The organism is Georgenia halophila (assembly GCF_039541595.1).
Genome location: NZ_BAABGN010000004.1, coordinates 171,755 through 344,382 on the forward strand (window position 1 = coordinate 171,755; position 172,628 = coordinate 344,382).

Below are 172,628 nucleotides of genomic sequence, written 5' to 3' on the forward strand. Positions count from 1 at the left end.
GTTCGTCGACCCGGAGGTGGTCGCGGACATGCCGATCACCCTCGCCGGCCCGAGCGTCGAGGAGGTGGTCCAGGCGCAGTGCGCGGCCCCCGACGCACAGGCGGCCTCTCGCATCGCGATCGGTGGCGGCTCGGTCACCGCCACCGGCTCCGACGTCGAGTTGTGCTTCCCCGCCTCCGAGGGCGCGGGCGGCGCGTACGCCGTCTGGGAAGACGAAGGCTCCACCGTCCGCTACCTCGCGGACGTGGGACCCGTGACCAACGCGGCCCTCGAGGACCACGGCCACGCCGCTCTCGCCCTGCGCATGCTGGGCCATCACGGGAACGTCGTCTGGTACCTGCCACAAGCTGGGTCGACCGGCGGTGCCGAGGACCGCGGCGCGCCGCTGATGCCGCCCGCGGGCACCTGGGTGCTGTGGGCGCTGCTCGCCGCGGCGGTGGTTCTGGCCGTCGGCAAGGCCCGCGGCCTGGGACCTGTCGTCATCGAGGTCATGCCGGTGGTCGTCCGGGCGGCGGAGACCACCCGGGGGCGCGGCCGTCTGTATCGTCGCGGCGGTGCCCGCGACCACGCCGCCGCCGCCCTGCGGGCCGGCGCGGCGGTGCGCATGTCGCGGGCCCTCGGCTTACCCAGGTCAGCGGACCGGCCGAGCCTCGTCGACGCCGTCGCCCGCGCGACCGGGTGGCCGCACACGGACGTCGACAACCTGCTCTACGGCACCGCACCGACCGACGACGGCGGCCTGCTGGCCCTGTCCACCATGCTCGACGCCCTGGAGAAAGAGGTCCACCGATCGTGAGTCAGCCCCCTATCGGCCCGTCCCCCGCGAGTCCGAACCAGCCCGCCCACGCCGGTCCCCCGCAGCCCACGGGCGACGAGCGTTTCGCGCCGCAGGCGTCGGCACCGTCGGCACCGCGGGCCGGCGGCGACGTCCCGACCGGGCCGACCCCGGGGCCGGCCCCGGCCGTGGCCGAGTCCGTGGCGCGGAGCCGGCTCGGCTCGTTGCGCACCGAGGTCGGCAAGGCGGTCGTGGGCCAGGACGCGGCCGTGACGGGTCTCGTCATCGGGCTGCTGTGCGGCGGCCACGTGCTCCTCGAGGGTGTGCCTGGCGTCGCCAAGACGCTGCTCGTGCGGACGATGGCCGCCGCGCTCGACCTGGGCACCAAGCGGGTGCAGTTCACCCCCGACCTGATGCCCGGCGACGTGACCGGTTCACTGGTCTACGACGCCCGCACCGCCGAGTTCTCGTTCAAGGAGGGCCCGGTCTTCACGAACCTCATGCTCGCCGACGAGATCAACCGGACGCCGCCGAAGACGCAGGCCGCGCTGCTGGAGGCGATGGAGGAGCGGCAGGTCTCCGTGGACGGCATGCCCCGTCTGCTGCCCGAGCCCTTCATGGTCATCGCCACACAGAACCCCGTCGAGTACGAGGGCACGTATCCCCTGCCCGAGGCACAGCTGGACCGGTTCCTGCTCAAGCTGCTGCTGCCCCTGCCCGAGCGTCGCGACGAGATCGAGGTCCTCGTCCGGCACTCCCTCGGCTTCAACCCCCGGGACCTCGCGGCGGCCGGCGTGAGCCCCGTCGGGCGACCCGAGGACCTGGAGGCGGCCCAGGCGGAGGTGCGCGAGGTCCAGGTCGCACCGGAGGTGATCGGCTACGTCGTCGACATCGTCCGGGCCACCCGCACGTCCCCGTCGTTGTCGCTGGGCGTCTCACCACGCGGCGCCACGGCCCTGCTCGCGACCGCGCGTGCCTGGGCCTGGCTGTCCGGCCGCGGCTACGTCACCCCGGACGACGTCAAGGCGCTCGCCCACCCGACCCTGCGCCACCGCGTCCAGCTGCGCGCCGAGGCGGAGCTCGAGGGCGTCACCGCGGAGACGGTGCTCGACGGCGTGCTCGGCACCGTGCCCGTCCCCCGCTGATGATCCCCACCACCCGGGCGGCGATCGTCACCGCCGTCGGCGCCCTGCCGGCGGCCCTGTGGCCGCGGGCGTCGACGCTGCTGCTCTGGGTCGGCCTGGTGGTGCTCGCGTGCGTCGCCGACGCGGTGCTGGCCGCTTCCCCGAAACAGGTCGCGGCCGAGCGTTCGGTGTCCGGGTCGGTACGACTCGGCGAGCCCACCTCCTCGGCGGTCACTCTGACGAACACCGGACGACGTCGGCTCCGGGCCCTGGTCCGCGACGCCTGGCCGCCGTCGGCCGGGGCGGAGCAGAACCGCCACCGGGTCACGGTGCCGGCGGGCGAGCGTCGCCGCCTCCGCACCGAGCTGGTGCCGAGCCGGCGCGGCGACCGGCAGGCCGACCTGGTCACCGTCCGTTCGTTCGGCCCGCTGGGGATGGCCGCCCGCCAACGCTCGCTCCGCGCCCCGGCCACCCTGCGGGTGCTCCCGCCGTTCCACTCCCGGCGCCACCTGTCCTCGCGCCTGGCCCGGCTGCGCGAGATCGACGGCCGGGCCGCCGTCCTGATCCGCGGGCAGGGCACCGAGTTCGACTCCCTGCGCGAGTACGTCATCGGCGACGACGTGCGCGCGATCGACTGGCGGGCCACGGCACGCCGCGCCGACGTCGTGGTGCGTACCTGGCGCCCGGAGCGCGACCGCCGGGTCCTGGTGATCCTCGACATCGCCCGTCTCTCCGCCGCCCGCCTGGGAGACGCCCCGCGGCTGGACGCCCAGATGGAGGCGGCCCTGCTGCTCGGCGCCCTGGCCACGCGTGCCGGCGACCGGGTGGACCTCGTGGCGGTCGACAGCGAGGTCCGGGCGCGAGTGGCCGGGGAGACCGGCCCCCGGCTCATCGGCGCGCTGGCGCAGGCCATGGCGCCGCTGGAGCCGTCCCTGGTCGAGCTGAGCACCACGAAGGTGACGCAGGTGGTGCGGGACACGCTGTCCCAGCGTTCCCTGGTGGTGCTGCTCACCGCGCTGGAGCCCTCGGCGATCACCTCCGGCCTGCTGCCGGCGCTCGGGACGATCGCCGCCGACCACACGGTGGTGCTCGCCTCGGCGTCGGACCCGGAGGCGGTCGAGCTGCGCGCGGACCGGTCCAGCGCCGACGCGGTGTACGACGCCGCCGCGGCCGAGCGGGGCGCGCTCGAGCGCGATGCCGTTGCGGTCCGCCTCAAGCGCCGCGGTGTCGAGGTGGTCGAGGCCGCACCGGACGACCTCGCCCCCGCACTGGCGGACACGTACCTGGCGCTCAAGGCAGCGGGGCGGTTGTAGGTCCCCGCCCGCGGGGCCGGTGCGGCGGGGAGGCCCACAGGGCCGGTGCGGCGGGAAGCCTGTCGCGGGACGTCCGGTCGCTCCTCGGCCATGGTCCCGACAGTCAACCCGGGCCGGCGACCAACCCGGGCCGGCGCCGCGGCCGACGGCCAACCCCGACCGGCGCCGCGACCGGTCAGCTCGACCTCGGCCGATGAGCCTGTCGGTCGTGTGACTCGCTGCGGCTGGAATCCCGCAGGTTATGCCTGCTGAAGCTCGACCGCTCCGCCAGCTGCCAACACGTCGCTGGCTCCGCCGTCGCCCCGGCTGGAGAAGGGAAGGGTATGCCTTCGGAACGGGCGCCGTTGTGCCGGCGCCGCCCAGACCCGCCGAGACGTGGATCCCCGCCGGCAAGCCCCTCGGCCCACGTGACGGGCAAGGGCTGAAATGCCGAAGGCCATGCCTGCTGAAGTCGGACCGGGACACCGGTCGCCCGCCGTCGGCCTAGGCTCGGGGCATGGCGACCGCAAACCCCACCTCGACACGGGTGGACCGGTGGATGTGGGCGGTGCGGCTGTTCAAGAGCCGGTCGCTCGCCACGACGGCGTGCCGGGCCGGCCACGTGCGCGTCAACGGCGAACGGGCCAAGCCCTCGACGACGGTCGCCGTCGGCGACGAGGTGGTCGTCCGGGGCGTGGAACGCGACCGCCCGGAGCGGGTGCTCGAGGTGCGCCAGGTCCTTCTCAAGCGGGTGGGTGCGCCGGTCGCGGCGCAGGCGGTCATCGACCGGAGCCCGGCGCCCGTACCGCGAGACCTCTTTGCGGTGCCGCGGCGCGAGAAGGGCTCGGGCCGGCCGACCAAGCGCGAACGTCGCGAGATCCAACGCCTTCGCGGCTACTGACGCTCCACGACGCGCTTCACCAAAGACCCATCGGGTCGATCGTGGACCCGTTCTTCCACACCTCGAAGTGGACATGGCAGCCGGTGACGGCGCCGGTGGCACCGGTGTAGCCGATGGTCTGCCCCTGGGAGACCCGCTGCCCCTGCGAGACGGCGAACCGCGACAGGTGGTTGTACACCGTGACGTAGGAGGAGCCGTTGATGATGCCGTGGTTGATCATCACCTGGTTGCCGTGCGTGCCGTTGCCGTAGGCCCCCCGGACCGCGGACACGGTTCCGGACGCCGCCGACGCCTGGGCCTCACCGCAGGCTGATCCGAGGTCCACGCCGTTGTGCATGAACCAGCCGCCGGTCATCGGGTACACGCGGTAGCCGTAGGACGAGGTGACGCGCAGCGGCGTGACCGGCGGCATGATGGCGCTGCTGCTGCCACCTCCACCGCCGCCACTGCTGCTTCCGCCGCCACCGCCGCCGCCGCTGCCGCTTCCGCCGCCACCGCCGCCGCCGGACGGCGCGGACTGCTGCTGCTGTTGCTGCGCCCGCTGCTCGGCCTGCTGCTGCGCGCGCCGCTCTGCCGCCGCGCGCCGGCGAGCCTCCTCGGCTGCCCGCCTGCGGTTCTCCTCGTCGATCTTGGCGATCTCCGAGGCGATCTGCTGCTGGTCCTCCTCCAGATCCGCGAGCTGGCTCTGGTACTCGTCCTGCTGCGCCTCGAGCTTCTTCGACAGCTGCGACATCTCGGCCTCGATCTGCTCGATCTCGGCCTTGCGGGCGGCGGCCTCGTCCCGGGCTTCGTTGGCCGCCACGACGGCGGCGTCGGCCTCCACCTTCAGCTCACCGATGCGCACCTTCACGGCCTCGTGGCGCTCCTGCCGGTTGCGGGTGATCGCGGTGGCGGTCTCGAGGTCCCGCAGCACCCGCGTCTGCGACCGGACCGCCGAGGTGGTCACGGAGTAGCTCTCGAGGAAGTCGTCGGTCGAGGAGGCGTCGAGCACGACGTCGAGCGTGGACGTGGCGTTGTCACCGCGGTAGGTGCTCCGTGCGAGGGCGCCCATCGCCGACTCGGTCTGATCGATCTTCTCGGTGCCGGCAGCGATCTCCTCCTCGAGGCTCGCTGCCTCGGCCTCGGCGAGCTCCAGGCGGGCCGCCACCTGCTCCTGCTTCCGCTCGGCGGCAGCGAGTGCCTCCTCGGCCTCGGCGAGCGCCGCCTCAGCCTCCGGCAGGCGGGCACGGGCCCTCTCCAGCTTGAGGTAGGTCTCCGTGAGGTCGGCGTCCACGCCCTCGAGGGATGACTCGAGCTCGGCCTGGCGGTCCTCGTTCCGCTCGCGCTGCTCGACGAGGTCGTCACGGTCCTCGGCGTAGGCGCCGGGAGCGAGCAGGGCGACCGCAAGGACAGCGGCGACGGCGGCCCGGAGGGCGGTCGGTCGGGCGGTGCGTCGGGGGGAAGGACGGCGCACAGTAGTACCTCAGACTTTCGTGTAGCGGCCGAGGGTCACGATCGAGCTGATCCCGGCGAGCAGGATCGCGGCAAGAACGAGGAAGGGCGCGACGGTGAGCACGTCGCCGGTGTCCACGAACTGCACCCACGGTGTCGACGTCGCGAGCCACTCCTCCACCAGGTATCTGACACCGAGGAAGAGCCCGCCCACGGCCAGCACGGCCCCGAAGAGGGCCGCGACGGCGCCCTCGAGCATGAACGGGAGCTGGATGAAGAAGTTCGAGGCGCCGACGAGCCGCATGATCCCGGTCTCGCGCTGACGCGACATGGCGGAGAGCCGGATCGTGGTCGTGATGAGCAGGACGGCGGTGACGATCATGACGCCGGCGAGGCCGATCGAGAGCAGCGTCGTGCGGTTCAGGATGAGGAACAGCGGCTCGAGCTGCTCGCGCTGGTCGACGACGACCTCGACGCCGGGCCGCCCCTCGAGCTCGTCGGCGACGATCTGGTACTGCTCCGGATCGACCAACTTGACTCGGTAGGAGACCTGCATCTGGTCGACGGTCACGGTCTGCGCCCAGACCGTGTCCTCCATCTGCTCCTGGAACGCCTCGTAGGCGTCCTCCTTGGTCTCGACGTAGACCTCCTCGACGTACGGGGCGAGGGCGTCCGAGGCGAGCAGGTCACCGATGGCGTCGATCTGTTCCTGGGTGGCCTCGCCAGTGGCGCAGTTCGGCGTCGAGGAGTTCGCCGGGCACATGAAGGCCGAGACCTCGACCTTGTCGTACCAGTCGCTCTTCAGGTTGTCGACCTGGATCTGCAGCAGTGCCGCCGCCCCGACGAAGGTCAGCGAGACGAAGGTGACCAGGGCCACCGAGATGGTCATCGCGAGGTTGCGGGACAGCCCTTGGAACGTCTGGGAGAGAACAAATCGGAGTCGCATCGCAGTCGTTCCCCTTACCGCGCCGCGCCGTAGACGCCGCGGGACTGGTCACGGACCATGACACCGTCGGAGAGCTCGACGACGCGCTTGCGCATCTGGTCGACGATCTCGTCGTCGTGGGTCGCCATGACGATGGTGGTGCCGGTGCGGTTGATGCGGTCGAGCAGTCGCATGATGCCGATCGATGTCGTGGGATCCAGGTTGCCGGTGGGCTCGTCCGCCAGCAGGACGGCGGGGCGGTTGACCATGGCGCGAGCGATGGCGACGCGCTGCTGCTCTCCACCGGAGAGCTCGTGCGGCAGGCGCTTCTCCTTGCCCTCGAGGCCCACCATCTCGATCACTTCGGGAACGGTGGTCAGGATGTGGTGGCGCGGCCTGCCGATGACCTGCGGCGCGATGGCGACGTTCTCGAAGACCGTCTTGTTGTTGAGCAGCCGGAAGTCCTGGAACACCGTGCCGATCTGGCGGCGCAGATGCGGGACCTTCCAGCGCGAGATCTGGCCGAGATCCTTGCCGAGGGCGTGGATGCGGCCGGAGGTTGGACGTTCCTCTCGCAGCACGAGGCGGATGAAGGTGGACTTACCGGACCCCGAGGCCCCGACGAGGAACACGAACTCGCCGCGCTCGACCTCCAGGCTCACCTGGTCGAGAGCGGGGCGCGCTCCTCGGGCATAGACCTTGGAGACGTTCTCGAATCTGATCACGGCGACTTCTCGGCCAGTCTCGACAATGGGGGAAGGACAACCACTGGCCTCCGCGCAGACTAGGCAGTCCGGGCAGCGCCACCGTCTCCGACACGCCGCTGCGACGGGGCGGAACTGTGCGCCTCTCCCCGGCCCGGTGCCGCGGTCCGGTGGCGCCCCGGAGCCTGGTCAGACCGTCGGCGACGCCACGACCTGGGACGTCGCTCTAAAGACTGGCCACACCAGCCACCCTGAAGGGCGGGACGAGTGCTCGATGCCACAGCGTCGTCGTCGGGCGGTACGCCGGCCGCTTCAGGACCTCAGGCCGCTTCGCTCTCCTGGTTCTTGCGCCAGCGGATGCCGGCGTCGATGAAATCGTCGATCTCGCCGTCGAAGATCGCCGCCGTGTTGCCCGACTCGTACTCCGTCCGCAGATCCTTGACCATCTGGTAGGGCTGGAGCACGTAGGAGCGCATCTGGTCGCCCCAGGACGCCTTGACATCACCGGCGAGCGCCCGCTTCTCGGCGGTCTCCTCCTTCTGGCGCAGCACGAGCAACCGCGACTGCAGGACGCGCAGGGCGGCCGCTCGGTTCTGGATCTGGGACTTCTCGTTCTGCATCGACACGACGGTGCCCGTCGGGATGTGCGTCATGCGGACCGCGGAGTCGGTGGTGTTGACGGACTGTCCGCCGGGCCCGGACGAACGGAAGACGTCGACCTTGATCTCGTTCTCGGGGATCTCGATGTGGTCCGTCTGCTCGATGAGCGGGACGACCTCGACCGCGGCGAAGGAGGTCTGGCGGCGGCCCTGGTTGTCGAACGGTGAGATCCGCACGAGGCGGTGCGTGCCGCCTTCGACGGACAGGGTGCCGTACGCGTACGGCGCCTTGACCTCGAAGGTCGCCGACTTGAGACCGGCCTCCTCCGCATAGGAGGTGTCGAGCACCTGGGTGGGGTAGCCGTGCCGCTCGGCCCAGCGCAGGTACATGCGCATGAGCATCTCGGCGAAGTCGGCGGCGTCGACCCCGCCGGCGCCGGCGCGGATCGTGACGACGGCCTCGCGCTGGTCGTAGGGGCCGGCGAGCAGGGTACGGACCTCGAGCTCGCTCAGGGCCTTGCGGATCGAGGTCAGCTCGGCCTCGGCATCCTCGAGGAAGGCCACCGCGTCGTCGCCCACCTCCTCCTGCCCGAGCTGAACGAGGGCCGCGAGGTCGTCGATCCGCTCACCCATCTTCTCGACCCGGCCGAGGTCGGTCTGGGCGTGGGAGAGCTTGGACGTGATGGCCTGGCCCGCATCAGGGTCGTCCCACAGGTAGGGGTCCGCAGCCTTGTCCGAGAGGTCGGCGATGGTGGCCCGGAGGCCTTCGACATCGGTCACGGCACGGATGGAGTCGAAGGTCGCGCGGAGCTGGTTGATCTCGGCGGAGAAGTCTGTGGCCACGGGCCGCAAGGTTACGCGATACGAGCTGACGACGGCGCAGCGCAGGGTGGGGGCGAGGAACGAGCTCCCGCCCGCAGCGGAGCCCGAGGAAGCGAGACGTCAGGTCCGCCTGTACGCGGGGGTTGCGACCGCCACGATGACCAGTGCGGTGAGCACGGTGCCGAGCATGACGGTGGCCATGGCCGCGCCGTTACCGCCCAGTGCGCCGACCAGCGGAGAGACCGTGCCGGCGATGCCGGCCTGCAACGAGCCCACCAGGGCGGCTGCCGCCCCCGCCCGCTCCCCGTGCTTGGACAGCGCCAGCGCCGAGGCGTTGGGCATCAGGAGCGAGTTCACGGAGATCAGGAGGAACAGGGGAACCAGGAGGGCGATCAGGCCCCCGGTGCCGTCGCCCGCGCTCATGGCGACGCTGAGCAACCAGATGCCGAGGACGGCGGAGGTGGGCGCGACCACACGGATGACGCCGAGCGGCGTGAACCTGCCCATCAGCGCCGCATTGATCTGCGCACCGCCCACCAGGCCGGCGCCGTTGAGCGCGAAGATCAGCGCGAACTGGGTCTCTGTGAGGCCGTACTGCTCCTGGAAGACGAACGGCGAGCCGGCGACGTAGCTGATGATGGCCCCCAGCGCCAGACCCGGCAGCACGGCGAGCGCCATGAACTGGCGGTCACCGAGCAGGGCACGGTAGCTGCGGGCGGCACCGCCCAGGCCTTCCCGGCGCCGTCGCTCCGGCGGCAGGGTCTCCGGCAGCGCGAGCGCCACGACGGCGATCATCACCGCGCCGAGGACGGCGAGAACGACGAAGGTGGCCCGCCACCCCCACCAACCGGCGATGAGGCCGCCGGCGGTCGGCGCGAACAGCGGTGCGACGCCGATCACGAGCATCAGTCGGGACATCAGCACCGACGCGCCGGAACCGGTGTACCGGTCGCGGATGACGGCCATGGCGGTGACCGTGGCGGTCGCGTTGCCGACGCCCTGCAGCACCCGCAGCACCACGAGGGGCCAGATGCCGGGTGTCAGCGCGCACAGCACGGAGACGACGACGTGCAGGCCGAAGCCGACCATGACCGGCAGGCGGCGACCGAAGCGGTCGGAGAGGGGCCCGGTGAGCAGCTGACCGATGGCTCCACCGACGAGCACCCCGGTGATCGTGGCCTGGACGAGCGTCTGTGAGCTGTCGAGGTCGTCGGCCACGGCGGGCAGGGACGGCAGGTACAGGTCGGTGGTGATGGCCGGGAGGGCCGCCATCGAACCGAGCAGGAGGACCAGGGATACGGGGGGCCGCACTTTGGCGGGAAAGCTCACGGCCGTCATCGTTCCACGTCGGCGCCCCTCCGACGACTTCGAACGGGAAGCCCTACCGCCTGGTCAGAACGCCGTACGCACCCTCACAGCGGCTCGAGGGCGGCCGCCACCCGCACCATCTGCTCGAGCACGGCGAGCGTCGCGGCCCGTGGCTCGGTACGCGTGACGCGGTGCCGGACGAACAGTCGCCGAAAACCGAGCCCGGGCAGGGCGACCCACTGCGCGTTCTCGGGCAGCTGCCTGCGGATGGCCAGCTCGGGCAGCAGGGCGATGCCGAGGCCGCCGGCCACCATCGAGAGGGCGACGTCGAAGTCCCGGTAGGTGTGCGCGGCCCTCCGGGTGAGGGACATCTCGGTGGCCAGCCGGCTGAGCGCTCGGGAGGTCGCGCCGCTCTGTCCCGGCATCAGCCAGGCCCGGTCGGAGAGATCGAGCAGGCCGGTCGGCGCGGCGTCGGTGGCGGGGATGGCCACCACCCACGGCTCGTCCAGGAACGGCACGTCGAACGTTCCGGAGGGCGCCGTGGTGGGGACTGCGACGTCCTGTTCCGTGACGAGCAGGTCGAGCTCACCCCGCCGCAGCGCCCGCTGGCCGTGCTCCTCGGCCACCTCGTGCACGATGAGGTCGATGCCGGGCAGTGCCTGCTCGAGCTCTTCGAGCAGCGGGACGAGGACCGCACGGATCACTGTCTGGAAGGCGCCGACCACGACGACGCCCGAGACGTCACCCCCCAGTTCTGCCAGTGCCCGGCGAGTTTCACCGAGCTCGGCCTCGATGCGTTCGGCGACCTCGGCGAGCAGGCGGCCCGCCGAGGTGAGGACCGCACCGGACGGCTGCCGGTCGAGAACTGTGACCCCGGTCTCCGCCTCCAGACGCGCGATTTGCTGCGAAACGGCGGACGGGCTCACGCGGAGCACATCGGCGGCCGCAAGCACTCCTCCCGACCTGCTGACGGCCAAGAGAACGCCAAGTCTGCGTGGGTCGATATCCATGAAGCATAACTGTACTCCGGATGCAGCGACGTTCGATTGAACTTTACTCGTCAGGGCCTCAGGATGGTGGTGTGCCTGAGTTCCTCGTTTCCGTTGTCGCTTCCCTCGGTTGGATCGGCGTCGCCGTCCACCTCTTCGCCTACGCCCGCATCTCCAGTGGTCGCATGCTGCCCGCATCGCTGACCTATCAGACCCTCAACGTCACCGGGGCGCTGGCGGTCGGCGCCAGCTCCGCGGCGAGCGGTGCGTGGCCGTCGGCCGTCGCCAACTTCATCTGGATCGGAATCGGGTTCGTCGCCATCGTGGCGCTGCGCCGCCACATCCTGGAGCGCAGGCTGCGCGCCGCCCGCCAGCGCGCCGCGGAGCTCGCCGAGAAGCGCTTCCGCCGGTCCGCGCGCCGGTCGGTGATCTCACCCGCGGGCGCGACCGTGGACGACTCCTCGGTCGACCTGGAAGCCTTCCCCGAGCGTGCGGCGCCGAGCGCGGCCACCCGCCCGGCGGGCCGCAGCAAGACCCGTCGCCGCCGCTCCAAGGTCGCCGCCTAACCTCGGCCCAGGCGCGGGACTCGCGACGCGAAGGACCGATTCGAGAGCCGGCTCGCTCAGCGGAGCACTTCTAGCAGGTAGAGCCTGTCGGAAGTGCTCCGCTATCGCGTGAGGGGCAGCGGCCCCCTGTTCTGTGGTGTGGATCCGGAAGGCCTTACCTGCCGAAGTCGCGCCACCGGTCGGTCAGTCCTTGTCCTCGAGGCGCGCCAGCGTCCTGCGGGCCTCCTCGACGGCGTCACGCGCCTCCTCGGCCGCGGAGACTGCCGAGTCGCGGTCGTCCTCGGCAGCCTCGAGCCCGTCCTCGGCACTCATGAGCGTCTGCTCGCGTTCGACGAGCTGACGCCGGAGCTCCTCGATCTCCGACCTGAGCTGAAGCGCACGGGCCTCGAGCTTGGAGACCTTCTCCTCGTGCTTGCGCTGCTCGCGCGAGGCCGATTTTGCCGTCCGCTCCGCCTCCGCGAGCGCCTCCTTGGCTCGTTCGAGCGCGGCGCGGCGCTCGGCGGCCTCTTCCTTCGCCCTGGCGGAGTCCTTCTTCGCCTTGCTGCCCTTCTTCTTGCGCCCGCCCTTCGCCGGCTTGGCGCCCCCGCCCCGCTCCCCCAGTGCGTCCGGGACCGCGAGCACGCCGCCGAGGTCGACGGAGTCGAATCCGCTGCTCTCCATGGGTTGGACCAGGAAGCCGGTGCGCAGCGCGGCCGCGGCGTCTTCGTCGGCCATCGCGGCCTGGAGGGTGTCCGCCGTCTGCTCGGCGACTCCGGCGCTCACCTTCTGGCCCTCCTCCTCGGCAAGGTCTCGCGCCTTCCCGACGACGGCGGAGAGCAGCTTGCGGCGCTGCTGGCCTAGGGCCCGGAGCTGCGCGGCGTCGAGCTCGTCCTGGGCCTGGCGCAGCGTCTCGCCGAGCTCGAGGATCTGATCGACCTCGTCCTCCATCTGCCGGACCATGAGATTGGCCAGCCAGGCGGCGACCGACGGCTTGGCCAGGCCCTGGATGGCCCAGGCGAGGTCGGTGTTCCCCTCCTTGCGGACCCCCTTGGCGCGAGCGTTGCGCGTGGAGATGAAGTCGCCGAGCGGCAGGCCGTAGAGCTCGTTCGCGACGGCGACGAGGTCTTGCTGCTGGCTCGGCATGACTCCATTGTGTCGGGCAACGCCGCGACGGCGGCTGTTCTCGGGACCGTACGGCGGCGCCGACGGACATCAGTCCGCACGGGCGCCGGCCGTCACGCGGAGCGTGATGCCGTCGCTCCACGGCACCAAGGCCCACGGGACGAGCGGCGGACGCGAGCGGGCGACGAGCGTGACCTCCGCCGTGGTCCCGTCAGGCGTGCCGGTGGGCTCCGCGACGGCCAGCTCCTCGAACTGGCCGACCACCGGGCCGGGCACGGAGGCGAGGTAGTCGTCCACGGTGCTCCCGGACCAGGGTACGGGCAGCCAGGATCTGGGCAGGCGTCGGTCGATGCGTGACCAGTTGGTCGGTTCGCCAGACACTCAAGCTCCGATCCAGGAGGACGAACGAGTCACGACAGCCACTCTTCGGGATCTACCCGTGCCACGGTAGGTGTAGCCACTCCTGCGTTTATCCGGTTCGCAGCTCACCGAGAAGCCAGCACCATGGGGCCATGACGACTCATGAATAAGCCATCGAGTCCGTGATCCCCGGTCTGGCGTTCCTGGTGCCTTCACCGCCGGCGCACCCATGCAGGCGTTCGGCACGCTCCGCACGGAACGCTTCGAGTGCGTGTGGAAGCGGCACACTGCGTGGCTCGCCGTCGGACAGCCAGCCAAGGAGCAGCCGTTCACCTCTGACGAGCTTTCCGCTCTGGCTCGAGGATCTCCTGCGTCCGCTCGATGCAGACGTTGTCGAGGCGATCCGCGAGAGGCATCGAGCCGACGAGAACCCACACAAAGCGTGGATCATCGTCACCCCCAGCAAGCACGCCGTGCTGACGACGACAGCCGAGGACACTGACAACCTTGTCGAGGTCTTCCTTGAGCTCTACGGCAACCTTGTGGACGCCACCGCTTGAGGAGGGGTGGACGCCAGGAGCGCAACCGTCACGGTGTGTAGCAGACCACCTTGAGGAGGTGAACAACCAATGTCCGTAGAGATCAAGGCACTATCGGAGGAAGAAGTCCGAGTGTGGTTCGTGATGCAGATGAGCGGGGTATCGAGCCCACGCCCTCATCGGCAACGACAGCGACTGGGATGAGTTCCGCGACATCAAGTCGCAGGCCGCAGCGAATAACCACCTCCGCGGTACGAAGCGCCCTGGTTCAACCACCAGGGCGCTTCGTCGTGTTTAGGCGCGCTTCGACCGAGCTGCGCGTCGATCGCGCAGCTGCACCCATGCTCGGCGCAAAGCCGCAACTTCTTCAGGACGGAACCCGAGGCTCTCGACGAGCACTCTCTCGTCAACCAGATCGAGTGCGTCTTCAAACCGTCGTTCCCGAACCAGTTCGTCCACCTTCTGGTGCAGCGTGTCAGAGACGACTGTCGGGTCCACAACGGGCAAGAGCCCACACTCACTGGGCTCGAGTTCGAGGATGCCTCCACCGTAACTACGGCCCAGCACTTCCGAGAGGGCGAATGTTGCCGAGTTGAACGCGCCGACAGCTAGGCGCTTCATGTCGACACCGTCCTTGACGCGAACCCGATGGACGGTGTCTGTGCTCGTCGCACCGGCGCTGTTTGCGATCAAGCGTGGGTGAGTTGATATCTGACGCAGCATGAACCCGTCAGGAGCCCACAACGAGGGCACCTCCCACCAGGCTCGGCGGATACGGCATTTGTATCCCTGGGGTACGCCAGCTCCCTCACCGGCTGCGAGGTAGCTAGCGAGTTGGGGATGCTTCTCGAGGTCGACGTCTTGAGACACCGTAAGAAGGCGCGTCCGAGCCGTCGTGCCATCCTGCTCATCCAAGTCCTCGTTCGTGAAATGCAGACCGCCCACCTGGGTGCTTCGAGCAACCAGAGGCATGGTGAAGTCTGCAAGTCCCCGGTGGTCAACTTCTGATTTGGTCATGCAGAAGAACGAGTTGCGTCCTGTGACCACACCGACGTTCACGTCGGCGTATGTGCCCAGTGGAGTCAGGCGGTGGTCTCTTCTCACGCTACGCAGCAGCTCGATGGCTTCAGTGTCGAGGAAGTACTTCGTCCACTTCTCCGAGTCATGCAGCGGAGCTCGAACAGCGGAGGTATCCGTCTCCCAGAAGGCATCTAGATTCGTAGCATCTGTCAGCTCGACTGTCCGGATCACAGCTGGTCCGTCACCGCGCTCGGCGAGCAACAGCACGACCTCCTGCAGGATGCCTGGAAAGACCAGTTGTTTGAAGGCGACCACCGTGATGCTTGAGCAGTTGTCGACCAAGTAGGAACGGAGGGCTGCCGCGTACCCCACCTGAAGGAGTTCCGCTGGGAGAACAAGGCCGACACGTCCACCGGACCTCACCGCAAGTAGAGAACCCACAACGAACGGGACCCATGCGTTGGTGAGCTTGGTCGGGCGCATGCCCTGGGTGCGCATCAGATCAAGGGCAAGCTCGCGCGAACTCGGATCCCAAGATCCGAAACGGATGTACGGCGGATTGCCGGCGACTCCGTCGAAGGTCGCCTGACGCTGGGGCGTCAACCAGGCGAAGAAGTCAGACACCTCCACGTCTGCACCGATGCTCGCCGCCTTCGCCGCCTCCTCGGGGATCAGCTCGACGGCGGTCACTTGGTCAATGCTGGCAGCTCTGACCAAGTGCTCCAGGATGGCTCCGTCGCCGCAGGCAGGCTCCAGAACCTTGGATCCGGCGGCACTCACCCAGTCAGTGATGAAGCGAGCGATTGGCTCCGGGGTGTAGTACCCACCCCGCAGCTTGTCGCCCTCAGGAGCCGCCTTCGCCGTGAACTGTGTCGCCATACGGCTCATCATCGCGCAGAGCACTGACGATCTCGGTACTGGCGTCTCCGGCGTGCCAACGAGGGCTGCCAGCCCCGACCCAATACGGTCAGTTCTGTGCCGTTCCTACGACCGTCGAAGATCGAGGCCAAGGAACAGATGGCTGCGCTGGTCGATGAGTACCAGCAGCAGGCCAGTGACTTGGAGGCCTCCAACTCTCGTTACACCGAGACCGAGGCACGCGGACAGTTCATCGACCGCTTCCTGACGATCCTCGGGTGGGACGTACACAATCTCGCAGGTCAGCCCCAGATCCTCCGTGATGTCGTGCTCGAACGCATCAGCGAGAGTGACGTTGGGGGCCGCCCCGACTACCGCCTTCGTCTAAACGGCAAGGACCGACTGCCGGTCGAGGCTAAGAAGCCATCGGTACCGCTCGCTTCGGCTGCTGCTGCCGCGCGGCAGACTCGCTCCTACGGATGGTCCTTGTCACTGCCCGCTGCAACTCTGACGAACATGGCCGAGACCGTTGTGTACGACACGACGTTCGCGCCCTCCCCCGAGGATGGCCCCGACGTCGCGGTCGTCCCTGACGGAAGGTTCACTGTCGATCAGTACGTCCCACGGTTTGACGACCTGTGGACGTTGCTCTCGTACGAGTCGGTGACGAGTGACGACTACTACGCGATGTACTCCTTCAGTGAGCCACGGCGGGGAACGTCACCGTTCGACAGAAGTTTCCTGGAGCAGTTCCGCTCGTGGCGACTCAAGCTGGCCCGCGACATCGCTTCCACGAACCCCGGTCTGTTGGCCGACGAGGTGGGCCGTAGAACCCAGCGGCTCCTCAACGCATTGCTGTTCCTCCGCGTGTGCGAGGACCGAAACATCGGGCAGTACGAGGCGCTCCTGAAGTCGGCTCAAGGGAACATGCTGCTGGACGCCTTCCGGGATGCCGATCGGGCGTTCAATGCGGGGCTCTTCGACGTCCTTCAGACCACGAACTACACCTCGACGGCCGTCGCCTCGATCATCCGGGAGATGTACTGGCCGCACAGCAAGTTCGCGTTCGGTGTCTTGCAGCCAGACGTTCTGGCAGCTGTCTACGAGCAGTACCTGGCGGAGCGAGTGCAGATCGACACCCACGGCCAGGTACGACTCGAAGAGAAGCCCGAGCTGACCCACGCAGGCGGCATCGTCGCTACGCCCGCTTGGGTTGTCGAGGATCTGGTCGACTATGCGCTGGAGGACAAGCTCACCCGTGGGCTGCCTGTGCCGGCCGGGCTGTCCCTGGTCGATCTTGCCTGCGGTTCCGGGCCGTTCCTGATCGAGGCGATGAACCGACTCATCGAAGCCGAGGAGGAAGCTGGACGCCACGTCGGTCTGGTAGAACGCGCAGCACTAGCGCAGAACCACCTGTACGGCGTCGACATCGACGGAGCGGCTGTCGAGGTAACTAGGCTGTCGATCCTTCTCACTGTGTTGGGTGAGGAAGTTGTGGACCCATCTCGCGACCGTGGCCTCCTGCCTGACCTCTCCCACAACCTGATCGTCGGCAACTCCCTGATCGAGCCGAAGTTCGATCGCGTTGTTCCAACGGCTGCCATGACCCCTGAACGCCGCTCGGCGGTGGCTCCCCTCGACCTTTCAGCGGCCTTCCAATCGGTGTGCGCGGCTGGTGGGTTCGATGTCGTGGTAGGAAACCCGCCGTACATCCGCATCCAGGTGCTGGCCGAGTTCATGCCTGACCAGCTCGACTACTTCCAGGACGCCCGGAGTGGGTACGGATCGGCCCAATCCCACAACTTCGACGTCTACCAGCTGTTTGTTGAACGCGCTTTTCAGTTCCTCAAGGAGGACGGCCGGTTCGCCTACATCGTGCCCAACAGGTTTACGAACTTGGTGCCCGCCGCAACCATGCGCAGCGTCCTCGGTCCTCGCCTCTCTAGGCTCGTGCACTTCGGCGACCAGCAAGTCTTCGACGGCCGGATGACGTACACCGCGTACGTAATGGCAGGGCCGAAGACAGACGAGCCTGCCGAGTTCTCCATCGTCAGCGATCTTGATGCATGGCAAGACTCGAGAGCCTGCTCTACCGTGCGAGTCGACCGGGCAGATCTGACAGCTGCGCCATGGCCTGTTGCTACCGAAGCACGCACCAAGGTTTTCGAGAAGATGGAGCAGACGGCAGTCGCTCGGCTCGGAGACGATGGATGGGTCAACATCTTCGTGGGCGTCCAGACGTCTGCCGACGGCATCTTCTTCATCCACCCTGACCAGAGCAGATCGACGGACGAAGTCGCCGTCTTCATCGACATCAACGGAGCCCGTCAAGAGGTCGAGTGGGGCATTCTTCGTCCAGCGGTGAAGGATCGGACCTTCGAGCCCTACGGACAAGACCCGATCCCCGACTCTTACGTCATCTTCCCGTACGACGTTCAGCCACCTGCACCAGGCCGAAAGCGTGGCACTGCAACGGTATACGACGAAGCGACCATGCGGGCACGCTTCCCGAAAGCGCTCGACTATCTGATGGCTCATCGCCGAACCCTGACAACCGGACGGAACGTCTCGCCTGACCCAGGACCATCCTTCTGGGCCTACGGCAGGTCCCAGTCACTGACCAAGCTTGACGAGCCGAAGCTCATCGTCCGTGTGCTGTCCCGTGCTCCGCAGTACATGTTCGATGAGGCGGGACTGGTGGTCCCTGGTGGTGGCGATGGCGGCCCCTACTACCTCCTCCGTCCCGACAGCGCTTGCCCATACTCGATCCGTGTCATACAGGCCCTGATGTCCCATCCTGCTGTTGACGCCTACGTGGCTTCACGCGGTCGGGCTTACTTAGGTGCGTACATAGTCCACCGCAAGGCGTTCATGGCGTCGGTGCCAATCCCAACGTTGGACGACGCGCAACAGCAAGCTATCGAGGAGGACGTGGAGGAGGTGCAATCGATAGTTGTCCGACTCCGCACCGAGACCGACGCAGCGCTGCGCACGACGCTCCTCGGCCGCATGGAGGTGCTGCAGGCACAGGTGAATCGGCTGATCTCCGACGCCTACATGCTTTCTGACGCAGACACCTCTGCAATCGTCGGTGACTAGGGCGTGTCTGTTTATCGGTGCGTGCGGTGGTAGGTGACGGTGGCAGCCAAGAGCACGCCGCCGAGGAAGGTCAGCGCGTACTTGTCGTAGCGGGTAGCGATCGCGCGCCACTGTTTGAGGCGGTTGAAGCCTCGTTCGACGGTGTTGCGTTCGCTGTAGAGGGCGGGTTCGAACTTCGGTGGTCTGCCGCCGGCCGCGCCCTTGACCTTGCGGCGCGCGATCTGGTCGCGGCGTTCGGGGATGGTGTGCGCGATCCGCATCCAGCGCAGCCTGGCTCGGGTCGAGTCGTGGGAGTAGGCCTTGTCCGCGAGCAGCTGGAACGCCCCGGCCAGGGACCGGCCGGTCTCGGCCCGGCGCTGGTCCAGCAGCGGCCACAGGTTCGGGTTGTCCCCGCCCTGACCTGGGCCGAGCAGGACGCTCACGGGGGCACCGCCCTGGCTGAGAGCCTGGGCTGGACCGTGGCTGAGGTCTACGAGGACAACGACGTCTCCGCGTCCACCGGGAAGGCGGCCGGCGTACCAGCGCATGATGCGCGACGTCGCCGAGGGGCACCTCGACGCGGTCGTCGTGTGGGACGTCGACCGACTCACTCGAACGCCCCGTGAGCTTGAGGACGTCATCGACCACGCCGACCGCGCTGGCCTCAGGCTCGCGTCCGTCGGAGGCGACATCGATCTCGCCACTGAGCAGGGCCGCATGCTCGCCAGGATGAAGGGCACCGTTGCGCGCTACGAGGTTGAGCAGTCGGCCCGGCGGCTGCGTCGCAAGCATGCCGAGCTCGCCGCTCAGGGAGCCCACAATGGGCGCCGCCCGTTCGGATGGGACCTCGCCCCCACCGGCCTCACCATCAACCAGGCCGAGGCCGCCGTGGTCCGTGAGTGCGTGTCGCGGGTGCTCGCCGGCGAGGGACTGTGGCGGATCCGGAACGACCTAACCAGCCGCGGCGTCACGACCACCACGGGTGGGCCGTGGCAGACGCAGACGCTGCGGCGCATGCTGCTGCGCTGGCGGAACTGCGGCGTCCGCACACACAACGGCACCCCGGTCGCGACCGGCCAGTGGAAGCCAATCATCGATCGAGAGACCCACGATCGCGTCGTCGCCACGCTGACCGATCCGGCACGCAGGAGCAACAACCGCGGCACCGCCATCAAATACCTGCTGACGTCGATCGCAGCCTGCGGCGAGTGCGCCCGACCCATGGTCGGCGTGGCCGAGCACACCTACAAGATCCGCGTCCGCCGCGCCTCCGGGCCGGGTATCCAGACCCGCACCTACCCCCGCTCCTACAAATGCCCCCACGCCGGCTGCATGCGCGTCTCCCGAGGCATGGACGACATCGACGACCTCGTCACCCGCGTGGCCATCGGCGTCCTCGAACGCGACGGTGTCCGCGTCCTCGGCGGAGACCCGGACATCGCCGCGGCGGCGCGGGAACGGATCGACGCACTGCAGGCGAAACTCGCCCTCGCGGCGGACCAGTACGCGGACGACATCATCACCGGCGAGCAGATGGCCAGGATCACCGACCGCGTCCGACCACAGATCACCGCCGAGCACGCACGGCTGCGGACGGCGCTGCCCGCAGAGGGTCTCGCGGCCTTCGCCGGACCCGGCGCTGCTGACGCGTGGGACTCCGCTGACGTGGAGACACGGCGCCGGATCCTGACCGCCCTGGGCATCGAGCTGCGAGTCGATCGCGTGGGCCCGGGGCGTGGCGGCGTGTTCGATCCGGAGTCCGTCCAGATCACCTGGGGGCGCTAGGCGCCACCCTCGGCCTCGAGGTAGGCGTCGACGAGCATCTGCCGCTCCCGGCTACGCCAAGGTCCTCCAGAACGACGAGCAACTCAAGGCCGCCCTGACGCTCAAGGGCCTCGACATCAAGGACAACCTGCCGGCCCGCGAGTACGACGTGCTCCTCGACCTGGCCGTGCGTCCCTCGTCCCAGGCCGCGTCCAAGGAAGTACTCGACGCCATTTCGGCCGAGGCCAAGAAGGGAGCCTGACTCATGAGTATCTGGACCGGCCAGTTCTGGAAGGCCACCGCCGAGCGAGCGATCGCCACCGCCGCACAGTCCGCCATCGTCGTCCTCGGCGCGGAACAGCTCAACGTCCTAGAGGTGGACTTCGTCGAGGTCGGAGGGTTCGTCGCCGGCGGTGCCGTCCTCGCGATCCTCAAGGCGCTCATCGCGAACGCCGCCACGAAGGAAGGGCCGTCCACCACACATGCAGAGGTGGTCAACCTGCCCGGCTGGCACGAGGCGTAGTGACGATGCACCCCCAGTGCGACCACTGCCCCAGGGAAGGTGTCGCCGCCCGCTATTGCGCCAACGAGTGTGACACGGCCGACCGCGAGTGGGCCGCCAAGGTCAGGTCCGCCGAGCGGCCGCGGCGAGGTGAATGAGTTAGACGCTCTTCCGTCTGGCCAGATGCTGAGCAGATCCTGTGGACGTTCCGAGGCGGCCTAGAGCCCGACCTGAGCGACCAGGGCTAGTTTTCATTCCAGAGGCGCTGGCGTTTCACCCCCCGCTACGTCAGCACCCCACACAGAGCCCCCGTCCACCCTCACCGGGTGGGCGGGGGCGTTGGTGTGTCTGCGGTCGGCGCGACCATGAGCACGTGCCCGAGATGCGAGTCCTGGCCTGGAACGAGGGACGTCAACGGATCCTGAACGCCCACCCCGTGCCAACCAGGTTCAGCCGCGCTCGAGAGCCATCCCGGTGACGGCCCGGATCGATTGGGAGCGTGACGGCGTCGAGCGCCGGGCCACGGTCGCCACCGCCTGGACGCACAGTCTCGTCCTCGTCGACGTCTCGGACCCACGCAACCTGCTCACCGCCGCGTGGATCCGGCTCGAGCACGTCGCCCGACGTTAACTACGCTCGCAGACGCCCGGAACGTCGACTGACACAACGCCCTACTCGCAGCCGACGCCGTCGCCGTCACGATCGAGATGGGACCCGTAGCCGGGGTCTCCGGCGTAGACGGGGTCCGCGCCGGCAGCTCGAGCAGCGTCACAGTTGTCGTAGTAGACGTTCGCCGGTGCTGGCTCTGGCGCTGGTGCTGGCTCGGGCTCCGGCTCTGGCTCGGGTGCCGCGGCGGCGGCTTCTTCTCGTTGTTGGATCTCCGCTTCGCGTTGATCAAGCGCTGCGGTTCTGGCTTCATCCTCGGCTTCCCGCGCGGCGAGGTCTTCCTCTCGCTTGGCCAGGGCTGCTTCCCCCTCAGCCAGCTCCGCCTCAGCGGTTTCCACCGCCGCCTGGGCGTCCTCCAGTTGCCGATTCGCAGTTTCCAACTTGCTACTCGTGGAGGTCAGTTCCTCTTGCGCCTGTTCGAGCTCATCCTCAAGAGCCATGTACTCCCCGGTGGCCGTCACGTCGACCGGAGTGCTGCCGGCGCCGAAGCCGAGGAAGAAGGCCAGGAGGAAGGCCACCGCGAGGAGAAGCCGTCGGCGCCATGGACGCTTCTTGCGAGTCGTCTCCTCGTGTGAGCTGTCATCAGCCGGCGTACCTGCTGGCTCTGCCGAGTATTCGTGCTGCTGTGCTTGCCATGTCATCGTGTCTGCCCACCAAAGATCACAGCGACCAGCGGGTAGGACCACTTCGTCCAGAAGACCCCGGATACTGGCCGCGCCCGCTCGTCCGTGTTCCGAAGCCTAGGGCGCGGTCCGGCGGAAAGTCCTGGGATCAGTCCGTGGGCGAGCATCCCCCGTATATCGCCAGCACAGCCGCGGTGATCCTCGCGGCGACGTCGCGTCGACGTGGGCGCCGCTCAACGATGTCCACCGGCGCAAGGACAGCGCTAACGAAACTTGCCCGGTTCGTTGATCCAGATCTCCTCGATCTCAGGATCATCCAGATAGCGCTGCAGGGGGCCGAGACCGGCGACGGCGTTGACCACCTCGGTGACCGCACCGTCGGGATCCGTCAGCGGCGGGACGAGCCCGGCCACCGAACGGTCGTCGTAATCGGCGATCGCCGCCGTAGCCAGCGCACGCACACCGTCCGTGTCGCGTGCCGGATCGACTCCGCGGCGGCGGACGAGCTCACGCACCTCTCCCTCGAGCAGCGCGACGCCCTCGTCCATGCCTGCTGCTCCCTGCGCCAGCTCGCCAAGTGGTGTAATCCGTAGACGGGCAACATACGCGAACTGTGAGATTGCGCATAGCCGCCGTCTCAGCCCTGTGGACGAGCACGATCCGCAGGCTCCTCAAGGCCGAGTCGAGGTGGTCCGCCAGAGCACGTCGTCCGCGACGGCGACGGCGGCCGTGCGCGAGGAGACGCCGAGCGTGGCGTGGATGTTCTCGACGTGCTTGCGCACGGTGCCCTCGGCGATCCCGAGCCGACGCGCGATCGCCGCGTTCGTCGCCCCTTGCCGCACCAGGCCCAGCACCTGGCGCTGCCGTGCCGTCAGGGCCGGTCCGCCGTTGGCGCGCCCGGGCGTCTGCTGGCAACCCCGCCGATAGATGCGGGCGACGTGCGGGCGCAGCAGCCCGAGCAGGAACCGGTCTCCCTCGGTGAAGTCCGGGCCGGCAGCGCGACTGAGGCACAGCCGGATCGTGCTGCCGGTCGCGCCGTCCGGCAGCACGAGCAGGGCATGGTGCTCGAGTCCCAGGGGTTTGAAGTACTCGACGTACATGGGGCTCGCGTGGAGCTGCCGGCTGCTGAGGAAGTCCGTGGCGATGGTGACGCTCGCCGTGTCGCCGGTGCGGTCCGGATAGCTGCAGGGCTCGAAGTCCCAGAAGTGCCTCCAGAAGGGTGGCGTGCCGGGGAGGACGTCGGGCCCCGGACCGACACCGCCGAACACGCGGACGCTGCCACCCTCGAGGTCCTGGCTCCACCGGCAGGTCTCACGCAGGCTGTCGACTGCGCGGAAGGTCGCGACGTCCGAGCGCAGCACGTTCGCGAGGGAGCACAGCAAGGACCGCGGCAGGCCCCGACCGGGTGCCGGTGCCCGCTCGGCCTCGTGGAACGCCTCGGCCAGCTCCGCCAGCTCGACACGTCCGGAACGCCGCGAGGTCGTGGACCTCACCGCCGTCGGCTCCTCATCGCCACCATGGGCTCCACCTCGACCGGGGCGTCACCGGGCGACACGCTGCGCACTGACTCGAGCGACCGTACGGGCAGACCGACGGCGGGCCCGACGTCCCGCGGGACCTCGCGCAGGTCCCACCACTCGTCCGGCCCCCAGACCCGCTCCGTCGCGGTACCGGTCATCGCTCCACCGTCCCGGTTCGTGCTGCCTCCATGGTGCCACGATCGTGAGCCGCAGACACCGTCCTTGGTGCGTACGCAGATCTGCGTATGGCGCCGCAGCCGGCACAGGACGACCGTGGAACCGCTCACCGGACGCGACGAGGCGAAGGAGCACCACCATGACTGCTGAGCCGACGACCGAGCCGGCCATCGCCGATCAGGCCCCGAAGCTGCTCGGCCACATAGCCGGCTACGTCGCGCACCGCTGCATCGGCCTCGGGCTGCGCGCAGGCCTGCTCGCCGAGCTGGCCGACGCACCGGGTCTGACTGCCGACGAGCTGGCCGAACGGTGCCGCCTCGATCCCTTCTACGTGTGGGTCTGGTGCCGCGGCACGCTCGCCGCCGGTGTGCTCGAGCGCGACGACAACGGCGGCACCGCCCTGTCCCGCGACGCCCGTTACCGGCTCGCACCGCACATGGCGACCCTGCTGCTCGACCGCGACTCGCCCGCCTACATGGGCGCGGTCTTCTCGGTGCTGCTGCAGCCCGAGATCTTCGAGCGCTTCGAGCAGACCCTGGCGAGCGGTGAACGCATGTGGTGGGAGGACACCAGCCCCGAATGGATCCGCGCGGTGTCCGGCTCCGGGCGTCCCTTCTACACGCGGCTCGTCCCCGCAGGTCTGGACCAGGTCCCCGGCCTGGCCGAGCGGCTCCGGGACGGCTGCCGCGTCGTCGACACCGCCTGCGGCACGGGTACCGGGTTGCTCCGTCTGGCCGAGCACTACCCACGCTGCGAGCTCGTCGGCGTGGACGGGGACGTGCACTCGCTCGACCAGGCGCGTGCCGCCGTCGCCGCGGCCGGGCTCGACCAGGTCGAGCTGGTCCGCAGCCCGCTGGAGGAGATGACGCTCGACCGCCCCGCCGCCGTGGTCATCAACAACATCTCGATGCACGAGTGCCGCGACATCGACGAGGTGACGCGCCGCGTGCACGACACGCTGGAACCCGGCGGGTGGTTCGTCATCTCCGACTTCCCCTTCGCGGACAACGAGGAGGCGCTGCAGACACCACCCGGGCGGGTGATGTCGGGCATTCAGTTCTTCGAGGCGCAGATCGACGATCAGCTCCTTCCCCGAAGCACCTACGACGAGCTGCTCGCCCGCCACGGCTTCACCGACGTCGGCCACGTCGCGCTCACACCCATGCACGCCGTCACCTGGGGCCGGCGCGTCTGAGCCCCCGCTCGACCTCAGCAACCACCACACAGAGAGGAAGGATCATGTCCATCACCGGCCAGCCGACCCGCAACGGGGTGAACGTCGAGCAGCTGACCCAGACGGTCGGCGCGATCCAGGACGACCCGTCGCTGGCGAACTTCACCTTCCGGGCGACCAACACCTGGCTCGACGGGGGCCGCTCGCGCACCTCCGTCCAGGGCTTCTGGGGCGCCGGGCGCGAAGACGACTCGCGCGGCAACCCATTCGTGCTCGAGGGCGACGAGCCTCCGGTGCTGCTGGGCACCAACCACGCCCCGAACGCCGTCGAGACCGTGCTGCACGCGCTGGGCTCCTGCCTGGCCGTCGGCGTCGCCTACAACGCCGCCGCGCAGGACATCGAGGTACGTCACCTCGAGATCGAGCTGGAGGGCGATCTCGACCTGCACGGCTTCCTGGGGCTCTCCGAGGACACCCGGGCCGGCTTCCACGGCATCCGGGTGACCTGCCGCATCGACACCGACGCCCCCGACGACAAGGTCGCGGAGCTCATCGCCCACGTGCGACGAACCTCGCCCGTGGTGGACATCGTGAGCAACCCGGTACCCGTCGAGATCCAGCGCACCTGAACAGCAGGATCGGCCGGGTGCGTCGCCCGGGCGGAACTCAGCACCCGGGGAGGTGTTCCGCCCGGGCCGTCGGGTCCCCGGGCCGGTGGCGTGGTGGCTCCGAGCACTCGTCTCGGGGTCACCGCGGCCGGGTGCACCCGTTCGTGCCCGCCGGCCGGGAGCAGATCCGCCGTCGGGCGGGAGCCTGCAGGCCGTACGTACCGCGAAGAGCTCACCCCTCCACGGCGCGTGCGCCTGGTCCCGCACCCCGGCGCGTTCTAGGTTGGCCGTGTGGTCCGTTCAGCACTCGCTCTCGCCGCCCTCGCCACCACGGCCGTTCCCGGCCTGGACGTGGTGGCGACGCGGCCACCCCAGGCCACGTCGAGCGAGTACCAGACCACCGGCCTGCTCGACGCCGGAGGCCGCAGCTGGGTGGTGCGCGCACCCCTGACGACGGCGGCCGGTGCCGCCCTGGAGGGCGAGGTCGCCCTGCTGTCCCAGCTCGTCAGGGAGGTCGACGAGGGCCGGCTGCCGTTCGACGTCGCCCGTCCGGTCGGTTTCGCCGAGCTGCCCGAGGGCGGCCGGGCCATGGTCCACCGCGCGCTCGTCGGCCGACCCCTGGAGCTCGAGGAGCTCACGGCCGGGCCCGGGCTCTCCGCCGCGCTCGGGCGCGCCATCGCCGCGTTCCACGAGCTCGACGCCGCCGTGATCGCCGATGCGGGCCTGCCGGTCTACGACCCCGACGCCTACCGCAAGCGCCGCCTCGCCGAGGTGGACGAGGCCGCCCGCACCGGCCGGGTGCCGGCCGCACTCCTGAACCGGTGGGAGCACGCCCTCGAGGACGTCAAGCTGTGGCGATTTCGCCCGACGCCCGTGCACGGAGACCTCGCCCCCGAGCACGTCCTCGTCACCGACGGCAGGGTCAGCGCGATGCTCGGCCTCACCGACGCCCACGTGGGTGACCCGGCCGAGGACCTGGCGTGGCTGCAGGCGTCGGCGCCCGAGGAGTCCCTCGACGCCATCGAGGAGGCGTACGCACTCGCGCGCACTGAGAGCGCCGACGAGACGCTCATGGAGCGCGCCCTGCTGGTCTCCGAGCTCGCCCTCGCGCGGTGGCTGCTCCACGGCGTGCGCACTGGCGAGGCCACGGTCGTCGAGGACGCGACCGAGATGCTCCACCAGCTGGCCGACGAGGTCACCGACGCCCCCGAGATCGGGGCTCGCGAACCGGCCCCTGGCTGGGCCTACGAACCGGACGAGACAGACGCTGCGGGCCAGATCGACGAGCCGGACGAGGCTGTGGGCGACGACCCCGAAGCCGACGACCCGGATGCCGAGCAGCCCGACACGGAACCGGACGGTGACGACGCGCCGGTCGAGCCGGACTCCGCGGGTGCGACCGAGGACCTGCACCTGGGCACGAAGCTGCCGGACTTCCTCGCGGAGCGTGAGGACGACAGCGAGACACGCTGACGCGGCCCGTTGACAACCACCTGGTTGACAAGCGCCGCTCTCGGTGCTGTGATCAACCTCATGGTTGACAACATTGGGGCCGAGGACACTGCCCCGGCGGACGAGTACCGACAGATCGCGGCAGGCTTCACCGCACGCGTGCACGGCGCCACGGCGGCCTCCTGGGACAACCGGTCCCCGGTGCCCGAGTGGACGGCTCGCGACGTCGTCCGGCACCTCGTGGAGTGGTTCCCGCCCTTCCTGACGGACGCCACCGGCATCGAGCTGCCGCCCGTGCCGTCGGTGGACGACGATCCTGTCGCGGCGTGGGACCAGCACAGCGCCGCCGTCCAGGCGCTGCTCGACGACCCGTCGCACACCGACACCCCGTTCCGGCACCCGCGACTGCCGGAGATGCCGCTCGGTACCGCGGTCTCGCAGTTCTACACGGCCGACGTCTTCATGCACACCTGGGACCTGGCCAGGGCCACCGGCCAGGACGAGCGGCTCGATCCGGAGCGCTGCCGCGTGATGTACGAGGGCATGCTCCCGCTGGACGAGATGCTCCGGGCGAGCGGGCAGTACGGGCCGCGCGTCCCGGTCCCGGACGACGCCGACTGGCAGACCAAGCTGCTGGGCTTCATCGGCCGCCGGCCGTAGCCGTCAGCCGCCGGCGGCGATCGCGCGCGTGATCCGCGCGATGACCTCTTCCTCGCCGAGGTCGCCGGCACGCACCGTCTCGTCGTGCCCGACGTAGTAGAAAGCACCACGGACCCGCTCCAGCGGGATGCGCCGCGAACGGGACCAGGCGAGGCGGTACAGGGCGAGCTGCATCTCCTTCTCGGCCAGGTCTTCGGCGTCACGTGGCGGCCGACCGGTCTTCCAGTCGACCACCTCGACATCTCCCCCGTCCTCGAAGACGGCGTCGATGCGGCACCGCACGATCGTCCCGGCGACCGGCGTCTCGAGGTCCACCTCGATGTCCGAGGGCCGTCGGCTCGCCCACTGCGAGGCCGCGAAGGTGCGCTGCAGGCGCGCCAGCTCGGCGTCGGTGATCGTGAGGGTGCCCTCGTCCTCCCCGCTGCCGGCGACGTCGTCGACGTCCAGCAGCGCGGCCCGCCCGTAGAAGTGCTCGACCCACTGGTGGAACCGGGTGCCGCGGCGGGAGACGACCGTGGGCTCGGTCGGCACGGGCCGGCGCCGGTCGCGCGCGAAGGACCGCGGGTCCTGGACCAGGCCGACCACGGAGGAGGCCGACAGGTGACCGGCAAGAGGGACGTCGCGCTGCCCGCCGCGATCACGTTCCTTCAGCAGCAGCTCGGCATCCTCACGCCAGCGGTCCACGACCGGCTCACCTGTCCGGGCGGTGAGGTCGACGGCGGAGCCGCGGGCTGCCCGGACCTCCTGCGCCGCTGCCTCGCGCGGAGCCCGGCGTGGCCCCAGCGGGTCGAAGGGCCACTGGACCGGCTCTGCGTCGGCACCGGGGTTCTCGGCGCCGTCGGGCGGCTCGGCGGCCCATTCGTCGAGGTCGTCGACCAGGCCGGCCCGGCGCGGCTCGGCCAGGAACCGCGACGGCGGCAGCGTCGACTTGCCCTCCCGGAACCACGACCCGGACAGCAGCAGGCTGTGGCGCGCGCGGGTGAGCGCCACGTATGCCAGGCGCCGTTCCTCGGCGACCCGGTGCTGACCGGCGGCCACCCGGAACGCGACCCTGGCCTCCTCGACCTCGCTGTGCGTGGCGGCGCCGGCGACGTCCAGCGCGGGCAGCGCGTCGGCATCCTGGCGCAGCGGGTACGGCAGCTCGCCGACGGCGGTCAGCCACGCCGAGCTGGTGACGCTCAGGTCCGGTTTGGGCCTGGTGTCGTAACCGGGGAACTGTGACTCGACGAGGCCGGGGACGGCGACGACGTCCCACTCCAGCCCCTTGGCCGCGTGCACGGTCAGCACCTGCACGACGGCGGAGTCGGGCTCGACGTCGCCGGTCTCGACGGCGTCCAAGCCTCGTTCACGCTCCTCGGCGGCGTCCAGCCAGTTGAGGAACGCGCCGAGGGCGGGCCGCTCGGAGTCGCCGGCGAAGGAGGCGGCGACGTCGGCGAACGCGTCCAGCGCGGCACGGCCCGCCCCGGAACCGCCGGAACGGACGGCCACCTCGATGTCGAGGCCGAGCAGCTGCTCGGTGGCGACGACCAGCTCGGGGAGCGTGAGGTGGCGCAGGGACCGGATCTGTCGCAGCACGCCGCCGAGGCGGCGCACGCGTGCCGCACCCGTTTCGCTCATGGTCTGCCCGCGTGAGCCGGTCCAGCCGGCGTGGGGCGGCTGCTCGACCGCCTCGACGAGGCTCGCCTCCTCGCGGGCGTCGAGGCGCCGGTCCGTCTCGTCGCTGAGCGGCTCGATCGCCTGCTTGGCGAGGTGCCGCGCCCAGTCCTGAAGGGCGTGCAGGTCGGCGACGCCGAGCCGCAGGTTCGTCAGCAGCCGGACCATCGCGTCACCGCGGGTGGCGTCGTCGGCCACGCGCAGGGCGGCGCGCACGTCGACGATCTCCGGCGTGGCGAGCAGCCCGCCCATGCCGATTACGCGGTGCGGCAGGCCACGGTCCTCCAGGGCACGCACCACGCCGGCGAACTGGCTGCGCTTGCGGCACAGCACGGCGGCGGTCCGCTCGCCCGCGGGCTCCCAGCGTTCGGCGAGGAAGCCGGCGACCCGCTCGGCCTCCTCGACCTGGCCGGTCACGTAGAGGCCGCTCACCTCGCCGGGGGCCGCGTCCGGCCGCGCGCGCAGCTGCGGCACCTCGACGTCGGGTCCGCGGCCACCGCCGGCTCGCAACGGTCCGGAGACGGCGTTGGCGGCGTCGAGGATGCCGTGGTCGTTGCGCCACGAGGTGCTCAGCGCGAGCGTCTCGGCGGGCCGGTCCCCGGCCTGTGGGAAGCGCTCCGGGAACTGCGCGAGCGAGGCGGCCGAGGCACCGCGCCAGCCATAGATCGCCTGGTGGGGGTCGCCGACGGCGGTCACCGGGTGGCCGTCCCCGAAGAGGTGGGCGAGCAGTTCGAGCTGGGCGACGGAGGTGTCCTGGAACTCGTCCAGGAGCACCACCCGGTACTGGGCCCGGAGCTGGGCGCCGACCTCGGGCACGGCACGCGCGACGCGGGCGGCGAGGGCGACCTGGTCGGCGAAGCTGATGAGGCCGCGGTCGCGCTTGCGCTGCTCGAAGGCCTCGATGACGTCGAGGAGGGCCGCGCGCTCGTCGAGGGAGGCCACGATCTTGAGCACGTCGGCCTTGGGCGCCTTGAGCCGGTCGGGCTGCTTGTCGACCAGGTCCGAGCGCAGGTCGGCGAGCATGGCGCGTGCCTCGGCGACCGTCAGGACGTTCTCGGTGAGCCCGGCCGCCAGGTCGAGGACGGCCTGGGTGACGGTGCTGACCGCCTTCTCGGTGTCCAGGTCCTCCTGCCAGTTCTGCACGATGTCGTCCGCGAGCTGCCAGGCGCCGGCCTCGGTGACCAGGCGTGCGTCGGGGTCGGCACCGACCCGCAGCGCGTGGTCCCGCGCGAGCGTGCCCGCGAAGGAGTTGTAGGTGGCGATCTGCGGCCGATCGACGTCCAGGCCCGACGTCTGCGCCGCACCGGCCGTCTGGTCCTCGTCGCGCTCCGGCGGCGTGATCCCGGCGGCGCGCAACCCGCGCAACCGTGCCCGGACGCGGTGGGCGAGCTCGGCGGCGGCCTTTCGGGTGAAGGTCAGGCCCAGGACCTCCTCACCGCGGACGTAGCCGTTGGCGACGAGGTAGACGACCCGGGCGGACATGGTCTCGGTCTTGCCCGATCCCGCACCGGCGACGACCAGCAGTGGTGCGAGCGGCGCCTCGATGACGCGGGTCTGCTCCTCGGTGGGCGTCGGCAGGTCGAGACGGGCGGCGATCTCGGCGGCCGAGTACGTCGCCGGACCGGCGGGCTTGGACGTCCCCAGCTCGGGGCCGAAGAGCTCGAGCTGCTCGCTGCGGATGGTCATCGGACCCGTCCCCCGTCCTCCTGCAGCGGGCAGGACGTGCGCACCGGACAGGTGCGGCACTTGTCGTTGACGGTGGCGACGAAGACCGCGCCGCCCATCGTCTCGGCCGCCTCGCCGAGCAGCTCGTGCGCCCACCGGGGGTCCTCGGCCCGGTCGATCGGGTCCTGCTCGCGGGAGGTGGGGCCGCGCTTGCCCGCGCCCAGGTAGACCAGCCGGGCACCGTCCGATCGAACGTCGTCGCCCCAGGCGCCCGACTCGACCGCGACCTGGTAGACGCCGAGCTGGGCGTGGCGCTGGCCGTCGTCCTTGGAGACCGGGGACTTCGAGGTCTTGAGATCGACGACGCGGACCTGGTCCTCGCCCACGTGCTCGACCCGGTCCATCCGTCCGATGAGCCGTGCCCGGCCGACGTCGACGGCGAAGGCGCGTTCCACGTCGACCTCGCCGGGGACGGAGGCGACGTACGCGGCCAGCCGCTCGATCATCTTGTCGGCCTGCTCGCGGCGTCGACGGCCCACCCAGCCGTCGCCCGTGCCGAGCTCGTCCCACCGTTCGTCGAGCGCGTGGCGGAGCTCCTCCAGCGTCCCGTGGGGGTGCTCGGCGGCGATCTCGTGGACCAGGTTGCCGACCGCCTGGTCCGCCGACCCGGCCGTTCGTCCCCCGGCCTGCTCGAGCGCCCAGCGCAGCCCGCAGGTGGTGGCCTGCTCGACCCCGGACGGGCTCACGGGTACCGGCGCGTCCGCAGGACGCAGCGGCTCGGTGGTGCTCTCCGGCTCGAGCCAGCCCCAGGTTGCCGGGTCGGCGCCGGGCACGCCCTGCTCGGCGAGGTGCGCGAGCAGCGCCGCGGCCTCGGTGCGTCGGGAGTCCGCCCCGCCCGCCTCATCCGTCTCGCCGACGGGGCGCTCGAGCACGGTGCGGAGCTCGGCGACCAGTCCGCGCAGGTCGAGCGCGGGCGGCACGTCGCGGACGTCGGTCGGGTCGTGGTCGGGGGCGAGCAGGTCGAAGAAGGCCGAGGGACGCGAGTCCTCGTCGAGGACGGCCGTGACGAGCAGTCGCCGGCTCGCCCGCGAGATCGCGACCGCCAGCATCCGGAGCTCGTCGTCGAGCACCGCCCGCCGGGCCGCGCCGAACGTGTGACCGCCGCCGTTCCCGCCCGTGCCGAACGGGCTGCCGCGGCCTGCCTCGAGGTCGGCCAACGCACCGGCCCCGAGCGTGGAGTCGCGCAGCCGCAGGTCGGGCCACAGCTCCTCCTGCAGGCCGGCGACCGCCACGACCTGCCACTCCTCGCCCGCGGCCCCCGCCGGGGTGAGGACCTGGACCGTCTCGCCCCGCACGCCGTGGGCGGCCAGGCTGTCGGCGGGCAGGTCCTGCGAGCGCAGGTGCTCGAGGAAACCGGCGGGGCCGGCCCCGACGGTGCGGTCGGTGTACTGCTCGGCGGCGCGGAACAGCACCATGACGGCGTCGAGGTCCGCGTCGGCCCGTTCGGCGCCGGGTCCGCCGGACAGCGCGCGCTCACGCCACGGCTCGGACAGGTCTGTGGCGTCCCACAGCGCCCACAGGACCGTCTCCGCCGTCGCGCCGTCGTTCGCCAGCGCCGCTCGGCCGGCGGCGAGGACGGCGGCGACCCGGCCGGCGACCGCGCCGGGGCCTGCCGGCAGCCCGGCGGCGAGCTCGGGGTCGGCGACGACGGCGGACAGCACCTCGTCGACCGGTCGTGAGCCGCCCGCGGCCCGCTCGATCCCGCGGAGGGTGCGCCGGAGTCCGCGCATCCCGACGGCGTCCGCACCACCGATCGGGGAGGTCACCAGCTCGGCGGCCTGCTCCGGCGTCGGGCGGCCCGCGAGGACGGCGGCCAGCGCGACGAGCAGCGGACGTACCGCCGGCTCCTCGCGCAGGACTCCGGGTGCCGCCTGCCCACCGACCGGGACCCGCCAGGCCCGCAGGGAGCGCTGCAGCTCGCGGACGTGCCCGGCGGACCGGGCGACGACGGCCATCTCGGACCAGGGCGTCCCGCGGCGCAGGTGCTCCTCGCGCAGGTGCCGAGCGATCCAGGCTCCTTCCTGGGGTCGCGAGCGCAGCACGGCCGGTTCCAGGCCGCCCGCCGCCCGGGCACCGGGGCCCGCGCCAGCGGTGTCGATGTCTCCGGCTGCGCTGTCGCCGATCTGACGACCCGCCGTGGCGCGGCGCTGGCCGGCGGTACCGGTGGTGGAGATCGCCGAGGTGACCGCCATGGTCACCGCTCGGAGTTCCTCGTCCTGCCGGTGGGCGGTGCTCAGCTCGATCCGGGCGGCCTCGAACCCGCCGAGCTCCTCACGTGTCTCGGCGAGCCCGACAAGAGCGGGGGTGCCGCCGCGGAAGCCTTGGACGCCGGCGTCGGGATCGCCGTGCAGGAGCAGCTGCGCCCCGTCGTCGGCCAGGACCCGGAGCAGCCGCGCGGTGGCGAGGGTGGAGTCCTGGTGGTCGTCGACGACGGCCGCCGACCACCGCGGGCGTGGGTGTGCCGGCACCTCGTCCTCCCAGGCACGCAGGGCCGCGGTGGCCTCGTCGACGATCCGGGCGGCGTCGAGCCGGCTCCCGCGGTCCGGCGTCAGCTCACCGAGCGAGGTGACCTGCTGGTACTCCTCGAGCAGGACGGCGGCGGCCGTCCACTCGGGACGGTCGTGACGCCGGCCACGGTCGGCGAGCTCCTCGGGGCCCAGACCGAGCTCGGCGGCGCGCATGAAGAGGTCGCGCAGCTCGTCCCGGAACGCCCCCATCGCGAGCGTCTCGGGACCGATGGTGTCGGGCCAGTGGACGGGGGCGCCGAGGCCCGCGCGGTGCCCGTCGAGGAGCTCGGCGAGGATCTGGTCCTGCTCGGGACCGGTGATGAGGGTCGGTGCGGGCTCGCCCAGCAGCGTGGCCCGCATGCGCAGGACGGAGTAGGCGAAGGAGGCGGGCGTACGGACCAGCACGCCCGTCGTCGTGCGGCCCAGGCGCCTGGCGACGGCGTCCCGGACCCGGGCGGCCCCGCGCCGTGTCGGCACGAGCAGCAGGACTCCCTGCTCGCCCGGGCGGGCGGACGGCTCCTGGGCGGCGCGGGCGAGGAACGACTCGACCGCCGTCGTCGTCTTGCCGGTGCCGGGCGCGCCGACGACCAGGAGGTGCCCCTCGTCGGCGGGCCAGTCCACGGCAGCGGACTGCTGAGCGTCGAGTCGCGGCGGGGCGGGCGGCTGCTCGGGCAGCGCGAGACGCAGCGTGGTGGTGTGCGCAGCGCCAGGGGATTCCGCCATGTTCACGATGTCATCACGGGCCACCCACATGGCTCCGCGCGCCGCGCGGGCGGACCCTCGACGTGTCGTGACCGTCGCAGGTCTCAGCGGGTGGTGGCGGGCCAGGCGTTCGGTTCGCAGCCGTCGAGGGTGATGGTCTGCTGGACCATGATCGGGGCGGGCTCGCCCGGCGCCGGGCAGTCGACGTGCGGGTTGCCCAGCAGATGCCCCACCTCGTGGCTGACCAGGTACTGGCGGTACTCGGTGATGTTGCCGCCGCCGTTCAGGAACGGCTCGGCTCCCTCGGACCAGCGCACGGCGTTGAGCACGGCGCGCCCGTTCCGGCCGCACGAGTACTTTCCTGCCGTCTCGAGCGGCACGCAGAGCTCGTCGGTGAGTTGCGGCGAGGCCAGTACCACGGAGAAGTCGGCGGTCTCGCCGTCGACGCCCACGAACCGGACGGAGCCGTCGTGGCCCCAGCCTCGGTCGTCGTTGAGAACCTTCATGACGAAGCGAGCGAACGCGGGCCCGTCCACCGTCAGGCCGCGCTCGACCTGGACCCGGACGGTCATGACGTCGACGCCGCCGTCCTCGATGATCGGCGGGTCGGGGCTGCGGGAGATGGTCTCGAGGTCGCCGGACGCCTGCTGCGGCATCGGTTCGGTGGTCGGCAGGCCGGCCCGCGCCCGCAGCGCGAGCGCGAGCTCCTCGAGGGTGCGGGTCAGCCAGGACAGTGCGCCGGCGTCCGCGCCGGGCCCGGCCTCGTCCTCGAGCACCTGCTCGCGGTCCTGCGGATCACGGGTCTCTCGGGCCGCGTCGTCGTCCGTGCCGGCGGAGGCCGTCACGCCGGGAGAGACGGCGTCCGTGATCGAGGGGTCGGCGCTCGCGGGCACCGCCAGAGGCAGCACCAGGCCGAGGCCGGCCAGGGCTCCGAGGGCAACACGAGACGCACGCACGTCCCACATTGTCGCACCACCGGGGACCGGCACGCTTGCCGACCTTCTCTCCGGAGCGTCGGCGCCCCCTACGGAGCGTGCGTCACGGGCAGCCACAGCAGCACAGACGGACACGACCTACGATGAGGTGCAGCAACGCTCCCGCCTGCTCGTGACGAGCGGCGGGCCCTCATCGAGACGAAAGCAGGAGGCCACCAGGTGGAGATCACCATCGGCGTGAAGCACGTCAACCGCGAGCTGACCCTGGATTCCGATCAGAGCACGGACGAGATCCAGGCGGCCGTGGACAAGGCGATCTCCGACGGCACGTCGCTCGTCCTCGGCGACGACAAGGGACGCCAGGTCGTCGTGCCCTCGTCGTCGCTGGCCTACGTCGAGCTGGACGCGAAGGAACAGCGCCGGGTCGGTATCGGCATCGTCTGAGTGCGCCGCCCTCCGGGGCGCACGGATGGCACGAGATGAGGATGTGGTCGCTGCGGCGGCCACATCCTCATCATCGTTCACGCCCGTGTCCCGGCCGGTCTCCCGGGCCTCTTGCGCGGAGTGCGCTGGCGACGCGCCGGGTGAGTCTGCTCACCGCTCCGTGAACTCCTGGCGCCACGCGGTATCCTAGGAGATGTACACGGTTGCCCGGTCGTCACGCAGCCTGATCCGCGTGAACGCACGCGGCGAAATTCACGATCGGCTGCCGAAGCAGGCGCGCCGCCGCCCCCTCCCGACTCATCGGGGTGCCGCGCACCGCGCCACGATCGAAGGTTCACATGACTGACCAGAACACCGGTGTGCTCGATGCCACCATCACCGACGAGATGCTCGCCACCCCGGACGCCCCCGGCGTCACGCCCGACATCACCGAGGAGCTGGCTCCCGCCGACCTCGAGGAGAAGACGTTCGCGGACTTCGGTGTCGAGGACGAGATCTCCGGCTCGCTCCGCGACGTCGGCATCACCCACCCCTTCCCCATCCAGGCGCTCACCCTCCCGGTGGCACTGAGGCGGCAGGACATCATCGGCCAGGCCAAGACGGGCACCGGCAAGACGCTCGGCTTCGGCATCCCGCTGCTGCAGAACGTCACCGGCCCCGGCGAGGGCGGCTGGGACGACGTCGAGGACCAGGGCAAGCCGCAGGCCCTCGTCATCGTCCCCACCCGTGAGCTGGCCAAGCAGGTCGCCGACGATCTCGCGACCGCCTCCCGCCGTCGTACCGTGCGCGTGGTGCAGGTCTACGGTGGCCGCGCCTACGAGCCGCAGATGGACGCCCTGGCCCAGGGCGCCGAGGTCGTGGTCGGCACGCCCGGTCGGATGATCGACCTGATGAAGCAGCGGATCCTCGACCTGCGCCGCGTGCGGACCGTGGTGCTCGACGAGGCCGACGAGATGCTCGACCTGGGCTTCCTGCCCGACGTCGAGACGCTCCTCGCCGCCACGCCCGCTTCGCGTCACACCATGCTGTTCTCGGCGACCATGCCGGGGCCGGTCGTGGCGATGGCACGTCGGTACATGACCCGTCCGACGCACATCCGTGCGCAGGACCCGGAGGACACCGGCGCGACGGTGAAGAACACGCGCCAGGTGGTCTATCGCGCCCACGCCCTCAACAAGGTCGAGGTGCTCGCCCGGATCCTGCAGGCCGAGGGCCGTGGCCTGACCATCGTCTTCACCCGCACCAAGCGCACCGCGGCGCGCGTCGCCGAGGACCTCGCCGAGCGTGGCTTCGCAGCCGCCGCGATCCACGGCGACCTCGGCCAGGGCGCCCGTGAGCAGGCCCTGCGCGCCTTCCGCGCCGGCAAGGTCGACGTGCTGGTCGCGACCGACGTCGCCGCCCGCGGGATCGACGTCGACGACGTCACGCACGTCGTCAACTACCAGTGCCCCGAGGACGAGAAGATGTACCTGCACCGCATCGGCCGCACCGGCCGCGCGGGCAACGCCGGCACCGCCGTCACGTTCGTCGACTGGGACGATATGCCGCGGTGGGCGATGGTCAACAAGTCCCTCGACCTCGGCGTGCCGGAGCCGGTGGAGACCTACCACACCTCCCCCCACCTGTACTCGGACCTCAGCATCCCCGAGGGCATCACCGGCCGCCTCCCACGCTCGGCTCGCACCCGCGCCGGCCTGGGCGCCGAGAAGGTCGAGGACCTGGGCGAGACGGGCCAGAAGAACGGCCGCGGCGGATCCGGCGGCGGAGGCCGCGGTGGAAGCCGTGACGGCGGGCGCGGCTCCGGCCGAGGCTCTCGCGACGGTGGCCGGAGCTCCCGCGACGGCGGACGCCAGGGCGGCCGCAGCGAGGGCGACGGCGAGCGTCCGGCCCGCAGGCGTCGTCGCCGCACGCGTGGCGGACGTCCCGCCGAGGGCAACCAGGGCTGAGGCCCCCGCCTGACGCACCGCTGCGCCGAGAGCAGCAGAATGCGCCGAAAGCAGTCGTTCGAACGACTGCTTTCGGCGCTTTCTGCTGCTTTCGGTGGTCCTTGCGGCTCCAGCGGGTCGAGTGGCTCCGGCTGACCGGCGCCGGCGCCGGCGCGGACTCAGAGCCGGGGGATCCCCTGCCGCAGTCCTTCGGCCAGCTCGCGCACCTGCTCGTCCGTCATGACGAACGCCGGCGAGATCTGCAGCGCTCCGGCTCCGACCGCGCGGGTCGCCACCCCGATCTCGCGCAGAGCGAGGACCAGGCGCGGGGCGAGTGCGGCGTCGTGCAGCTGGACGGCGGCGAGCGCCCCCGTGCCGCACCGGACCTCGGCCACCGCGTCGAGCTCGGCGAGCGGGCCCAGCTCGCGCGCGATCGTCACCTCCAGGCGGGCGGCCTCGTCCAGCAGGCCTTCCCGCTCGATGATCTCGAGGTTGGCCAGGGCGACGGCGGCCGCGGTGGCGTGGCCCGAGTAGGTGTAGCCGTGACGCAGCCACGTCCCGGGCTCCCGGAAGAACGGCTCGGCCACGTGCGGGCCCACGAGTACCGCGCCCATCGGCAGGTAGCCCGACGTGAGGCCCTTGGCGGTGGCGACCATGTCCGGCTCGAGGCCGAAGCGGGTCGAGGCGAACCACGAGCCGCCGATGCGCCCGTACCCGGTGACCACTTCGTCGGCGACGAAGAGGATCTCGTACTCGGTGCAGATCTTGCGCACCTCGGTCAGGTACCCCTCCGGCGGCGGGTAGACGCCACCGGCTCCGAGCACGGGCTCGCAGAAGAAGGCCGCGACGTTCCCCGGACCGATGCGCTCGATCGTCTCGCGCAAGGACTCCGCGGCGTCCCAGCCCACGATCTCCGTGCGCGGACCGAGGTCGCCGTAACCCTCGCGGTTGCCGGGGATGCCGCCCAGGGCCGTCCCCGCGACGTGCATGCCGTGGTAGGCCTTCTGCCGGCCGATCACCACCGTCTTCTCGGGCCGCCCGACCTCTACCCAGTACCGGCGGGCCAGCTTGGCGGCGGTCTCGACCGAGTCTGAGCCGCCGGAGGTGAGGAAGACGCGGCTGCCGGCGACCGGCGCGATCCCGGCGAGCTTCTCCGCCAGCTCGATGGTCGGGCGCGCGGCGTTGTCGCCGAACGTCGAGTAGGCCGCCAGCGTCGCCATCTGCTGCGCGGCCACCTCGCCGAGCTCGGCCCGGCCGTGCCCCACGTTGGCGAACCACAGGCCGGCCGTGGCGTCGAGGTACCGGGTGCCGGCCTCGTCCCACACGTACGCGCCCTCGCCTCGGGCAAGCACGAACTCGCCGGCGCGCTCCACCGCCGCCATGTCCGAGAAGGGATGCCACAGCGCGCCCATGGATGACCTTTCGTGCCGGGTTCGGGGTCGACCCGAAGACTATCGGCCCGCAGGGGCGGCCGTGCCGGAGACTGCTACTCCGGCGGGCGATCTTCGGCACCGTCGTCGGGCGAAGGACCCCGCGCCCCCGTGTCGTCGGATCGACGATCCCTCTCCCATCGACGCACCACGACCAGCTCCGCCTGGTCAGATCTGCGCCACAGCAGAGCGAATGTCACACCGGCTGTCACCGCGAGGATCGCCGCCGCCCACGTCGGCAACACCTCGCCCGGCCCGAGAGACCCGCCGACGAACTGCATGGCGAGGATCATCAACAAGAGAGCCACGAACCTGGGCCACCACGTCCCGGGCAGCGGCGCCTTCAGCGCGATGGCACTCTGGGTGGCCGTGAAGTACGTGTAGCCGGCGCGGCGGCGCAGGACCTCGAGCAGCACGAGGAGGACGAAGGCGAGCACCAGGAGAGCGAGGTGAACCCGGAACGCGACGACTGCCGAGGCGACGACCACGGCAGCACCGGTGTAGTACCACCAGGCCGGCAGACGTCGGTCCTCCACGACCGCTGCGTCGTCGTCGCCATCGGTGGCGCTCATCTGATCACCGTATCCGCCGGTTTCACGCCCCGGCAGACGGTTGCGACGTCTGCACTCCCTTCAACGAGACCGCGATCATGTTCCACCGTTCTCAAGGTAGTCCTCAGCCGGAGAGGCTGTTCTCAGCCGCCGCGCCGTGATTGTGCGCAGCCGTTGGCGCTCCCACCCCCAGACGGCGGCGACCGCGCCCACGACCACAGCGACAACCACCGCCGACCAGGTCGGCAACGCCTCGCGCGGGACCCACGACGTCACGCCCGAGACGAGCAGCACCCCAACGGGGACGGACATGAAGCCCGCGACGTCGAGGACAACGTTCGGCCGAGGTGTATGGCGTCGGATTTCACGATGCCGGTCTTTGATGCGGGTAGCCGCCTCGGCGTTCCAGCAGCGCGAGAACAGCGAACAGCAAGCAGGCCGGAACGAAAAGCGCGAGGTGGCGGAACGCCATGACCCCGAGGGCGGTGGCCGCACCCCCGCCGACGAAGTGCCACCACGGAGGCATGCTGAGGTCGTCCAGGACCCCCTCGTCGTCGCCATCGGTGGCGCTCATGCAAGGACCGTAGCGCGCCTGGGGGCTACAGCTCCTGCTCGATGAGCGCGAACACCGCGTCCGCCATGAGCTGGACGGCGATCGCGGCGAGCAGGAGGCCGGCGAGCCGGGTGACCAGGGTGGTGCCGCCGTCGCCGAGGACCCGGTGGATGACCACCGAGAACCTCATGCCGAGCCACAGGCACAGGTGCACACCGACGAGCGCGACGGCGATCGCGACCCAACCGGCGACGTCTCCGTCGGCGTCCTGGACGGCGAGCATGGCGGCGACGATCGCACCGGGTCCGGCGAGCAGGGGCGTCCCGAGCGGCACGAGCGCGACGTTGACGTTCGCGGAGTCGTCGGACGCCTCGGGCTGCCTCCCCCAGCCCATGAGCAGCTCCATCGCGACGAGCAGCAGGAGCAGACCGCCGGACAGCTGCAGCGCCGGCAAGGAGATCTGCAAGAAGCCCAGGATGTACTGGCCGAACAGGGAGAACACGAGGATCACGCCGAACGCGACGGCCGTGGCCTGCAGCGCCGCCTTGCGGCGCTGGGCGGCCGTCATCCGCGAGGTCAGCGCGAGGAAGACGGGCACGGTACCGACCGGGTCCATGATCACGAAGAGCGTGAAGAAGGTCGTCGCCAGCAGCGTCAGGTCGACGAACTCGCTCACGGCCGGATCAGCGGCAGGCGCCCGGCCTCCTCGATCTGCGCGAGCACTGCCGGGGACGTGAGACGCTCGCCCAGCCTGTTGGGCTTCCCCTCGCCGTGATAGTCGCTCGCCCCGGTCCTCGCCAGCCCGAGCCGGTCGGCCAACGCCGCGAGATGGGCGACGGCGGACGGCGTGTGGTCGCGGTGGTCCACCTCGAGCGCGAACAGCCCGGCCTCGGTCATCGCCTCGATCACCGCGTCGCCGACGATCCGCCCACGGGCGTCGGCTCGTGGGTGCGCCATCACGGGGACCCCGCCCGCGGCACGCACCCGGCCGACGAACTCGACCGCGTCGGGTGCGTCGTAGCGGACGTAGTAGGGGCCCTTGGAGGACACGATGGTCTCGAACGCCGTCGACCGGTCGTCGACCACGCCGGCCGCGACGAGCGCGTCGGCGATGTGCGGGCGCCCGATCGTGGCCTCCCCGGCCGCCTGCGCGCGCACGGACTCCCAGGTGATCGGGTAGTCCTCCGCCAGCCGGGCCACCATCTTCTCCGCGCGCCCCATCCGCGAGTCCCGCGACCGCTCCATCTCCGCGGCCAGGGCCTCGTTCCCAGGATCGTGCAGGTAGCTGAGCAGGTGCACGGAGACTCCGTCGGCGCGGCAGGAGATCTCCGCGCCGCGCACGAGCGCCACCCCGGTCTCGGGCACGACGGCGGCCGCCTCCTCCCAGCCGCGCACCGTGTCGTGGTCCGTCAGCCCGACGACGCGGAGTCCGACGCGCGCCGCGGCTCGAACCAGGTCGGCCGGGCTGTCGGTCCCGTCGGACGCGTCGGAGTGGGTGTGCAGATCGATCCGCGTCTCAGCTGGTGACACAGGAGTCAGGGTACGGCGTCGGCAGAAGTCCACCGACCGCGTCCGAACGTTCGGTCGAGGGGACGCGCTTCACGGTCGAAACTCACGCCGTCCGGGTCAGTAGTCCAAGCTCTCGCCGTCGCGGCGTCCCAGCCGCTCGAGGTGGGTGCGTCGCGCCAGGCGGATCACGGGCCGGAGCACGAAGTCGATGCTGCCGAGCAGGAACATCGTCGTCGCCCACGTCTGGAGCGAGCTGAAGTAGAACATGATGCTGCCGGCGACGAAGAACACGCCGATGAAGATGTCGTTGACGATCGACATGGTCTCGTACCGGTTGCTGATCATAATCTCTTCGTCCGGAGCGACGCGGATCTCGGCCGGCGGATCGGTGTCCTCGTTCGTCTTTCCCATACCGCCACGCTAGGTTCGCCGCGCCGTCGCTGCCCATCGAGCGAACGGCCCGCTTCGGCGACAACCACTACCGGTGCGATCATGGCGACATGACGGACTCCCAGCCGACCACCACGTCCCAGCCGCTCAGCGAGCGCGTCAACAACAGGTCCCAGCGCCCCTCGAGCCAGGCGTTCCGCGAGTTCATCGCCGACGGATGGGCCACGAGGAAAGAGGGCCTGCCGGAGCGCTCCCCGGCCGCCGACTACGCCGCAGCGCGACGCGCCGCCGTCGGCGGGCTCTTCCCCGGCGAGCGGCTGGTCGTCCCGGCCGGTCAGCTGGTCACCCGCAGCAACGACACGGACTACCGGTTCCGGCCGCACTCGGCCTTCGCGCACCTGACCGGCATGGGCACCGACGAAGAGCCCGACGCCGTCCTCGTGCTGCACCCGCTCGAGGGTGCGAGTGCGACCGGCGAGACCCACGAGGCCGTGCTGTACTTCCGCCCGCGGGCCGGCCGGGACACCGAGGAGTTCTACGCCGATGCCCGCTACGGCGAGCTGTGGGTCGGCGAGCGGCCCTCGCTCGAGGAGGTCGCCGCGGCCACCGGTCTGCGCACCGACCACATCGACTCCTTCGCCGACGCGCTCGCCAAGGATGTCGGCGCGGGACAGGTCAACGTGCGGGTGGTGCCGCAGTCCGACGCGGCGGTCGAGGCGCAGGTGACGAGCGTGCGCGAGCGTGCGCAGCTGTCCCAGGGCGCGGCCGCGGCCGACGCGGCCCTGGCCGAGGCGCTCTCGGAGCTGCGGCTGCGCAAGGACGCCTACGAGGTCGAACAGGTGCGGGCCGCCGTCGACGCGACGGCGGCGGGCTTCGAGGAGATCGTCCGCTCACTCCCCCGGGCCGTGAGCCATCACCGCGGTGAACGGGTCATCGAGGGCGCGTTCGGCGCCCGTGCGCGCGAGGACGGCAACGGCATCGGCTACGACACCATCGCCGCGGCCGGCAACCACGCGAACACGCTGCACTGGATCGGCAACGACGGCCAGGTGCGGCCGGGTGAGCTGGTGCTTGTCGACGCCGGCGTCGAGGTGGACTCGCTCTACACCGCGGACGTCACCCGGACCTTCCCGGTCGACGGGACCTTCACGCCCGCCCAGCGCCGGATCTACGGCGTCGTGCTCGAGGCCGCCGACGCCGCCTTCGCGCGCGCCGGGCAGCCCGGCACGAGGTTCCGGGACCTGCACACGGCAGCCATGGAGATCATCGCCGCACGCCTCGCCGAGTGGGGCATGCTGCCCAGCTCCGCCGAGGAGTCCCTGGAGCCGGAGGGCCAGTACCACCGCCGCTGGATGGTGCACGGCACCAGCCACCACCTCGGCCTCGACGTGCACGACTGCGCCCAGGCGCGCCGCGAGATGTACCTCGACGCCGAGCTCGAGCCCGGCATGATCTTCACGATCGAGCCGGGCCTGTACTTCCGTGCCGACGACCTCAAGGTGCCCGAGGAGCTGCGCGGCACCGGCGTCAGGATCGAGGACGACGTCCTCGTGCGCGAGGACGGCTCGGTGGAGAATCTCTCGGCCGCGCTGCCCCGGACGCCCGACGAGATCGAGACCTGGATGGCCTCACTGCGTGGCTGAGGCGCTCCGCCGCGCACCTGACGAAGTGGTCGTGATCCGCCTGCGATCAACGATCACTTCGTCAGGTTCGGCGGCCGGGGCGGCGCACGAACGTCGAGGGCCCCGGCGCCCCGTACGAACGAGACGACCGGAGCCCTCGGCGCAGTACCGACGCCTCAGATGAGGTCGTGCCCCTGCTTTCGCGCCTCGCGGACGTCCTTGACGAAGCCGCGGAAGATCACGCCCATGATGACGAGGACCGTCGCCGGCCACACCAGTACGTACGCGCTCAGGATGGTCTCCATGTCTTCCTCCTAGTCAGGCGAACGATCCCGGCGCGCCTGCCGGGACGTACTCGTCGGGGTCCTCGTCGACGTTCTCGTGATCGAAGTCGCCCGTGCGCTTCTTGATGAGCGCGAAGTCGAAGGACTGCTCGGCCCGGAACGACATGAAGTAGCACACGAGGGTGCTCACCGCGTAGGCGACCAGCGAGGCACTGAGCGTCGTGTACTCGTGGAGGGCGCCGATGGCGAAAGGTGCTGCGGCGATCGACGCCACGGCACCGACGATCTTCGCCGGCTTCAGGCCGAAGAAGCCGAACGTCATCAGGCCCAGCACGACGCCGATCCCGACCACCGAGAGCACGTCGACGACGATGCCGACGACGCCGGCCATCGGGACGAGCGAGAAGCGCACCGGGAGGAAGAGGGCCAGCGCGGCGAGCACGGAGATCGTGAACGCCTTGTTGGTGACCTTGTCCCAGTAGAAGCTCGCGATGACCGGGAAGACCAGCGCGCCCCAGAGCGCACCGACGAACACCAGCAGGTCGAGGATGCTCAGCTGCATGCTCGCGAAGGCGACCGCGAGCGCCGTCGCGATGATCATGGTCACCCGACCCACCAGGAGCATGACCTTGGGGTCGGCCTTCTCCTTGCCGGCCACGTTCTGGCCGTAGACGTCGGCCATCATGATCGACGACAGCGCCGACAGGTCGGAGTCCGCGGTCGAGGACAGCGCCCCGATGATCATGATGAAGAACACCGCGAGCAGCACGGGCGGCAGGAAGGTGGCCGCCATCTGCGGGACCAGGTTGTTCAGGTCCCCGCCCTGCGGCTCGATGCCGAGGTAGAGGGCGAGCACGCCGAGCATCCCGACACCGATCACCATCGCGCCGTACCCGATCGTCGCGGTGACGAACGTCGGCTTGATGAGGTCCTCGCGCACGGCGAAGAGGCGCTGGGCGATGGTCTGGTTGCCGATGGCGTAGGCCAGGACCGCCGCGATGTACGGCGCACCCTGGTTGAGGAAGGCGTCGGAGGAGAAGAAGTTCCCCTGCTGCGCCGTCAGGTTGTCCGCACCGCTGGTGAACACGGTCGGGAAGTCGGCGGCGAAGAAGATGACGGGGACGAGGACGGCAACCGCCCCGAGCATCGCCATGACCTGGGTGAAGTCCGTCAGCACCGAGGCCCGGAACCCCGACCACAGCGTGTACAGCAGCACGCCGCCGGCGACGATGAGGACGCCCTGGACGAAGTTGATCGGCGAGAGCAGCGAGATCAGTGCGCCGCCCGCGATGAAGTTCGACATGAGCGAGATGACGCTGCCGACGATGTTCGAGCCCGCGAGCATCAGCTGGCTGGAGCGTCCGTGCCGGGCGTACATCACCTCGGCCAACGTGTGGGCCTTCGGTGCCACCTTCCGGATGCGCTTCCCGAACGGGTAGATGAACAGGATCATCAGCGCGCCCCAGAGCCCGTAGTGGATGGGCCCGGAGATGCCGTAGGTGTACCCGGACGTGGCCGAGGCGTACATCGAGGACGCCCAGATCCACGTGGCGGTCATGCTGGCGGCCGAGATGCCGAAGCCGACCTTGTTCCCCGCGGTCATGTAGGCGTCGGCGTCCTCGTTCTTCTTGCCGATGCGGGTGGACATGAGGAATGTCCCCCCGTAGAACGCCACCAGCAGGATCACGACGACCCCGATTCCGAGCTGAGCGAGTTCCTGGCTCGCCACACGCACCACCGCCTTCTTGATCGGTCCTTCCAGGTCACGGCGGGGGACGTGTCGTGCGTCCGGGCGCTCGCCGGCCGCGCATCTGCGGCGCAGGCGGGAGCGCACCCGCCACGCGCCGCGTCGCGGCGCGGGCAGCCGGGGTCTGGCCCCTTGCGCGCTGGCGTGCGACCTTGACGAGTCGCGGTCGCGGCCGCGTCGGGGCGGCGGCACCAGCAGGCGGCTGCTCTGTGTGTCGTCCGCAGGCCCGGTGCCGACCGCGTGGGTGGCAGGTCATTTGCGACAGTTTGACGCTTCGATGACCTGGCCCGAGGAACGGCCAAGAACGTACCACATTGCCGTCGAGGGCCGTCCGGAACGTCCGTCACCGGCGGCGAGCAGCCCCGCCGCGCCGTCGCGACCGGGGTCAGGCCTCTTCGGGTGTCCCGGCGACGCCGCCGGAGGTCCTCATCCGTCGTCCGGCCTCGAGGTGCTTACGCGCGAACGTCAGGGAGTCCGCGAGCGCCGATCGGCGCCCGACGGCGGACATCTTCCGGGTGCTGACCTCGACCACGACGGAGCCGCCGAACGCCTGAGCACCGAGCATCCGCAGAACCTCCGCACAGGGCTGCTCGCCGCTGCCGGGCACGAGGTGCTCGTCCATGAAGTTGGGTGTGCCGTCCGCGAGGTGGAGGTGGGCGAGCCGGTCGCCGAGCTCATCGGCCATGGCGAGCGCGGCGTCGTGGTCCAACCCCGCGGTGGCGGTGTGCGACAGATCGAGGGTGATCGAGCGGTAGTCGTGCTCAAGGGGATCCCATCCAGGCAGGTACGCCTGCATGGTGCGCTCACGCCTCCGGGTCCTGACACGCCAGGGGAACATGTTCTCCACGGCCAGTCGCATGCCGTCGAGGCGTTCCCGCTCGGCGATCGCGCCGACGAAGTGCTCCGCGTAGCTGCGCTGCCACCGAAACGGGGGGTGCAGGACCACGACGTCGGCTCCGACGTCGTGGGCCAGCTCGGTGGCCTTGTCGACCTTGTCCCACGGGTCGCTGCCCCACACCCCCTGGGTGAGCAGCAGGGTGGGCGCGTGGATGGCCAGCACCGGCATCCCGTACGTGTCCGAGAGCTGGCGCAGCCGTTCCGGGTGCTGGCTCTCGGGATCGCGCAGCACCATGATCTCGACGCCGTCGTATCCGAGGTCCTGGGCCAGCGCGAACGTCTCGTGGATGCTGCCTGGGTAGACGGACGACGACGAGAGCCCGACCGGGACCGACCGACTCATCCGCGGTTGCCGGCCTCGCCGGAGGCGCTGTCGCGGTCGCCCTCCTTGTGCTCGGGGCGCTGCTCGATGTCCTCCAGACGAAGCCCGTACCTCGGCTTCTCGCGTCGCTCGGGCTCTTCGCCGGCCGGGCGCTCGATGGACGCTCCCGCCGGTGGCGCCCCGTGCCCGGGCGGGACAGTCTGCGCCGCCCCGGACGACGGTGAACCGGACGACGTTGAACCGGAGGACGGCGAAGCGGCCGACGCGGGGCCCGTCGGGCGCACCCGTCCGCCGAAGCCGCCCTCGGTCAGCAGCTGTCCCGCCCTCGCGGCCTCCTCCGCCTCGCACAGGACGGCGTATCGGGAGGCGACCACCTGGCTCGCCGACGTGAAGTCCCGCTTCCCGCCGGTGATGGCGTAGGACACGACACCGGCGAGGATGCCGAACGCGGCACCCATCAGCACGCCGGCGAACAGCGGGAACTCCCCGGAGGGCGTGAACCACACCAGGAGCAGGGAGATCAGCAGGCCGAACCAGGCACCGCTCATCGCGCCCGCCCCGGCGACTCGTGCATAGGTCAGGCGCCCCGTGATCCGCTCGACCATCCGCAGGTCGGTGCCGACGATCGTCACGTGCTGGATGGGGAAAGCCTTGTCGGACAGGTGGTCGACGGCCTTCTGCGCCTCGAGGTACGTGCCGTAGGACGCCACCTCCACACCCGTGGGAGGGGTGGGGACAGAGGTGCGAGGCTGCTTGCCGGTCAATGACATACGTCGATCTTCCTCCGGGGTGCGCTGCAGTGCCAACCAACGCGGGCGTGCCGTGCGCCACCTGGACCGTCGTCAGGCCCCAGGACGGCGGTGCTGGCTAGTCTGGCCTGGTGAGCCAGCCGACCTCCCGACCGACCACCGCGACCCGCGTGTACCTGGCACGGCTCAAGGGCACGGCGGTCTTCGACCCGCTGGGCGACCAGGTCGGCCGCGTGCACGACGTCGTCGTCGTGATGCGGCTCAAGGGCGCCCCGCGCGCCGTAGGCCTGGTGGTCGAGGTGACGGGCAAGCGGCGGGTCTTCGTCCCACTGACCAGGGTGACGAGCATCGACGCCGGCGCGGTGATCACCACCGGCCGGCTCAACATCCGCCGCTTCGAGCAGCGCCCCACCGAGACCCTCGTGGTCGGCGAGCTGCTGGACCGGCAGGTCACGTTCCGCGACGACTCGGGCACGGCGACCGTCAAGGACGTCGCGATGGAGCAGCAGCGCAACCGCGACTGGCACGTGACGAAGCTGTTCGTGCGGCGCGCCGCACGCGGCGGTCTCATGGGCCGGCGCGGCGAGGGCCTGGTCGTCGACATCGAGGACGTCACCGGCCTGGCCGTCAACCCGGCGCACCAGGGGGCCACCGCACTGCTCGCCACGCTGGAGGACCTCAAGCCCGCCGACCTCGCCGACGTCCTGCACGACCTGCCCGACACGCGCCGCCTGGAGGTCGCCGCGGGCCTCCCGGACGATCGCCTGGCCGACGTCCTCGAGGAGCTCGGCGAGGACGATCGCGTCTCCATCGTCTCCGGCCTCGACGTCGAGCGGGCCGCGGACGTCCTCGAGGCCATGGAGCCCGACGACGCCGCCGACCTCGTCAGCGAGCTGCCCGACGCCAAGGCCGCAGAGCTCCTGGAACGGATGGAGCCCGAGGACGCCAAGGACGTGCGGCGCCTGCTGGCCTACGAGCACCTGACCGCGGGTGGTCTGATGACCACCGAGCCCGTGATCCTGCCGCCCGAGGCGACGATCGCGACCGCGCTCGCCCACGCCCGCCGCCAGGACGTCACCCCGGCGCTGGCCGCCATGCTCTTCATCGTGCGACCACCGTTGGAGACCCCGACCGGACGGCTGCTCGGCGTGATCCACCTGCAGCGCGCCCTGCGGGAACCTCCGCACGAGCTCATCGGCGCCATCCTGGACAAGGACGTCGAGCACCTGCTGCCGGACGACGACATCGGCAAGGTCACGCGCCTGCTCGCCACCTACAACCTGACCGCGCTGCCGGTCGTGGACGAGGACCGCCGGCTGCTCGGCGCCGTCTCCGTCGACGACGTCCTGGACAACCTGCTGCCGGACGACTGGCGCGGCGCGGACGAGGAGATCACCGACCAGGCGATGACAAGGACGGCACATGGCTGATCGGCTCGACACGCCGCTGGAGGGCGGGCGCTTCCGTCGCCCGAGGGTCGACCCCGAGTTCTTCGGTCGGGTCTCCGAGGCGATCGCGCGATTCATCGGCACGCCCCGCTTCCTGTTCTACCTGACCGTGTTCTGCGCGGCCTGGATGCTCTGGAACGTGCTGGCGCCCGTGCGGCTGCGTTTCGACAGCCCGGACATGGGCTTCATCGCGCTCACCCTCATGCTGTCCCTGCAGGCGTCCTACGCGGCGCCGTTGATCCTGCTCGCGCAGAACCGCCAGGACGACCGGGACCGGGTCAGCAACGAGCAGGACCGCCAGCGCGCCGAGCGGAACCTGGCCGACACCGAGTATCTGGCCCGCGAGATGGCGGCCGTGCGCCTGTCCCTCGGCGAGGTCGCCACCCGCGACTTCGTCCGCTCGGAGCTTCGAGGCCTGCTCGAGGACATGGTCGAGGAGCGGGAGGAACGCATCCGTGAGCTGGAGCGCGAGCTGGCGCACATGGCTCGCGAAGGCGTCGGCAGCGGGGACGAGCGCCACGGTGATGAGGCCGGTGACGGCGGTCCCCGGGGCGGGTCCCGGGACGGGCCCCACGCCGGACCGCGTACGCCACCTACGATGGAAACATGAGCGCACCCACCGCCGAGGCCGTCCAGGCCGAGCTGGTCAACGTCATGGATCCCGAGATCCGCCGCCCGATCACCGAGCTGAAGATGGTCCGGTCCGTCGACGTCGAACCCAGTGGTCTGGTGGTCGTCGGCGTCGACCTGACGACCGAGGGATGCCCGCTCAAGGAGACCATCACCCGGGACGTGACGAACGTCGTCAGCGCGCTCGACGGCGTCTCCGACGTCCGCGTGGAGATGGGCGTGATGACGGAGGAGCAGCGCAAGGAGCTGCGGAGCACCCTGCGTGGCGGCGCCGCCGAGCCGGAGATCCCGTTCTCCAAGCCGGGCTCGCTCACCCGGATCTACGCCGTCACCTCCGGCAAGGGCGGCGTGGGCAAGTCGTCCGTGACGGCGAACCTCGCCGCCGCGATGGCGGCCGACGGCCTCAAGGTCGGCGTGGTCGACGCCGACATCTACGGCTTCTCGATCCCCCGCATGCTCGGCGTCGAGCTGCCGCCGACCAAGGTCGACGACATGATCATGCCGCCGGTCCAGCACGACGTGAAGGTCATCTCGATCGGCATGTTCACCCAGAACGGCCGGCCGGTCGTCTGGCGCGGCCCGATGCTGCACCGCGCGCTGCAGCAGTTCCTCGCGGACGTGTTCTGGGGCGACCTGGACGTCCTGCTCCTCGACCTGCCGCCCGGCACCGGTGACATCGCGATCTCGGTGGCCCAGATGCTGCCGAACTCCGAGATCCTCGTCGTGACCACCCCGCAGGTGGCCGCCGCGGAGGTGGCCCAGCGGGCCGGCATCATCGCCGAGCAGACCAACCAGCGCGTGGTCGGCGTCGTGGAGAACATGTCCTGGCTCGCCCAGCCGGACGGTACCCGCGTGGACCTCTTCGGCTCCGGCGGCGGCGAGCGCGTCTCCGCCGAGCTGAGCGAGTCGCTCGGTTACGACGTCCCCCTGCTCGCCCAGGTCCCCATCGAGCTGGCGCTGCGCGAGTCCGGGGACACCGGCACCCCGTTCGTCCTGCGCGACGGCGACAGCCCCGCCACCGAGGCCCTGCGCTCCCTGGCGAGCTCGCTCTCGCACCGCTCGCGCGGCCTCGCCGGTCGCTCGCTCGGCATCAGCCCCGTCGGCGGCCGCTGAGTCCCGGCACCCGGCACGTCACCCGTCGAGTCTCTGCCGCCGGCGCGCCAGCCTCAACGGCGCGGCTTCCGAAGGAATCTCCTTCGCAAGTCGCCCCGTTGTCGCGTGGCGGCCGCCCACGGCGTCCGTCCACCGCGTCTCAGGGCGCGAGCGGACCGAGGTACTCCCGCGGCTCGGCGTCGAGCTCGAGGGCGTCGAGGACGGCCAGGAGCTTCCGCTCCTCGTAGCGGAAGTGGGTAGGCCTGGTCGGGCGACGCACCGTCGGCGCTGTCGAGGGCCGTGCGAGTGAGGCTGAGCGCCTCGCGGAGGCGCCGGTGGACGGATCTGAGCTCGTCGCCCCAGGCGACGACGCGGTGGTTCTCGGTGTCGGCGTGATTCTCGGTGATGAGCAGACCTTTCGTACGGGTCGTAGGGTCCCAGACCGGCGCCGGTCGCGGCGATGGCGCGAGCGGGATGCGCGGACGTCAGGAAGCTCGCTCGCGGGTGTGCATGGCGCGTCCGATCGCCGTAGGCGCGGGTGTCGCCGACAGTACGCTTCGACGATGGAGCAGCAGCACCGCACCGGGTCGGACGCCCGGCGCTCCGGCAGCGACACGTCGGCGCCGCAGCGTCGGCGCCAGGCACGGGGCCTGCGACGCATGAACGAGATCCTCGACGCGGCCGCCCACGTCTTCGCCCGCGACGGGTACGAGGCCGCGACGACCAACGGGATCGCCGCAGAGGCGGGGATCTCGCCCGGCTCGCTGTACCGGTACTTCCGCAACAAGGAGGAGATCGCCACCGCGCTCGTCACCGAGTACTCGGAGCGACTGCGTGCCGCGCACGATGCCGCCTTCGGCATGAGTGACGTGGCGACGCTACCCGCCGAGGAGGTCGTCGGCCGGGTCGTCGACCCGATCCTCGCCTTCGACGCCGAGAACCCGGGCTTCCGTGCGCTGCACGGCCGCCCGGACATGCCGGCAGGGCTGTCCGACGCCGTCCGTCCCGTGCAGGAGGCGATGCTGGAGCGGGTGAGCGCGCTCCTGGACGCCCGCAACCCCGGACGGCCGGCGACCGAGCTGGACCGCGTCGCCCAGATGATGATCCGGACCTTCCAGGCGACCATGCCCGCGATCGCCGCGGCCGATCCCGCCGAGCGCCCCGCCGTCGTCGCCGAGCTCGAGGCGATGCTCGGCGCCTACCTCACGGCGTTCGAGAAGCGGTAGCAACCCTTCGGAACGACCGCCCCTACGGACCGACCGCGGCCTCGACCTGCGGCGCGGCGACCCGCCGCCAGCCCTCGGCGGTGACGTCCGCCGGCGCACCGGGGTGGTACTCGACGGCGGCCCCCGCGACGTCGATCGCGATGGTCAGCTTGGTCTCCGGCCGCCGGTGCGGCGGCAGCACCGGGTTCGGCCGTACGGAGATCGCCGGGTCCGGGAGCGCACCGAACGCCAGCGCCCGGTCGAGCGGCGCGGGGATCGCCGCGAGCTCGGCGTGCTCGGTCAGGCACGCCATGCGCGCATAGGTGGTGCTGTCTCCCGCGACCGCCTCGCCGGCCGCGAGCACCGGGTCGAGGAAGTGGTTGGCGTGCACGAGCGGCACGCCCGGTGCGGCGGGCACGACGCCGACGCCGGCCGGCGAGATCTCCAGGCAGGCGGCGGCGGGCTCACGGGTCACGACCGTCAGGACCGTCGACGCGCTCACCGGTACGGACTCGGCGATCCGCACGGCGCCGTCGAGGTCACTCGCCTGCTCGAGGATCAGCCGAGCGAGCACGTGCACCGGGACGCCACCGCCGGCGCCGTCGTCGGCGTGGTTGAGGATGTTGAGGTGTACACCGACGCCGCGGCTGCTCACGCCGAACTTCGCGGCCTGACCGTGCTCACCGACCGTCACGAGGCCGGTGCCGTCCGCCGTGCGGAAGCTGCGGGCGATCCCCTCGTCACCGACCCCGACGTTCCAGTCCCAGGTCTGGAGGGTGCGCGGAGCGCTCCCGTCGCGCGGGAGGTAGACCGCCGTCGAGCACTCCTGGAGGCCGGCCCGCGCGACCGCGAGAATCTCGGTGCGGGCGTTCAGCGCCATGACCTGCCAGGGCTCGAGCCCGCTCCCCCGGGCGACGCCGTCGAGCTCGGCGGCAACGCCGGGCGCGTGCTCGGCGGCCGCGATGCGGGAGGTCTCCGCGAGCTCTCGCCAGTCCTCGGTGGGCATGCCGAAGGCGGCGAAGAGATCGCGGTAGTCCGCGGTGGCGACGGCGAGCTGCGGTGCCCAGCGGGCGCCGTAGGCCTCGCCGAACCGGACGGCGCTCGTCTCACCGCTGGACCAGGTGTCGACCTTCACGACGCCGACGCTACCGGGCTGCTCGGGTGCTCGGGCTGGGTCACTCCATCGAGGTGCGCCACGCGTCGAGGTTCTGCTGGATCTCCTCGTCGGTCTTGTCGGTGATACGGGACATCACGGTCCACCGCACCCCGTACGGGTCCTGGATCGAGGCGAACCGGTCTCCGGTGACCTCGAAGTCGACCGGTTCCTCCCGCACCCGGGCGCCACGGGCACGCGCCTCGTCGGTGACGGTGTCGACGTCCGCGACGTAGATCGCGAGGCTGAAGGTCACGTCATCGGTGCCTGGGGCGTTGCCGACGGTGTGGAACTGCGGGTTCGGGTCCATCACCTGCAGGCGTCCCGTGCCGAGGTCGAGCTCGCAGTGCCACACGGACCCGTCGGGTCCGTCCATGCGTGTGGTGACGCGGGCGCCGAAGACGTCGGTGTAGAAGTCGATCGCCGCACGCGCGGGAGAGACGACGATCAGCGGCGTGAGCGTGGTGAAGCCCTCGGGCCGGTAGGAGGACGGGGTCGGGACGGCGGAGCTGGCGGGGGATGCGGTGGTGTTCATGTCGGCCAGCCTGCCTACAGTCTGGCTCGTGGCCCTTGAACATTCGCGACACGTCCGACGGCCGGCCGGTGTGCTGTGGCCGAACGCGGGGACGGAGGTCTTCGAGACCGCTCAGGAACCGGTCCCGGATCCGGTCTCGCTCGTCGTCGACCACTACTGGTGGGTGTCCTGGCGACGCGACCGCGTCCTGCCCTTTCGGGCGCGGGTGCTCGGGGACCCGGTGGCGCACCTGACGGTCGAGGACGCCGACGGCGAGCTGCACGGGCACGCCATGCCGGCGGCCCTGGTGCACGGGGTGGTCACCCGCGTCTTCACCGTCGATCTGCCGGTGGCCGGCCGGGTCTCCGGCCTCGCCTTCCGGCCCGGTGGGCTCGCCGCCCTGCGCGACGTCGACGCCGGTGAGCTGACGTCGCGGGTTGTTGATGCCTCTGAGGTGCTCGGGCCGGGAGTGGCGGAGCTGCGCACGGCGGTGCTCGCCGAGCCGGACGAGCCGGCACGGCTGCGTCTGTTCCTGGAGTATGCCGCCGAGCTGCTGGCACCGCGGCTCGAGCAGATCGCCGACGACCCGGGGTACGGGACCGTGCGCGAGGCCGTGGCCCTGATGCGTGGCCGCGGCCAGGTGACGCTCGCTCCGGTCGCGTCGGCGGTGCACGTCTCGCCGCGGACGCTGCAACGGCTCTTCGCGCACTACGTCGGCGTCTCGCCGCTGTGGGTGCTGCGCCGTTATCGGCTGCAGGACGCCGCTCGCGCGATCGACTCCGGGGACGGCGCAGACCTTGCCGACCTTGCGGCGTCGTTGGGCTTCTCCGACCAGGCGCACTTCACGCGGGCCTTCACCGGGGTGATCGGCGTGCCTCCCTCGCGGTACCGCAACGGCGAACCGGCCTGAGCGGGACAGCGGCGGCACATGCCCACCGTCGAGACTTCTCCGCGGCCGGCCGCACCGACGGTGCGGTCAGGTCGCCTCGTTGTCGAAGGGGACGACGTAGTCGTCGGTCGCCGTGCCGTTGGCGGCCGCCGCTGTGGTCGGCTCTGCCGAGGCGGTGTTCTCCTCTGCGGTGTCCACCGCGACGGCGGCGCCTGCCGCGGCTGCTCCGGCCGCAGCGGGCGCAGCGGCCGCCGACGTCGCCGGCGTGGCCTTCGGTGAAGCAGCCGCGGTCGATGCGGGGGCGCCAGCCGCGGCCGTCTCCGTCACCCTGCCCGCGGCCTCGGCCGGTTCCGCGCGGTCGCCGGCCTGCGCGCCGTCGGTGGCCTGCGACGCCGGACCCGCCGTGTCCTCAGCGGGCTTGTCCTGCCCAGTGGTGGACTTGCCGGGCCGGTCCTCCCGAGGGGACTTGTCCTCCCGGGTGGATTCGTCATCCTCGGCGGCCTTGTCCTGGGAGGTCGGCCCGGTCCCGGCAGCCGCCGCTGCGCCCGCGGTGGCCGCGGCCGCGGCCTTCCCGGCGCGCTCGGAGGGCCGACGTGCGGCCCGCGGCTTGGGCTTCGGCTTGGGTTCCTCGTCCTCCATGAGTGCCTCGCGCACGATGCGGCGCGGGTCGTACTGGCGCGGGTCGAGCGAGGCGAGGTCGTCGAACTCGGGTCCGAGCTCCTCACGTACCTTCTCCCGGGCGCCGAGCGCGATCCGCTTGACCTCACGGGTCAGTCGGGCGAGCTGCTGCGCGAGCTCGGGGAGACGCTCGGGGCCGATGACGAGGAACGCGAGGATGGCAAGGACGACCAGCTCACCACCGTTGATCCCGAACACCCGCCCAGGATACGGGTCTCAGGCGACCGGGGTGTCCGGGTCGGCCGCGCAGGCCCTAGCCACTGGCCCTTTCGTCCAGGATCACGGTGATCTCCTCGACCTCGCCGCCGCGCCGCACCCCCAGCACCACCTCGTCGCCGGGGGCCCTGGCGCGCACGGCCACGATCAGCTCGTCGGGATCGGTCACGGGGCGGCCCTCGATGCTGACGATGACGTCGCCGGGACGGATGCCGGCCTCGTCCCCCGGGCCGCCCGGAGCGACCGGAGCGTGGCCGTCGACCTCCTGGTCGATGACCCGCACGCCCTCGCCGCGGTACCTGGCATCGAGGGTGACCCCGATGATGGGGTACGTGGCGTGGCCCGTGGCGATGATCTGCTCGGTGGTGCGTCGGACCTGGTTGGACGGGATAGCGAACCCGAGACCGATGCTGCCGGCGGCGCGCCCCGTTCCCGAACCCTGCGCGATCGCCGTGTTGATGCCGATCACCTGGCCGTCGCGGTTCACCAGCGGGCCGCCCGAGTTGCCGGGATTGATGGCGGCGTCCGTCTGGATCGCGTTGATGAACGTCGTGCTGCCGCCGGCGCCGGCGGTCACCGGCCGGTTGAGCGCGCTGATGATCCCGGACGTCACCGTGCCCTCGAGACCGAGAGGGGCACCGACCGCCACCACGGGCTCGCCCACCACGACGCTGTCGGAATCGGCCAGGACGAGCGGCTCGAGGCCCGTCCGGGACACCTTGAGCACGGCGAGGTCGTAGTCGGGTGTGCGGCCCACGACCTCGGCCTCCTCCTCGCTGCCGTCGGGAAACCCGACGACGATCGTGCCGTTCTCGGCGGCGACGTCGATGACGTGGTTGTTGGTGACGATGTACCCGTCCTCGCGCAGCACGAGACCGGTGCCGGAGGCCGCCTCGGTCGGGCCGCCGCGTGCCTGGATGTAGACGGTCGAGGGAAGGACCGACTCGGCGATGCCGGCGACCGACTCCGGCAACGGTTCCGGGCTGGTGGCGGTGGGCAGAGCGGACGGATCCTGCCCACGGGCGAACAGCAGCTGGGCACCGGCACCGCCGAGAATCACACCGGCCAGGAGGGCCACGACGATCAGGAGCATGGCAACCCCGAGAGGCAGACGACGGCGCGCACCGGCCGCCGTCGCGGGGCCCGCGAACCCGATGGCGGCGGACTTCGGTACCGGCGGAGGCGGGTAGGAGGCCGGTCCGCCCGGCGCGGCAAAACCAGGGAATCCCTGCGGTGGCCCGGATTCCGGCGGACCGGGCGAGTACGGGCCGGGTGCGTACGGGCCGGGTGCGTACGAGTCGGGTGCGTACGAGTTCGGTACGTGCCGCCCGTGGGCGTGGTGCTCGTTGCCCTGCGGTCTCGGGGACTGCGGGGGGTCGTACGCCGGCGGGCGCTCGTTGGTCGTCATGCTGGCTCCTTCGCCACCGGGGCGCCCGTCATTGCGGCTGCAGCAGGAGGTCCGTCCATCCGACGAGAGTCTGCCATCCCCGGTCGATCCGGTCGCCCACGCCGGGGCCGGGCTGGCTCGCAGGCATCCCGGCCGCGATCGCGCGCACGAGCTCGGGGCTGTTGTCGCTGGTGACGAGCACCGTCGTCCCGGCGCTCTGCAGCACGACGGTGGCGCTCGAACCGGGCAGCTGGTGCACCTCGTTCTCGCCGAGGTCGACCTCCTCCAGGCCCGCCAGGTCGGCAACCTCGAGGACGCCGCGCTGCTGGACGACCGTCGCCGTGCGCCCGTCCTGGCGGAAGTCGACGACGATGACCTCGTCGTCCTGCGCGCCCACCGGTTGCTCGGGGTCGGCGGGGTGCAGAGAACCGACCGACCCGACGAGCGAGATGCTGGCGCCGTCGGGGACGTGCTCGGGCGCCACCCAGCCGTTCTGCCGCAGCCATGCGAGCGCGGCCTCGGTACTGTCGGCCTCGTCCGCCGACGCCACGGCGTCCGCCGTCGCCATGACTTGCAGCGGGCTCTCGGCGGGACCGTCCACCTCGTTGAGCATGGTGACGGGATCGCCGGTGCGCTCGTACAGGGCGCCGACCAGCACCAGCACACCGAGCACGCTGGCGGCTCCCGCCAGGACGAGTGAGCCGCGTGCGGCCGCTCGGCGCCGCACCGGGCCGTAGGTCAGGGGCTCCCAGGCGCGCCCCACGAGGGCCCGCGCGCCGCGGGGAGCCGGCGGAACGGGGCCCGAGCCGAGCTCCATCAGTCGGGCGGTCAGGTCCTCGCTCGGCAGCACGTCCCGGGCCTCGGAGAGCCGGCGCCGGAAGGCGCGCTCGGCGGCCAGCACGGTGGCGCACTCCTCGCACGCCACCACGTGCTCGAGGGCGGCCTCCGTCTCCTCGGGCGCGAGTCGGCCGTCGACGAGCGCGGTGATCTCGTCGCGGAGATGGCTCATCGAACCTCCTGCCTGGAGGTTTCGACCGCCTCGACCGTCCTGATTGGGCGCCGGTGCGCGAGCTGATCGCGCAGCAGCGCCCGCGCCCGGTGGATCCTGGAACGCACGGTGCCCATCTTGACGCCGAGGGTAGCCGCGATCTCCTCGTAGGACAGCCCCTCGATGTCGCACAGCACGACGGCGGCACGGTACTTCGGCGGCAGTGCGTCCAGCGCGGCCTGGACGTCAAGGTCCAGGTGGGCGTGCTCGAAGCCACGCTCCGGCTCGCCGGAGTCGTGCGCGGCCGGGAGTCGCTCGCCGGCGTCACCGATCGGGTCCATACGCAGCCGCGAGCGCCGACGTGCCTGGTCGAGGAAGAGGTTCGTGGTGATGCGGTGCAGCCAGCCCTCGAAGTTGCCGGGCTGGTAGCTGTGCAACGACCGGAACACCCGGACGAAGGTCTCCTGGGTGAGATCCTCGGCGTCCGCGGTGTTGCCGGTGAGGCGGTACGCCAGCCGGTAGACCCGCGGGGTGTGCTCGACGACGATGTCCTCCCACGACGGCGGCGACCAGACCGGCCGCTCGGCCGCGTCGTCGTCGGGAGCAGGCGCCACCGCGCCGTCGTTGCGCGGTGCCTCGTCCATGGCCGTCCCCTGTCCGCCTGGTGGTGCAGGCGTTGTCGGAAGTCGTGGCGGGTCATGCTACGGAGCGAACCTGAAGACTACCTGGGTACCTCCTGGGCCACCGTTCTTCCGCCGCAGCGGCCTCCCGAGCGTCCGCTGCGCGGCCGGTGGGCGGCCGGCGAGCGGGCCACCGGTACGATCAGCGCAAGCAGCCGTGGGAATCACCCCAGGAGGTCACCATCAGCGCCGACAAGGCCCAGTCCTGGGCCTACACCGAAGAGTTCGTCACCGAGGACGACGCCACGGCCGAGGCACGTGCCCGGGCCGAGGAGCTCGGCGTCACGCCGGTCACTCCCGGTGTGGGTGCGGCGCTGCGCGTCGTCGCGTCCGCAGCCCACGCACGTGCGGTCGCCGAGGTGGGGACGGGCACGGGCGTCTCCGGCCTGTGGCTTCTCGGTGGGATGGCGCCCGACGGTGTCCTCACGACAATCGACGTCGAGCCCGAGCACCATCGCGCGGCCCGGGAGGGTTTCGCCGCCGCCGGGCTGAAGCCGGCCCGCGCTCGCCTCATCGGTGGGCGCGGGAACGACGTGCTCCCCCGCCTGGCCGACGGCGTCTACGACATGGTGCTGCTCGACGGCGACCCCTCCGAGGCGGTCGACGAGGTCTCCCAGGCGATCCGGCTGCTGCGCCAGGGCGGCGTGCTTGCCGTCAACGCCGCCCTGTGGCACGACCGGGTGGCCGACCCCGCCCGGCGGGACGACGCGACGGTCGCGGTCCGTGAGCTCGGCAAGCAGATCCGCGACGACGACCGCATGGTCAGCGCTCTGCTGCCCAGCGGTGACGGCCTGCTCCTTGCCGTCCGCCGCTGACGGGCCGCGCAACCTTCGACAGGTGCGGGCTCGGGAGTCGCCCGATCAGCCGGAGAGGGACTCCAGCCAGCGCAGCAGCAGCCGCGCGCCGTAGCCGGTCGGCGCGTTCGCCGGCAACTCGCTGTCGGCCTTGCCGGAGCGTCCGGCTCCGGCGATGTCCAGGTGTGCCCACCGCGCATCGCCGGTGAATCGCTGCAGGAACAGGGCCGCCGTGATCGATCCTCCGCCGACGTGGGTCTCGCGCACGGCGTGCCCGACGTCGGCGACGGCGGAGTCGAGCGCCGGCCGGTACTCCTCGACCAACGGCATCCGCCAGAGCCCTTCCCCGGTCTCCTCGCCCGCGCGCGTGAGCGCCTCGGCGAGGTCCTCCTCGGCGGCGTACAGGGCGGCGTGCGAGCGCCCGAGACCCAGCGTGGCCGCGCCGGTGAGGGTGGCGACGTCGACGACGTCGTCCGGGGCGAGAGTCGCGACGGTCCAGCCGAGGGCGTCGGCGAGGACCATGCGTCCCTCGGCGTCGGTGTTGGAGATCTCAACGGTGGTGCCGTCGTAGGTCGTCACCACGTCGCCCGGTCGGTAGGAGCTGCCGCTCATCGCGTTCTCGGCGAGCGGCAGCACGGCGGTGACCTGCACGGGTAGGCCGAGCTCGGCCGCGGCCAGGGCGGTGGCCAGCACGGTGGCGGAGCCGGCCATGTCGGTCTTCATCGGCACCATCGACTCTCGCGGCTTGAGCGAGATGCCGCCGGTGTCGAACGTGATCCCCTTACCGACGAGCGCCACGGAGCGCACGGCCTCGTCGGGCCGCCAGGTGACGACCACGAGCCGCGGCGCGGTGGCCGAACCGCCGCCGACGGCGAGGATGGCGTCCATGCCCTGCCGGGCGAGCCACTGCTCGTCGTGGACCTCCACGCCGAGGGTCCCGCCGGTCATCGGCGCGTCCGTCACGAGGGCGGTGGCCTGCCGGGCGATCCAGTCCGGGTTCTTGGTGCTCGACGGCGTCGCGGAAAGCAGCCGGGTCAGCCAGGTGGCGCGGGCGCCGGCGCGGGCCTCCGCCAGGGCCTGCGGGGCGCCCTCGACCCGGCCGACGAGGACCAGCGCCTCGGGCGCCGGCGGTGCCTTCGCGGGTGTCCGGCCGGTCCGGGGCATCCGGTACGCCGAGAGCAGGAAGCCCTCCACGAGGGCGCGCAGGGTCTGTGCGTCCAGCTCGTCGCCGATGGTCAGCGCCACCTCGCCCGTGCCGGCGGCCGCCCGGCCGAGGGCCAGGCCGGCCTCGCGCGCCGCGGCGGCTCCGCCGTCGCCGATGCCGACGAGCACGATGGTGCCGGGCAGCCCTTCCCACGGCAACGCGGGCGTCCCGGGCAACGCCCGTGGCAGCCGGACGACGGCGGTCCACCCGGCCGAGCCGGCGTTGCCGGGCAGGTCACGTTCGGCCTCGGCGAGCAGGTCGACGCCGTACCGGGCGGCGACGTCGGAGCCCTCGCCACCCAGCCGCGCCCGTTCCGCCTCCTCCACCGGCGGGTGGACCGGCACGGCCAGCACCGCCGGTTCCCGGTCCAGCCACTCGGCGCGGCACTCGAGCGGCAGCACCGGCTCGTCGAGCAGGTGGGTCTCCGGGAGGGTGATGGCGGGCGGGTTCTCGGGGTGCGGCACAGCCTTCTCCACACAATGGACATGGCGACGGCCGGCAGGCATCAGGCCGGCCGGCCGTCGATGGTTCGGTTGGGGTCAGCCAGCGACCGCGTTCAGCGCCTCGCTGAGCTCACCGGCCTCGGTGGGAGTGAGCTCGACGACGAGCCGACCACCGCCCTCGAGCGGAACCCGCATCACGATGCCGCGCCCCTCCTTGGTGACCTCGAGCGGCCCGTCTCCGGTCCTCGGCTTCATCGCGGCCATGTGGTGTACCCCTCTTCTCCATGGATCCTCGACCACCCCCGCGGGTGGAGCTCCCCGCCCTGGCGGGGTGATCGCTGGGGCAAGTCTAGTTCACTCGGGGGCGCCCCCCGCGTCGTCTGCCGCAGCAGCCTGCGCCTCTGCTTCCCTGAACAGCTCCTCCATGCCGTGCACGACGGCGTTGACCGCCTCCTCGGCGGTGTCCACGACGGGCAGCAGGCCGAGGTCGGGCTCCGAGATGGTCCCCCGCTCGAGCATGGTGCCGCGGAGCCAGTCGACGAGGCCGCCCCAGTAGTCGGAGCCGACCAGCACGATCGGGAAGGACGACACCTTCTGGGTCTGGACGAGGGTCAGGGCCTCGAAGAGCTCGTCCATGGTGCCGAACCCGCCGGGAAGGACGACGAAACCCTGCGTGTACTTCAGGAACATCGTCTTCCGGGCGAAGAAGTACCGGAAGTTGATGCCGAGATCGACCCACTTGTTCATGCCCTGCTCGAAGGGCAGCTCGATGCCCAAGCCCACAGAGACGCCCTGGGCCTCCACCGCACCCTTGTTGGCGGCCTCCATGGCGCCGGGACCGCCGCCGGTGACGACGGCGAAGCCGGCGTCGACCAACCGACGGGCGACGTCCTCCGCGAGGGCGTACTCGGGGTCGTCCTTCCTGATCCGGGCGGAGCCGAACACCGAGATCGCCGGGCCCAGGTCGGCCAGCGCGCCGAAGCCCTCGACGAACTCCGCCTGGATGCGCATCACCCGCCACGGGTCCTGGTGGAGCCAGTCGATGTCCTGCTCGGGAGCCAGCAGCCTCGCGTCGGTCGTCTCGCGCGGGATACGGCCCCGGCGCAGGAGCACCGGCCCCCGGCTGTAGATGCGGCTGCCGTCACTGTCGCGGTTGCTGCGGACCTCACGGTTCATGGCGCCATTGTCTCTCGGCGCCGGAGGTGGTGCGGTCCGGCGGGGTGTCGCCCCCGGCTGCCCGCCGGTCTCAGGCGAGCCAGGTGTGCAGGGCCCGCGCGCAGGAGCGGATCTCCTCGACGGCGCAGCGCTCGTCGTCAGCGTGGGCGAGCATCGGGTCACCGGGGCCGAAGTTGACCGCGGGGATGCCGAGCTCGGCGAACCGCGCCACGTCGGTCCAGCCGTACTTCGGCCCCGGGGCGCCGCCGGTGACACCGGTGACGGACTCGACGAAGCTCTGCACGAGCGGGTCGTCGAGACCCGGCCGGGCTCCGCCGGCGAGGTCGGTGATCTCGATGTCGAAACCGTCGAAGAGCTCACGGACGTGGGCCTCGGCGCCGGCCGGGTCCAGCGACGGTGCGAACCGGTAGTTGACGGTCACCACGCAGCGGTCGGGGATCATGTTCGAGGCGATGCCGCCGGTGACGCCGACGGCGCTCATCCCCTCGCGGTAGACCAGGCCGTCGACGTCGACCTCGCGGGGCGTGTAGGCGCGGAGCCGGTCGAGGATCTCGCCGGCCGCGTGGATCGCGTTGACCCCGCGCCACGCACGCGCCGAGTGGGCGGTGCGGCCGGTGGTGGCGATCTCCGCCCGGAGCGTGCCGTTGCAGCCGCCCTCGATGCCGCCGGCGGTGGGCTCGCCGAGGACGGCCAGGTCGCCGCTCACCCAGTCGGGGTGGTTGGCCACGAGGCGGCGGAGGCCGTTGTCGTCCGCGGCGACCTCTTCGTGGTCGTAGAAGACCCAGGTGATGTCCCACCGCGGCTCGGTGAGCACGGCCGCGAGGTGCAGGGCGACGGCGACGCCGCCCTTCATGTCGACGGTGCCGCGGCCCCAGAGCTCTTCGGTGCCGTCGAGGGCGGTCTCCCGCCAGGTGGGCACGTTGGTCTTGATGGGCACGGTGTCGATGTGTCCCGCGATGACGACCCGGTGATCGCGCCCGAGGTTGGTGCGGGCGACGAGCGAGTCGCCGTCCCGGAGCACCTCCAGGTGTCCCAGCGGCTTCAGCGCGGCCTCGACGGCGTCGGCGAGCCGGGTCTCGTCGCCGGAGACGGACGGGATGTCGCAGACGGCGGCGGTGAGGTCGACGACGTCTCCGGTCAGCTCGGGCAGGACGGCGGCTCGAGAGTGCGCGGGCATGCCCCGACCCTAGCGGCCACGACCGTGCTGAGGTCGCTGCCTCAGGCGCGGTGCAGCGTCCGTGCCGCCTCGGAGATCGACCCTGTGAGCGAGGGGTAGATGGTGAATACGTTTGCGACCTGGTCCACGGTGAGCCGCTGTGTCACGGCGATCGCGATCGGGTAGATCAGCTCGCTGGCCCGCGGCGCGACGATGACGCCGCCGACGACGGCGCCGGTGGCCCGATCGGAGAACATCTTCACGAAGCCCTCGGTGATGCCGAGCATCTTCGCGCGCGCGTTCCGGGCGATCGGTAGATGGGTGACGTGGCCGTCGATCTCGCCGGAGTCGATCTGCTGCTGGGCGACGCCGACGGTGGCGATCTCCGGCGCGGTGAAGATGTTGGCGGTGACGGCGCTGAGGTCGAGGGGGGCGACGGCGTCGCCGAGGGCGTGCCACATGGCGATCCGGCCCTGCATGGCGGCAACGGACGCGAGCGGCAGGACGCCGGTGCAGTCCCCGGCGGCATAGATGCGGAACGCACGGGTGCGCGAGACCCGGTCGACCTGGATGTGACCGGACTCGGAGAGCTCGACGCCGGCCTCCTCGAGGCCCATCCCGGAGGTCGACGGCACGCCGCCGACCGCGACCAGGCAGTGCGAGGCGCTGACGATCCGGCCGTCGGTGAGCTCGACGTCGACACCGTCCTCGGTGCGGCGGACGGCGGCCGCGCGGGAGCGCGAGAGGACGGTCATCCCACGACGGCGGAACACGCCTTCGATGAGCTCGGCGGCGTCCTCGTCCTCCCCCGGCAGCACGCGGTCCCGGGAGGAGACGAGCGTGACCTTGGCGCCGAGCGCGTTGTAGGCGCCCGCGAACTCCGCCCCGGTTACGCCGGAGCCGACCACGACGAGGTGCTCGGGAAGATCGGTGAGGTTGTACATCTGCGCCCAGGTGAGGATCCGCTCGCCGTCCGGCTCCGCCGTCGGCAGGACGCGCGGCGTGGCACCGCTGGCGACGAGGATGATCTCGGCGTCGAGCGTCATCTCCTCCCCCGCAGCGGTGGTGACCCGGACGCGGCGGGTGCCCACGCGGCTGATGTCCGGCTCGACGTGGCCGGTACCGTCGACGATCTTGATGCCCTCGCGCTCCAGGCGCCCGTGGATCTCCTGGGACTGCGCCTTGGCCAGGCGCACGACCCTGTCGTCGACGACGGCCATGTCGGCGTCCAGCGTGCCGGGGTCGCCGTCCGGACCGCCGTCGGACCTGATGCCCAGCTCGGGCGCCTGCTCGGTGACGGTCAACCACTCGGCCGTGGCGATGAGGGTCTTGGAGGGCACGACGTCGGTCAGCACGGCCGAGCCGCCCATCCCCTGCCGCTCGACGACGTGGACGCGCGCACCCAGCTGTCGTGCCACGAGTGCGGCCTCGTAGCCGCCGGGCCCGCCCCCGAGGATGACGACACGGAATCCCTCACGTACCGGGGAGGCGCCGGCAGCGTGGTCGCGGCGCGCCTCCTCGGGTACGCCGGTCGTGTGCTCGGCGGTCGGTGGGGCGGAAGTGGGATCGCTGCTCACCCAAGGCATTGTGCCGAAGATGTCCTCGGGATGCCGCCGCGACCCGGCGGGCGCCGGCTCACAGCAGCCCGGGGACCACGACCGCGGCCACGGCGTCGGCCACCTGCTCGGTCATGCCCAAAATCATGCCGGAGGCGGTAGCTCCTGAGCATCGAGCCAGCCCAGCAGCCGGTCGGGCCGGTCGGTGATGATCCCGTCGACGCCGGCCACCGTCGCCGCGGCCCAGTGGGCCGCCTCATTCAGGGTCCAGACCATGACCTGCATGTCCCAACCGTGCAGGGTGTCCACGAGCTCGGGGTGGTCGACGAGGAGGCGGCCGTGCGGGTTGCAGGCGGTCACGCCGAGCTCGGTGCACACGTCGAGCATCTCGGCCGTGAACCGGCTGACGAGCAGCCCCCTGCGCAGCTCCGGCGCCAGCTCACGGACCGTGGCCATGGTGTCCACGGACGCACTCTGGGCGAGCACGCGGCCCCCGATCCCGGCGTCGCGGATCGTCGCGAGCAGCGCGCGGGCCGGCTCGGCCGGCCAGGCGCCCTTGAGCTCGAGCAACAGCTCGAGGTTCGGGTACCGGACCAGGAGCTCGACGACCTCACCGAACAGCGGCATGGTCGTACGGGCGTAGACCGGCTCGAACCACGAGCCGGCGTCGAGGTGGCGGACCTCGTCGGAGCCCAGATCGGCCACGCGGCCGGAGCCGTCAGTGGTCCGGTCGACCGTGTCGTCGTGGACCACCACGCCGCCGCCGTCGGCCGAGATCTGCACGTCGATCTCGATCATGTCCGCGCCCGCGAGCGCGGCAGCGACCAGGGCCGGCATGGTGTTCTCCGGTGCGATCGCCGAGCTGCCCCGGTGGGCGATGACGAGCGGGCGGCCGGTCACAGGTAGGGCTCCACGTTGTCCGCGTACGCACGCTCCAGCTCGCTGGTGACGTTCGGGAACACGTCCTCGGCGGAATCGCCGTTGAGCACGATCCGCTCGAGCCCGTCGGTGAGGATCTGGTCGCCTCCGGGGGTGAAGACGCGGACGTAGTCCTGGGTGCGGGTCTTCTCCTGCAGCTGGTTCACGGAGGTGAGGAACTGGGGTGTCTCCTCGTACAGGGCGCTCATGATGTCGCCCTCGATGGCGGAGGTGCGCACCGGCATGTAGCCCGTGGTCTGAGAGAACCGGGCCGTGTTGTCGGTCGCGGTGAGGAACTTCAGGAACATCGCGGCCGCGAGCTGCTGCTCCGGCGTCTTGTCGGCGGCGACGGCGACGCCGGTGCCGCCGGTGGGCACGTTCGGCCCGGACACCGGCCCGTCCGGGAGGTACGCCGTCCCCAGCTCGAACGGTGCCGCCTCGAGCAGACCCGCGAGGGAACCGGTGGAGGCGATCATCGAGGCGTAGAGCCCACCGGCGAAGTCGGCGTTGGTGTCGGAGCCGAAGGAGGCGAAGGCGTTCTCGCCGTTGTACATGTCCCGGACGAAGTTGCCGGCCGTGAGTGCCTCGGGGGTGTCGAGCGTGACGTCCCACTCCTCGCTCATCGCACCGCCCTGGCCCCAGATGATGTTGGAGAACCACCAGGCCGACCACGACGGGCCGATGCCGTTGCCCAGCGGCGCGCCGTCGGCCGGGACCACGTCACGCAACGCCGTCGACCACTCCTGCAGCTCCTCCCAGGTCTGCGGACCGCGGTCGGGGAGGCCGGCCTGGGACCACAGGTCCTTGTTGTAGTAGAACAGCGGCGTCGAACGTGCGTACGGGGCCGCGAAGTGCTGCCCGGAGTATACGTAGTCGCTGTAGAGCGTCTCGACGTAGTCCGCGGTGTCGACCTCGAGGTGGGAGAAGACGTCGTCGACCGGGATGATCTGGCCGTTGACCATGTAGCGGAACCACCACACGTCCGAGGCGATGACGAGCTCGGGGATCTCGTCGGTGCCTGCGGCCGCCTGGAAGCGCTGGGCGACCTCGTCGTAGTTCGCGCCTGCGGTCACGAGCCGGACGGAGATCCCGTGCTCCTCCTCGAAGGCCGCGATGTACTCCTCCTCCAGCTCCTTGGTGTTCCCGGGGTGGTTGGACCAGAAGGTGATCTCCGTGGCGGGCTCCACACCGGACCAGTCGGTGCTCGCGGCCGGCTCCTCCGGGGCGTCGGCACCGCCGAGAGCCGGCCCGCCGCACGCGGCGATCAGGCCGCCGGCGATGCCGATGCCGCCGAGGGCGAGCACGTTGCGGCGCGACGGCAGGCGCAGCGCGGCGCCGGGGACGCGGCGAATGGTCGAGCTCATGGAAGTCTCCTTGGTTTCACGTCTGGTGGTCAGGTGGGTCGGGTCGGGTGGTCGGTGGGGGTAGGAAGGCATCGGACGGGAGGGAGCGGGCGCGGCGGGCGCCCGTTCTCAGCCGGTCACCGCACCGGCGGTCAGGCCGGCGACGAGCCGGCGCTGCAGGATCAGGAAGAAGACCAGCATCGGCAGCGTCACGAGGACCGTCGCGGCCATGAGGACGCCCCAGTTCTGCATGCCGTCGATGTCCTGCAGGAGCGTCAGCCCGACCGGCAGGGTCATCGTTTCGGTGTTGTCCGTGACGAGCATCGGCCACAGGTAGTCGTTCCACTCGTTGACGAGTGAGATGAGGGTGACCGCTGCGATCGTCGGCATCGACATCGGCACCACGAACCTCCAGAGGCGCCGCCAGTGCCCCGCGCCGTCGAGCTGGGCGGCCTCGAGCACGGAGATCGGCAGGGAGAGGAAGTGCTGCCGGAACAAGAAGGTCCCGAAGGCGCTGGCCAGCCCGGGCACGAGGATGCCCTGGTAGGTGTTGAGCCAGTCGAGCGAGGCGATGAGGGTGTAGTTCGGGATGATCGTGATCTGCCCGGGGATGAGCAGGGCGAAGATGACGACGATGAACGCCGCGTTGCGGAACGGGACGTCGATGAAGACGACGGCGTAGGCGCAGCACAGCCCGAGGAAGACCTTCAGCCCCGCCCCGAGCAGCGTGAGGGCGAGGCTGTTCAGGAACATCCGCCCGATCGGGATGGATGTGGCCACCTGCTCGTAGTTGGCCGGGGCGAAGGCGTCCGGCAGCCACTGCAGCGGGAGGCTGACCATCTCGGCGTTGGTCTTGAAGCTCGCCAGGAACATCCAGATGAGCGGCACGGCCATCACGAGGATCGCGAGGACCAGCGCCACGTACAGCCCGCCGTCGAGCGCGACGGAGGCGGGCCGGCGACGGCGGCGCCCGCGGACCGGCGGACGCTGCGGTGCGGGCGGCGCGGTACCCGTGCCCGGGGCCTCGACGGGCTTGGTCGCGGTGGTCGTCATGAGTAGTGCACCCGCTTCTCCATGTACTTCAGCTGCACACCCGTGATCACCAGGAGGAAGGCGAACAGAATCGTGGCGCTGGCGGAGGCGTAGCCCGCCCGTCCGGTCTGGAAACCCTCGAGGTAGATCTGGTACATCAGCGTGGTCGTCGAGCCCAGCGGTCCGCCGTCGGTCATCGCGCGGATGAGGTCGAAGGACTGCAGGGAGCTGAGCATCGTGGTGATGAGGAGGAAGAACGTCACGGGGCCGAGCAGCGGCAAGATGATGGAGCGGAAGGTGCGCCACCAGGTGGCGCCGTCGAGCGCGGCGGCGTCGCGCAGGTCCTGCGGCACGGCCTGCAGGCCGGCGAGATAGATCAGCGCGACGTAGCCGATGTGCTTCCAGAGATAGACGATGATGATCATCAGCAACGCCCAGGGTGACTGGGTGTACCACTCGGGCGAGTCGAGACCGAGCCAGCCGAGCACCGTCGCGAGCAGGCCGTAGCGCGGGTCGAAGATGTACAGCCACAGCATGCCGACGGCGATGCCGGACAGCACGTACGGCGCGAACGAGACGGTCCGGACGATCCCGCGGCCGAAGAGCTTGCGGTTCAGCGCGAGCGCCAGCGCCAGCCCGATGACGAGCGAGCCGCCGACGGTGGCGACGGCGAAGACCGCCGTCGTGCCGAGCACCGTGGGTGTCTGCGGGTCGGTGAACCACTGGGCGTAGTTGCGCAGGCCGACGAAGCGGGCGGCGGACGAGCCGAGGTTCCACTGCAAAGTCGAGTAGTAGAAGCTGAGCAGCAGTGGCCGGTAGACGAAAATCAGCAGGAGCGCCACGTTCGGTCCGGCAAGGAGCACGAAGATCCCGATGTTGCGCAGGAGCTTCCGCCGTCGCGCGGGCCGACGGTGCTGGTCGTACGCAACGACGTCCGCGTGGGTGAGCGAGCTCATCGAGGAGGAGTGTCCGATCTGTGGCGGCCCGGCCCGGGGCGTGATTGCCCCTGGGGCGACCGCCGAAGGGAGGCGGTCCGAGATGACACTAAGAGCGCCGCCAGGCGAAATCGGCCGTGTCCATCGAAAGATCACCGACGCTTCGTCAAACGTTCATCGGGCGTCTCTGCAGGTGAGAGCGTTGCCGATGAGGTCGTCGGTGCAGAGCGACCGCACTCGCCGAACAAGCCCTGGCGTCCCTTCGGTGACCCAGAACGGGACGCCAGGGCTTGTTCGGCGGGGGCACGAGCTGGCACCGGCGCACGGTCGACCGCGTTACCGTCTCCTCGTGACCCTCGAACCAGACCTCGACGACCTCGCCACCGACCCGTTCGCCGTCGCCCGCGCGGCGGCGGACGTGCTCGCCGAGCGGACCGGCGTCGCCCGGCACGACGTCGCACTCGTCCTCGGGTCCGGCTGGGGCGGGGCGGCAGACCTGCTCGGGGAGACCGTGGCCGACATCCCGGCAGCCGAGCTGCCCGGGTTCAGCGCACCGGCCGTCGTCGGGCACGGCGGCACCATCCGCTCGGTGCGGATCGAGTCGTCCGGCACGAGGCGCCACGCCTTGGTGCTCGGGGCACGCACCCACTACTACGAGGGCAAGGGCGTGCGGCGCGTCGCGCACGGCGCCCGGATGGCGGCCGCGGCCGGCGCGAGCACCATCGTGCTCACCAACGGCTGCGGCGGGCTCGACCCCGACTGGGTGGCCGGCACGCCGGTTCTCATCAACGACCACATCAACCTCACCGGGGCCTCGCCGCTCGAGGGCGCCACCTTCGTGGACCTGACGGACCTGTACTCCGTGCGGCTGCGCGGCCTCGCGCGGGAGGTCGACCCCACGCTCGCCGAGGGCGTGTACGTGCAGTTCACCGGCCCGCACTACGAGACCCCGGCCGAGGTCCAGATGGCCAGGCGGATCGGTGGTGACCTCGTCGGCATGTCGACGGCGCTCGAGGCCATCGCCGCCCGGCACGCCGGCCTGGAGGTGCTCGGCATCTCCCTCGTCACCAATCCCGCCGCCGGCATCTCCCCCGTCCCGCTCTCCCACGACGAGGTCATCGCCGCGGGCGCGGAGGCTGGGCCACGCATCTCGCGTCTGCTCGCGGACGTCGTCGGCCGCATCTGAGACGAAGGACTGGAGACTGATGCAGAGGCCGCTGCACGTCAGCGCAGAGGAGGTCCGAGCCTGGATCGAGGCGGACCCCGACGGCACCACGCGCGCCGAGCTCTCTGAGCTGCTGGCGCGTGCCGGCGCCGAGGACGAGGACGCCGCCCTCGCGCAGGAAGACCTCGACTCGCGGTTCGCCGGGCAGCTGGAGTTCGGCACGGCCGGGCTGCGCGGTGAGCTCGGAGCAGGTCCGCACCGGATGAACCGGGCCGTGGTCCTGCGGACCGCGGCAGGGCTGTCCGACTACCTCGCCGAAGTGGTCGGGCCCGGCTTCACGGTCGTGATCGGCTACGACGCCCGCTACGGCTCGACCGCCTTCGCCCGGGACACGGCCGCCGTGGTCGACGCCGCCGGCGGACGCGCCTCCTTGCTACCCGAGAGGGGGCCGACGCCCCTGCTCGCCTTCGCGCTGCGCCACCTCGGCGCCGACGCCGGCGTCATGGTCACCGCCTCGCACAACCCTCCGCAGGACAACGGCTACAAGGTCTACCTGGGCGGGCGTGCGGTCGCCGGGGCCGGGCAGGGCGTGCAGATCGTGCCGCCGTACGACGCCGAGATCGCCGCGCGGATCGCCGCGGCGCCGCCCGCCGTCGAGATCCCGACGTCGGACGGCTGGGAGGTCCTCGGCGGCGAGGTCCGCGAGGCCTACCTGCAGCGGGTGGCCTCCCTCGTCCCGCCCCGGCACACCCGCGGCATCCGCATCGTGCACACGTCCCTGCACGGGGTCGGTGGCCAGACGGTGCTCGAGGCGCTGCGCCGCGCCGGCTTCACCGATGTCCACCCGGTGCCGGACCAGGCGAGCCCCGACCCCGACTTCCCGACCGTCGCTTTCCCCAACCCGGAGGAGGAGGGCGCGCTGGACCACGCGATCCGCCTCGCCCGCGCCGTCGACGCCGACCTCGTCATCGCCAACGACCCGGATGCGGACCGCTGCTCCGCGGCCGTCCCGGATCCCACGGCCGACGGCGGCTGGCGCCAGCTCACCGGTGACGAGATCGGGTCGCTGCTCGGCGAGCAGACGGCTTCCGCCGCCGCCTTCACCGGTCGCGGGGTGCTCGCCTCGTCGGTGGTCTCCTCGCGGATGCTCGCCCGGATCGCCGGCTCGCACGGCCTCGAGCACCGCACCACCCTCACCGGCTTCAAGTGGATCGCCCGGACCGAGGGCCTGGTGTTCGGGTACGAGGAGGCGATCGGCTACTGCGTCGACCCCGGCGCTGTGCGCGACAAGGACGGCATCTCTGCGGCGGTGCGCCTCGCCTACCTCGCCGCGCAGCTGCGTGACCGCGATCAGACCGTTCCCGGGGCCCTGGACGAGCTCGCGCAGCACCACGGTGTCCACGAGACGGCGCAGATCTCCGTCCGGGTGGAGGACCTGAGCCTCATCACCGACACCATGGCCAGGCTGCGCGCGCATCCTCCGACCACCCTGGCCGGCTCACCGGTGGCGACGACGACGGACCTGTCCCACGGCACGGACGAGCTGCCACCGACGGACGGCATGGTCTTCGAGACCGAGGCCGGCGACCGCGTGGTCGTGCGCCCGTCCGGCACCGAGCCGAAGCTCAAGTGCTACCTGGAGGTCGTCGAGCCGGCCGGGACCGATGTGCCCGCGGCTCGCCGTGCGGCCGGCTCGCGGATGGTGGCGCTGCGCCGGAACGTCAGCGAGGCCCTCGAACTGGAGTGACTGTGAGTGTTGGTCGTGCAGTTCATCTCGCCGAGGGGGCGACGTCTCGGCGAGCGGGTGAGATCTCACCGAGCGGGTGACATCTCAGGCGCCCTGGATCGAGGAGCCGCGCACCACGAGTCGGCACGGCTGGGTGAGGACGCCCTGCTCGACCTTGCCGGACATCGCCGCGAAGAGCTTCTGCGCGGCGCGCCGGCCCATGGCCTCGAAGTTCATGTCGACGCTCGTCAGCTGCGGGACGGACCCGCGGGCAAAGGGCTCCCAGTTGTCGAAGCTGACCAACGCGACGTCCTCGGGCACCCGGCGCCCGAGACCCTTGAGCCCCTCGAGCACCCCGCGGGCGATCTGGTCGCTGCCGCACACGATCGCATCGACGTCGGGCGTCGCCTCGATCACCGCGCGGACGGCACCGCGCCCCCAGCCCTCGGACCAGGTCCCGTAGTGCGGGCGCCCGCCGGCCAGCTCGAGGCCCTGCTCCGTCAGGTAGTCATGCACGCCGTCCACCCGGTCGCGTGCCGCCACCCATGACCGGTCGCCGGCGATGTGGGCGATCCGTCGGCGTCCCAGCGAGACCAGGTGCTCGACCGCCGCCCGGCCGCCGGCGACGTTGTCCGGCACGACGGACAGGTCCTCGGGAGAGTCCGACGGCGCGTACGCGTAGACGACGGGGACCGGCAGCTCGTGCCCCAACGAGGGGCGGGGGTCGGTGCGGCTGCCGACGATGATGAGGCCGTCGACCTGGCGGCTCAGCAACGCCCGGAGGTGGTAGGACTCCCGGATGGCGTCCTCCCGGGCGTCGCACAGGAAGATCGACATCTCACCCGCGCCGGCGGCGTCCTCGGCCCCCATGAGGATCGGGATCGAGAACCGGCCCTCGAGGTCGTTCGTGATGAGGCCGAGCGTGCCCGTACGCCCGGTGTGCAGCGCACGGGCGCTGCTGTTGGCCTTGAAGGAGAGCCGTTCCGCGGTGTCGAGCACGCGGCGCCGCGTCTCGGGGTGCACGTCGGTGCGGCCGTTCAGCGCCTTGGACGCCGTGGACAGCGAGACGCCCGCGAGCTGCGCGACGTCACGCAGCGTCACGGCTTTCTTCGTGCCCGCCCCACGTAGCTCCACCCGGTCCCCCTACATCTCGAAATCGTCACTTTACTCTACCGCTGTTGACCGACGAGAAGCGGCATGCCTACGCTGTCGAAAGCGATTTCGCGCAGTTTCGTGATCTGGGATCGACAACGAGACGTCCGCGATGCGGCGGACGGAAGGAGCTCCGATGCAGCACTTCGATCGACACAAGCGCTCACGCCGGGCGGCAACCGTCGGCGCCACGGCCGCGACGGCCCTGGCGCTGGCCGCCTGCGGTGGCGGCGACGGCGGAGGCCAGGGTGGCGGTGACGACGCCGCGGGCGGCGGCGACAACACCGTCACGGTCTGGCACTACTTCGGCCAGGACAACCAGACCCAGCTCATGGAGGAGTACGCCTCCATGTTCGAGGAGACACACGACGGCGTCACCGTGGAGAACGTCTACGTCCCCTACGACCAGATGAACTCGAAGGTCATCTCGGCCGCCGGGAGCGGGAGCGGACCGGACGTCGTCGTCTTCAACGGCGCCGAGGCCGCGGTCCTGGCGCTCGGCGGCGGACTTGCCCCGCTCGAGCAGTGGGCGAGCTTCGCGGACTCCGGCCAGTTCCCGGACACCGTCAAGCACACCATCAACGACCAGCTCTACGCCGTGCAGGGCTACGTGAACCTGCTCGGCCTCTGGTACAACGCCGACATCCTCGACGAGATCGGGGTCGAGCCACCCACGACCGTCGAGGAGCTCGAGTCGGCGATGGCCGCCGCGAAGGAGGCGGGGCACGAGGGCATCACGCTCACCGGGTTGCCGAACACGCAGGGCGAGTGGCAGGCGTACCCGTGGCTGACCAGTCAGGGCTGGAGCTACGAGAACCTGGACGAGGCCGCACTGGCCGACGGCCTGGCGATGGCGCGCGGCTGGGTCGAGGAGGGCTACCTCTCCCAAGAGGCCACCACGTGGGACCAGACGGTTCCCTTCCAGGAGTTCACCGGCGGCGGCATCGCCTTCGCCGCGAACGGCAACTGGCAGATCGCGGCGGCCGAGACGGACGCGGACTTCGAGTACGGCGTCGTCCCGCTGCCCGTCGGTGACGACGGCGGTGTCTACCTCGGTGGCGAGGGCGTCGGCATCGGCGCGTCCGCGGACGACCCCGAGCTGGCGTGGGAGTACCTGACCGAGACGTACTACTCCGTCGAGGGACAGCTCCTCGCCCTCGACCTGGTGGGATCGATCCCCGCGCGGCAGGACGCGGCACAGGACCCCGCGGTGACGGAGAACCCGATGATCGCGCCGTTCGCGACCACGATCTCCGAGATGGGCGCGATCTACCCGCCCGACGCCATCCCGCCGGAGGCCGTCGCCGACGTCCAGACGTCCATGGGCCAGATGTGGAGCTCGGCACTCGGCGGTCAGGGGTCACCGGAGGACCTGGCCGGGCAGATGACGTCCGAGCTCGAGTCCCTCATCGGCCAGTAGCCCGCCCTGCGGCCCGGCCTGCAGCTCCGCGCTGCGGGCCGGGCCGCCCATCGGCCGTAGCCCGCACCGCCCGGGGACCCGCAGGGCCCCGGGCCGGCACCGAGGACCCATATGACAACCCAGACAACGCCGGCCGCCGCCGCTGCACGGAAGGGCGGACCCACACGCGCCCGCTCCATCTCGAGGAGCCGTTACGTCTTCCTCGCGCCCGCACTCGTCTTCCTCTCGCTCTTCTCGCTGTACCCGTTGTTCCAGCTGGCCCGGATGAGCCTGAGCGACGTGACCTCCGGGACGCTGAACGCCGAGTGGCCCTTCGTCGGGCTGCAGAACTTCGTCGAGGGCTTCTCCTCCGGTGCCACCGGCGCCGCGCTCGCACGTACGGCCGTCTTCGTCCTCATCGTCACGACCGCCGGGATGCTCGGAGGTCTGGCCGCCGCCATCGCCCTGCGGACACGAGGGCGCTGGTCCCAGGTGCTGCTGGCCGTCATGGTCTTCGCCTGGGCCCTGCCGCCCGTGGTCAACGGCAGCGTCTGGAAGTTCCTCTACGCCGATGACGGCCTGCTGAACACCGTCGCGCGCGGGCTCGGGCTGACCGACGACGCCCTGCCGTTCCTGTACGACCAGTACTGGGCCCTGGCCTCCGTCGCCTTCGTCACCTCCTGGGCGGTCATCCCGTTCAACGCGCTGGTCTTCCGCGCCGCGCTGCTGAACATCTCCCCGGAGGTCTTCGAGGCCGCTGCCCTCGACGGCGCGAACCGCTGGCAGGAGGTCCGGCACATCATGGTGCCCTCGGTGCGCCCCACCATGCTGGTGCTGCTGGTGCTGACGATCGTCTACGGCTTCCGTGGCTTCGACTTCATCTACGTCATGACCTACGGCGGACCCGGGTCCGCGACGAACACGCTGCCGTTCCTCGGCTACCTCCAGGCGTTCAGCCGGTTCGACTTCGGGCTCGGTGCCGCGACGTCGCTGGTGGCCGTCCTGTTCGTCCTCGTCCTGGCGGTGCTCTACGCCCGCAGCATCCGGAAGGAGGAGACCTCGTGAACCGCTCCGCGGGTCCCGTCAACGTTCTCCTGAAAGTCTTGTTCACGCTCCTCTACGGCGTGCCGATGCTGTGGATCGTGCTGACCTCGTTCAAGACGTCCGGGGACGTGTTCGGAGAGTCGGCCCTCCTTTTCAGCCCCGTGACCACCGCCTACGCCGAAGCGCTGAACGGCCAGCTCTACACGGCCCTCGGCCAGTCGCTCATCATCGCGGCCGGGACGACGGCGTTCACCCTGGCGATCGCCGTCCCCGCGGGGTACGGCCTGGCCAGGATCAGCGGGTGGATCACCACCATCGGGCTCGGCCTGCTGATCGTCTTCCAGATGCTCCCCCAGACGGCCAACGTCATCCCCTTGTACCAGGTCTTCGGCAGCTGGGGCCTGCTGGACCAGACGGTCGGCGTGATCATCGCCGACACGGCGCTGCTGACCCCGTTCGCCGTCATCCTGCTCCGGCCGTTCTTCCGCGCGGTGCCCATCGAGATGGAGGAGGCCGCCGCGCTCGACGGCGCGCCGGTGCGCCGCACGTTCTGGTCGATCGTCCTGCCGATGGCCCGCAACGGCGTCGCGACCACCGGCACCCTGGTCTTCCTGCTGTCCTGGGGCGAGTTCCTCTACGCGGTCAACTTCTTCCTCTCGCCCGGCCAGTACCCGTTGAGCGCGCTGCTGGCCCAGCAGGTGTCGGCCTTCGGCATCAACTGGCCCGGGCTCATGGCCCTGTCCGTCCTCACCTCCATCCCCGTCCTGCTGATCTACGCGGTGAGCTACCGGCTGCTGCGCGACGGCCTCACCGTCGGCGCCGTCAAGTGAACCGCTCCGCGAAAGGAAGCCACTCCATGTTGAACACCGCTGCCAGCGCCACCCTCGACGGCCGTCCCGTTGCGCCGTCGCACGGACGGCTACGACCCGTCGGCATCCAGGACGTGCGGATCTCCGGCGGGTTCTGGGGACGGATGCAGGAGCTGAACGCCGACGTCATCATCGACCACGCCGAGCGGTGGATGGAGCAGGTCGGCTGGATCGGCAACTTCGACGCTGCCCGTGCGGGGCGCCTGCCCGCGGACCGCCGTGGGCGCGAGTTCTCGGACTCCGACGTCTACAAGCTCATGGAGGCGATGGCGTGGGAGATCGGCCGAACCGGCGACGCCGATCTGGAGCGCCGCTTCGCCGCGCTCACGGACCGGATCGCCCCCGTCCAGGAGCCCGACGGCTACCTGAACACCATGTTCGGCCGGCCCGGGCAGCAGCCGCGCTACTCCGACTTCGAGTGGGGGCACGAGCTCTACTGCTTCGGTCACCTCGTCCAGGCCGCCGTGGCGCGGGCCCGCACCCATGGCCGGGACACCTTCGTCGACGTGGCCGTCCGGGCCGCCGACCATGTCTGCGACGTCTTCGGACCGGGCGGGAAGGAGGCCGTCGGCGGCCACCCGGAGATCGAGACCGCCCTCGCCGAGCTCGGCCGCCTGACGGGCGAGCAACGCTACCTCGACCAGGCGGCGCTCTTTCTCGAGCGGCGCGGGCACGGCCTGCTGGGCGAGATCGAGCTCGGCCAGGACTATTTCCAGGACGACGTGCCGGTCCGGGACGCGGAGGTGCTGCGCGGCCACGCCGTACGGGCCCTGTACCTCTCGGCCGGGGCCGTGGACGTGGCCACGGAGCGGCACGACAGGGAACTCCTCGGCGCCGTGGAGCGCCAGTTCGCCCGCACCGTGGCGAGCCGGACCTATCTGACCGGCGGCATGGGCTCGCGGCACGAGGGCGAGGCGTTCGGGCTGGACCATGAGCTGCCGTCCGACCGCGCGTACTCCGAGACCTGCGCCGGCGTCGGAGCGTTGCAGGTGGCGCAGCGGCTGCTCCTCGGCACCGGTTCGCCGACCCATGCGGACCTCATCGAGCGGGTGCTCTACAACGTCGTCGCCGCGTCCCCCGCCCAGGACGGCAAGGCGTTCTTCTACTCGAACACGCTGCACCAACGCGAGCCGGGCACGACGCCGGCGCAGGACAGTCCCAGCCCTCGTGCGGCCTCCAGCCTGCGGGCCCCGTGGTTCGCCGTCTCGTGCTGCCCGACGAACGTCGCCCGCACGCTCGCCTCTCTCGGCGCCTACGTGGCCACGGTCGACGACGGCGGCCTCCAGCTGCACCAGCACGTCGCCTCCCGCATCGAGACCACAGTCCCCGACGTCGGCACGGTCGGCATCGAGGTGAGCACCCGGTACCCCGAGGACGGCACCGTCGGCGTCACCATCACCGAGACCCCGGACGACCCGTGGACGCTGTCGCTGCGGGTGCCCGCCTGGGCGCACTCCGCCACGGTCCGCCGCGGCGCCTCCGTGACGGAGGCCGGCCCGGGCTACGTCGAGCTCGAGGGGCCGTGGCACCGCGGCGACACCGTGGAGCTCGAGCTCCCGGTGCGGGCCCGCTGGACCTGGCCGAGCCCCGCCGTCGACGCGCTGCGCGGGCAGGTGGCCGTCGAGCGCGGCCCGATCGTGCACTGCCTCGAATCGGTCGACCTGGTCCCGGCCGACCTGGGTACCGACGTCGACACGGTCGAGGTCGTCACGGACGAGGAGCCGGTGGAGCAGGACGGCGAGGTCCTCGTGCCGGTGCGCGTCTCCGGAACCGCCGCAGAGCCGGAGGGCCGGCCGTGGCCGTACCAGGACCACCGGCCGGCGACCGAGCCGCGGTCCGACACGCGTCTCGCCCCCCTGGTGCCGTACCACGCGTGGGCGAACCGCGGCCCGTCGACGATGCGCGTCTGGATGCCGGTCGCCGACTGAGGTCTGGCCGCGTAACTGACGTCTCACGGTGAGCGCTGACGGATCGGCCCAGAGCTGACGTCCGACCATCAGTGGGCCGGATCGTCAGCGCTCAGCGTGGGTGGTCCGGCCCGTCAGTACGACCCGGACTCGTCGTCGGCGTCGCTCTCGTCGTCGAGGTCGGGGACCTCGTCGAGCTGGTCGGCGACGTCGGCCGCGTCGGCCTCGCGCGTGGCGACGGCCAGCTCGGGCTCCGGCTCGTACTCCTCGGGAACGGGCTCGCCGTCCACGTGGTGCTCCTCGCCCACGACGTCGGGATCCAGCTCGATGGCGGTGGGTTCCGGTCGATCGGTACTCACGGCTCCTCCTTCGCACTGGATTCTGGACCAGCCCGATCAGCGTGCCCCCCGCCGCGGGCGGACGCAAGCGGCCAGCGCCGCAGGTCGGGGCGGCTCGTACGCGGCAGCAGCAGCCAGCACACGTGCGTCCAGTGACCGAGCGCCGCGTGCGGCGCGGTGCGTCCGAGCAGGTCGGCGACGGGGACCTGGTGCACGTCGCCGCCCGCGGGCTCGTACAGGTGCAGCACCGGGTTCCCGGCGCCGTCGTAGCCCCGGTTCTTCGCCCTCGCGGGGGGCGGGACCGCGAGCACGACGTGCCGCGGGACGGCGGTCGTCACACCGCGGCCGAGGTCGCCGCCCGCGTAGAGCGGCACCGGCGTCCCACCGAGCGTGGCCTCGTGCGCGGCGGCCAGCAGCGGCGCGGTGGCCGCCGCGGCGTCGTCGAGCGGGAGGTGCTGGTAGCGCACTCCCGGGAAGCGCGCCTCGCGGGCGGCCGTCCACGGCGGCGTCCCGAGGGCCGGCGGCCACGGCAGCAGGCGCAGCGCCCGGGCGGACGTCCGGCGCTGGATGTGCTGCTGGGCGGCCGTGAGGCGGTCCGCCGTCGACGCGAGCCGCGCCACGTCGAGCCCGGGCCCGGGCGCGCGCGGGATCTCGGGAGGGATCCGGTGGGCGGGCAGATCTTCGGCCAGCTCACCTGTCTCGAGCCAGCGGGCGAGCACCGGATCGCCGGTGGCCGCGAGCATGAGCAGCACGGTCGAGCCGCACGTCGTCCCGTCGGTCTGCGTCACGCGCACGCCGCCGAGGACGACCGGCTGCGGCGGGACCGTGCCGAGCGCGCCGCGGTGCCGCCCGGCGGCGCGCCGGCGGCTCATCGCCGCGGTCACCGGCCCCGGCTCCTCCCCGTCCTCCGCCTCGGCGGGTCCGGCACCGGCCAGAGGGCGAGCCAAGGGCGCGACGAGGGCGCCGAGCGAGAGTCGACGCCACAGGTCCATGTCGCCCAGCGTGCCGGACGCCGAGCCCGGTTGCTACTCCTGCGCCGTGATCCTGTCGAGGACGACGGCGCCTCCCGACCGGGAGACGGACCGTTCGGGCTCCGGTGCGACGGCGACGGCGCCCGCCAGCACCTCGCGCGCCCGGGCGAACCGTTCCGGAGTCGCGGTGTGCAGGGTGAGCACCGGCTCGCCGGCCCGCACCCGCTCCCCCGCTCTGGCGTGGATCTCGACACCGGCGACGGCCTGGACGGGGTCCTCCTTGCGGGCCCGCCCGGCGCCGAGCCGCCAGGACGCCACACCGACGGCGTACGCGTCGAGAGCGGCGACGACGCCGTCGTCCTCGGCGACGACGGTCTCGGTGTGTTCCGCGACCGGCAGCTGGGCGTGCGGATCGCCGCCCTGCGCGGCGATCATGCGACGCCAGACGTCCATCGCGCGGCCGTCGGTCAGGGCGTCGGCGGGGTCGACGTCGTCCTTGCCAGCGGCGGCGAGCATCTCCCGGGCGAGCGCGAGGGTCAGCTCGACGACGTCCTGGGGGCCGCCACCGGCGAGCACCTCGACGGACTCGCGCACCTCGAGCGCGTTGCCGATCGTGCGGCCCAGCGGTGTCGACATGTCGGTGAGCAGCGCGGTCGTCCGCACGCCGGCGTCCGTGCCGAGGTCGACCATGGTGCGGGCGAGCTCGCGGGCGGAGGCGAGATCCTTCATGAAGGCCCCGGAGCCGACCTTGACGTCCAGGACCAGGGCGCCGGTGCCCTCGGCGATCTTCTTGCTCATGATCGAGGAGGCGATCAGCGGGACGGACTCGACCGTGCCGGTGATGTCGCGCAGGGCGTAGAGCTTCTTGTCCGCGGGCGCGAGCCCGGCGCCCGCCGCACAGATGACGGCGCCGACCTCTTCCAGCTGGCCGAGGATCTGCGAGCCCGACAGCGTGGCCCGCCAGCCGGGGATGGCCTCGAGCTTGTCGAGGGTGCCGCCGGTGTGCCCGAGCCCTCGACCGGAGAGCTGGGGCACGGCGACGCCAAAGGCCGCGACCAGCGGTGCCAGGGGCAGGGTGATCTTGTCGCCCACCCCGCCGGTGGAATGCTTGTCCGCCGTCGGCCGGGACAGCGACGAGAAGTCCATGCGCTCCCCGGATCCGATCATCGCCGCCGTCCAACGAGCGATCTCGGAACGGTCCATCCCCCGCAGGTAGATCGCCATGGCGAGGGCGCTCATCTGCTCCTCCGCGACGGCGCCGCGGGTGTAGGCGTCGACGACCCAGGCGATCTGCTCGGCGGTCAGGGTCTCGGCGTCGCGCTTGGTCCGGATGACGTCGACGGCGTCGAACGGCTCAGTCATGTCGGAGGGCTCAGTCATGCTCGCCTCAGGTGGTCGGGCCCGAACGCCTCGGGAAGCAGCTCGGACATCGTCCGGACGCCGCCGGTCAGCTTGACCTCGAGGGCGGCTCCGCCGTGCTCCCACAGCAGCTGGCGGCAGCGCCCGCACGGGGTGAGGAGCTCACCTGCGGCATCGACGCAGGTGAACGCGATGAGGCGGCCGCCGCCGGTGCGCACCAGGTCGGAGACGAGGCCGCACTCGGCGCACAGGGTCACGCCGTACGCGGCGTTCTCCACGTTGCAGCCGGTGACGGTGCGGCCGTCGTCGACCAGTGCCGCGGCACCCACGGGGTAGCCGGAGTAGGGCGCATAGGCGCGGCCCATCGCCTCGCAGGCGAGGTCGCGCAGCAGCGCCCAGGTCGCAGTGTCCGCGGTCACCGGTTCACCTCTCACTTGATGTACGGCACGTTCTCGGCGGCGGGCGGCCGGACCCGGCCCACGAACCCCGCGACGGCGAGGATGGTCACGGCGTACGGGAGCATGAGCAGCAGGTCGGAGGAGATGCCCGCCCCGATGCCGGAGAGCATGTTGACCAGGCTCTTGGAGAAGCCGAACAGCAGCGCGGCGGCCACGGCGCCCTTCGGTCGCCAGCGGCCGAGGATCATCGCGGCGAGCGCGATGTATCCCTGGCCGGCGGACATGTTCGTCCCGAAGGCCAGGCCCGAGCCGACGGTGAAGAAGGCGCCGCCCAGTCCCGCGATCGCGCCTCCGACGATCGTGTTGACCACGCGCGTACGGCCCACGTTGATGCCGACGGTGTCGGCCGCCTTCGGGTGCTCGCCGACGGCGCGGGTGCGCAGGCCCCACCGGCTGCGAAAGACGAGGACCTGCAGCACGATCACGGCCACGTACATGACGTACACGAGCACCGTCTGTCGGAACAGCACGGGACCGATGACGGGGATGGACGCCAGCCCTGGGATGGCGATCTCCGGCATGGACTGCCGGGTGTTGAGGGCCTCGGCGTTCTCCGTCATGACGGTCGAGAACAGGAAGCTCGTCAGGCCGAGGACGAGGACGTTGAGGACGACGCCGACGATGATCTGGTCCACCCAGTACCGCACGGCGAAGAACGCGAGCAGCGCCCCGACCAGGGCCCCGGCGACGGGGGCAGCGATCATGCCGAGGTAGGCGCTGGTGGTCAGGGACCCGACGGCGGCCGCGAGGAAGGCACCGCTGAGGAGCTGCCCCTCGATGGCGATGTTGATGACGCCGGAGCGCTCGCACACCACTCCGGCGAGCGCACCGAAGACCAGCGGCACCGACAGCGCAAGCGCGCCGCCGAGCAACGTGGTCAGCGGGATGATCGTCGTGCGGCCGGCCCCGACCCAGGTCAGGAACGCCAGGACGAACGCCACGCCGAAGATCGCCGGCAGCCACCAGCCGACCGGCGCGCGGCGCACGGCTGCCCAGGTCGCCACCGCGGTCAGGACGACCATGACGACGACGAGGACGACGTTGGTCGCCATGGCGGGCAGGACGGCGTCCGGGATCTCGAAGAAGTCCCCGGCGCGGCTGATGCGGAAGATCGTCTGGCCGCTGCGGGGGAACGCGAGCAGCGCGAGCAGCGCGAGCAGCGCGTACGTCACCGGCCACCGCCACCTGACGGGCGGCAGCGTGCGCTCCTCGGCTCGGGGCTCGGGGGTCGTCACGGCACTCACGCCGTCACCTCCTTCGTGGCCGGAGCGGACCTGCTGCGGCGCGGGCGCGCGCCCGGAGCGGGCAGCCGGAAGATCGCCCGGACCAGCGGGGGTGCCGCGATGAGCAGCACGATGATCGACTGGACGACGAGGATGATGTCGATCGACGTGTCGGTGGTGGACTGCATCAGCACACCGCCGGCGCGCAACGCGCCGAACAGCAGCCCGGCGACGAAGGTCCCCAGCGGCCGGGAGCGGCCCAGCAGAGCCACCGTGATGGCGTCGAAGCCGTAGCTGGCGGCGACGCCTCGGGTCAGCACGAACTCGGTGCCGAGGACCTGCGCCGACCCGGCCAGACCGCAGAGTGCGCCCGAGACCACCATCGTCAGCACCACGACGCGTTCCACCGAGATGCCGGCGTTGCGCGCGGCGTGGGGGTTGGCGCCCGCGGCCCGTATCTCGAAGCCGATGGTGGACCGGTCGAGCAGCCACCACACACACGCGGTGGCGACGATCGCGACGAGGAAACCGGCGTGCAGCCGGAACGATTCGCCCAGGAGCAGCGGGTAGGCGGCGGTCGCGGTGCTGATCTCCGGCGAGATCGGGTTCGGCGAGCCGGGAACCTGGAAGGCCTCGGTGCTGAGGAGGTACGCGATCAGGTAGAGACCGATGTTGTTGAGCATGATCGTGACGATCACCTCGTTGGCGCCGGTCTTGGCCTTCAGGAGTCCTGCGATCCCCGCCCAGATCGCTCCGCCGAGCGCCGCCCCGATCACGGCGAGCACGACGTGCAGCACGACGGGGAGGTCGTAGGTGAAGCCGATGAACCCGCCGAAGATGGCGCCGAGGATGATCTGACCCTGACCACCGATGTTGAGCAGTCCGGCGCGGAAACCGACAGCCAGGCCGAGACCCGCGAGGATCAGCGGGGTCGCGAACGTCAACGACTCGGTGATGGGGCGGATCGCTCGCGTGGTGGTGTCCGACTCGAAGTCGTAGATCGCCCCGCGGAACAGGGCTTCGTAGGCGTTGTAGACGGCGTTCCACACGGCCTCGAAGGTGTCCGAGGGTCGGTCGAACAGGTACACCGCGCTGTCTTGGACGTCGGTGTCGGCCAGCGCGATGAGGACGGCGCCGGCGAGCAGCGCCAGCACGATCGCCAGCACGGAGACGATCCAGGAGCCGGAGAGCAGCTCGCGCACGAGCTGGCCGGAGCGGCCCTCGACCGGCCCGTCGGTGCGGCTTCCGCCCGGCTCACGATCCGGATCGCGCGCGGCGTCCGCCTGCGCGGCCTGGTCCGCCTCCGCGCCTGGGTCGCCCGGATGCTGGGCGGGTCGGGTGTTCTCGTCGCTCACGGGACGTCCTCGTGGTCTGCGGCCGCGTCTGCCTCGCCGAGGGTGGTGTGGTGGGCGGTGGCCTGGGCCTGCGCGTCCTCGAGCGGGACGCCGGCCATCATCAGGCCGAGCACGTCGCGGTTCGTGTCGCCGTCGACGATGCCGACCACCCGACCGCGGTACATCACGGCGACCCGGTCGGCCAGGGCGTGCACCTCGTCGAGCTCGGTGGAGACGATGAGGACCGGGGTGCCCTTGTCGCGCTCCTCGACGATGCGCCTGTGCAGGAACTCGATGGAGCCGACGTCGACGCCGCGAGTGGGCTGCGAGGCGACGAACGCGCGCAGCGGCCGCGACATCTCCCGCGCCATGACGACCTTCTGCTGGTTGCCGCCGGAGAGGGTGGAGACCGGGTCGGACACCGAGGTGAGCCGGATGTCGAACTCGGCCACTCGCTGCTCCGCGCCCTCCAGCACGGCGGTCGGGTTCATCGCCACGCCGGACGCGAAGGGCGGCTGGTCGTACTGGTCCAGGACGAGGTTCTCGGCGACCGAGAAGGAGTCGATGATGCCGTCCGTGCTGCGGTCCTCCGGGACGAAGCCCAGGCCGGCCCGCAGGCGCTGTTTGACGGAGCGGCCGACGAGCTCCTGACCGTCCAGGGTGATGGATCCGCTCACCGGTTCCGTGAGCCCGACGATCGTCTCGGTCAGCTCAGTCTGCCCGTTGCCCTGCACACCGGCGACGGCCATGACCTCGCCGCTGCGCACGCCCAGGTCCACGTGGTCGACGACGACGTTGCCGGCCGGGTCGAGCACGGTCAGGTCGGAGAGGACGAAGGCCTCCTCGCCGCGGCCGGTCGAGGCCTTGTCGACGGAGAGCTCGACGGACCGGCCGACCATCATGGAGGCGAGCTCGCTCTCGGAAGTCCCCGGCCCGGCCTCCCCCACGACCTTGCCGCGGCGGATGACGGTGACGCGGTCCGCGATGGCTCGGACCTCGCGGAGCTTGTGGGTGATGAAGACGATCGACGTGCCGGCCGCCTTGAGCTCACGCATGATCCCGATGAGCTCGTCGGTCTCCTGCGGGGTCAGCACCGCCGTCGGCTCGTCGAGGATGAGCACCTGCGCGTCCCGCGAGAGCGCCTTGATGATCTCGACCCGCTGCTGCGCCCCGACGGGCAGATCCTCGACCACCGCGTCCGGGTCGATGTCGAAGCCGAACCGGTCGGAGATCTCGCGCACGCGCCGGCGCGCCGCGTCGAGGTCGAGGAACCCCGCGCCCCGGGTGGGCTCGTAACCGAGGGCGAGGGACTCGGCGACCGTGAAGACCGGGACGAGCATGAAGTGCTGGTGGACCATGCCGATGCCCGCGGTCACGGCGTCGCCCGGTCCCGAGATGGTCACGGGCTCGTCGTCGAGGAGGATCTCGCCGTCGTCGGGCTCGTAGAGCCCGAAGAGTACGTTCATCAGGGTGCTCTTGCCGGCGCCGTTCTCGCCGAGCAGGGCATGGATCTCGCCGGGCTCGACGACGAGGTCGATGTGGTCGTTCGCGACCAGGGACCCGAAGACTTTCGTGATCCCCCGCAGTTCCAGCTTCACGTCGATGCGCTCCTCGTCAGCGTGCCCGCGTCCGGGCCCTCACGGTACCTGCGCACGCGCGCGGCCCGGCCGGTGGCCGGGCCGCCGCGTCGTCAGGAGAGGGTCACGGAGCGTTCGGCGTCTGAACCTCGAGGTCGCCGGAGATGATCTGCTCACGCAGGTCGGCGACGGTGTCCTTGACCTCCTGCGGCACCGCGTCCTCGAACTCGTGGAACGGAGCCAGGCCCACGCCCTCGTTCTCGAGCGTGCCGACGTACGGCTCGGCGCTGAAGCTGCCCTCGACCGCCTGCGAGATGGTGTCCTGCACGGCCTGGTCGATCTCCTTCATCACCGAGGTCAGGACGATGTCGCCGTACTCGGTCGACTCGTGCCAGTCGGAGTCGACGCCGATGATCATCACGTCACCGGCCTCCGCGGCGGCCGCGGCGGCGCCGAGGCCGACCGGGCCGGCGACCGGCATGATGATGTCGGCGCCCTGGGCGATGAACTGCTGCGCCTGCTGCTGGCCGTTCGCCCGGTTCTCGAAGTCACCGGTGAAGGCGCCCTCCTGCGCCTCCTTGTCCCAACCGAGGAGCTGGACGTCGGCGTCGTTCTCCTCGTTGAAGTGGGCGACGCCGTCGGCGAAGCCGTCCATGAAGATGGACACCGACGGGATCTGCAGACCGCCGAAGGTGGCCACCGTGCCGGTCTCGGTGGTGCCGGCGGCGACGTAGCCGGCGAGGAAGGCGGCCTCGGCCGTGTTGAAGAGGATCGGCTTGGCATTCTCCAGCTCGATCGGCTCCTGGCCCTCGCTGAAGGTCTGGTCGACGAGACCGAACTTCAGGTCGGGGTTGTCCTCGGCGGCCGACTGGATGGCGTTCTCGAGCGGGAACCCGACCCCGATCGTGAGGTTGCAGCCCTGCTGGACCATGGAGTCGACGTTCGGACCGTACTCGGACTCGGACTGCGACTCGGCGGTCGCCTGCTCGATCCCGAGCTCCTCGACGGCGGCCTGGAGGCCTTCGTACGCCGACTGGTTGAAGGACCGGTCGTCCCAGCCGCCCGCGTCGGAGACGAGGCACGCGGTGAAGTCGGAGGCGCCGCCGGCGGTGGTCTCCCCGCCTCCACCGGTCTGCTCTTCCTCGGGTGCGGCGCCGCAGGCCGTGAGCGCGAGGGCCGCTGAGGTCGCCAGCGCCGTCGCAAAGATGCTCTTCTTCACGAATGTGTCTCCTGGAGGTTGGGGCCGAAGCCGAGGTGGTTCTCACCCGACGGGAGTCGGCATGACGTTGCGACAGTATGCCGTCGGAGCGGCCGCGGGAACCCTCCGGTGAGGAGGAGCGGGTCAAAGCGTTACCGAACTGTTTCCGCAGCGCACCGCGTGAGCGGCCGGTGGTCGGGTCGAGCCCGGGCCTCAGCCCGGCGACGCCGACGCCGACGCGAGGCTGTCCGTCTCGCCGTCCGCGGCGAGCAGGGCGGTGCGGGCGAGCAGGCGCGCACCGATGCCGATGGCGGCCTCGTCGAAGATGATGTCTCCGCGATGCAGGTCGAAGGCCGGGCCGCCCGGCGTTCGTGTCCCCAGCCGCACGAGCGCCCCGGGGACGCGGGTGAGGTACCAGGCGAAGTCCTCCCCGCCGAGTGACTGCTCGGTGAGCTCGACGGCGTCCGGACCGATGACGTCCTTGGCCGCGGCGTCCACCACCCGCACGGCCCGCTCGTCATTGACCACCGGGGGGATGCCGCGCACGTAGTCCACGTCGGTCTCGACGCCGTACGGCGCGACGACGTGCTCGATGGCGTCCTCCATGATCCTGCCGAGCCGCCGCCACTCCCGGGCGTCGAGGCACCGGATGGTGCCGGTGATGGTGCCGGACGTCGGGATGGCGTTCGCGGCGCGGCCCGCGCTGACGGCCCCCCAGGTGAGGTTGGCGCCGGAGCGGGGGTCCGTGCGGCGCCCGAGGATCGCCGGCAGGGTGGTCGCGAGCTGACCGAGGGCGTAGACGACGTCGCCCGTCAGGTGCGGGCGGGAGGTGTGACCGCCCTCGGAGGTCACCTTGACGGTGAGCGTGTCCGACGCCGCCGTGATCGGCCCGATCCGCGAGCCGACGTGCCCGACCGTGACCTTCGGGTCGCAGTGCAGCGCGAAGATCTGGTCGACGCCGTCGAGCACGCCCTGGTCGATGGCGGCGCTGGAGCCGCCCGGCTGGACCTCCTCGGCGGGCTGGAAGACGCAGCGCACACCGATGGGTAGCAGTCCGGCGTCGTCGAGCTCCTTCAGGGCGAGGGCGGCGCCGACAAGCGCCGTGGTGTGGACGTCGTGGCCGCAGGCGTGGCAGTACCCGTCCCGCTCCGAGGCGAACGGCAGCCCGGAGGTCTCGTGCAGTGGCAGCGCGTCCAGGTCGGCACGCAGGCCGACCCGCCGGTGCCCCTTGGTACGCCGGTCGGGGCCGATGTTGACCACCAGGCCGGTGAGACCCAGCGGGCGCGGGTCGAGCCCGGCGTCACGAAGGACCTGCAGCACGTACGCCGTGGTGTCGTGCTCGCTCCACGCCGGCTCCGGGTGGGCGTGGATGTGCCTGCGGATCTCGATGAGCCGTGGCTCGAGGTTCGCGACGATGTCGTTGACACGCCGGGCGGCGATGGAGTTGGTCGGAGCAGGAACGGCACGCACACCGCCGACCTTAACCGTTTCCCCGAGGAGTGCCGGATGACGGACGGCGCGTGGTCAGCGCAGGTGGTCCCGGGACGGGCCGAGCGACCCGACGACGTTCTTGACCCGCTGCGCATGCTCCCGCGTCGTGACCAGCAGTGCGTCCGGCGTGTCCACGACGACGACGTCCGGCACTCCCAGCAGCGTCACCGTGCGGCCGGTGCCCGGCACGACCAACGCACCGGCCGCGTCCGTGGCCAGCACGTCGCCGTCGCCGAGGACGCGGACTCCGGACTGGTCCTCCTGCAGGAGACCGGCCAGGTTCTCGAAGTCTCCGACGTCGTCCCAACCCATCGCGGCCGGGACGACGGCGACGCCGCCCTGGGCAGCCACCGGCTCGGCGATGGCGTGGTCGATGGCGACCTTCTCCAGGGTCGGCCAGACCCGGGCGAGGACCTCGTCGCGGGCCGGGCCGTCCCAGGCGTCCGCGATCTCGGCGATTCCGGACGCCAGCTCTGGCCGCTGGGCGCAGAGATGGTCGAGGAGGACGTCCGCCCGGACGACGAACATGCCCGCGTTCCACCGGTACTGACCGGTCGCCAGGTAGGCCGCAGCCGTGTCGGCGTCGGGCTTCTCGGTGAAACCGAGGACGTGGCGTGCGCTGTCCGCGACGGCACCGTCCACCTCGACCGGATCGCCGGCGCGGACGTACCCGAAGGCGGTCGACGGGTGGTCGGCCTCGATCCCGATCGTCACGACGTATCCCGCCCGGGCCACCGCCACCGCCTCCCGCACCGCCGCCTCGAACGCGTCCTGGTCGGTGATGACGTGGTCGGCCGCGAAGGAGCCGACGACGACGTCACCGTGACGGCGGCGCGCCACCGCCGCCGCGAGCGCGATCGCGGCCATCGAGTCCCGCGGGCTCGGCTCGGCGAACAGGTTCTCCTCGCCGAGGTTCCCCAGCTGCTCGAGCACCGCGGGTGCGTGGGCGGAACCCGTCACGACGGCGATCCCACCGGCCGACGCCACCGGCGCCAGCCGGTCGAACGTCTGCTGCAGCAGTGTCCGGCCGGAGCCGGTGAGGTCCAGCAGGAACTTCGGCGCGCCGCGCCGCGAGAGCGGCCACAACCGCGTACCGGCGCCGCCGGCGGGGACGATCGCGTGCAGGGGCTCGGCGTGCGGCATGGGCACAGCCTAGGCGGGGGGTGGTGCCGGCATCCGTGGTTCGCGAGGTGACCAGGTCCCGTCGATCGCGACCCTTCCTCGCGAAGGCATGGCGACGCCCGACACGGTCCGGCAGGGTCAGCGCCGGTCGCCGTGGGAGGTGCTGCGGGGGAGCACGGCGTCGGCCTTCCGCGCCTTGGTGAGCCGACGCTCGAGCCGGGCGATCCGGCGTCGTCGCAGGCGCGCGGCGAGGCCTGGGCGCGGTTCGGACACGGGCTCCGGCTCCGGCTCGGGCCGGGCGTTGGCGGGCTCGATCACTCCGGTGAGGGGCTGGTGATCCCACTCGCGGGTCCTCGGGACCGACTCGGTGACGTAGTTCGGTCTCTCGTCGAGGTGGACGTCCTCGGCGCTCTCCGGCCGCACGGGCGCCGGCGGGTTGGCGGTGAACGCCGCGACGACGAGCACGATCCGGGCGGCGACATTGACCCAGAGCATCAGGGCGACCAGTGCGGCGAACGGGGCGAGCAGCGGGTCGTCCACCGTCCCGAGGAGCGTGGTACCGAGGAGGCGGAGGCCGCCGACGGCGACGGCACCGAGCAGGGTGCCGGTCAGGAGGTCACGCCGGGGCGGGCGGACGCCGGCCGTGTACCGGAACAGCATGATGAACACGCCCCAGTCGACGACGAGCGCCATCCCCAGGCCGGCGATCCGCACGGTCAAGCTCGTCACGGCCCCGTCGAGACCGACCAGGCCGAGGACCGTCTCCGCGAGCGTGCTCGCCAGCGCACCGAGCACCGACGAGAGCAGGATGCCGACGGCGAGCACGACGAAGCCGAGCAGGTCACGGACCTTGGAGATGCCGATGTTCTCCGGCGGGGCGACGATGCCGAACATCGCGCGGATGGAGCTGCGGAGCGCCGACATGACCCTGAGGGACGTCCAGACCAGCACGATGAGGGCGACGATGCTCGCCGGCGTGATCGCGGTGTCCAGGACCAGCGTGTCGGGGCTGATCATCCCGTTCTCGTCGTCGGCGGTCTCCTTGAGCAGGCCCGGCAGCGCATCGTCGATCGCCTCGAGCACCGTGGAGCGCAGTCCCGCGTTTCCTCCGAGGACGGCCATGAACGCGGTCCAGGAGATCGTCAGGGCAGCCGAGATCGAGAACAGCGCCGCGTAGGCGATGCCGCCGGCCAGCAGGTTGCCTCGGGCGATGGTGTAGCGGTCGAGCGACCGGCCCGGGCGGGTCCGGCGCAGCCGGTCGAACGCGGCCTTCAGCCGAGCGAACCGCCCCTGCTCCTTCTCGTCGGCGGGCGGCATGGTGCTGAGACTAGTGGCGCGGCGCTACGGGTCTATGACGGGACCGCCGACGGCGCGGTCCCCGCATCGGCACCGTGTGCAGCGAGGACGAACCTTGCCACGGTGCGCCAGACGCCGTCGTCCCCGTGCTCGTACAGGCGCATGCTGCCCTGGGCATAGGTGGCCTCGAAGTCGGAGACCAGGGAAGCGGCCCGGTCGAGCACGTGGTCGTCCAGGTCGTGCGCGACGGTGACGTGCGGGTGGTACGGGAAGCGCAGCTCCTGGGCGAGCAGACCCTGACGCACCGCCACCTGCAGCGCTGCGCACTCCGCCGCCCCGCGCACGACGTTCACGAAGACCACCGGGCTGACCGGACGGAAGGTCCCGGCGCCGCTGAGCCGCACGACGAAGGGCACGGCATCCGCGGCCACCGCGGCCAGGTGGTCGGTCACCTCGGGCATCCCGTGCTTGTCGACGACGGTCGGTCCGAGCAGCGTCACATGCGGCGGGACGGCGTGCGCCATGGGGTCGCCGACCCGCGAGCGAACGGACTGGAGCACGCTGGAGTAGGGCGGCGGAATCTGCAGCGCCACGCCGATACGGACCTGGCCTGGCCGGCGTTCCGGCAGGTGCACGGTCTACCTCCCCCTGCGACTCGAGCGGTCGGAGCGACCGAGGAGGCCGGGCCGGCGGGTCGGACCGTGCCGCTGCACGGACCCACATCGTGGCAGCAATGCCGTGGCCGACGCACCCCGGGCGGAAACGGCGGCGGCCTTCTGCCATCATCGAACCCATGCCGGGCACCACGCCCGAGAAGCATGCCGGGCACCACGCCCGAGAAGATCGCCGAGCGGTGGCGCGAGGTCATGGCCGACGATGTTGTCGAACCTGCTGAGGAGTCCGCCCGATGAGCGAGAGTGCCGAGACCGCGATGCTTCCGGCGTGGGATGCGGTCGAGGGGGCCGAGCGTGCCCGCGAGCTGTTCGCGACGACGTTCGGCGGCGAGGCCGAGGGCGTCTGGTCCGCGCCGGGCCGGGTCAACATCGTCGGGGAGCACACCGACTACAACGGCGGCCTGGCACTGCCGATCGCGCTCCCGCACCGCACCTACGTGGCCGTCGCCCGCCGCTCCGACCGGCGCCTGCGGCTGGTCAGCTCGGCGGCCGATGGCGTGGCCGAGGTCGACCTGGACGCCGTCGGGCCCGTGGGTACCGCGGGCGAGGTGACGGGCTGGCCGTCCTACGTCGCCGGCGTCGCCTGGGCGCTGGAGCAGGAAGGGCTCGCGTCCGGCCTGCCGGGGCTGGATGTCGCCGTCGTCTCCTGCGTGCCGACCGGCTCCGGCCTGAGCTCCTCCGCGGCGCTGAGCTGCTCGGTGGCGGTGGCCTGGGACGAGCTGGCCGGGCTGGGGCTCGCCGGGCCGGCGGACGACCCGTCCGACGCCGGACGAGCCGACCTGGTGACGGCGTGCGTGCGCGCGGAGAACGAGATCGCCGGCGCACCGACCGGCGGGATGGACCAGGCGGCAGCTCTTCGCGCTCGGGAGGGCGACGCCCTGCTGCTGGACTGCCGGGACGGGTCGGTCGAGCACGTGCCGCTCGACCTGGCCGAGGCCGCGCTGGAGCTGCTGGTGGTGGACACCCGTGCCGAGCACTCGCACGCCGGCGGCGAGTACGGGCAGCGGCGCGCGACCTGCGAGGCGGCCGCGAAGGTGCTCGGTGTGCCGGACCTGCGCACGGTGGCCGAGGCACACGTGCACAGCCAGGACACGCTCGACCACGTGCTGCCGCGGCTGGCCGACGACGAGCAGCGCAAGCGCGTGCGCCACGTCGTCACGGAGATCGATCGTGTCGAGTACGTCGTCGCCCGGCTCCGGGACTCGTCGAGGGCCCCGCTCCACGGGGCGACGCTGGAGAACATCGCATGGGCCCTGGACGCGTCGCACAACTCCCTGCGCGACGACTACGAGGTCTCCTGCCGCGAGCTGGACCTGGCCGTGGATGCCGCCCGGGGTTCCTGGGCGCACGCCGCCCGGATGACCGGCGGCGGCTTCGGCGGCTCGGCGATCGCGCTCGTGGACACGCGTCACCTGGACGAGGTGACGGCCGCCGTCGCCAAGGCCTTCGCCGACGCGGACCTCAGGGCGCCGGCCTTCCTGCGGGCCGTCGCGGCGGCTCCCGCCGGCCGCACCGCCTGAGGCGCAGCCAGCCTCTCGCGAGACGTCGCTCCCTCGCCGAGATGCCACGACCCCGCCGCCGAGCTGTCATGCGCCGAGACGTCACTCCCCGGCCGAGTGGTCATCGGTGTGTGCTCAGCCGCGGAAGGTGAAGAGCTCGAACCCGACTGCTCGCTCGGCGTCGAAGCCCGGCTTCGGCTCCGTCACCCTGCCGATCTGGCGGGCCGCCTGCTCCTCCACCGGGGTCGCCGGGTCCAGCACCTCGAGGTAGCGCTGGTGAGCGGTCAGCGAGGCGACCGCTCGGTCGACGGCTGCCGTGACGTCGACGGCATGCGTCGGTGTCGGGGTCGCCACCGCGGCCCACCGGGCGTTCCAGAGGTCGAGGTGGACCAGCTCAGGGAAGATCCATTCGTTCCCCGCGTCGGCGACCGCGTCGAGGGTCGCCCGGCCCAGGGCGCGGTGGTCCGCGCTGTTCAACATGCCCGGACCCCACGTCTCGCCGTAGTGCCCGGTGACCACCAGCTCGGGCCGGTGGCGACGGATGGCGGCCGCGAGGTCGCGACGCAGCTCGGGTCCCTCGATGAGGCGGCCGTCGGGGTGCCCGAGGAACTCCACCTCGCTCACGCCGACGATCGACGCCGACGCTCTTTCCTCGTCCTCGCGCAGCGGGGCGGACTCGGTCGGCGGCAGGCCCGCGATCCCGGCCTCACCGCTGGTCGCCAGCACGTAGCGGACGTCCTTGCCCTGATCCGTCCATGTCGCGACCGCGGCCGCGATCCCGTACTCGATGTCGTCGGGGTGCGCCGCGATGACGAGCGCACGCTCCCAGTCCTGAGGCAGCTGCTCCACGCCGTCGAGATTACTGCGGCATCGCGGTGCACGACAGGGACTGGTCGAGCTCATCCGCCGCTTCGAGGCACAACCTGCCCGGACCGCGTGGACCGTCGCCAGCGCTCCGGCGTCACACCGTGCCACTCCCGGAACCGCCGACCCAGGTAGGCGGCGTCCCGCAGGCCGGTCCGGGACGCGATCGCCGCGAGGGTCAGGTCGGTCTCCGCGAGCAGGCGGCGCGCCTCCACCATGCGGCGCTCGGTGATCCAGTCGAGCAGGGTGCGGCCCGTGCGTTCCCGGACCACGGTGGTCAGGTGGCCGGTCGTGTACCCGAGGGACGCCGCGACGTCGCCGGCCGACACCGGCTCCGTGAACACCGCCTCGATCTCGTCGAAGACCCGGGTCACCAGCTGGTCGGGGACGGACCCGGCCGGCGGCGCCAACCGGGAGGCGGCGACCAGGATCCGGGTCAGGAGCGCGGCGACGGCGTCGCGCGCACCGAGCCGGCTCGGGTCGCTCACCTCCTCGGCGAGCTCGGCGAACCAGGACGACCAGCGCTGCCGGTCGGCCTCGGGGACGAGCGCACGACCGCCGTCGGCCACGAAGATCGACAGGAGCGGGTGCAGCGACCAGGCGAGCGGCGACACGGAGGCGAGCGACGGGACGGCGTCCGGGGTGAAGAAGACCGACCAGCCGTGGCTGTGCGTGATGCGCGAGATGGCGCTCACGCCCATCACCTGACCGGGCGGGACGGCGATGACGGTCCCGTCCCGCAGCTCCCACTCCTCGCCGCCGATCGAGACCGTGCCGCTTCCCTCCTCGACGTAGACGAGGACGAGGAAGTCGTGCGCGTGGCGGTGGTCGGACGGCAGGTCGGACGTGTCGTGATCGACGTGGACCACAGACACCGGTGCCACGCCGGGACGTGCGTCGTAGCGGAAGACCGGGGTGCCGTCCGAGCGCACCGTGCGCAGGCGACCGACCGGTCCGGCGGACGTACCGCCCGAAGATCGTCCGGTCATGTCCGACATCCGTCCTGTCCCGGCGAGGCTCGGCGAGCGAGGCTGTGCAGCAAGACAGCCGGTCTACCACGTTCCGGCACGGCACAGGCACGAGCGATGGGTAGCAGACAGAGACGATGAAGATGACCAGCACGGCGAACGTTCGGATTCTTGACCAGCGCAGCCCACAGGAGCGTGAGCGAACATTCCTGCCCGGCACGGGCAAGGAATGGCTGCTCCCGTTCTACGACGCGTTCAGCCGGTTCGCCGGCATCCGGGCGCTCCACCGGCGGGCCGTCACCCGGGCGGGTATCACCGCCGGCCAGGTCGTCCTCGACGTCGGCTGCGGCACGGGCAATCTGGCGCTCGCCGTGCTCGATGCGGTGCCGGGCGCCAGAGTGACCGGCCTCGACCCCGACGGCCGCGCCTTGCGCCGGGCCGCACGCAAGGCCGTGCGGCGCGGCGTCCCGCTGACCCTCGTGCAGGGGTACGCGGACCGGCTGCCCGGGGCGCAGGCCTCGTTCGACCACGTGATCTCGTCGCTGGCCATGCACCACGTGGACGACGACGGCCGGACGGGTTTCGCCCGAGACGTCGCCCGGGTGCTGCGGCCTGGTGGAATGGTCACGATCCTCGACTTCGGTGGCCCCGGCGACGGCGCAGGTCACGGCCACGGCCACGCGCACCGGCACGGCCTGCGCCGCCGCCGGACCGGGAGCCCGCACGTCTCGCGGAACGTCGACGGCTCCCTGGCGGAGCTGCTGGACGCGGCCGGGCTGCGCGACGCCCGCGAGACCGAGCACCTCGACCACCGCTCCGGTCCCGTCACCATCGTGCAGGCGAGACGCGCCTGAGACCCGCCGGGCGCCCGGTCGCTCGCCGCCGCGCCCGGCGAATTCGCGTCCGCATCCGCCGCGGGGCTCAGATCTGGTAGTCGACCACCACGGGCGCGTGGTCGGAGAACCGCTGGTCGTACGCCGGGGCACGGTCCACCACTGCGGATGTCGCGCGCGCGGCCAGCTCCGGCGTCGCCAGCTGGTAGTCGATACGCCAGCCGGCGTCGTTGTCGAAGGCCTTGCCGCGCCAGGACCACCACGTGAACGGACCCGGCCCGTCACCACCGAGGCGCCGGCCGACGTCGACCCAGCCGAGGTCGTCGAACCACCGGTCGAGGTAGGCGATCTCGCCGTCGAGCGCACCGGAGTTCTTGTTGTAGTTGCCCTTCCAGTTCTTGATGTCGGGCTCGCGGTGGGCGACGTTGACGTCGCCGCCGACGATGACGTCCCGCTCCCCCGCCGCCGCCTGCCGCGCGAGCTCCGAGAGCCGCGCGGTGACCTTCTCGAGGTGCGCGTACTTCAGGTCCATCTTCTCGGTGCCCGCCGTGCCGGAGTGCAGGTAGACCGAGACCGCCGTCAGCGGACGGTCCGAGCCGGGAGCGTCCAGGTCCATCTCGACCCAGCGGCCCGTGTCCACGGCGGCCTCCGGGACCCCGTTGCCGAGGCCCACCCGGACCGCCCGGGCGGGCAGGCGACTGGCCACCGCGACCCCGGCACGCCCCTTGAAATCGCTGGCGTGGTGCGCCGTCGTCCACTCGTGGCCGAGGTGGTTCTCGAGGATCTCGTCGGTCGCGCGAACCTCCTGCAGGAGCAGGACCTCGGGTCGGCGATCGTCGAGCCAGCTACCCATCCCGCGCTTGTAGGCAGCGCGGATGCCGTTGACGTTGACGGAGGCGATTCGCATGCCTCAATCGTGACCGATACGGCAGGCGCGTCGGCCCCCGGTCCGACGATTTCCGGGCATGAGTGCCGATTGTCACGCCGCCCGACCGTCGCGGGTCAGCCGGCCTGGCGCTCCGCAGAGTCGACGACGTTGGCCAGCAGCATCGCGCGGGTCATCGGCCCGACGCCGCCGGGGTTCGGCGACAGCCACGACGCGACCTCCGCAGCGCCGTCGGCCACGTCCCCGCGCAGCCTGGCCTTGCCGGTCTCGGGGTCCTCGACGCGCGAGACGCCCACGTCGAGGACGACGGCGCCGGCCTTGACCATGTCGGGCGTGACGATTCCCGGGCTGCCCGCCGCGGCGACGATCACGTCGGCGTTGCGCACGTGCGAGGCCAGGTCGCGGGTGCCGGTGTGGGTCAACGTCACCGTCGCGTTGATGGTCTTGCGGGTGAGGAGCAGCCCGATGGAGCGGCCCACCGTGGTGCCCCGCCCGACGACGCACACGTCCTTGCCTGCCAGGTCGATGCCGTACCGGTCGAGCAGCTCGAGCACGGCGCGTGGCGTGCACGGCAGCGGGGAGGTGATCTCCTCCGCGACCCGCAGGACGAGGCGACCGAGGTTGGTCGGGTGAAGACCGTCGGCGTCCTTGCCCGGGTCGATGAGCTCGAGCACGCGGTTGGCGTCGACGCCCTTCGGCAGGGGCAGCTGCACGATGTATCCGGTGCACGCCGGGTCCGCGTTCAGGCGCGCGACGGCGGCCTCGACGTCGGCCTGGCTGGCGTCCGCCGGCAGGTCCTCGCGGATGGAGGAGATGCCGACCTCGGCGCAGTCGCGGTGCTTGCCGCCCACGTAGGCCTTCGAGCCCGGGTCGTCACCGACGAGCACGGTGCCCAGGCCGGGCGTGATGCCCCTCTCCCGGAGCGCGGTGACCCGCTCGGTGAGTTCCGCCTTGATCGTTGCCGCTGTCGCCTTGCCGTCGAGAGTCTGTGCCGTCACTGGTCCAGTCCTGGGTAGAGGGGGAAGTTGTCGGTCAGGGCCCGGACCCGGGCACGCATGCCGAGGACGTCCGTGGCCGAGCCGTCGCGAAGGGTGGTGGCGATGATGTCAGCCACCTCCGAGAACTCTGCCGCGCCGAAGCCGCGGGTGGCCAGCGCGGGTGTGCCGATGCGCAGGCCGGAGGTCACTCGCGGCGGCCGCGGGTCGTTCGGCACGGCGTTGCGGTTGACGGTGATGCCGGCGTCGTGGAGGAGGTCCTCGGCCTGGCGGCCGTCGAGCGCGGAGTCCCGCAGGTCGACGAGGACCAGGTGGACGTCGGTGCCACCGGTGAGGACCGAGACGCCCGCGCCGCGCACGTCGGGCGCGGTCAGCCGCTCGGCGAGGATCCGGGCGCCCTCGAGCGTGCGCTCCTGCCGCTCGGCGAACTCCTCGCCGGCGGCCAGCTTGAAGGCCACGGCCTTGGCGGCCACCGCGTGCATGAGCGGTCCGCCCTGCTGCCCGGGGAAGACGGCGGAGTCGAGCCGCTTGGCCCACCGTTCCTTGTCCTGGGCCAGGAGCACACCGGAGCGAGGCCCCCCGAGGGTCTTGTGGACGGTGGAGGACACGACGTCGGAGACGGCCACCGGGTTCGGGTGGAGGCCCGCCGCGACCAGCCCGGCGAAGTGCGCCATGTCGGTCCACAGGTAGGCGCCGACCTCGTCGGCGACCTCCCGGAACGCCCCGAAGTCGAGCTGGCGCGGGTAGGCGGACCACCCGGCGATGATGACCTTCGGGCGGGTCTCGAGCGCCGCCTGGCGGACGAGGTCCATGTCGACGCGGTGGGTGTCGGGATCCACGCCGTAGGCGGAGACGTCGTACAGCTTGCCGGAGAAGTTGAGCTTCATCCCGTGGGTGAGGTGCCCGCCGTGCGCGAGCGACATGCCGAGGACGGGGTCACCGGGCTCGGCGAGCGCGTGCAGCACGGCGGCGTTGGCCTGTGCTCCGGAGTGCGGCTGGACGTTGGCGTACTCGGCGCCGAAGAGGGCGGAGGCGCGGGAGATGGCGAGGTTCTCGGCGATGTCGACCTGCTCGCAGCCGCCGTAGTAGCGCCGGCCTGGATAGCCCTCGGCGTACTTGTTGGTCAGGACGGAGCCCTGGGCCTCGAGAACCGCGCGCGGCACGAAGTTCTCGCTGGCGATCATCTCGAGGGTGCCGCGCTGGCGGTCCAGCTCGCCGCCGAGGACGGCCGCGATCTCGGGGTCCAGCTCGGCGAGCGACTGGTCTGCCACGGGAGTCCTTGTCGTGGTTTGGCTCATACTTCCCTCCGAAGGTCACACGTGCGCGTGGTATTCCACTGGTGACCCTCGGCCCAGGCGTACGACCTCAGGGGTGCTGCTCGTGTCGCTCCCCGGTGGTGATCCACCCGGCGCCAGTCACGACACGTCCAATGTACACACCCGACGGCGGAGCTCGTCCACCCCGGCACCCCGTCCCGCGAGATGTCAGGCGGTCGCGTCGTCCATCGAGCCGAGCACCTCGTCGGCGTCGGGGTCGTCCTCGCCCAGGATGCGACGCAGGTACGCGTAGGTCAGGTCACCGGTGTGCTGGTCGAACTGGTGCTCGTAACCCGCCTTGTTGTACATCGCGAGGTTGTGCTTGGAGTCCTGCCCGGTGAAGACCCAGACCTCCTTGGTCTGCTCGGGCAGGTACGTCAGCACGGCCATGAGCAGCTTGGTGCCGATGCCCCGGCCCTGCAGGTCCGGCACGACCGCGAGCCGCCCCAGCGTGGCCTTCTCCGCCTCCAGCTCGACGCGTATCGAGCCCACGAGACGGTGCCCGAGCCATGCGCCGAGCGTGACGACGTCGGCCCGCTCGATGTCGGCCACCAGCTCGGTGAGCGTCTGCGTCAGCGCCGGCAGGTTCGGGTCGCCGTACAGCTGCGCCTCCGTCACGAAGGCCGCCCGCCGCACGGTGAGCAGCTCACCGGCCCCGTCGGCGGTGATGAGGTCGATCCTGACGTCGTCCATGGGCACAGTTTGGCATCCGGTCACAGATGTCCGCGCACGGAATCAGTCGGCGAAGGCGATGGTGCACGCGTTCTCGCCCGGTATCGGGGTGCTCTCCGGACCGACGGCGATGCCGTGCTCGACCTGCTCGCACACCAGGCCTGTGACACTGCCGCCGCCCTGCCCGGTGTAGATGACCGCAGCACGGCCGCTGCCACGGATCGTGGTGGACTCGAGCGCCGCGACGGCGGTGCCGCCGACCTGGATGCCCGCCTCGCCCCCGGTGATCGTCGAGCCGGTCAGGACGGGGGACGCCGTGTCGCCGGCGTAGAACCCGACCGTGTTGCCGTCGAAGGTGCTGTCCTCGACGGAGCCGGTGGCCGCGCCGAGGAAGCAGATGCCGCACTGGCCGTTCGCCTCGAACGTCGCGCCGAGGACCGAGGCGCGGTGCCCACCCGTCACCGCGATCCCCGCCCAACCGTTGTCCCGGAGGACCGAGTCGGTGATCTCGAGGGTGGTGCCGCGGCCGGAACCCTGCTCGCCCTGGGCGGACATGTGGATGCCCGCCCCGCCGCTGCTCTCGTCGCCGACCGCGCCGCTGAGCACCGCGTCCTCCACCACGAGCGACGCCGAGGGGCCGCCGACCACCACGGACCCGACGGCCGCGCGGTCGCGCTCGAGCGCGAGCGACCGCAGCTCCACGCGGTCGGCCGTCGCGACGAGGATCGTCGCCTCCGGTGCCGACGATCTCAGGACCGTACGCTCCGGGCCCGCGCCGCGGAGGGTGACCCCGCCGAGGAGCACGACCGGCTCCGTGAGGTCCCACGTGCCGGCGCCGAGCTCGATCACGCCGCCGGACTCGGTGGCGGCGACCGCGAGGGAGAGGTCGTCGTCGGGCGTGAGCGGGAGGTCGGGTGCCGCGGCGCCCGTCATCGTGGCGATCGTCCGGTCCCGGACGGCGGTCGCGACCGCGCCGTCGGCGCTCACGGTCTCGAGGCCCTCCGCGATGCCGGCGGCGAGGTCGGCGTCGGCGCACCGGACCTTCGCGGCGACCCGCTGCGCCTCGGCGACGGCGTCGGAGAGGACGTCGGCGGGGGGCTCGTCGCTCGAGGCCGCCTTCTCGGACCCGGGCTTGTCGGCGGATCCGACCGGCGACGTCGCCGTCTGCCCCTCGGCGAGCTGTTCGGTGCCGAAGGAGCCGACGTAGCCCTGCACGGCGTCTACGACGATCGCGACGGGCACGGCGCACACGTCGCGCTCGGCCGCAGCAGTCGCCCGGGTCGCCGTCTCCACCGCCTTGCCGGCACCGGCCGACGGCTGCACGTCGCCACCACAGCCGGCGAGCAGCACGGCCATCGCGGCGATCGCCGCAAGTCTCCTCACCAGGCACTCCCCCCGACGGACCGCCGTCGCGGTCACCTGCCCGGTCCAAGCGTAGGACCGGTCGTGGCCGCCCGTGGCCGATTCGACGCCGTACTTGCACGGCCTGGCTCGCGGCCCGTCCCCCGCATCACGGCTTCTTGCCCCGGCCCTTCCCGTTGCCCGGGTGCGTCGAGCCGTCATCCGCCTCGACCGAGCCGCCGGTGCCTCCGGTGCCGGCCGTGCCGCCGGCGCCGCCGGCGCCGCCGGCGCCGCCGTTGCCGGGCTGAGGGTCACGGGGGCCGCCCTTCTGGTCCTGCCAGTGGCCGGAGTCGCGCTGGGTGACCAGGCCGGTCTCGCCGAACGGCTCCCCGTTGCGGTCGGCGTCGGTGCCGAGCTGCGCGGCGATCGTCCGGTCGGCACCCTGCGCCCACGACAGGTCGTACAGAAACGTGTACATGCCGGGTGAGGGCTGTCGTGAGACGGCGGACTGCCCGAACGGGTTGAACGGCACGACGTAGGAGTTGAGCTCGCCCGACCAGTCGATGAGGCGGTCCTCCTGCGTGTTCGCGGAGAGGACGTCGACCCCGGCGCCGCCGAAGGCGCGGTCCGCCCAGGCCGTGTCACCGTCGACGGTGACGTTGCCGCCGCCGTCGGTGGTCGGGTCGTCGTCGCTGTCGAGGGTGTCGTTGCCCCAGCCGCCCCACAGCGTGTCGGAACCGGTGCCGCCGACGAGCCAGTCGTTGCCGTGGTCGCCGAAGATCACGTCGTCGCCGTCGGTGGTGCGTCCGTCCACGGTGTCGCCGTCGAGATGGTCGAAGCCGAGCACCCAGATCCGGTCGCCGGACGCCGTGGGGTCGAGCGTGCCGGCGGCGGTGAGGGTGACGCGGCGCAGCGGGTCGTCCGGGTTGTAGAGGGCGAAGTAGGTGAGGTCGTGGTCGAACTGGAGCTGGTCCGGCGCCGCGACCGGGCGGTGGAAGTCGTTGCGCACCACCCCGCCGGCGCGGCCGAGCGCGGTGCCCGGCACGTAGGAGAGCGGGAGCGCCTCGGCGCCGGAGATGCCGTCGTCGCCACCGCCGCCGTGCAGGAAGTCGGTACCGAGGCCGCCGAAGATCAGGTCGTCGGCGTACATCGGTTCGAAGTACGGGTCGTGCGCGGAGCCGGCGGGCTGCAGCGACCACGGCGTGAGGTCCACGGTCTTCGTCAGCGTGCCGGTCGGGTTGACGACGGCGACCTGGTGGTTGCCGGGGGTGGAGATGGTCCGCTGCGTGGTCGGTGTCGTCACGCCGGCGAGCGGCTCGAGCGAGCCGTGGCGCGAGGTGACGATCCGGCCCTCGTCGCCGAGGATGCCGTCGGTGCCGGTGCCGCCGGAGAGCCAGTCGCTGCCCCAGCCGCCGACGAGGTCGTCGTCGCCGGCGTCGCCGTAGACGACGTCGTTGCCGCCGCCGGCGTAGACGGTGTCGTCGCCGCCCTCGCCGTGGATCTCGTCGGGGGCCCAGACGTCGGCGGTGGCGCGCCCGGCGGCGGCCACGTCGGCCTGCGTGACGTCGAACAGGTCGGGCCGCACGTCCGGCCCGCCGGGGGTGCTGTCGAGCAGCGTGACGGCGCGGGGCAGGAGGCGGACCGGGTCGTCGTGGGTGTCGTAGACGAACGTCAGGTACGCGCCGTCGGCACCGACGAGGCGGTGGATGTCGCCGTTGTCGCCGACGACGACGTCGGAGTCGCTGCCGTGGCCGCCAACGCGGTCGTTGCGGTCGTGCGCGTCGCCCGCGCCACCGAAGATCAGGTCGCCGGCGTCCGGACGCTGGGCGATCGTGTCCAGCCCGTACATCGAGGAGGAGCCGCCGACGAGGTCGTCGCGGCCGAGGCCGCCGAGGACGACGTCGGCGCCGCCGCCGCCCTCGACGTAGTCGTCGCCGTCCGCGGCGCTCCCGCGGCTCGGCGTGACCACGAGGAGGCCGGCGGCGTCGCGCGCGGGGCCGACCCGGGCGCCCTGGCCGGGCGCGCCCGTGTCGACGACGCCGTCGCGGTCGAGGTCGATCGAGCCGTCGCCCTGGATCACGTCGTCACCGAGGCCACCGAACAGCAGGTCGTCGTGCAGGCCGCCCGCGAGGTAGTCGTCGCCGTACCGCGTGGCCGGCGTGGTCTCGGTGTGCTCGGTGAGCACCAGCCGCAGGTCCGACCAGTCGGTCGGGCCGTCGGGGCTGCGGCTCCAGGCGGTGGAGACGTTGGCGGCGCCGGCGTCGGCCTCGTCGGTCGAGTAGATCAGCGCGTCGGTGAGCTCGCGCATCCGGGGGTCTCGGTGGTCGAGGACGCGGGTGAGCCGGGCGGTGTCGCCGACGACAAGGTCGCGGCCGGTGCCGCCGTCGACGGCGTCGGAGCCGGTCCCGCCGAGCAGGACGTCCTCGCCGGACCAACCGAGCACCACGTCGTCGCCGCCGAGGTCGACGGCCACCGAGACGATCGACGCCACGGCGAGCGCTCCGGACACCTCCGCCCAGGTGAGGCTCGCGTGGTCACCGGCCGCGAGGTCGTGGCCGCCGCCGAGGTCGATCCGGTCGGCGCCGAGGCCACCGAGGACGACGTCGACCTGGTCGCCGCCCCAGATGCGGTCCGAGCCGCCGGTCCCGGGGGCGAATGGCTCGAGGGAGTCCGGTGCGAGGAGCTCGTTCCACCGCAGCGGCTGGTCACCGTCGGCGGTGAGCCGGGCACCGTCGCCGGTCACGACGTTCCTGCCGTCGCCCGCGAGGACCAGGTCGTCGCCCGTGCCGGCGAGGACGACGTCTCCTCCGGAGCCGGTCACGACGACGTCGTCACCGCCGAGCTCCGGGTGGGTGCTCCAGGCGCGGTCGACGTCCGAGGGGTCACCGTCGAGGAGCTGCATGTCGACGAAGCCGTGGTCGCCGAGCACCACGTCGGCCCGGTCGACCGGGCCGGCGGCGCGCTCGCCGGTGTTGGTGCCGATGATGTCGCCGCCGAGACCGCCGAGAACGATGTCGGCCCCGACGCCGGAGGTGATGACGTCGTCGCCGCCGATCGTCGGGTCGACGGTGACGACGAGGCCGACGAGCCGCTCGACGCCGTCGGTCGTGTCACCGGGGCCGCCGTGTCCGGAGATCGCCGCCGCGAGCTCCTGCAGCGCGGCGAGCTGGTCGGGAGTGAGCACGCCGTCGCCCGGGAGGTCGGTGCCCGGCTCGAACCAGAGGACCAGGCCGCGGTCGCCGAGGATGACGTTGCCGCCGCTGCCGCCGTGCAGCGAGTCCGAGCCCTGCCCGCCGACGATGACGAGCGGCAGGGTCGAGGTGTCGCCGCGCACGACGTCGTCGTCGCTCTCCGCCACCTGCGGGCCGGTGACCGTCCGGGTGAAGGTGCGGGTCACCTCGACGACCACGTAGGGGTCGACGCCGGACCGGGGCGCGCCCGCGTCGAAGGTGACCGTGCCGTCCGCGGCGAGCACCGCGTCGACCTCGACGCCGTTGACCAGCACGCGGACACCGGTGACCGTGCCCTCGCCGTCGCCCAGGTCGATCGTCCGCACGCCGCTCCAGCGGCCGGTGACGGTGCTGACCTGCTGGACCGTCGCGCTGACGGTCGAGCCGAGCGGTGGCGTGTCGAGCAGGCCCACCGTCCCGGCGGCGAGGTCGACGACGTAGCGTCCCGGCGCCACCGGGGTGCCGTCCACGCTGACGGCGACCACGTCGGAGGCCACCGGTCCGTCGCCGCCGCTGAGCCGGCGGACGAGGTCGATCAGCCGCAGCAGCGAGTCGTACTGGCCCTGGGCGTTGACGACGAGGTCACCGTCCTCGCCGAGGTGCAGGTCGAGGAGGACGAGGTCGTCGCCGAGACCCGTGTTGAGCCAGGTCTGCGTGCGGACGCCGGCACGGTGGTGCGTGCCGTCCACGCGGATCCGGTCGGCGCCGGAGCCGGTCCAGACGCGGACGCCGTCGGCGAGCGTGCCGCCGGGGCCGACGCGGTAGGAGATCGAGCCGCGCGCGAGGCCGAGCATGGCGATCTCGGCGTCGGCGGCGACGGTCGCGTCGCGGTCGCGGGCCGCGGAGGTCTCGTCGGTGATCAGGACGTCCCGGTCCCCCGCCCACGCTCCGGCGTCGGAGACGAGCAGGGTGTGGCGGCCGTCGCCGAGGTCGAGGTTGAGGGTGGCGTGGAGGTCGTCGAGGTCGCCGGCGAGGAAGGTCGGTCGCCCGGTGCGGCCCACGGCGGCGAGCGAGGAGACGTAGACGCGGTCGTCGCCACCGTGGGTGCGCATGTTCGTGACGGCGGAGGTGCCGCGCACGTTGAAAACGTCCGTCCCCGAGCCGAGGTCGATCTCGAGCCACTCGTCGGTGAGGCCGTGGTAGCCGATGCCGTCGACGCGGAGGCGGTCGTCCGCTGCGCCGGCCGACCCGGTCGCCGTGACGGTGAGCCGCAGAGGTGCGGTCTCGTCGTTGACCTCGCCGTGGAAGCCGACGTAGAAGTCCGTCCCGAGCTTCCAGACCCACACCGACCGGGCGCAGTCGCTGCGGCCGGCGCTGCCGCAGGACGCCGCGTCCGGGAAGAGCAGTTCCTGGATCGCGGCCGCGAGCACCTCGGCGGTGGTGGCGGAGGTGAAGGTGAGCGCGCCGATCCCGACGACCGTGAGGGTGACGGTGCCGGCGCCCGCGGTCGAGACCTGGTAGACGCGGTCGACGCCGCCGCGGGCGACCATGTCCAGGCCCTCGATGGACGTCGGCGTGATGGTGCCGACGTCGCCGGTGGTGTCGGCGCCGTCGTCGACGTGCACGACGTCCGTGCCGGTGCCGCCGTCGAGGACGAGCAGCGCGTCGATGCCGGCGAGGCTGCCCGGCCCGTCGGTGCCGCGCACGCCGGCGGTGGAGCCGACGGCGATCGCGTCGTCGCCGGCGCCGCCGTGGACGGCGGTGTGGCCGTCGACGGTGCGCACGTTCACGACGTCGTCGCCGCGGCCGGTGCGGACGACGGTGGTGCCGGCGTGGGTCGAGGCGACGGTGAGGGTGTCGGGGCCGTAGCCGAGGAGGAGGTCGAGGGTCTCGAAGCCGTCGTAGGTGATGCCCCCGGGCACCGGGACGCCCGCGAAGACCCGGTCGCCGCCCATGCCGAATCCGGTCAGCCGGCCGGCCGTCAGGACGCCGGTCGTGGTGCCGGGGCTGTCCTCGTCGTGGACGACGAGCACGTCGACCTGGGCGCTCTCGCGCACCTCGACCGTGCCGTTGTCGGGCTCCTCCGGGTGGTCGGAGGTCTCCCCAGGCAGCAGGATCGGCAGGTAGTCGTCGAGCGAGATGTCCCAGACCGGGTCGGGGTCGAGGCCGCCCTGGACGTACAGCGGGCCCTGGATCCTGGTGAGGCGGTCGGCGGTGTCGGCGAACGACTGGAGGCCGTTGCCGTCGACCACGTCGTCGTCGATCGCGCGCAGCACCACGCGGCGCTCCTGCCACCAGGTCGCCGGGCCGAAGTCGAGCCACAGGCTGCCGTCGGCGGCCACACGCACCCCGTCCGATGCGGCGACGTCCACCTCGACCTGCACGTTCGTCCGGTAGGTGCCGCCGTCGGTGCCGACCACGGTCGGAGTCGGGACGGGGTCGATGCGGACGCTGACGACGCCGGCGGGCCGCTGCGTGAGGCGCACGGTGTAGTCGTCGGTCTCGCCCCCCTCGGTCAGGCGCGTGCTGCCCCGCGACGGCGTGACCACGACGCCCGGGGTGTCGCCGTCGTGCACCTCGATGGTGAGGATGCCGACCTCTAGGCCGTCGTAGTCGGCGTCCGTACTGGTCACCGTGGTGACGAGGCTGACCGCGTGCCAGCCCTCGGCGGCGCCGTCCAGCGGCGCCCACAGGGTGAGCGTGCGGGCCGTCATCCAGTTCGCCGCGGTGAACACGAGGGAGACGGACGCCGGACCGCCTTCGCCGAAGCGGACGTTCCCGTCGGTGGTGAGCGTGACCGTCACCGCGGCCGTCGGGGCCTTCGCGAGCCGGACGGTGTAGCCGGCCGTGGTGCCGCCGCCCGAGGTCGGCCCCTCGACGACCGTGAGGCCGCCCACCGGCTCGGTCACGACGACGTCGGCCGCGTCGTCGTCGACGACGAGCACCGGCAGGAACGGGAGCTGGAGCGCGTCGTAACCGTTCGCACCCGTCGTTCCGTTGGCGACCGCCGAGATCATCGCGGTTCGGGCGCGCTCGGGCGCGAGCTCGGCCGTCGCACGCACCTGGACGGTGGCGGTCTGGCCGTACCGGAGCGTCACCGTGACGCTGGTCCGCCACGCGCCGTCGGTGCGCAGCTCGAGCGAGCGTGTCGGGTCCCCGGAGAGCGGGTGCACCGGCGGGCCGGCGAACGTGACCTCGACCGGGCCGCCGACGTCGTGGGCCAGCCGGACCGTGAACGAGTCCGTGCCGCCGGCCTCGTCGACCCGCAGGGATCCGTCCGCCGGCGAGATGACGAGAGCCGGGGCGTCGTCGTCGGTGATGTCCGCCGCCACCTGGTCCGCCTGGACGCCGTCCCAGCCGGCGAGGACGGACTCGACCGTGTGCGACGTCAGGCCCGAGTGGCCCAGGAGGTCGTCGGCCTGGACGGCCGGGGCGTCGCCCGCCACCTCGATCCGGTCGCTGCCGAGGCCGCCGATGATCCGGGTCGCCACGTTCGCGTCGGTGGACTTCACGAAGATCCGGTCGTCACCCTGCTGCGCGTCGAGGACGAGTCGCTCGATGGCCACGTGGGTGACGAACCGGCCGGCGCCGAAGATGCCGTCCTTGGTGACGACGAAGGTGTCGGCGAGCTCCGTGCCGACCACGATGATCGTGTCGAAGCCGTCGCCGCCGTCGATGCCCACGGGGGCGTTCATCGCGTAGTGCAGGAGGTCGCTGCCGCCCCCCATGTCCACGGTCGTCGTGTCCGACTCGCCGACGAAGGTCCGGATGACGAACACGTCGTCGCCGGCGTCCCCGTTCAGCTGCACCGCGGCCACGTTCCGGAAGACGTCGAACACGTCGTCGCCGGTGCCGCCGTAGAGCACGGTCGGGCGGGTGACGCCGTTGGTGAGCCAGCCGCGCGTGGAGTCGAACATCGCGGACTCCGGCACGCCGAACTCGTCGGACCGGAGGTAGGAGACGAGGAGCTGTCCGACGCGGAAGAGGTCCTCGCCCGCCCTGCCGTAGACCGAGAGCGCCGCGATCGCGTCGTCGAGCGCGAACGCGTCGTCGCCGTCGTGGCCGTCGATCACGACGCCGCCGGTCATCCGGTCGGTGTAGACGATCATCTCGGCGCTGGTGAACAACCCGTTCGCGAGGCGGGCGCCGAGGCTGGCCACGAGGCCTCGGGTCGGGTCGTCCCGGCCGGCGCGGCTGAGGAACGTGTCGGCGCCGTCGGTACCGTCGACGATCAGCACGTCGGTCTCGTCGGGCCCGCCGGTGTCCCTGACCTCGACGCGCGAGTCGCCACCGCCGAACGTCTGGACGACGGTCGTGTCGTCACCGTGCTCGCCGTCGAGGTAGAGCCCGCCGACCAGGGTGTTGGGGTCACCGAGGTCGAAGTCGGGGTTGACGAGGAGCCGGTCGTCGCCGGCGCCGGTCGAGACCCACGTCGGCCCCGCCGTGCCCTCGACCGCCACGAGGTCGCCGGCGGAGCCGAGCTGGACGACGTTCTCGTGCTCGAGCGTGCGGTGGACGGCGAGGTCGATCCGCCCGCTCCCGAGCAGCTCGGCGTACAGCGCCTCGAAGCCGGCGTGCTCGACGCGCCCGTCCGAGATGGTCGCGACGGCGGTCGTGACGCTCTGGTCGGGGTGCGGCACGGCGTCCGCCACGACACCGGCGATGTGGCGGGCCCAGCCGGCCGCACCGGCGAGCGTGCCGGTGAACGCGACCATCCAGCGGCCCGGCACACCCGTCACGCGCACCGTGCCGGCGCCGAGCACGGCCTCGAGTGCGGCCTCGACCGCGGCAGGCAGGGCGCCGACAGCGATCGGCGCCGTCGTCGCGACCGAGCCTCCCGGGCCCTGGAGCCGGAGGACGAACGTGCCGCCGATGGCACCGGTGACGGTGACGACCTGGACCAGGTCGCCCCGCTCGGCGGAGCCGCCGAGGGTTGCCCCCAGGCCCGCGACGACGCGGTCGGTGATGTAGCCGACACGGCCCTGGTTGCTGTCGTCGAGGATGAGCAGCCGGTCGAGGGCGCCGTCGTCGGTCGGCTCGCCGTCGTCGTCGAGCGGCTCGCCGCGGACCGTGACGAGCGCCTGGATCAGGGCGAGCCGGCCGGTCTCGTCGCCGTCGAAGGACAGGACCAGGCGGTCCGCGCCGCGGCCGAGCTCCACCCGGGTGGGACCGCTCACGGTGTGCAGCGAGACGACGTCGTCGCCGTCGTGTGTCCGGATCTCGGTGGTGCGACCGGCGCCGACGTGCGTGCTGTCCACCTGGAGCGTGTCGCCGCCGGAGCCGAGGCCGAGGAACAGCCGGAGCAGCTGGTGGTAGCCGAGGGCCAGGGGCCCGAGCTGGAGCCACGAGCCGGACATCCAGCCGGTGCGGCCGCCGGTGTCGGCGGTGTCGTCGACGTAGAGGCGGTCGTACCCGGCCGGGGTGGTCGAGCGACTCGGACCGTCCCCGGTGACCGTGCCGAGGCTGCCGTCGCCGGCGACCCAGAGCGTGCCGGTGATGCCGTCGATCGTGCCGCCCGCGTTCGGCCAGGCCACGTCCGTCGCGCCGAGCCCCGCGGCGCTGCCGACGGCGATGTCGTCGTCCCCGGCGCCGGCGTAGACGTGGTGCTCGGCGCGCATGGCCCGCACGGCGATCCGGTCGCCGCTGCCGCGGGTGTCGAGGTCGGCGTTCTCGGTGTCGTAGGTGACGCTCACGAGGCCCGTCGCTGCGCCGCCACCCAAGGGGACCCCGAGCGAGCGGATCCGGTCCCTCGTCCCTCCGTCGCGGGACGCCCGGTCGACGACGACGTCGTCGCGCTGGTCGGTGCCGAAGACCTGGACGGTGTCGGTGCCGGCACTGCCGACGACGTCGATGTCCGCACCGTTGGCGCCGGGCAGCTCGACCCGGACGATGTCGTCTCCGCCGCCGGCCCGGACGGCGAGCGTGCCGGTCCACGGGCTCGCGGCCCATCCGGCGCCGCCGACCCGGATCGAGCCGTCGGCGTCGCCGACGAGCACCACGTTCGAGGAGGCGCCGCCGCCCAGGGCGGCGTTCTCGAAGATCCCGTGCAGGTCCTCGACGACGCCGGAGGCGAAGTCGGTGCCGGTGAGGTGAGGGTGGACGTCGGCGGCGGTGACCGGTGTGCGTGGCACGGAGCCCACCACGAACCGGTTGTCGTACAGGCCGATGTCCGCGTCGAAGATCTCGACGAGCGTGTCGTCGCCGCCGGCGTCGGCGAACGTGTCGCGGCCCAGCCCGCCCGTGACGACGTCGTCGCCGTGGCCGCTGTCGAGGTGGTCGGCGAACGGCGATCCGATGAGGGTGTCGTCGCCGGCCCGGCCGAGGAGTCGCAGCGCGGCGACGTCGCGGGTGACGCCGGAGGCGTCGAGCACGTCGTCCGTGGGGTGTCCGGGCTCGCCGGCCGGCGGAACCGTCGGGTCGGCGTCCAGCGTGACCGTGTCGCCCTCGGCGCGCGCGGCTCCGTCGACCCAGACGACCGGCCCCGCCGAGTGCCCGATGCGCAGGTCGCCGCCGAGCCGCTCGGCCGGGTCTCGCACCGGCGTCGTCACGGTGAAGCTGTCGGCGGCGGCGGAGCCGTGGACGACGACGACGTCGGCGGAGCCGTCGTCGCGGCGGATCTCGTTGGGAACCTCCTGGGTGAAGGTCTCCTCGCGGCCGGTCTCCGGGTCGAGCTCCTGGAACGTGTCCAGGCGGGTGCCGTCCACGGTGACCAGCTTGCCGGTGTCGACGACGACGTTCTGCACGTCGGTGCCCGCGAGGTCGCCCACCGTGATGCGGTCCGCGCCGCCGCGGCCGTCCAGGACGAGGTTCTCGATGCCGGCCAGCGTGGAGGTCTTGCCGTTGAGGGAAAGCTTCAGCTTCCCGGCGGTTCCGGCCTCGAGCGCGACCGTGTCCGGGGAGGCGCCGAGGGTGAGGTCGAGCAGGTCGGTGCCGGCGCCGCCGTCCACCGTGGGCATCGCGCCGGACACCGTGACGATGATCGTGTCGGCGTCGTCCCCGCCCTTGAGCGTGGCCGCCGGGCCCTCGAGCCGGTCGACACCGGCGCCGCCGCGCAGGACGTCGGTGCGGGACCCGCCGACGAGGCGGTCGTCGCCGGCACCGCCGGCCATGGTGACGGTGCCGGACCCGACGTGCATGAGCGTGTCGTCACCGCAGCCGCCGTCGATCGTTGCGGAGGCCGGTCCCTCGACCGAGATGTAGTCGCGGTCCGCCTCGCACCCGTCGCCGGTCAGGCCCGCTGCCGAACCGTGCAGAGTGACGTCGGAGGCGAGCCCCGCCGAGGTGCCCTCGTAGCTGATGACGTCGGCGCCGCTGCCGCCCCTGATCACGACCGGGACGGCGACCGACGGTGCGATCACGACGGTGTCGTTGCCGTCTCCGAAGTCGGCGTGGATCTTGGTGACGCCCTCGTAGGTGTTGGACCGTCCGAAGGCCGTGACGACGATCGTGGCGCCGTCGGCGGTGGAGCCGGTCTGCTCGATCCGGACGGACTCCGACCGCTCGTCCGTGCCGATGTTGCGGGCCACGGCCCGCTCCCCCACGTTGAGGTACAAGTCATCCCCGTCGAAGGTGCGCCGATCGTCTTCGCTCGTGCCGTAGCCGCCCGCGAGGTAGGTGGGCTTCGGGAACTGGATGTAACCGAGGGTGAAGGTGAGGGTCTCGCTGATCTCGAAGAAGAGCAGCTTGATCTTGAACTTCACGCGCAGCTGGATCTTCACGCGTCCGTCATCGCCGGCCGTGGCGGTGTCGAGACCGAAGTTGAAGGACAGCCCGACGCTCGCGAGGGTGAAGCCGAACGCGCGGACCGACACCTCAGCGCCGCCGCCGAGGCTGAACAGGTACGTGCCGTCGCTCCGGGCGATCGAGGTGACGTGGAAGTGGAAGTCGCCGCGCAGGCCGAACGAGTTCGACCCGATGACCATGTGGCCGGACAGCCGGATGTCGAAGCTGCCGCGCGAGTCCAGGTAGATCGAGCCGGAGAGCGTCGCGAGCCCGAAGAAGCCGGCCTCGATCTGGGCGCGGAACGCCCACTGACCGTTCGCCACGACGACCTGGAACGAGGCGTCGAAGCCGATGATCTTGAGGATGTCGACGGTGCCGTCGAGGTCGAGCTGGAACGAGTTCGCCGCGATGCCGAGCCGCTCGGTGCCGGAGGTGTTGAGCTCGAGCAGGCCGGACGCCTCGATGAAGAACACCGGTCCCGCGTCGGCGACCGCGGTCACCTGGAGCCGCATCGCGAAGCCGGGGTCGTCCGTGTAGATGCCGGCGCCGCCGGAGGCCTCGAACTTCAGCCCGCCCAGGGCGAATCCGACGCCGAGCTGGATCTCGAACGCCGTCGGGGTGGCCTTGATGTGGGCGAAGCCGTAGCCGCCGGCGAGTCCGAGGAAGTTGATCCGGCCGTCGATCTTCAGCAGGAAGCCGGGATCGACCGTGCTCGCCGCGACGTCCGACGGGAGGTCGGCCGCCCCGGTGACCGGCGAGAACTCGACGGATCGGCCTGTGGTGTTCAGCTCGAGGAGGACGGAGGCGTTGAACCCGAGGCCGATGTCCGCGCCGAAGCCGGCGTCGAGCGTCAGGTCGACGCGTGCGACGAGGCCATCATCGGAGATCCGGAAGCCGGAGTTCGTCAGGCGCAGCTCGCCGATCGGGTCCACGGCCATGCGGCCGTTGACGATCAGCTCGAGGCCGGCGCCGCGGTCACCGCCGAGGTCGCCGATCCGGAACAGGACGTGTCCCTCGATCGCGAACCGGTCGACCAGGACCAGCGAGCCACCGAACTCCACCTTGACGCCGGTGAGGATCGTTTCCTCGGCGATCTTGAGCTGCCCGGTCGGTCCCCGTTCGAAGCCGGCGAAGACCCCTTCGTCGCGCTGCGTGGCGAAGGTCTGGATCGTCATCGAGTGCCCGGCCGTGTTGATCTCGACCATGAGGTCGCCGGCGAGCTCGACACCGGGGACGCCGCTGGAGCCGAGCGACAGCTGGATGCGCCCCACCACGGCCGTGGGGTCACCGACGAACACGGCGAGGTTGATCGTGCCGGCGACGGCGCCGAGCACGGCCATGGTCCCGCCCACCGCCCCGTCGACCCGCAGGTACCCACCGGACGCGTTCGCCGCCGCGGTGATGCCGATGTAGCCGTTGAGCGTGAGGAGGGTCCCGAGGGTGATTTGCGCCTGGACGATGGCCTGGACGTAGACGGCGGGACGGGCGGACGGGTTGCGCTGCCCGTCGAGGCCCGGAGGGGCGCCGAACACGGTGATCGACGTCGGGTCGCCCTCGCTCAGCAGCGGCAGCATCGACTCGGGGATCTGGAAGGTGATGTCCTGCTGCGACGTGTTGAACACGACGGTGACCGAGCCGCTGATGCTGAAGGCGCCGGCGCTCGGGATGCCGATGCCGGCACCGGCGGAGATGACCGCCTGGCCGGCGACGCCGCGCCCGTCGGCGACGAGGAACACCGTCGCCTCGCTGTAGGTGACCATCGCGGAGCCGACGCCGAACGAGAGCTCCGCGGTCGCGAAGATCTCGAAGCTCGGGTTCTCGTCGACGGAGAGCGCCAGGTAGAAACCGCCCTGCAGCCGCAGGATTCCGGGCGAGCCGGGGCCGCCCGGCTTGAGGAGGAGCTGACCGAGGAGCTCGACGCCGAAGCTGCGCGGCCCGAGCACGTAGGTGCGGCTGCCGATACCGGGCAGCTCGAGCACCTCGGTGCGAGTCTGTCCGCTCGTGTTGATCTGCAGCGTGGCGGCGCCGGTGAGGAAGACGCCGTACTCCTCGAGGAAGTCGAAGTTCGTCTCGATGGTGGCGACGCCCCAGAACTGCGGCTCGGCGGAGAGCCCGTCGCCCATGTCGAGGACGAACCGGCCCGCGGCCGCACCGATCGTCCCGATGTGGATGACGTTCATCTGCCCCTGGAAGGTGAGGATGAAGGTGTTCCGTTCGGAGTCGATCTCGAGCACGACCTCGGCGAGGATCTCGAGGATCGGCTCGTCGGTGAGGCCGGCCGCGTTCAGCTGGATGCCGCCGGAGATGGAGATGTAGAAGCTTTCCGCGGGCTTGATGACCTGGAAGCGGCTGGTGCTCCCGGCACCCGCGTTCCCGGCGGTGTCGAGCCATCCGGCGGCGATGGTCACGGTCACCGTGCCCTCGGTCAGCGACTGGCCCGCGTAGACGTACCGGAAGGTGTTCGCGCCGACCTGGTGGACGCCCATGAAGGTGAGGCCGTCCGCGCCGGCGCCGCGCAGGCTCAGCAGCTCGGCGCCCCGCTCGAGGATGTCCGCGGCGTCGACGCGCTCCCCGGCCACCGGGGTGAAGGTGATGTCGATCCACGTGCCCGCGTCGCCCGGCTCCGAGCCCGGGTCGATGTCCTCGCCGTACTCGTCGTCGCCCTCCATGTAGGTGGTCGAGGACCACACGACGCCGTTCGTGTTGGCCCAGGTCCGGTCCAGGTAGCTCACCGTGATCGGCGAGCCGTCCCAGCCGGTGAAGAAGTAGCGGAACGTCCCGTCTCCGAGGTCGACCGGCGCGGCGACGAGGGTGAGAGTCGTGCCGCCCGCGGTGAGGGTGATCTCCGCGCCGGCGTCCAGGATGGTGGCCGGGTCGACGGCGGCCTGGACGTCCCCGAAGGAGGGGAAGTCGATGTCGATGTAGCCGCGGCCGGCGATCACGGGGCCGCGGACGGTGGAGCCGTTGTCGGGGTCGGTCAGCTCTGCGGTCGGGACCTGGAGCGTGAGGTGCTCGGTCTCGGCGGTGTTCAGGACGCCGGCGGCGTCCGCGAACGTGTCGGCGACGATCTCCACCGTGTAGGTGCCCGCCGCGAGGTCGCCGAGGATCTCGTAACGGTACTGGTCGGTGCCGGTCACCCGGACGGGGCCGCCGAGCGGGACGATCGCGCCGGCCGGGCCGCGGAGGACGATCTCGTCACCGTCGATGGTGGCGTGGTCGACCTGGTTGCCGAGGGTGGCGCGGAAGCGGATCTCGAGGTAGCCCAGTGCGACGAGCGTGTCCAGGCCGATCGTCAGGCCGTCGAGGCCGCGCACGGTCTCCGGTGTCGTCTCGGTCTCGGGGACGGTCTGGACGACGTCGGCCGTCGAGCCGACGACGTCGAAGGTGAAGGTCTGGCTCCAACCGGCCGGGGGTCCCCGGGCGTCGGGCAGGCCGACGGCAACGCTCCCCACGAGGACCTCCGCCGTGACGCTGCCGACGACGAACTCGCCGCCCAGGAAGAACCGATACGTGTTGCCCCCGAGCGCGACCGGGGAGATCTGCAGGACCGTGACGCCCGACGCGCCGGCGCCGGAGAGCTGCAGCAGGCCCCAGTCGATCGAGGACGAGTCGATCTGCCGGAGGGTCGTCGGCGTGAAGGTGACGTCGAGGTAGCCGGTGATCTGGTCGCCGTCGACGTCCACGCCGGCCGGCAGGCCGTCGCGCCAGTCCCGGCCGTTGACCTGGCCGACATCCACCGTGGCGCCGTCCTCCTCCAGGGAGGCGGTCACGCCGGTCACGGTGAACCCGAGGGTCGTCGCGGCGTTGCCCACGCCGTCCAGGCGCCGCACGAGGTCCGGGCCCACGGTGACCACGTGGTCGCCGACGCCCCAGTCGCCGGTGGGGAAGGTGAACCGGAAGATCGCGGAACCCTCGGCCGCGGCCGCCGCCGCGAGCAGCTCGGACTCGTCGGCGCTGCCGCCGGCCTCGCCGTCACGTGCCCGGACGTACTCCTGCTCGGTGAGGACCCTGACCTCCGAGCCGTCCGGCAGCATGTAGTAGACGTACTGGCCGTCGCCCGAGCCACCCACCTCGAGCACGGCGGTGGTCACGCCGCCAAGGGTGGTGATCTTGACGACCGGGGCGACTTCCAAGGAGTCGATGCCGCCGGTGCTGCCCGGCACGGTCAGCGTGATCCGGCCCTGCCGCAGCAGCGTGGCGATGTCGAGCGCGCCGCCCGAGCGAATCACCAGGTCGATCCAACGGGCGCCGGCGTGGGCGTCGTTGATGTCGTCGACGTCGATCGTCCCGCCGCCTTGTGTCGGGCCGCCGAGGTCGACCGTCGGCGGCGGTGTCGGGCCGGCCGGGGCGCGGTCGTCGTGGACGTCGAAGACGACCTCCTGCCCGGAGGCGTCGCGGAATCCCATGCGCAGCTGGCCGTGGATCGTCAGCAGGCGCACCTGGTCCGGGATGTCCGCCAGGAACAGCACGGCGGCCTCGCCCTCGTCGATGTTGGAGAAGTCGGCGTAGAGGCGGCCGGAGAGCGAGATCGCACCGGCCGCGAAGTTGAGCTTGCCGACGATGAGGAACTTGCCGTCGGTGGAGATCTTGATCTGGACCTCGCCGTTGAACACGGCGTCGGAGGCGAAGGCGGAGTAGATCTTCGCGCTGCCCGTGATGATCATCGGTGCGCGGAAGGCCGCGAGGAAGTCGGCGGGACGAGTGCCGGAGTCGACCAGGCGTGCCTGGGCCGCCACCTGCTGCTGCAGGGAGACGAGCCACTGGTCGGCGGTCAGTACGGTCGGGGGCCGGAAGGCGGTGCCACGCAGCGCGGTCGGGTCCTCGATCGAGGGCAGGGACTTGAAGAACTCCACGCCGGCGGAGAAGTCGTTGAGCACCAGGCCGATCGGCGGGAAGATCGGGATGCCGCCGGGGACCTCGACGTTGATGAACACCTGGAGCGGCCCGTACTCGGAGAGGCCGAGGCGGATCGTGAAGCCCGCCATGCCGGCGATGGAGAAACCGCCCTCGATGCCGAAGTAGAGGATCCGGTCCGCCACCGGCGTGGTGGTGTCGAGCACGGCGATCGGTAGGCCGTTCTCGTCCAGCTTGAGCATCCCGCCCACCAGGCCGGCGTCGAGCTCGCCGCCGAACAGGTTGCCGGAGATGCGGACCGCCATCGCGTCGATGCCGGTGATGGGGAAGCGGCCCTCGGCGAGCAGGGCGGGCGCCAGGCGCACGCCCTGGATCGAGCCGGAGAACTCGACCCCGGGGATGCCCTTGATGCCGGTGACACTGAGCGAGAGGACCAGCTCGAAGTCCGCCGGGCGGTTCTCGATGTCTGCCCACTGGATGCCGATCGAGTCGATCCGCACCGGCAGGTAGGAGGGCCACTGGAACGACGCGCTCGTGGCGCTGCCGACGCCGAGGAAAATCCCGAACCCGGGGGCCGGCTCGAACGCGCCGTCGCCCATGATCCGGACGCCGCGCGCCTCGCCGCTGAGGTCGAGCGGGCCGACCTCGACCCGGGCCGAGGCGGAGGTGAAGGCGAGGAGCACGTCGTCCCCGTCGCCGATCGCGCCGGTGTCGAGGCGCAGGTTCACCGCGGAGATGGTGACGAACCCACCGAGCTGCAGGCGGAGCGTGTCGAGCTCGAGCTCGAACGCGTCCACCCTGCCCTCGGTGAAGGTGACCGCGACGCGGAACGCCTCATCGTTGATCGTGCCGTCCGGACGGACGTCGTCGGCGGTGTTGCGGCTGGTGATGCGGGCGTTGAACGACTGGCCCGGGAACAGGCTCGCGCCGCCGGAGGCAATGTAGATCTCGCCGGTGAACGCCGCGAACGGGTCGGGCCCGAAGGTCACGGCGAGGCCGGAGATGCCCACGCGGATGTCGTCGAGGACCACGACGCCGCCGATGGTGATCTGTCGGTCGGGCGCGGTGGGGGTCATCGGGGTCGGGATCGGCTGGCCGGGCAGGGGTGCCGTCGACCGGCCGTAGGCGAGCTCGACCGTGCCGAGCTGGAAACCGCTCTCGCGGACGACCAGACCGGGTACGCGCCCCGGCGCGAGCTGCTCGTCGTTCGCGGTGTCGTAGTTCCTCCGGGTCACCGGGTCGTACGGGCGGATCGAGCCCTCCACACCGAGGGTCGGCAGGACGAGGCGTGCCGAGTTGATGACGAGGAGCTCCTGGTCGGTGTCCTCCGCGTCCGGCGCCTCGGGCTTCCAGCTGAGCCGCACGCCGTCGGCGTAGAGGTCCATCAGGTTCGGCACGTGCGCCTCGAGCGAGGAGACGTTCAGGCTCCACGCGCCGGTCAGCCCGATGTCGAACGTGCCCGACAGCATGCCGAGCACGTCGACCTCGAGGTCGAAGGTGCCGAGCAGGCCGATGAGGTCGACGGTCACCCCGCTGGACGTGCGGGCGCTCGAGGCGCTCGAGCCGCCGAGGTGGAGCGAGGCGCGGTCGACGCCGACCGCGATCGTGAGCACGAGCTTGCCGGAGGGGCTGAACCCGAAGTCGGCCAGACCGACCCGCGGACCGGCGAACGAGAGCGGGCCGAGCGTCGTCGGACCGGTGGCCACCTCGCCGGGCGCGTTCGGCTGCACGGTGAAGGAGGCGCGGCCGCCCGCGATGCCCGGGTTCCCGAGCGTCGTCGTGCCCTCGCTGCGCCAGCCGCCCGTGAAGATGAGCTCCACCTCGCCCGGCTGGAAGAGCCGGACAGTGTTGTCCGTGTCCCGGTCGCGGAAGAAGTACCGGACGGTGACGACGGTGGCGTCCGCCTCCTTGCCGGCGATGACGTACGGCAGGCCGACCAGGGTCGGGCGGTTGCGGACCCGCAGCAGGTCGGCGGTGACGCCGGCGCCGCTGATGGTGAAGGGCGCGATGCCCGTGGTCAGGCTTCCCTTCACGATCGGCGTGCCGTCCAGGCTCCGGTACGTGACGTCGACGTAGCCCTGGGCGTTGATCTCGTTCAGCTTGATGGAACCGCCGGCGCCCGGCGTCACGAGCACGGCCATCGGGCCGGGACCGGGGCTGGTGAGCGTGGGGGTGTGGACGACGAACGTCTCCGTCTCCACGAGGTTCAGCGACCCGCCCAGGTCGGAGAACGAACCGGCGATGAACCGCACCGTGACCACGGCGGTCGCCGGGACCGCGGCGTTGAAGGTGTACCGGTAGGTGCTCACGGTGCCCTCGACCAGCACCGGGACACCGGCTGCCAGCACCTGCGTGCTGCCCACGATGAGCTCGATCTCGGCGCCGGCGTCGAGGATGGTCTCGCGGCGCAGGCCCTTGCCGTTCACGTCGTTGAAGACGACGTCGATGGTGGTGCCGAGCTCACCCTGGGTGACGACGGCACCACGGAAGGGGTCGGCGAGGTCGGCCGTCAGCGGCAGGACCGGCCGCTGCGTCCCGGGGGTGCTCGTCGGGCCGGTGCCGCCACCGGCGCCGCCCAACGAGGATCCGCTGACGGCGAAGGCGTTCAGGCGGAACCCGGTGACCGGGTCGATGGTGAAGGAACCGTAGCCGGTGAGCCGGGCCACCTCGGCACCGTCCACGCGCACCGCTACGGAGGCCGGCGCCAGAGTGAGGTCGAGGGTGCCGTTGGGCTGGCGGTGCACCCGGAGCGTGCCGGTGAGCTCGACCAGATCGGCGACGGCGATCCGCACGTTCGTGACGTCCAGCCTGAACGTGAGGCCGTCCACCTTCACACCACCGGGGTGGGCGGCGACCGCACCGGTGTTCCACAGCAGGAGCACGGTCCCGGAGACCTCGAGACCGTCGAGCCCGAGGAGGGCGAAGGTGCCCTCGACGCGCAGTGCGTAGCCGGTGGTGCCCTCGCCCCTGAGGTAGTCCAGGGACGCGTTGCGCACCAGCAGGCCGACGGCCCCGGGGGCGACGGTGCCGTCCGGGCCCCAGGCCGGGCCGCTGCCGACGAAGATCTCGACGTCGTTGGCGCTGAACTGGCCGTCGGAGCCCGCCGTGATCGTGCCCTTGACCTCGAGGAAGCCGAGGTCGATGTCGAGGCTGGCACCGACGTCGTAGGCGAACCTCGTCGTGCCGGCGATGGAGATCCGGTATCGCTGGCCGTTCACGAAGACGGTCTCGTCGACGTCGAGGCCCGTCGTGTTGATCCGGATGCCGACGGCGGCCCCCACGGCCACGTCGTCACCCGCGTCGACCATGACGCTGCCGGCGAGCTCGCCCGCGAAGCCGGTGCCCGTGGCGGGGATGAACAGGACGCCGGATCCGCCGACCATGCCGCCGGCGGCGTCCGGGTCGGTGGGGTCACCGCTGAGGATGAGCTCGACGTCGGTGAGCGCCACGAACGTGCTCGCCGAGCCGTCGGCGTACGTGATGCGGCGGAACACGACGTCGGCGCGTAGGGAGATCCCCGCGCCGCTGCCGTCCGCGGACTCGTTGCCGATGGTGAGCACGACGTCGGTCGCCGCCGCCAGGAGGGTGGCTGTGATGGCGCCGGTGCCTGCGACGTGCTGCAGCGTGAGGTCGGCGGTGACGGCGAGGTCGCCAACTTCGAGCAGGGCGTCGGTGGCGACGAACCGGACGAGGGTGCCGGCCGGCAGGCCGATCTCCCACGGGGTGCCGTCGGCGCGGGTGATGGTGTGGTTCACGGCCGCGCGGACGGTGCTGACCTCGAATCGGAACTCCCCGGTGCTGACCGTCCAGCTGTCGCCACCGAGGTCGAGGGTGCCGCTGAGGACGGCGACCATGCCGGTGGGTAGGACGAGCAGCGCACCCTCGCCGTCGACGAGGCTGAACCCGGTGTCCTCGGTGCCGAGGGTGATGTTCACCTGCTCCAGCATCAGCGCGACGACGCGCTGTCCGCTCGCCGTGCGCCGCTGCTCGATCGTGACCACGGCCGTCAGGGACTGGCCGGAGATCGTGAGGTCGATCGGGGTCTCCGGGGTGCCGAGTTGGATCCGAAGGTAAGGACCGGCCGGGAGCTCCTCGGTGCCCGGTTCCTCCTGTGCGCCGGGCTCCGGCAGCGCGGGGATGGTCATCACCCGGTTGGCGGTGTTGATGGCGACGGAGCCAACGAGGGTGTTCTCCAGCCCGGGCACGCCCGGCACCGTGATCTCCGCGCGGACCCGGCCGGCCATCCCGGCGCGGGTGAGGACCATAGACCCGCCGAGTGCCGCGGTCGCGATGGTCTCGCCGCCGTCGGCGATCCGCAGCGAAACCTGCAGGAAGACAGTGATGTCGCCGGTGACGGCGTGCCGGCTGAACTCGACCGTGCCGCGCAGCTGCTGGCCCTGCACGTCGATGGTGATGTCCTCGCCGCGGACGACCACGCCGGGCCGCACCGTGCGGCTCGTCTCGCCCTGCTCGAGGACGTAGTCGTGACCGAGCGTGCTGATCTCGACGCCGAACGTGCCGCCGACCGTCACGCCCGGCACGTCGACGGTGATCGTGGCTTGAAGGGCTCCGACGAAGCCGCCCGGGATCGTCGTCGGTCCGTCGGCGCGCGCGGCGACGAGGTCGAACGCGCCGCTGCCGTCGGTGACGGTGACCGGGCCCAGGCTGACGCCGAGGTTCGCGAGGCGGACCTTGAGCTCGGCCGGCGACGCGGCGGTGAAGGTGCCGTCGTCGGCGAGCACGGTCTGCCGCAGCACGCTGACGTCGGCGGTGACGGTGAGGCCGCCGATGCTCAGGGTGAGCGCGTCGGCCACGACGCGCAGGTACGGTCCGGCGGGCAGCGAGAGGGTGCGGGTCTCGCCGCCGACCACGAACTGCTCCTCGACGGGGAGCGGGACGAACGTCGTCGGGTCGGCATCACTCGCGCGGCGGAGCTGGTTGATCTCGACCGTGACGGTCGTCGAGGCGACGATGTCGGGGGCGAGGCGGAGCGTCGCGGTGCCCGAGATCGTGCCGGCGAGGCCGTCCGGCCCGAGGATCAGCATCAGGCTGCCGTCGGAGACCCGGACGCCCACATCGTTGGCACGGTCGTCGTCGGGCGACCGTGCACCGAGGAAGAGGCCGATGTCGGAGCCGGCCAGGCGGATCACGCTGAGGTCGTCGGTGGTGCCGGGGCGGCCGTCCGGGCCGGCGGAGCGGGTCTGCTCGAAGCTGAACGACCCGTTCAGCTGCTGCCCGGCGACCTCGAGCGTGGCGGGCTGTGCCACGCCGATCTGCACCCGGAAGAGGTGGGCGGCGAGATCGACCGGCTCGGTCGCGTCGCCGTCGGACGGGTCCGCGGTCGGCACGTCGAGGGTCACCGCGGCGCTGGTGGTGTTGATGTCGAGCCGGGCGTCCACGTCGAGGACGACACCGGGAACGCCGACCAGCTCGATGCGCACGCCCACCACGCCGGCCACGCCGCCGGCGGCGAGTCGCACCACCCCGCTGCCCTGGGAGACCTCGAGGCCGGCATCGGCGCTGCCGAGCGTGAGCCCGACGTCGCGCAGGGTGATCTCTGTGACGCGAGCCGCGCCGGTGCCGCGCTGGCTGAAGGTGAAGGAGCCCTCCAGGCGCTGGCCGGCGACCTCGAGCACCACGTCGGTCACCGCGACCTCGAGGTATCTGTCGGCGGGGTCCGTGCTGATCCGCAGGCTGGCCGAGGCCTCCAGCGTCACGTCGGGGACGAGGACGCGCAGGTCCGCGGAGAGGTCGCCGACGAGGCCGCTTCCGATCGTCAGCTCGCCCTCACCGTTCTCCACGACGACGACGTCCTGGGTGGCAGAGCCCAGCCGCAGGGTGACGTCGGCGAGCACGAGCCTTGTCACGGCGGTCCCGGCCTCGGTGACCTGCTCGATGGCGACGGTGCCGCTCAGGGTCTGTCCGGCGATGGTGAGCCGGGCGTCCCGGGCCTCGACGCGCAGGTACGGGCCGGCGGCCACGTCGAGCGAGACGGTCTCCTCGCCGAGCTCGACCGTCTCCTCGACGGCGACGCCGCTGCGGTTGATCAGGAGTGCGAACGTCCCGCTCAGCGAGGCACCGGGGATCAGGTCGCCGAGGTCGATGGTCGCGCTCAGGGAGCCGGCCAGCCCGCCCGAGGTGGCGGTCGGGCCGCTGCCGGTGGCGGGGACGAGGACGAGGACGCCGCGGACGTCGGAGAGCAGATCGGGCATGCCCTCGAGACTGAGGCGACCGCCGGCGACGGCCACGACGGTGCGGGTGCCGCCGGCTTCCGTGCCGGTCTGGCTGAACCCGACGGAGGCCGTGAGCACCACGCCGCCGAACGAGAGCTCGAGGTTCTCGCCACGGACCGCGACGCCCGGGTCGAGGACCTCGCCGTCCGCCGTGGCCGGTGCCGGGGTCGTGTTGATCTCGACGTACAGGTCGCCGGAGATCTCGACCCCGGGCAGCTGAATGCCGGCGGCGAGGTGGGCACGGGCCACGACGCCGTCGGGCCGCACCACGAGCTCGCCGTCGAGGTCGACCCGGCCGACGCCGGCGAGGACGAGGGACCCGTGGTCCAGGTCGACGGTGACGACGGTCGCCGTGCCGTCGACGGTCCGCGAGATCGTGACGGCGGCGGAGATGACGACGCCGCCGACGGTGATCTGGAGGGGCTCCGCCTCGGTGCCGCCGACGATCGTCACCGACCCGGGCGCGAAGGTGACGTCCAGCGCGCCGGTGATGCTGACACCGGGAACGAGGAGCTCGACCCGGCCGCCGAGCGTGCCCGTGGTGCCGGTCGACGTGACGTCGATGGTCGCGGAGCCGTTGGTGACCCGGACGTAGTCGGTGGTGCCGTCACCGAACGCGAGCGTGACGTTCGCCAGGCCGAGCGTGGTGGTGGTCGCCGTGATGGTGAGGTCGACGTCGCCGGAGAGGCGCTGCCCCACGACGTCGACGAGGATGTCCTCGCCCACCACTCTGGTGGTGTCCGCGGCGAGCTCGAACGAGACGACCTCCCCGTCGACCACCTGGTCGACCGCGACCGTGTCCACGCCGGTGTTCAGCTCCAGCAGCAGCGTGCCGGCGAGGGTGAGGTCTGCTCCGCCGGCGATCTCGACCCGACCGCCTAGGCGGCCCGCGAGGCCGTCGGCGCCGAGAACGAGGACGCCGTTGCCGTCCGTGACGGAGACGACGTCACCGGGCAGCGTGATCGTCACGTCCGCCATCCGCAGAATCGTGGTGCTCGGTGCGGTGGTGCCCGCCGGGGCGCCGGGTGCCATCGGGCCGGGGATGACCTCGACGCTGAAGGCACCGTCGAACGTGAGGCCGTCGACGGTGAGCTCGACGCTCGAGTCGGGCGTCCCGATGGCGACGAAGATCGAGCCGGCGGCGATGTCGACCGCGACCGCCGGCTGGCCGCCCGCGGGCACCATGACCGTTCGCTGCCGGTCGGTGGTGTTGATCCGGAGCTGACCGGTGGCGGTGAGGACGCCCGGCACGCTGACCTCGGCCTCGAGTGCGGCCACCAGTCCGGCGGGGTCCGTGGACAGGGAGCCGTCGAGGGTCAGGGTGACGGTGCCGAGCGTCATCTCGACGCCGGTGACACCGATGGTGAGAGTGCCGTCTGCATCGGAGGTGATGTCGAAGGCACCCGACATCGTGAAGCCGCCGACCACGAGGGTGAGCGTGCCGCTGATCAGCAGGGTGCCGGCACTGAGGACGACGACGTCGGCTTCGCCGCTCAGGGCGACGCCCTCGACACCGACGAGCTGGACCTCGCCCTCGGCGTCGACCGTCCCGGCGGCCTGGTCGTACGTGCCGGTGACCGAGATGTACAGGCCGGATGCGGATGCCAGCAGGTTGCCGTCCTCGTCCATGCCGGGCCCCTGGCCCACGAAGACCTTCGCACCCGCACCGAAGCGGCCGGGGTCGCCGCCCGTGCCCGCGTGGATCTCCAGCGGCGGGATCTCGACGGCGAGCTCGGCGGTCCAGAGGAGGTAGGCGCCGGTGGAGGTGGCGACCTCGTCCGGGCCGAACACCAGCGTGACCGTGCGTCCGGCGACGGTGACGGTCTCATGGACGGGGCTCGTCGAGGTGTTGACGCGGACGAGGCCGTTGGCCCCGATGTCGGTGCCCGAGGCGACCGAGCCCGTGATCTCGGCGGCTATCCCGTCCGGCAGGATCGCGATGACGCCGCGACCCTCGAGCTCGAATGTCGGGCTCGCGGGGTCGCCGATCTGCAGGCTGGTCCGCTCCAGCGCGAGCAGCATGGTCGCGGCCGGGGTGTTCGTGGCGGCGAGGAGATCCGGCCCGACCAGCAGCACGTCGAGGTCACCGTCACCGTCCACGTCCGCGAGGCGCAGGCCGTCCGCCGGCGCGGAGCCGACGACGGCACTCGCGGCGAGCCGGTTCCCGTTCCCTCCCGTGGCACCCAGGTTGCGGTAGAGCTGGGGCGCCGAGCCGGCGGTGCCGGCCACCACGTCGGCGCGGCCGTCGCCGTCGACGTCGCCGACGGCGAGCGCCGTGACCGCGTCGTCGAGGAGCACCTGGCGGGCGTAGGCGGTACCGGTCCGGACGTAGAGCTCGAGCACGTCACGCGCCACGACGACGTCGTGGAACCCGTCGCCGTCGAGGTCGGCCACCGCGAGGTCCGCTACCACCGGCGGCGCAGGGTCGGCATCGGGTGCCGGCGCGGGGACGACGTCGGTCGTGGCACCGCCGGTGAACACCACGTGCACGCTGTACCGGGTGGCGACGACCAGGTCGGCGACGCCGTCGCCGTCCATGTCGGCGACGCGGACGTGGCGGATGTCTTCGATCGACGTGTCGGTGGTGGCCGTGCCGAGCGTGGTCGACGCCTCCCCGACGACGACCGGGGTGACGGTGAGTCCGCCGGTGCCGCCGACAACGATCTCGGCGACGCCGTCGCCGTCGCGGTCGGCGAGCGCGAGCGCCGCTCCCCCGCGGTCGGCGGTCGTCGTGGTGAGGGTCTCGCCGCCGAGCACCACGGTGAGGAAGCTCGCGGTCAGGACGACGAGGTCGATCACGCCGTCGCCGTCGAGGTGGGTGACACGGAGGCCCGTGACTGCCTCCGCGGGGACGTCCTCGAGCTGTGGGCCGGCCGAGAAGGCACCTGCTCCGGTGCCGGCGTAGACGTGGGCGCCGGAGTCGGTGCCGACGATCAGGTCGGTGATCCCGTCGCCGGTCAGGTCGCCGGTGACGACCGCGGTCGGGTTCTGCGCGAGTGGCGTCGCGCCCACGGTGAAGCCCGGACGGCTGCCCTGGACCAGGGTGAAGTCGGTGGTGAGTGTGAACGCGTCCGTGATCGACAGGCTCGCCTGGGTCGCGGTGACCTCGACGAACGGCCCGCCGCCGAGCGCGATGTCGACCGTCTCGGTCACGGTCTCGGAGATCTGGACCTCGATGCTCTCGTCGACCGCGGTGCCACCGGTGTTGACGTTGAGGGAGATCGCGCTGGCGGAGACGGTGACGGGGCCGAAGGCGAGGCTCTGCAGCTGTTGCGTCTCGAACACACCGGCCGCGCCGCCCGGCCGGAGGATCATCGCGCCGTAGAAGTCCGTGAGCTCGAACCCGCCGACCCGGATGCGCACGCCCGTCATGGCGATCGTGGTGGCGTCGGCATCCGCACCGACGAGGAAGGAACCGGACAGCTCGACCGGACCGGCCATGACCGTGACGCCGGCGGCGGTGACGCCGAAGGTCGCCTGCCCACCGGTGGTGTCGATGGTGACGTCGGCGTGCGGGACGTCGATGTCCAGGCCCGGCACGTCGACCGTCACGCGGGCGGTGAGCACGGCTCCGATGCCGGTCGCGCCGGCAGTGATCGAGCCGTTCACGCCGGAAAGCCTGACGATGCCGGCAGCGCCGACGGCGAGGGAGCCGCGGTCGATCGAGATCTCGGTGCCTTCGGCCGGGTCGGACGGGACCGTGATGGTGAGGTCGGTGCTGATCTCGAACACACCGCCCACAGAGAGGTGGACACCCGTCCCGGTAACCGTCACGGCGGTCTCCGACAGGTCCACGACCACGGTGCCGGCGAGGTCGAGGCCCGGCACCAATAGTTCGACGGTGCCGCCGATCTCGCCGGTGACGTCTCCGGCGGCGGGGATCACGAGGTCGGCGGTGCCGCCGCTGAGGCGCGCGACCGGGGCCGCGCCACCGAGCGTCATCTCGACGGCGGTCAGCTGGAGGTGCGTCCCGGTCGCAGTGGTCGTGAGCGCGAGGTCGCCGCGAAGACTCTGGCTGGCGACCTCGACGGTGACGCCGGTCCCGGTGATCCGCAGGTAGGGGCCGGCGGGGAGGTCGACGACGGTGGTGGCGCCGCCGATCGCGATGGTCCGGTCGATCGGGCCGGTGCCGGTGTTGATCGCGAGAGCGAGCGCGCCGCTGATGGTGAGGGCGCCCTCCAGCGAGACCGTGGCGACGAGGGTACCGGCGCTGCCCGAGGCGGTCAGCAGCAGCGCACCGCCGATGTTCTCGATCTGCACCGCGTCACCGAGCGACATGGAGCCGTCGCTCAGGTGCACGGCGACCGCGCCGTCGGCGCCCCGCTCGAACGCCACCGTCGCGTCGAGCTGCTGGTCGAGGACGTCGAGGGTGACGTCACCCGAGATCGCAAGGTACGGGCCGGCCGGCACGCCGAGGGCGGGCTCCGGCGTCGAGTTGACCTGGACGGCGACCGTTCCGCCGACCGTCAGGCGGGGGACGGTCACGTCGATGGCGACGGCGACGGAGCCGACGAGGCCGTCGCTGGTGAGCCGGAAGTGCGCCTCGCCGACCTGTGTGAGGTTGACCAGACCGTCGCCGAGGACCAGGGACACGTCGGTGGCGGTCACCGCGACGACCGTGTCTCCCGCGGCGTCGGTGCTGCGGGTGAACGTCAGGTCGCCGCGCAGCGTCTGGCCGAGGACGTCGAGCGTGACGCCGCTGCCGACGACGCGGACGTACGGGTCCGGGTCACCGGTCGTGCTGATCTCGACCACGAACGTGCCGCCGAGGGAGACACCCGGGACGGCGAGCGAGACGGTCCCTGCGACGTGGCCGGCCAGCCCGGTTCCGTCGAGGAGGAGGGTGGCGCCGCCGTCGCGGAGCCGGACCACGCCCCCGAGGTCCAGCGTGACGTTCGCGAGCGCGAGACGGGTCAGGACCGTCGCGCCGTCCGTGGTGCCCTCGATGCGGACGTCGCCGCCGAGGGTCTGGCCGAGGACGTCGAGGGTGATGCCGTCGCCCTCGAAGCGGAGGTACGGACCGGAGGCGAGGTCGAGCTCGAGCGACCGGCCGCCGACGGTGACGGAGGTACGGACGGCCGCCGTGGTCGTGCTGATCGCGAGGCTCAGGCTGCCCGAGAGGCTGACGGCGTCGGGCAGGTCCAGGCTGATGGTGCCGTCGAGACGGCCGGCGACGCCGCCGGCGGTGATCAGGAGGAGGCCCTCGCCGCCGGTGAGACGCGCGGCGCCGAGCTCGAGATCGACGTTCGTCAGGGCGAGCGTGGTGGCCGTCGCGCCGTTCGAGCTGCCCTGCTCGACGACCAGATCGGCGGTGAGCGTCTGGCCGAGGATCGTGACGGTGACCGCCGCCGCCTCCACCCGCAGGTATGGCCCGGCGGGCATGTCGATCGTCCGGGCGACGCCGTCCACGGTGACGGTCGTGGAGGTGGGCGTACCGCTGGTGCTGACGGCGAGCGACAGGTCGCCGGCGACCGTGACGTCCGGCACGTCGAGCGAGATGCTGCCGGTGAGTCGGCCGACCAGGCCGTCGGCGCGCAGCAGCAGCACCCCGCCGGCGTCGGTGACCACGACGCCACCGATCGAGGCCTGCAGGCCATCGGCGAGGAGCACGAGGCCGTCCCCGGACCGCTGCACGGCGATCGCGCCGCTGAGCTCCTGGCCGCGGACCGAGATCAGGGCCTCGGTGACGGCGAGCTCGGTGACGAGGGCGCCGGTCGCGAAGTCGACGACGACGTCGCCGCCCGCACCCGGCAGCGCGATCGTCCGGTCGACGGCGACGCCGGTGTCGTTGACGCGGAGGGTGGCGGTTCCGCTGATCTGGACGCCGCTGATGCCGGCCAGGCGGACCGTGCCGGCAGCGACGGTCGCGTGCCCGGCGCCGGCTCGGACGAGGCCGATGGTCGCGTCGGTGAGGGCGACGCCGGTGGCGAACGGGTTCACCGATCCGTCCGCGAGCCGGTAGGGGCCCGAGCCCACGAACAGCGTCAGGCCCGTCCCGGCGAACGTGCCGTCGCTGGAGAACGCGACCGATCCCTCGATCGTGACGAAGTCACCGATGGTGATCACGGCGTCGGAGATCGAGACGTCGACGAGCGGGAGGTCCGCCGGGTCGGTGGGTCCGAATCTGATCGCCAGGGTCCGGCCGTCGACGGTCACGGACGTGTCGATCGCGGCCGCGAAGGTCTTGAGGCTGACGGCGACGGCACCTGCCGCACCGCCGCCCTCGACGTCGATGGTCCCCGCGCCGGCGAGGTGGCCGGCGACGCCGGCCGCGGTGACCACCAGCGCGCCGGTCGCTTCGCTGACCGAGCCGGCGGCGACGTCGAACGTGCCGTCCGCGATGCCGAGGACCGTCGCGGAGGTGCCGTCCGGGAGGCGCCCCTGCTCCACGGTGAGGTCCGCGTCGATCTCGAGCGCGTCGGTGATGGTGAGGGTCGCGTCGGTGAACGAGACCCGCAGGTACGGGCCGGCCGGGAGACGGACGCCACCGAGGGTGGTGGCCGCCGGCAGGGTGGAGAGCTCGACAGCGACCTCGGTGGCGGCCAGCTCCACGACGCCCGCCAGGCCGGCCGTGAAACCGGTGACCAGCAGCCGGCCGGCCGTGCCGGCGCTGGTGATCGCGAGCTCGCCCGTGGCGGCGGTGATGCTGACGACCACGCCGGCGCCGGCGCTGATCTGGAGCATCGGTCCGGAGGTCGGGGTGGACAGCCTCATGGTGAGCCCGCCGTCCTGGTCGGACGTGAGCGTCACGTTCGCGCGGAGCGTCTGGCCGGCGACGGAGACGGTGACGTCGGTGCCGGAGAGGGTGACGGAGGCGCCGTCGAGCTCGACCGTGAGGTCACCGTCGATCGTGACGCCGGGGATGTCGAGGGCGACACTGCCCCGGACGGTCCCGGTGAGGCCGAGCCCGTCGATCGTCAGGTCGGCCGAGGCGCCGGTGACGCGGACGAGGCCGGCGACGTCGAGGGTCGCGTCCTCGACGGTGAGCGTGGCCGTGGCGGCGGCGACGTCCACGGTGATGCGGCCGGTCAGCGTGGCGCCCGGGACCGCGATCGTGATGTCGTCGCCGGCGACCCGCACGAGGCCCGGACCGGCCGGCAGGACCAGGGTGAGCTGTTCGCCGCGGACGGTGAACCGCTCGTCGACGGGGCCGTCCAGGTCGTTGAGCTCGACGTGGAGGGTGCCCGAGATGTCGACGCCGGCGACGTCCAGCGCGACGGTGCCACCGATTCTTGCGGCGATGCCCGTCGCGGTGACGAGGAGAAGACCGGTGCCGCCGGTGAGGGTGGCGACCGGGTCGCCCGCCGGGCCGAACGTCGCCGTGGCGCCGGTGACCGCGACGCGGAGGATACGGCTACCGTCCGCGGCGGTGGCCTGCTCGATCGCGAGGTCGGCGGCGAGCTGCTGGCCGGCGACCTGGATGGCGGCGGCCGTGGCCTCGACCCGTGCGTACGGCCCGGCCGGCAGCGTGACACCGTCGAGGTCGACGGCAGCGCCGACGGTGCTCACGCGCACCGTGACGCCGCCGAGCGTGATGCCCGGGAGGTTGTTCGTCACCACCGTGGCGGTGAAGGACCCGCTGACGCCGGCCGGGCCGACCCGCATGTTCCCGGCGAGGTCGAGCTCGAGGACCGGCTCGGGGTCCGCGCCGGTACCGGTCCGCAGCGCGAGGCGACCGTTGCTGATCTCGACGCGCCGCGTCGCGGCGGGGCCGTCGACGGCGATCCGCAGGTCCGCGACGATGCCCTGGCCGGCGATCGTCAGCTCGGCAGCCGCGGCGGTGAGCACCATCGAGCGGCTACCCAACGTCACCGAGAGCGCACCGGCGGTGAGCGTCACGGCGTCCGGCATCGTGGAGAACGCGAACGCGACCATCGTGTCGCCGAGCGTGACGCCGGGCGCGTGGACGGCGAGGCTGCCCTGGACGATCGCCGTGACGCCCTGACCGGTGAGGACGACCTCGCCGGAGCCGCCGGTCAGCGACAGCACGGGCGAGTCGCCGGCCGAGATCGCCAGCGCCACGTTGTCGGCCGTGAGGGCGATCTCGTCTCCGTCGAGCTCCACCGTGACGTCCGCCGTGAACGCCTGCCCCACCGCGGAGACCGTGAGGCCGAGGCCGCTGACCGAGACGAACGGGGCCGTGGCGTCACCCGTCTCCGCCGCGGTGAAGGCGACGCGGACGTCGCCGGACCCGTCGGCGAGGGCCACGGTGCGCTCGACCGCGGCGCCGGAGTTCACCCGGACGTCCACCGTGCCGGACATAGCGACGTCGCCGAAGCCGACGAGCTCCACGGTGCCGCGGACGACGATCGCGGTGCCACCTCCGGCGTGCTCGACGACGCCGATCACTGCGTCGCGGATGAGCAGGCCCCGCGCGAGCGGGTTCAGGCTGCCGTCCTCGAGGAACGCCGTGCCGTCGCCGACCCAGACGAGCAGGTTCCTGCCCGCGAAGGCGCCGTCGGTGACCTGGACGTCGCCGCGGACCTTGACGGGGCCGAGCTCGAGCGAAGCGCCGGAGAGGGCGAGCGCGAACGTCGCGGCCGGGTCGTCGAACCAGATCTCGACGGTCCGGCCGTTGACGGTGATCGCCTCGTCGACCGGTGCGCCGGTCGTGTTCATGCGGATGGTGGCGCTCGCGCCGGCGGAGGCGCCGTCGCCGCCGACCGTGGTCGTCCCGCTCAGGTAGCCGGCGAGTCCGCTGCCGGTGAGGATCAACGCGCCGCTCACGTCGGTGACCGTGACCGTCTCCCCCACCGTCGCGGTGGCGTCGCCGACCACCACGACGGTCGCGGTCGCCGTCGACCGGACGGCAAGCGTGCCGGCGAGGGTGCCGAGCGGCGAGCCGGCCGGGCCGATCTCGACCGGCGTGGCGATCGTGACGACCACCTGGGCGTACGGGCCGGCGGCGAGGTCGGTGACGCCGGTGCTCTCGCCGATCGTGGTGGCGGTCGGCAGCGTCGACAGCTGGATCTCGACGGCGATGTCCGTGGCGTCGAGGATGCCGGGGATCGCGACGTCGGCGGTGCCGGTGGCGACCCCCGCCACGCCGTCCGCGTTCGCTCGGAAGCTGCCGGTGACGATCGTGGACACCACGTCACCGATCTCGAGCGTGACGCTGTCGAGCCGGAGCGTGAGCCCGTCGCCGGCGCTCGACGCCCACACTCCGCCGTGCATTGTCTGGCTCGCGACCTGGAGGTCGACGGTGCCGGCACCGATCTCGAACGTGCCGGCGCCGGTGTCGATCCGCACGCCGAGCGCCCCGTCGACCCGGACGCCGGGGACGTGGAGGCTGCCCAGCCCGCTGATCGAGCCGACGACGCCGTCGGTGGCGGTCGACGTCAGCGTCGCGGTGCCGTCCGTGAGGGTGGCGAGCCCGTCGCCGAACGAAACCGAGGCGCCGGTGAGGGTGAGGGTGACGACGCCGCCGGCCTCGGTGACGCGGAGGTCGCCCGCGACCTCCTGGCCGAGAACCTGGACGCCGACGTCCGTGCCCACCACGGCGAGCGCATCGGCCGGCGCCAGGAGCCGGCGGGTCTCGCCGCCGAAGGTGAGGGTGACGTCGACGTCGTCGCCCGTCGTGTTGACGGTCGCGAAGAGCGTGCCGCGGACGTCGACCGCGCCGACGCCGAGGTCGACCGTGCCGGTGAACGAACCGGCCGCGCCTGCGGCGGTGACGACCAGCAGGCCGGAGCCGCCGCTCAGGGTGGCCGGGCCGACGGCGACCTCGACGTCCGTGGCGCCGACCGTCAGCCCCGCGTCGGAGCTGACGAGCACCAGGTCCGCGGACAGCGCCGCACCGGCGATCGCGAGCTCGGCGCCGGTGATCTGCATGCGCAGGTACGGGCCGGCGGGGAGCACGACGCCGTCGGACGCGACGGCGTCGTGCGTCGTGTTGACGACGACGGCGGCCTCGGCCACGTCGAGGCCGATCTCGGGGACCTGGAGACCCGACGCGACCAGCGTGCCGGCCAGGCCGGCCGCGCTCGCCTGGAGGTGGCCGGTGAGCGTGACCTGGGTCGCTCCGAGATCGAGCGTCGCACCGTCCAGGGCGAGGGTGGTGGTGCCGCCGGCGACGTCGAGCGAGATCGGACCGGAGAGGCTCTGACCCGCGACCATGAGGTCGGCCGTGGCGGTCAGGCCGAGGTACGGGGACGCCGCGACCGAGGAGGCGCCGTCGCGGTGGACCACGATCGCCCCCGCGGTGGCGGCGACGAGCTCGAGGTCGGTCACGGTGGCGACCGTGACGCCCGGCAGGTCGAGCGTGAGTGCCCCGGTCAGCACGGCGGCCGCTGCGGCGCCGTCGCGCACGGTGACCACGCCGTGGTCGACGGTGACCACGGCGATCGGGGACGTCGACGGCAGCAACGCGCGACCACCGGTGACGTCGATGCGCACCACCTCCGTACCGCCGCCGGACGCGTCGACGACGGTCTCCGCGAGCACCAGCACCTCGGCCCGGATCCGTTGGCCGGCGACGACGAACGTGACGTCCGCCGCGCGGATCTCGAGCGCGGTCTCGTCCGAGGTCGTCGCGGCGTCGTCCGTCGTGACCGTCACCGTGACGGCGGCGGTGAGGCTGAACGCGTCGCTCGCTACGCTCACCCGTCCGGACAGCGTGCCGGCCACGTTGCCGGCGATCGTGAGATCCCCGGACAGCTCGCCCACCACCAGGACGCCGTCGGCGAGGGCGATCTCGGCGTCGTCGAGAACGATCGTCGTGGTCGTCGGGGTCAGCTCGACGACCAGTCCGCCGGTGAGGACCTGCCCGCCGACGATGAGCTGCGTGTGCGTCGCGGCGACGCGGGCGTACGGCCCGGCGGCGAGGGTGCGGCCGTCGATGACGGCGGCCGCGGTGGACGTGTTCACCTGGAGCTCGAGGTCCCCGGCCACCGTCATGCCCGGCGCGGTCAGGGAGGTGACGTTCAGCGTGCCCGCGACGCCGGCAGCGGCGAGCCGGAGGGTCCCGCCGTTGCCGGTGACCTGGGCTTCGCCCGGCAGCGCGATCGAGAAGGCGTGCACCGCGAGGTCGAGCGCGGCGTCGGCGGCGGTCACGGTCACCGCGGCCTCGGCGACGAGGCCGTGGAGGACGAGCTCCAGCGTGCCGGCCACCTGCGCGAACGGGTCGTCCTGGGTGCCCACCTCGTCGGTGGTGAAGTCGAGGACGACGTCCGTGCCACCCACCGGCACCGTCGCGCTGTAGGTGCCGCCCGAGGTGTTCACCCGGGCGCCGACCGCGCCCGACACGGTGACGCCCGGGAAGCCGGTGAGGACCACGGTGCCGTCGGCACGGAGCACGTGCCCCGCGCCCGCCTCGACCAGCACGAGCGTCGCGCCCGTGACGTAGAGGCCGCGAGCGAGGGGGTTCCGGCTGCCGTCCCCCATCCACGCCGGCCCGTCGCCGAGGAACAGCTCCGCGCCGGTGGCCGTGAACGTGCCGTCGGTGAAGGACACCTCGCCCTTGATGGCGAGCGGTCCCAGGACGAGCTGGGCGGCGGTCCCCTCCAGCTCGAGCACGTCGCCCTCGTCGAAGGTCAGCGTCACCTCCTGGCCCGAAGCCGAGCGCACCGTCGCCGAGAACGCCGCGTCGGTGGTGTTGACCCGCACGATCGCCGTCGCGGAGGCCGCGGCGTCCCCCTGTGCCGCCGCGACCGTCCCGGTGAGCTGGCCGGCGTAGCCGCCGCCCGCCGGGAGAACGAGCAGTCCGCGTGCCTCGGTGAGGCCGATGCCGGCCGTGGTGCTGCCGAGATCGACCGCGTGGAGGAGCAGGACGGTCGCGGCGTCCTGGACCTCGACCGTGACCGAGCCGCCGAGCTGGGCCCCGCCGATGCCGAGGTCGAGGAGGAGCGCGGGGACCGCGAGGCGGACGTACGGGCCGGCGGGGAGGCCACCGGCCGCGTCGTCGGCGGTGTTGACGGTCAGGGCCGCGAAGGCGGTCCCGCTCGTGCCGGGCAGGTCCAGCGTGGCCGCGGCCTCGACGGTCGCGGTCACCCCGGTGCCGGTGAGGCGGAGCGTGCCCTGACCGTCCTCGATGGTGAACGCACCCGGGACGGTCACGCCCACGCCCGTGAGCGTGACGCTCAGCTCGTCGAGCGCGCCGTCGACCAAGATCGCGGTGCCGGCCGCCTGGGCGGTGACGTCGACCTCGAGGACGGTGACCGCGAGGTCGCCGGCGAGAGCGAGCGTCGTCGTGCCCCCACGCACCTCGACCGTGACGTCCGCGGTCACCTCCACGTCACCGAGCGCCAGGCCGACGTCCTCCAGGGCGACCCGCGTGAACGGTCCGGCCGGCAGCCCGCCAACCGCGGCGGCCCTGCTGTTCCATGCGAAGGACCCGGTCAGGTCGGTCCCGGCGAGCGGGCCCCCGGCGGCGCCGTCCGCGGTGATCGTGAACGACGCGGTGACGCCGTCGGGCGTGATGGTCAGGCTGCCGTCGCCGCCGGTGACCGTGACGACGCCCGGGATCCCTGCCGCGACGTTCTCGACGGTGAGGGTGCCGGTGGCCGCACCGCTGCCGGCGACGTCGGCCTCGACGGTCGTGCCGAGCACGGCGACGGTGGCGTGCCCGGCGTAGGTGAGTGCGCCGGCCGCGATGGTGACGGCGTCCGCCCCCTCGCCGAGGGTGACGTTTGCTGCGGAGCCGTTGTACGCGACCGTCCAGCCCGAGCCGGTGAGCGTGGCGTGGTCGGTGGCGAGCGAGGCGGTGCCGCCGGTGAGCAGGAGCGCCACCTGCTCGTCGAGGGCGACCGTGACGCTGCCGGTGACGGCGAGGTCCACGGCGCCGTCGATGGTCAGGGTGGCCGCGGCGGCGATGATCGAGGACCCGGACCAGGTGGCGGCATCGGCGGTGAGGCCGACAGAGCCCGCCGTCAGTGCCAGGTCGGTGACGGCGAGGTCGCCGACGGTCCCGGCGGCCGGGTCCACGGTGCCGGCGACGCGGGCCGCCAGGGCGGCGTCCCCGATCGTCGCGGTGGTGGCACCGGTGAACGAGATCGTCCCGCCGGGCTCGAGCGTGGTGCCGTCGAGCTGCGCGTCGCCGCCGGTGCCGTTGTAGGCGATCGTCCAGCCGGTACCTGCGAGCGCGACGTCGCCCGCGGTCAGGGTCGCGGCGGCGTCGCGGAGCAGAAAGGCCGCGTCGCCGCCGGCGATCACCAGATCCAGGGCCCCGGTGGCGTCGAGGACGGCGTCGGTGCCGCTGCCCTGCGTGACGACGATCGAGGTGGCCGCGGCGGTGAGGTGAGTGAGGCCGGTGCCGGTGCCGGTGCCGGTGCCGGCGTCGGCGGTGAGGACCACCGGACCGAGCGTGATCTCGACGCCACCGGTGAAGCCGAGTGCCTGGCCAGGCTCGAGGAGCGACCCGCCGAGCATCAGCTCGCTCTCGGTGCCGTTGTAGGTGAGCGTCCAACCGCTGGCGTCGATCTCGACGTCGCCGAGGTCGAACGTGCCGTCCGCCTCGCGGACCTGGAAGGCGAGACCGTCGGCACCGGCGTGGACGCTGGTCGGGCCGCTCAGCTGAAGCTCGGCGGTCTCGTCACCGTCGAGGTCGAACGTGACGGTGGTGGGGTCGGCCTGCGGGTCCTCGCCATCGGCGGTTCCCTCGGCGACCAGCTCGAAGCCGTTGCCGCCCCAGACCGCCGTGGCGGCAGTGACTGAGAGTACGGCGGCACCGCCGAAGGTGCCGGCGATGGCCAGGGTGCTGAGGTCGATGTCCAGGGTCCCGCCGGTGACGTCCCCGGCGTCGCTGCCGAGGGTGACGGCGTAGGACCCGTTCGCACCGGCGGTGGCCGTGAGACCCGCGATCCCGATGGTGAGGTCACCGGTCAGGGTGACCGTGAAGTCGTCGCCGGAGCCGGGGGTGTGGGCGTCCCACGCGAGGCGGGCTCCCGCGAGCGTGATGTCGGCGACGCCGTTGTCGAGGACGAGGTCTCCGAGCTCCTCCTGCCCGGCGGCGATGCCGTCCTCGGTGATCGTGACCGCCGCGACGACGAGGTCTGCGATGCGCTCGAACGGCGACGGGCCGAGCGGCGCGCTGTCCGCCGACGTGGCGGAGGCGTGGGTGGAGGAGTCCGCCGGCGGCCCACGGGACCTGGGCGTCACCGGCGTTCCGCCGGCGGCGTCCTGCTGGGTGTCGTCCGGGCCGGCGAGGGCGCCGTCCGGTGTGACATCGACGGTGTCCGTACCGGTGGCGGGGGTGCCGCCCTTCCCGCTGGTGCCGGGTGTGGCGGTCGAGCCGCTGGGCGGGGACGACTCCGCGAGCTTACGCGTGACGTCGACGCCGTCGGCCTCCACCAAGGTGACCTCGCCGTCGAGCATCGTGATCGCGAGCTCGCGGACCGCGACACCGTCCGCGACGACGAGGGCTGCCGGTGACGGCTCCGCGGGGTTGTCCGCGCCGTCCGGCGCGGGAATGGAGATGTGTGCCTCAACCACCACGGCGGCGCTGTCGTCTACCTCGCTGGACGTGCCCGTGCCGGTCTTGGCGCCGGAGTCGGAGCCGTCGTCGAGCGAGGCGGCCGCGCTCGTGCCGCCGGTGACCACCCGCAGGGCGCTCACCCCGTCGAGCGCGAGCGACGCGGACGTCGTGTGCGCCGCGGTCGTGACCGTGGCGGTCAGCTCGCCCGACGCGGGGTCGTAGGTGATGGTGAGCGTGCCGGTGAACGGCCCGACGTGCAGGGTCGCGACCTCAGCGTCGACGGCCCATCCCACCTGCGGGGCCGCCGGAGCGTCGCTCTGCGGCTCGGCGGCGCCCGGGGCGGGCATGGCGTCCTCGGTCGTCTCCTGCGGTATCTCGGTGGTCGGCGTCTCGGTGGTCGCCGGGTCCGCCTCGCCGTCCTCGTCCTGGGTCGCCGACCGGCCCGAATCCTCGGAAGACGCCTCGTGACCGGCGCCGTCCTCCGGCTCGGCAGTCTCCGACGCCGGCTCACCGCCCGCCTGCGGCTCGGTGGTCTCGGCCGTCTCGGTGCTCGCGGTCGTCTCGGCAGTCTCGGGCTTCTCGGACGTCTCGGTCGCCGCGGTCGGCTCCGCTGCAGCGATCTGCTCGGGCTCGGTCTGCTCGGGCTCGGTCTGCTCGGGCTCGGCGGTCGGGGCAGCGGGCTCCGGCTCGACCGGGGCGGGCAGGTAGGCGGCGGAGACACCGTGGCTCGCGCCCGGCGCCAGCGTGGTCGACATCAGGCCGTGCGAGTGGCCGGCTCCGAGGACGTGGCCCACCTCGTGCCGGACGACAGTCATGAGATTCATGGCGCCCCAGCCCCACCCCGCGGCGTCCACGTCCACCATGACCGTGGAGCCGGACGACTGGCCGAGCGTCGCTCCGGGCAGGTCGGCGACCGACGCGGTGACGGCCGAGGCATCCGCCCCGACCGCGGACCACTCGGCCCGCACCTGCGCCAGCGCGCCGGCTAGCGTGGCCTGGTCGAGACCGGGGCCGGCGGCGACCGCCTCGGGCAGCGACGCGGCACTCAGCAGCTCCGCGGTCTCCTCGTCGGTGGACGCCGTGCTCTCGTCGGACGGCGCCTCGCCGCCGGACTCCTCGGACGTCGGCTCGCCGTCCTCGTCCGACTGGTCCGGCTCGGTCGGGAGCTGGTCCGGCACGGGGATGTCCGGGACCTCGGCGTCGTCGGGGTCGGTGACGTCCGTGCCGCCGTCGCCGCCGATGACGGCACCGCCGTCGTCCATCGGGCACGAGATGGAGGCCTGCTCGCCGTCCGTGCCGCCGCCCGTGGTGCAGGCGCTCGAGCCGAGAGCCTCGGCGAGCGCCTGCAGGGCCTCCTGGAGGCGGCGCATGGCCTCGTCCGTCGCCGCCTGTGCCTCGTCCTCAGCCTGCTGCGCCGCCGTCGGACCCGCCTGGCTGCCGGTGGCGGTGCGGCCCTGGACCGCGGCGTCCGGCGAGACCGTCGCCTGCTGCACCGCCGCCTGCCGCCGCGCCGCGAGCCGCTGCTCCTGCTCGGCCCTGGCCTGCGCCGCGACATCCCGCTGCGCGCGGGCCTGAGCGGCCATCGCATCGAGCTGGGCGCGTGCCTCTGCGGCGCCGAGGTCCGGGAGGACGAGGACGACGGCGTCGCGCAGCGGCTCGTGCGTCGTGCGATCCGTGGTTGCGGGACCGGACGGGCGGTCCGGGCGCGGGGCTGGGACCTGCGACGACATGGCGTTGTGGTGCTTGCCGATGGTGTGCGCGGGCGGCGCGGCGACCGCGACGTTGGCCGACAGCACGAGCGCCATCACCGCGATGGTGATGACTGCGCACAGCCAACGCCCGGCACCTGGCCAGGCACGCACTCCGAACAATGGCCCCCCTAGGACGTCTTGCAGGTTGCCCCGAACAAGCCCGTTGCGACGCGACTTTGCGGCGAACGCGGCTCTCACGGAGAACTATGGAGTGACCCGGATCACGTGTCAAGGAGTTCGGGGCCATGGCGATCGGGACCGACCGCCGTCGGACGTACAGCATCTGGCCAGGTCTTGTGGGAGACATCTGATATCTGATAACTTCGTCCTCGACGACCCCCAAGGACGGTGGTAGATCATGTCTCAGACGAACACCCGGCCCCGCTCGATCGGCGCCAGGACCGCTCTCGGCGGTCTCGTCGCGTTGTCCCTCACGGCATGCGGCAGCTTCGGCGGTGGAGGCGAGAACACCGAAGAAGCCACGCCGGAAGGCGACGGCACGATCAGCTTCTGGCACTACTACGCCGACCCCCACGGCATCCCCCTCACCAACGTGCTCGAGGCCTACGACGAGGATCACGACGAGGTCGAGATCGACGTCCGGCATATCCCGTTTCCTGACTTCAACCGCACGCTGCAGCAGGCTGCGGCGACGGGAGAGGTGCCCGACATCGCTCTGATCAACGCCTTCGACACTCACGCGATGGCCGAGGCCGGAATCATCGAGGACCTCAGCGACCGCGTCGAGAAGTGGGGCGAGGAAGACGCCTACTACGAGACCAGCTGGGCGACCACGCAGGTCGACGGATCGACGTACGGCATCCCGCATGTGGCGGACGATTACGCCGTCTACTACAACCAGGACCTGCTCGACGAGGCGGGCGTCGAGCCCCCCGAGACCTGGGCCGAGATGGAGCAGGCGGCCGCGGAGCTCTCCGAGCACACGTCGCACGGCATCGCCATCTGCGGCCGCGAGGGCGCAGAGGGAGCGACCGGCATCCTGCTGCGCACGCTGGCGGCAGGCGGTTCGCTGGAGCAGTTCAGCGACGGCGGCCCCGAAGCGCTCGGGTCCTTCCAGACGATGGTCGACAACGGCGGACTCTCGCAGGGTTTCCTCACCTGGAGCGAGGAGGACGCGAAGAACCAGTTCGCCACCGGGCAGGCCGCGATGATGATCAACTCCGCGACCTACGTCAACATCCTCCGCGAGGAGGCGCCCGACCTCAACTGGGACGTCGTGCCCATGCCGACCGACGAGGTGAGCCGAACCTTCCTCTCGGCGGAGAATCTCGCCATCGGCGCCGGCAGCGGCGACGCCGACGCGGCTTGGGACCTCATCGCCCACCTGCAGCAGCCGGAGGTCCTGGAGGAGTACCTTCCCAAGCGCAACAAGCTGCCGGCCCGCGACGACGTCCCCGGCGCGGTCGAGGACCCGGTGCGCCAGACGTTCGCCGAGGAGCTCGAGAACGCGTGGGCGCCCCAGGGCGAGCTGGCGACGCACTCGAACGAGGTCCTGGCCGCGGTGCAGGAAGCGATGCAGGCCACGATCAGTGGTTCCAAGAGCCCTGAGGACGCCGCCGCCGACGCGCAGGCCCGGATCGACGAGATCCTCTCCGCTTCGTCGTGAGCATCCTGCTGCGGAGCGGATCGGTACCGGCGTCGGGGAACGTGACGAGGCGGCGCGTTCCCCGCCGTCAGGTGCGGCGCACGCTGGCCAATCACCTCTTCCTGTCGCCCGCCGTCGTGTTCGTCCTGCTCACGGTGATCTACCCGCTGCTGTACAACATCGCCCAGAGCTTCTTCGACGTCGGCCTACGGGAGGTTACCCAGGGCGGTGCCAGCTGGGTGGGCCTCGACAACTATGCCGACCAGTTCGGGCGCCCGGAGTTCTGGCACGCGTTTCGAATCTCACTCGTCTACTCGTTCGGCACCGTCGCCCTCACGTTTGCGATGGGTCTCGGGATGGCGCTTCTCTTCCGGAAGCCGTTCCAGGGCGGAACCGCCATGCGTGCGCTGATCCTGCTCGCATGGGTGCTGCCGACCGTCGTCAGCGCGAACGTGTGGAGGTGGCTGCTCGACGGCAGCTACGGGCTTCTCAACGCCGTGCTTCGAGAGCTCGAACTCATCCACGGCGACGTGTTCTGGCTGGGCGAGCCGAACACGGCGGTCCTTGCCGTCATCGTCGCGACGGCCTGGAGCTTCGGCCCGCTGGCGATGATCCTGCTCTCGGCCGGCCTGCAGGGCATCCCCCAAAACCTCTACGAGGCGGCGCGGATCGACGGCGCCTCACCCTGGCAGCAGTTCCGTAGCCTCACGTTCCCGCTGCTGCGCCCAGTGAGCCTCACTACGGCCCTGCTGGTCTTCATCTTCACGTTCAAGACCTTCGACACGATCTTCCTGATGACCGGCGGAGGGCCGGGCGGCGCTACCGAGATCCTCCCGGTCTACGCGTACAACGAGGCCTTCGAGTACTCCCGATTCGACACGGCGGCCGTCGCGACGACGACGCTGCTGGTGGTGCCGATCGCAATGTCGATCCTGTACTTCCGCGCGCTCAGGTCCGAGGAGACGGCATGAGCAACGCCCAGACCGGACAGCGGCCCGAAGGGCGGTCGCGACAGCAGATCGTGCAGCGAACCGACCGCCGGCCCGGACAGCCACGGCGCTCGACTCGATGGCTGCCGATACTCGCGCTCGCCGTCACTGTCGTCTACCTGATCCCCATCTACTGGATGCTGAACACCTCGTTCAAGATGTCGAGCGACATCTTCGCTGTACCGCCGGACTTGGTGCCGCTGCCGCCGACGCTCATCTCGTACACCCAGGTGGTCTTCGCCGACGTCGACGTGGCACGCGGGATGCTCAACAGCTTCATCATCGCCGTGGGAACGACCGTAGTCACGCTGCTCGTCGCACTGCCCGCGGCCTACGGGTTGGCGCGGCTGCGCATCCGGCTCATGCCGGTGGTCCTGATGCTCTTCCTGATCGTGCAGATGGTTCCATCGGTCAACCTCGCGCTGCCGATGTTCGTGCTGTTCAGCAGCGTCGGCCTCGTGAACTCCTACGTCGGGCTGATCGTCGCGAACTGCTCGCTCGCGATCCCGCTGGCGGTGACGCTCCTGCGCCCGTACTTCCTGAACCTGCCAGGCGAGGTCATCGAGGCGGCGACCATCGACGGCTGCACCCAGGGGTCAGCGTTCTGGCGGATCGCGGTGCCGCTGAGCACGCCGGGCATCATCACCGTGGCCGTCGTCAGCTTCCTCCAGGCGTGGGGCGAGTTCGTGTTCGGACTCGCACTCGCCCCCGACGAGCGGCTCCAGCCGATCACCGTCGTGCTCGCCCGGCTGACCACGGCGTTCGGGACAAGGTGGAACGATCTGATGGCGGTCTCCGTCGCCGTCGCCGTGCCGGTGATCCTCGCGTTCGTCTTCCTGCAGCGCTACATCGTTGCGGGCCTCACGGAAGGTGCCTCAAAGTCATGAGCCGACTCGAGATCTGGGCCGCGGTGCCCACACCCTTCGACGACGAGGGCCGCCTCGACACGTCGGTCGTCCCTCGCCAGGCCGCCCACCTACGGGCGACCGGGGTCCGCGGCGCGTTCGTTTGCGGCACCACCGGGGAGTTTCCGGCGCTGTCCGTCCGCGAGCGTCTCGATCTCGTCAGGGCCTGGTCGTACGCCCGTCCCGAAGGGCTCCGGCTCGGCGTCCACGTCGGTGGGACCGACCTCGCCGGAGTCGCGGAACTCGCCGCCCAGGCCGAGGAGCACGGGGCCGACTTCGTCGCCTCGGTCGCCCCCTACTACGGCGAGGCGCCGACCGTCGCACTCGTGCTGCGGCATCTGGAGGAGGTCGCGAAGGCCGCCCCTGCGACGCCGCTGTGCTATTACCACATCCCCGGGATGACCGGCTCGACGCATCCTCCGAGCGAGGTCACCGCGCGCGGTGCCGCCGCCATCCCGACCCTGCGGAGCGTCAAGTTCACCGACAGCGACCTGCTGGAGTACGACCGGATTCGCTCGCTCGACGGCATAGAGGTCTTCCTCGGCCAGGACGAGCTGCTGCCGGCCGGGCTGGCGTTCGGCGCACGCGCCGTCATCGGTAGCCTCTACAACGGCCTCGCCCCGGTGGCGCACCAGGTCACCGAGGCCTTCGACCGTGGTGAGCACGACCTCGCCCTCGAGCTGCACCGGCCGTTCCGGGACATCGCCTCGGCGAGCGGCCGCCACGGCGGGCTCGGGTTCGTCAAGGAGGTCATGAACCGCCTCGGACCGGACTGCGGACCGCCGCGGAACCCCTACGGGCCACTCGCAGAGGCCGACCACGACGCGGTGGCCGCGCTGCTGCCCGGCCTACGCACCGCGCTGGAGGCAGCCGGCGAGACCGCCGACGAGCCGAGCACGGCATGAAGCGGGGCTCGCTCTACCGGCACGCGCAGGACCGGCTACGTGCTTTCATCCGCGAGGGCAACCTCCGACCCGGGGACCGGTTGCCGCCCGAGGCCACCCTCGCGACCGAGCTCGGTGTCAGCCGGATGTCCCTGCGCGAGGCCACCCGCAGCCTGCAGACCCTCGGGGTCATCGAGGCGCAGCCAGGCAACGGGCTGTTCGTCGCCGAGTTCTCGTTCCGGCCGGTCATCGAACAGCTTCCGTACGGCCTTGCCGACTCGGGACGTGCGTTGGACGAGATCCTCACCGCCCGTGAGGCGATGGAGACGGGCCTGATGCCCGCGCTCGTCCGGCTCGGTGTCCAGGAGGACCTGACCCGCTGCGCGGAGCTCGCCACCGAGATGAGCAGGCTCGAGGCCCAGGGGAAGTCCTACGCCGAGGTTGACCGGGCGTTCCACCTCTCGCTCTACCAGCCGCTCCACAACCCGCTCGTCGACAACCTCATCGAGCTCTTCTGGGAGCTGTACAGCCGGCTCGGGGACGCCATCCCGGCGCCCGAGCACGATCGTGGCGAAGCACATCTGACCATCGTCCGCGCGCTTCAGGATGGCGACGCCGCAGCCAGCGTCGCCCGGATGCAGGAGCACTTCGACGACCTCCGCTCCCGCGCGGCACGGCTGCAGCAGGCGACCCAGGAGGAGGCACGTCCGTCGTGACCGACCGACCGAACGTTCTGGTCGTCATGAGCGACCAGCAGCAGGCGTCGACGCTCGACCCGGACGGACCTTGCGAGACGCCGAACCTCGACCGCCTGGCCGCTGCGGGCGCCAGGTTCACCCGCTGCTACACACCCAACCCGGTGTGCTCACCCGCACGCGCCAGCTTCATGACGGGACTCCTCCCGCACCAGCACGGCATGGTCGACGTCGAGCACACCGTCCCGCCCTACCGGGCCGACCTCGCGGACGGCCTGCCGATGTGGAGCCATCGTCTGCACGACGCCGGCTACCGGACCGGCTACTACGGCAAGTGGCACGTCGAGCGCAGCTACGACATGGCCCGGTTCGGGTTCGACCATTCGCACGCGTACCGCGACCACGAGGCGGACTACCGCGCCCACCGCGCCGCACTGGGGCTCGCCGGCAAGCCGGTCCTCGGCGAGCTCTCGCACACGCTCACCCACCCCGGCTACCGCGACCTCCCCCTCTACGGCGTCACCGACGAGCCTGTCGAGAGCACCCTGGAGCACTTCACCGTCTCGAACGCTCTCGGCTTCCTCGACGAGGCGTGCGACGGCGACACCCCGTGGGCGCTGATGGTCAGCACCAAGGCGCCCCACGAGCCGTACGTCGTGCCGCGCCCGTACCTGGACCGCTACCGGCCCGAGGCGATCGAGCTGCCGGACAGTTTCGACGACGACCTCGCCGACCGACCGGCCATCTACCGACGGCAGCAAGGTGTCTGGGCGGACCTGACCGCCGACGACTTCCGCGCCGCCACCGCCTGCTACTACGCGCTCTGCAGCATGGTCGACGGGCAGGTGGGCCGGCTCCTGGACCGGATCGATGCCGCCGGAGAACTAGAGAACACGCTCGTGGTCTACACCTCCGACCATGGCGACCTCATGGGCGCGCACCGGCTGCTCCTCAAGGGCGTCCCGGGGTTCGAGGAGGTCTATCGCGTACCGCTGGTCGTCAGCTGGCCGGCGGCCATCGCCCCCGGCCAGGTCATCGACGACCTCGCCCAGAGCCACGACGTCGCCGAGACGCTGGCGCGCCTCGCCGGTCCGGGCCTCGACGGCCACGCTGTCGACCTCATGCCGCGGCTGACCGGCGGTGACGAACCGCCGAGGACCACGGCGTTCGCCGAGCTGCACGGCCAGCGGTTCTCCTACACGCAGCGGCTGGTCTGGCAGGACCGGTGGAAGTACGTGTTCAACGCGTTCGACTTCGACGAGCTCTACGACCTCGAGGCCGACCCGACGGAACAGACCAACCTGGTGGACGATCCCGCCCGCGCCGACGTGCTGCGCCGGATGACCGGGCGCATGTGGCAGGTCGCCCACGAGACGGGCGACTTCACGCTGACCCAGGCTCAGGACGGGACCTACCGCTATCTGGCGGTGGGCCCGCAGGGATCGGTCGACCAGAGGGTCTGAGAAGACCTCGACCAGACCGAGGCCCTTGACGGCGTCCCGCTCCTCGACGAGCTCCTGCACGGACGGCTCGTCCTTGCCGCGGGAGAACTCGTCGATCTCCAGGTCCTGGACGATCTCCCAGGACCCACCCTTCGAGCGGACCGGGGCGTCGGAGGTCTCGACAGCCGGCCTTGGGTTCGACACCGACACAGCCGGCCCCGACTTGGCCCTCGCAGAGCGGGCCTACGTGCCTTGGTTGAACTTCCGCAGCAAGTCAGAGCGACCCGCTCGCGGAGATCGCCTGGTGTGTCCGGAAGACGTCGTGCGGATCCCAGCGGCGTTTCACCGCGGCGAGGCGCGGGGCGCTCGTCCCGTAGGCCGATCTCATGCGTGTGTGCCCTTCTTCGCCGAGGAAGTTCGGGTAGGCCGCGCCCGTCGACCAGGGCTGTACAGCCTGGCGTAGCGCTCGTGCGATCGCGCGGTTGCTCTCGTCGTCGGCCGGGTCCTGCCACATCATGAGCGGGTGGACGACGAAGCGCGACTCGCGGCCGGCCAGCGGTGAATGCTCGTGGCCGAAGCGGGGTACGGCTCCGCCCCAGGCGACGATGAACAGCTGCGACGGTCCCGCGGGCAGGTCCGTCGCCCGGTGCACCAACTCGTCGATCGCCTCGTCCGGGAGGTCGACGACGTTCTCCGCCGTCCAGTAGTTGCGGTACCCCGGCGGGTCATCCACCGAGCACTGGAAGTCGGCGTACGCCGTCGGACCGAAGGAGTCCGCGTCCGGATGGAGCGCCCGGATCGGCGCGAGCGCCTGCTCCCCGTCGGCCATGCTCCCCGCCCACATCCCGAGGACGTCGACGACGGCCGAGCCTCGCAGGTTGGCCGGAACCGTATCGTCGTCGGGGGCGGTTGCCAGGGCGTACGCGAGCGACAGCTCGTCTGGAGCCTTGTTCATGACGTCCCGGAACGCACGGAGAACCTCGCCGGCCCGGGAGGCCGGGAACAGCGTCTCCCCGGCGAAGACCTCCGGGCCGACGGGATGCAGCGCCAGCTCGAGCGTGGTCACGACGCCGAAGCCACCGCCGCCGCCCCGGAGCGCCCAGAGCAGGTCCCGGTTCTCGTCCTCCGACGCCCGGACGATCCGGCCGTCCCAGGTGACCATCTCGGCGCCGACGAGGTTGTCGCACGCGAGGCCGTACTTGCGCTCCAGCCACCCCGAGCCACCGCCGAGCGTCAGCCCTGCCGTTCCGGTCGTCGACACCCGCCCGCCCGTCGTTGCGAGCCCGTGGACCTGCGCCGCACGATCGACGTCGGAGCTGATCGCGCCGCCGCCGACGCGTGCGAGACGTCGCCCGACATCGATGTCGACGTCGGCGATGCGCCGAACGTCGACCACGACGCCGTCGTCGCACAGCGAGCGGCCCGCTACCGAATGTCCGCCGGCACGGACGGCGATCGGCAACCCGTGCTCGCCGGCGAAGGCCAGGACCGCCACGACATCGTCAACGGTCACGCACTCGGCGACCACGCGGGGCCTGCGCTCGATCATCGTGTTGAACAGCGTGCAGCTGTCCTCGTAGTAGTCGTCGCCCGGGCCGTGCAGGCCGCCCTGGAGGCGGAAGCGGAGCTCGTCGACGCTGGCGGCCGTGGCCGTGATCTCGGTCATGAGCTCAGTCTCCGGCGCAGCCGCCCCGCGCAACTTCCCCGGAACGGGCCATCCGACGCGATGGCCGAATCCGGCCAGCGCCGGTCATAGCAGGCCGTGCCGTGCGGCCTGACCGACCGCCGCCGCACGTGAGGACACGCCCAGCTTGGTACGAATGTTCGCGATGTGCCGATGCACCGTGTGGGTGCTGAGGAACAGCCGTTCGGCGATCTGGGCGTCGCTGCGGCCGTGCGCGACGAGGCGCAAGATCTCGACCTCCCGGAGGCTCAGCTCGTCGTGAGCGGCGCGGCGGCCGGCGTTCGGGCTTGCTCCCAGGAGAGCGAACGCCTCCCGGGCCGCACGCTCCTGTCCGTCCGCCTGCTCGTGCCGGCCCAGGTTCGCGAATGTGGAGGCCAGCACCAGCCGTGCCTCGGCCGTCTCGTACGGCGCCGCGCACTCACCGAAGAGATCTATGGCGTCCTCTGCCGCCCGGCGCGCGTCATCATGCTCGGTGGCTGCCAAGGAGACCTGCGCGCGAACCATGCGGCTACGCCCGCGCATGTACGGCGTGGACACCAGCTCCGCATCGCGCTCGAGGCGTTCCGCCGCCGCGTTCGCGGCCTCGTGGTCTCCCGCTGCCGCGCGGGCGCGCGCGAGCAGCTCCAGCGCTGGGAAGCGATCCAGCACGCTCGCTGCACCCAGGCGTCGCAGAACGCGATCGGCGGCCTCCAGGGCCGCCATGGCGTCGCCACGAGCGAGTTCCAGCTCCCCGAGCGCGAGGATCGCCTGCGGCAGCGGCAGCGCCGCCTCGAACAAGACACGTGCCTCGTCGACGTCGCCCTGACGCACCCGGAGCCGACCGAGGCGGACGGCCGTCGGCGCGGCGAGCGCGGGACGCATCGCCCGAACGTCGGCCATGGCGGTGCGGAGCTCCTGCTCGGCCGGGAGCCACTGACCGCCCGTCGCCAGCACGTCGCCGTACGCCGTACGGCAGACGCCGAAGAAGTGGCGGGACCGCCACGTCGTCGACCATGCGTGCAGCACCCGACACCACTGTTCCGCCCGCCTGAAGTCGCCGGCCTCGGCGCATGCCGACACCGTGTGGCACAGCGCCCAGCCCGGGGACGCCGTCTCGAGGAACTCCTCCCCCACTGCCAGTGCCGCGGACTCGTCGAGGCGCTCGAACCCGTTCTCGCTCGTGCCGGACGCCACCAACGCCCAGCCGAGGGTCGCGAGGGCGACGACCTCGACGCCGATGTCGCCGATCTCGTGCGCGACCTGCAGTGCCTCGCGGGACCGGCGCTCGGCGGTTCGAGGATCGGACCGCGCGAGGGCGAGGTCGGCCTCGATCAGGAGGAGGTAGCCCGTCTCGGAGCAGGGGCCGACGTCGTCGACCAGCGCCCGTCCGCGGCGCACCCACGCGGACGCGACCGCATCGTCCCCGCGGAAGTCGAGGTGGTCGGAGGCGATCCACATCGCCATCCGTGCCGCGCCGCGCACGTCCTCGACGCCGCGGTACGCGCGATAGGCGCGCCGACGAGCCGAGAACGTCGCCTCTTGATCGCCCTGCCACCAGGCCGCGCGCCCCAGACCTTCCCAGGCCTCGGGCGCCTGACCGGCGGCGACAGCCTCCTCGAACCGAGCCCGCGCCTCCGCCCAGTCGGCGCGCGCGAGCGCCGCACGACCAGCCGCCAGCGGTTCGAGGTCGATGCTCGTCGCACCCACGTACGTACGCTACCCGAGGCACCCCATCGGGGTCCGCCGAAAGCTTGGGCTGTCGGGCGCCGACCGACCATCGCGAGGTGGTCCCTCGCTTCGTACTGGTGCAATGCGCTGCATGACACGAGCGGCTCCGGTCGGATCCGGCAACTCACTCGCTCGTCATGCGGATGCAGGAGCGGCGCCGGCAACGAATGCCCGCCGGCGCCACCCTCGCGCCTCAGATCAGGCCGAGGCCCTTGACGGCGTCCCGCTCCTCGACGAGCTCGTGCACGGACGTGTCGATCTTGCCGCGGGAGAACTCGTCGATCTCCAGGCCCTGGACGATCTCCCAGGACCCACCCTTCGAGCAGACCGGGAAGGAGGAGATCAGACCCTCCGGGACGCCGTAGGAGCCGTCCGAGACGATGGCCGCGGACGTCCAGGAGTCCTCCGACGTGCCGTTGACCCAGTCGTGGACGTGGTCGATGGCGGCGTTCGCGGCCGAGGCGGCCGACGAGGCCCCGCGGGCGTCGATGATGGCGGCGCCCCGCTTGGCCACCGTCGGGATGAAGTCGTCCTCGAGCCAGTTCTGGTCGACCAGCCCCGCGGCCGGCTCCCCGGAGACGGTGGCGTGGAAGATGTCCGGGTACTGGGTCGCGGAGTGATTGCCCCAGATCGTGAGGTTCTTGATCTCCGACACCGGCGCACCGGTCTTGCCGGCCAGCTGGCTGAGAGCCCGGTTGTGGTCCAGCCGCGTCATGGCCGTGAACCGCTCGGCCGGGACGTCGGGGGCGTGCTGCTGGGCGATGAGGGCGTTGGTGTTGGCCGGGTTGCCCACCGCGAGCACCCGGACGTCGTCCGCGGCACGGGCGTTGATGGCCTCACCCTGCGGCCCGAAGATGCCGCCGTTGGCCTCGAGCAGGTCGCCCCGCTCCATGCCCTTCGCCCGGGGCCGGGCCCCGACGAGCAGCGCGACGTTGGCACCCTCGAACCCCTGCTCGGGGTTGTCGAAGATGTCGATGCCCTCGAGCAGCGGGAAGGCGCAGTCCTCGAGCTCCATGGCGGTGCCCTCGGCGGCCTTGACGCCCTGCGGGATCTCCAGCAGCCGGAGCCGCACGGGCGTGTCCGGCCCGAGCAGCTGGCCGGAAGCGATCCGGAACAGCAGGGCGTAGCCGATCTGGCCGGCCGCACCGGTCACGGTCACGTTCGTGGTCATCGAGGCACTCCTTCGTGGGGTGAGAGGTATCTCGTCATCAGCATCGGTCACGGGCTCCTCAGCCGAGCTGGGCGAGCGCCGCGTTGAGCGTGGCGGAGGGTCGCATGACCGCGGAGGCCTTCTCGTCGTCGGGCTGGTAGTAACCGCCGATGTCGACCGGCGAGCCCTGCACACCCAGCAGCTCGGCGTTGATCGTCTCCTCGCCCTCGACCAGCGTGCGCGCGACCTCCGCGAAGTCGGCCGCCAGCTCGGCGTCGTCCGTCTGCGCCGCCAGCTCCTGCGCCCAGTAGCGAGCGAGGTAGTAGTGGCTGCCCCGGTTGTCGAGCTCGCCGACCTTGCGGCTGGGTGACCGCCCCTCCAGCAGCAGGGTCGCCGTCGCCTTGTCCAGGGTGTCTGCGAGCACCTTGGCGCGCGCGTTTCCCGTCGAGGTCGCCAGGTGCTCGAACGAGGCCGTCAGGGCGAGGAACTCACCGAGGCTGTCCCACCGCAGGTGGTTCTCCTCGATCAGCTGCTGCACGTGCTTCGGTGCGGAGCCGCCGGCGCCCGTCTCGAACAGGCCGCCGCCGTTGATCAGCGGCACGATCGAGAGCATCTTCGCGGAGGTGCCGACCTCGAGGATCGGGAAGAGGTCGGTGAGGTAGTCGCGCAGCACGTTGCCCGTGACGGAGATGGTGTCCTCGCCGCGGCGGATGCGCTCCAGCGAGAACCTGGTCGCCTCGACCGGGGACATGATCTCGATCTGCAGCCCCGAGGTGTCGTGCCCGGGCAGGTACTCCTTGACCTTCTCGATGAGCTTGGCGTCGTGGGCACGCTCCGCGTCGAGCCAGAACACGGCGGGCGAGCCGGTCTCGCGGGCGCGCGTGACGGCGAGCTTGACCCAGTCCCGGATCGGTACGTCCTTGGTCTGGCAGCCGCGCCAGAGGTCGCCGGGCTCCACGCGGTGCTCGAGGAGCACGTTCCCGGCGGCGTCGACCACCTGGACGGTGCCGGTCTCGGCGATCTCGAAGGTCTTGTCGTGGCTGCCGTACTCCTCGGCTTTCTGCGCCATCAGGCCGACGTTGGGCACCGAGCCCATGGTGGTGGGGTCGTACGCGCCGTTCGCGCGGCAGTCGTCGATGACGGTCTGGTAGACGCCGGCGTAGCTCGAGTCCGGGATGACGGCGAGGGTGTCGGCCTGCTCGCCGTCCGGGGCCCACATCCTGCCGGAGCTGCGGATCATCGCCGGCATGGAGGCGTCGACGATGACGTCGGAGGGCACGTGGAGGTTGCTGATGCCCTTGTCGGAGTCGACCATCGCGAGCTCCGGTCCCTCGGCGAGCCCCCGGTCGATCGCGGCCCTGACGCCGTCGCGCACCTCGGGCTCGAGGGCGTCGAGGCCCGACAGGATGCCGGCGAGCCCGTTGTTCGGGTCGAGGCCCGCCGCGGCGAGCTGCTCGCCGTAGGTGGCGAAGACCTCCGGGAGGAAGGCCCGGACCACGCGGCCGAAGATGATCGGGTCCGAGACCTTCATCATCGTGGCCTTCAGGTGCAGGGAGAACAGGACGCCCTCGGACTTCGCCCGCGCGATCTGCTCGGCGACGAAGCGGTCCAGCGCGGCGGCGCGCATCACGGTGCCGTCCACGACCTCACCGGCGAGGACCGGCAGTGACTCTTTGAGCACGGTGGTGGTGCCGTCCTCCGCGACGTGCCGGATGGTGAGGGTGTCGTCCGCCGCGACGACGACGGACTGCTCGTTGTCCCGGAAGTCGTCGGCTCCCATGGTGGCGACGTCGGTCTTCGACTCGGGGCTCCACGTGCCCATCGAGTGCGGGTTCTGCCGGGCGTAGGCCTTGACCGAGGCGGGGGCCCGCCGGTCGGAGTTGCCCTCGCGCAGGACCGGGTTCACGGCGCTGCCCTTGACCCTGTCGTAACGGGCGCGGATCTCCTTCTCCTCGGCGGTGGCGGGCTCGTCCGGGTAGTCCGGGAGGGCGTAGCCCTGCGCCTGGAGCTCGGCGACGGCGGCCTTGAGCTGCGGGACGGAGGCGCTGATGTTGGGCAGCTTGATGATGTTGGCCTCCGGCGTCTTCGCGAGCTCGCCGAGCTCGTTCAGGTCGTCGGGGAGGCGCTGATCCTCGGTGAGGTGCTCCGGGAAGTGCGCGATGATGCGCCCGGCAAGGGAGATGTCGCGCGTCTCCAGCTCCACCCCTGCGGTCGAGGCGTAGGCCTGGATGATCGGCAGGAACGAGTAGGTCGCCAGCATGGGCGCTTCGTCTGTGTGGGTATAGATGATCGTGGCCAAGAGACGGATCCCATCCGGTGGTGGCAGCTTGTTCGACATCAAGATATCGGTTCCAGGTACCGGCCGTTCCGTCGGCTCCGGTGACTGGGCCTCAGCCGCCCACGACGGTGGCGTTCCCCCAGAGGCTGAGGTACCCGAGCGCGGCGGCGAGCACCAGCAGGAAGGCGACGTCGAAGGCCCGCGAGCGAGCCCCGGGGATGACGGCAGTCGGCGAGACGGCGCGGACGAGGCCGGCGGCGGCGAGTGCCGCGGCGAGGACGACGATCGCGACGGACACCCGGACCAGGACGGTGAGCAGACACACGGCGACGAGTGTGCCCAGGACGGCGGTGAGGGCCGTCATGCGGAGGGTGCGCGTGCTGGTCACGCCTGCGAGGCTACCGTGGACGGGTGCCCGAACACCCCGTCCCCCGGTCGGTCCTCGTGCTCGGCGCCGGACTGGCCGGCCTGCGCACCGTCGCCGAGCTCCGTGCACGGGGATTCTCCGGCGAGGTCACGGTTGTCGGCACCGAGACGGTGCCGCCGTACGACCGGCCCCCGCTGTCGAAGGAGCTCTTCGCCCGCACCGAGCCCCGGTGGCTCTCCGACGACGGGCTCGGTGACTTGACCGAGCTGGCCGACCGCGTCGTGCTCGGCCACCGGGCCGTCGCCATGCGTGCCGGCGAGAGCTGGGCCGAGGTCGACGTCGAGGCGGTCGAGACCGGGACGGGAGCCGGGGCTGGGGCCGCGACGTACCGGGCGGACGTCGTCGTCCTCGCCGTCGGCGCGCACGCCGTCGCCCCGTCCTCCTGGCGTGGCGCGGTCACGCTGCACCGGGCCGACGATGCCGACCGGCTGCGTGGGCTGCTGCGGCCGGGGCGCCGCCTCGTCGTCGTCGGGGCCGGGTGGATCGGTGCCGAGGTCTCCGGACTCGCCGCGGCCCAGGGCTGCGACGTCACCGTCGTGGAGGCGGCGCCGGCGCCGTTGGCGCGGCAGGTCGGCACCGCCGTCGGGCGGCACCTGGTGCCGTGGTACGCGGAGGCAGGTGTGGACCTGCGCTGCTCGACGCCCGTCCACGACGTCCGCCCGGGCGAGGTGGAGCTGGCCGGCGGCGAGGTGCTGCCGGCCGACGTCGTCCTCGCCGCGACGGGCGTGCGGCCGGCGACCGCATGGCTCGAGGGTTCGGTCCCGCTCACGCCGGGCGGCGCGATCCCCGTCGACGCCGCAGGCCGGGTGACCGGCGCGCCACCGTCCGTCCGCGCCGTCGGCGACTGCACGGACATGACGGTGGCCGGGCTGGGCACCGTGCCCGGCGGGCACTGGGACGCCGCGCTGACCCAGCCCGCCGCCGTCGTCGCCGGTCTGCTCGGCGGCGAGCAGCCGCCGACGCCGGCGCCGTACGTGTTCTCGACCCAGTTCGGCCGCCACCTGACCCTGGTGGGCCGGTCCGGTGATGGCGCACGGGTCGTCTACCGCGGCGATCCGACGGGTCCGGCGTGGACGGCCCTCTTCGTCGAGGACCGCCCCGGCTCGACCGTGCGCCTGGTGGCCGGGTTCACCGCCGACCGGCCGCGCGACGTCGGGCCGTTGCGCCGCCTCCTCGTCGGAGGGGCCAGGCCGGCGCTGGACGTCGAGAAGGCCGCCGACCCGGCCGTTCCGCTCAAGAAGGCGCTCGCCTGGCGCGATCGCGCGTAGCCGAACGGACCAATCGGCTCCGGGCCGGCACGAGCGGTACCACCCCAGTCACATCCGACACACCAGTCCCCGAACGGTCCGTTCGGCTACGACACTCGGTCAAGGACGCCGGTAGCTGCGCGGGTCGTAGGTCGTCTTCGGGCGCTCCGGCTCGTCCGCCGCCTCGCGGAACTCCCCGGAGAATTCACCGGGAACCTCCTCGGCGAGCTCCTCGGCCGTCCCGCCGGACTCCTCGGCCGCCTCGGCGATCGACTCCATCCGCGGTGCGAGCACCTGGATGACGACCGCCGCACCGACCAGCGCACCGGCGACGGTGAGGAGCACCCGCTCGACGGAGGCCATCATGGGCGAGAGCCACGCCATCGTCATGTAGAAGCCCTCGCTCGGACTGTCGTAGCCGCCGACCTCGCCCCAGAGGGCCGGCATGCCTCGTTCGAGGAAGACCCGCCACGCGATGCTCAGCGTGAACCCGACGACGGCGAGGATCACCGCGGCGACGACGCACTTCTTGCTCGCAGGATGCACACCGGGCTCCCAACCTCGACCACAGGACCGGTCACGACGCTACGCGTGCCGCCACGCCGCCCGTGGTCGTTCCGTGACGCAGGTTCCCGCGGCTCAGTGGAAGAGACGCAGGTTCCCGCGGCTCAGTGGAAGAAGTGCCGCGTGCCGGTGAGGTACATGGTGACCCCGGCGGCCTGCGCGGCCTCCACCACGGCGTCGTCCCGCATCGACCCACCCGGCTGGACGACGGCGGTGACGCCGGCGTCGAGGAGCACCTGGAGCCCGTCGGGGAACGGGAAGAACGCGTCGGAGGCGGCCACGGCACCGTGCGTGCGCCGCGGAGCGGCCCCACCGACGTTCTCGGCTCCACCGGCGCCGTCGACGTCTGAGGCGACCTCCACGCCGAGGGTGTTGGCGCGTTCGACGGCGAGGCGGCAGGAGTCGACGCGGTTGACCTGGCCCATGCCGATGCCGACGCTCGCGCCGTCGTGGGCGACGAGGATCGCGTTGGACTTGGCCGACCGGCACGCCTTCCAGGCGAACGCCAGGTCGGCGAGCAGCTCGGGAGAGGCGGCCTCGCCTGCAGCGAGCGTCCAGGTGGAGGGGTCGTCGCCGTCGGCGTCGACGTGGTCGCGCATCTGCACGAGGATCCCGCCGCTGATCTGGCGGATCTCCGCGGGCCGCTCCCCCGTCGGCGCCGGGCAGCGCAGGACGCGGATGTTCTTCTTCGCCTGGAGGACCTCCAGCGCGCCGTCCTCGTAGTCGGGTGCGACGACGACCTCGGTGAAGACGCCGGCGACCTGGTTCGCCATCTCCACCGTGACGGGCCGGTTCGTCGCGATGACCCCGCCGAACGCGGAGACCGGGTCGCAGGCGTGCGCCTTGCGATGAGCCTCCGCGATGTCGGCCCCGACGGCGATGCCGCACGGGTTGGCGTGCTTGATGACGGCCGCGGCGGGCTCGTCGAAGGTGTACGCAGCGCGGCGTGCGGCATCGGTGTCGACGTAGTTGTTGTAAGACATCGCCTTGCCGTGGAGCTGCTCGGCGCCGGCGAGGCCGGCGGGTCCGGCGGTGTCGCGGTAGAGCGCTGCTGCCTGGTGCGGGTTCTCGCCGTAGCGCAGCGCCTCGCCCTTGTCCCAGGTCTCGCCGACGAAGTCGGGCCAACCGTCCTCGGCACCGACGTAGGACCCGGCGAACCAGTTGGCGACCGCGACGTCGTAGGCCGCGGTGTGGGCGAACGCCTCGGCGGCGAGCTGCTTGCGCTGATCGAGGGTGAATCCGCCCGCGGCCACGGCGTCGAGGGCGTCGGCGTACCGAGCGGGTGAGGTGACGATCGCGACCGAGGGGTGGTTCTTCGCCGCCGCGCGCACCATGGACGGGCCGCCGATGTCGATCTGCTCGACGCACTCGTCCGGGGTGGCGTCGGAGTCCACGGTCTCGGTGAACGGGTAGAGGTTCGAGACGACCAGGTCGAACGGCTCGATGCCGAGGTCGGCGAGCTGGTTGACGTGGGTCTCGAGGCGCCGGTCGGCGAGGATGCCGGCGTGGACCCGCGGGTGCAGCGTCTTGACCCGCCCGTCCAGGCACTCGGGGAACCCGGTGAGGTCCTCGACCTTGGTGACCGGGACGCCGACCTCGGTGATGAGCCGGGCGGAGCCGCCGGTGGAGACGAGCTCGACACCGGCCTCGTGCAGCCCGCGGACCAGGTCCTCCAGCCCGCACTTGTCGTAGACGGAGACGAGGGCGCGACGGACGGGCACGCGGTTCGAGGCGGTACCGGCGGGCTGGCTGGTCAACTGACGCTCCTGGATGTGTCGACGACGGGGCTCAGGCACCCGGACGGGCACCCGATCCCGGCACCCAGGCGTGCGGTGCGCTGCAGGGTGGTTCCGGCCGCTCCCCGGTGGTGTGCTCCACCTTCTCGCCAGTCACGGCCGGGACCCACTCTAGCGAACTAGGCGGGCGGGTGAAGCGGCGCGGTCGACCGGGTCAGGCCCCGATGCGGACCCTGCGCCCCTCGATCTGCCAGCCCTCCCGGGCCAGCCGCCCCACCAGCTCGACGAGCTGTCCGCGCTCGGCGGCCTTGATGCGTTCGGTGAGGCTCTCCACGTCGTCGTCGTCGAGAACCGGGACGGCGACCTGGGCGACGATGGCGCCGGTGTCGACCCCGGCGTCGACGAAGAAGAGCGTGGCGCCCGTGATCTTGACGCCGTAGGACAGCGCGTCCCGCGGCCCGTGCATGCCCGGGAACGCGGGCAGCAGCGAGTTGTGCGTGTTGAGGTAGCGGTCCTCGAAGCGTTCGAGGAAGAGCGGTCCGCTGAGCTTGAGGAACCCGGCCGAGACGACGAGGTCGGGGTCGTGCGCGGCAACCTGCTCGGTCAGCGCAACATCCCACGCGGCCCGGTCGTCGTGGTCGCGGACCCGCTCGACGAAGGTCGGCAAACCGGCCCGGCGAGCCAGGTCGATCCCGCCAGCACCTTCTCGGTCCGCGCCGACGGCGACCACCTGGGCGCCGTACTCCGCGTCACCGGTGGCCTCGAGCAGGGCGGCGAGGTTGGAACCTCCGCCGGAGACGAGCACGACGATCCTGGCCGGACGGCGCGTCGTGACGGAGTGGGAGTCGATCACCTGGGCGAGAGTAGTCGGCTCGTGGGACATGATGGGTTCATGCCCGACCAGCAGTCTCCGCCACCCTCACCACCCGGCAGACCGTACGGCTCGCCCCGAGACCAGCACGAGGAACCCGACGAGGAGACCCAGAAGAGGGCGATGCGCCTGGTCCGGGTCTTCGGTCTCGCGCTGCTGATCACGGTCGCCCTCTCGCTCATGGCGCCGCCGTGGCCCGTCCCGATCGTGACGGCCGTCGTGGCGGTCGGGTCGCTCGTCCTGGGCATCGTCGCCCTCGTGCGGGTGCGTTCCGCCAAGGTGCGGGGGGCCACGCCGGCGGTGCTCGCCGTCGGGCTCGTGGTGGCGGCGTTCATGGCGCTGACGATGTCCGGGCAGATCGTGCTGTGGCGCGAGTACAGCGCGTACTCCGAGTGCATGGACTCGGCGATCACGCAGCAGGCGCAGGACGGCTGCCTCGCCGAGTTCGAGAACTCGCTCCAGGAACGGATGGACGAGATGCAGCAGATGATGCAGACCGGCTGAGGCCGCACCGCGGGGCGCGGCGGGACGGCGAGCCCTTCCTCACCCAGCGCTGTCACAGGGGCGAGCCCTGCCTCAGGGACCGGCGTCGCGGGACCACGCGGACAGCGATGGTCCGCTCCAGCCCTCCCCGACTCGTGGCTCCTGCGCCGGCCCGGACAGTGCCTCTTCCGCCGGCGATGCCTCCTCCGGCGTCCCGGCGCTGCGGTCCGGGGCGGCGCCGTCCTCCTGCCGTTCTTCGCCGTCGCGGTCGGTGTCCTCGCGGTCGGCCTCCTCGCGGTGGGCGTCGTGGGCTTGCCCGGTGGCGGTCGCCACGTCCGCCGCAGCAGCGACCGGCCCGACGCTTCTGCGCCGGGAGAGCCGTTCGGAGGCCCCGGAGACCCGTTCCCGGGCACGGCGGGCGCCGAGGCCGACCAGCTCCGCCGTGCGCGGGTGCAGGACGACCACGGTCAGCAGTAGTGCCGCCCCGACCTCGGCAAGCAGCATGCCGGCCACAGCGGGCGGCTCGGCGCCGATCTCGGCCATGCGTCCCGGGCCGATTCCGCCGGACGCCGCGTACGTGAGGACCGCAGCGGCGAGGGCCACGACGACGGCGGCCAAGATCGCGGTGCCGACGGACTCCGCCAGGGCTCGTCCGGAGGCGCGCCGGTGCAGCAAGACTCCGACGATCACACCGACCGCGACGGGCACGACCACCACCCACGTCGGCCCCGGTGCCTCCGGCGAAGGCAGGCCACCGAGCAGCGGGATTGCGGGCAGGGGTGCCGGCACGGCCTCCCCGGCGGCGAAGTGTGTCCCGGCGCCGAAGGCGAACCCGGGGCCGGCGCTCCACGCCAGTGCCCACACGGCCACAGTGGGCAGGTAGAGCAGCTGGGCCGCCGTCATGACGACCAGACCGACCGGGGCGAGCATGTAGGCGTCCTGGACCATCCGGACGCGGTCCCAGCCGGTGACCAGGGCCACGACCACCAGAGCGAGGGACACCAGCGCCAGGGCCAGCAGGATCCAGCCCGCGCCGCGGAGGCCGTCACGGACCCACGCGGGAACGCCGGCCGACCATGCCGGGGCCGGCGCGCCCGAGCGGCGCGCCGCGAGCACCGTGCCGAGCGTCGACACCACCGCACCACCGAGCAGGGCACCGAGACGTCCACCCGGCGCGGCCAAGGTCGCCACCAGCACCGACAGGACGAACCCGACGACGGCGAAGGAGGCGGCCCCGTAGCCGGCGATCCGTAGCCGCCGGACGGCGGCGTAGACGACACCGACGCTCAGCAGCGTCATCCCGAGCGGCACCACGGACACCGTGCCCTCGCCGACCGTCATGTCGCCGCCGTGCGCCAGGAGCCACAGCGCGGTGCCGGTGCCCGCGGCGCTCTGCCAGGAGGCGTCGCCCAGCGCCGGAGCCGCTGCCGTTGCGATGTAGGCGGCCACGGCGGGCACGGCGACAGCGAGCCAGCTCAGCACCGCCGCCTCGACTCCGCTGACCAGCCCGCGCAGCCAGCCCTCCGGCAGCCGACCGGACCCGCCGGGTCTCGGGGCGCCGGCCGCCCGGGACGGGCGCGTCTGCGTGGTGGTGGCCATCGCCCCATCGTCGCCCCGCCGCCGCGCCAGCCCCGCCTGCCCGTGCGGCGTGTCGGGGGCGAGCTGGACGTCAACATGCGTTGACACGGCCGCAGCGTCAACCTACATTGACACCATGACGCTGACCGACACGGCTGATGCCGCCCAGAGCCCGGACCCGACCACCGGCCTCCGTGCCGTCCGCGCGCTTCGTGAGCTCGCAGAGCGGCTGGAGGTTCTCCAGGTCGAGCGTGCCCGGCAGCTCGGCTGGTCCTGGCAGGAGATCGCCGCCGAGCTGGGTGTGAGCCGGCAGGCGGTGCACAAGAAGCACGGGCGCCGACGCGCCTGACCGGCCTGACCGGCCTGACCGGCCTGACCGGCCTGACCGGCCTGACCGGCCGACCAGACCTCACTTAGATGGAGGACCAAGACATGTTCGAACGCTTCACCAAGGACGCCCGCGCCGCCGTCGTGCTGGCCCAGGAGATCGCCCGCGAGGCGAGCTCCGCGAGCATCGGGCCGGAGCACGTCGCGCTCGGCGTGCTCGACGTGGACGGCAGCGGCGCTCGTGCGCTGCGCGACGCCGGGATCGACCCGGCCTCGGTGGCCGACCGGCTCCGGGACATGGTCCGGGAAAGCGGTCTCGACGCCGACGCGCTGGCGTCGCTCGGCATCGACCTGGAGCGGGTCAGCCGGAGCGCAGACACGCTCTTCGGCACCGGTGCGCTGGAGCGGGCGGGCCGGGCCCTGCGCGGGAAGGGTCGGCGCGGCAGCCACATCCCGTTCACCGCGGACGCGAAGAAGGCGCTCGAGCTGTCCCTCCGGGAGGCGCTACGGCTGCAGGACAATGAGATCAACGACCGGCACGTGCTGCTGGGCGTTCTGCGTGGCGGTGGGCCGGCGGCTGAGGCACTGACAGGCACCGGCACGCAGGTCGCGACCGTGCGCACCGCCCTCGAGACGCGCCCCGAAGCGGCCTGAGCCCCCGGCGACGCCGCCCGCAGGTCACGCTCCGAACGAGAGTGTCGATCTCGTCGTCATAGCAGCAAGATCAACACTCTGGTCCCCGGCCGAGCCGCGACGGCGGGCGCACCCGGCGGGAGCGACCGCCGTCGTCGGGCTGGAGTGGCTGGAGCGGCCCCCGGGTGCTCAGGCGAGCAGCGAGCGAGCCAGGCGCGCGGTCTCGGACGGCGTCTTGCCGACCTTGACGCCGGCCGCCTCGAGGGCGACCTTCTTCGCCTCGGCCGTGCCCGAGGAGCCGGAGACGATGGCGCCGGCGTGGCCCATCGTCTTGCCCTCGGGTGCGGTGAAGCCGGCCACGTAGCCGACGACCGGCTTGGTGACGTTGTCCTTGATGTACTCGGCGGCTCGCTCCTCGGCGTCGCCGCCGATCTCACCGATCATGACGATGACATCGGTGTCCGGGTCCTCCTCGAAGGCCTTCAGCGCGTCGATGTGGGTGGTGCCGATGACCGGATCGCCGCCGATGCCGAGGCACGTGCTGAAGCCGACGTCCGACAGCTCGTACATCATCTGGTAGGTCAGCGTGCCGGACTTGGAGACCAGGCCGAGGCGCCCGGAGTCGGTGATGTTCGCCGGGGTGATGCCCACGTTCGACTCGCCCGGCGTGATGATGCCCGGGCAGTTCGGCCCGATGAGGCGCACGCCCTTCGACTCGGCGTAGGTGAAGAACTCCGCGGTGTCGGCCACCGGGATGCCCTCGGTGATGATGACGATGAGCGGGATGCCGGCGTCGACGGCCTCGACCACCGCGGCCTTCGTGAAGGCCGGCGGCACGAAGATGACCGAGACGTCCGCCCCGGTGGCCTCCCTGGACTCGGCGACAGACCCGAAGACGGGTACCGAGACGGTGCCGGCCTGCCGGTTCTCGGCGCCCGGGCCGAGCGGCTCGACGTCGAAGTCGACGGACGTGCCCGCCTTGCGGGGGTTCACGCCGCCGACGATCTGGGTGCCGGAATTGAGCATCCGCAACGTGTGGACCTGCCCCATGGAGCCGGTCATGCCCTGGACGATGACCTTGGAGGAGGAGTTGAGAAGGATCGACATGTGGTTGCTTCCGTCCTTACTTCGCAGCCGCGAGCTCGACAGCCTTGGCCGCGGCCTCGTCCATCGTGGGTACGACCGTGACGAGCGGGTGGTTGGCGTCGGCCAGGATCTTCCGCCCGGCCTCCACGTTGTTGCCGTCGAGGCGGACCACGAGCGGCTTCGAAGCGGTGTCGCCCAGGATCTCCAGGGCGCTCACGATGCCGCTGGCCACCTCGTCGCATGCGGTGATCCCGCCGAAGACGTTGACGAACACCGAGCGCACCTGCTCGTCACCGAGGATCACGTCGAGCCCGTTGGCCATGACGGTGGCGTTCGCGCCGCCGCCGATGTCGAGGAAGTTCGCCGGCTTCACGCCCTGCTGCTCGCCGGCGTAGGCGACGACGTCGAGAGTGGACATCACCAGCCCCGCCCCGTTGCCGATGATGCCGACCTCGCCGTCGAGCTTGACGTAGTTGAGGTCGAGCTCCTTGGCCTTGGCCTCGAGCGGGTCGGTCGCCGCCTGGTCCACGAGCTCGGCGTGGTCGGGGTGCCGGAACGCGGCGTTCTCGTCGAGGGTCACCTTCCCGTCGAGAGCGATGATGGCACCGGCCTCGGTGCGTACCAGGGGGTTGACCTCGACGAGCGTGGCGTCCTCCTCGTCGTAGGCCGTCCAGAGCTGCTCGATGACGGCGGCGACCTCGTCGGCGATCTCCGGCGCGAACCCGGCTGCGGAGACGATCTCGGCGGCCTTCGCCTTGTCGACGCCGGCGATCGGGTCGACTGCGACGCGCGCCAGCGCCTCCGGACGCTCGACCGCGAGCTGCTCGATCTCCACACCACCCTCGACCGAGGCCAGTGCCAGGTAGCGGCGCTCGGCGCGGTCCAGCAGGAGCGAGAAGTAGTACTCCTCCGCGATCGAGGCGCCCTCGGCGATCATCACCCGGTGCACGGTGTGTCCCTTGATGTCCATGCCGAGGATCTCCGCCGCGTGCGCCTCGGCCTCCTCGGGGTTGTGAGCGAGCTTCACGCCGCCCGCCTTGCCGCGGCCACCGGTCTTCACCTGCGCCTTGACGACGACGGTCCCGCCGCCCAGCTCCTGGGCCGCAGCCTTCGCCTCGGCTTGCGTCGTCGCGACGATGCCCCGCAGCACGGGTACTCCATGCTTCTCGAACACGTCACGAGCCTGGTACTCGTAGAGGTCCACGCCTCTGGTCCTTCCGTTGGCTTCAGTCGTGATGTTTCGACATCGAGACATCCGCCGAAAAGCCTACAGCGCTGCGCCCGAGCGCCACTCCTCGGCCAGGCACTGAGACATCTCGGCCAGCTGTTGGGACGGCGGACTCAGGCGCTCCCGTCCTCCGTGTCGGCCGGCTCCTCGACCGGGATCCCGGTCAGGCGTTCGGAGAGGGACCGGAAAGCGTCTTTGACCACGTTGGCGTAGAGGTGTGCGCCCTCGATGTCGGGATGGATCTGATCGGCCTGGAGGAGCGTCGTGTGCTCGGCCGCGGCGGTGTTCCAGTCGCCGATGATCGCGTTCGGGTAGTCGGCCACGATGTCGGCGAGCGCGGCGTTCGACCCGGGCACCCAGTGGCTGCTGCCGTAGATGTTCAGCACCACGATCATGCGGCCCGCACCGAGATCGTCGAGGACCCCGCGCACCAGGTCCGGATCGTCCACGCCGGCGTTCGTGCCGAAGTGGAGCACCACCGCCCGCCGCACGGTGCCCTGGTCCAGGGCGTCCTGGACCACGGCCGGCGCATCGACCCACTTCCGGTTCGATCTCGCGTCGAGCAGGATGCCCGGGAGGTGGTGCTCGAGGCCGTCGGCGCTCGTCACGACCAGGGAGTCGCCGAAGGCGGTGATCTCCTCCCCGGTGGGCATGGAGGCGTCCAGCTCGGGATCGGCCTCGGTGACCACGTCCGCCGTCGCTGCGTCCGCCGCGAGGCGCGCCTCGGTCGCCTCGATCTGTGCCTGGGTACTCGTGCGGTCGGGTGCGGCGGCGATCGCGACGCCGGCGAGGATCACGAGCATCGCCGTCGTCCCCGCGGTGGCGCGTGCAGCCACCCGCCGGGCCGGCACGGCGGTGACCAGCGACCGCCGGAACCGGCGGATGGCTTCGCTGAAGCCCAGGTTGCGCACCGGCGTCTCCAGCCACCGGTAGGAGGCGGCGGAGAGGGCGAGCGTGAGCAGCAGCGCGACGCACAGGATCGCCCAGCGCTCGGCAGAGTCGTGAGCCGTGGGGACCAGCAGGGTGAGGATCACGATGACGGGCCAGTGCCACAGGTAGATCCCGTACGAGCGTTGCCCCACCCATTCCACGGCCGGTGCCCGCATGACGCGCTGGAACAGCGTCGGCCTGCCCAGCAGCGCGGCGATGAGGACCGCGCTGAGCAGCGCGGCGAGCAGGATGCCGCCACGGAAGGTGAACGCCGTCGACTCGCGCAGCGTCAGCATCAGGACGGCAAGCCCGCCCAACGCGCCGAGGGCCGCGCGCTGCTGCCAGTGTCGCCAGGCGTCGCTCGACAGAAAGCCTTCGGGCTGCGACCACCAGAAGGCCAGCGCGACGCCGACGAGCAACGAGAACGCGTGGGTGTCGGTGCCGTAGTAGACGCGGGTGGCGTCCTCGCCGGGTGTGAGCTGCAGCGCCATGAGGGCGGCGGAGAGCCCGGCGGCCACCAGCGCGATCCGGACCCGGGTGCGCGCAGCGGCGGTGGCCGACATGATGACGACCAGCAGGAGCGGCCAGAGCAGGTAGAACTGCTCCTCGACCGCGAGCGACCAGAAGTGCGCGAAGACCTGTGGTGCGGTGGTGTCGAAGTAGCTGGATCCGGCCGAGATCTCCAGCCAGTTCGTGGAGAAGGTCAGCGCACCGACGCTCTGCCGCGCGATCCCGACGAGCAGGTCGGAGCTGACCGCCCACGCCGCGGGCACGCAGACGAGCACGACGGCGAGGAGGGCGGGCAGCAGCCGCCGCGCCCGGCGCAGCCAGAACCCGGCGAGGTTGATCCGCCCACCGGCCATCTCACGCAGCAGGAGTGTGGTGATGAGGAAGCCGGAGACGACGAAGAACACGTCGACGCCGAGGAAACCCCCCGGCAGCGACTCCGGGCGCAGGTGAAACACGAGGACCGCGACGACGGCGATCGCGCGCAGTCCGTCCAGCCCTTCGATGCGTCCGCCGCGGGCCTTGGGCGACATCTGTGCACCAAGCCCGGAGGGCCGCACCGCGGCGCCGTGGGATGACGAGGCAGCGCCATGGCCAGCGCGTTCTTGCACCTGCGTCATGTTGCGCCTCCGGCCCGACGGCTTGTCGCTCCGAGGCTAGGCAGGAGCACCGACGCTTCCGTGGAGGCGCGCGGACGGGCGCGCCCGCAAGGGCTACAGCTTCGTGACCGGCGAGTACCGCAGCAGCAGCCGCTTGAGGTGGCCGCTGCCGAAATCGATCTTGGCGACGGCGGAGGAACCGGACCCCTCGAGCGCGACCACCGTGCCCAGTCCGTAGCTGTCGTGGGTGACCTTGTCCCCGACGTCCAGGCCGAGTCCTTCCGGGTGCTTGGTTGCGGCCTTCGCCGCCGCGCCCGACGTCGTGGCCGAGCTCGTCGACGCCGTCGACGCGGCGGGGCCCGTCGGACCCGTCGAACCCGCAGCGGTCGTACCGACGCCCAGCTTGCCCGTCCGGACCGGCCCGCTGCGGCCCCCCACGAGGTTCCCGCCGCGGTCGGGAGGGCCGGAGCCGAAGCCGCCTCCGTACCCGGACCTGGGCCGGCGCAGCGTTTCCATGGAGGACTCCGCCCGGCGCCACTCCACCAGCTCCGAGGGAATGTCGTCGAGGAAGCGCGAGGCCGGCAGCTCGTGCGGCATCCCGAACGCGGTGCGCACGGCCGCGCGCGAGATGTAGAGCCGTTCCCGTGCCCGGGTGAGTGCCACGTACGCCAGACGACGCTCCTCGGAGAGCTCGTTCTCCTCGGTCAGCGAGCGCTGGTGCGGGAACGTGCCGTCCTCCATGCCGGTGACGAACACGACCGGGAACTCCAAGCCCTTGGCCGTGTGCACGGTCATGAGGGTCACTTGGCCGGCGTCGTCGGCGTCGTCGGGCAGCTGGTCGGTGTCGGCCACCAGCGAGACCCGTTCGAGAAAGTCGCCGAGGCCGCCCTCGGGCTCGGTCTCACGGAACTCGTCGGCCACGGCGTGCAGCTCCGCGAGATTCTCCACCCTGGTCGCGTCCTGCGGGTCCTCGCTGGTGCGCAGCTCGGCGAGGTACCCCGACTTGTCGAGGGCGGTGTCGAGGATCTCGGCCGGGGCGGCTCCCGAGGCCTCCATGTCCCGCAGCTCGGTGAGCAGCTCGTGGAAAGCCTTGACCTGGGCGCGTGCGCGCGTGGCGAGGCCGATGACCTCCGGAGTGGTGTCCCGCTCCTCCCCTTCGGCAGAGGCGTCGGCGAGCGCCTGGCCGAACGAGACGCGGTGCTTCTCCGCGTGGGTCGCCAGGACGGACTCGGCCCGGTCTCCCAGGCCCCGCTTGGGCACGTTGAGGATCCGGCGGACGTTGACGGCGTCGTCGGGATTGGCGACGGCCCGCAGGTAGGCGACCGCGTCCTTGATCTCCTTGCGCTCGTAGAAGCGGGTGCCGCCGACCACCTTGTACGGCAGGCCCGCGCGCACGAGGACTTCCTCCATCGCCCGGGACTGGGCGTTGGTGCGGTAGAAGATCGCGACGTCGCCGGGCCGGGTTCCGCGCTCGTCGCCGAGCCGGTCGATCTCCTCGGCGATGAACCGGGCCTCCTGGTGCTCGGAGTCGGCGACGTAACCGACGATGAGCGGCCCCTCGCCGGCGTCGGTCCAGAGGTTCTTGGCCTTGCGGCCGGCGTTGCGGGAGATGACGGCGTTCGCCGCGGAGAGGATCGTCTGCGTGGAGCGGTAGTTCTGCTCCAGCAGGATCGTCCTTGCCTGGGGGTAGTCGTCCTCGAACTCCAGGATGTTGCGGATGGTCGCGCCGCGGAAGGCGTAGATCGACTGGTCGGCGTCTCCGACCACGGTGAGCTCGGCGGGCGCGAGGCCCTCGTCGTCGGCCGAGTCCGCCTGCCCGCCACCGCTCGTCCCTCGCTCGCGCTCGTCGACACCGGCCAGCTCGCGCACGAGCGCGTACTGCGCGTGGTTGGTGTCCTGGTACTCGTCCACGAGCACGTGGCGGAACCGGCGCCGGTAGTGCTCGGCCACGGCGGGGAACGCCTGGAGCAGGTGCACCGTGGACATGATGAGGTCGTCGAAGTCGAGGGCGTGCGCCTGGCGCAGCCGATCCTGGTAGAGGCGGTACGCCTCGGCCAGGTGCGAGTCGAAGTTGTTCGTCCCGCCGGCCTGGTTCGCGAAGTCGTCGGGGTCGATGAGCTCGTTCTTCAGGTCCGAGACCTTCCGCGAGAACATCCTCGGCGGATACCGCTTGGGGTCGAGGTCCAGCTGGCGGCACACCAGGGTCATCAGGCGCTGGGAGTCGGCCGCGTCGTAGATGGAGAAGCTGGAACGCAGGCCGAGCGTCTCGTGCTCGCGCCGCAGGATCCGCACGCACGCGGAGTGGAAGGTGGAGACCCACATGCGCCGGGCCGAGGGCCCGACGAGGTCGCTCACCCGCTCGCGCATCTCGGCGGCCGCCTTGTTGGTGAAGGTGATCGCGAGGATCTCCCCCGGGCGTGCCCGACCGGTGGCGAGCAGGTGCGCGATGCGGTGGGTCAGCACCCGGGTCTTGCCCGAGCCGGCGCCGGCCACGATGAGCAGCGGGCCGCCACTGTGGACGACGGCGGCACGCTGGTTCGGGTTGAGCCCCTCGACCAGGGCGTCGGGATCGATGCCGTACGAGCCGGCGGGCCGGTCGTCCGCGTCCGGTCCGGCACCGCCCGGGCTCCTGTCCCCGTCACCGCCGGAACCGCTGGCCGCCCGGCGGCGGGCCCGCTCCACCGGGTCGTCGCCCTCGCGGCCGGCCGTGCCCTGACCGTCGTGGGGCTGCGTCGCGCCGTCGTCCTCACGCGGCGGGACGGCGGCGGGCAGGCGCTGCTGCGTGCCGGAGGAGCCGGGCAGGGGGAGATCGTCGAACAGGGAGAGCATCGTGCTCTCCATGCTATGTGGCGGCACCCACCTGGGGCGGACCGTGTGGACGGCCGCCGGGTGAGGCTCGACTCAGTCGCCGACCGGCGCGCGGAAGCTGCGCACCGTCACCGAGACGGTGACGTCCACCGGGTCGGGCAGGTCAGCGACGGCCTCCTGGAGAGTCTCCGCGGCGACGTGGTGGCTGCTCGGTCCCATGGCGACCTCGTCGAGCACGTCGTGACGGCTCATCGGCACCCGGTACTCGATCTCGCGGGAGCTCTCCGGCGCCAGCTCCGCCAGCTGGGCGGCGAGCCGGCTCTCCTTCTCCGGGCCCACGCGCACCAGGCCGAGCGGCTCGACGAGCTCGTGCAGGTGCCGCGGCGTCGGGGTCGCGACGACGAACCGGCCGCCCGGCGCGAGGACCCGCCGGATCTCGGGCACGTTGCGGGGCCCGAAAACGGACAGGACGACGTCCGCGGCGTCGTCGAGGAGTGGGAGCGCCTGCCACACGTCGGCTCCCACGGCCGCGACGCGCTCGTGCGCTCGGGCGGCTCGCTTGAGGGCCGGCGTCGAGGCGTCGAGCACCAGCCCGGTCAGGTGGGGCCGGTCCGCGACGACGGCGGCCAGGTAGTATCCGGTGCCGCCGGCTAGGTCGACGCACAGTCCCGACCGGTCGCCGACGGCCTCGGCGACGGCGTGCGCGAGCCGCCCGTAGTGCCGGCGGGCGAGGAACGCCTCGCGAGCGGCGACCATGGCGGCGTCGTCGCCGGCGAAGGCACGGCGTCCGCCCAGCAGGGTGACGTGACCCTGCCGCGCGACGTCGAAGGCGTGCCCGGCCGCGCACCGGACCGTTCCGTCGTCGAGCGTCAGCGGTGCACGGCAGACCGGGCAGGCGAGGTGGTCGACGACCCGAGACAGCGCCCCCGCCCTGCCGGGCCCGCCGGGGCCTGGGGCGCCGCCGTCGTCGTTCACGTGAGGAGGAGTCCGATGACCCATGCTCCGGTGGCCAGCATGGCGCCGCTCAGCTCGATGAGGATGGTCCAGCCAGTGGCGCGCAGCGCCTGGACGGTTGCCTGCCGCGCCTCGCGCTGGACCCTCAGCCGGTAGAGCTCGGCTAGGTAGACGCCTAGGATGAAGCCGAGCGGGAGCCCGATCACGGGGACGACGAAGAAGCCGACGACGCCGAGGACGCCGCCGAAGAGCAGCGTGCGGTTCGGTACGCCGGCGGCCTTGAGGTACTTCCCGGCGTAGAGGTACTTCCCGATCCCGGCGACGGTCACCGCGACCAGGGCCACGGCCACGACGACCCAGCCGACCACGCCGCCGGTCGCCACGCCCCACGTCCCGACGGCGGCGAGGACGATGAGGCTGCCCGGGTAGACCTGGACCACCGCGCCGACGAGGCCGACGGCGATGACCAGTGCGACGAGGAGCTCAGCGAGCGGGGACATCGGTCAGCCCCAGAGCACGGCGACGCAGATGTTGACGATCACCAGGCCGGCGAGCGTGACGAGGTAGCCGCGGGTGACCTTCTCCTCGTTGCTCGCGCCGTAGATGCTCATGCCGAGGACGCCGAGGCCCACGATCAGCTTGACCCCGACCCAGGCGTAGCTGAGCTCCCAGCCGCTCATCTCGGCCGCGCCGACCATGAGGATGCCGACGATGACGGCGGTCCAGGCACCGTGGGTGACACCCTTCGCGAGCCGTGGCTGGCGCAGGCTGGTGAGGGCGGCTCCGAGCACGATGGCCCAGCCGATCATGTGGAAGACGAGGAGGATGCCCATGACGATGTCCATGGGGTCACTCTAGGAGCGGCCGCCGCCGCGCTGCCGAATGGTCCGTCCCGCCGAGTGCCGCCCGGTGTCCGGCCCTGCCGCTGCGGGCGCCGCCGTGCTCAGAGCAGGCGACGGTCGGCCGCCCACCGGGTCAGCTCGTGCCGGGAGGACAGCTGCAGCTTGCGCAGCACCGCGGAGACGTGGGTCTCGACCGTCTTGATCGAGATGAACAGCTCGGCGGCGACCTCCTTGTACGTGTAGCCGCGAGCGATGAGCCGCATGACCTCCCGCTCGCGGGCCGTGAGCCGGTCGAGCTCGTCGTCGTGCACGGCCAGGTCGCCGGCCGCCGTGCCGAACGCGTCGAGCACGAAGCCTGCCAGCCGCGGGGAGAACGCGGCGTCGCCCGCGGCGATGCGGCGGACGGCGTCGGCAAGGTCGGGGGCGCTGATCGCCTTGGTCACGTAGCCACGGGCACCCGCGCGGATGACCGCGACGACGTCCTCGCTGGCGTCGGAGACGGACAGGGCGAGGAACCGCGTGGTGGTCAGCAGGGGCGCGCAGGCAGCCACCACCTCTGCGCCCCCTCCCCCGCGACCACCGGGCAGGTGGACGTCCAGGAGGACGACGTCGGGGCGCAGCGCGTTCACCGCGGCGACGGCGCCCTCGACGTCCTCGGCCTCCCCGACCACCTCTAGGTCGGTGGCGTGCCGGGTCAGCTCCGCCCGCACGCCGCTGCGCACGAGCGCGTGGTCGTCGACGATGAGGACACGGATCTTGTCCTGCTCAGGTTGCTCGCTCACTGCTGCCCCTTCGTTGGCATGACGAGGTGGATCTCGGTGCCGCCGACACCGGACCGTACGTCGGCCGTGCCGCCGTGCCGCTCCATGCGCCCCACGATCGAGCGTCGCACGCCGTGGCGGTCGTCGGGGACCGTGGCCAGGTCGAATCCGTCGCCGCGGTCGCGGACGAAGACCTCGCTCTTCTCCGCCGCGACCTCGACGTACAGGCTGACCGGTGGGCGCCCGTGTGCCACGGCATTCGTCAACGCCTCCCGGACGGCGGCGGTCAGGACCTCGGTACCGGCGTCGGGGACGGCGTCGCCCGCAGTGACGACGTCGATCGGCACACCGCGGACGTCCTCGACCTCGCCGGCGACCTGACGGATCTCGTCGGCGACGGACGTGCCCGGCGCCGGCCGGTCGGTGTACAGCCACTCGCGCAGCTCGCGTTCCTGGGCGCGGGCCAGGCGCGAGACATCGGGATCCTGCGCGCGAGCCCGGATGAGTGCGAGCGTCTGGAGCACGGAGTCGTGGAGGTGGGCGGCGATGTCCGCACGCTCGGACTCGCGAGCGCGCGCCTCGCGTTCCGAACCGAGCTCACGCACGAGCCGCAGCAGCAGCGGCGCGAGGACGACGGCGACGCCCGCAACCACAGCCAGCCCGGCCAGGGTGGCCTCGACCATCTCGGGCAGCGACCGCCCGGGCGCCACCACCAGCAGCGCGCCGATCACGGCGAGCACGACGCCGGCGCCGACCCGCACGACCAGCGTTCCCCGAGAGGTCTCCCCACGGCTCGCCGCCGCGAGCTGACCCCACGCGATGGCCGCACCGGCCGCGACGAGCAGTGCGGGCAGCAGCCATGTGCCGAATCCGGTCACCTGCCAGAAGAGCAGCTGGACGGCGACGAGCAGCAGCACGGCCGCGATGATCACGTCCCGGGTGACCGAACCCGTCCGTGCGTCTCGGAGACGCGGCGCGAGCCGGCCGAGGGCCGCCGGACGGCCGGCCTCGGTGGGCTCGCCGACGGGAACCGTGAGCCACAGCCACACGTACAGCAGCGCGCCGGCGCCCAGGAAGAAGATGCTGACGACTGCGCCGAGGCGGACCCAGAGCACCGGGAAGCGAAGGTGGGCAGCGAGCCCCGCGCACACGCCCGCCAGGCGCCGCCCCCGGCGGGGACGGCGCAACGGTAGGCGGCCCGAGACGGGCGCAGCAGAGGTGCTCACAAGCCCCATCGTCACACGCCGGGAGCCGTAAATCGGCGGCCTGAGGCGGATTCCAGGGTTTCCGCCGAGGCGAATCAGGGTCCGACCAGGGTGCTCCCCGATGGTGCGGCGGCGGCCCGGTGGAGTTGGCTTGTCATCATGAGCACCAGCAGTGGGCGCCAGGAGCGCCCCCACACAGCACCGGGTGGCCACGGCCCTCCGGCCGGTACACCGGGGCCGCCCCCGCAGGCCGACCCGTACCAGCAGACGCACGTCCGGGGCCCGGCTCCCGGCTTCTTCGACTCTCTGCGCCGGACCGGCATCTGGCGCACGCAGGAGCGGTGGATCGGTGGCGTCGCCGGCGGGTTCGCCCGCCGCCTCGACGTCGATCCGCTGCTGGTGCGCGGCGTCCTCGTCGTCATGACGTTCTTCGGCGGCCTCGGTCTGCTCCTCTACGGGCTGGGCTGGGCCCTGCTGCCCGAGGAGTCCGACGGCCGCATCCACACCCAGGAGGCACTGCGCGGCAACGTCGACGCCGCACTCGCCGGCGCCGCCGTCTTCGCTCTGATCGGCCTCGTGCGGCCGGCGTTCTGGTGGGACGAGAGCTACTGGTTCATCGGCGGGTTCCTGCCCACGCTCGTCCTCCTCGGGATCGTCGGACTCATCCTGGCTCTGATGCTGCGTCGTCGTGACTCCCGCCCGAACGTGCCCCCGGGCGCGCCAGATGCCGGGTCCCCTTCTTGGACCGGCGCCCCCGCTCCTGGGCCGACCGCCGGTTATGGACCTACCCCGGGCTACGGGCCGACCCCGCATATGGGGACACCGGGTGTCACGACGCCGCCTCCGCCGCCCGGCGCGAGCGTCTACCACGCCGCAGGTGCCGGTCCTGCCGCCGGACCGACCAGCTGGTCGCAGGCCGGGCGCGGTGACGCGTCCCCCACCGACACGACGTCGGAGGCACCGCCGGCAGCGTCCGGTGATACCGCCGCCGGAGGCACCCCGTACGACACCGCCGGTGGCGCGCCGTACGACACCGCCTACGGTCGCGCGACGTACGACGTCCCCGAGACGACGGCTACCGGAACCACGGTGCCAGGAACGACGGCGCCAGGAGCACCCTGGGATCCGGCGATGGAAGGTCGGTCGGCGCCCAGCGCGCCACCAACTCCCCCCAAGCCACGCACGCCCGGTCCGGGGCGCGGCACGGTCGGCGTCGTCCTCGGGCTCTGCCTGCTGCTCCTGGCAGGTCTGGTGATCTGGGACCGGCTCGTTCCCCAGCTCTTCTGGCCGGGATCCGACGACGGCTGGTTCGTGGCGCTCGCCGCCGGCGGCGCCATGCTGGTCGTGCTCGGCGTGGGCGTGGTGGTCTCGGCACTGCGTGGCCGCCGTGGCCGCGGGCTCTCGGCGCTCGGCGTGCTCCTTGCCCTGGTGGTCGTGCCCGGGATGATCACCGCCACCCTCGCGGACGACTGGTACGACGGTCCCGGCCGGACGGTCGCCGACGTCTCCTTCGCGCCGACCACTGCCGCTGCCGCCGAGGACGGCTTCTCCCTGATGGCGGGGGACATGGTGGTCGACCTGACCGGGCTCGACATGGACGGGCAGAACGAGGTCATGGTCCCGGTCGAGATGGCGGCAGGCATGGTGCGCGTGATCGTCCCGGACGGCGAGGCCGTCGAGGTCGAGGTCGAGATGGGAGCCGGCGACCTGACCGGCTTCACCGAAGGCAGCTGGCAAGGCCGTAGCAGCGGCGGGACCGGATCCC

General features: G+C 71.9%; 121 protein-coding genes, 2 pseudogenes and 2 riboswitches (1 of these 125 cut by a window edge). Of the genes and pseudogenes, 41 read left to right on the forward strand and 82 right to left on the reverse strand.

Annotation, left to right across the window (positions count from 1 at the left end):
* The 4 genes from ABD907_RS06270 to ABD907_RS06285 all read left to right on the forward strand — a co-directional run.
* Positions 1-796: the 3' portion of a DUF4350 domain-containing protein gene (locus ABD907_RS06270; RefSeq protein WP_345214894.1), read on the forward strand. It extends 413 nt beyond the left edge of the window; only the last 796 of its 1,209 coding nucleotides appear in the window; the start codon falls outside the window, past its left edge; it ends in the stop codon at positions 794-796.
* On the forward strand, positions 793-1,920 hold the full coding sequence (locus ABD907_RS06275; RefSeq protein ID WP_345214895.1) for an AAA family ATPase: 1,128 nt from the start codon (positions 793-795) through the stop codon (positions 1,918-1,920). The genes ABD907_RS06270 and ABD907_RS06275 overlap by 4 nt, the downstream gene beginning before the upstream one ends.
* Positions 1,920-3,212 carry a DUF58 domain-containing protein gene (locus tag ABD907_RS06280; RefSeq protein ID WP_345214896.1) on the forward strand — a complete coding sequence of 431 codons (1,293 nt, stop codon included), beginning with the start codon at positions 1,920-1,922 and terminating at the stop codon, positions 3,210-3,212. Before ABD907_RS06275 ends, ABD907_RS06280 begins: the two co-directional genes overlap by 1 nt.
* A gap of 496 nt (positions 3,213-3,708) precedes the next feature.
* A complete protein-coding gene (locus ABD907_RS06285; RefSeq protein WP_345214897.1) occupies positions 3,709-4,092 on the forward strand; it encodes an RNA-binding S4 domain-containing protein in 384 nt (127 codons plus the stop codon).
* A 16-nt stretch (positions 4,093-4,108) separates the two neighbouring features.
* Here ABD907_RS06285 and ABD907_RS06290 read toward each other — a convergent pair whose 3' ends face one another.
* The 6 genes from ABD907_RS06290 to ABD907_RS06315 form a co-directional block, all read right to left on the reverse strand.
* Positions 4,109-5,545 (reverse strand): peptidoglycan DD-metalloendopeptidase family protein, encoded by a 1,437-nt coding sequence (locus tag ABD907_RS06290; RefSeq protein WP_345214898.1) that lies wholly within the window; start codon positions 5,543-5,545, stop codon positions 4,109-4,111.
* Positions 5,546-5,554: 9 nt separating this feature from the next.
* Entirely contained in the window at positions 5,555-6,469 is a 915-nt protein-coding gene (ftsX, locus tag ABD907_RS06295) for a permease-like cell division protein FtsX (protein WP_345214899.1), read from the reverse strand.
* A 14-nt stretch (positions 6,470-6,483) separates the two neighbouring features.
* Entirely contained in the window at positions 6,484-7,173 is a 690-nt protein-coding gene (gene ftsE / locus ABD907_RS06300; protein ID WP_345214900.1) for a cell division ATP-binding protein FtsE, read from the reverse strand.
* 299 nt (positions 7,174-7,472) lie between these two features.
* Positions 7,473-8,594 (reverse strand): peptide chain release factor 2, encoded by a 1,122-nt coding sequence (gene prfB / locus ABD907_RS06305; RefSeq protein WP_345214901.1) that lies wholly within the window; start codon positions 8,592-8,594, stop codon positions 7,473-7,475.
* 99 nt (positions 8,595-8,693) lie between these two features.
* Positions 8,694-9,911, reverse strand: coding sequence for a multidrug effflux MFS transporter (locus ABD907_RS06310; RefSeq protein ID WP_425555660.1), 1,218 nt, complete (start codon positions 9,909-9,911; stop codon positions 8,694-8,696).
* 74 nt (positions 9,912-9,985) lie between these two features.
* On the reverse strand, positions 9,986-10,891 hold the full coding sequence (locus tag ABD907_RS06315) for a LysR family transcriptional regulator (protein WP_345214903.1): 906 nt from the start codon (positions 10,889-10,891) through the stop codon (positions 9,986-9,988).
* Between the two features lie 71 nt (positions 10,892-10,962).
* Between ABD907_RS06315 and ABD907_RS06320 the strand changes: the two genes are divergently transcribed.
* On the forward strand, positions 10,963-11,436 hold the full coding sequence (locus ABD907_RS06320; protein WP_345214904.1) for a CBU_0592 family membrane protein: 474 nt from the start codon (positions 10,963-10,965) through the stop codon (positions 11,434-11,436).
* Positions 11,437-11,619: 183 nt separating this feature from the next.
* Here the strand turns inward: ABD907_RS06320 and ABD907_RS06325 are convergent, their stop codons facing one another.
* The 3 genes from ABD907_RS06325 to ABD907_RS06335 all read right to left on the reverse strand — a co-directional run bounded on the left by ABD907_RS06325 (position 11,620) and on the right by ABD907_RS06335 (position 15,335).
* Entirely contained in the window at positions 11,620-12,558 is a 939-nt protein-coding gene (locus tag ABD907_RS06325; RefSeq protein ID WP_345214905.1) for a hypothetical protein, read from the reverse strand.
* Positions 12,559-12,627: 69 nt separating this feature from the next.
* On the reverse strand, positions 12,628-12,918 hold the full coding sequence (locus ABD907_RS06330; protein WP_345214906.1) for a hypothetical protein: 291 nt from the start codon (positions 12,916-12,918) through the stop codon (positions 12,628-12,630).
* 812 nt (positions 12,919-13,730) lie between these two features.
* Complete coding sequence (locus ABD907_RS06335; protein WP_345214907.1) at positions 13,731-15,335, reverse strand: N-6 DNA methylase; 1,605 nt, start codon at positions 15,333-15,335, stop codon at positions 13,731-13,733.
* A 96-nt stretch (positions 15,336-15,431) separates the two neighbouring features.
* On the opposite strand from ABD907_RS06335, the gene ABD907_RS06340 reads away from it, so the two are divergent.
* Entirely contained in the window at positions 15,432-18,413 is a 2,982-nt protein-coding gene (locus tag ABD907_RS06340; protein WP_345214908.1) for an Eco57I restriction-modification methylase domain-containing protein, read from the forward strand.
* An 11-nt stretch (positions 18,414-18,424) separates the two neighbouring features.
* Here ABD907_RS06340 and ABD907_RS06345 read toward each other — a convergent pair.
* Positions 18,425-18,850: pseudogene (locus tag ABD907_RS06345) on the reverse strand (transposase); the annotation flags it as partial.
* Between the two features lie 25 nt (positions 18,851-18,875).
* Between ABD907_RS06345 and ABD907_RS06350 the strand changes: the two are divergent.
* From ABD907_RS06350 to ABD907_RS06360, 3 genes are all read left to right on the forward strand, one after another.
* On the forward strand, positions 18,876-20,177 hold the full coding sequence (locus tag ABD907_RS06350) for a recombinase family protein (protein WP_345215411.1): 1,302 nt from the start codon (positions 18,876-18,878) through the stop codon (positions 20,175-20,177).
* A gap of 244 nt (positions 20,178-20,421) precedes the next feature.
* On the forward strand, positions 20,422-20,679 hold the full coding sequence (locus ABD907_RS06355; RefSeq protein ID WP_345214909.1) for a holin: 258 nt from the start codon (positions 20,422-20,424) through the stop codon (positions 20,677-20,679).
* A gap of 453 nt (positions 20,680-21,132) precedes the next feature.
* Entirely contained in the window at positions 21,133-21,288 is a 156-nt protein-coding gene (locus ABD907_RS06360) for a hypothetical protein (RefSeq protein WP_345214910.1), read from the forward strand.
* A 41-nt stretch (positions 21,289-21,329) separates the two neighbouring features.
* On the opposite strand, the gene ABD907_RS06365 is transcribed toward ABD907_RS06360, so the two are convergent.
* From ABD907_RS06365 to ABD907_RS06380, 4 genes are all read right to left on the reverse strand, one after another.
* On the reverse strand, positions 21,330-21,965 hold the full coding sequence (locus ABD907_RS06365) for an excalibur calcium-binding domain-containing protein (RefSeq protein ID WP_345214911.1): 636 nt from the start codon (positions 21,963-21,965) through the stop codon (positions 21,330-21,332).
* A gap of 245 nt (positions 21,966-22,210) precedes the next feature.
* Positions 22,211-22,495, reverse strand: a complete 285-nt coding sequence (locus ABD907_RS06370) for a hypothetical protein (RefSeq protein WP_345214912.1) — start codon at positions 22,493-22,495, stop codon at positions 22,211-22,213.
* Positions 22,496-22,618: 123 nt separating this feature from the next.
* Entirely contained in the window at positions 22,619-23,440 is an 822-nt protein-coding gene (locus ABD907_RS06375; protein WP_345214913.1) for a helix-turn-helix transcriptional regulator, read from the reverse strand.
* A complete protein-coding gene (locus tag ABD907_RS06380; protein ID WP_345214914.1) occupies positions 23,437-23,625 on the reverse strand; it encodes a hypothetical protein in 189 nt (62 codons plus the stop codon). Before ABD907_RS06380 ends, ABD907_RS06375 begins: the two co-directional genes overlap by 4 nt.
* Positions 23,626-23,783: 158 nt before the next feature.
* Between ABD907_RS06380 and ABD907_RS06385 the strand changes: the two genes are divergently transcribed.
* The 4 genes from ABD907_RS06385 (at position 23,784) to ABD907_RS06400 (ending at position 27,538) form a co-directional block, all read left to right on the forward strand.
* A complete protein-coding gene (locus ABD907_RS06385) occupies positions 23,784-24,839 on the forward strand; it encodes a class I SAM-dependent methyltransferase (RefSeq protein WP_345214915.1) in 1,056 nt (351 codons plus the stop codon).
* 44 nt (positions 24,840-24,883) lie between these two features.
* The gene (locus tag ABD907_RS06390) at positions 24,884-25,447 is read left to right on the forward strand and encodes an OsmC family protein (RefSeq protein WP_345214916.1); all 564 of its coding nucleotides are present in this window, start codon (positions 24,884-24,886) and stop codon (positions 25,445-25,447) included.
* A gap of 270 nt (positions 25,448-25,717) precedes the next feature.
* On the forward strand, positions 25,718-26,899 hold the full coding sequence (locus ABD907_RS06395) for a phosphotransferase (protein ID WP_345214917.1): 1,182 nt from the start codon (positions 25,718-25,720) through the stop codon (positions 26,897-26,899).
* A gap of 60 nt (positions 26,900-26,959) precedes the next feature.
* Positions 26,960-27,538: a TIGR03086 family metal-binding protein gene (locus ABD907_RS06400; protein ID WP_345214918.1), complete on the forward strand. Its 579-nt coding sequence runs from the start codon at positions 26,960-26,962 to the stop codon at positions 27,536-27,538.
* A gap of 3 nt (positions 27,539-27,541) precedes the next feature.
* On the opposite strand, the gene ABD907_RS06405 is transcribed toward ABD907_RS06400, so the two are convergent.
* Genes ABD907_RS06405 through ABD907_RS06415 form a run of 3 tightly spaced genes read right to left on the reverse strand, consistent with a single transcriptional unit; the run spans position 27,542 to position 35,081 of the window.
* A complete protein-coding gene (locus ABD907_RS06405; protein ID WP_345214919.1) occupies positions 27,542-30,877 on the reverse strand; it encodes an ATP-dependent helicase in 3,336 nt (1,111 codons plus the stop codon).
* A complete protein-coding gene (locus ABD907_RS06410) occupies positions 30,874-34,170 on the reverse strand; it encodes an ATP-dependent helicase (protein WP_345214920.1) in 3,297 nt (1,098 codons plus the stop codon). Before ABD907_RS06410 ends, ABD907_RS06405 begins: the two co-directional genes overlap by 4 nt.
* A gap of 59 nt (positions 34,171-34,229) precedes the next feature.
* A complete protein-coding gene (locus ABD907_RS06415) occupies positions 34,230-35,081 on the reverse strand; it encodes a DUF3152 domain-containing protein (RefSeq protein WP_345214921.1) in 852 nt (283 codons plus the stop codon).
* A gap of 198 nt (positions 35,082-35,279) precedes the next feature.
* Between ABD907_RS06415 and ABD907_RS06420 the strand changes: the two genes are divergently transcribed.
* On the forward strand, positions 35,280-35,504 hold the full coding sequence (locus ABD907_RS06420) for a DUF3107 domain-containing protein (protein WP_345214922.1): 225 nt from the start codon (positions 35,280-35,282) through the stop codon (positions 35,502-35,504).
* 338 nt (positions 35,505-35,842) lie between these two features.
* A complete protein-coding gene (locus ABD907_RS06425) occupies positions 35,843-37,450 on the forward strand; it encodes a DEAD/DEAH box helicase (protein ID WP_425555662.1) in 1,608 nt (535 codons plus the stop codon).
* Between the two features lie 158 nt (positions 37,451-37,608).
* On the opposite strand, the gene ABD907_RS06430 is transcribed toward ABD907_RS06425, so the two are convergent.
* The 6 genes from ABD907_RS06430 to ABD907_RS06455 form a co-directional block, all read right to left on the reverse strand.
* Positions 37,609-38,841: an aminotransferase family protein gene (locus ABD907_RS06430; protein WP_345214923.1), complete on the reverse strand. Its 1,233-nt coding sequence runs from the start codon at positions 38,839-38,841 to the stop codon at positions 37,609-37,611.
* A 74-nt stretch (positions 38,842-38,915) separates the two neighbouring features.
* A complete protein-coding gene (locus ABD907_RS06435) occupies positions 38,916-39,431 on the reverse strand; it encodes a hypothetical protein (protein ID WP_345214924.1) in 516 nt (171 codons plus the stop codon).
* A 343-nt stretch (positions 39,432-39,774) separates the two neighbouring features.
* Positions 39,775-39,984, reverse strand: a complete 210-nt coding sequence (locus tag ABD907_RS06440) for a hypothetical protein (protein WP_345214925.1) — start codon at positions 39,982-39,984, stop codon at positions 39,775-39,777.
* 25 nt (positions 39,985-40,009) lie between these two features.
* Positions 40,010-40,639 (reverse strand): MarC family protein, encoded by a 630-nt coding sequence (locus ABD907_RS06445; protein WP_345214926.1) that lies wholly within the window; start codon positions 40,637-40,639, stop codon positions 40,010-40,012.
* Positions 40,636-41,493, reverse strand: a complete 858-nt coding sequence (locus ABD907_RS06450) for a PHP domain-containing protein (RefSeq protein WP_345214927.1) — start codon at positions 41,491-41,493, stop codon at positions 40,636-40,638. Before ABD907_RS06450 ends, ABD907_RS06445 begins: the two co-directional genes overlap by 4 nt.
* A 96-nt stretch (positions 41,494-41,589) precedes the next feature.
* Complete coding sequence (locus ABD907_RS06455) at positions 41,590-41,883, reverse strand: YrhK family protein (protein WP_345214928.1); 294 nt, start codon at positions 41,881-41,883, stop codon at positions 41,590-41,592.
* An 89-nt stretch (positions 41,884-41,972) separates the two neighbouring features.
* Between ABD907_RS06455 and ABD907_RS06460 the strand changes: the two genes are divergently transcribed.
* Complete coding sequence (locus ABD907_RS06460; RefSeq protein ID WP_345214929.1) at positions 41,973-43,505, forward strand: aminopeptidase P family protein; 1,533 nt, start codon at positions 41,973-41,975, stop codon at positions 43,503-43,505.
* 155 nt (positions 43,506-43,660) lie between these two features.
* On the opposite strand, the gene ABD907_RS06465 is transcribed toward ABD907_RS06460, so the two are convergent.
* The 4 genes from ABD907_RS06465 to ABD907_RS06480 all read right to left on the reverse strand — a co-directional run bounded on the left by ABD907_RS06465 (position 43,661) and on the right by ABD907_RS06480 (position 47,504).
* Positions 43,661-43,789, reverse strand: coding sequence for a putative transporter small subunit (locus ABD907_RS06465; protein WP_345214930.1), 129 nt, complete (start codon positions 43,787-43,789; stop codon positions 43,661-43,663).
* A 13-nt stretch (positions 43,790-43,802) separates the two neighbouring features.
* On the reverse strand, positions 43,803-45,497 hold the full coding sequence (locus tag ABD907_RS06470; protein WP_486334043.1) for a sodium:solute symporter family protein: 1,695 nt from the start codon (positions 45,495-45,497) through the stop codon (positions 43,803-43,805).
* 403 nt (positions 45,498-45,900) lie between these two features.
* A complete protein-coding gene (locus ABD907_RS06475) occupies positions 45,901-46,755 on the reverse strand; it encodes a sugar phosphate isomerase/epimerase family protein (RefSeq protein ID WP_345214931.1) in 855 nt (284 codons plus the stop codon).
* Positions 46,752-47,504, reverse strand: a complete 753-nt coding sequence (locus ABD907_RS06480) for a general stress protein (protein WP_345214932.1) — start codon at positions 47,502-47,504, stop codon at positions 46,752-46,754. Before ABD907_RS06480 ends, ABD907_RS06475 begins: the two co-directional genes overlap by 4 nt.
* 110 nt (positions 47,505-47,614) lie before the next feature.
* Here ABD907_RS06480 and ABD907_RS06485 point away from each other — a divergent pair, with 110 nt between their 5' ends.
* From ABD907_RS06485 to ABD907_RS06500, 4 genes are all read left to right on the forward strand, one after another.
* Positions 47,615-48,913 carry a magnesium transporter MgtE N-terminal domain-containing protein gene (locus tag ABD907_RS06485; protein WP_345214933.1) on the forward strand — a complete coding sequence of 433 codons (1,299 nt, stop codon included), beginning with the start codon at positions 47,615-47,617 and terminating at the stop codon, positions 48,911-48,913.
* Positions 48,906-49,541 carry a DUF1003 domain-containing protein gene (locus ABD907_RS06490; RefSeq protein WP_345214934.1) on the forward strand — a complete coding sequence of 212 codons (636 nt, stop codon included), beginning with the start codon at positions 48,906-48,908 and terminating at the stop codon, positions 49,539-49,541. The genes ABD907_RS06485 and ABD907_RS06490 overlap by 8 nt, the downstream gene beginning before the upstream one ends.
* Positions 49,538-50,674, forward strand: coding sequence for an Mrp/NBP35 family ATP-binding protein (locus ABD907_RS06495; RefSeq protein ID WP_345214935.1), 1,137 nt, complete (start codon positions 49,538-49,540; stop codon positions 50,672-50,674). The genes ABD907_RS06490 and ABD907_RS06495 overlap by 4 nt, the downstream gene beginning before the upstream one ends.
* 542 nt (positions 50,675-51,216) lie before the next feature.
* A complete protein-coding gene (locus tag ABD907_RS06500) occupies positions 51,217-51,879 on the forward strand; it encodes a TetR/AcrR family transcriptional regulator (RefSeq protein WP_345214936.1) in 663 nt (220 codons plus the stop codon).
* A gap of 22 nt (positions 51,880-51,901) precedes the next feature.
* Here the strand turns inward: ABD907_RS06500 and ABD907_RS06505 are convergent, their stop codons facing one another.
* Both ABD907_RS06505 and ABD907_RS06510 read right to left on the reverse strand, forming a co-directional pair.
* On the reverse strand, positions 51,902-52,993 hold the full coding sequence (locus ABD907_RS06505; protein WP_345214937.1) for a C45 family autoproteolytic acyltransferase/hydrolase: 1,092 nt from the start codon (positions 52,991-52,993) through the stop codon (positions 51,902-51,904).
* Positions 52,994-53,033: 40 nt separating this feature from the next.
* Complete coding sequence (locus ABD907_RS06510; RefSeq protein WP_345214938.1) at positions 53,034-53,546, reverse strand: VOC family protein; 513 nt, start codon at positions 53,544-53,546, stop codon at positions 53,034-53,036.
* A gap of 28 nt (positions 53,547-53,574) precedes the next feature.
* On the opposite strand from ABD907_RS06510, the gene ABD907_RS06515 reads away from it, so the two are divergent.
* Positions 53,575-54,435, forward strand: coding sequence for an AraC family transcriptional regulator (locus tag ABD907_RS06515; RefSeq protein ID WP_345214939.1), 861 nt, complete (start codon positions 53,575-53,577; stop codon positions 54,433-54,435).
* 66 nt (positions 54,436-54,501) lie between these two features.
* Here ABD907_RS06515 and ABD907_RS06520 read toward each other — a convergent pair whose 3' ends face one another.
* The 4 genes from ABD907_RS06520 to sigE are packed head-to-tail and all read right to left on the reverse strand — an operon-like array spanning position 54,502 to position 58,327.
* Positions 54,502-55,290: a twin-arginine translocase TatA/TatE family subunit gene (locus ABD907_RS06520; protein WP_345214940.1), complete on the reverse strand. Its 789-nt coding sequence runs from the start codon at positions 55,288-55,290 to the stop codon at positions 54,502-54,504.
* Between the two features lie 55 nt (positions 55,291-55,345).
* On the reverse strand, positions 55,346-56,716 hold the full coding sequence (locus ABD907_RS06525) for a S1C family serine protease (RefSeq protein WP_345214941.1): 1,371 nt from the start codon (positions 56,714-56,716) through the stop codon (positions 55,346-55,348).
* 28 nt (positions 56,717-56,744) lie between these two features.
* Positions 56,745-57,704, reverse strand: a complete 960-nt coding sequence (locus tag ABD907_RS06530; protein ID WP_345214942.1) for an anti-sigma factor family protein — start codon at positions 57,702-57,704, stop codon at positions 56,745-56,747.
* Complete coding sequence (sigE, locus tag ABD907_RS06535) at positions 57,701-58,327, reverse strand: RNA polymerase sigma factor SigE (RefSeq protein ID WP_345214943.1); 627 nt, start codon at positions 58,325-58,327, stop codon at positions 57,701-57,703. Before sigE ends, ABD907_RS06530 begins: the two co-directional genes overlap by 4 nt.
* A gap of 218 nt (positions 58,328-58,545) precedes the next feature.
* On the opposite strand from sigE, the gene ABD907_RS06540 reads away from it, so the two are divergent.
* Positions 58,546-59,178: an O-methyltransferase gene (locus ABD907_RS06540; RefSeq protein WP_345215414.1), complete on the forward strand. Its 633-nt coding sequence runs from the start codon at positions 58,546-58,548 to the stop codon at positions 59,176-59,178.
* A gap of 45 nt (positions 59,179-59,223) precedes the next feature.
* On the opposite strand, the gene ABD907_RS06545 is transcribed toward ABD907_RS06540, so the two are convergent.
* From ABD907_RS06545 to ABD907_RS06585, 9 genes are all read right to left on the reverse strand, one after another.
* The gene (locus tag ABD907_RS06545; RefSeq protein ID WP_345214944.1) at positions 59,224-60,825 is read right to left on the reverse strand and encodes a leucyl aminopeptidase family protein; all 1,602 of its coding nucleotides are present in this window, start codon (positions 60,823-60,825) and stop codon (positions 59,224-59,226) included.
* A gap of 75 nt (positions 60,826-60,900) precedes the next feature.
* Entirely contained in the window at positions 60,901-61,068 is a 168-nt protein-coding gene (locus tag ABD907_RS06550; protein WP_345214945.1) for a DUF3117 domain-containing protein, read from the reverse strand.
* 90 nt (positions 61,069-61,158) lie between these two features.
* Positions 61,159-61,980, reverse strand: a complete 822-nt coding sequence (locus ABD907_RS06555; RefSeq protein ID WP_345214946.1) for an LOG family protein — start codon at positions 61,978-61,980, stop codon at positions 61,159-61,161.
* Positions 61,981-62,050: 70 nt separating this feature from the next.
* Complete coding sequence (gene dapE / locus ABD907_RS06560) at positions 62,051-63,157, reverse strand: succinyl-diaminopimelate desuccinylase (RefSeq protein WP_345214947.1); 1,107 nt, start codon at positions 63,155-63,157, stop codon at positions 62,051-62,053.
* A 41-nt stretch (positions 63,158-63,198) separates the two neighbouring features.
* Positions 63,199-64,713 (reverse strand): NAD(P)H-quinone dehydrogenase, encoded by a 1,515-nt coding sequence (locus ABD907_RS06565; protein WP_425555664.1) that lies wholly within the window; start codon positions 64,711-64,713, stop codon positions 63,199-63,201.
* A 123-nt stretch (positions 64,714-64,836) separates the two neighbouring features.
* The gene (locus ABD907_RS06570) at positions 64,837-65,592 is read right to left on the reverse strand and encodes a glycerophosphodiester phosphodiesterase (RefSeq protein ID WP_345214948.1); all 756 of its coding nucleotides are present in this window, start codon (positions 65,590-65,592) and stop codon (positions 64,837-64,839) included.
* Positions 65,589-66,974 carry an ABC transporter substrate-binding protein gene (locus tag ABD907_RS06575; RefSeq protein WP_345214949.1) on the reverse strand — a complete coding sequence of 462 codons (1,386 nt, stop codon included), beginning with the start codon at positions 66,972-66,974 and terminating at the stop codon, positions 65,589-65,591. Before ABD907_RS06575 ends, ABD907_RS06570 begins: the two co-directional genes overlap by 4 nt.
* A gap of 108 nt (positions 66,975-67,082) precedes the next feature.
* Complete coding sequence (locus ABD907_RS06580) at positions 67,083-68,006, reverse strand: carbohydrate ABC transporter permease (RefSeq protein WP_345214950.1); 924 nt, start codon at positions 68,004-68,006, stop codon at positions 67,083-67,085.
* Positions 68,003-68,941 (reverse strand): carbohydrate ABC transporter permease, encoded by a 939-nt coding sequence (locus tag ABD907_RS06585; protein WP_345214951.1) that lies wholly within the window; start codon positions 68,939-68,941, stop codon positions 68,003-68,005. Before ABD907_RS06585 ends, ABD907_RS06580 begins: the two co-directional genes overlap by 4 nt.
* A 328-nt stretch (positions 68,942-69,269) precedes the next feature.
* Here ABD907_RS06585 and ABD907_RS06590 point away from each other — a divergent pair, with 328 nt between their 5' ends.
* Positions 69,270-70,106 carry a purine-nucleoside phosphorylase gene (locus ABD907_RS06590; RefSeq protein ID WP_345214952.1) on the forward strand — a complete coding sequence of 279 codons (837 nt, stop codon included), beginning with the start codon at positions 69,270-69,272 and terminating at the stop codon, positions 70,104-70,106.
* Positions 70,107-70,125: 19 nt separating this feature from the next.
* On the forward strand, positions 70,126-71,832 hold the full coding sequence (locus tag ABD907_RS06595; protein WP_345214953.1) for a phospho-sugar mutase: 1,707 nt from the start codon (positions 70,126-70,128) through the stop codon (positions 71,830-71,832).
* An 84-nt stretch (positions 71,833-71,916) separates the two neighbouring features.
* Here ABD907_RS06595 and ABD907_RS06600 read toward each other — a convergent pair whose 3' ends face one another.
* Positions 71,917-72,912: a LacI family DNA-binding transcriptional regulator gene (locus ABD907_RS06600; protein WP_345214954.1), complete on the reverse strand. Its 996-nt coding sequence runs from the start codon at positions 72,910-72,912 to the stop codon at positions 71,917-71,919.
* Positions 72,913-73,099: 187 nt separating this feature from the next.
* On the opposite strand from ABD907_RS06600, the gene ABD907_RS06605 reads away from it, so the two are divergent.
* The 4 genes from ABD907_RS06605 (at position 73,100) to ABD907_RS06620 (ending at position 78,203) form a co-directional block, all read left to right on the forward strand.
* The gene (locus ABD907_RS06605) at positions 73,100-74,383 is read left to right on the forward strand and encodes a sugar ABC transporter substrate-binding protein (protein ID WP_345214955.1); all 1,284 of its coding nucleotides are present in this window, start codon (positions 73,100-73,102) and stop codon (positions 74,381-74,383) included.
* A gap of 111 nt (positions 74,384-74,494) precedes the next feature.
* Positions 74,495-75,427: a carbohydrate ABC transporter permease gene (locus ABD907_RS06610; protein WP_345214956.1), complete on the forward strand. Its 933-nt coding sequence runs from the start codon at positions 74,495-74,497 to the stop codon at positions 75,425-75,427.
* A complete protein-coding gene (locus ABD907_RS06615) occupies positions 75,424-76,236 on the forward strand; it encodes a carbohydrate ABC transporter permease (protein WP_345214957.1) in 813 nt (270 codons plus the stop codon). The genes ABD907_RS06610 and ABD907_RS06615 overlap by 4 nt, the downstream gene beginning before the upstream one ends.
* A 26-nt stretch (positions 76,237-76,262) precedes the next feature.
* Positions 76,263-78,203: a glycoside hydrolase family 127 protein gene (locus ABD907_RS06620; RefSeq protein ID WP_345214958.1), complete on the forward strand. Its 1,941-nt coding sequence runs from the start codon at positions 76,263-76,265 to the stop codon at positions 78,201-78,203.
* 113 nt (positions 78,204-78,316) lie between these two features.
* Here ABD907_RS06620 and ABD907_RS06625 read toward each other — a convergent pair whose 3' ends face one another.
* From ABD907_RS06625 to ABD907_RS06680, 12 genes are all read right to left on the reverse strand, one after another.
* A complete protein-coding gene (locus tag ABD907_RS06625; RefSeq protein WP_345214959.1) occupies positions 78,317-78,541 on the reverse strand; it encodes a hypothetical protein in 225 nt (74 codons plus the stop codon).
* Positions 78,538-79,512 carry a hypothetical protein gene (locus ABD907_RS06630; RefSeq protein ID WP_345214960.1) on the reverse strand — a complete coding sequence of 325 codons (975 nt, stop codon included), beginning with the start codon at positions 79,510-79,512 and terminating at the stop codon, positions 78,538-78,540. The genes ABD907_RS06625 and ABD907_RS06630 overlap by 4 nt, the downstream gene beginning before the upstream one ends.
* Before the next feature lie 33 nt (positions 79,513-79,545).
* Positions 79,546-80,853: a thymidine phosphorylase gene (locus ABD907_RS06635; RefSeq protein ID WP_345215416.1), complete on the reverse strand. Its 1,308-nt coding sequence runs from the start codon at positions 80,851-80,853 to the stop codon at positions 79,546-79,548.
* 14 nt (positions 80,854-80,867) lie between these two features.
* Positions 80,868-81,269 (reverse strand): cytidine deaminase, encoded by a 402-nt coding sequence (locus ABD907_RS06640; RefSeq protein WP_425555666.1) that lies wholly within the window; start codon positions 81,267-81,269, stop codon positions 80,868-80,870.
* A gap of 11 nt (positions 81,270-81,280) precedes the next feature.
* Positions 81,281-82,552 (reverse strand): ABC transporter permease, encoded by a 1,272-nt coding sequence (locus ABD907_RS06645; RefSeq protein WP_345214961.1) that lies wholly within the window; start codon positions 82,550-82,552, stop codon positions 81,281-81,283.
* A complete protein-coding gene (locus tag ABD907_RS06650) occupies positions 82,549-83,886 on the reverse strand; it encodes an ABC transporter permease (RefSeq protein ID WP_345214962.1) in 1,338 nt (445 codons plus the stop codon). Before ABD907_RS06650 ends, ABD907_RS06645 begins: the two co-directional genes overlap by 4 nt.
* A complete protein-coding gene (locus tag ABD907_RS06655; protein ID WP_345214963.1) occupies positions 83,883-85,463 on the reverse strand; it encodes an ABC transporter ATP-binding protein in 1,581 nt (526 codons plus the stop codon). Before ABD907_RS06655 ends, ABD907_RS06650 begins: the two co-directional genes overlap by 4 nt.
* A 103-nt stretch (positions 85,464-85,566) precedes the next feature.
* Positions 85,567-86,661 carry a BMP family lipoprotein gene (locus tag ABD907_RS06660; protein ID WP_345214964.1) on the reverse strand — a complete coding sequence of 365 codons (1,095 nt, stop codon included), beginning with the start codon at positions 86,659-86,661 and terminating at the stop codon, positions 85,567-85,569.
* Between the two features lie 192 nt (positions 86,662-86,853).
* Positions 86,854-88,110 carry an amidohydrolase gene (locus ABD907_RS06665; protein WP_345214965.1) on the reverse strand — a complete coding sequence of 419 codons (1,257 nt, stop codon included), beginning with the start codon at positions 88,108-88,110 and terminating at the stop codon, positions 86,854-86,856.
* A gap of 54 nt (positions 88,111-88,164) precedes the next feature.
* Positions 88,165-89,274 carry a mannose-1-phosphate guanylyltransferase gene (locus tag ABD907_RS06670; RefSeq protein ID WP_345214966.1) on the reverse strand — a complete coding sequence of 370 codons (1,110 nt, stop codon included), beginning with the start codon at positions 89,272-89,274 and terminating at the stop codon, positions 88,165-88,167.
* Between the two features lie 117 nt (positions 89,275-89,391).
* Positions 89,392-90,570, reverse strand: a complete 1,179-nt coding sequence (locus ABD907_RS06675; RefSeq protein WP_345214967.1) for a YihY/virulence factor BrkB family protein — start codon at positions 90,568-90,570, stop codon at positions 89,392-89,394.
* A 32-nt stretch (positions 90,571-90,602) separates the two neighbouring features.
* Positions 90,603-91,184, reverse strand: a complete 582-nt coding sequence (locus ABD907_RS06680) for a 2'-5' RNA ligase family protein (protein WP_345214968.1) — start codon at positions 91,182-91,184, stop codon at positions 90,603-90,605.
* Between the two features lie 272 nt (positions 91,185-91,456).
* On the opposite strand from ABD907_RS06680, the gene galK reads away from it, so the two are divergent.
* Positions 91,457-92,743 (forward strand): galactokinase, encoded by a 1,287-nt coding sequence (gene galK / locus ABD907_RS06685; RefSeq protein WP_345214969.1) that lies wholly within the window; start codon positions 91,457-91,459, stop codon positions 92,741-92,743.
* A 114-nt stretch (positions 92,744-92,857) separates the two neighbouring features.
* Here the strand turns inward: galK and ABD907_RS06690 are convergent, their stop codons facing one another.
* Positions 92,858-93,571 (reverse strand): PIG-L deacetylase family protein, encoded by a 714-nt coding sequence (locus tag ABD907_RS06690; RefSeq protein ID WP_345214970.1) that lies wholly within the window; start codon positions 93,569-93,571, stop codon positions 92,858-92,860.
* A gap of 50 nt (positions 93,572-93,621) precedes the next feature.
* On the reverse strand, positions 93,622-94,575 hold the full coding sequence (locus ABD907_RS06695; RefSeq protein WP_345214971.1) for a helix-turn-helix domain-containing protein: 954 nt from the start codon (positions 94,573-94,575) through the stop codon (positions 93,622-93,624).
* Between the two features lie 116 nt (positions 94,576-94,691).
* On the opposite strand from ABD907_RS06695, the gene ABD907_RS06700 reads away from it, so the two are divergent.
* Complete coding sequence (locus ABD907_RS06700; RefSeq protein WP_345214972.1) at positions 94,692-95,408, forward strand: class I SAM-dependent methyltransferase; 717 nt, start codon at positions 94,692-94,694, stop codon at positions 95,406-95,408.
* A gap of 67 nt (positions 95,409-95,475) precedes the next feature.
* Here the strand turns inward: ABD907_RS06700 and ABD907_RS06705 are convergent, their stop codons facing one another.
* From ABD907_RS06705 to ABD907_RS06730, 6 genes are all read right to left on the reverse strand, one after another.
* Positions 95,476-96,294, reverse strand: a complete 819-nt coding sequence (locus tag ABD907_RS06705) for an exodeoxyribonuclease III (protein WP_345214973.1) — start codon at positions 96,292-96,294, stop codon at positions 95,476-95,478.
* Positions 96,295-96,389: 95 nt separating this feature from the next.
* On the reverse strand, positions 96,390-97,271 hold the full coding sequence (locus ABD907_RS06710; protein WP_345214974.1) for a bifunctional methylenetetrahydrofolate dehydrogenase/methenyltetrahydrofolate cyclohydrolase: 882 nt from the start codon (positions 97,269-97,271) through the stop codon (positions 96,390-96,392).
* A complete protein-coding gene (gene glyA, locus ABD907_RS06715; RefSeq protein WP_345214975.1) occupies positions 97,268-98,566 on the reverse strand; it encodes a serine hydroxymethyltransferase in 1,299 nt (432 codons plus the stop codon). Before glyA ends, ABD907_RS06710 begins: the two co-directional genes overlap by 4 nt.
* Positions 98,567-98,610: 44 nt before the next feature.
* Positions 98,611-98,697: riboswitch (ZMP/ZTP riboswitch) on the reverse strand.
* Positions 98,698-98,752: 55 nt separating this feature from the next.
* Positions 98,753-99,277: a GNAT family N-acetyltransferase gene (locus tag ABD907_RS06720; RefSeq protein WP_345214976.1), complete on the reverse strand. Its 525-nt coding sequence runs from the start codon at positions 99,275-99,277 to the stop codon at positions 98,753-98,755.
* Between the two features lie 42 nt (positions 99,278-99,319).
* The gene (locus ABD907_RS06725) at positions 99,320-100,639 is read right to left on the reverse strand and encodes a right-handed parallel beta-helix repeat-containing protein (RefSeq protein WP_345214977.1); all 1,320 of its coding nucleotides are present in this window, start codon (positions 100,637-100,639) and stop codon (positions 99,320-99,322) included.
* A gap of 127 nt (positions 100,640-100,766) precedes the next feature.
* Positions 100,767-138,791 (reverse strand): FG-GAP-like repeat-containing protein, encoded by a 38,025-nt coding sequence (locus ABD907_RS06730; RefSeq protein WP_345214978.1) that lies wholly within the window; start codon positions 138,789-138,791, stop codon positions 100,767-100,769.
* A 304-nt stretch (positions 138,792-139,095) separates the two neighbouring features.
* Here ABD907_RS06730 and ABD907_RS06735 point away from each other — a divergent pair, with 304 nt between their 5' ends.
* The 6 genes from ABD907_RS06735 to ABD907_RS06760 are packed head-to-tail and all read left to right on the forward strand — an operon-like array spanning position 139,096 to position 145,279.
* Positions 139,096-140,364 carry an ABC transporter substrate-binding protein gene (locus ABD907_RS06735; RefSeq protein WP_345214979.1) on the forward strand — a complete coding sequence of 423 codons (1,269 nt, stop codon included), beginning with the start codon at positions 139,096-139,098 and terminating at the stop codon, positions 140,362-140,364.
* Complete coding sequence (locus ABD907_RS06740) at positions 140,361-141,314, forward strand: carbohydrate ABC transporter permease (protein WP_345214980.1); 954 nt, start codon at positions 140,361-140,363, stop codon at positions 141,312-141,314. Before ABD907_RS06735 ends, ABD907_RS06740 begins: the two co-directional genes overlap by 4 nt.
* Positions 141,311-142,219: a carbohydrate ABC transporter permease gene (locus ABD907_RS06745; protein ID WP_345214981.1), complete on the forward strand. Its 909-nt coding sequence runs from the start codon at positions 141,311-141,313 to the stop codon at positions 142,217-142,219. Before ABD907_RS06740 ends, ABD907_RS06745 begins: the two co-directional genes overlap by 4 nt.
* Entirely contained in the window at positions 142,216-143,142 is a 927-nt protein-coding gene (locus tag ABD907_RS06750; RefSeq protein WP_345214982.1) for a dihydrodipicolinate synthase family protein, read from the forward strand. Before ABD907_RS06745 ends, ABD907_RS06750 begins: the two co-directional genes overlap by 4 nt.
* Positions 143,139-143,837: a FadR/GntR family transcriptional regulator gene (locus ABD907_RS06755; RefSeq protein WP_345214983.1), complete on the forward strand. Its 699-nt coding sequence runs from the start codon at positions 143,139-143,141 to the stop codon at positions 143,835-143,837. Before ABD907_RS06750 ends, ABD907_RS06755 begins: the two co-directional genes overlap by 4 nt.
* Positions 143,834-145,279 (forward strand): sulfatase-like hydrolase/transferase, encoded by a 1,446-nt coding sequence (locus ABD907_RS06760; RefSeq protein ID WP_345214984.1) that lies wholly within the window; start codon positions 143,834-143,836, stop codon positions 145,277-145,279. The genes ABD907_RS06755 and ABD907_RS06760 overlap by 4 nt, the downstream gene beginning before the upstream one ends.
* A gap of 9 nt (positions 145,280-145,288) precedes the next feature.
* Here the strand turns inward: ABD907_RS06760 and ABD907_RS21230 are convergent.
* The 6 genes and pseudogenes from ABD907_RS21230 to ABD907_RS06790 all read right to left on the reverse strand — a co-directional run.
* Positions 145,289-145,432 (reverse strand): annotated as a pseudogene (locus ABD907_RS21230) (malate dehydrogenase); the annotation flags it as partial.
* 100 nt (positions 145,433-145,532) lie between these two features.
* On the reverse strand, positions 145,533-146,924 hold the full coding sequence (locus ABD907_RS06770) for an FAD-binding oxidoreductase (protein WP_345214985.1): 1,392 nt from the start codon (positions 146,922-146,924) through the stop codon (positions 145,533-145,535).
* A gap of 84 nt (positions 146,925-147,008) precedes the next feature.
* Positions 147,009-148,628 (reverse strand): LuxR C-terminal-related transcriptional regulator, encoded by a 1,620-nt coding sequence (locus ABD907_RS06775; protein WP_345214986.1) that lies wholly within the window; start codon positions 148,626-148,628, stop codon positions 147,009-147,011.
* A 214-nt stretch (positions 148,629-148,842) separates the two neighbouring features.
* The gene (locus ABD907_RS06780) at positions 148,843-149,820 is read right to left on the reverse strand and encodes a malate dehydrogenase (protein ID WP_345214987.1); all 978 of its coding nucleotides are present in this window, start codon (positions 149,818-149,820) and stop codon (positions 148,843-148,845) included.
* A gap of 58 nt (positions 149,821-149,878) precedes the next feature.
* Positions 149,879-152,098, reverse strand: a complete 2,220-nt coding sequence (locus tag ABD907_RS06785; protein ID WP_345214988.1) for an NADP-dependent isocitrate dehydrogenase — start codon at positions 152,096-152,098, stop codon at positions 149,879-149,881.
* A gap of 91 nt (positions 152,099-152,189) precedes the next feature.
* On the reverse strand, positions 152,190-152,465 hold the full coding sequence (locus ABD907_RS06790) for a DUF3017 domain-containing protein (protein WP_345214989.1): 276 nt from the start codon (positions 152,463-152,465) through the stop codon (positions 152,190-152,192).
* Between the two features lie 23 nt (positions 152,466-152,488).
* Between ABD907_RS06790 and ABD907_RS06795 the strand changes: the two genes are divergently transcribed.
* Complete coding sequence (locus ABD907_RS06795; RefSeq protein ID WP_345214990.1) at positions 152,489-153,772, forward strand: NAD(P)/FAD-dependent oxidoreductase; 1,284 nt, start codon at positions 152,489-152,491, stop codon at positions 153,770-153,772.
* Between the two features lie 99 nt (positions 153,773-153,871).
* On the opposite strand, the gene ABD907_RS06800 is transcribed toward ABD907_RS06795, so the two are convergent.
* From ABD907_RS06800 to purN, 3 genes are all read right to left on the reverse strand, one after another.
* Complete coding sequence (locus ABD907_RS06800) at positions 153,872-154,297, reverse strand: hypothetical protein (RefSeq protein WP_345214991.1); 426 nt, start codon at positions 154,295-154,297, stop codon at positions 153,872-153,874.
* Between the two features lie 122 nt (positions 154,298-154,419).
* Positions 154,420-156,072 (reverse strand): bifunctional phosphoribosylaminoimidazolecarboxamide formyltransferase/IMP cyclohydrolase, encoded by a 1,653-nt coding sequence (purH, locus tag ABD907_RS06805; protein ID WP_345214992.1) that lies wholly within the window; start codon positions 156,070-156,072, stop codon positions 154,420-154,422.
* 55 nt (positions 156,073-156,127) lie between these two features.
* Positions 156,128-156,218: riboswitch (ZMP/ZTP riboswitch) on the reverse strand.
* A gap of 47 nt (positions 156,219-156,265) precedes the next feature.
* Positions 156,266-156,901: a phosphoribosylglycinamide formyltransferase gene (gene purN, locus ABD907_RS06810; RefSeq protein ID WP_486334053.1), complete on the reverse strand. Its 636-nt coding sequence runs from the start codon at positions 156,899-156,901 to the stop codon at positions 156,266-156,268.
* Between the two features lie 42 nt (positions 156,902-156,943).
* Here purN and ABD907_RS06815 point away from each other — a divergent pair, with 42 nt between their 5' ends.
* On the forward strand, positions 156,944-157,426 hold the full coding sequence (locus ABD907_RS06815; RefSeq protein WP_345214994.1) for a hypothetical protein: 483 nt from the start codon (positions 156,944-156,946) through the stop codon (positions 157,424-157,426).
* Positions 157,427-157,498: 72 nt separating this feature from the next.
* Here the strand turns inward: ABD907_RS06815 and ABD907_RS06820 are convergent, their stop codons facing one another.
* Positions 157,499-159,091: a cell division protein PerM gene (locus ABD907_RS06820; RefSeq protein ID WP_345214995.1), complete on the reverse strand. Its 1,593-nt coding sequence runs from the start codon at positions 159,089-159,091 to the stop codon at positions 157,499-157,501.
* Between the two features lie 28 nt (positions 159,092-159,119).
* On the opposite strand from ABD907_RS06820, the gene ABD907_RS06825 reads away from it, so the two are divergent.
* Together ABD907_RS06825 and ABD907_RS06830 are read left to right on the forward strand one after the other, a co-directional pair.
* Entirely contained in the window at positions 159,120-159,332 is a 213-nt protein-coding gene (locus ABD907_RS06825) for a helix-turn-helix domain-containing protein (protein ID WP_345214996.1), read from the forward strand.
* A gap of 83 nt (positions 159,333-159,415) precedes the next feature.
* Positions 159,416-159,964, forward strand: a complete 549-nt coding sequence (locus tag ABD907_RS06830; protein ID WP_345214997.1) for a Clp protease N-terminal domain-containing protein — start codon at positions 159,416-159,418, stop codon at positions 159,962-159,964.
* A gap of 168 nt (positions 159,965-160,132) precedes the next feature.
* Here the strand turns inward: ABD907_RS06830 and sucD are convergent, their stop codons facing one another.
* The 9 genes from sucD to ABD907_RS06875 form a co-directional block, all read right to left on the reverse strand.
* Positions 160,133-161,050 (reverse strand): succinate--CoA ligase subunit alpha, encoded by a 918-nt coding sequence (sucD, locus tag ABD907_RS06835; protein ID WP_345214998.1) that lies wholly within the window; start codon positions 161,048-161,050, stop codon positions 160,133-160,135.
* Positions 161,051-161,066: 16 nt separating this feature from the next.
* A complete protein-coding gene (sucC, locus tag ABD907_RS06840) occupies positions 161,067-162,233 on the reverse strand; it encodes an ADP-forming succinate--CoA ligase subunit beta (protein ID WP_345214999.1) in 1,167 nt (388 codons plus the stop codon).
* 137 nt (positions 162,234-162,370) lie between these two features.
* A complete protein-coding gene (locus ABD907_RS06845) occupies positions 162,371-164,227 on the reverse strand; it encodes an acyltransferase family protein (RefSeq protein WP_345215000.1) in 1,857 nt (618 codons plus the stop codon).
* 180 nt (positions 164,228-164,407) lie between these two features.
* Positions 164,408-167,122 (reverse strand): UvrD-helicase domain-containing protein, encoded by a 2,715-nt coding sequence (locus ABD907_RS06850; protein ID WP_345215001.1) that lies wholly within the window; start codon positions 167,120-167,122, stop codon positions 164,408-164,410.
* A gap of 72 nt (positions 167,123-167,194) precedes the next feature.
* Complete coding sequence (locus ABD907_RS06855; RefSeq protein WP_345215002.1) at positions 167,195-168,076, reverse strand: putative RNA methyltransferase; 882 nt, start codon at positions 168,074-168,076, stop codon at positions 167,195-167,197.
* A complete protein-coding gene (locus tag ABD907_RS06860) occupies positions 168,073-168,555 on the reverse strand; it encodes a DUF456 domain-containing protein (protein ID WP_345215003.1) in 483 nt (160 codons plus the stop codon). The genes ABD907_RS06855 and ABD907_RS06860 overlap by 4 nt, the downstream gene beginning before the upstream one ends.
* A 3-nt stretch (positions 168,556-168,558) precedes the next feature.
* Entirely contained in the window at positions 168,559-168,900 is a 342-nt protein-coding gene (locus ABD907_RS06865) for a hypothetical protein (RefSeq protein ID WP_345215004.1), read from the reverse strand.
* A 98-nt stretch (positions 168,901-168,998) separates the two neighbouring features.
* Positions 168,999-169,679: a LuxR C-terminal-related transcriptional regulator gene (locus ABD907_RS06870; RefSeq protein ID WP_345215005.1), complete on the reverse strand. Its 681-nt coding sequence runs from the start codon at positions 169,677-169,679 to the stop codon at positions 168,999-169,001.
* Positions 169,676-170,893 (reverse strand): ATP-binding protein, encoded by a 1,218-nt coding sequence (locus ABD907_RS06875; protein WP_486334054.1) that lies wholly within the window; start codon positions 170,891-170,893, stop codon positions 169,676-169,678. Before ABD907_RS06875 ends, ABD907_RS06870 begins: the two co-directional genes overlap by 4 nt.
* 129 nt (positions 170,894-171,022) lie before the next feature.
* Here ABD907_RS06875 and ABD907_RS06880 point away from each other — a divergent pair.
* A partial coding sequence (locus ABD907_RS06880) for a PspC domain-containing protein (protein ID WP_345215507.1) occupies positions 171,023-172,628 on the forward strand: 1,606 nt, incomplete at its 3' end.

Coding starts and splice junctions, on each gene's coding strand:
- ABD907_RS06280 (WP_345214896.1), top strand. CDS start 1,920: ATGATCCCCACCACCCGGGCGGCGATCGTCACCGCCGTCGGCGCCCTG.
- ABD907_RS06675 (WP_345214967.1), bottom strand. CDS start 90,570: ATGCCGCCCGCCGACGAGAAGGAGCAGGGGCGGTTCGCTCGGCTGAAG.
- ABD907_RS06315 (WP_345214903.1), bottom strand. CDS start 10,891: ATGGATATCGACCCACGCAGACTTGGCGTTCTCTTGGCCGTCAGCAGG.
- ABD907_RS06385 (WP_345214915.1), top strand. CDS start 23,784: ATGACTGCTGAGCCGACGACCGAGCCGGCCATCGCCGATCAGGCCCCG.
- ABD907_RS06585 (WP_345214951.1), bottom strand. CDS start 68,941: ATGAGCTCGCTCACCCACGCGGACGTCGTTGCGTACGACCAGCACCGT.
- ABD907_RS06380 (WP_345214914.1), bottom strand. CDS start 23,625: ATGACCGGTACCGCGACGGAGCGGGTCTGGGGGCCGGACGAGTGGTGG.
- ABD907_RS06480 (WP_345214932.1), bottom strand. CDS start 47,504: ATGTCATTGACCGGCAAGCAGCCTCGCACCTCTGTCCCCACCCCTCCC.
- ABD907_RS06500 (WP_345214936.1), top strand. CDS start 51,217: ATGGAGCAGCAGCACCGCACCGGGTCGGACGCCCGGCGCTCCGGCAGC.
- ABD907_RS06390 (WP_345214916.1), top strand. CDS start 24,884: ATGTCCATCACCGGCCAGCCGACCCGCAACGGGGTGAACGTCGAGCAG.
- ABD907_RS06860 (WP_345215003.1), bottom strand. CDS start 168,555: ATGTCCCCGCTCGCTGAGCTCCTCGTCGCACTGGTCATCGCCGTCGGC.
- ABD907_RS06425 (WP_425555662.1), top strand. CDS start 35,843: ATGACTGACCAGAACACCGGTGTGCTCGATGCCACCATCACCGACGAG.
- ABD907_RS06595 (WP_345214953.1), top strand. CDS start 70,126: ATGCAGAGGCCGCTGCACGTCAGCGCAGAGGAGGTCCGAGCCTGGATC.
- ABD907_RS06630 (WP_345214960.1), bottom strand. CDS start 79,512: ATGGACCTGTGGCGTCGACTCTCGCTCGGCGCCCTCGTCGCGCCCTTG.
- ABD907_RS06605 (WP_345214955.1), top strand. CDS start 73,100: ATGCAGCACTTCGATCGACACAAGCGCTCACGCCGGGCGGCAACCGTC.
- dapE (WP_345214947.1), bottom strand. CDS start 63,157: ATGCCCGCGCACTCTCGAGCCGCCGTCCTGCCCGAGCTGACCGGAGAC.
- ftsX (WP_345214899.1), bottom strand. CDS start 6,469: ATGCGACTCCGATTTGTTCTCTCCCAGACGTTCCAAGGGCTGTCCCGC.
- ABD907_RS06635 (WP_345215416.1), bottom strand. CDS start 80,853: ATGACTGAGCCGTTCGACGCCGTCGACGTCATCCGGACCAAGCGCGAC.
- ABD907_RS06700 (WP_345214972.1), top strand. CDS start 94,692: ATGAAGATGACCAGCACGGCGAACGTTCGGATTCTTGACCAGCGCAGC.
- ABD907_RS06865 (WP_345215004.1), bottom strand. CDS start 168,900: ATGGACATCGTCATGGGCATCCTCCTCGTCTTCCACATGATCGGCTGG.
- ABD907_RS06460 (WP_345214929.1), top strand. CDS start 41,973: ATGACGGACTCCCAGCCGACCACCACGTCCCAGCCGCTCAGCGAGCGC.
- ABD907_RS06365 (WP_345214911.1), bottom strand. CDS start 21,965: ATGACATGGCAAGCACAGCAGCACGAATACTCGGCAGAGCCAGCAGGT.
- ABD907_RS06720 (WP_345214976.1), bottom strand. CDS start 99,277: ATGGACGACGTCAGGATCGACCTCATCACCGCCGACGGGGCCGGTGAG.
- ABD907_RS06440 (WP_345214925.1), bottom strand. CDS start 39,984: ATGAGCGCCACCGATGGCGACGACGAGGGGGTCCTGGACGACCTCAGC.
- galK (WP_345214969.1), top strand. CDS start 91,457: ATGAGCGAGAGTGCCGAGACCGCGATGCTTCCGGCGTGGGATGCGGTC.
- ABD907_RS06310 (WP_425555660.1), bottom strand. CDS start 9,911: ATGACGGCCGTGAGCTTTCCCGCCAAAGTGCGGCCCCCCGTATCCCTG.
- ABD907_RS06550 (WP_345214945.1), bottom strand. CDS start 61,068: ATGGCCGCGATGAAGCCGAGGACCGGAGACGGGCCGCTCGAGGTCACC.
- ABD907_RS06475 (WP_345214931.1), bottom strand. CDS start 46,755: ATGAGTCGGTCGGTCCCGGTCGGGCTCTCGTCGTCGTCCGTCTACCCA.
- ABD907_RS06525 (WP_345214941.1), bottom strand. CDS start 56,716: ATGACGACCAACGAGCGCCCGCCGGCGTACGACCCCCCGCAGTCCCCG.
- ABD907_RS06580 (WP_345214950.1), bottom strand. CDS start 68,006: ATGACGACCACCGCGACCAAGCCCGTCGAGGCCCCGGGCACGGGTACC.
- ABD907_RS06555 (WP_345214946.1), bottom strand. CDS start 61,980: ATGAACCGTGAGGTCCGCAGCAACCGCGACAGTGACGGCAGCCGCATC.
- ABD907_RS06695 (WP_345214971.1), bottom strand. CDS start 94,575: ATGACCGGACGATCTTCGGGCGGTACGTCCGCCGGACCGGTCGGTCGC.
- ABD907_RS06530 (WP_345214942.1), bottom strand. CDS start 57,704: ATGAGCCATCTCCGCGACGAGATCACCGCGCTCGTCGACGGCCGACTC.
- ABD907_RS06610 (WP_345214956.1), top strand. CDS start 74,495: ATGACAACCCAGACAACGCCGGCCGCCGCCGCTGCACGGAAGGGCGGA.
- ABD907_RS06705 (WP_345214973.1), bottom strand. CDS start 96,294: ATGCGAATCGCCTCCGTCAACGTCAACGGCATCCGCGCTGCCTACAAG.
- ABD907_RS06735 (WP_345214979.1), top strand. CDS start 139,096: ATGTCTCAGACGAACACCCGGCCCCGCTCGATCGGCGCCAGGACCGCT.
- ABD907_RS06815 (WP_345214994.1), top strand. CDS start 156,944: ATGCCCGACCAGCAGTCTCCGCCACCCTCACCACCCGGCAGACCGTAC.
- ABD907_RS06495 (WP_345214935.1), top strand. CDS start 49,538: ATGAGCGCACCCACCGCCGAGGCCGTCCAGGCCGAGCTGGTCAACGTC.
- ABD907_RS06510 (WP_345214938.1), bottom strand. CDS start 53,546: ATGAACACCACCGCATCCCCCGCCAGCTCCGCCGTCCCGACCCCGTCC.
- ABD907_RS06435 (WP_345214924.1), bottom strand. CDS start 39,431: ATGAGCGCCACCGATGGCGACGACGACGCAGCGGTCGTGGAGGACCGA.
- ABD907_RS06355 (WP_345214909.1), top strand. CDS start 20,422: ATGAGTATCTGGACCGGCCAGTTCTGGAAGGCCACCGCCGAGCGAGCG.
- ABD907_RS06620 (WP_345214958.1), top strand. CDS start 76,263: ATGTTGAACACCGCTGCCAGCGCCACCCTCGACGGCCGTCCCGTTGCG.
- ABD907_RS06575 (WP_345214949.1), bottom strand. CDS start 66,974: ATGAGCTCGACCATTCGCCGCGTCCCCGGCGCCGCGCTGCGCCTGCCG.
- ABD907_RS06875 (WP_486334054.1), bottom strand. CDS start 170,893: ATGGGGCTTGTGAGCACCTCTGCTGCGCCCGTCTCGGGCCGCCTACCG.
- ABD907_RS06770 (WP_345214985.1), bottom strand. CDS start 146,924: ATGACCGAGATCACGGCCACGGCCGCCAGCGTCGACGAGCTCCGCTTC.
- ABD907_RS06850 (WP_345215001.1), bottom strand. CDS start 167,122: ATGCTCTCCCTGTTCGACGATCTCCCCCTGCCCGGCTCCTCCGGCACG.
- ABD907_RS06670 (WP_345214966.1), bottom strand. CDS start 89,274: ATGCCGCACGCCGAGCCCCTGCACGCGATCGTCCCCGCCGGCGGCGCC.
- ABD907_RS06845 (WP_345215000.1), bottom strand. CDS start 164,227: ATGTCGCCCAAGGCCCGCGGCGGACGCATCGAAGGGCTGGACGGACTG.
- ABD907_RS06405 (WP_345214919.1), bottom strand. CDS start 30,877: ATGACCATCCGCAGCGAGCAGCTCGAGCTCTTCGGCCCCGAGCTGGGG.
- ABD907_RS06745 (WP_345214981.1), top strand. CDS start 141,311: ATGAGCAACGCCCAGACCGGACAGCGGCCCGAAGGGCGGTCGCGACAG.
- ABD907_RS06325 (WP_345214905.1), bottom strand. CDS start 12,558: ATGCCGAGCCAGCAGCAAGACCTCGTCGCCGTCGCGAACGAGCTCTAC.
- ABD907_RS06825 (WP_345214996.1), top strand. CDS start 159,120: ATGACGCTGACCGACACGGCTGATGCCGCCCAGAGCCCGGACCCGACC.
- ABD907_RS06730 (WP_345214978.1), bottom strand. CDS start 138,791: ATGGCGCTCGTGCTGTCGGCCAACGTCGCGGTCGCCGCGCCGCCCGCG.
- ABD907_RS06750 (WP_345214982.1), top strand. CDS start 142,216: ATGAGCCGACTCGAGATCTGGGCCGCGGTGCCCACACCCTTCGACGAC.
- ABD907_RS06465 (WP_345214930.1), bottom strand. CDS start 43,789: ATGGAGACCATCCTGAGCGCGTACGTACTGGTGTGGCCGGCGACGGTC.
- ABD907_RS06400 (WP_345214918.1), top strand. CDS start 26,960: ATGGTTGACAACATTGGGGCCGAGGACACTGCCCCGGCGGACGAGTAC.
- ABD907_RS06755 (WP_345214983.1), top strand. CDS start 143,139: ATGAAGCGGGGCTCGCTCTACCGGCACGCGCAGGACCGGCTACGTGCT.
- ABD907_RS06830 (WP_345214997.1), top strand. CDS start 159,416: ATGTTCGAACGCTTCACCAAGGACGCCCGCGCCGCCGTCGTGCTGGCC.
- glyA (WP_345214975.1), bottom strand. CDS start 98,566: ATGAGCCAAACCACGACAAGGACTCCCGTGGCAGACCAGTCGCTCGCC.
- sigE (WP_345214943.1), bottom strand. CDS start 58,327: ATGGACGAGGCACCGCGCAACGACGGCGCGGTGGCGCCTGCTCCCGAC.
- sucD (WP_345214998.1), bottom strand. CDS start 161,050: ATGTCGATCCTTCTCAACTCCTCCTCCAAGGTCATCGTCCAGGGCATG.
- ABD907_RS06455 (WP_345214928.1), bottom strand. CDS start 41,883: ATGGGAAAGACGAACGAGGACACCGATCCGCCGGCCGAGATCCGCGTC.
- ABD907_RS06370 (WP_345214912.1), bottom strand. CDS start 22,495: ATGGACGAGGGCGTCGCGCTGCTCGAGGGAGAGGTGCGTGAGCTCGTC.
- ABD907_RS06430 (WP_345214923.1), bottom strand. CDS start 38,841: ATGGGCGCGCTGTGGCATCCCTTCTCGGACATGGCGGCGGTGGAGCGC.
- ABD907_RS06490 (WP_345214934.1), top strand. CDS start 48,906: ATGGCTGATCGGCTCGACACGCCGCTGGAGGGCGGGCGCTTCCGTCGC.
- ABD907_RS06335 (WP_345214907.1), bottom strand. CDS start 15,335: ATGGCGACACAGTTCACGGCGAAGGCGGCTCCTGAGGGCGACAAGCTG.
- ABD907_RS06285 (WP_345214897.1), top strand. CDS start 3,709: ATGGCGACCGCAAACCCCACCTCGACACGGGTGGACCGGTGGATGTGG.
- ABD907_RS06780 (WP_345214987.1), bottom strand. CDS start 149,820: ATGACCACGAACGTGACCGTGACCGGTGCGGCCGGCCAGATCGGCTAC.